Annotated in this window: 210 protein-coding genes and 1 pseudogene (2 of these 211 cut by a window edge); 92 read left to right on the top strand and 119 right to left on the bottom strand. The window is 49.0% G+C overall.

Annotated features, from left to right (window positions below; all coding sequences use genetic code 11):
* Positions 1-251: the beginning of an alpha/beta hydrolase gene (locus tag NC980_RS04290; protein WP_347273429.1), read on the bottom strand. Its footprint begins 601 nt before the window's first position; only the first 251 of its 852 coding nucleotides appear in the window; it begins with the start codon at positions 249-251; the stop codon falls past the left edge of the window.
* Between the two features lie 145 nt (positions 252-396).
* On the opposite strand from NC980_RS04290, the gene NC980_RS04285 reads away from it, so the two are divergent.
* From NC980_RS04285 to NC980_RS04270, 4 genes are all read left to right on the top strand, one after another.
* Positions 397-765: a Lin0512 family protein gene (locus tag NC980_RS04285; RefSeq protein WP_190379975.1), complete on the top strand. Its 369-nt coding sequence runs from the start codon at positions 397-399 to the stop codon at positions 763-765.
* A complete protein-coding gene (locus NC980_RS04280; RefSeq protein WP_190379880.1) occupies positions 762-1,697 on the top strand; it encodes an RluA family pseudouridine synthase in 936 nt (311 codons plus the stop codon). Before NC980_RS04285 ends, NC980_RS04280 begins: the two co-directional genes overlap by 4 nt.
* Before the next feature lie 43 nt (positions 1,698-1,740).
* A complete protein-coding gene (locus tag NC980_RS04275) occupies positions 1,741-2,052 on the top strand; it encodes a hypothetical protein (protein WP_190379879.1) in 312 nt (103 codons plus the stop codon).
* A 92-nt stretch (positions 2,053-2,144) separates the two neighbouring features.
* Positions 2,145-4,037, top strand: coding sequence for a prolyl oligopeptidase family serine peptidase (locus NC980_RS04270; protein ID WP_190379878.1), 1,893 nt, complete (start codon positions 2,145-2,147; stop codon positions 4,035-4,037).
* Between the two features lie 11 nt (positions 4,038-4,048).
* Here the strand turns inward: NC980_RS04270 and NC980_RS04265 are convergent, their stop codons facing one another.
* From NC980_RS04265 to NC980_RS04180, 18 genes are all read right to left on the bottom strand, one after another.
* Positions 4,049-4,906 (bottom strand): Tab2/Atab2 family RNA-binding protein, encoded by an 858-nt coding sequence (locus tag NC980_RS04265; RefSeq protein WP_190379877.1) that lies wholly within the window; start codon positions 4,904-4,906, stop codon positions 4,049-4,051.
* Between the two features lie 51 nt (positions 4,907-4,957).
* Complete coding sequence (locus NC980_RS04260) at positions 4,958-5,398, bottom strand: histidine kinase (protein ID WP_347273425.1); 441 nt, start codon at positions 5,396-5,398, stop codon at positions 4,958-4,960.
* A gap of 191 nt (positions 5,399-5,589) precedes the next feature.
* Positions 5,590-7,512, bottom strand: a complete 1,923-nt coding sequence (locus NC980_RS04255) for an ATP-binding protein (protein ID WP_190379876.1) — start codon at positions 7,510-7,512, stop codon at positions 5,590-5,592.
* A gap of 9 nt (positions 7,513-7,521) precedes the next feature.
* Positions 7,522-8,478, bottom strand: coding sequence for a PAS domain S-box protein (locus NC980_RS04250; protein ID WP_190379875.1), 957 nt, complete (start codon positions 8,476-8,478; stop codon positions 7,522-7,524).
* A 356-nt stretch (positions 8,479-8,834) separates the two neighbouring features.
* The gene (locus NC980_RS04245; protein WP_190379874.1) at positions 8,835-9,173 is read right to left on the bottom strand and encodes a thioredoxin family protein; all 339 of its coding nucleotides are present in this window, start codon (positions 9,171-9,173) and stop codon (positions 8,835-8,837) included.
* 47 nt (positions 9,174-9,220) lie between these two features.
* Positions 9,221-9,934 (bottom strand): NnrU family protein, encoded by a 714-nt coding sequence (locus NC980_RS04240; RefSeq protein ID WP_190379873.1) that lies wholly within the window; start codon positions 9,932-9,934, stop codon positions 9,221-9,223.
* A gap of 31 nt (positions 9,935-9,965) precedes the next feature.
* Positions 9,966-10,238, bottom strand: a complete 273-nt coding sequence (locus NC980_RS04235; RefSeq protein WP_190379872.1) for a hypothetical protein — start codon at positions 10,236-10,238, stop codon at positions 9,966-9,968.
* A gap of 22 nt (positions 10,239-10,260) precedes the next feature.
* Positions 10,261-10,791 carry a hypothetical protein gene (locus tag NC980_RS04230; protein ID WP_199298788.1) on the bottom strand — a complete coding sequence of 177 codons (531 nt, stop codon included), beginning with the start codon at positions 10,789-10,791 and terminating at the stop codon, positions 10,261-10,263.
* A 48-nt stretch (positions 10,792-10,839) separates the two neighbouring features.
* Positions 10,840-11,088 carry a protein kinase gene (locus NC980_RS04225; RefSeq protein ID WP_347273465.1) on the bottom strand — a complete coding sequence of 83 codons (249 nt, stop codon included), beginning with the start codon at positions 11,086-11,088 and terminating at the stop codon, positions 10,840-10,842.
* Between the two features lie 23 nt (positions 11,089-11,111).
* Positions 11,112-11,552: a serine/threonine-protein kinase gene (locus tag NC980_RS04220; RefSeq protein ID WP_199298787.1), complete on the bottom strand. Its 441-nt coding sequence runs from the start codon at positions 11,550-11,552 to the stop codon at positions 11,112-11,114.
* Positions 11,553-11,570: 18 nt separating this feature from the next.
* Positions 11,571-12,227 (bottom strand): V4R domain-containing protein, encoded by a 657-nt coding sequence (locus tag NC980_RS04215; protein ID WP_190379871.1) that lies wholly within the window; start codon positions 12,225-12,227, stop codon positions 11,571-11,573.
* A gap of 2 nt (positions 12,228-12,229) precedes the next feature.
* Positions 12,230-12,724, bottom strand: coding sequence for a hypothetical protein (locus NC980_RS04210; RefSeq protein WP_190379870.1), 495 nt, complete (start codon positions 12,722-12,724; stop codon positions 12,230-12,232).
* A 16-nt stretch (positions 12,725-12,740) separates the two neighbouring features.
* Positions 12,741-13,055 carry a hypothetical protein gene (locus NC980_RS04205; protein WP_190379869.1) on the bottom strand — a complete coding sequence of 105 codons (315 nt, stop codon included), beginning with the start codon at positions 13,053-13,055 and terminating at the stop codon, positions 12,741-12,743.
* Complete coding sequence (locus NC980_RS04200; protein ID WP_190379868.1) at positions 13,052-13,732, bottom strand: V4R domain-containing protein; 681 nt, start codon at positions 13,730-13,732, stop codon at positions 13,052-13,054. The genes NC980_RS04205 and NC980_RS04200 overlap by 4 nt, the downstream gene beginning before the upstream one ends.
* A 174-nt stretch (positions 13,733-13,906) precedes the next feature.
* Positions 13,907-14,380 (bottom strand): phycobilisome protein, encoded by a 474-nt coding sequence (locus tag NC980_RS04195; RefSeq protein WP_190379867.1) that lies wholly within the window; start codon positions 14,378-14,380, stop codon positions 13,907-13,909.
* 51 nt (positions 14,381-14,431) lie between these two features.
* On the bottom strand, positions 14,432-14,917 hold the full coding sequence (locus tag NC980_RS04190) for a 2Fe-2S iron-sulfur cluster-binding protein (RefSeq protein ID WP_190379866.1): 486 nt from the start codon (positions 14,915-14,917) through the stop codon (positions 14,432-14,434).
* Between the two features lie 18 nt (positions 14,918-14,935).
* On the bottom strand, positions 14,936-15,187 hold the full coding sequence (locus NC980_RS04185) for a hypothetical protein (RefSeq protein ID WP_190379865.1): 252 nt from the start codon (positions 15,185-15,187) through the stop codon (positions 14,936-14,938).
* A gap of 38 nt (positions 15,188-15,225) precedes the next feature.
* Positions 15,226-15,630, bottom strand: a complete 405-nt coding sequence (locus tag NC980_RS04180) for a hypothetical protein (RefSeq protein WP_190379864.1) — start codon at positions 15,628-15,630, stop codon at positions 15,226-15,228.
* A 215-nt stretch (positions 15,631-15,845) separates the two neighbouring features.
* On the opposite strand from NC980_RS04180, the gene NC980_RS04175 reads away from it, so the two are divergent.
* Positions 15,846-16,868 (top strand): LysR family transcriptional regulator, encoded by a 1,023-nt coding sequence (locus NC980_RS04175; protein WP_190379863.1) that lies wholly within the window; start codon positions 15,846-15,848, stop codon positions 16,866-16,868.
* A 38-nt stretch (positions 16,869-16,906) separates the two neighbouring features.
* Here the strand turns inward: NC980_RS04175 and NC980_RS04170 are convergent, their stop codons facing one another.
* Complete coding sequence (locus NC980_RS04170) at positions 16,907-17,596, bottom strand: Bax inhibitor-1 family protein (protein WP_190379862.1); 690 nt, start codon at positions 17,594-17,596, stop codon at positions 16,907-16,909.
* Positions 17,597-18,390: 794 nt separating this feature from the next.
* Between NC980_RS04170 and NC980_RS04165 the strand changes: the two genes are divergently transcribed.
* Positions 18,391-19,377, top strand: coding sequence for an RNA polymerase sigma factor, RpoD/SigA family (locus NC980_RS04165; protein WP_190379861.1), 987 nt, complete (start codon positions 18,391-18,393; stop codon positions 19,375-19,377).
* A 136-nt stretch (positions 19,378-19,513) separates the two neighbouring features.
* On the opposite strand, the gene NC980_RS04160 is transcribed toward NC980_RS04165, so the two are convergent.
* The 4 genes from NC980_RS04160 to NC980_RS04145 form a co-directional block, all read right to left on the bottom strand.
* A complete protein-coding gene (locus tag NC980_RS04160) occupies positions 19,514-21,760 on the bottom strand; it encodes an FdhF/YdeP family oxidoreductase (RefSeq protein WP_190379860.1) in 2,247 nt (748 codons plus the stop codon).
* Between the two features lie 324 nt (positions 21,761-22,084).
* A complete protein-coding gene (locus NC980_RS04155) occupies positions 22,085-22,921 on the bottom strand; it encodes a pentapeptide repeat-containing protein (RefSeq protein WP_190379859.1) in 837 nt (278 codons plus the stop codon).
* A gap of 559 nt (positions 22,922-23,480) precedes the next feature.
* Positions 23,481-26,072 carry an adenylate/guanylate cyclase domain-containing protein gene (locus NC980_RS04150; protein ID WP_190379857.1) on the bottom strand — a complete coding sequence of 864 codons (2,592 nt, stop codon included), beginning with the start codon at positions 26,070-26,072 and terminating at the stop codon, positions 23,481-23,483.
* Positions 26,073-26,255: 183 nt separating this feature from the next.
* Complete coding sequence (locus NC980_RS04145; RefSeq protein ID WP_190379856.1) at positions 26,256-27,893, bottom strand: cyclic peptide export ABC transporter; 1,638 nt, start codon at positions 27,891-27,893, stop codon at positions 26,256-26,258.
* 87 nt (positions 27,894-27,980) lie between these two features.
* Here NC980_RS04145 and NC980_RS04140 point away from each other — a divergent pair, with 87 nt between their 5' ends.
* Positions 27,981-29,324: an ATP-binding protein gene (locus tag NC980_RS04140; RefSeq protein WP_190379855.1), complete on the top strand. Its 1,344-nt coding sequence runs from the start codon at positions 27,981-27,983 to the stop codon at positions 29,322-29,324.
* Positions 29,325-29,371: 47 nt separating this feature from the next.
* Here NC980_RS04140 and NC980_RS04135 read toward each other — a convergent pair whose 3' ends face one another.
* Positions 29,372-29,905, bottom strand: coding sequence for a late competence development ComFB family protein (locus tag NC980_RS04135; protein ID WP_199298786.1), 534 nt, complete (start codon positions 29,903-29,905; stop codon positions 29,372-29,374).
* 147 nt (positions 29,906-30,052) lie between these two features.
* A complete protein-coding gene (gene glyS / locus NC980_RS04130; protein ID WP_190379854.1) occupies positions 30,053-32,194 on the bottom strand; it encodes a glycine--tRNA ligase subunit beta in 2,142 nt (713 codons plus the stop codon).
* 135 nt (positions 32,195-32,329) lie between these two features.
* Here glyS and NC980_RS04125 point away from each other — a divergent pair, with 135 nt between their 5' ends.
* Complete coding sequence (locus NC980_RS04125) at positions 32,330-33,286, top strand: aldo/keto reductase (RefSeq protein WP_190379853.1); 957 nt, start codon at positions 32,330-32,332, stop codon at positions 33,284-33,286.
* 251 nt (positions 33,287-33,537) lie between these two features.
* On the opposite strand, the gene NC980_RS04120 is transcribed toward NC980_RS04125, so the two are convergent.
* The 5 genes from NC980_RS04120 to NC980_RS04100 all read right to left on the bottom strand — a co-directional run bounded on the left by NC980_RS04120 (position 33,538) and on the right by NC980_RS04100 (position 38,443).
* On the bottom strand, positions 33,538-34,707 hold the full coding sequence (locus NC980_RS04120; protein ID WP_190379852.1) for a zinc-dependent alcohol dehydrogenase: 1,170 nt from the start codon (positions 34,705-34,707) through the stop codon (positions 33,538-33,540).
* Positions 34,708-35,178 (bottom strand): hypothetical protein, encoded by a 471-nt coding sequence (locus tag NC980_RS04115; protein ID WP_190379851.1) that lies wholly within the window; start codon positions 35,176-35,178, stop codon positions 34,708-34,710.
* A gap of 2 nt (positions 35,179-35,180) precedes the next feature.
* A complete protein-coding gene (locus NC980_RS04110; RefSeq protein WP_190379850.1) occupies positions 35,181-36,350 on the bottom strand; it encodes a zinc-dependent alcohol dehydrogenase in 1,170 nt (389 codons plus the stop codon).
* Between the two features lie 219 nt (positions 36,351-36,569).
* On the bottom strand, positions 36,570-37,283 hold the full coding sequence (locus NC980_RS04105; protein WP_190379849.1) for an SRPBCC family protein: 714 nt from the start codon (positions 37,281-37,283) through the stop codon (positions 36,570-36,572).
* Positions 37,284-37,345: 62 nt separating this feature from the next.
* Positions 37,346-38,443, bottom strand: a complete 1,098-nt coding sequence (locus NC980_RS04100; RefSeq protein ID WP_190379848.1) for a DJ-1/PfpI/YhbO family deglycase/protease — start codon at positions 38,441-38,443, stop codon at positions 37,346-37,348.
* Between the two features lie 243 nt (positions 38,444-38,686).
* Between NC980_RS04100 and NC980_RS04095 the strand changes: the two genes are divergently transcribed.
* The 4 genes from NC980_RS04095 (at position 38,687) to gndA (ending at position 43,636) form a co-directional block, all read left to right on the top strand.
* Complete coding sequence (locus NC980_RS04095; protein ID WP_190379847.1) at positions 38,687-39,187, top strand: DUF6335 family protein; 501 nt, start codon at positions 38,687-38,689, stop codon at positions 39,185-39,187.
* A gap of 15 nt (positions 39,188-39,202) precedes the next feature.
* Entirely contained in the window at positions 39,203-40,219 is a 1,017-nt protein-coding gene (locus NC980_RS04090; RefSeq protein ID WP_190379846.1) for an SDR family oxidoreductase, read from the top strand.
* 130 nt (positions 40,220-40,349) lie between these two features.
* The gene (locus NC980_RS04085) at positions 40,350-41,993 is read left to right on the top strand and encodes an ATP-dependent DNA helicase RecQ (protein WP_190379845.1); all 1,644 of its coding nucleotides are present in this window, start codon (positions 40,350-40,352) and stop codon (positions 41,991-41,993) included.
* 125 nt (positions 41,994-42,118) lie between these two features.
* On the top strand, positions 42,119-43,636 hold the full coding sequence (gene gndA, locus NC980_RS04080) for an NADP-dependent phosphogluconate dehydrogenase (RefSeq protein ID WP_190379844.1): 1,518 nt from the start codon (positions 42,119-42,121) through the stop codon (positions 43,634-43,636).
* A gap of 85 nt (positions 43,637-43,721) precedes the next feature.
* On the opposite strand, the gene NC980_RS04075 is transcribed toward gndA, so the two are convergent.
* The 5 genes from NC980_RS04075 to NC980_RS04055 form a co-directional block, all read right to left on the bottom strand.
* Positions 43,722-45,206 (bottom strand): N-acetylmuramoyl-L-alanine amidase, encoded by a 1,485-nt coding sequence (locus tag NC980_RS04075; protein WP_190379843.1) that lies wholly within the window; start codon positions 45,204-45,206, stop codon positions 43,722-43,724.
* Positions 45,207-45,545: 339 nt separating this feature from the next.
* Complete coding sequence (locus tag NC980_RS04070) at positions 45,546-46,322, bottom strand: 3'-5' exonuclease (RefSeq protein WP_190379842.1); 777 nt, start codon at positions 46,320-46,322, stop codon at positions 45,546-45,548.
* Positions 46,323-46,397: 75 nt separating this feature from the next.
* On the bottom strand, positions 46,398-47,831 hold the full coding sequence (locus NC980_RS04065) for a DEAD/DEAH box helicase (RefSeq protein WP_190379841.1): 1,434 nt from the start codon (positions 47,829-47,831) through the stop codon (positions 46,398-46,400).
* A gap of 200 nt (positions 47,832-48,031) precedes the next feature.
* Complete coding sequence (gene rimO / locus NC980_RS04060) at positions 48,032-49,405, bottom strand: 30S ribosomal protein S12 methylthiotransferase RimO (protein ID WP_190379840.1); 1,374 nt, start codon at positions 49,403-49,405, stop codon at positions 48,032-48,034.
* 245 nt (positions 49,406-49,650) lie between these two features.
* The gene (locus NC980_RS04055) at positions 49,651-51,123 is read right to left on the bottom strand and encodes an HlyD family efflux transporter periplasmic adaptor subunit (protein ID WP_190379839.1); all 1,473 of its coding nucleotides are present in this window, start codon (positions 51,121-51,123) and stop codon (positions 49,651-49,653) included.
* Between the two features lie 128 nt (positions 51,124-51,251).
* On the opposite strand from NC980_RS04055, the gene NC980_RS04050 reads away from it, so the two are divergent.
* Positions 51,252-51,524, top strand: coding sequence for a hypothetical protein (locus NC980_RS04050; protein ID WP_190379838.1), 273 nt, complete (start codon positions 51,252-51,254; stop codon positions 51,522-51,524).
* Positions 51,525-51,527: 3 nt separating this feature from the next.
* Positions 51,528-51,887 carry a cupin domain-containing protein gene (locus tag NC980_RS04045; RefSeq protein ID WP_190379837.1) on the top strand — a complete coding sequence of 120 codons (360 nt, stop codon included), beginning with the start codon at positions 51,528-51,530 and terminating at the stop codon, positions 51,885-51,887.
* A 10-nt stretch (positions 51,888-51,897) separates the two neighbouring features.
* Here NC980_RS04045 and NC980_RS04040 read toward each other — a convergent pair whose 3' ends face one another.
* On the bottom strand, positions 51,898-52,383 hold the full coding sequence (locus NC980_RS04040; protein ID WP_190379836.1) for a nucleoside deaminase: 486 nt from the start codon (positions 52,381-52,383) through the stop codon (positions 51,898-51,900).
* Complete coding sequence (tmk, locus tag NC980_RS04035) at positions 52,383-53,018, bottom strand: dTMP kinase (RefSeq protein WP_190379835.1); 636 nt, start codon at positions 53,016-53,018, stop codon at positions 52,383-52,385. Before tmk ends, NC980_RS04040 begins: the two co-directional genes overlap by 1 nt.
* 285 nt (positions 53,019-53,303) lie before the next feature.
* On the opposite strand from tmk, the gene NC980_RS04030 reads away from it, so the two are divergent.
* Positions 53,304-53,651, top strand: coding sequence for a hypothetical protein (locus NC980_RS04030; RefSeq protein ID WP_190379834.1), 348 nt, complete (start codon positions 53,304-53,306; stop codon positions 53,649-53,651).
* A gap of 51 nt (positions 53,652-53,702) precedes the next feature.
* On the opposite strand, the gene NC980_RS04025 is transcribed toward NC980_RS04030, so the two are convergent.
* From NC980_RS04025 to NC980_RS04010, 4 genes are all read right to left on the bottom strand, one after another.
* The gene (locus NC980_RS04025) at positions 53,703-54,131 is read right to left on the bottom strand and encodes an FHA domain-containing protein (RefSeq protein ID WP_190379833.1); all 429 of its coding nucleotides are present in this window, start codon (positions 54,129-54,131) and stop codon (positions 53,703-53,705) included.
* Positions 54,132-54,300: 169 nt separating this feature from the next.
* Complete coding sequence (locus NC980_RS04020) at positions 54,301-56,649, bottom strand: heavy metal translocating P-type ATPase (RefSeq protein WP_190379832.1); 2,349 nt, start codon at positions 56,647-56,649, stop codon at positions 54,301-54,303.
* An 89-nt stretch (positions 56,650-56,738) separates the two neighbouring features.
* Positions 56,739-56,921, bottom strand: a complete 183-nt coding sequence (locus tag NC980_RS04015) for a hypothetical protein (protein ID WP_190379831.1) — start codon at positions 56,919-56,921, stop codon at positions 56,739-56,741.
* A gap of 105 nt (positions 56,922-57,026) precedes the next feature.
* Positions 57,027-57,290 carry a TM2 domain-containing protein gene (locus NC980_RS04010; protein ID WP_190379830.1) on the bottom strand — a complete coding sequence of 88 codons (264 nt, stop codon included), beginning with the start codon at positions 57,288-57,290 and terminating at the stop codon, positions 57,027-57,029.
* A 154-nt stretch (positions 57,291-57,444) separates the two neighbouring features.
* Between NC980_RS04010 and NC980_RS04005 the strand changes: the two genes are divergently transcribed.
* Positions 57,445-57,867 (top strand): hypothetical protein, encoded by a 423-nt coding sequence (locus NC980_RS04005; RefSeq protein WP_242027248.1) that lies wholly within the window; start codon positions 57,445-57,447, stop codon positions 57,865-57,867.
* Here NC980_RS04005 and NC980_RS04000 read toward each other — a convergent pair.
* On the bottom strand, positions 57,864-59,369 hold the full coding sequence (locus tag NC980_RS04000; protein ID WP_190379829.1) for a CPBP family glutamic-type intramembrane protease: 1,506 nt from the start codon (positions 59,367-59,369) through the stop codon (positions 57,864-57,866). The two genes, NC980_RS04005 and NC980_RS04000, sit on opposite strands and share 4 nt — an antisense overlap.
* 126 nt (positions 59,370-59,495) lie before the next feature.
* On the opposite strand from NC980_RS04000, the gene NC980_RS03995 reads away from it, so the two are divergent.
* A complete protein-coding gene (locus NC980_RS03995; protein ID WP_190379828.1) occupies positions 59,496-60,821 on the top strand; it encodes a histidine phosphatase family protein in 1,326 nt (441 codons plus the stop codon).
* Here the strand turns inward: NC980_RS03995 and NC980_RS03990 are convergent.
* A complete protein-coding gene (locus tag NC980_RS03990; RefSeq protein ID WP_190379827.1) occupies positions 60,818-61,888 on the bottom strand; it encodes an anthranilate phosphoribosyltransferase family protein in 1,071 nt (356 codons plus the stop codon). The two genes, NC980_RS03995 and NC980_RS03990, sit on opposite strands and share 4 nt — an antisense overlap.
* A 51-nt stretch (positions 61,889-61,939) precedes the next feature.
* Positions 61,940-62,866: a LysR family transcriptional regulator gene (locus NC980_RS03985; RefSeq protein WP_190379826.1), complete on the bottom strand. Its 927-nt coding sequence runs from the start codon at positions 62,864-62,866 to the stop codon at positions 61,940-61,942.
* 199 nt (positions 62,867-63,065) lie between these two features.
* Between NC980_RS03985 and acnB the strand changes: the two genes are divergently transcribed.
* Both acnB and argJ read left to right on the top strand, forming a co-directional pair.
* Entirely contained in the window at positions 63,066-65,657 is a 2,592-nt protein-coding gene (gene acnB / locus NC980_RS03980) for a bifunctional aconitate hydratase 2/2-methylisocitrate dehydratase (protein ID WP_190379825.1), read from the top strand.
* A gap of 347 nt (positions 65,658-66,004) precedes the next feature.
* Complete coding sequence (gene argJ, locus NC980_RS03975) at positions 66,005-67,261, top strand: bifunctional ornithine acetyltransferase/N-acetylglutamate synthase (protein WP_190379824.1); 1,257 nt, start codon at positions 66,005-66,007, stop codon at positions 67,259-67,261.
* 60 nt (positions 67,262-67,321) lie between these two features.
* Here argJ and NC980_RS03970 read toward each other — a convergent pair whose 3' ends face one another.
* A complete protein-coding gene (locus NC980_RS03970) occupies positions 67,322-67,777 on the bottom strand; it encodes a PepSY-like domain-containing protein (RefSeq protein WP_190379823.1) in 456 nt (151 codons plus the stop codon).
* A 182-nt stretch (positions 67,778-67,959) separates the two neighbouring features.
* Between NC980_RS03970 and NC980_RS03965 the strand changes: the two genes are divergently transcribed.
* From NC980_RS03965 to NC980_RS03955, 3 genes are all read left to right on the top strand, one after another.
* On the top strand, positions 67,960-69,075 hold the full coding sequence (locus NC980_RS03965) for an anhydro-N-acetylmuramic acid kinase (protein WP_190379822.1): 1,116 nt from the start codon (positions 67,960-67,962) through the stop codon (positions 69,073-69,075).
* Between the two features lie 45 nt (positions 69,076-69,120).
* Positions 69,121-69,579, top strand: a complete 459-nt coding sequence (locus NC980_RS03960) for a hypothetical protein (protein ID WP_190379821.1) — start codon at positions 69,121-69,123, stop codon at positions 69,577-69,579.
* A gap of 79 nt (positions 69,580-69,658) precedes the next feature.
* Entirely contained in the window at positions 69,659-71,206 is a 1,548-nt protein-coding gene (locus tag NC980_RS03955; RefSeq protein WP_190379820.1) for a serine/threonine-protein kinase, read from the top strand.
* Here NC980_RS03955 and NC980_RS03950 read toward each other — a convergent pair.
* Genes NC980_RS03950 through NC980_RS03940 form a run of 3 tightly spaced genes read right to left on the bottom strand, consistent with a single transcriptional unit; the run spans position 71,203 to position 74,095 of the window.
* Positions 71,203-72,069 carry a universal stress protein gene (locus tag NC980_RS03950; RefSeq protein WP_190379819.1) on the bottom strand — a complete coding sequence of 289 codons (867 nt, stop codon included), beginning with the start codon at positions 72,067-72,069 and terminating at the stop codon, positions 71,203-71,205. The genes NC980_RS03955 and NC980_RS03950 overlap by 4 nt on opposite strands.
* A gap of 53 nt (positions 72,070-72,122) precedes the next feature.
* The gene (locus NC980_RS03945; RefSeq protein WP_190379818.1) at positions 72,123-72,917 is read right to left on the bottom strand and encodes an aminotransferase class IV; all 795 of its coding nucleotides are present in this window, start codon (positions 72,915-72,917) and stop codon (positions 72,123-72,125) included.
* Positions 72,911-74,095: a glycosyltransferase gene (locus tag NC980_RS03940; protein ID WP_190379817.1), complete on the bottom strand. Its 1,185-nt coding sequence runs from the start codon at positions 74,093-74,095 to the stop codon at positions 72,911-72,913. Before NC980_RS03940 ends, NC980_RS03945 begins: the two co-directional genes overlap by 7 nt.
* A 176-nt stretch (positions 74,096-74,271) precedes the next feature.
* Here NC980_RS03940 and ftsH3 point away from each other — a divergent pair, with 176 nt between their 5' ends.
* Entirely contained in the window at positions 74,272-76,113 is a 1,842-nt protein-coding gene (gene ftsH3, locus NC980_RS03935; protein WP_190379816.1) for an ATP-dependent zinc metalloprotease FtsH3, read from the top strand.
* A 78-nt stretch (positions 76,114-76,191) separates the two neighbouring features.
* Here ftsH3 and NC980_RS03930 read toward each other — a convergent pair whose 3' ends face one another.
* From NC980_RS03930 to NC980_RS03915, 4 genes are all read right to left on the bottom strand, one after another.
* Positions 76,192-77,139 (bottom strand): cation diffusion facilitator family transporter, encoded by a 948-nt coding sequence (locus tag NC980_RS03930; protein ID WP_190379815.1) that lies wholly within the window; start codon positions 77,137-77,139, stop codon positions 76,192-76,194.
* A gap of 145 nt (positions 77,140-77,284) precedes the next feature.
* Positions 77,285-78,832, bottom strand: coding sequence for a glutamine-hydrolyzing GMP synthase (gene guaA, locus NC980_RS03925; RefSeq protein WP_190379971.1), 1,548 nt, complete (start codon positions 78,830-78,832; stop codon positions 77,285-77,287).
* A gap of 184 nt (positions 78,833-79,016) precedes the next feature.
* The gene (gene cbiD, locus NC980_RS03920) at positions 79,017-80,162 is read right to left on the bottom strand and encodes a cobalt-precorrin-5B (C(1))-methyltransferase CbiD (protein WP_190379814.1); all 1,146 of its coding nucleotides are present in this window, start codon (positions 80,160-80,162) and stop codon (positions 79,017-79,019) included.
* Positions 80,159-80,818, bottom strand: coding sequence for a class I SAM-dependent methyltransferase (locus NC980_RS03915; RefSeq protein WP_190379813.1), 660 nt, complete (start codon positions 80,816-80,818; stop codon positions 80,159-80,161). The genes cbiD and NC980_RS03915 overlap by 4 nt, the downstream gene beginning before the upstream one ends.
* Positions 80,819-80,825: 7 nt before the next feature.
* On the opposite strand from NC980_RS03915, the gene NC980_RS03910 reads away from it, so the two are divergent.
* Complete coding sequence (locus NC980_RS03910; RefSeq protein WP_190379812.1) at positions 80,826-81,254, top strand: hypothetical protein; 429 nt, start codon at positions 80,826-80,828, stop codon at positions 81,252-81,254.
* On the opposite strand, the gene NC980_RS03905 is transcribed toward NC980_RS03910, so the two are convergent.
* Positions 81,251-82,888 carry an acetolactate synthase large subunit gene (locus NC980_RS03905; RefSeq protein WP_190379811.1) on the bottom strand — a complete coding sequence of 546 codons (1,638 nt, stop codon included), beginning with the start codon at positions 82,886-82,888 and terminating at the stop codon, positions 81,251-81,253. The two genes, NC980_RS03910 and NC980_RS03905, sit on opposite strands and share 4 nt — an antisense overlap.
* Before the next feature lie 80 nt (positions 82,889-82,968).
* Complete coding sequence (locus NC980_RS03900; protein WP_190379810.1) at positions 82,969-84,336, bottom strand: NAD-dependent succinate-semialdehyde dehydrogenase; 1,368 nt, start codon at positions 84,334-84,336, stop codon at positions 82,969-82,971.
* A gap of 558 nt (positions 84,337-84,894) precedes the next feature.
* Between NC980_RS03900 and NC980_RS03895 the strand changes: the two genes are divergently transcribed.
* Complete coding sequence (locus NC980_RS03895; RefSeq protein WP_190379970.1) at positions 84,895-85,299, top strand: response regulator; 405 nt, start codon at positions 84,895-84,897, stop codon at positions 85,297-85,299.
* On the opposite strand, the gene NC980_RS03890 is transcribed toward NC980_RS03895, so the two are convergent.
* The gene (locus NC980_RS03890; protein WP_190379809.1) at positions 85,265-85,684 is read right to left on the bottom strand and encodes a DUF2294 domain-containing protein; all 420 of its coding nucleotides are present in this window, start codon (positions 85,682-85,684) and stop codon (positions 85,265-85,267) included. The genes NC980_RS03895 and NC980_RS03890 overlap by 35 nt on opposite strands.
* Before the next feature lie 143 nt (positions 85,685-85,827).
* Positions 85,828-86,007: a hypothetical protein gene (locus tag NC980_RS03885; RefSeq protein ID WP_190379808.1), complete on the bottom strand. Its 180-nt coding sequence runs from the start codon at positions 86,005-86,007 to the stop codon at positions 85,828-85,830.
* A 142-nt stretch (positions 86,008-86,149) separates the two neighbouring features.
* Here NC980_RS03885 and NC980_RS03880 point away from each other — a divergent pair, with 142 nt between their 5' ends.
* On the top strand, positions 86,150-86,665 hold the full coding sequence (locus NC980_RS03880) for an SRPBCC family protein (protein WP_190379807.1): 516 nt from the start codon (positions 86,150-86,152) through the stop codon (positions 86,663-86,665).
* 57 nt (positions 86,666-86,722) lie between these two features.
* Here the strand turns inward: NC980_RS03880 and gcvP are convergent, their stop codons facing one another.
* From gcvP to gcvT, 3 genes are all read right to left on the bottom strand, one after another.
* Positions 86,723-89,653, bottom strand: a complete 2,931-nt coding sequence (gene gcvP, locus NC980_RS03875; RefSeq protein ID WP_190379806.1) for an aminomethyl-transferring glycine dehydrogenase — start codon at positions 89,651-89,653, stop codon at positions 86,723-86,725.
* A 203-nt stretch (positions 89,654-89,856) separates the two neighbouring features.
* Positions 89,857-90,246 carry a glycine cleavage system protein GcvH gene (gene gcvH, locus NC980_RS03870; RefSeq protein WP_190379805.1) on the bottom strand — a complete coding sequence of 130 codons (390 nt, stop codon included), beginning with the start codon at positions 90,244-90,246 and terminating at the stop codon, positions 89,857-89,859.
* Positions 90,247-90,278: 32 nt separating this feature from the next.
* Positions 90,279-91,361 (bottom strand): glycine cleavage system aminomethyltransferase GcvT, encoded by a 1,083-nt coding sequence (gene gcvT / locus NC980_RS03865; RefSeq protein ID WP_190379804.1) that lies wholly within the window; start codon positions 91,359-91,361, stop codon positions 90,279-90,281.
* A gap of 205 nt (positions 91,362-91,566) precedes the next feature.
* Here gcvT and NC980_RS03860 point away from each other — a divergent pair, with 205 nt between their 5' ends.
* Both NC980_RS03860 and NC980_RS03855 read left to right on the top strand, forming a co-directional pair.
* A complete protein-coding gene (locus NC980_RS03860; protein ID WP_190379803.1) occupies positions 91,567-92,862 on the top strand; it encodes a glucose-1-phosphate adenylyltransferase in 1,296 nt (431 codons plus the stop codon).
* 10 nt (positions 92,863-92,872) lie between these two features.
* Entirely contained in the window at positions 92,873-93,364 is a 492-nt protein-coding gene (locus tag NC980_RS03855) for an AAA family ATPase (protein WP_190379969.1), read from the top strand.
* Here NC980_RS03855 and NC980_RS03850 read toward each other — a convergent pair.
* The 3 genes from NC980_RS03850 to hemE all read right to left on the bottom strand — a co-directional run bounded on the left by NC980_RS03850 (position 93,322) and on the right by hemE (position 96,505).
* A complete protein-coding gene (locus tag NC980_RS03850) occupies positions 93,322-94,263 on the bottom strand; it encodes a ParA family protein (RefSeq protein WP_190379802.1) in 942 nt (313 codons plus the stop codon). The two genes, NC980_RS03855 and NC980_RS03850, sit on opposite strands and share 43 nt — an antisense overlap.
* 116 nt (positions 94,264-94,379) lie before the next feature.
* Positions 94,380-95,321 (bottom strand): NAD(P)-dependent oxidoreductase, encoded by a 942-nt coding sequence (locus NC980_RS03845; protein ID WP_190379801.1) that lies wholly within the window; start codon positions 95,319-95,321, stop codon positions 94,380-94,382.
* A 119-nt stretch (positions 95,322-95,440) separates the two neighbouring features.
* Positions 95,441-96,505: a uroporphyrinogen decarboxylase gene (hemE, locus tag NC980_RS03840; protein WP_190379800.1), complete on the bottom strand. Its 1,065-nt coding sequence runs from the start codon at positions 96,503-96,505 to the stop codon at positions 95,441-95,443.
* 245 nt (positions 96,506-96,750) lie between these two features.
* Here hemE and NC980_RS03835 point away from each other — a divergent pair, with 245 nt between their 5' ends.
* Complete coding sequence (locus NC980_RS03835) at positions 96,751-97,044, top strand: WGxxGxxG family protein (protein ID WP_190379799.1); 294 nt, start codon at positions 96,751-96,753, stop codon at positions 97,042-97,044.
* Positions 97,045-97,240: 196 nt separating this feature from the next.
* Here NC980_RS03835 and NC980_RS03830 read toward each other — a convergent pair whose 3' ends face one another.
* The 8 genes from NC980_RS03830 to NC980_RS03795 all read right to left on the bottom strand — a co-directional run bounded on the left by NC980_RS03830 (position 97,241) and on the right by NC980_RS03795 (position 104,657).
* Positions 97,241-97,453, bottom strand: a complete 213-nt coding sequence (locus NC980_RS03830) for a hypothetical protein (RefSeq protein WP_190379798.1) — start codon at positions 97,451-97,453, stop codon at positions 97,241-97,243.
* A 95-nt stretch (positions 97,454-97,548) separates the two neighbouring features.
* Positions 97,549-99,186, bottom strand: coding sequence for a serine/threonine-protein kinase (locus NC980_RS03825; protein ID WP_190379797.1), 1,638 nt, complete (start codon positions 99,184-99,186; stop codon positions 97,549-97,551).
* 21 nt (positions 99,187-99,207) lie between these two features.
* Positions 99,208-100,020, bottom strand: coding sequence for a HAMP domain-containing sensor histidine kinase (locus tag NC980_RS03820; RefSeq protein WP_190379796.1), 813 nt, complete (start codon positions 100,018-100,020; stop codon positions 99,208-99,210).
* 49 nt (positions 100,021-100,069) lie between these two features.
* Positions 100,070-101,269, bottom strand: coding sequence for a BMP family ABC transporter substrate-binding protein (locus NC980_RS03815; RefSeq protein ID WP_190379795.1), 1,200 nt, complete (start codon positions 101,267-101,269; stop codon positions 100,070-100,072).
* Between the two features lie 75 nt (positions 101,270-101,344).
* A complete protein-coding gene (locus NC980_RS03810; protein ID WP_190379968.1) occupies positions 101,345-102,028 on the bottom strand; it encodes an isochorismatase family cysteine hydrolase in 684 nt (227 codons plus the stop codon).
* Between the two features lie 5 nt (positions 102,029-102,033).
* Positions 102,034-103,056 carry a formamidase gene (locus NC980_RS03805; protein ID WP_190379967.1) on the bottom strand — a complete coding sequence of 341 codons (1,023 nt, stop codon included), beginning with the start codon at positions 103,054-103,056 and terminating at the stop codon, positions 102,034-102,036.
* A 75-nt stretch (positions 103,057-103,131) separates the two neighbouring features.
* Positions 103,132-104,241, bottom strand: a complete 1,110-nt coding sequence (locus NC980_RS03800) for a glycosyltransferase family 4 protein (RefSeq protein ID WP_199298785.1) — start codon at positions 104,239-104,241, stop codon at positions 103,132-103,134.
* Between the two features lie 122 nt (positions 104,242-104,363).
* The gene (locus tag NC980_RS03795) at positions 104,364-104,657 is read right to left on the bottom strand and encodes a DUF2470 domain-containing protein (RefSeq protein ID WP_190379793.1); all 294 of its coding nucleotides are present in this window, start codon (positions 104,655-104,657) and stop codon (positions 104,364-104,366) included.
* A gap of 171 nt (positions 104,658-104,828) precedes the next feature.
* Between NC980_RS03795 and NC980_RS03790 the strand changes: the two genes are divergently transcribed.
* Both NC980_RS03790 and NC980_RS03785 read left to right on the top strand, forming a co-directional pair.
* The gene (locus tag NC980_RS03790; protein ID WP_190379792.1) at positions 104,829-105,341 is read left to right on the top strand and encodes a L,D-transpeptidase; all 513 of its coding nucleotides are present in this window, start codon (positions 104,829-104,831) and stop codon (positions 105,339-105,341) included.
* Between the two features lie 180 nt (positions 105,342-105,521).
* Positions 105,522-106,136, top strand: coding sequence for a hypothetical protein (locus NC980_RS03785; RefSeq protein WP_190379791.1), 615 nt, complete (start codon positions 105,522-105,524; stop codon positions 106,134-106,136).
* 49 nt (positions 106,137-106,185) lie between these two features.
* On the opposite strand, the gene NC980_RS03780 is transcribed toward NC980_RS03785, so the two are convergent.
* The gene (locus NC980_RS03780; RefSeq protein WP_190379790.1) at positions 106,186-106,887 is read right to left on the bottom strand and encodes an alpha/beta hydrolase; all 702 of its coding nucleotides are present in this window, start codon (positions 106,885-106,887) and stop codon (positions 106,186-106,188) included.
* 57 nt (positions 106,888-106,944) lie between these two features.
* Here NC980_RS03780 and NC980_RS03775 point away from each other — a divergent pair, with 57 nt between their 5' ends.
* A complete protein-coding gene (locus tag NC980_RS03775; RefSeq protein ID WP_190379789.1) occupies positions 106,945-107,523 on the top strand; it encodes an Npun_F5749 family FMN-dependent PPOX-type flavoprotein in 579 nt (192 codons plus the stop codon).
* Here NC980_RS03775 and NC980_RS03770 read toward each other — a convergent pair.
* The 3 genes from NC980_RS03770 to lipA all read right to left on the bottom strand — a co-directional run bounded on the left by NC980_RS03770 (position 107,520) and on the right by lipA (position 110,940).
* Positions 107,520-108,242 (bottom strand): hypothetical protein, encoded by a 723-nt coding sequence (locus NC980_RS03770; protein WP_190379788.1) that lies wholly within the window; start codon positions 108,240-108,242, stop codon positions 107,520-107,522. The genes NC980_RS03775 and NC980_RS03770 overlap by 4 nt on opposite strands.
* Before the next feature lie 169 nt (positions 108,243-108,411).
* On the bottom strand, positions 108,412-109,476 hold the full coding sequence (locus NC980_RS03765) for a PEP-CTERM sorting domain-containing protein (RefSeq protein WP_190379787.1): 1,065 nt from the start codon (positions 109,474-109,476) through the stop codon (positions 108,412-108,414).
* A gap of 537 nt (positions 109,477-110,013) precedes the next feature.
* Entirely contained in the window at positions 110,014-110,940 is a 927-nt protein-coding gene (lipA, locus tag NC980_RS03760) for a lipoyl synthase (RefSeq protein ID WP_190379786.1), read from the bottom strand.
* Between the two features lie 298 nt (positions 110,941-111,238).
* Here lipA and NC980_RS03755 point away from each other — a divergent pair, with 298 nt between their 5' ends.
* Positions 111,239-111,784 (top strand): response regulator, encoded by a 546-nt coding sequence (locus tag NC980_RS03755; RefSeq protein WP_190379785.1) that lies wholly within the window; start codon positions 111,239-111,241, stop codon positions 111,782-111,784.
* 143 nt (positions 111,785-111,927) lie between these two features.
* On the opposite strand, the gene glmU is transcribed toward NC980_RS03755, so the two are convergent.
* Positions 111,928-113,292, bottom strand: a complete 1,365-nt coding sequence (gene glmU, locus NC980_RS03750) for a bifunctional UDP-N-acetylglucosamine diphosphorylase/glucosamine-1-phosphate N-acetyltransferase GlmU (protein WP_190379784.1) — start codon at positions 113,290-113,292, stop codon at positions 111,928-111,930.
* A gap of 323 nt (positions 113,293-113,615) precedes the next feature.
* Here glmU and glyA point away from each other — a divergent pair, with 323 nt between their 5' ends.
* The 9 genes from glyA to psaK all read left to right on the top strand — a co-directional run bounded on the left by glyA (position 113,616) and on the right by psaK (position 120,498).
* Positions 113,616-114,911 carry a serine hydroxymethyltransferase gene (gene glyA / locus NC980_RS03745; RefSeq protein ID WP_190379966.1) on the top strand — a complete coding sequence of 432 codons (1,296 nt, stop codon included), beginning with the start codon at positions 113,616-113,618 and terminating at the stop codon, positions 114,909-114,911.
* Positions 114,912-115,146: 235 nt separating this feature from the next.
* Positions 115,147-116,178, top strand: coding sequence for an MraY family glycosyltransferase (locus NC980_RS03740; protein WP_190379783.1), 1,032 nt, complete (start codon positions 115,147-115,149; stop codon positions 116,176-116,178).
* Positions 116,160-117,422, top strand: coding sequence for a competence/damage-inducible protein A (locus tag NC980_RS03735; RefSeq protein ID WP_190379965.1), 1,263 nt, complete (start codon positions 116,160-116,162; stop codon positions 117,420-117,422). The genes NC980_RS03740 and NC980_RS03735 overlap by 19 nt, the downstream gene beginning before the upstream one ends.
* Before the next feature lie 162 nt (positions 117,423-117,584).
* Positions 117,585-117,722, top strand: a complete 138-nt coding sequence (locus NC980_RS03730; protein WP_190379782.1) for a hypothetical protein — start codon at positions 117,585-117,587, stop codon at positions 117,720-117,722.
* A gap of 27 nt (positions 117,723-117,749) precedes the next feature.
* The gene (gene aroQ / locus NC980_RS03725; protein WP_190379781.1) at positions 117,750-118,190 is read left to right on the top strand and encodes a type II 3-dehydroquinate dehydratase; all 441 of its coding nucleotides are present in this window, start codon (positions 117,750-117,752) and stop codon (positions 118,188-118,190) included.
* A gap of 9 nt (positions 118,191-118,199) precedes the next feature.
* Positions 118,200-118,583: a gamma-glutamylcyclotransferase gene (locus tag NC980_RS03720; RefSeq protein ID WP_190379780.1), complete on the top strand. Its 384-nt coding sequence runs from the start codon at positions 118,200-118,202 to the stop codon at positions 118,581-118,583.
* Positions 118,584-118,760 (top strand): DUF4089 domain-containing protein, encoded by a 177-nt coding sequence (locus tag NC980_RS03715; protein WP_190379779.1) that lies wholly within the window; start codon positions 118,584-118,586, stop codon positions 118,758-118,760.
* Positions 118,757-120,139, top strand: a complete 1,383-nt coding sequence (locus NC980_RS03710) for an AtzE family amidohydrolase (RefSeq protein ID WP_190379778.1) — start codon at positions 118,757-118,759, stop codon at positions 120,137-120,139. Before NC980_RS03715 ends, NC980_RS03710 begins: the two co-directional genes overlap by 4 nt.
* Before the next feature lie 92 nt (positions 120,140-120,231).
* Positions 120,232-120,498 (top strand): photosystem I reaction center subunit PsaK, encoded by a 267-nt coding sequence (gene psaK, locus NC980_RS03705; RefSeq protein ID WP_242027245.1) that lies wholly within the window; start codon positions 120,232-120,234, stop codon positions 120,496-120,498.
* A 41-nt stretch (positions 120,499-120,539) separates the two neighbouring features.
* Here the strand turns inward: psaK and radC are convergent, their stop codons facing one another.
* On the bottom strand, positions 120,540-121,265 hold the full coding sequence (gene radC / locus NC980_RS03700) for a DNA repair protein RadC (RefSeq protein WP_190379776.1): 726 nt from the start codon (positions 121,263-121,265) through the stop codon (positions 120,540-120,542).
* 104 nt (positions 121,266-121,369) lie between these two features.
* Between radC and NC980_RS03695 the strand changes: the two genes are divergently transcribed.
* Entirely contained in the window at positions 121,370-122,269 is a 900-nt protein-coding gene (locus tag NC980_RS03695) for a peptidoglycan-binding domain-containing protein (RefSeq protein ID WP_190379775.1), read from the top strand.
* Here NC980_RS03695 and NC980_RS03690 read toward each other — a convergent pair.
* The gene (locus NC980_RS03690) at positions 122,264-122,638 is read right to left on the bottom strand and encodes a cytochrome c (RefSeq protein ID WP_190379774.1); all 375 of its coding nucleotides are present in this window, start codon (positions 122,636-122,638) and stop codon (positions 122,264-122,266) included. The genes NC980_RS03695 and NC980_RS03690 overlap by 6 nt on opposite strands.
* Positions 122,639-122,872: 234 nt before the next feature.
* Here NC980_RS03690 and petG point away from each other — a divergent pair, with 234 nt between their 5' ends.
* The 3 genes from petG (at position 122,873) to NC980_RS03675 (ending at position 124,685) form a co-directional block, all read left to right on the top strand.
* Positions 122,873-122,986, top strand: coding sequence for a cytochrome b6-f complex subunit V (gene petG, locus NC980_RS03685; RefSeq protein ID WP_190379773.1), 114 nt, complete (start codon positions 122,873-122,875; stop codon positions 122,984-122,986).
* Between the two features lie 131 nt (positions 122,987-123,117).
* Positions 123,118-123,831, top strand: coding sequence for a DUF1361 domain-containing protein (locus NC980_RS03680; protein ID WP_242027244.1), 714 nt, complete (start codon positions 123,118-123,120; stop codon positions 123,829-123,831).
* 32 nt (positions 123,832-123,863) lie between these two features.
* Positions 123,864-124,685, top strand: coding sequence for a hypothetical protein (locus tag NC980_RS03675; RefSeq protein ID WP_190379772.1), 822 nt, complete (start codon positions 123,864-123,866; stop codon positions 124,683-124,685).
* Positions 124,686-124,815: 130 nt separating this feature from the next.
* Here the strand turns inward: NC980_RS03675 and NC980_RS03670 are convergent, their stop codons facing one another.
* On the bottom strand, positions 124,816-126,588 hold the full coding sequence (locus tag NC980_RS03670) for a family 10 glycosylhydrolase (protein ID WP_190379771.1): 1,773 nt from the start codon (positions 126,586-126,588) through the stop codon (positions 124,816-124,818).
* Positions 126,589-126,667: 79 nt separating this feature from the next.
* Complete coding sequence (locus tag NC980_RS03665) at positions 126,668-127,168, bottom strand: peptidase C15 (RefSeq protein ID WP_190379770.1); 501 nt, start codon at positions 127,166-127,168, stop codon at positions 126,668-126,670.
* Between the two features lie 34 nt (positions 127,169-127,202).
* Between NC980_RS03665 and hisH the strand changes: the two genes are divergently transcribed.
* Genes hisH through NC980_RS03650 form a run of 3 tightly spaced genes read left to right on the top strand, consistent with a single transcriptional unit; the run spans position 127,203 to position 128,676 of the window.
* Positions 127,203-127,844, top strand: coding sequence for an imidazole glycerol phosphate synthase subunit HisH (hisH, locus tag NC980_RS03660; RefSeq protein ID WP_190379769.1), 642 nt, complete (start codon positions 127,203-127,205; stop codon positions 127,842-127,844).
* A complete protein-coding gene (gene rsmD, locus NC980_RS03655) occupies positions 127,841-128,374 on the top strand; it encodes a 16S rRNA (guanine(966)-N(2))-methyltransferase RsmD (RefSeq protein ID WP_190379768.1) in 534 nt (177 codons plus the stop codon). Before hisH ends, rsmD begins: the two co-directional genes overlap by 4 nt.
* Positions 128,371-128,676, top strand: coding sequence for a hypothetical protein (locus tag NC980_RS03650; protein WP_190379767.1), 306 nt, complete (start codon positions 128,371-128,373; stop codon positions 128,674-128,676). Before rsmD ends, NC980_RS03650 begins: the two co-directional genes overlap by 4 nt.
* Here NC980_RS03650 and NC980_RS03645 read toward each other — a convergent pair.
* The gene (locus NC980_RS03645) at positions 128,660-130,735 is read right to left on the bottom strand and encodes a thioredoxin domain-containing protein (RefSeq protein ID WP_190379766.1); all 2,076 of its coding nucleotides are present in this window, start codon (positions 130,733-130,735) and stop codon (positions 128,660-128,662) included. The two genes, NC980_RS03650 and NC980_RS03645, sit on opposite strands and share 17 nt — an antisense overlap.
* 82 nt (positions 130,736-130,817) lie before the next feature.
* Entirely contained in the window at positions 130,818-132,431 is a 1,614-nt protein-coding gene (locus tag NC980_RS03640; RefSeq protein ID WP_190379765.1) for an iron uptake porin, read from the bottom strand.
* 320 nt (positions 132,432-132,751) lie between these two features.
* Here NC980_RS03640 and NC980_RS03635 point away from each other — a divergent pair, with 320 nt between their 5' ends.
* Both NC980_RS03635 and NC980_RS03630 read left to right on the top strand, forming a co-directional pair.
* Positions 132,752-133,282, top strand: a complete 531-nt coding sequence (locus NC980_RS03635; RefSeq protein ID WP_190379764.1) for a hypothetical protein — start codon at positions 132,752-132,754, stop codon at positions 133,280-133,282.
* Complete coding sequence (locus NC980_RS03630) at positions 133,282-133,869, top strand: shikimate kinase (protein ID WP_190379763.1); 588 nt, start codon at positions 133,282-133,284, stop codon at positions 133,867-133,869. The genes NC980_RS03635 and NC980_RS03630 overlap by 1 nt, the downstream gene beginning before the upstream one ends.
* 32 nt (positions 133,870-133,901) lie before the next feature.
* Here NC980_RS03630 and NC980_RS03625 read toward each other — a convergent pair whose 3' ends face one another.
* From NC980_RS03625 to hemF, 4 genes are all read right to left on the bottom strand, one after another.
* Positions 133,902-135,089: an MFS transporter gene (locus NC980_RS03625; protein WP_190379762.1), complete on the bottom strand. Its 1,188-nt coding sequence runs from the start codon at positions 135,087-135,089 to the stop codon at positions 133,902-133,904.
* A gap of 3 nt (positions 135,090-135,092) precedes the next feature.
* Positions 135,093-136,427 carry a hypothetical protein gene (locus tag NC980_RS03620; protein ID WP_190379761.1) on the bottom strand — a complete coding sequence of 445 codons (1,335 nt, stop codon included), beginning with the start codon at positions 136,425-136,427 and terminating at the stop codon, positions 135,093-135,095.
* A gap of 161 nt (positions 136,428-136,588) precedes the next feature.
* The gene (locus tag NC980_RS03615) at positions 136,589-136,981 is read right to left on the bottom strand and encodes an anti-sigma factor antagonist (RefSeq protein ID WP_190379963.1); all 393 of its coding nucleotides are present in this window, start codon (positions 136,979-136,981) and stop codon (positions 136,589-136,591) included.
* Positions 136,982-137,152: 171 nt separating this feature from the next.
* On the bottom strand, positions 137,153-138,208 hold the full coding sequence (gene hemF, locus NC980_RS03610; protein ID WP_190379760.1) for an oxygen-dependent coproporphyrinogen oxidase: 1,056 nt from the start codon (positions 138,206-138,208) through the stop codon (positions 137,153-137,155).
* A 335-nt stretch (positions 138,209-138,543) separates the two neighbouring features.
* On the opposite strand from hemF, the gene NC980_RS03605 reads away from it, so the two are divergent.
* The 7 genes from NC980_RS03605 to NC980_RS03575 all read left to right on the top strand — a co-directional run bounded on the left by NC980_RS03605 (position 138,544) and on the right by NC980_RS03575 (position 145,270).
* Positions 138,544-139,050, top strand: coding sequence for an SRPBCC family protein (locus NC980_RS03605; protein ID WP_190379962.1), 507 nt, complete (start codon positions 138,544-138,546; stop codon positions 139,048-139,050).
* 63 nt (positions 139,051-139,113) lie between these two features.
* Positions 139,114-140,184 carry an Mrp/NBP35 family ATP-binding protein gene (locus tag NC980_RS03600; RefSeq protein ID WP_190379759.1) on the top strand — a complete coding sequence of 357 codons (1,071 nt, stop codon included), beginning with the start codon at positions 139,114-139,116 and terminating at the stop codon, positions 140,182-140,184.
* Positions 140,185-140,200: 16 nt separating this feature from the next.
* Positions 140,201-141,478: a rod shape-determining protein RodA gene (gene rodA, locus NC980_RS03595; protein WP_190379758.1), complete on the top strand. Its 1,278-nt coding sequence runs from the start codon at positions 140,201-140,203 to the stop codon at positions 141,476-141,478.
* A gap of 96 nt (positions 141,479-141,574) precedes the next feature.
* The gene (locus NC980_RS03590) at positions 141,575-141,769 is read left to right on the top strand and encodes an NAD(P)H dehydrogenase subunit NdhS (protein WP_190379757.1); all 195 of its coding nucleotides are present in this window, start codon (positions 141,575-141,577) and stop codon (positions 141,767-141,769) included.
* A 113-nt stretch (positions 141,770-141,882) separates the two neighbouring features.
* Positions 141,883-142,545: an HAS-barrel domain-containing protein gene (locus NC980_RS03585; RefSeq protein ID WP_190379961.1), complete on the top strand. Its 663-nt coding sequence runs from the start codon at positions 141,883-141,885 to the stop codon at positions 142,543-142,545.
* Positions 142,546-142,605: 60 nt separating this feature from the next.
* Positions 142,606-144,687, top strand: a complete 2,082-nt coding sequence (locus NC980_RS03580; protein WP_190379756.1) for a cation:proton antiporter — start codon at positions 142,606-142,608, stop codon at positions 144,685-144,687.
* Positions 144,688-144,871: 184 nt separating this feature from the next.
* Positions 144,872-145,270 (top strand): response regulator, encoded by a 399-nt coding sequence (locus NC980_RS03575; protein ID WP_190379755.1) that lies wholly within the window; start codon positions 144,872-144,874, stop codon positions 145,268-145,270.
* Positions 145,271-145,298: 28 nt separating this feature from the next.
* Here NC980_RS03575 and NC980_RS03570 read toward each other — a convergent pair whose 3' ends face one another.
* Positions 145,299-145,499: a hypothetical protein gene (locus NC980_RS03570; RefSeq protein WP_190379754.1), complete on the bottom strand. Its 201-nt coding sequence runs from the start codon at positions 145,497-145,499 to the stop codon at positions 145,299-145,301.
* 121 nt (positions 145,500-145,620) lie between these two features.
* Between NC980_RS03570 and uvrC the strand changes: the two genes are divergently transcribed.
* The 4 genes from uvrC (at position 145,621) to NC980_RS03550 (ending at position 155,737) form a co-directional block, all read left to right on the top strand.
* Positions 145,621-147,561 (top strand): excinuclease ABC subunit UvrC, encoded by a 1,941-nt coding sequence (gene uvrC / locus NC980_RS03565; protein WP_190379753.1) that lies wholly within the window; start codon positions 145,621-145,623, stop codon positions 147,559-147,561.
* A 116-nt stretch (positions 147,562-147,677) separates the two neighbouring features.
* Positions 147,678-149,432, top strand: a complete 1,755-nt coding sequence (locus tag NC980_RS03560; protein ID WP_190379752.1) for a tetratricopeptide repeat protein — start codon at positions 147,678-147,680, stop codon at positions 149,430-149,432.
* Between the two features lie 253 nt (positions 149,433-149,685).
* A complete protein-coding gene (locus NC980_RS03555; RefSeq protein ID WP_190379751.1) occupies positions 149,686-150,405 on the top strand; it encodes a choice-of-anchor R domain-containing protein in 720 nt (239 codons plus the stop codon).
* 322 nt (positions 150,406-150,727) lie between these two features.
* On the top strand, positions 150,728-155,737 hold the full coding sequence (locus tag NC980_RS03550) for a translocation/assembly module TamB (RefSeq protein WP_190379750.1): 5,010 nt from the start codon (positions 150,728-150,730) through the stop codon (positions 155,735-155,737).
* Here NC980_RS03550 and trxA read toward each other — a convergent pair.
* Positions 155,734-156,051 (bottom strand): thioredoxin, encoded by a 318-nt coding sequence (trxA, locus tag NC980_RS03545; RefSeq protein ID WP_190379960.1) that lies wholly within the window; start codon positions 156,049-156,051, stop codon positions 155,734-155,736. The two genes, NC980_RS03550 and trxA, sit on opposite strands and share 4 nt — an antisense overlap.
* A gap of 102 nt (positions 156,052-156,153) precedes the next feature.
* Positions 156,154-156,360, bottom strand: coding sequence for a XisI protein (locus NC980_RS03540; protein ID WP_190379749.1), 207 nt, complete (start codon positions 156,358-156,360; stop codon positions 156,154-156,156).
* A 178-nt stretch (positions 156,361-156,538) separates the two neighbouring features.
* Between NC980_RS03540 and trpS the strand changes: the two genes are divergently transcribed.
* The 4 genes from trpS (at position 156,539) to NC980_RS03520 (ending at position 162,164) form a co-directional block, all read left to right on the top strand.
* Positions 156,539-157,549, top strand: coding sequence for a tryptophan--tRNA ligase (gene trpS, locus NC980_RS03535; protein ID WP_190379748.1), 1,011 nt, complete (start codon positions 156,539-156,541; stop codon positions 157,547-157,549).
* Between the two features lie 129 nt (positions 157,550-157,678).
* A complete protein-coding gene (locus NC980_RS03530) occupies positions 157,679-158,635 on the top strand; it encodes a methylenetetrahydrofolate reductase (protein WP_190379747.1) in 957 nt (318 codons plus the stop codon).
* 255 nt (positions 158,636-158,890) lie between these two features.
* A complete protein-coding gene (locus NC980_RS03525; protein WP_190379746.1) occupies positions 158,891-160,189 on the top strand; it encodes an ATP-binding protein in 1,299 nt (432 codons plus the stop codon).
* A gap of 31 nt (positions 160,190-160,220) precedes the next feature.
* A complete protein-coding gene (locus tag NC980_RS03520; protein WP_190379745.1) occupies positions 160,221-162,164 on the top strand; it encodes an ATP-binding protein in 1,944 nt (647 codons plus the stop codon).
* Between the two features lie 99 nt (positions 162,165-162,263).
* On the opposite strand, the gene NC980_RS03515 is transcribed toward NC980_RS03520, so the two are convergent.
* From NC980_RS03515 to NC980_RS03500, 4 genes are all read right to left on the bottom strand, one after another.
* Positions 162,264-164,141, bottom strand: coding sequence for a hypothetical protein (locus tag NC980_RS03515; RefSeq protein WP_190379744.1), 1,878 nt, complete (start codon positions 164,139-164,141; stop codon positions 162,264-162,266).
* A 24-nt stretch (positions 164,142-164,165) separates the two neighbouring features.
* Positions 164,166-167,981 (bottom strand): S8 family serine peptidase, encoded by a 3,816-nt coding sequence (locus NC980_RS03510; protein WP_190379743.1) that lies wholly within the window; start codon positions 167,979-167,981, stop codon positions 164,166-164,168.
* 294 nt (positions 167,982-168,275) lie between these two features.
* Positions 168,276-170,306 carry a hypothetical protein gene (locus NC980_RS03505; protein WP_190379742.1) on the bottom strand — a complete coding sequence of 677 codons (2,031 nt, stop codon included), beginning with the start codon at positions 170,304-170,306 and terminating at the stop codon, positions 168,276-168,278.
* A 49-nt stretch (positions 170,307-170,355) separates the two neighbouring features.
* The gene (locus tag NC980_RS03500; protein WP_190379741.1) at positions 170,356-170,997 is read right to left on the bottom strand and encodes a hypothetical protein; all 642 of its coding nucleotides are present in this window, start codon (positions 170,995-170,997) and stop codon (positions 170,356-170,358) included.
* 394 nt (positions 170,998-171,391) lie between these two features.
* On the opposite strand from NC980_RS03500, the gene NC980_RS03495 reads away from it, so the two are divergent.
* Positions 171,392-171,898: a pyridoxamine 5'-phosphate oxidase family protein gene (locus NC980_RS03495; RefSeq protein WP_190379740.1), complete on the top strand. Its 507-nt coding sequence runs from the start codon at positions 171,392-171,394 to the stop codon at positions 171,896-171,898.
* 364 nt (positions 171,899-172,262) lie between these two features.
* Here the strand turns inward: NC980_RS03495 and NC980_RS03490 are convergent.
* The 7 genes and pseudogenes from NC980_RS03490 to NC980_RS03460 form a co-directional block, all read right to left on the bottom strand.
* Positions 172,263-172,526, bottom strand: a pseudogene (locus NC980_RS03490) (hypothetical protein); the annotation flags it as partial.
* Between the two features lie 443 nt (positions 172,527-172,969).
* Complete coding sequence (menB, locus tag NC980_RS03485) at positions 172,970-173,803, bottom strand: 1,4-dihydroxy-2-naphthoyl-CoA synthase (protein WP_190379738.1); 834 nt, start codon at positions 173,801-173,803, stop codon at positions 172,970-172,972.
* Positions 173,800-175,527 (bottom strand): 2-succinyl-5-enolpyruvyl-6-hydroxy-3-cyclohexene-1-carboxylic-acid synthase, encoded by a 1,728-nt coding sequence (gene menD / locus NC980_RS03480; RefSeq protein WP_190379737.1) that lies wholly within the window; start codon positions 175,525-175,527, stop codon positions 173,800-173,802. The genes menB and menD overlap by 4 nt, the downstream gene beginning before the upstream one ends.
* On the bottom strand, positions 175,524-176,189 hold the full coding sequence (locus NC980_RS03475; protein ID WP_190379736.1) for a Uma2 family endonuclease: 666 nt from the start codon (positions 176,187-176,189) through the stop codon (positions 175,524-175,526). The genes menD and NC980_RS03475 overlap by 4 nt, the downstream gene beginning before the upstream one ends.
* Positions 176,186-177,592, bottom strand: coding sequence for an isochorismate synthase (locus NC980_RS03470; RefSeq protein WP_190379735.1), 1,407 nt, complete (start codon positions 177,590-177,592; stop codon positions 176,186-176,188). Before NC980_RS03470 ends, NC980_RS03475 begins: the two co-directional genes overlap by 4 nt.
* A 102-nt stretch (positions 177,593-177,694) precedes the next feature.
* Entirely contained in the window at positions 177,695-179,071 is a 1,377-nt protein-coding gene (locus tag NC980_RS03465) for a cytochrome P450 (RefSeq protein ID WP_190379734.1), read from the bottom strand.
* A 195-nt stretch (positions 179,072-179,266) separates the two neighbouring features.
* Positions 179,267-179,602, bottom strand: a complete 336-nt coding sequence (locus NC980_RS03460) for an NAD(P)H-quinone oxidoreductase subunit M (RefSeq protein ID WP_190379733.1) — start codon at positions 179,600-179,602, stop codon at positions 179,267-179,269.
* Between the two features lie 40 nt (positions 179,603-179,642).
* Here NC980_RS03460 and NC980_RS03455 point away from each other — a divergent pair, with 40 nt between their 5' ends.
* Together NC980_RS03455 and NC980_RS03450 are read left to right on the top strand one after the other, a co-directional pair.
* Entirely contained in the window at positions 179,643-180,461 is an 819-nt protein-coding gene (locus NC980_RS03455) for a histidine phosphatase family protein (protein ID WP_348253902.1), read from the top strand.
* Between the two features lie 148 nt (positions 180,462-180,609).
* Positions 180,610-181,449 (top strand): hypothetical protein, encoded by an 840-nt coding sequence (locus NC980_RS03450; RefSeq protein WP_190379731.1) that lies wholly within the window; start codon positions 180,610-180,612, stop codon positions 181,447-181,449.
* A 19-nt stretch (positions 181,450-181,468) separates the two neighbouring features.
* On the opposite strand, the gene NC980_RS03445 is transcribed toward NC980_RS03450, so the two are convergent.
* Positions 181,469-183,154: a DUF87 domain-containing protein gene (locus NC980_RS03445; protein ID WP_190379730.1), complete on the bottom strand. Its 1,686-nt coding sequence runs from the start codon at positions 183,152-183,154 to the stop codon at positions 181,469-181,471.
* Positions 183,155-183,519: 365 nt separating this feature from the next.
* Between NC980_RS03445 and NC980_RS03440 the strand changes: the two genes are divergently transcribed.
* Positions 183,520-185,592 carry a GAF domain-containing protein gene (locus NC980_RS03440; RefSeq protein ID WP_190379729.1) on the top strand — a complete coding sequence of 691 codons (2,073 nt, stop codon included), beginning with the start codon at positions 183,520-183,522 and terminating at the stop codon, positions 185,590-185,592.
* Positions 185,593-185,683: 91 nt separating this feature from the next.
* Positions 185,684-187,366, top strand: a complete 1,683-nt coding sequence (locus NC980_RS03435) for an AarF/ABC1/UbiB kinase family protein (protein ID WP_190379728.1) — start codon at positions 185,684-185,686, stop codon at positions 187,364-187,366.
* 163 nt (positions 187,367-187,529) lie between these two features.
* Here NC980_RS03435 and NC980_RS03430 read toward each other — a convergent pair whose 3' ends face one another.
* Complete coding sequence (locus NC980_RS03430) at positions 187,530-188,621, bottom strand: HhoA/HhoB/HtrA family serine endopeptidase (RefSeq protein WP_190379727.1); 1,092 nt, start codon at positions 188,619-188,621, stop codon at positions 187,530-187,532.
* A gap of 124 nt (positions 188,622-188,745) precedes the next feature.
* Here NC980_RS03430 and msrB point away from each other — a divergent pair, with 124 nt between their 5' ends.
* From msrB to NC980_RS03400, 6 genes are all read left to right on the top strand, one after another.
* Entirely contained in the window at positions 188,746-189,153 is a 408-nt protein-coding gene (gene msrB, locus NC980_RS03425; protein ID WP_190379726.1) for a peptide-methionine (R)-S-oxide reductase MsrB, read from the top strand.
* 117 nt (positions 189,154-189,270) lie between these two features.
* Positions 189,271-192,837, top strand: coding sequence for a response regulator (locus tag NC980_RS03420; RefSeq protein WP_190379725.1), 3,567 nt, complete (start codon positions 189,271-189,273; stop codon positions 192,835-192,837).
* Positions 192,838-192,946: 109 nt separating this feature from the next.
* A complete protein-coding gene (locus tag NC980_RS03415; RefSeq protein ID WP_190379724.1) occupies positions 192,947-193,720 on the top strand; it encodes a class II glutamine amidotransferase in 774 nt (257 codons plus the stop codon).
* Between the two features lie 14 nt (positions 193,721-193,734).
* Complete coding sequence (locus NC980_RS03410) at positions 193,735-194,943, top strand: sulfite exporter TauE/SafE family protein (RefSeq protein ID WP_190379723.1); 1,209 nt, start codon at positions 193,735-193,737, stop codon at positions 194,941-194,943.
* Positions 194,924-195,487 carry a hypothetical protein gene (locus NC980_RS03405; protein ID WP_242027239.1) on the top strand — a complete coding sequence of 188 codons (564 nt, stop codon included), beginning with the start codon at positions 194,924-194,926 and terminating at the stop codon, positions 195,485-195,487. The genes NC980_RS03410 and NC980_RS03405 overlap by 20 nt, the downstream gene beginning before the upstream one ends.
* 69 nt (positions 195,488-195,556) lie before the next feature.
* On the top strand, positions 195,557-197,284 hold the full coding sequence (locus NC980_RS03400; protein ID WP_190379722.1) for a succinate dehydrogenase/fumarate reductase flavoprotein subunit: 1,728 nt from the start codon (positions 195,557-195,559) through the stop codon (positions 197,282-197,284).
* A 112-nt stretch (positions 197,285-197,396) separates the two neighbouring features.
* On the opposite strand, the gene NC980_RS03395 is transcribed toward NC980_RS03400, so the two are convergent.
* The 3 genes from NC980_RS03395 to NC980_RS03385 form a co-directional block, all read right to left on the bottom strand.
* Positions 197,397-198,476, bottom strand: coding sequence for a peptidoglycan-binding protein (locus NC980_RS03395; protein WP_190379721.1), 1,080 nt, complete (start codon positions 198,474-198,476; stop codon positions 197,397-197,399).
* 122 nt (positions 198,477-198,598) lie between these two features.
* Complete coding sequence (locus tag NC980_RS03390) at positions 198,599-199,243, bottom strand: DUF3318 domain-containing protein (protein WP_190379720.1); 645 nt, start codon at positions 199,241-199,243, stop codon at positions 198,599-198,601.
* 134 nt (positions 199,244-199,377) lie between these two features.
* Positions 199,378-199,557, bottom strand: a complete 180-nt coding sequence (locus NC980_RS03385) for a hypothetical protein (RefSeq protein ID WP_190379719.1) — start codon at positions 199,555-199,557, stop codon at positions 199,378-199,380.
* 391 nt (positions 199,558-199,948) lie between these two features.
* Between NC980_RS03385 and NC980_RS03380 the strand changes: the two genes are divergently transcribed.
* Complete coding sequence (locus tag NC980_RS03380) at positions 199,949-200,245, top strand: DUF760 domain-containing protein (protein ID WP_347273460.1); 297 nt, start codon at positions 199,949-199,951, stop codon at positions 200,243-200,245.
* Positions 200,223-201,347, top strand: a complete 1,125-nt coding sequence (mutY, locus tag NC980_RS03375) for an A/G-specific adenine glycosylase (RefSeq protein ID WP_242027238.1) — start codon at positions 200,223-200,225, stop codon at positions 201,345-201,347. The genes NC980_RS03380 and mutY overlap by 23 nt, the downstream gene beginning before the upstream one ends.
* Positions 201,348-201,370: 23 nt before the next feature.
* Here mutY and NC980_RS03370 read toward each other — a convergent pair whose 3' ends face one another.
* Complete coding sequence (locus NC980_RS03370) at positions 201,371-202,021, bottom strand: Uma2 family endonuclease (RefSeq protein WP_190379717.1); 651 nt, start codon at positions 202,019-202,021, stop codon at positions 201,371-201,373.
* Positions 202,022-202,041: 20 nt separating this feature from the next.
* Between NC980_RS03370 and NC980_RS03365 the strand changes: the two genes are divergently transcribed.
* Together NC980_RS03365 and accC are read left to right on the top strand one after the other, a co-directional pair.
* Positions 202,042-202,731, top strand: coding sequence for a DUF2459 domain-containing protein (locus tag NC980_RS03365; RefSeq protein ID WP_190379716.1), 690 nt, complete (start codon positions 202,042-202,044; stop codon positions 202,729-202,731).
* A gap of 72 nt (positions 202,732-202,803) precedes the next feature.
* Positions 202,804-204,159, top strand: coding sequence for an acetyl-CoA carboxylase biotin carboxylase subunit (accC, locus tag NC980_RS03360; protein ID WP_190379715.1), 1,356 nt, complete (start codon positions 202,804-202,806; stop codon positions 204,157-204,159).
* Positions 204,160-204,217: 58 nt separating this feature from the next.
* Here accC and NC980_RS03355 read toward each other — a convergent pair whose 3' ends face one another.
* Complete coding sequence (locus NC980_RS03355) at positions 204,218-204,502, bottom strand: YggT family protein (protein ID WP_190379714.1); 285 nt, start codon at positions 204,500-204,502, stop codon at positions 204,218-204,220.
* A 150-nt stretch (positions 204,503-204,652) separates the two neighbouring features.
* On the opposite strand from NC980_RS03355, the gene NC980_RS03350 reads away from it, so the two are divergent.
* Together NC980_RS03350 and NC980_RS03345 are read left to right on the top strand one after the other, a co-directional pair.
* Positions 204,653-204,772 carry a photosystem II reaction center X protein gene (locus NC980_RS03350; protein WP_190379713.1) on the top strand — a complete coding sequence of 40 codons (120 nt, stop codon included), beginning with the start codon at positions 204,653-204,655 and terminating at the stop codon, positions 204,770-204,772.
* 172 nt (positions 204,773-204,944) lie between these two features.
* Positions 204,945-205,640 (top strand): Ycf66 family protein, encoded by a 696-nt coding sequence (locus tag NC980_RS03345; protein ID WP_190379712.1) that lies wholly within the window; start codon positions 204,945-204,947, stop codon positions 205,638-205,640.
* A gap of 63 nt (positions 205,641-205,703) precedes the next feature.
* Here NC980_RS03345 and NC980_RS03340 read toward each other — a convergent pair whose 3' ends face one another.
* Positions 205,704-205,877, bottom strand: coding sequence for a chlorophyll a/b-binding protein (locus tag NC980_RS03340; RefSeq protein WP_190379711.1), 174 nt, complete (start codon positions 205,875-205,877; stop codon positions 205,704-205,706).
* Positions 205,878-205,892: 15 nt separating this feature from the next.
* Positions 205,893-206,882 carry a succinate dehydrogenase/fumarate reductase iron-sulfur subunit gene (locus NC980_RS03335; protein WP_190379710.1) on the bottom strand — a complete coding sequence of 330 codons (990 nt, stop codon included), beginning with the start codon at positions 206,880-206,882 and terminating at the stop codon, positions 205,893-205,895.
* A gap of 417 nt (positions 206,883-207,299) precedes the next feature.
* Here NC980_RS03335 and NC980_RS03330 point away from each other — a divergent pair, with 417 nt between their 5' ends.
* From NC980_RS03330 to hpsE, 4 genes are all read left to right on the top strand, one after another.
* Positions 207,300-207,713 carry an AbrB family transcriptional regulator gene (locus NC980_RS03330; protein ID WP_190379709.1) on the top strand — a complete coding sequence of 138 codons (414 nt, stop codon included), beginning with the start codon at positions 207,300-207,302 and terminating at the stop codon, positions 207,711-207,713.
* A 38-nt stretch (positions 207,714-207,751) separates the two neighbouring features.
* Positions 207,752-208,600, top strand: coding sequence for a type II CAAX endopeptidase family protein (locus NC980_RS03325; RefSeq protein ID WP_190379708.1), 849 nt, complete (start codon positions 207,752-207,754; stop codon positions 208,598-208,600).
* 288 nt (positions 208,601-208,888) lie between these two features.
* The gene (locus NC980_RS03320) at positions 208,889-209,260 is read left to right on the top strand and encodes a hypothetical protein (protein WP_190379707.1); all 372 of its coding nucleotides are present in this window, start codon (positions 208,889-208,891) and stop codon (positions 209,258-209,260) included.
* A 119-nt stretch (positions 209,261-209,379) separates the two neighbouring features.
* Positions 209,380-210,330 (top strand): hormogonium polysaccharide biosynthesis glycosyltransferase HpsE, encoded by a 951-nt coding sequence (gene hpsE, locus NC980_RS03315; protein ID WP_190379706.1) that lies wholly within the window; start codon positions 209,380-209,382, stop codon positions 210,328-210,330.
* Positions 210,331-210,616: 286 nt separating this feature from the next.
* On the opposite strand, the gene NC980_RS03310 is transcribed toward hpsE, so the two are convergent.
* The gene (locus NC980_RS03310; protein WP_190379705.1) at positions 210,617-211,147 is read right to left on the bottom strand and encodes a Dps family protein; all 531 of its coding nucleotides are present in this window, start codon (positions 211,145-211,147) and stop codon (positions 210,617-210,619) included.
* Between the two features lie 288 nt (positions 211,148-211,435).
* Here NC980_RS03310 and NC980_RS03305 point away from each other — a divergent pair, with 288 nt between their 5' ends.
* On the top strand, positions 211,436-211,789 hold the full coding sequence (locus NC980_RS03305; RefSeq protein WP_190379704.1) for an IS1 family transposase: 354 nt from the start codon (positions 211,436-211,438) through the stop codon (positions 211,787-211,789).
* A gap of 34 nt (positions 211,790-211,823) precedes the next feature.
* The gene (locus tag NC980_RS03300; RefSeq protein ID WP_190379703.1) at positions 211,824-212,066 is read left to right on the top strand and encodes an Asr1405/Asl0597 family protein; all 243 of its coding nucleotides are present in this window, start codon (positions 211,824-211,826) and stop codon (positions 212,064-212,066) included.
* A gap of 2 nt (positions 212,067-212,068) precedes the next feature.
* On the opposite strand, the gene NC980_RS03295 is transcribed toward NC980_RS03300, so the two are convergent.
* The 8 genes from NC980_RS03295 to NC980_RS03260 form a co-directional block, all read right to left on the bottom strand.
* Positions 212,069-212,539 carry a chemotaxis protein CheW gene (locus NC980_RS03295; RefSeq protein WP_190379702.1) on the bottom strand — a complete coding sequence of 157 codons (471 nt, stop codon included), beginning with the start codon at positions 212,537-212,539 and terminating at the stop codon, positions 212,069-212,071.
* A 4-nt stretch (positions 212,540-212,543) separates the two neighbouring features.
* Positions 212,544-215,591: a hybrid sensor histidine kinase/response regulator gene (locus NC980_RS03290; protein WP_190379701.1), complete on the bottom strand. Its 3,048-nt coding sequence runs from the start codon at positions 215,589-215,591 to the stop codon at positions 212,544-212,546.
* Positions 215,592-215,871: 280 nt separating this feature from the next.
* On the bottom strand, positions 215,872-220,122 hold the full coding sequence (locus NC980_RS03285; RefSeq protein ID WP_242027237.1) for a GAF domain-containing protein: 4,251 nt from the start codon (positions 220,120-220,122) through the stop codon (positions 215,872-215,874).
* 31 nt (positions 220,123-220,153) lie between these two features.
* Positions 220,154-220,723 carry a chemotaxis protein CheW gene (locus NC980_RS03280; protein WP_190379700.1) on the bottom strand — a complete coding sequence of 190 codons (570 nt, stop codon included), beginning with the start codon at positions 220,721-220,723 and terminating at the stop codon, positions 220,154-220,156.
* Between the two features lie 14 nt (positions 220,724-220,737).
* Positions 220,738-221,103 carry a response regulator gene (locus NC980_RS03275; protein WP_190379699.1) on the bottom strand — a complete coding sequence of 122 codons (366 nt, stop codon included), beginning with the start codon at positions 221,101-221,103 and terminating at the stop codon, positions 220,738-220,740.
* Positions 221,104-221,119: 16 nt separating this feature from the next.
* Positions 221,120-222,346, bottom strand: coding sequence for a response regulator (locus NC980_RS03270; protein WP_190379698.1), 1,227 nt, complete (start codon positions 222,344-222,346; stop codon positions 221,120-221,122).
* A 276-nt stretch (positions 222,347-222,622) separates the two neighbouring features.
* Positions 222,623-222,793: a hypothetical protein gene (locus NC980_RS03265; protein ID WP_190379697.1), complete on the bottom strand. Its 171-nt coding sequence runs from the start codon at positions 222,791-222,793 to the stop codon at positions 222,623-222,625.
* Positions 222,794-223,006: 213 nt separating this feature from the next.
* Positions 223,007-224,911 carry an iron uptake porin gene (locus tag NC980_RS03260; RefSeq protein ID WP_242027236.1) on the bottom strand — a complete coding sequence of 635 codons (1,905 nt, stop codon included), beginning with the start codon at positions 224,909-224,911 and terminating at the stop codon, positions 223,007-223,009.
* A 495-nt stretch (positions 224,912-225,406) separates the two neighbouring features.
* On the opposite strand from NC980_RS03260, the gene NC980_RS03255 reads away from it, so the two are divergent.
* The 3 genes from NC980_RS03255 to NC980_RS03245 all read left to right on the top strand — a co-directional run bounded on the left by NC980_RS03255 (position 225,407) and on the right by NC980_RS03245 (position 228,187).
* Entirely contained in the window at positions 225,407-226,519 is a 1,113-nt protein-coding gene (locus NC980_RS03255; RefSeq protein WP_190379696.1) for an ABC transporter substrate-binding protein, read from the top strand.
* A gap of 67 nt (positions 226,520-226,586) precedes the next feature.
* The gene (locus tag NC980_RS03250; protein ID WP_190379695.1) at positions 226,587-227,417 is read left to right on the top strand and encodes an ABC transporter ATP-binding protein; all 831 of its coding nucleotides are present in this window, start codon (positions 226,587-226,589) and stop codon (positions 227,415-227,417) included.
* Between the two features lie 8 nt (positions 227,418-227,425).
* Positions 227,426-228,187: an ABC transporter permease gene (locus NC980_RS03245; RefSeq protein ID WP_190379694.1), complete on the top strand. Its 762-nt coding sequence runs from the start codon at positions 227,426-227,428 to the stop codon at positions 228,185-228,187.
* Between the two features lie 56 nt (positions 228,188-228,243).
* Here NC980_RS03245 and NC980_RS03240 read toward each other — a convergent pair whose 3' ends face one another.
* Positions 228,244-230,686: the 3' portion of a DUF4912 domain-containing protein gene (locus NC980_RS03240; protein WP_190379693.1), read on the bottom strand. Its footprint extends 2 nt past the window's final position; 2,443 of the gene's 2,445 nt are visible here — the last part of the coding sequence; its start codon straddles the right edge of the window (only 1 of its three bases is visible, at position 230,686); the stop codon is at positions 228,244-228,246.

Raw genomic sequence — 230,686 nt, 5'->3', positions numbered from 1 at the left:
TAGCGAATTGTCGGGCGTGCCGATTCTCCAAATCCCAATAAGTCTAAACTGATGCAGCGAAAATTGGATTTTAGGCGATCGCTGAGTGGCACCCAGCAGGACGCATTCCCCATAAATCCATGTAGCATTAGCAATGGAATTCCTGATCCGACTTCAATATACGCAGCAGGAACAGTGGTTAAGTCATCGAAATCAAGCTGAACTTGGAGAATCTTTTTTTGTAGCAAGCAATCGTCAATCTGATACTTCACCCTTTAATTTAGCGTGAGTTCAATCAAAAACGTTCGCTTCATTTGGGTATTTAAGTAGTCCCCAAATGTTCCATACGTTGATAACTTAGTGAATCGTTGAATGCGATCGATTGATACGATCAAGAGGCTGTGTTTCGAGAGTGAAATGGCGCTAAAACGGTTTGTGATCGAGATGGGAATGGGTGTGGATCAGCATGGACAAGATCCGACCGTTGCGGCAGCAAGAGCCGTGAGAAATGCGATCGCGCACAATGCCTTACCCGGAATTTGGGAAGTTGCTAAATTGGAGCATCCGAGCGAGATGGTGATCGAAGTGCAAGTGGCGGTTCCTCATCCTGAGCAGGTGCGAGAAGACGAGGTGTTACAAGTTCTACCGTTTGGGCGTAAAACGCTCAAGCTCGAATCGGGAGGCATGATTGTGCAGGGACGAGCGATCGCAGAGTTCAACGATAAAAACGACGATATGTATGTTGCGGTTGCAGCGGTGACGGTGTTTGTTGAACAGCCAGAATGATCCATTTGAATCAAGGCTGGATTTATACAGATCGAGTCAGCCAGTCAGGAATAACGTTGCTCGAGTATTACACTCAGCGCTATACGCATTCAACTCAGCAGGAATGGCGCGATCGCATTCAATCTGGAGCGATTTCGATTAATGATGTTCCGGTTACTGATCCAGAGACATTGCTTGACTCAGGACAACAACTTGCTTATCAGCGATCACCCTGGGCTGAACCGGATGTTCCATTTAATGTGATTACACTCTACGAGGACAATGATTTATTGATCATTGATAAGCCTTCTGGATTGCCTGTATTACCGGGAGGACGCTTTCTTGAGAATACGGTGTGGGGATGGCTAAGACGGCAGTATGTGATTCCTCCAGTTCCCATTCATCGGTTAGGGCGAGGGACATCAGGAGTGATGGTACTTGCGAAAACGGAGAAGGCTCGATCGCAACTCTCGAAGGATTTGCGCGATCGCACACTGCAAAAACGCTATCGTGCTCTAGCAACAGGTATTCCAGAACTCGATCGCTTCACAGTAACGGCTCAGATTGGCAAAGTGGCTTATCCTCAGTTGGGCTATTTGTACGCAGCGACAGAAACCGGAAAAGAAGCCATGAGTCATTGTGTTGTGCTGAGGCGCGATCGTTGTTCAAATACAACTCTGCTAGAGGTGACGATTCCAACAGGTAGACCGCATCAAATCAGAATTCATTTAGCAGCAGCAGGACACCCACTCTGGGGCGATCCGCTTTATGGGACGGGTGGAATTCCGATCAATCAGACTTCGATTCCGAGTGATTGTGGGTATTTGTTGCACAGCTATGAGCTGTGTTTGACTCACCCGACGGAAGGACATTCGATTAGGGTACGATCGCATCTTCCAGCATTGTTATGCCTACCTGATGAAGTGCAAGGCCACGAAGATTCGATAGATTAAAAGCATCAATTTGTACTTGCTGATTGTACTTGCTGAGGTCGCAATGTTTAGACCTATGTTCCTGATTGTTCCTGGTGTTGTGTTGATGGCAAGTTTTCCGGCGTTTGCTCAGTCGCTTCCGAGCTTACCGATTGTTGATCGTCAACGCCTCACCCGCGATTTAACCCCGACGAATGCTCAGGACTTCTTTAAGCAGGGACAAGCACAATTCGAGCGTGAGATCTATGAGATCCAATTGTTGGAACGTCGATCGCAAGTGCAGCAAGAGGACTTATTAAAGATTGAGCCCGCAACTCGCGATTTCGACAAATTGACCGTACGATCGCGATCATTAACAAGAAATTTAAAGCGTTAAGCACGACTGTCCGAACGGATTACACTTAGACAATGAAATTTTTTACCCGTTTTCTTGCCACAGTTCTCGCGGTTCTCCTTCTTTCAGGGCTTATGACAGTCGCACAAGCAGCAGACATCACTCCGGGCGATAATCTTGTCGTCGAAAGCATTCCGCCGATTCCCACAGCATTAGCGCAAACGGTCGATCGCTACACGCAATTTCGATCGGCGGGCTTATTAAGCTGGCATCCCCAGCGTCGAGAGGTTTTGATTACAACTCGGTTCGGCGATGTAGCTCAAGTGCATCGCGTCGCGTTTCCGCTCGGCAGCAGACAGCAGATGACCTTCTTTAGTGAACCTGTGTTTCGGGCATCGTATCAACCGACAAAAGGCGATTACTTTGTTTTTAGTAAAGACATTGGTGGCAATGAATTTAATCAACTGTATCGCTATGATTTGGCGACAGGCGATGTAACGCTGCTGAGCGATGGAAAATCGCGTAACAGTGGCGGGGTGTGGTCGAATAAAGGCGATCGCATGATTTACAATTCGACTCGTCGCACCGGAAAAGATAACGATTTTTACAGCATTGATCCGACGAACCCAAAGAGCGATCATTTACTGGCTCAGGTGGAAGGAGGCGGTTGGGGTGGCATGAGCTGGTCGCCCGACGATCGACAGCTATTGGTGATGGAGTTCGTTTCTGTAAACGAGAGTTATCTTTGGATGTTTGACACGAATTCCGGTGAGAAGAAACTGATTACGCCAAAAGATGGAAAAGAGAAAGTTTCTTATCAAGGCGGCGTGTTTAGTAAAGATGGAAAAGGTTTATACGTTGTTACCGATCGCGACTCGGAATTTCAACGACTTGCCTATATTGATCTTGCCACTTTGAAGCATACTTATTTGACCAGTCAAATTCCTTGGGATGTTGAAGAATTTGATCTCTCAGAAGATGGTAAATCCCTGGCGTATGTCTCAAATGAAGATGGAATTAGTGTTCTGCATTTGATTGATACGGCAACGAATCAGGAGAAGTCTTTACCGAAATTACCGATCGGACAAGTTAGCGGCATTAGCTGGCACCGGAACAGTCAGGATTTAGGATTTACGCTCGTTTCAGCCCGATCGACGGCGGATGCGTATTCGCTCAATGTGGTGACGAATCAGATCGATCGCTGGACAGAAAGCGAAACAGGCGGATTGAATACCGCTAACTTTTCTGAACCTGAATTAGTGCGGTGGAAGAGTTTTGACGATCGGACAATTTCGGCATTTCTCTATCGTCCTCCTGCAAAATTTCAGGGTAAGCGCCCTGTGATTATCAATATCCACGGTGGGCCTGAAGCACAATTTAGACCGAGCTTTTTAGGACGCAATAACTATTACCTAAATGAGTTAGGTGTTGCAATTCTTTTTCCAAATGTGCGCGGCTCTACGGGCTACGGTAAAACATTTTTGAAGCTTGATAATGGTGCTTTGCGAGAAGATTCGGTTAAAGATATTGGTGCATTACTCGATTGGATTGCAACTCAACCAAATTTGGACAAAGACCGAATTTTGGTCACAGGTGGAAGCTATGGCGGCTACATGTCGCTGGCAGTTTCAACAAATTACAGCGATCGCATTCGCGCTTCGATCGACATTGTAGGAATCTCAAACTTCGTTAGCTTCTTAGAGCGCACTGAGAGTTACCGTCGAGATTTGCGCCGCGTTGAATACGGAGATGAACGCGATTCAAAAATGCGCGAGTTTCTGTTAAAAATTTCGCCGCTTAACAATGCCCAAAAAATCAAAAGGCCCTTGTTTGTCATTCACGGTAAAAACGATCCGCGTGTTCCCTTGAACGAGGCAGAACAGATCGTTAAAACCGTGAGGGGTAACGGTGTTCCTGTGTGGTATCTGATGGCAAAAGATGAAGGACACGGATTCTCCAAGAAGAAAAACATTGACTTTCAGTTCTATTCCACCATCATGTTTATCAAAGAGACACTTTTGAAATGAGCATTGTCACCTTAAAACCCAATCTCCTGCATCAGCCAAAATCCTGCAAACGCCTCGACATCGGGACTTTCCTGAATTGCTAGAAAATGAACTTGATTCGATCGCTCCTTTGCTGCTTCAAATTGCTGCGCTTCTGGAACCGCTCTTTGATCCAAGGTGGTCAAAAACCAGCGATCGTTCACCCCAGTTTCCAACAACAACCGATTCGGCAACGCTGGATCATATTTAACCGCAGCAATCTCTAATCCCGACATCCAAGCCGCCATTGCGGTCGCGCGTTTCGTGAAAATAATCAGCCCCGGCACAGGCGTATCCGGTTCAAGCTGCGTCAAACTCAAGGGAAATGCTTCCCCAAAATCGATCGACCATTCGCCCATATCCGCAAACGCCTCTAGCGGCAAGGTTGCAAACGTCCATTTCTGACCCTGTAATGCGTCGGGCAGGACTTGCGGCGGTAGCACCGGAAACACGACCGAAGGATTAATCGACGGCTGATACCCCGGATCTTTTGGATAGACGTTTTGAGCGCGATCCTGCATCCAAGCCGTTAGCGCAAAAGTACGGCGACTTAGCACAGCAGGCACATCCAATCCCTTGCAGGCGGTCGTAATCATATTCGACATCGCCTGCCGAAAAAAGCGAATTTTGTCCGGGGGATTCGGCGCGTTCGCAATTGCCGCCTCGATCGCATCTTTTAACCAGCCGGAATTCACTTCTGTACTCGGACAGTATTTGGAAAACTGAAACAGCTTCTCCGGTTCAACATCCACAGCGGTTGGGCTTTCGCAAATTAGCACTTCCCAAACCTTTTTATTTTGCTCGTCCAAAATTGGACGTGAGTAGTAGTCAAGTTCCCAAATCGTTGCCATAAAATTTAATCGTGCGATCGCATGAGCTATTTAACTCCTAACACCTTTTCGTCACCCGATCGACACGGTTCTCAGTTGATGACACCCTCTTAATCCCAAAGTAGGGTTCGATCGATAATCGTCGCTCGGTATCCACACGCTCAACTGCCGCTCCGTCGAGATGAAATAGAGATATGCCGCATTCGGATCGTATTTCAAGCCCACTTTGAGATTCGAGAAATCATCCTCGCAAATCTCAAACCCAAACCGCACGACCACCTGAGCCACCAGGCATTCGGGTGTATCCTGCGTTTCACCCAACGCATCCCGCTCTTGCCAAAACGTATCTAGAAACGATTCCAAAATCGGCAGCATCTTCTCCGGCGCACCATTCCGACTGGCATAAACGATCGCTGGATTTCCTTCGACTACAATGTGACAGGGAGTAGGCATAAACATCAGAGGCTGAAGATCACCTCTAGCATAAGCCTCACCGATGCTATCTGTTTGCACTCTTCTAAATTCAACGATCGATTTCGGGAAATATACGGCTCTAAAGCCTAATCCCCCTTCACAGAATGTTGGGTATACCTATTACAACCCACTGCGCCCTATGTCCTTACCCGTTCGTTTCTTCTCAATTGAGTCTTGATTCATCTCGCTGTAAAACTCTAGAGTCACGTCAGCAGTATCGCGCACAACACTTAATTATTAGAATCAAACTTCACCTGCAACGGTAATCTCACGGTAAAGGTTGCTCCTCGCCCTTCTCCGTTGCTGTCTACTGCAACTGTTCCTCCATGAAGCTCGACAATTTGACGCACGATCGCGAGTCCCAAGCCGAGTCCGCCAAACTTGCGGGTGGTCGAACTATCTTCCTGGCGGAAATAGTCAAACACATACGGCAGAAAGTTAGGATCAATGCCTTTGCCGTTATCGCTGACCTGAATGCGAGCGTGATCACCCACCTGAGCTAACTGCACCCAAATCTGCCCGCCTCCTGGGGTGAACTTTACCGCATTCGAGAGCAAGTTCCAGACTACCTGCTGAAGCCGCACCGCATCGCCGATCGCACCCTGTGGATTAGAGTCAAGGATTGAGTGAAGCTGGATTGACTTTGCCTCCGCCGCTAACCGCACCGTCTCGATCGCCGCGCCAATGATCGCCTTGAGGTTGATGCTGCTTTTGTTTAGGGTGAGCTTGCCGCGCATGATACGAGAAATGTCGAGCAAGTCTTCGACCAGCTGCGACTGTAATCGAGCATTGTGCTCGATCGTTGCCAGCGCTGCGTTAGATTTTTCCGCATCTAAACGCCCATTTTGCAGCAGCTTAATCCAGCCCAGAATTGGATTCAGGGGAGTGCGGAGTTCGTGAGATAAGACCGCCAGAAATTCATCTTTGATTCGGTTTGCCGCTTGCGCTTCTTCACGAGACGCTTCTGCGATCGATCTCGCTTTTTGTTCGGCTTCGTAGAGGCGAGCATTCTCAACCGCGATCGACGCGAGCTGCGCCAGTTGCACCAAAATTGCTTCGTCGGCTTCGGTAAACTCTCCGTCGAGTTTGTCCGAAAGTTGAATCAAGCCAATATTTTGCCCGTTGTGCCCAACCAAGGGAGCCGCCAGCCAACCCCGCATCGGCGGATGATGCTCTGCCTCTTTACCAAATCCTTTCCAATGGGGATGGGCTTCGAGTTCAGCCTCAGTCATTCGCATGGGTTGGTTAAGATGACACACACAGCTATAGATGCCAGCGCCATCAGATGGGGCGTGATAGTCCCGCCACTGCGCGTATTTTTCCGAAAGGTAAACGGCAGTAATTGCCTGTGACCAGTTTTGATCGCTCGTCAAACTCGTTACTGATTGATGCGCCCCGACGATCGCTGCCGCTTGATCCGTGATGGTTTGCAGCACTTGTTCAACCGAAAACGCAGAATTAATCGCGATCGAGGCTGCGGTCAACCCTTGCAATTGGTTCGTGTATTGTCGTTCAAGGGCTAAAAGCTGTTCTCGCTTTAGTTCCGCCTGCTTGCGATCGGTGATATCGCTCGAAACCCCAATAATGCCGATAATTTCGCCTCGCTCATCCCGGTAAGGCGCTTTCACTGAGAGAAAGACTCTTCGCCCCCCAACCACTTCGACAATTTCTTCAAACTGCTGTGGCTCTCCAGTCCGCATCACAACGCGATCGTTGTCCATGATTTTCTCAGCTTCGTCGATCGGCTCAACAAATTCCAGCGCAGTTTCACCCACAATTTTTTCTGCGGGTTTGCCGATGAGAGCGAGAACTGCCGGATTGACCACCAGCATTCGTCCGGCTCGGTCTTTAACATAAACCAGCGTCGGAGTCGATTCGTTAATCGTATTTAAAATTGCGTTACTTTGGTGCAGCGCAGCTGTCGTTTGTTTCAGGTCGTGAATGTCGATCGCGGTTCCGTACCATTGGATGATTTGCCCAGCCTGATCGCGCAGGGGCATGGCGCGACTGAGATGCCAGCGATATTCACCGTCATAGCGTCGCAGTCGGTGCTCACATTCGTAAAACTGCCCAGTTTGCAGGGCTTCTGTCCAGCGATCGACTGTGGTTTGCAAATCTTCTGGGTGAACGACCGGGCTCCAATTCCATCCCATCGTCAGAGTTTAATCGATGCCGACATACTCCTCCCAGCGCGGGCTAAAGTAATCAAACGAGCCGTCGATCGTCGTTGTCCAGAAGATTTGGGGCAAGAGTTCAGTCATGAGACGAAATCGCGCTTCACTCTCGCGTAAACTTGCTTCTGCTTGTTGGCGTTCGGTTTCTCGCTGCTTAAGAGCGGTAATTTCTTGAGCCACACCGAGAATCTGTCTGGGCGTACCTGCATCAGTTCGGCTGAAGATGGTCTCTTTTGACAACAGCCAGCACCATTCGCCATCCGATCGGCGCATTCGATATTCAAATTCCAGCACTTCGGAATCGATCGCCGTTTGAAACCGACCTAAGTGATCTATTAATCGCGCTGAATCCTCCGGATGAATCAGTAGCGCAAGTACGCGATCGCCCAATTGCTCGAACTGTTCAGGTGTGTAACCTAAAATCTCACCAACTTGACGATTGATATAAACGTTGCGCTGCTCAATCAGGTCATACACATACAGCATGCCGGGAACTGTAGCGGCGATCTGCTGAATTAGGTGCTGAAACTGCGGTTGCTGCTCGGTTAGGGGTTGAGGTGAAGCGATGGGAGTAAGGGTCGCAATGACAGTATCGGTTGTCGTCGCTTGGAATAAGGGGGTAAGGGCGAGATGCAGCCAGAGACGTTTGCCATCAGATCGATTTAACCCTAGCCGGATCTCACGGTGATACTTGCAGTTGATCGCGGTGTCGAGCGGCAAGGGTGATCCATCTAGATGCGTAATCTGCCAAGCTTGATCAAACAATCGGCGACCAAGTAACGCTTCCACTGAGTAACCGAGTAGCTGAGCCGCGATCGCATCGCATCCCTGAATTCTGCCTCTTGCCAGTTGCAGCACTCCACTCGCTGTATAAGATGTCGGATTGGGTAACAGATTACATGGCTGAGGATCAAAGGACAGATTCCGCATGAGGTTATGGGTCATACAGGCAAACTCAAAGTCATCATGGGCGGTGTTTCAACTCATGCACTCTGCACTTTGCAGCGGCGATTCTCTCCTTTACGTGTGATGAGTCGATCCCAATTGGATGATTCTTACTCGATCTACACGCTAATGAGAGCCTCGTCCCAGTCGAGCCGTTTCCATCTATCAAAGAGCATAGGTCTACAAGTTCGCATCTATCAGTTGGAAGACGCGATCGAATTTTTTAGAATTTCAAGGAAAAATCTAATTTGGCTTCTAAGCGCAGACGATCGTCACGGGTTGCAGAATTCTAGTCAAGTTGGAAGCGCCTTTGGATTAGTACCAGTGCCCTCGCACAGCCGCGATTTATCGCGGCTTTACCGAGATCTCACAGGCGCAACCAGAAGTTCTTGGAGAATCGATCGTAGCTCTTCACGCCGCTGATAACTATCTAACCGATGCAGCACCTGACCCCCTTCAAACAGCAATACTGTTGGCAGTGTGGTAATTCGATAACGACTTGCCAGCTTCAAATTTTCATCTGCGTTAATTCCGACCAATTTGAGTCGATCGCCATACTGCTTCAAGAGTAAATTCAGCGATGGCTCGATCAAGCGACAGATCCCACACCAAGGTGCCCAGAAATGCACAAGAACCGGGGTCGCTGATTCAAGAACTTCTTGGTTAAACGCCCCTTCGCTAATTCCTGCTTGCATAGTTCTCCAAAAATTATTATTTGCTTTTACTAAGGCTTGGGATCATGCTACCAGCCTACGTTCCCAGATGCACGAATTACGATTGGGTGAAGCCACCAAAATAATAGAGTGAATACCCCCACTCCGACATAAGCAACCCGCAAAAACTCTTTGAGTTCAAGCGTCTGCTTACCTTGGACGATCGCGGCAAACGGCACGATCGAGGTTCTCGCTTTCACCGCTGCAAACGCTTCACCATATCGCGCCGTCAACCGTCGATCGCCATTCCACACTCCAAACAAGTGATGCAGAATTAACCCGATCGAAGTGACAACCATAAAACTGCTGCCCACCCACAAGGTATGGGCAACGCACCAGATAATCTGTCCGACCATTTGCGGGTGTCGCGTAATCCGAATAATGCCCGTTTCATATAGATGCACTTGCGGTTTTTGAATCGCCGCGATTTCTAACAGATTAAACGTCGCAGGATAGAGGAACAAAAACGAAATTGCTGACAAAATCCAAACGATTGTAGAAACGCCTGGAACGCCCTGAACATTCCAAAGCTGTAAGCCGTCATAGCGATGATTGAAAAAGTAGATCAGCATGGGTACCGCAATACTCAGACTCACCAGCGCAAAAATCACCCGATACAGTCGTGCCCCGATCCGTTTTTCTGCCACCATTCGCAGTGATGCTAGCCCACTATGCGCGATCGCGAACCCGACGAGCCATCCAAACATAATGAAATGGCTGGAAGTCAACCAGTCAAAAGCCATACCTAACCGAACTTTGAAGAATAAATCTAGCTTACAAGCTCGCGGAGCGCATCGCTTCAAGATTCAAGCTGTAAAGTGCGCTTTCTGCTTGATGCCATGTTGCGATCGCGAGTCCCGTTTCTCCATGCGCCGCGATCGCGCAAATGCCTCGTGGAATTTCTGATTGTCCAATTTGCTGCCCGTTGTAATCCATTGCAATTAGTTGCTCCTCGTCGGAAACAACCACTCCCCAAGGAAAAGCCGCAACAAATTGAGGACGAATTGCGATCGTGAGCCGAATTAACCGATACGGTTTGAGATGCACTAACAGCAGCGATCGTTCATGTTCAACTTCGGTTGCAGCAAGGCTGCGGCAGCGTCCAAAAGCTCAAAAGCTTTGCACTCTCCTGGTCTCTCAACGTTGCAACTACCATCCAGCGCCCCTGTGGCTCGATCGCGATTCGCGATGGGTGATGCAGTCGAGTTATCAATTGCGGCGCTTGCTCAGAAAGCCGGTAAACAGATCGCTCTGTCATCGCAAAACAGCCTTGCGATCGCACAGTTAATTCCCGAATTGGCTCTGCAAGGGTAGCAATGGGTAAAGCTTTTCCACTTCGGCGATCGACGAATCCCATCGCATACGAACGAGCTTGCAGCGTTTCGACGTGACTGAGAAAAATTAAGGCGGATCGACGAACATAGCGATCGTACTGGGGAAGGGTAGCCGTCTCTACGACTCCAATCTGCCCAGCTTGAGCGGGCAACCGTTCGTTCCGCAAAATCTCAGGCAGATAGAATAGCGGAGCGATCGGAGTTGTTCGATTTTGAGCACCTACTTGAAATGTCTGTGCAGCCGCAGACTGCAGCGCAGCCCGCATTTGAGCCGCCGACTGAAATCTTCGCGAACTTCTCAAGCGCTGTAGAAATCACGTTTGCAGCGATGTTGGAATATGCGCTGGAATACGCACAGGTTGATTGAGATGCGCCGCTATGATTTCTGTGTGCAGACCCGAAAACGGACGATACCCCGTCAGTAGCTCAAATAACAAAATCCCAACTGCATACAAATCGGTCGAATGCGAATATTGCCCATAAAACCGCTCTGGAGCCATGAATGCAGGCGACCCAGTTAAATTTGCGGCAGTCGGCGTAACTTCCTGGCTGAGCCGCGAGATGCCAAAATCAGAGTCCGCGCTGTCTATCCCTCTGGGCTTAAGCCCAGCAAAATGTTTTCCGGCTTGATGTCACAGTGAATCACGCCCCGATCGTGGGCATACTCTAATCCCGTCAGCACATCGCAAACTAATTTCACGCTGAGCGCCGGATGCAACTGCTGATGATTTTCCATGAATTGGCGCAGCGTTCCGCCTTCGCAATAATCGAGAACGAGATACCGCCTTCCGTGCAGATGCTCGATCGCTCGACAAGTGACGATATTGGGATGCTCTAACGCCACGAGAAACCGCAGTTCTCGCAAGAATTGATGAGTCGAAAGGGTTCGATCCAGTGCTTTAAGGGCGACGAATTCACCTGTCTGGCGATGCAGCGCACAATAGACCCGCCCAAACTGCCCCCGACCCACCAATCCTAGAATGCGGTACTTGAATGGCTTGAACTTAGCGTCTGATAGCGTAGACACTTCTCAATCGATCCCATGCTAGACCAATAAACGAGGCAGAATAGATTCGTGGTCAAGCTGTTTTTCCACCAAACTCTCAGCCTGCTCTAGCCGCTTTTTCAGCCCAACCACAAACAAATTACTTGCGGCTCCCAAAGATTCACAGCGAGTTTGCACACAGTGTAGCTCTCGCTCTGCAAGCTGACTAAAGATTGCCGCAAACACTCCTGCTTCTAGATGACAAGATGGCAGCTCAGGCTCGATCGCAACTCGCGCAAACGGCGAGTTTGTTGTCTCCACAACGAGAAATCCGCGATCGTGATAGGTCTGATCTAAGCTCAGTTTGCCTAAACCGTAAGTAATCCAGCATTGCTTCAAAGCTTGCAAAAAGTCTGCCATTGGCATTTCAGCTAGCGGCTCTCTATAATAATCGCTCATTTCATCCCGGAAGCGATTAAAGAAATTTCTCCCCCACCAGCGACCGCAGTTAAATAAAACCAATCGCGAAGCTTGACCTGTTTCTTTGTTCAGTCCAGAGTAAATTCCCTGAATGAATGCTTCAGGCAGCGAGAGCAATCGATCTCCCCGCCGACTTTCAAGCAACCCCATTTCTAGATCGCCGCGCACATAGATATCGCTGGCGTAGTAGTTCGCGGGCAGACGATCGCGAATCAATAAATCGCTAACAGAAATCATGATTAGAAAATCCCTGCGACGGTGAGCATTTCTTCGGGTTGCGCTGGCATGATCGCTTCGGCTTGATTGAGAAACGGTTTTAGAAGCGCCATCTGCTGTGGAGTCAGTGACAGACGCAGTTGCTGTTTCATCAATTCAAAGAAAGCAGCATCTGCACCTTGTGCTTGATGCAGTTCGATCGAGTCTTTGAGCCAATCTAGCAGCCGGGACTGCACAAAGTTCGGGTCATTTAGCAGCATCGCCATTCCACAGTGGCGTAAGATTAACATTCCGTTTTTAATTGCTCGCTCTAACACGGCGAGTTCTGCATTTGGCAGATCGAATTGGAGCTGATCGGCAGCTTGTTGAATTAAGTCAAGCTCTCGATCTCGCAAGGCTCGATAAGCATGGATGCGGTCTGTGATTGAGCCAACATAGTGCCCGATTAATTGAAGTTCTTCGGGTTTGAGGTAGCGGTGTTCGGCTTCATCAAAAATTTCGTGGATGGGAGATTGCATAAGCGTTCCTGTCACATCAAAACAAATCAGAAAAATCAGTCAAGGTAAAGTCATCTGTCGGTTCTGAAGAAGATTCGAGAGGTTCAACTAGGGGAAGTCGGGCTGTGGTTCCTTCCCAATGAATTGCAGCGAAAAATTGACCGACTGGTAAGTTGAATGGGAGTTCTGTCAATGGCTCGATCGCAGCGGCTTTTTCCAACTGTTGAACTACCTGCGGCGTTGGAGCAATAGGTTGATCTTCCCAATTGCAGGTTGTGAAAAACGTTTGAACCGAAGAATATAGCCAATTCTGAGTACCTTGGAGGACGTTCTGTTCCAGCATTAGAGTCATCGGAGTTCTCCTGCTCTGAGCCGTTTTTCGATGTCTCTTGCAGTCGCGCCTTCATTCAGCCAAAAGGATGCTGCATCAATCCGTTCTTGTCCGCCAAGGAGAAACTTACAGTAGGTTTCGCCCATCGAATAGCACTGAATTTCGATGCAGCTAAGCTGTTTTTTCACCAATTCCGTAAAAAAGCCAGCAAACAATCCAGCATATAAAAAGCAAACTGGTTTACCCACATCCCCCAGCGTCCGCGCCACGGCTGAGTCAAATACACTGATGAACATGAATCCTTGTTTGCGATCGCCCAAATCCACTTCCCAGCGTCCCCAACCCTGGGCGGTAAACGACCACCACCAGGTTTCGAGCAAGAACATTAGATTGGTTTGACGCATTGGACGATCGTATTCTTTTTCAAACCATTTCTCGAAAAAGAACGCATCTTTTTGACCCCACTCATAGCCGATCGTGTACATCGTTGCCGCTGAAGCATCACCCACTTCTTCTTCGAGTCCTTCAACCAAACCAATGATGAAATCTTCAGAGGTGAGAATGTTTTGACTGTTGTTCCAATCAACGATCGTGCCTGTATCCGAATTGAATTGATAAAAGTCTTTGAATCCGTAGTGGTTATGTTTTTTCGGATTCTTGAGCTTTGCTGAGGTTTGATGAGAAAGTGCAATCGGCATAAGTTTTCTAGGGGGGTCAAGCAATAAGTAGCCAATCAGTGAAGCGACAACAGATGCGCTGATGGGTTTCAGTGTGCCCAGATTCGGAGTTTTGAAACTTTCCTGCTTCAAGTCTTCTACTCATGGGGAAGTTAGGAGCATCTCTCTGTCTAGAACGAAGCGAAAAGCTCGCTGCTAAACTGTTCCAAGCATCCGGCGATTCAATTCTAGAATCGGTAAAATCAAATTCGCTTCATTGACCGTTAAAACCTGTTTAATCACATCCTGCATTACTGTGTAAGTGACACCACAGCTTTTCTGAGCATTAAACGCCCGCATCATCGTCTGAAACCAAAAGAGAAACCGTTCCCGCATCGACTCTGGATCGTCAATCAGCATCGTAGCGGCAGAGTAGCGCAGAACTCGCACTGTATCGCGCTTCCATTTATTTGTTAAATCCTCGTTGCCCTGACGAAACAACATCGGATCGATCTCTCTCATTTTCGCTTGTACCTGCTGTATGATTACCGCTTCACAGGCTTGCAGCTTCTGATAGGTTTGGACGCGCAACTCATACGATCGAGCATACTCAATTAGAAAACGGAGTTCCTCATCGGTGGCGTAGCGTCCTTCGGTTTCTTGCGTTAACCGCTGGATCTGACTCAACATAGGCGTTATCGATTTAGAGTTGTTTGAAGCGTTCCCTGTTTCTTTGTGAATCTAAACGCTAGACGAATTCGAGAAGTAATTTGACGGATTGAAAGGGGTCGTGTCTTCGATTTTTTTCAGCATCGATCGGGTAATTAATTTTCCCGCTTCCACCAGAACTTGCCCGGTCAAAGGATGCAGGAGATCCTGTTCAGCTCTGCGACCAATTAGCGCTTCGATGTCTTTGATCGAGTTGACATACATTCCTGGAGGTAGCTCCACGACGACTCCACTCCCGATAACTCTCGCTTGACACGCCAATCGTGAATTCGGCTTACAAGAGGTGATCACTTCCAAAGTGCGCTGCTCACGTCGAGCGATTGGAGTCAAAGAAGCCATTCCATCCTTGACGTAGATATGACAAGTCGCGCACCTTCCATGCCCGCCACATTCTTTTAAGACATCTAAATCTTTGTTGAGAAGCACCGAGAGGAGATTCCCCATTGTTTCGATCTCGCTGTCTTGGGCGATCGGTTCAAGGCGTACCGTTTTCACCATAGTGTTTAGGGCAATAGTTTAGGGCAATAAAAGAGCTTTTTGGGTATCAGTGAGGGCGTGTTGTTCGACGAGGACGGCATAGTCGCGCACCGCTTGAGAACAGGGACGAATAAACTGAGCCACCCAAGCGCGAAACCAGTCGTGTTCTTGAGTGCTCACCGCCTGTTCTAACCTTGAGGATTCCCCAACAAAGCGGATCTGCCCCGATCGCTCGACCTGAAATTGCTCGAACCCGTTGCGTGTGGAACAAGTTTTCTTCAAATAGTTCACAATTACAGCAACTCCCAAGTATTGCTGGGTGAACTGACTCAGTTGATTAAAGGCATCCAGCAGGTCTTGTAGGGTTGGACGGGAAGGATCATCTGCAACGGATTCAGGAGCGATCGACTCGATGGCAATGCGCGATCGCAAGCTTCAACGACGTGAGTAAACTGATCGGTGATGTAGGACTGATCTTTGAGCACCAGGAGAATCATGTCTTGGGGCAGGCGGTGCAGCACCACTTGAGTTTGAGCGCACTGAAACTCAAGCACTTCATATTCAGTTGGGATAGTTTCGACAACTTGTAGAATGCCTTCAGCCAGCAATTGCGATCGTCCTTGAAAAATCTCAGGATGACTGCTGTAAAAAACTGGCTCAGACTGTCTACTAAATAGGGCGATTCCCGTGATTCCTGGTACATTCAGAAAGTCCTGAATAACTTCCTGGTTCATAGGCTGATTTGCTCATCGTTCTGTACAATACTTGCCACGTCAATCGCTGGAGGAAATTTGACTCAGCGCGATCGCGCAACTAAAGCTTGCCTATTTTTTTCCATTTTTGATTGTTCTTCATAATTGTTCACACTCTCTAGCTGGCTTCCCAGTTTAGAGTGAACGCATTGATCTCCCGGTGTAATTCAAGCTCCTCACACTTTAGGCTTAGCCGTATGTCTGACCTTCCTTTCACTCTCGATCAGTTACGTATTTTGAAGGCGATCGCGTCTGAGGGCAGCTTTAAGCGGGCTGCTGATAGCTTATACGTTTCTCAACCAGCAGTAAGTCTACAGGTTCAGAATTTAGAACGCCAGCTTGACGTGCCCTTATTTGATCGTGGTGGACGACGAGCGCAATTGACCGAAGCAGGACATTTGCTTCTAAATTATGGGGAGAAAATCCTAACGCTTTGTCAGGAGACTTGCCGCGCGATCGAAGATTTGCAGAATCTCCAGGGCGGGACGCTGATTATTGGCGCAAGTCAAACGACGGGAACCTATTTGTTGCCGCGCATGATTGGGTTGTTTCGACAGCAGTATCCGGATGTAGCGGTTCAGTTGCACGTCCACTCCACACGGCGAACCTCTTGGAGCGTGGCGAATGGTCAGATCGATCTGGCGATTATTGGCGGTGAGATTTCTCCTGAACTTCAAGACTCGCTTGAAATTATTCCCTATGCCGAAGACGAACTCGCGCTGATTTTGCCTCCGTCTCACCCTCTATCCCGCCTAGAAACGATCCAGAAAGACGATTTGTATCGTTTGCAGTTTATTGCCCTCGACTCTCAATCGACGATTCGCAAGGTGATCGACCAAGTTTTAGGACGCTGTGGCATTGAAACCCGCCGCCTCAAAATTGAGATGGAGCTGAATTCGATCGAAGCGATTAAAAACGCGGTTCAGTCTGGTTTAGGCGCGTCGTTTGTGTCGGTGTCTGCGATTGAGAAAGAGTTGCAAATGGGAATGCTGCATCGCGCCAGAATTGAAGATGTAGTTGTGAAGCGCAATCTCTCGGTGATTATTAACCCGACTCGATATCGATCGAAAGCTGCGGATGCGTTCTGCCGAGAAATTTTGCCAAAATTCACAAATCTGCCGCTGAAGTTCGAGCGCCCGACTCCTGCCTATCCAGAACCCCAAAGCCTGAAAGCGATGCTGCAAGCCGCGAGTAATCGAGCGATTTCTGAACTGGAATAAGGAAGTGCTCAGGCGATCGACGCTTGAGCATTCTGAACCTATCGGCGCGAAGATAGCGACATGACAATCCGCAGCACGTACCAAAATAGCAATGCCACCGATGCAAATAGCTCTAGGGAGGCTGCGACATATTGATGCGTCGCGTAATGGTGCATGACTTTTGAGGTGTCATACAGGATTGCAACCGAGGCAAAGAGCACCATTGCAACCGAGAAGATCAGCCCCAGCGTAAAGCCGAAGATCACGCTGCACAGAATCAGACCCAGCGCGATAAATCCACCGATCGTCAAAACACCACCCAAAAACGAGAAGTCTCTTTTTGTCGTCAGGGCAACCGCTGTCAGACCTGCAAACAAGAGCAATGTCAAAATTGCGGCAGTCGGAATCACGCTGGGATCAGAAAAGGTCGCGGCGATATAAAGAATCGGCGCAAAAATCAGGGCTTCTGCAATGACGTAGATTGCTAAACCTGTGTATTGCGTTTGTACAGAATCCGCTTTTGCAGCGAGCGATCGAGACAGCCAACCCAACAGCGCAAACGCTCCCAAAATCGCCAGCCAGGTAAATCGACTCGATGCGATAAACCCAGTAATGGCGGCGGCAATTCCAGACTGAAACAGCAGCACTTCAAGAGCAATGAACGCGCCCACGGCTCCAGCTAAGTGTAGATAGGTCTTCTGGATAAACTGGGCACGCTCTGTCGGTCGAGATTGAGCGACAGTCAGCATAAGCCTTTTTCCTCATGTTGAAACAACTTACCTGTCAGCTTAACGAACGCATACAAAATCGCGTTGAGTATAAGTGCGATTTCTATCAAATTGAGGACGATGGATCAATCAATCTACATACGATTGAAAGTATTAAGGATCGTTATTTTTTTATGCGATCGTCATCTAAATGTCACTGCATTTTCACATTTAAAAACTAGGTTAGAACAGCCACAATCTAACAAACATAAAGCTGTCCTGAAACTGTTAGAGCAAATTTTCTCGAACTCTCAAAAGCGTCACGTGGCGAGACTTCCGAGCGTTTAGCATCGCTAAAGAATCTAACTGGTAGAAATTACAACTCCTATTGTTAAAAATGGTACGGTTATCCCCCACGCGATTGTCTATTCATTCCCTCACAGACCCGTCATGATAAAAGAAGAATTTAACCGACCTTCAGTTCTATTTTGGATCGCTCTATGCCTCGCGTTTTGTTCTCTCAAGCGATATATTTTCTGAGATTTTCCCAGAAAGTCCTGCGAGGCTCTTTACTTTTGTTCGAGTTCGTCCTATTATTAAATTAAAGTCGAATTGACTTCGACATAGGAACCCAACTCTTACTTTTGTCGTCAGGTTTACAGCGTAGACCTTTACCCTATTTCCCTTCAGTTCAGGTTGTTCTCTTCCACATTCTGTGTTTAAGCGATTGCCTTCGTGATGCCTCAGTTTTGAGCGCACCTGCTTCTTAGTCTTTACCCTCGATCCATCAGAGTTTCGCCGCCCCAATCGTTTTCATTTCATGGAGTTGACTGCACATGGCTACTGCCAACACCAAATCTAAATCCGCTCCCAAGTCCACCTACAGCGCCGACATGGTGCGTACTTACCTGCATGAGATTGGTCGTGTGCCGATGCTGACCCACGAGCAAGAGATTCTCTACGGCAAGCAAGTGCAGCAGATGATGACGCTGCAAGAGAAGAAAGAGAAGCTTGCTAAGAAGCTCGGTTACGAGCCGACGCAGCAAGAGTTTTCTGAGCACGTTCATCTGAGCGATGCTGAGTTGACTGGCATCTTTACGCGGGGTCGTCGTGCCAAGCAGAAGATGATCGAAGCGAATCTGCGCCTGGTGGTGTCGATCGCCAAGAAGTATCAGAAGCGCAATCTTGAGTTTTTGGATCTGATTCAAGAAGGATCGCTGGGCTTGGAGCGCGGGGTTGAGAAGTTTGACCCGACTCGCGGCTATAAGTTCTCGACTTATGCGTACTGGTGGATTCGTCAGGCGATTACGAGAGCGATCGCTCAGCAAGCCCGCACGATTCGTTTACCGATTCACATCACCGAGAAGCTCAACAAGATCAAGCGTGTTCAGCGTGAGCTAGCGCAGAAGCTTGGACGGGCTGCGACTGCGGCTGAGATTGCCACCGAGTTAGAGCTTGAGCCGGATCAGATTCGTGAGTTTCTGATGATGTCACGTCAGCCGGTTTCGCTCGATCTGCGCGTCGGGGATAACCAAGATACCGAGCTTCAGGAGTTGTTAGAGGATAACGGCCCTTCGCCGGATATGCACTTGACTCAGGAGCTTTTACGCCAGGATCTTGAGACGTTGATGACTGACTTGACTCCGCAGCAGCGTGAAGTTCTGAGCCTGCGCTATGGTTTGCAGGATGGGTACGAGCTATCGCTGGCGAAGGTGGGCGATCGTTTGAATCTGAGCCGTGAGCGGGTTCGTCAGCTTGAGCGGCAAGCGTTGGATCATCTACGTCGTCGCAAAGCAAACGTTCGCGAGTATATTGCTAGCTAGTTTCGTTTCTCACATCAGATAAAAGGGGACATTGATCGATGCCCCCTTTTTCTTGTTTCGCTGCGTTCGGGCAGGTTGATGCCCCCTAAGTCCCCCACGAGTGGGGGACTTTAAGTGTGAGCTACTTTTTATGCAGTTAGAGTGATTTTGCTGCTACAGTTTCAGGTGCATAAACAACTACTGGAACACGTTTATAAGCCGGAGTGCCCGATCGTGGATCAACCTTCACCTTGAAAATAGCATTGACTTCGGGATAAAACATCATGGCTGCGCCCGATCGAATCATGCCGTAGATGATTTCAACTTGTTCGAGCTTACCTGCATCGCCTTGCACCGTAACGCGCTGATGCTCTCGAAATCCTGCCCGCTCTGCATCTGCTTGATTCATCAAAATACAATTACGGTGCGGCATAGCGCGATATTTATCTCCAGGCTTGTACACCACAGTATTGTGCTGTGCGTAGCTGCGTCCTGTACCTAAAATCAGCGTCAATCCGGGAGTTAAGTCTGGTAGACCAAAATCTTGTTTTGTTGGAATTGAGAGCCTTGGTAAAGGAGTGACAAACATTGAAGCTTTTCCGGTAGCTGTGGGGAACTTCGGCGTTGTAAACACGCGATTGGCGATCGTAAACTCTTCTTCGGTGTCATCGATTTCACCAATCTTTTCATAGCCTGGAATCGTTTGAGCAATCAACTGCCGCACATACTTTGTATCTTGAAGCTTGCGCCACTGGACTGGAGAATCTTGGAGGACGCGATCGGCAATTTCCGTTAAAAATTCCACTTCAGAAATCAACTCCGCATTTTTCAGATGAGTGTGACCTTCATCATTTAGGCGCACGAAGTTGTTGCCGGATTCAGCCGTCGTTTTATGAGGATTCTCAAACCGAGTGAGCACAGGAATGACGATCGTATTGTGGCGAGCGAGTCCGTGAAAATGTCCTAAGTTTGGCTTAGTTGCAACATAGAAGATAGTTTCGATGCTGCCGAGAGCGCGTTTTGCCTGAGTTAAATCAGGGTTTGCAGCATAGAGATTACCACCTAAACAGATTAAAGTATCGATCTGACCTGCATCTGCGGCTTCAATCAAGGCGCGAGTATCATAGCCCTGAATCCGGCTCAAAGGCTTTTGCAATAATTTCTCTAATGCTTGCTGAATCTCTTTCTTCAGGTGAATGGTGACACCCATTGATCCAAAGCCCTGCACATTCGAGTGTCCCCGAATCGGCATGGTTCCTGCCCCTTCTTTCCCCACATTGCCACTAATCAAGGCTGTATTGGCAATGCTATAGATGTTATCGACTCCATTTTCTTGTTGAGTCACACCCATTGCCCAAGCGAAAACGACTCCTTCTGAAGTGCCGATGAAATTTGCAGCGAGATCAATTTCAGGCTTAGACACTCCGCAGACTTCGGTGATGGTTTCCCAAGAAGTTGATTGGGCATAGTCAATCACCGCTTGCCATTGTTCTGTATAGGCTTCAAGAAAGTCTTGTTTCACTAAATTCTGCTCGATTAGTGCTTTTTGCAACCCCACGAACAATGCAACATCACTTCCGGGAATGGGTTGTAGATACAGTGAAGAAATGTCAGAGCCGCCCTTCAACATTGATTTAATCGGAAATGCAGGAGAACCGAATTTAACCAATCCAACCTCGATCGTAGGATTGATCACAATCACCTTACCGCCGCGATCGCGCAGTTGAATCAATTCATTCATCAATCGCGGATGGTTTGCAGGCGCATTTGATCCAATCAACACAACACAATCCGCTTTTTTCAGACTCTCTAAGCTCACCATTGATGTGCCGGAGCCAAACATATCTTTCAGCCCTACTGTCGAAGCAGAATGACACAAATCGGAACAATCGGCTAAGTTGTTCGATCCCAAAGCTCGCATCATCAATTGCAATAGATAGGCAGCTTCATTTGAAGATCGTCCTGAACTATAAGATGCCACTCGTTCTGGAGCTTTCTGAAAGGCTGCTTCTGCAATCTGGTAGACTTCATCCCAGCTAATGCACTCATAGCGGTTACTACCCTTTCTCAGAATCAGGGGATGACTTAAGCGCCCTAGATTGTTTGCTTCTTGAGAGGCTAAAGCTTGCAATTGAGCGATCGTATACTCTTGCTCAAAAGCCGTGGCAGGTTGTAGCTCAGACGCGATCGCTTCCACACTTTTGGCACATCGCTGCAACACTTCCCCGTCTTCGTTGACAAATCCACCTTTCTGTCCGCCAGTTCCCCAGGCACAGGACAAACACGCGCTTTTATGAAACAGCGTTTGCCAAATCTTGGCTCCATCCGGCGATAACGTTTGCTCTGCCCAATATTGCACGACTGCCATTCCACCGCCAGACTGAGGAGGTTTTTCTTGCGCCATGACCAAGTTTCCGAAATCGAGGTGTGTCCTTGATCCTAGCGTGTTTTTAAGCGGTCTCATTGCTGAAGCTAGAAGCCTCTATCATGAGACATACTCACTATATCGATTCGATCGACTCCGCCTTACGGCAAGCTACATTACCCCCTCTTCTGTTGCTCGCAACCCTCAATAGCCTCTCTCCAGCCAAGTTCGTCATGCTGAAGCAACTGCACTCTCACTCTATAAGCTACCAGAGTCGGTGAGACTGTATGCAGTTGAGGCAAAGCAAGTTCAGCCGCCTGCCGGACAAGAAGCGGTGCGTTGGCACCTTTAAGCTTCAAACATCTAGGCTTCAAACATCGCGCCGCGCTGGATCAAATCCCGCTTTGCATCTCTCGAAAACCAGCGGGAATCATTAAACCGCGTTCTCTCAACCTTTGTGCCCACAAGATTCGTATCAGACAATACTGCGCCTCGTAGATCTGCTCCAGTCAGGTCGGCTCCATACAAACTTGCCCCACTCAAGTCTGCATTGATCAAGTGTGCCCGCCGCAGCGTTGCGTAGCTTAAGTTCGTCTCACTCAGCTTCGTTCCATTCAAGTCTGCACTCGTTAATGTCGATCGTCGTACATCTGCATAGCTCAACTTCGCCTCGGTCAAAATTGCACCCGTCAGATTCGCACCATCTAAAGTGGCGTTCACCAAGACCGCACCCGTTAAATCTGCATTGATTAAGTTTGCTCCCGTCAGCGTCGCATCAGTCAGATTTGCATGTGCCAGATTACTACTAATGAGTCGCGCATCGGTTAAATCCGTGCTAATCAGGCTGGCTCTCACCAGCGTTGCTTCGATTAGATCTGCCCGTGCCATATTCTTCGATCGAAGATCGACCCCGCTCAAATCAATTCCTGAAAAGTCTTGAAGCGGGTTTAGTCCTGCGATTTCCGCAAGAATTAAGAAGTCGTCGGTTTCAGCCTTTGTAACTCGTTCAATTAAGTCTGAGAGAAGTTGAAGAGATTGCTCTTTGGTCATCATATTTGCCTTGCCTAACTGAGACCATCTGGGGACACAGGACGTTGCACAGTTAGGAATACAAAACGGCTCTGGTGCATTTCGCACAAAGCTTAGAAAGTCTATCAAGATTTGTGAAGGGTCGCCCGTTTCGAGTAATGGTAAAGACAACCCCAAACTCGCGAAAAGTTAGGAATCATAATATAGTATAGCCGAATCTCTTATATCTCGCTTGGGGCAAGGCAATATCGATCCACTGCTTTAGGAGAAACTAAGATTTAGCGATCGCTAGAGTTCTTTAGATGACGTGCGATCAGGGCATTAATCACAGCACGCTTGTTATTGCTTAAATTCTGCGGAATCAGCGCTTGAAGATCGCTGAATAGATCCGGTGACTGCTGATGCAATGGGCTTGCTGTAGCGATGGAAGCAGCTTGACCGTTGTGGTGGAAGGAAGACATGAGTAGGGTGGGGGTGAATAACTACAGTAGAGGGAATACAAGCAAGAGCAATACAGGCTCTGTCAATGGTGGCTCGACACATCGAGGTTAGTGATGGCGTGAGCATTATGCTCTTAATACTTCTAGTATACCTTTCGCAACTGCGAAATCGCATCCCCGCGGGCGTAGTGTCCGGTAAGTATTTTGAGCTGTCTGCTAATTCCTGGGTTAAGGATAGCATCGTCTTTCTAGGTGTGCTACCTGTATATGAAAATTTTTAATTGTGAAGCTTACTTCTCGGTGAGTGACCAGGAGCCGTCCCAGTCATCAGACGGCGGCGTTCTGAGCCAGTGCTGGCAGCGCTCCATGTGCAGAGATGCCGCTTTATCCGTATGGTCGATTTCTAGAACTGTTGCAAATTCTGCCACAGCGAAGGCAAATTTACGGTTCAAATAGTGCTGACGGGCGCTGTGATAGTGGTCGATGATGCGCTGCTTCTCGTCGGAAATTTTCTCTGATCGCAGCCCCACCAGTTCGTAAACGGCAACAGGCTTGTTTTTACCCTTGACTTTGATGAAATCGAGTTCTCGCGCCCAAACGCGATCGGCGCAAGGGCGATAAGTGGTCTCGCTCATGACGATATCGGTTCCATACAGCTTGCTTGCGCCTTCGAGCCGAGAACCGAGATTGACTCCATCACCGATCGCGGTAAATTCCATGCGTTTACTGCATCCAATATTGCCGCTAATCACCGTATCTGAATTGATGCCAATTCCGATCGAGATTGTCTGTTGATTACAGGCGCTTCTAGCTCGATTGAATGCCGTCAACCGATGGCGCATCTCTAGTGCGGTTTGGACTGCCATCCATTCGTGATCGTCTAAGGGTAAGGGCGATCCAAACACCGCCATAATCGCATCACCGATGTATTTATCGAGAATGCCTTTGTGCATGAAGACTGCTTCGACCATCGATTCAAAATACTGATTTAGCATCTCGACGACTTCTTCGGCTTTGAGCGTTTCGGTCAGCGTTGTATAGCTGCGAATATCCGAGAACAGCACAGAGACATCTTTGCGATCGCCGCCCATCTTTGCGGCATCAGGATTTTCGAGGAGCTGTTCTGCGAGTTCCTGGGTCATGTAGCGGTACATTGTGCTTTTGAGTCGCTTTTCGTCGCTGATGTCGTCCATCACAACGAGCGCACCCGATATGCGATGGTGGTCATTGGCATCGGCGATCGTGTTGATCGATAAGTTGATGCTGTGCTGTTCCTCGCCTCTAACGGGTTGTAGGGTTTGATCCGGATAGTATTGCTGACGGTTGCCTGTAATGGCTTGATTGAACCAGTTGTAGAAGCTGCCTTTTTCGAGTTGGATCAGTTGAGTAATCAGGTGTCCTTCGATCGCGTCTTCTTCACTCAGTCCCAGAAGTTTTTTGGCGCTTTCGTTCGCAGCAATGATCCTACCTTCTTTATCGGTGGAGATCACGCCATTGGTTAGCGATCGCAAGATGTCGCGCTGCATTTGTTCCTGCTGCTTGACGGTTTCAAACAGTCGAGCGTTTTGCAGGGCAACTCCAGCTTGAATATTGAACGTTTCCATAAATTCTTGATCGCTGCGGTTAAAGCTTGCTTTCCAGCGCTCCGGTGCTTTGGGGAAGTCTTTAGGGTCGTAGGAGGGGAAATCGCCTTGCTTGGTTTTGTTGACTAACTGAGTGACACCAATAAGTTCACCGTCAGCATTGCGAACGGGCATACAAAGCAGGCTACAGGTGCGATAGCCGTTGTCTTGGTCGGTTTTTTTAGCCGTTTCGGCTCCTGCTTGCTCGTACAAATCAAAAGGAATATTGATGACTTCGCCCGAAGCCGCGACTTGTCCCGCAAATCCAACGCCGATCGGTAAGCGCAATTCTTTCATTGCGCCTTCTACTGTAGGAATACGCGTCCAGATTTCATCGCGATCGCGATCAATCAACCAAAGCGTACTGCGATCGGCGTTCATTAAAGTTTTTGCCTCGTCCATCACTCGTTTGAGCGTGTCATCGAGGTCTAAGCTGCTCTGACTCAGCGATTGAGTTGCCTTGATCAAGGCATTGGCAGCCCGTTGTTTTTGGGTTGCAAGGTAGAACGATCGCGAAGATTCTAAAATCAGTCGAATCGAAGGTGCAAACTCTCGGAATAGTTCTTCATCGTGCGGGGTAAAGCCTTCGAGCGCAATTCGCTGATCGAGTGGAAGAGCACGATCGCAGCGGGATCGGAGCTTATTAATTAACTGAACTACTGCAACCAAGCCCCCTTCATCGTTCAGCAAGGGCATCGTTAGCATCGTGTAAGTTCGATAGCCCGTTTTGTTGAACTGAATTTTAGATTGGGTCGATCGAGGATCATCAAAAAAATCATAGGGAATATTCACCGGGCGCTTAAAGGTTGCCACTTCTCCAGCAATCCCTTGATCGGCGGGAAAACGAATTTCGATCGAACGTCCCCCTGATCCCTCTGTCACAGTTGTATAAAGTTCGTGCTTTTCCTCATCGAGCAAATAAATTGTCGTGCGATCGGCGTTGAGCAATTCCCCGGTTTTTGCGGTGATCGAATTCAGCATCTCCTCCAAAATTGTGTCAAACCCCTGCATATCCAGCATTGATAGGGTTTGATTGACGATTTTGAGCTTGTGTTCAACCTCGTGAACAACTTCTTTGAATTTCTCCTGAGTCAACGGTGCGAGAAATGAAGAAAACCTTCCTTTGGGAGCTAAGGCATGGTTTGAGGCGACGACAAGCCGCGATTCGCTAGAGGGGGGCGAGATCTTGCGGTCACGGCCATCAGACTGCATCGTTACGGGGCGGGGCGAATCGGGTAGATGCGAGGAAAAAGAGGTCATAGAACGGGGGGATCTGTTAGAGGAACTTGTACAGGCTCATGGTTTCGGAAAACGCAATGAACCGACGCGAAATCACAATCAGCAACTGTGCTCAGAGTTCCCTAAAGCTGAAAATTTGATGCGATTAAGGGCGAATTTTCTCAAAAGAATTACATTTGTATCTTAAAGAACGATCATTCCGATTCAGGACTCATTGCGGTGATCGTACTCAACCTGCCCATAATCGAGTTTGATCAGACGATCGCAGTACCCAAAGTAATGATCATCATGACTAATCACCCACACCGTCTTACCCCGATGCTTTAGCTTTGGTAAGAACTCGGTGTAGAACAATTCACGAAACGTAGGATCTTGATCCGATGCCCATTCATCAAACAGATAGATGGGGCGATCCTCAAGATATGCGGTTAGCAACGCTAGCCGCTTTCGTTGTCCTTGAGAAAGTTCAGTCGTTGAAAACTGACCATTGCGAATCTGAACTTTATGATCTAACTGCAACTGTTGCAGATAGCTCTGTGCTTCTTGATCTGTAGCATCTAAACCAAGTAGGCGATCGAAGAGATAAAAGTCAGCGAACACAGTCGAGAAGTGCTGCCGATACCATTCTCGATTCTCGTTTGTAATCGGAGTGCCATCGAGCAAAATAGCTCCTGATTCTGGTGCGTATAATCCAGTTAAAAGCTTTGCTAAGGTTGATTTACCACTACCGTTTCCACCCACAATAAACACAATTTCGCCTGCATTTAGCGTGAGATTGATGTCCCCTAGTTTGAACTGTGTATCTGCGGACTGATAGTAACTGTGAGCCACGTTATGAAGTTTAATCTGTCTCCAGTTCTGGGCGCTGGCTTCACCTGCAAACGTGACTGCCGCTGGATTATTTGCGGCTTCTGCACGATTTTTGAGTGATAGTCCCAAAGCTTCAATCTTCTGAAGTGAAACACTCGCTTGGCTAAGAATTGGCAGCTTTAGAATTAACTTATCCAACGGCAACGTTAGATAAGTAAACGTCAAAACATAGCCTGACAGCGTTTCGATCGGAATCGATAAAAGACTAGGAAGCGCAAACAGCAAAAAGCCGATCGCAAAGAAGAAAATCAGTTTGCCCCAACTCCCGGCGGACGCATACAAAATCAGTGCATAAATGTTATGGCGACGAAAAGAGGCTGAAGTCGTTTCTAGTTCTTGATTGAGGAAGACTTGACGGCGAGAAGAATGCAGCTTTAGTTCCTTGATACCATCAGTAATTGATCGGAAATGTCGAAACAAAGCGTCTTGATCTTCACGCGCATCAACCATCCGACGACGCGCTTGATTGAGTAACCATTGACAAGTTAAAAATGTGAATGCAAACAAGCCCATTACCATTGCAAACACAACCCAAGACAATGAGCCGATGAACACAAAACAGCCAACAACAGTTGCCAGCTCAATGCAAAGAAACGGGAACGACGAAACAGCCGTTGCTACCGCCTGCACATCTTCGGTTAAGGTTGCCATCATCCGAGCGTTTCCAAGCTGTTCTAGATGCCGCAGCTCAGACGATAGGATTTGGCGGCTTAGCTGCAATCGCAGATGAAATACTGCATCTTGTGCTAAACGAATCAGCACCACTTGAGAAATAACGCTCGTCACTAGAGATAGAATCGCCAGCCCAACAAACGCTCCTGCAATTTGCCCGATCGCTGCGTTCGGACTTCCCAGCGCCCGACTGATTAATGCAATTAATCCCGCACTACTCGCCCCACTGAGAAGCCCCATAAAAATCGCGATCGCGACTAATTTGGGAGAAGACCGGAGCAAGAAAGAAATCAATTGCATAGCAGGAGGTTCGGGTAAGGCTGATGAAGTAGACGCAAATTTGGGCAGTGTAGATTCAGCAAGTTTGTAACTTGGACGACTGCCCTTGTGTTTACAAAACCAACCTCTACTGCTCGATCACCCCTGAACGCTCCCACTTTGATTCGTGGGAACACGCAATCGATCCAGCTTGAATCGACACTGAAGGATCTGCCTCTGTATGATTTTGCGGCAGAATTAGACGTTTTGGGAACGGAGGTAGCGCGAGTCTTCGAGCAGCATTCGCTACTTCCGGGGGTCATTTTAACCGAACAAGGGCGCTTTGTGGGAATGTTACCGCGCCAAAGACTGCTGGAATATTTGCTGCGTCCTTACGGAGTTGATCTTTTTCTCGATAAGCCGCTTCGGGTTTTGCATAGCTACGATCGCGCCGTACCCCTAATTCTGAGCGGTGATACTCCGATTTTGAGTGCAGCACACCAGGCGTTGCGTCGTCCGTTTGAGCGCTTGAGTGATCCGATCGTTGTGCATCTCGATTCTGATCAGTACCGCATTCTCGATGTTCACGAATTGAATATTGCTTACTGGCAATTGCGGGGAATTGAGACGCAGGTCAGAATTGAGCGTCTCCAGCTTCAGATGGTTCAGAGTGAGAAAATGGCAAGCTTGGGGCGGCTTGTTGATGGGGTTTCGCACGAAATCCTCGATCCGGTGAGTTTTATCTGGGGGAACTTGAGCCACATTGCCGAGTACAGTCGGAGTTTGCTTGAGATTATCCAGGTGTATGAGAAATATGTGATTCAAGTTCCGCAAAAGATCACGGATTTGAAGGAAGAGATCGAGTTCGATTACATTTGCGAGGATTTGCCGAAAACGCTTGACAGCATTAGAACAGGGGCAGAACGCCTTTCTCGATTAGCAAATAGTCTACAAAATTTCTGTCACATCGATGAGGTGTATCCGCGCCCCGCAAATTTACATGATTGTCTGGATTCAGTGTTACTTCTGTTGAAGAGCCGCCTGACGAGTAGTATTCAAGTTGTGAAGCATTACGGACACCTCCCGCCGATTCCTTGCTTTATTAGTCAGCTTAGCCAGGTGTTCATGAATATTTTGAATCGATCGATCGATGCTCTGCTCAATCAAGCGGCTCGATGTGAGCTGGAGTCTTGCGAATCCCCGAAAATTACAATTTTGACCGAAGTGTGTTCGCTCGACGGATCGGGGCAGCGCTGGGTTTCGGTTCAGATTTCCGACAGCAATCCTGAGATATCGATCGAGACGCAAAATCAATTATTGAATGCGTTTTCAACAGATTTGGCACAAGAAACCAGCTTAGCGATGAGCTACCGCATCGTTACAGGCAGACATGGCGGGAAGTTCCGCGTCTACTCTAGTATTGAGCCAGAGTTCCGCGGGACGGTGTTTGAGATCTTATTGCCCCTGAATTAAGAGAGTGGAGCGCGTTCTCAAGGGGCATAGGAGAGTGAGAGCGATCGCTAGCTTCGTTGATGATGGGGATGATTCTCCCAATCGAAGCCCTCATTGCGCTGAGGTGCAGCCCAAGTGATTTTGCCGCGTAGCGTATCCATCAAGGTTAGTCTGACGACGCTGGATAGATTTTGCCAGGACAAATCCTCACAGCGGAGGAGCTGCCTGAGTTCTTGCAGCGCTGTTTCGGAGGGATTGTCAAAGGCGAGGGGACTATCTGCATAGAGAGGGTCGCGCTGGACTGCCACGATTCCCTGGCGGACAGCAGTGGCAATTTGCGCTTGCATTTCTCCTTTGCCTCGCTTCCACTGGCGCTGCCAGCCCCGCTTGCTTGTGGCATACAGGGCTGGCAGCCGATTGAGGGCGAAAGCGGCAACTTCAGAGGGGTTCGTTTGGCGAGCAACCTTGTACGGAAGGGAGCCGAGCTGATTTGTAACTTCTTCGGCAACCAAGATTTCCATGACGTTAACTGAAGCTTCGATGCGAGAAGAAGGAGGTTTAGTCGGAGCAGGGTCAGTGTGAGAATTCGATAGACCGGGCATAATGATGGATTGAGTAGTATGTATAAAGCATTACTCTCAATCGCGATTGAAACAACAACAGGTGTACCAACCTTGCAGAATTTTTATCTGCGAGGCTGGCTTGATAAAGTATTAATGTTGACAACGGAAAATTAATACTCCGTGCAGCTAGCTTTTGACGATCGCTCCGAAGTCCGCTAACACTCTTGCATGGTTTCGCAGCACTCCCAACAGGTTTAAACGATTCTGTTTGATGTCAGGATTAGAGTCCATCACCAGTACGCTGTCTTCACCATCGAAGAACGCACTAACTGTGGGCGCAATTTGGCTCAAGGCTTCAACCAGCTTGGTATAGTCGGCTTGACCTTGCATCGTTTGATTTAACTGCTGAAGTGCAGCAAAGAAGGCTTTCTCTGAGTTTTTCTCAAACAGTTCAGGACGAATGACTGGAACCGGATCAAGCTGCTGCTTGTCCAGGGTTCCCTGAACTGCGAGACGAGAAGCACGATTGACAGTTTCGTAGATAGCAGCGAGGCGTTGATCGGTGCGGATTGCTTGCAGAAATTCGGCTCGATCGCGCACATCTAATAAATTCTGTAATGCTCGTGCGGTGTAATCTGGATCGTTTTCACCCAAGACTGCATTCACCAGGTCGTAATCGATGCCTCGCTCATCTTTTAGCAGTGTTTCAATTCGCTGTAAGAAGAAGTCTTTTAGCTGTTTAAGCAGATCTGCTGCTGGAAGTTTCTGAACTTGGGCATAGTTCGCACTGAAGCTAGAGACAGCCTGTTCTAATAGCTGATTGAGGTCGAGTTCTAAGTTTGCTGCCCAGGTGATGTTGACGATCGCAGTTGCTGCCCGTCTGAGTGCAAACGGATCAGATGAGCCAGTTGGAATCAGACCTAAGCCGAAAATACAGACTAAGGTATCGAGACGATCGCTAATTCCTACAATCTGCCCTGCTAAAGTTTGCGGCAAATCGTCGCCTGCGCCGCGCGGTAAGTAGTGTTCATAGATTGCGGTCGCGACTGCTTCGGATTCACCACAGGCGATCGCGTATTTTTGTCCCATTATACCTTGAAGCTCTGGAAATTCACCGACCATTTGAGTGACGAGATCGGCTTTGCAAAGGAGTGCAGCTTGTTCGACTGAGGCACGATCGGCAACGTTTAACTGAGCGCAAAGTTGAGCCGCAATGCCGATGATGCGATCAGCCTTTGATCTCACTGATCCAAGGTCAGCTTGGAAAGTTACGGTTTCGAGTTTGGGAAGATAGGCTTCGAGGGGAATTTTGCGATCGGCATCAAAAAAGAACTTTCCATCTGAGAGCCGCGCTCGGATGACTCGCTCATTTCCGGATGCAATGATGTCTGCTTTCTTTGGATCGCCATTTGAGGCAGTAATGAAATAAGGCAAAAGTTCAGGACTATCCGATTTGCGAACTGGGAAATAGCGTTGATGGCTTTCCATTTCGGTGGTGATGACTTCTGCGGGAAGCTCTAAGAAGTCTGCATCGAATTTACCCACAACAGCAGAAGGATATTCGACTAAGTTAGTCACTTCGCGCAACAAATCAGGATCAATAATCGCCACACCATTGATCTGTTTTGCAGCATCTTCCGCTTGCTGTTTGATCAGTGCTTGGCGATCGTTCGGGTTCACTTCCACAAACGCAGACTTTAACGCTGAAACATAAGATTCTGGATTCGGAATCGAAATCGAATCGGGATGCAGAACGCGATGACCCCAGGAAATACGATCGCTCTTGTACTGAATCGAATTGCTGGTGATTTCGATCGGCAAAACTTCGCGATCGAGCAATGTCACTAGCCAGCGAATCGGGCGCGAGAACCGTAAATCTCCATCGCCCCACCGCATAAAGCGCTTTCCTTCAAGTTGCGTAATCCACTGCGGAATCAGTTCTGTGAGAATTTCTGCAATGGCGCGACCTTTAATCGTTTTCTTGACGAAGATAAATTCGCCTTTTTCAGTCGGACGAATCTCGAATGCGTCGATCGACACTCCTTGTTTCTGAGCAAATCCTTCTGCGGCTTTGGTCGACTTGCCGTCTTTGAATGCGGCTTGTGCGGGAGGCCCTTTGATTTCTTCTTCTTGATCCGGCTGCTGAGCAGATAAGCCTCCAATCACGATCGCTAATCGTCTCGGTGTGCCATAAAACTGAATCGAATCAGATGCCAAATTTAACTCGCTAAGCTGTTTGGGGATGCGCGATCGCCATTGCGACAATGCTTCATCGACAAAGCTTGCGGGGAGTTCTTCGGTTCCAACTTCGAGTAAAAATGACGGCATAACAAAAGCGCGATCGCAATAATCAATTTCACCAGTTTACCGTGGGACAGGAAATCGAGATGAGTCAATCGCAAGAAGAATGTCAGAATTGATCGCCCTCGTTAGACTTAAAGAAATGTTACAAGGGGAATTCTCGTGGCTACTGAATCGATTTCATTAGGCAGAACGAGTCTGACGGTTCCGCCGCTCTGTATTGGAACTTGGGCTTGGGGTGATTCGCTGTTCTGGAGTTATGGCAAAGATTACAACGAAGCCGATCTGAAGCAGGCGTTTGAAAATGCTATCGCGTCAGGTGTGACTTTCTTTGATACGGCTGAGATTTACGGGTTAGGTAAGTCTGAGCAATTTTTAGGTCAGTTTATGCGGCAGACTGATCAGCCTGTTCAAATCGCGACCAAATATATGCCGTTACCCTGGCGGTTTAGCGCTCAAGCCGTACATGATGCGGTGACAGAAAGCCTCAAGCGCTTAGGAGTCAGTTCGATCGCACTGTATCAAGTGCATATGCCGTTTGACTTTTTCATGGGTAAGAAAACGCTGATGGAAGCACTTGCTGAGGAAGTCAAGCAAGGTAGAATTGGCGCGATCGGGGTGAGCAACTATTCCGCCGATCAAATGCGAGAGGCACAAGGGTATCTGGCGGCAAAAGGGGTTCCGTTAGCGGTAAATCAGGTGCGCTATTCCCTGCTACACCGGGGAATTGAAGTCAACGGAATTCTGGCGACCGCTAAAGAGTTGGGCGTAACAATTCTCGCCTATAGTCCACTTGCACAAGGTTTACTCACCGGAAAATATAAGCCCGAAAATGCTGATTCTGTCACTGGAGCGCGAAAGCTCGATCCGAAATTTAGTCGTCAGGGCTTGGAAAAACTGATGCCTTTGATCGATCGTCTCACCGAAATCGGCGCGAAGCACGATCGAACTCCAGCGCAAGTTGCCCTAAATTGGTTGATTGCTCAGGGAAATGTAATTCCAATTCCGGGTGCGAAAAATGCGAGTCAGGCAAAACAAAACGCAGGCGCGATCGGTTGGGATTTGGAGCCAGAAGAAGTAACGCAGCTTGATTTGCTGACGCGATCGTATCAGAAGTAATACCGAATCAATTTGTTAATGCTATAGATCCTTCGCCCCCTAAATCCCCCTTTCTGGGGGACTTTGAGAATCTGAGCCAGTTTGGGCTTGAAGTCCCCCACGAGTGGGGGATTTAGGGGACTTCCAAGATCTGTAGCACTCAAAGATCAATTTGGTGTAAAGGCTGCGACATACAACGAGGGGCAGAAGCTTCACTAGAGAAGCTCTGCCCCATTTAGAGGTGCTTGTTCGATTAGACAGCAAACCGCTCACTAAGGCTTCAGCACCACTTTGATACAGTTATCTTTCTTCTGTTTGAAGATCTCATAACCATGCGGAGCTTGATCCAAAGGTAACGTGTGTGTGATCACAAAGGACGGATCAATGTCGCCGCGCTGAATGTGTTCAATCAAAGGTTTGAGATAACGATGCACATGGGTTTGTCCCATTTTGAACGTTAGCCCTTTGTTAAACGCCGCTCCCATCGGAATCTTATCGAGGAAACCGCCATACACACCCGGAATCGAAACCGTTCCACCTTTGCTACAAGCAACCAGCGCTTGACGCAGCGCGATCGGTCGATCGGTCTCCAGTCGAGCGGCTTGCTTGACTCGATCCGCCCAGTAATCGATGCTGGTTCCGTGTGACTCTAAGCCTACTGCATCAATCACAGAATCCGGCCCGCGTCCGCCCGTCATCTCTTTCAGCGCGTCCCCGACATCAACTTCCTCATAGTTCAGCACTTCCGCACCGCACTGAGTTTTCGCCATTTCTAAGCGTTCGGGCACTCGGTCGATCGCGATTACTCGCTCTGCGCCTAACAGAAACGCACTCTTAATCGCAAACTGACCCACAGGGCCACAGCCCCAAACCGCAATGGTGTGTCCCGGTTTGATGTCGCAATGTTCTGCTGCCATGTATCCGGTTGGGAAAATGTCAGTCAAGAACAGCACTTGTTCATCAGTCAGTTCCGGCGGAACTTTGAACAACCCGGTATCAGCAAACGGAACCCGTGCATACTCAGCCTGTCCACCTGCATACCCGCCAAAGAAATGCGAATAACCAAACAATCCAGCCGGAGAAGTTCCATACAAAGGCTCAATCATCCAGGCGTTTGGATTTGAGTTATCGCACAGCGACCAGAGATCGGTTTGGCAAAAGTAGCAATTGCCACAGGCGATCGTAAAAGGAACTACGACACGATCGCCAATGTTGAGATTCTTGACCGCAGACCCTAGTTCAACAATCTCGCCCATGAATTCATGACCGAGAATATCACCAGATTGCACAGTTGGAATAAAACCATCGTAGAGGTGGAGATCAGAGCCACAGATCGCAGTTGATGTGATCTTCACGATCGCATCACGCGGATTCAAAATCTTTGGATCAGGAACATTGTCAACGCGAACATCGAGCGCACCATGCCAGCACAAAGCTCTCATTTATCTGTCCTCTTCAAAAACTTTGGTTTCACGACCGCGCTGATAGTATCCAGGCTCTTCTTTAACGAGAACTTTTCCGTCGGGTTCAACGGTTTCTTGGCGCTTTCCGAGAAACTCTTTGGTCGAAGGCGCAAGCGGTTCATCTAGATTCAGCTTTTCTTTGACGTTCTCAGCCGCGTCTTTGATGCCTTCTTTGATATCCGCGATCGGATTCGTGTTACCTTTGGCATCGATCGCGGGGCTACCTTTGCGGACTTCTTTCGCCGTGTTTAGAGCTTCATTGTTGCGAAGCTTTTCGGAAGAATCTGCTTCTCTAAGCTTTTGTCCGGCTTCTTGCAGGCTATTCGCATCGCGCATGATGTTTTGAGCTTCTTGAGGTGCGATCGCAGCCTGAGCCGGAACCAAGAATAGTGTTAGTGATAGGACAACACTCAGAATAATAGTTGAGAAAATCTTGCGTAGGTAGTTCATTGTTACGGTTTCAGAAGAATTTTGATACATTTATCGGTCTTGTGCTTGAACATTTCATAAGCCTGCTTCGCTTCGGTAAGCGGCATATGATGTGAGAAAGCAAATGCTGGATCAATGTCACCCTTGAGGACATGATCAATCAGCTTGGGCATATAGCGCTGTCCGTGCATTTGTCCCATCTTGAAGGTCAGACCCTTGTTAAAGGCAGCGCCCATCGGTAACTTATCGATGAATCCGGCATACACACCCATTACCGAAATCACACCACCTTTGCGACAGGCAACAATCATTTGGCGCAGAATGTGGGGTCGATCGGTTTCCAGCCGAACGCTCTGTTTCACTTCGTCGTACAGTCCCATCAATCCGGTTCCATGCGCTTCTAGCCCGACCGCATCGATACAGGCATCCGGCCCGCGTCCGCCTGTCATTTCTTTCAGTGCATCGCCTGCATCAACTTCTTCGTAGTTGATGATTTCTGCGCCACATTGGACTTTTGCCATTGCTAAGCGTTCTGGGAAGCGATCAATCCCAATCACTTTCTCTGCGCCCAACAGATATGCACTTCTAATCGCAAACAATCCAACCGGGCCACATCCCCAAACTGCAACGACATCTCCGGGCTTGATATCACACATATCTGCGCCCATGTATCCAGTCGGGAAAGCATCCGAAATCGGTAATGCTTGCTCATCAGTCATGCCATCGGGAACTTTAACACAGCCATGATCGGCAAACGGAATGCGAACATACTCAGCCTGTGCGCCAGCATATCCACCAAAGAGATGTGAATATCCGAAGATTCCGGCGGTGCTATAACCGAATATAGGTTCTTGCAGTGCGCCACCTGGGTTGGAGTTATCACAGAGCGACCATTGTTGGTGTGAGCAAAAGTGACACTGACCGCAACCAATGATCGAAGAGACGACGACACGATCGCCCTTCTTTAGCTTCTTCACTTCGCGCCCAGTTTCGACGATTTCGCCCATGAATTCATGCCCAATGATGTCACCGGGCTGCATTGAGGGGATATAGCCATCATAGATGTGTAGATCTGATCCGCAAATTGTGGTGGCGGTCACTTTGAGGATGGCGTCTCTTGGATTCAGAATGGTTGGGTCAGGGACATTATCAACGCGAACATCATTCGCGCCATGCCAACATACAGCTTTCATCGTTAATTGTGTGTTAAGTGAACTGAGAGATGGGTTTGCTTCGGTTGGGGCGGCTTCTTGCCCCCTAAATCCCCCATGAATGGGGGAATTTGAGAGTCGGAGAACTTACTGAGCATAGAAAACTACTTTTCCTTAAAGTCCCCTACTTGTGGGGGACTTAGGGGACTACCCGCAGCTTCAAACGCAGCCAATAGCTTGTGTCAGACTCACGTTAGAGAACTATCCGTGACAGCGAGGTTGTCCTTCAGTGGTCGCAATCTCGCCTGCTTCCATCAATTGCTTAAAGCGGCGAAGTTCATCTCCAACTTGCTGCTCTGGCTCCTCACCAAACAGCTTTGCTAAAGCAGCAGTCAATCGACCACCTGCAATCTCATACTCCATCACCACTTTCACCTCAGTCCCACGATCGCCTGGTGCAGGCGTAAACCGCACAAATCCCGAATTATCAACATCTGCACCTTCAATCGATGCCCAAGCAATCAAATGATTCGGTTCATCTTTGATCAGGTCTGCATCCCATTCGACCTCTTGACCCAAGGGCGCATTTGCAACCCAGTGAGATCGCTTGCCACCTTCGCTCACGGTGATCGACTTGACGTGCTTCATGAAAGTTGGCAAGTTTTCAAAGTTACGCCAATAGCTGTAAAGCTCTTCTGCGGGCTTATTGATTGTGACAGTCTTCTCAACTTTCATGGCTTTATTGAGTCCGACTGCATCACTCACTTTGTCGGTTAAGCTTTTCTCAGCCGTTGCGCCATGATAAGCAAGGCTTCCGCCTGCGATCGCCGTCAATACGCCTCGAAGCGATCGTTTTTGTAGACCAAATAGCACCATTGCGCTACCGCCGACGATCGATGCCCATTTTTCGGTATCGGTCAACGATGGCGGTTGAGATTCAGAAGAATTGATTGTTTTGTTTGATTCAGTTTCCATAAAGACTCACGTAGATTGAAACAGCGAAGTCGAAAGTAGTGAAACCTTCGACTTCGGTAGAACTATGCGCCTGTTGTGGCAGGACGGCTAGAAGGTCTGGGAGATCCCGGAGTGCGATCGCCCAATCGGTCTTTGTAGAGATTCGCAATTCGCTGCTCATCTCTTGCCAAAGTCACTTCTATTCGATCGAAAATCTCAACCGTTGCTGGATCAGTTAGCTTATTGCGGAGATTGTAGGTATCAACCACACCCGTTTGTAGATCACCTAATGCACGCCGCAAGATTTCAACATCGGTCTGATCATTTTGGAAGAATGATTTGACGCTGGCATACAGATTGCTGACTGCAGCAGGAAGCGAAGGAGTTTCGTTAAACAGCCCTAATCTTGCTTCTAACTGTTGGATGTGTTGCTGTTTGTGCTGCAAAATCTCTTGAAACAGTTCCTTCATGGCATCATCGGTGGCATTATCCGAATAGTGCTGGAATGTTTCCAAGCTGTAGCGCTCTCCTTGAATGGCAGTATTCAAAGCCTGCACAATCTCGCTTCTGCTAGAACCGCCCCATTCTTCGCCGAGCTTCCACCAGCCCGCATCCATATCGCTAACCGGAGGCAATGTTGTATCGGGAATGTTGAGATTTAACTGCTGAAGAATTGCAGTCACAAAAATTGGTAGATCACCCGGACGACGAGAGGTAATGAGATTGTCATCAATCACCAAGGGTTCATCAACAAACTCAGCACCCGCATTTTGCATATCTTTGCGGATCGCACGGAATCCAGTTGCCCGAACGCCATCTAACATATCGCCCTCAATCAGAACTTGAGGACCATGACAGACCGAGGCAACTAACACACCATTCTCAAGTGCATCTTCGACAAACTGAACTGTTTTCAGATTCGTCCGCATCTTGTCGGGTGCATGACCACCAGGAATGATGACGGCATCAAAGTCAGTTGCGATCGACTCTGTAGTCGTCGCATCGGCTTTCATGTTGAGCTTGCCTTGCTTGCCTTTGTATTCTTCATTCACCCGCGAACCGAGTACCACCACTTCGGCTCCTGCTTTTTTCAGCGCATTGTAGGGAAGCTGAAATTCGGCATCTTCAACCCCTTGCTCGATTAGAATTGCAACCCGCTTTGGCTGCGTGTCCATCACCATTGCCGCTTCTCCTTGTGTCTAGACTTGCCTTTACCTAAACTTCTGTGTCCCAAAAATTCGCAATTCTCGGCTTAAACAGGCTTTCTACAAACTAAAGAAAAATTCTCGATCGCTCCTCATTCAAATGACAGAGGCAAAAGTCCCTCCTGAGATGGATCAAGGAACTTTCTATATGAGGAGACTGCTCAGATTGCAATTCGTTAACTTAACAATTGTGCGATGCCTTACGAGCGGGAGAACACGATGACTTACAACAAAAGCAATCCAGGATATCAAGACATCTCTGATGATGCCGATCTAGAGGCAGCGTTACACAATCTAGGCGGCGATGTCTACGACGAGGAGGATGACCTCGAAGAAGAGCAAGACTTTGGAGATGTTCCCCAAGAATACACCGAGTCTTATGGTACGGGTGTTGTAGAAATGCCAGGCTATACGATCGGCGGTCGAACAATGCGCGATCGCGAAAGTGAGCTGAATGAAGCTTCTGCGGTGTTAACGGGTGGCGATATTGATGCGAACTATGAGCAAGCCAACGCGGTTGGAGACGAATCTGTTGGCGGAACAGTATCGACCCCGGATATGGACATTGTGGACGAGATAGGACGTGCAGTAGGTTTGGAGATGAGTGACTACAACTATCTGCACACCAATGAGATTTTAGAAGGGCGCGATGACCGCAGATGGGAGCTTGAGCCTTCTTCTTCCGAAGACTACGAAGACCGTAGAAACGATGAAATTTAATTCTTTTAAAAAACAATGAACTTAAAACCGATTAATCAACAAGTTGTAGCAGTCGTTGGAGCTTCTAGTGGTATTGGTCGCGACGCGGCTCTGAAGTTTGCAGAACGGGGTGCTAAGGTCATTGTGGCTGCACGGAGTCAACAGGGCTTAGCAAGCTTGGTCGAAGAGATTCATCAGCGCGGTGGTGAAGCGATCGCGGTGATCGCGGATGTGGCAGATTACGAGCAAGTCAAAGCGATCGCAGATAAAGCAGTCGATCGCTTTGGTCGGCTTGATACTTGGGTTCATACTGCCGCAACCGGATTGTTTTCGACCTTCGATCGCATCACACCCGAAGAGTTTAAGCGGGTGATTGATGTCAACATGATGGGTCAAGTGTATGGAGCAATGGTCGCGTTGCCGCACTTGAAAAAAGAAGGACGTGGATCGCTGATTCATATTACTTCGGTTGAAGCACGTCGATCGCTGCCTTATCAAAGCCCATATTCTGCTTCAAAGCACGGAACCATGGGAATGATTGATTCACTCCGATTAGAGCTAAAGCATCAAGGCTATCCGATTAATGTTGCTAACATTATGCCCGGAGTAATCAATACTCCGTTCTACACTAAAGGCAAGACAAAACTTGGTGTTAAACCAATGGCAACACCCCCTTTCTACAATGCCAGCTTAGTGACAGATGCAATTCTATATGCTGCTGAACATCCCGTTCGCGATTACATTGTGAGTGATGTTGGCAAGGTGTTAGATGTTGTTCAACGGATTTCTCCAGGTTTGGTCGATACTGCATTGTTAGCGATCGGATTCGTTTCACAACGCACCAAAGAAGAAAAGGGCGAGGACGATCCGAACAATCTGTACGAAGCAATTCAAGAACCGGGATACGATCGCGTCAATGGCGACTATAGCAATCTTGAAATTCCCAGCTTCCTCGACCACATTGATAAAACTCCATTGTTCTCGCTCGGCGTACTTGCGGCGGCTGTTCTCGGCGGATTAGCATTCTTCAGTGGATTCAACGACCATAGTTAAATGCTCAAGAGTTAGATGTTCAAGAGTTAGATGTTCAAGAGTTAAGCGTTCAAGTTCTCATGCTGTTCAACCTCTCGAATGTGGGACAAGTCTAACTTGTCCTGCATTTTCTTTTCTAACTATCACACCAATGGCAAGAAAACGCTCTGTCTCAATCCAAAAACTCGCTCAAACTCATCTCGGCTACGATGACCTCAGACCCGGACAAGAAGCTGCGATCGCATCCGTCCTAGAACATTGCGATACTCTAGCTGTGATGCCAACCGGATCAGGTAAATCAGCAATCTATCAGCTTGCCGCCACAAGGATTCCTGGATCAACCATTGTTGTTTCTCCACTGTTAGCGCTACAAAAAGACCAAGTGGAGTCGATCGACAAAGAAGATATTGATGTTGGGAATGCAGCAGTGATCAATTCAACGATCACAGTATCAGAGCGGGCTGAAATCTTCGATCGCTGGCACAATGGCAAGCTTGAATTCCTGTTTCTTGCACCCGAACAATTCAACAATACAGACACAATCGAACATTTACAAGCGGCTCCACCTTCGCTGTTTGTGATTGATGAGGCGCACTGTATCAGTGAGTGGGGACATAGTTTCCGTCCGGATTATCTTCGATTAGGAACCGTGATCGAAGCATTAGGACATCCCACAACATTAGCTTTAACCGCAACTGCATCACCGCCTGTGCGTGAAGAAATCATTCAACGCTTAGGCATGAACAATCCGAGAATTATTGTTCGAGGCTTCGATCGTCCGAATCTGCGCTTAGCCGTTGAGAACTATGATGATGAAGCCGAAAAGCAAGAAATTTTTGTCAAACGCATTCAACAATTAACAAAGCCGGGGATTGTTTACGTTGCGACTCGCAAAGCAACTGAGTCATTAACGGATGCACTGAATCAAGTGGGAGTTCGAGCGATCGCTTACCATGCCGGACTCAAAACCAAAGAGCGCGAACAAGCTCAAAATGCGTTTATGTCTGACGAAGCAGAAGTAATTGTGGCAACCACTGCATTCGGCATGGGTGTAGATAAATCGAATGTTCGATTTGTGCTGCACTATAACATTAGTGATTCGATCGATAGTTATTACCAAGAAATCGGACGCGCCGGACGAGCTGGTGATCCCGCAAACATTATTTTGTTTTATACGCCCCATGATTTGAACTTACGCAAGTTCTTTTCAGGAGGTGGAAAGCTTGATATCGATCAGATTATTGAGCTTGCTAACATTGTTCGACAACAATCAGAACCCATTCATCCAAAAGCCTTAAAACCCCTAATCAACCTATCTCAGGCAAAGTTAAAGATAATCTTAAGCCATCTAGAATTTTTAGGTGTGATTGAAACGCTTCCAACCGGAGAAGTGAACCTCAGCGAGAACGCACCAGACTTAACACAAGCCGCGCAAGAAGTGTTACAAGCACAAGAGCGTAAGATTAAAGTCGAGCGATCGCGCCTCGAAATGATGCGGAGTTATGCTGAAGTGCAAGACTGCCGCCGCAAGTTTCTCCTGAACTATTTCGGTGATCCCCGTGAAGAATTGTGTGGAAATTGTGACAACTGCTGTGCCGGAATTGCGGCTCAACAAAACGATTCCCGCAAACCCTACCCCCTCAACAGCCGAATCCTGCATAAATCCTGGGGTGAAGGCACGGTGATGCGCTACGAAGGTGACAAAATCGTGATTCTGTTTGACGAAGTTGGCTACAAAACCATCAGCCTAGAAGCCGCACTCCTGCGAGGTTTACTCCAGCGCCTCAATACTTAAACGATTTCTCACCTTCCCTCTATAGCCAGAGTCTTAATGTAATCTTCCACGTTACCTTGAGACGATCGAGCTACCTTGAAGAAACGATCGCTTCCTTGCCGTTACAGAGTTAGCAGAGAATTTATATGGCACAAAGTTTTGGTGTAATTGGTCTCGCCGTAATGGGCGAGAACCTTGCGTTAAACGTCGAGCGCAATGGCTTTCCCGTCGCTGTCTACAACCGAAGCCGCGAGAAGACCGATGCTTTCATGGAGCATCGAGCAGGCGGAAAGAATGTCAAGGCAGCGTATACGATCGAAGAATTCGTTGCCTCACTCGAACGTCCCCGCAAAATCCTGATCATGGTGAAAGCAGGTGTGCCTGTGGATGCCATGATCGAACAACTCAAACCGCTCCTCGATGAAGGCGACATCCTAATCGATGGCGGTAACTCGCTATTCAGCGACACCGCCCGCCGAGCGCGTGAGCTTGAAGCCGCAAAATTTACCTTTATTGGAATGGGGGTGAGCGGCGGTGAAGAAGGTGCGCTGAATGGTCCGAGCTTGATGCCCGGTGGAACTAAGTCCGCTTACGAATTTTTAGAGCCGATTTTCACAAAGATCGCGGCGCAAGTCGATGATGGGGCTTGTGTAACCTATATTGGCCCGGGTGGCGCAGGTCACTACGTCAAAATGGTTCACAACGGCATCGAATACGGCGATATGCAGTTAATCGCAGAAGCCTATGATTTGTTAAAGAATGTCGGTGGACTCAATCACAACGAACTGCATGAAGTCTTCAGCGAATGGAACACGACTCCAGAACTGAACTCTTATCTAGTCGAAATTACCGCAGATATCTTCAAGATTCTTGATCCCGATACGCAAAAGCCGCTTGTCGATTTCATTCTCGATGCTGCGGGGCAAAAAGGAACCGGACGCTGGACAGTGACCGATGCACTGGAACAAGGCGTTGCGATCCCCACAATCATCGCTGCGGTGAATGCTCGAATTATGTCTTCGTACAAATCCGAGCGGATCGAAGCCTCCCAGCAATTGAGCTACCAGAGTCCGAAGTTTGAGGGCGATCGCAAGCTTTTCATCAACGCGGTTCGCGATGCGCTCTACTGCTCGAAAATCTGCTCCTATGCTCAAGGGATGGCGCTGCTGAATGTGGCATCTCAGAACTACGGTTATGAGTTGAACTTGGCAGAATGTGCGCGAATCTGGAAAGGCGGTTGCATTATCCGGGCAGATTTCTTGGGCAAAATTCAAAGCGCGTTTATCGATAATCCAACACTACCGAACTTGCTCCTGGCTCCTGAGTTCAAGCAAACGATTCTCGATCGTCAAGGGGCATGGCGTGAAGTGATCATGGCTGCTGCTCGTCACGGAATTGCGGTTCCTGCATTCAGCGCATCGCTCGACTACTTCGACAGCTACCGCCGCAATCGCTTGCCACAAAACTTAACCCAAGCGCAGCGCGATTATTTTGGCGCACACACCTATCTCCGCACCGACAAAGAAGGCGTATTCCACACGGAATGGACGACTTTGGCGCAAGAATCCGCCTCCAGCGTCTCGACTCCGCAGAAGCTTGTAGCAGACCAACCGCGTCCTCATGCAGAAGATGTTGAGATAAAAGAAGTGCAGACGAATCGTTAGTCAGCTACACTTAAGCCACTAGCTTGGGAACGTTTACATAAAAAGGTCGATCGGGGAATTTTCTTGATCGACCTTTTCGATCAATTCACACGGTTCGAGTTAGTTGATATTCATAAAGCTGCCTCAGCAATCCTAGAATCTTCTCTGCATAAAAAGGATCATCCGAGTAATACCGTCCTAACTGCTCGATTTGAGGTGCGATTCCGCGTTCGATAAACCGAAATCGCGGCGTGACGATCGCTTGATTCAGTGGCTCTAAGCTGGCGTAAGTTTTCAATAGCTGAATATGGGCACGCACTCCAGTTCTAGTGTTGGGAAAAACTGCGCCGCCTGAAGCGCTCCCCACATCCTTGAGCGCAGCAAAGTTGTTCCGGCTCGGCTGAAACACACCTCCAAAGCGAAAAAAATTAGTTTCGATTAAAGCCTGCGTAAATGCGATATCCGGATTCACGCCTTCGATCGTCGCTTCTTCGATATACACATCGGCAATTTCGGGAAAGGCTCTAAATGCTTGGGGATTGTTCTGCTGAAGAAATGCTTTTAAGGTATTTTTTGACAAATAACCGCGTCCCATAATGCGGCTTAGTTTATTTGAGGTCAAAAGCGGCGTTGTTCGTAAAACAACCGTTCGACGGCTAGAACTCCAGCCCACTAAAACGCCCAAGGCTCGTAAATCGATCGCTCGAATGTAAGTGCTATTGTTGCTTGTGATCAGCCGCGCCGTTTTAGAGCGTTGGGCATCAATCTTGAGCTGATTTAACACCTCGATCGGAAGATAAGCACTGCCTTCAATAATCGCCCCTTTGAGATCGAACACCTTGCCATTGATGCTGAGATTGATCGGCTTTGGAGTTTGGTTCCAACGCACTAATCCAGTCGCAATGCCTTGAGCGATCGCCAAGGAGCGAGACCGAACGATCGCTCGATCCTGCGGACTCGTGGCAAACCCGACGCTGAGCGCGATCGCCGGAATCTTCATTTGGCGCACAAACGGAAGGCTACCAAATGCGGTTTCAGTATCAGGTCTGATCCCGCGATCAATCCAGTTCGGCACGTTCATTAAAATTTGATCAATCAGTTGCTCCGCCTGTTGACGGCGCTCCAAACTTCCTGCCCGGTAGAACGCTGCAATGCCTCGTGCATCAGGATTAGAAAATGCATCAGTTTGGATCGATAAAGCTGTATCTCCAAGAGCCGCACGTCGGTTGATCCAAGCGATCGCGGTCTCTGGTGGAAGCTCTATCGGAACCTCTACAACCGTAAAACCTTGCGTTCTTAGCGCCGCTGCCGTTTGGCTCCGGAGACGGGTTAGGCTTGCTGCGATCGAGGATTGCGCCGATCCAGCTAAGTTAACAACAAGAAATACTCGCTTGATCGGTTGAGTTGTAGGTCGAATCGTTTCGAGGCGATCGCGTCTGTTAGAAACACCACCAGTTGAGTCGGGCAGAGACATCCGCTCTGGCGCAACCGCACGATCGTCAGGTCGTTTTCGCTCTGAGACGATGAATGGTTTACAGGACTTAATCTCTACATTCGTGCAATCCGGGCAGCAATTCGACTCGAATATCATGTGTAGTGTTGCTAAGCTGAATCATGTTGACCTCGGTAGATACACAAAATCCCAGCGTCAGCACGATAGAGTGCTTCGACGCGATTTAAGAAGCCCTAATTTCTAAATTCCTCATACTGAGGAACCTTGAACGATACCGGATCGAAGCGTCCTATAAGTGAAAAGTTTAGGCGGCACGCTCCAACTAAACCGCAGCGAAATCTTCATCGATCGACGGAATCTGATCAATTGCTCAGACGCTTTCAGGCGGAAATAGTGCCTTATCCCAAATCTCTAAATACTCGCCACACATCAGCCCTGCACAAATACAAGCCATTACGATTGCACTCAGTTCACCGACTAAGTGAGCGAAAGCTGATGCTTTTGCCAATACATCCGCTCAACATCAATACGACGATACAGATGAGCACCCGTCCTAGAAACATAAGGTTCAATCCCTGCGGCATCCATCCGAGTCCGCACCGTTTTGTGGGAACCCCCCATAATTTTTGCAGCATCGCCCAGCGACAAGAGCTGCTGCCCGATTCTAGTTAAAACCGTCTCATCGTCTTCATTAGCAATCTGCTTCAGCAACATTTCTGCTAAAAGCCAGCATGCCATCGTATCGGCTTCAGCGCGATGCGACTCTCCCACCGGAAATTCAAAGTGTTTGACTAAATTCGGTAAGCTGCGTGATGGCAACTCAGACAGCATCAATCGCGCTAGCTTCACCGTACAAAGCTGCTCTGACTTCGATCGATAAAACGAAATGCCCAATCGCGCATACTCTGATCGAATAAACGGATAGTCAAAGCCAATATTATGCGCCGTCAGTGTTCCCTGCTCTAGCAAAGGTAAACACTTCAGCCAGGCCTCTTCGGGGGCAGGCGCATCTTCTAGCATCTCCTGAGAGATTCCCGTAATGTTGGTGATAATCGGAGAAATTACCACATTAGGGTTAATTAGATAAGTTTCTTGATTGAGAATGCCATCTTTCAAGCTTGCGTTCAAAACAGAGACTTCGATCGCTCGACTCCGCGGCGGTTTGTGTCCAGAAGTCTCTAGATCAACCACCGTCAGCGGACGCGAACAGATATCTCGATAAAACGCAAGCAGATCTGTTGAAAGAGTTGGCATAGTGTGAGTCCGAAAGCTGGAAAACTCCGACCTCTTAAAGAAGTCGGAGTTCTAATCATACAAAGGAGCGAAGCGTTACTTAGACTGAGCAGGCTGACGACGATGACCCGACGATCCCGAAGGTCTCGATCGCTTCACAGGCTTAGATTTAGCTCCCCCGTTCATCCGTCCACCAGACGACTCTTCAGGAGTTGGATCAGTGCCCATCGTAATCCAAGCTGGACGAGTGCGATCGTAGATCATTTGCAGCGCGGCAGCCGCGATCGTATGCGGTTCGTAATCTTCAGCTAACTGAGAGACGATCGGCAAGAACGATGCCACACGCTCACCTGCTAGGGCTTCACGTACTTGAGACTGTAATTTATCTAAGTAGCGAGCTTCGATCTCCGCACGAGTCGGAATCGCTTTGATTTCTAAGCGCTGACGCACATGGTTTTCAATGTCGCGCAGCTTGCGGCGATCAAGCGGATGCACGAGTGAAATCGCAGTCCCTTCTTTACCCGCACGACCCGTCCGACCAATCCGGTGAACATAGCTTTCAACGCTATCCGGCAAGTCGTAGTTAATCACATGAGTCAAGTCATCGACGTGGATTCCACGTGCGGCGATATCAGTTGCCACAACCCACTTGATCTGCTGCTGACGGAACCGCAGCAACAAGCGCTCTCGCTGACTTTGGCTCAGGTCGCCGTGGTATTCATCCACGCTGTGTCCTGCCGCTTGCAGTTGACTGGTGAGTTCTGCCGCAGCGCGACGAGTCCGCACAAAGATAATTGCTGCTTCTGGATCTTCAAGTTCCAGAATCGGCAGAATAGCTCTAGCTTTTGTCCAACCCCGTGGAATCGTGTAGGCCACTTGATTGATTCGCGAGGGTGCCGCCTTCGGTTGTTCAATCGTCACGGTAATCGGCGATCGCAAGAATTTCGTCACCAGCTTGCGAACCGAAGGCTCCATCGTTGCTGAGAAGAACGTGGTCTGACGTTCAGCGGGAGCTTGGTTCAGAATCTTCTCAACATCTTGAATAAAGCCCATATTCAACATCTCATCGGCTTCATCTAAGACAAGCCAATTAAGATCATTGAGTTTGAGATCGCCGCGACCGAGGAGATCGATCACTCGTCCTGGGGTTCCCACAACGATTTGAGCGCCACGACGTAAGCGATCGACTTGCAAATCAATCGATTGTCCGCCGTAGATTGTCACGACTTTGACTCGACGATCGTCGGTAAACGATCGAATTGCTTGGCAAACTTGCATTGCCAGTTCGCGAGTCGGGGTCAGAATTAGCGCTTGGACATTCGGAGATTTGGGATCGATGCGCTCCAGGATCGGTAGACCAAATGCGGCCGTTTTTCCGGTTCCGGTTTGGGCTTGACCGACAACATCCCGCCCCGCCAGTAGATGCGGAATCGCTTGCGCCTGAATTGCAGTCGGAGCTGTAAATCCAAGGTCTTCTAAATGGCGAATCCGGTCTTCAGACAGTCCAAGGCTATGAAAAGAAAGGGTCATTGAGTCTCCTAGTAAAAGTAAGGGTCTTGCGCCGGAGCGACAATCTCGAACTCAGGGACGGTCTTTGCAATCACAGCCAAACCGTCTGAATCGGACATAGAAGCAATTTGCTCCTACAGCATTGCCACTAAAGGCGCGGGAAAGGGGTAAGAAATTAGAAGCGGTGAGGGTCTAACATTCAGAGCAAACGGGGTACATCATCATTTCAACACAGCACTAGCAGGAACGGCGGTCGCGGAGTGCTGGATCAAATCCGCAGCATTCGCAACTCGTCCGTATAGGTCGTACACATCCGCATCGACAATCACCACAGGCACGATCGTGCCGAGTGGAGCATCACCTTCGATGTATACAAGTCCGTCCACATCCGGGGAAAATCGCGCCGATCGTCCGATGCGCTCTCCGGTTTGGGGATTCTCTTGCTCGATCAGCACGTCCACAACTTTGCCGATCTGAGCACGATTCTTTTTGAGGGAAATCGGTTGCTGAAGCTGCATCAAGGCATCTCGACGCGCATCCATGACCGATTGAGCCAGTTGATTCGGCAAGCTGTAGGCAGATGTTCCTTCTTCAGCCGAGAACGTAAACACACCAATGTGATCGAACTCGTGTCGCCCAATAAACTGCTTGAGATGCTCAAAATGCTCGTCTGTTTCGCCGGGAAAGCCCACAATCAGCGTCGTTCTTAACACTGCATTGGGAATTTCTGCTTTCAGCCGTTCGATAATGCTGTCGTTCACCCGACCCTGCCAGGGGCGATTCATCGATCGTAGCACTTCCGGGTGGGAATGCTGGAGCGGTAAATCTAGGTAGGGTAGAACGTTGGGCGTTTCTCGAATTGCTTCGATTACTTTAGGGGTGAGCCCGGTCGGATAAGCGTAGTGCATCCGAATCCAGGGAACATCAACTTTGCCCAAAGCGCGAAGCAGTTCGGCAAGCTTAGGTTCTCCGTAAAGATCTAATCCGTAGTTCGTGGTAATTTGCGAGATTAAGATAATCTCTTTCACGCCTTCTGAAGCCAAGTGTTCCGCTTCTTGGACGATCGACTCAATTGTGCGCGATCGCTGGTTTCCTCGCAAGTGCGGAATAATACAAAAGGCGCATCGATAATCGCAGCCTTCTGAAATCCGCAGATACGCGACACCCTCGGTCGTCGTGCGGTATCGGGGAGTGGTTTCGTCGGCGATATAAGTCGGTTCTTCGGAAACCTCTTTGACGCGCTCTCCAGATTCTGCGCGCTTAATCACATCTACTATCTTATGATAGTCGCCTGTGCCCACAAGCGCCACTGCTTCCGGTAATTCGTCGAGTAATTGTTCTTGAAAGTGCTGCGCCATGCAGCCTGTAATCACAATTTTTTTGTCAGACTCGGCTAACTCCACTAGGGTTCGCACCGATTCTTCGCGGGCAGCTTGGATAAAACTACAGGTGTTGACAATGACGTAGTCGGCGAGTTCTTCGTCTGCATCGACCTGATAGCCTGCTTCGACTAAAAGACCGAGCATGTGCTCTGTATCGATTCGATTTTTTTCGCAGCCCAAATGAGAGAAGGCGATCGTTGGCTTGTTGCCCATGTAGAACTTCGGATAAGTAAGGAAAATGAAACAGAAATCTTCGATCGCAGCGAAGCCTAAAGAATTAGCTCGATCGCTCCCGGAGTTTCCTCACTTTACTCACCACTCGAAGATGCGGTGTGGTCAGACGCAATCGTTTCGCTACACTATGGTCCATCATAGCGCATATCTGAAATATTACGTTGTGTAAATCAGGTTTTTTCAGCAAAGATTGAGCGTCCGAAAACACCCAATCTTTTCCCGCTCTATCGAACCGAGAAGGCTTCGCTAAATCGTCGTGTAATCGGCTCAACCAAGAAGGAGAGAATTGATCGCTTGCGCGTCACAATGTCTGCTGTTCCTGCCATCCCTGGAGAAAGTTCGACATTGCGACCCCGAACGGGAATTGCATTACGATCGAGTCTCACCTTTGCTGGAAAAACAGGTCCTAATTCGCGCCCGTTTTCATCTCTTTCGACCACTGCGTCTGGGCTAATCGAAATCAGTTCTCCCTCGATCACGCCGAATTCTTGATACGGAAAGGTTGCCAGCTTCACTTTTGCTTTCATTCCCGGACGCACAAAGCCAATATCTTGGTTAGAGACTTTCACTTCTAGTACCAAGTCGCGGTCTTTTGGCAGCAGCGAGAGGAGCTCTTCACCCTGCTGTACCAATCCTTCTGTAGCTTTGAGGTTATAGATTATTCCCGCAAAAGGAGCCGTGATCGATTCGCGGTCTTTACGTTGCTGAGTTGCAACTGCAATTTCGCCTTGTTTTTTGGTCAACTCTTCCCGGCGTTGTTTTAACTGCGTCAAAATCTCTGATTGACGCTGAGGGGTGAGTCCTTGTGCAGTGCTGCGTGCTGATTCAAAAGCCTGTCGAGCCTGATTAATCCGCTGTTGTTGCGCTTCAATTTCTCTTTCAAGGGAAGTGATTTGACCTTCCGCCTCGTTAATTTGGTTGATGGCGCTTGTCAGTTGTTGGCTAGCTTGTGTCACCTGTGCTGCTGCGTTCAGTAATTCTAAGTGCGGAACGGCTCCGCTGTCTTCTAGCGTTTTGAGGCGTCTTTGTCGCTCTTGGGCAATTTCTAGGTTTTTACGAGCATCTGCTTTACTTGCCGTCGCGTTTGTCAAAGTTGCGCGGGCATTGACCAAGTTTTCCTGGAAGCGCTCCAGGCGGGCTTGGGCTTCACCAATCGTGGCGTTTTGACGATTGGCTTCAGCAATTGCAGCATTTTGCTTATCGATAAATTCTCGCTGGCGTGAGGCAGTCAGTTGATCTTGTAGCGCATTTCCCGTTGCGCCTTGTCCTTGGCTCTCCGCTTCGAGTCGCTGAATGTCTTCCTGAATTTTTTTCGCGTCCTGCTTCAAGCTATCGACATTCGTTTCGGTTGCCCCTGGGTCGATTTCCATCAGGGTTTGTCCTTTTTCAACGGTCATTCCTGGCTTGACGTTGATTCTTGTGATCGTTCCGACGCTGGGAGCGCGAAACGGTCGAACTTCAGTCGAAGGAACAATTTTCCCGGTGGCGTTGGCAACTTCTTCGACTTCGCTAAAGTGCGCCCAGTTGATCGTTCCCAGCACTAAAACGCTGATGCTGCCTGCTAAGACTCGGGTATAGACTGGCGGCAACTCCTGTACCGCTTTGCCTAACTCGTAGGATAGGGAGTCTTCAGGGTTGGCAAGCTGATGGCGGGTTTGTTGGGATTGGGCGGGGCTAGCAGCCAGAGAAACTCTCATGATGGTGTTGATTAAGTGGGCAATCGCAAGTTTGGTAAATCACCCTTAAGTAAGTCCGGGGTCAGATGCCAAGGGGTCTACTATTATTTAACCTAAATTGCCCATAACAATCTGGTTGATTTCGTGAGATGTTCTTTAAAGTTTTAGTGAGCCTGATTCATTGGTTTCAGCCCTTCTTGGTTCCGACTTGTTTTACTGCGGCTTGGGCGCTGGTTTTGAGCATGGCTTGGCGGACGTTTGAGATCACACGAGACACGGTGAAGCAAGCCAAGCAGATGCACCAAATTCCCTGCGCGGACTGCCAATTTTTCACCGGAGATTATAATCTTAAGTGTCCAGTGCATCCGATGACCGCGCTTTCCGAAGATGCGATCGCCTGCCCCGATTATTACGAGCGTTAACTAGTGTTGGTGAGGAAATTAGCGGATTGTCCTGAGTTTATCGCAGGAGACGGTACGCTGCTGCGGGAATTGCTGCATCCAGAAAAGCAAGAGATTGAGCTGCGCTACAGTTTAGCTCATGCGATCGTGCCGGTGGGTCAGGTATCCATCCCGCATTCTCTCAAGACTTCTGAGGTGTATTACATTCTCAGTGGCGTGGGTGAGATGCATATCGATGATGAGGTGCAGACAGTTCGAGCGGGCGATGCTGTATACATTCCGCCGAATGCGCGGCAGTTCATTCGGAATGTGGGGCATGAGGCGATCGTTTTTATTTGCATCGTTGATCCGGCTTGGCGCAAAGAAGACGAAACGGTGTATTAAGTCCAAAGTATTAAGTCCAAAAGTCGCGATGGACTTCCAGAATTTCCTCTGCAACCTCCGGAATTTCGCCCCAAACTCGAATGGGCTTTTGACCTTGTTGAAAGATTGATCGGCAAGGTAAATTCAGCGTTGGATTCTCCGAATGATTGCCTGTCAACTCTAATAACCGAGTCTCCGCAATTCCATAAACCAAACGCCCAATATTTCCCCAATACAGCGTTCCAGCGCACATGGCGCAGGGTTCAACCGTTGTGTAGAGGGCGCAATCCCACAAATACTCCGGACTCAAATTTTGATACGCCGTTCGGATAAGCACCGATTCAGCGTGATTAACTGAATTGACGTTGCCTTGCTCGAACAAAACGGTTTTGTGATCCGGAGCAACCAGAATCGCACCGAACGGATGATGACCAAAGGAGCGCGATCGCACGGCAATCTGATTTGCTCGCCGCAAATGTTTCAGTATTTCCTCAGCAGTCGGATCGCGTGTTTCCATCACATCCCCCAGCGCTTCAGTGCCTGACTCAGTACAGCTTTAACTTGTTCTGCCACCGTTAATTCGCTGCCGCTCCCATCAATGCGAACGATACGATCGGAATTCTCCTGCGCGAGTGCTGCAAATCCCTGTTGAACGCGATGATGAAACTCAAGGCTAGCTTGCTCGATACGATCGCGCTTTCCTCGCTGTTTCATCCGCTCGAATCCAACTTCGACATCAATATCGAGCCAAATGGTTAGATCACTTTGTAATCCACCGGTTGCCACTTGGTTGAGTTGGTCGATCAAGGTGCGATCCAAGCCGCGACCGTAACCTTGATAAGCGATCGTCGAATCAGTGTAGCGATCGCACAAAATGATCGCGCCTCGTTCTAAATGCGGACGCAAAAAGGTTTCGACGTGCTGAGCGCGATCGGCAGCATACAGCAGCAACTCAGCCCGATCGTGAATTGATTCCTCGTCATTGTGCAGTAAAAGCTGACGAATGCCCCCACCGAGTCGAGTTCCGCCAGGTTCGCGGGTTGAAATTATCTCTACTGGAGTGCTGCGGGTTAACCATTGGCGCGATCGTTCAAGCTGCGTCGTCTTGCCACAGCCTTCTATTCCTTCAAAGACAATCAATTTTCCACTCATCTTAAACCCACGTCAGTTCCGATCCTCTAGCGTATTTCAAATTAAATGCTTTCTATTCGATCTCCGCAGAATAGATCACTTTTGAGGTTATCCGCTATAAAGGGGCTAGAACGACTTGTCACCAAGAGTGCCATGCTCTAGACAAGAACTACGCAGGCTGCTGGCTGTATTGGTCTGGCGACCGAATTAAAATTTACGGGCAGATACCTAGACCAGAGCATCGTTTTAGCGTAGGTTGGTAACGGAGAAAGTGAAGATTCACTTGTCACAAGATTGGGGTTTGCTATGGCTCGTTACACCTGTCTATTCACTGTTGGAGTCCCAATGCAGAATCTCCAGCCGCTGTTGAATCAGACGCTGAAGTCCTGCAACCTGGATGTCATTTACGCGACAGAAGACTACATGATGGCGCGTGAAATTCCAGGGAAAGTGGCATTTCCAAAGCTGGTTACAGTGGAGGTGCTGATTGATAAGACAACGGCAACCGACCAAGAAACTCGGATGAATTTTGTTGTTAAGAACGAAGAGCTACCGCTTCAAGTCGAGAATCACTGTCGCAAAATGTATAACCTGGTTAGCCAAGCAATCAGCGAAAATCAGGGCTGGAATTTGATTGAAACAGTAACGGGCTGATTCTCTAAACTAAAAAACTCCGATCTCCCCAGTAGAAGATCGGAGTTTTTTTTATTCTTCGTCCTCTGGATCACCAACCATATTCGGACTGATCAAGGTAATATCAAACTCATCGGGTGGAACCGTCAGCACCGCATCCCGTTTCAACAAGTAATAGATGGCGCGGACTTGAGGGCCAAAAACGATCTCATCTTGGTTACGGAGGTCGCATTGTTGCAGTTTACGACCATTAATCAAAAGCCCATTCGCACTCGGCTTACCTTTGAGGTTGCCATCGACAATCCGGTAATAATGCGTTCCGTCTTCGTTGGGGAGCTGAAGCAGGGTCGCATGACGACGAGAAACAAACTGCGACACTAAGCGAATATCGCACTTGGCATCACGTCCGATCGAATAAACCGGGGCATCTAACACAAACTCCCGGCGACCCTTATCATCTTCGATAATGATGAGATGGTTTTGATGCGGTTCTGAGGGCATTGACACTCGAATTAAGGATTGGGTGAACGGCAGGAAGGATTTATCCTAAAAAAGATAAGTCTAGTTTACGCGAAGCAACACAGTACGAGTATCGATATTCGCTCAAGCTGGTGTGCTTCGGTGTTTCATTGTAATGAATCAGGCTGATTACGCTCGACGATTAAATCGTTTATGCCTCACTCAATGTAACTGATTCTGGTCGTTCTGACGATTTTGAAAAACGTCGTAATAATAGCGAGTTGGTGACAACACTAACAGAGCTAAATGCCATAAATGCGCCCGCTGCAGCGGGACTGAGCAAAATACCGAATGCAGGCAGTAAAAGACCGGCAGCGATCGGGATTCCGAGTAAGTTATAGGCGAATGCCCAGAATAAGTTCTGTTGAATCTTGGCAAAGGTGGCGCGACTGAGGCGGATGGATTCAACCACATCACTGAGACGATCGCGCATCAGCACGATTCCTGCGGTTTCAATCGCGACATCGGTTCCCGATTTGAGCGCGATGCCGACATCGGCTTGGGCGAGAGCGGGTGCGTCGTTGATGCCGTCTCCGACCATGCCGACGCAGTAACCTTCGGCTTGGAGTTGGGCGATCGCGCTGGCTTTTCCTTCGGGTGGAATTTCGGCAAAGACATCAGACAATCCAAGATTTGCCGCGATCGCTTGAGCGGTTGAGGTGCGATCGCCACTGAGCATCAAGACCCGCAGATTTAGATCTTTTAGCGCTTTGATCGTCGATTGGGCATCCGGTCTGAGCGCATCTGAAACCGCGATAATGCCAATAAGCGCTTCGGTGGCGACATAGACGATCGTTTTTCCTGCGGCTGCAAGTTGGTCAGCTTGCGATCGAGCAGTTTCGGGAATCGCGATGTGGTTATTTTCGAGCCATTTTGCAGTTCCAAGAAAGACCTGCTGCTGAGCCGAATCAATTTCGACTTTTGCCGAAACTCCGAATCCTGCCTGCGTGTAAAAATCTTGTGCCGGAAGTAGGGGTAGGTTTTCAGCAGCCTTTAGAATTGCGGCAGCAAGCGGATGACGGGTTCCACTTTCGACCGTGGCAGCGAGCTGCAAGACCGAACCGCTTTCGAATTCGATCACATCAGTTACAACCGGTTTTCCAGTCGTGAGTGTTCCAGTTTTGTCAAAGACGATCGTATCGAGATGATGCACTTGCTCCAGGACATCTCCCCCTCGAATCAGTAATCCGCGCTCTGCTCCAATACCGGAACCGACGAGAATTGCAGTCGGCGTTGCGAGTCCCAAAGCACAAGGACAGGCGATGACAAGGACAGCGATCGCTAACTTCAAACTCAGCAGCATCGGTGAGGGATGCGGCATCATGCCCATATCATGAGCGTGTTCGATACCGATCGTCCACTGCGGTAAATTTGTCCAAATCTTAGTACCGATGAACTCCCAGAATAAGAAAGTGCAAAGCGCGATCGATAACACGCCATAAGTAAAGTAGCCTGCAATCGTATCGGCTAATTTTTGAATCGGAGCCTTGCGAGCTTGAGCCGATTCGACCAGATCGATAATTCGCGCCAAAGTGGTATCTTTGCCAACTCGCGTGACTCGAACAGCGATCGCGCCTGATTGATTGATTGTTCCAGCCGCGACGAGATCACCGACTTGTTTCTGAACGGGAATAGATTCGCCTGTTAATAAGGATTCGTCGATCGTCGTTTCACCCAGAACGACCTCACCATCAACCGGGATTTGTTCACTCGGTAAAACTTGCAGCCATTCTCCGACTCGAATATGAGCGATCGGAATCTCGATTCCTGGTTGAGTCGCGCCATTTTTGCCGATTAGTCTTGCCGATCGCGGTTGTAGGGCGGCAAGGGATTGAAGGGCGGCGGCAGCTTGTCCGCGTGCACGTTGTTCGAGGGTTCGTCCGAGTAAGATAAACCCGACTAGCATCACAGGCTCATCGAAAAAGCACTCCCATCCAAGCTGCGGGAAGATCAAGGCAACGAAACTCGCGGTAAAGGCTGTGAGCGTTCCCAAACTCACCAGCGTATTCATATTCGGTGCATTGCGGCGGAGTCCTTGCCAACCGTCTACGATCATCGATCGACCGGGAAAAATCAGCGCGGCGATCGCCAACCCACAGTGAAACCAAACATTACTCAGTCCAAGAATTCCAATGTGGAGATGTCCGATCGTTGAGAAGACGAGCAGTAAGATGGCGATCGCGAGTTGTTTGGTTTGCCGCTGCATTTCTGCTTGACGGCGTTCTGCAAGATCAGGAGTGTTGGAACTTTCTGCGGTGCGTGGCTGACTTGGGAAGCCCGCTTCAGTGAGTTTGAGAGCGAGGCTATCGGGGTCGATCGACGGATCGCATTCGACTGTAGCGAGTTCTGTCACCAAGTTGACCGTGGCAGATTTGACTCCCGGTTGTTGAGTCAGTTGTTTCTCGACCGCTTTGACGCATCCGGCGCATTTCATTCCGGTGACATCAAGGGTAATCGTTTCGATTGATTCGTCTGTAGGGGGTAAAACGGTTTGCGACAAGATCCAACGCTCCGATCAAAGACATCTCCTTTCTTGAGCGTAGAAGATGTTTTGCCGGATTGGTCATTTTTTTTGAATCTCGTTAGGGTTTAGTCTTTCAGAGTGTCGCGACGGAACCAGAGAAAATAGACGACTAGCCCAATCTGAACCGGGACGAGAATGAGGTAATTTCTGAGAATTGGATTAATGTCGAGTGAGGAAAAGGCATTGAAATAGCCCATTCCCAGAACACCGTAGAAGAACAGCAGCGAAGATTTTGAAAGTTTCTGCATTGTCGAGACCAAAGAGAATCAAATGCAGCCTAATGTTGATCGTCAAAACTAGACTGCATTACTAAGCTACCCTTGTGTTAAGGCTACTTTTGTTGGAACCAACTGTTAGAACCAACCTTTTTTGCTGGCGATGTAGGTACTGACAAATTCATCATCGCTCTTGGTAAGGTAAATGATGCCTTCTACGATTCCGATAATTGATGTCACCATTGCACCAACTCCGCAGGTTAGAAAGGTTGAAGCTAAGATAATTAGCCCTTCGGTTGTGTAACCTAAAATAAATTTGTGTACACCAAGGCTTCCTAGCAAAATACCGCAGATGCCTGCTGCAATCTTCTTACTTGCATCACCAGAAGTTCCACTTGTCATACTTTCTCCTTTTGAAGCTCATGTCTATCTGCTGGCAGTGTACCCCAACCCCAGAAAATACTTATACAGGAACACTCAACAAAGTTTACAGACGCAGCCGTGATATTACTGAGAAGTTTTGTGAACGACTCAACAGCAGGATTGGTGAGATAATTTGCTAAAACGATCGCCGACGCTTGCCCACCAAGATGTGCCAATGAAGGGATTGATTCAATATCTTTATAAAATTAAACCCAGTAAAGCGGTTCTCTGGTGCTACCTCATTTGGTATCTAGTTACGGTTTACTTTTACTTCGATCCGTCACCTAAGCTCTGGATCAACTCGATCGGCATCAGCGCCGTGATTGGAACAGGGTTGCTCTTAAGCGTGTCCCCTCAAAGCAGGCGCGATCGCTGGCAAACATTCAGGCTATATCTGATGCCATTTTGTGTTTCGAGTTTCGCAGCGCTAACGAAGGGACAAGATTTCATCGTAATTCTGTCGCCAAGAATTGAAGAAACGATCGTCGCGATCGCCCTTTCTGTGCTGTTCTTAGGGGCGATCGCGATAATCAAGCTGAGGTGGAAGCGAGGTTAGGTTGCTGCACTACCAAGTAGGAACAATGCCAATAGGGTGCCGCTATTCCATAAAGCATGAAGTAGCACCGATGCCATCAGATTTTGCGTCCGCGTGTAGACAAATCCTAAGATCACGCCCAACACAGTTAGAGGTAGGACTTCGGATAAGCTGAGATGCACGATCGCAAAGATTAAGCCGCTGATCAAAATTGATTGCCAAGTCGTGAAATACTTCGTCAACGAGGGCAGGAGAAATCCCCGGAAAAACGTTTCCTCAAACAACGGAGCCGCGATCGCTGCCGTGACAAAAAATAGAACGAGCGCGATCGAATCTCGACCTTCAAGCGCGATCGACAAGAGCGGATTACTGCCGCCGCGACCCTGCCAAATTTTGTCATTGATCCAGGAGATTCCTGCAACTAGCGGGTAAGCTGCTGCATATCCACCCACACCCCAAAGTAACCAGCGACCCTTTAGGCTGAAGCGAAACCAGTTGTTCTCAAGCGGCAAAAACTTCCGAATCGAGAAGTACAGAACGCTAAGTCCACCTGCTGCCAGCAATAGATAAGTGAAGAAAGCGAGAAACGCTCGATCGCGCACGGTAAAGGTCGTCGGATCAAGCTGAAATGCTGTTCTTGCCGCCAACAATCCGAGCGGGACAATCACCTGTCCGATTAACAGTTGCCCAACAGCGAAGAAACCAACCACTAACACCTGCCAAGTAATCTCAAAATCCCAAGGCACTGCCCATCGGATTGCGTTCGTTCCCAACAGTAAGGACTGGTCGCGCTTGAGCAGCCATTGTCCTCCTAGAATGAGCAGCACCCCAAAGCCAACGATCAGCGCGATCGCTGGAACTGCATTAGCGCTGACCCACTTCACTAAAGCCTGTTGAGAGGTTTGCTGTTCTGCATTGCGAAGGTCAGTTAAGGCATCCGATCGCTGTTCTAACGTGTAGAGTTTTTCGAGCGATCGGTTGCGGAACCAGCCTGTGAGATTTTGCTTCAGAATCGATTCGGCTCTGGGTGGCAATGTATTCTGCCACAGTGCAGTTAAGGTATCCGCCGTTATTTTGAGATTGCGGCTTTTTTGAGTCTGCGGAGCGGTGAGATTCGCCCAGCTTTTGAGTGCCGCATCAACTTGATTTTGTTGAGCCTGAAGGATGCCAATTCTGACATCAAGCTCATCGCGCAATGTCACTTGTTTTGCAAGTTCCGTCGTTAAGGCCTTAGCAGAATCGGAATCTGATTCAATTTGGGTTTGAGCCGTGGAAATTCCTTTTTCGACCGACGATCGCGTTTTTTGATACGCTTCCAGCGCGGTTTTTTGGGGGTTGCGATCGGTGAGTGCGGCTGTATTGGAATCGCCTTGGTACTGCGCTGCTTGAAGAAGTAAGTCCGTCTGAGAAAGTTCTAATCGGCTCTGGAATTGAGGTTGATTCCAACTGCCAATTAGATCAAGCGCGATCGCCGCGACTGCAACTAAGGTCAAACCCCACAATAAAATCCGCTTCGGTGTCATGCCAGTCCCTTAAAGTGTCTTCCCGTTATTCTAGGGAACTCAGGGTCGATCGCGCTGAATTGCGATCGTACTTTCGCCACCCGAACACGATAAAATCAGGCTGACTTTTTGCCCTAAACAACTTCTATGACGACTCGTGTAATTCTCGTGCGCCACGGTGAAAGCAGCTATAACGTGGAAAAAAGAGCGCAGGGGCATTGTGATCTCTCCACGCTGACCGAGAAGGGCGAAAAGATGGCAACCCAAGTTGCAACTGCCCTGAAAGATTTGAAGTTCGATGCGATTTACAGCAGTCCCTTACAACGCGCTAAACGCACGGCTGAAATTGTTCTTGCAGGTCTTGACAATCCGCCTCCGCTTCAAACGACTGATGATCTCAAAGAGATTAATATTCAGATTTGGGAAGGCTTGCTGTTTACGGAAATTGCAGAGAAATACCCGGAAATGTATGCTCACTGGCACTCGGAACCGCACAAGGTCAGAATGCCGCTACCGGATGGGGCTGAACTTTCTCCTGTTTTGGATTTATATGAGCAGGCAGAGCGATTTTGGCGATCGACGATTCCTCAACACCGCAATCAAACCATCTTGATCGTCGCGCATAGTGGGATTAATAGAGCGTTGATTAATACTGCGATCGGGCTTCAACCCGCAGATTATCAGCGCTTCCATATTTCTAACTGTGGAATCAGCGTTCTCAATTTCTCTGGTGAATTGGGGGATCAAGTTCAAATCGAATCGCTCAACGTCACCTCACATCTGGGCGAAACGATTCCTAAAACGAGACCGAATCACAAAGGTGCTCGTCTGTTGCTTGTGAGACACGGCGAAACTGAGTGGAATCGGCAGGGACGATTTCAGGGTCAAATTGATGTACCGCTCAACGACAACGGACGAGTTCAAGCGAGTCAAGCCGCAGAATTTCTCAAATCTGTGCAAATTGATTCTGCCGTGAGTAGCTCAATGGCACGCCCAAAAGAAACTGCAGAAATCATTCTCAAATATCATTCCGAAGTTGAACTGAAGCTGCGCGATGATCTGCGCGAAATCAGCCATGGACTTTGGGAAGGCAAATTTGAATCTGAGATTGAAGCCGATTACCCTGGATTGCTGCATCAGTGGCAACAACACCCGGAAACGGTTCAAATGCCAGAAGGCGAGAACTTACAGCAAGTCTGGGATCGTGCCGTTGTGGGTTGGAATGCGATCGTTCAGTCCGCTCATCCCGGAGAAACGATTCTCGTCGTTGCTCACGATGCGATTAACAAAGCTATCCTTTGCTACATTGCAGGCTTAACTCCGGCTGCTTTTTGGAACTTCAAGCAAGGTAACGGCGCGGTGAGCGTGATTGATTATGTCAAGGGAGCCGATGCAACTCCCTTGTTGATGGCGATGAACATTACGACGCATTTAGGCGGTGTTCTAGATAAGACCGCAGCAGGCGCACTCTAGATTGAATTTGCCGGAGTGGGCGATCGCAACTCTGCGATCGCCCCGATCAATTGTTGCAATTTACGCTCAGCCTGCCCTAGTTCTAAAATCGCTTTTGCTTGAGCAAACCCCGCTTCTAGACTGGTGCAGATGTGCGATCGCCACAGATAAAACCCACTATTCCAAATCACCGCTTGCGACAGTTCAGAGGGTTCGCCTTTAAGAGTTGCCTGCATTTCAGTGAAAATTTCATCGAGCGGGGTGAGGGGTAACTCTCTTGCGGCAAATCCATAATCACGCGGCACTAGAGTTAGGCGCTCAAACTTTTCGCCCATACCAATGCCGATGATCGCGGTACGATCGCGGGGCAAATCACAACTGCCTTCTAGTCCTTTCACTGTTGTAAAGTTCGTCGTTCCCCGCATTGCAAACGCATCCCGGAACATTCCTTCAGTTGGTGGATGGACATAGCCGCAAACTAAATGCGATTCACCCGCATAAGGGTTCCACATCAATTCCAGCGTCGAAAACGGCGGACGTTTACCAATTTGTTCTCGATACGGAACCAAACCTTGAGCTAAGGGAAAATGCGTCGGCAAATAGACAAATCCTAAGCCTGTACTTTCTAGAACTTGATGCACTTGAGCGATCAACAAGGGCTTCCAATTCACGCCTAATCCGTCCCAGAGTTCAATCAAGGGAACACCTTCTTTCGTCGGCATTCGATCGCCCCCGTGTAGCACCACCGGAACGCCTGCTGCCGCTAAAACCAGCGCAATCAACGGACTTAATGGAGCAGTGCGCGATCGACCATCATAGGGATTGCACATCACCGTAACGGGAATCTTGGATGCGATCGCAGGCAGCCGAGCGCTTAGAGCATCATAAGCATCGAGCATTCCAGCCAGTTCTTCTCCGGTTGGGCGCTTGATTCGGTGCGAAATCATAAACGCGCCAATCTGGGCGGGAGTTGCTTCTTGCAGCAGCATCAGTCGGGTTGCGGTTTCTGCTTCTTGACGAGTCAGGTTCTCGTTTGTGTGGGTTCCACTGCCGACCTTCTTTAGCAAGTCCCGAAACTCATAGCTCATAGCTTCTACCCAAGAAATGAATGGCTGCACATTGCAAGGTGTTACATCATATCAGACGAGCGCTTTTGGAAGCTGTACCAACAACGACGGCTGCATGAGTTCTTGAACCAGTGCCCGAAATCGCTGAATGGGCGGGATTTGAAGTCGATCGTGCGTCGTCACCAGAACGACTTGTCGAATTAGCGTTGGGTCAGTGGTCGATCGTACTGCTAGGGTTGGATCGAGATGAATGTCTTGAATGGCGCTTTGAGGTAAGAGTGCAATCAATTCTCCCTGCCTGACCACGCCTCGAAACGCATCCAGAGTATTCAGTTCTAAAGCCGCTTTGAGCGTTGCACCTTGGCGCTGGAATTGTTCTTGCACCAAGCGCTGCATTCCATAGCCATCCTTGAACACGACTTGTGGATAGTGAACTAGCTCCGACCACGGCACCATTTGATACTGCGCCAAAGGATGAGCTGCTGCCATTAACACCCGTACAGGTTCATCGTAAAGCACATCCACCACCATCTCTGGACTTGCCGTGAGAAAGCGGTTGTTCATGACGATCGCTAGATCCACCAATCCATCTTTCAAGACTTTCAAGGCGCGATCGCTTCCTAACGAAGTCACGCGCAACTGCACTTCGGGAAAGTCCTGACAAAAGCGTTGCAGCACAGGCGGCAAATGAAAGGCACAGACCGAATGAATTGCAGCAATACAGAGTTCAGGCTGCTTTCCAAGTCGGAGTTCTTCAAGCTCAGCGATCGCGTTGCGCCATTCTTGACAGATCTTCCGAGCGCGAGGCAGAAACCGCTCACCTGCAACGGTCAATTTTGCCTGAGCCGTCCGATGCAGCAAAGACATTCCCAAATCAGCTTCCAGCGATTGAAGCTGGCGGCTGATCGTCGATTGCGTCACATCACACTTGCGGGCGGCTTGCTGAAAACTTCCGGTTTCTGCGATCGCTAAAAATGCCTGTAGCTGCTCTAGGCGCATAGGGTGTAACCTGAGTCACATTCTTGTGACCTTAGCGGATTTGTGAAAGAACTTTCGTAAGGACTGATACAGGAGAAAATTTAGGTTCAGAAAAGGATTTGAAGTGCAGTCATTCTACCGCATCCTTCCTCTGAAGTTTTAGACTAGAAGTTCGCGATAGAGTGATAACGCTGCTGATCTACACCGAATCAACCCGAATATGCTTGAATCTTACCGTCAACACGTTGCTGAGCGGGCGGCTTTAGGAATCCCACCCCTGCCGCTTAGTCCGCAGCAGACTTCAGACCTGTGTGAATTGCTCAAGGCTCCACCTGCGGGTGAAGAAGCGTTTCTGCTTTCGTTGTTACGCGATCGTATTCCGCCGGGAGTCGATCAAGCGGCTTACGTTAAGGCAGGATTTTTGAGCGCGATCGCGAAAGAAGAAATCACCAGTCCACTTGTCTCACCGAAAGAAGCGGTTGAACTGTTGGGCACGATGATGGGTGGCTACAATGTGCATTCGCTAATCGAATTGCTCAAGTCACCGAATCCTGAAATTGCAGAAACAGCGACAGCGGCTCTGAGTAAAACGCTGCTGGTTTACGATGCGTTTCATGATGTGCAAGAACTGGCGGAGAGCGGGAACGCCTATGCTCAGCGCGTGTTGAAGTCTTGGGCAGAGGCAGAATGGTTTACCAATCGCGCTCCTTTGCCAGAAGCAATTACGGTTACGGTGTTCAAGGTTCCGGGCGAAACCAATACTGACGATTTATCACCTGCAACTCACGCCACCACGCGCCCAGACATTCCGCTTCACGCGCTGGCAATGTTGGAAACGCGCCAACCTGGATCGCTGGAAACGATCGTTGAACTCAAACAAAAAGGGCATCCGCTTGCTTATGTAGGCGATGTAGTCGGAACTGGATCATCGCGGAAATCGGCGATCAACTCGGTGCTGTGGCACATTGGCGAGGATATTCCGTTTGTGCCGAACAAGCGATCGAGCGGTTACATTCTCGGTGGGAAAATTGCGCCGATCTTCTTCAACACGGCAGAAGATTCGGGAGCATTGCCGATCGAATGTGATGTCACGCAGTTCAATACAGGCGATGTGATCACGATTTATCCCTATAAAGGTGAAATCACCAACGAATCCGGTGAAGTTATTTCAACTTTCACGCTGAAACCGGACACGATCTTGGATGAAGTCCGAGCTGGGGGACGGATTCCCTTGCTGATCGGTCGGACGCTAACCGACAAGATTCGATCGGCAATGGGATTACCGATTTCCGATCTATTCGTGCGTCCGCAAATGCCAGCCGATACCGGAAAAGGTTTTACACTGGCTCAAAAAATGGTGGGTAAAGCTTGTGGGCTTCCCGGTGTTCGTCCCGGAACCTCTTGTGAACCCATCATGACCACGGTTGGATCGCAAGATACCACAGGACCAATGACCCGCGACGAACTGAAAGAACTCGCCTGTCTCGGATTCAGCGCAGATCTGGTGATGCAAAGCTTCTGTCACACAGCGGCCTATCCGAAACCTGTAGACATCAAAACCCATCACGAGCTGCCTGATTTCATTAATTCTCGCGGCGGCGTTTCTCTGCGTCCGGGAGATGGCATCATTCACTCCTGGCTGAATCGGATGCTGCTTCCTGATACCGTTGGCACAGGCGGCGATTCACACACTCGTTTCCCGCTTGGAATTTCTTTCCCGGCTGGCTCAGGTCTCGTTGCATTTGCCGCTGCGCTCGGTGCAATGCCGCTTGATATGCCTGAATCGGTACTGGTTCGATTCAAAGGCAAACTACAGCCCGGAGTCACCCTGCGCGATGTGGTAAACGCGATTCCATACGTCGCGATGCAGCAAGGTAAGCTCACGGTTGCCAAAGAAAACAAAAAGAACGTTTACTCTGGCAAAATTATCGAGATGGAAGGATTGCCCGATTTGCAGTTAGAGCAAGCCTTTGAACTCACCGATGCCACGGCTGAACGATCGGCAGCAGGCTGCACGATCGCACTCTCGGTTGAAACCGTTTCTGAATACTTACGCTCCAATACTGCCCTACTCAAAAATATGGTGGCACGAGGTTACGGTGATGCTCGTACCATTCTCCGCCGCGTCCGCAAGATGGAAGAATGGTTGGCTGATCCGCATTTATTACAAGCTGATCCAGATGCTGAATACGCAGACATCATCGAAGTTGATCTCGATCAGATTAAGGAGCCGATCGTTGCCGCTCCCAATGATCCCGACAATATCAAACTGATGTCCGAATGTGCAGGCGACCCAATCCACGAAGTCTTTATCGGTTCTTGCATGACCAACATCGGACATTACCGCGCTGCTGCGAAAATTCTCGAAGGAGCCGGAGTCGCCAAAGCTAAACTCTGGATCGCCCCGCCAACCCGCATGGACGAACAACAGCTACGCGCTGAAGGAGTCTACGAAATCTTCCAAGCCACCGGAGCGCGGACAGAAATGCCTGGATGCTCGCTTTGTATGGGCAATCAGGCGCGAGTCGAGGATGGTGTCACGGTGTTCTCAACTTCCACCCGTAACTTCAACAACCGCATGGGTAAAGGGGCACAGGTTTATCTTGGCTCTGCGGAACTGGCGGCAGTCTGTGCGCTGTTGGGCAAAATTCCGACGATCGAGGAGTACATGAGCGTGGTACAAGAGAAAATTGACCCGTTTGCGGCAGACTTGTATCAGTATTTGAACTTCGATCGGATTTCCGGTTTCGAGGATGAAGGACGAGTGCTATCGAAAGAAGAAGAAGCAAAACTCATCGCTAGTGTGAGCTAGCTAGGGGGAAAGAGGGTGTCTATAATCTTGCTCAAAAGGCGATGGCATCTGCTTTTCGACTGAACTGCTGGAAAAATGGAGTTTTCCTACAAGTTTATAGACACCGCTTTTCCCAGCGTAAGATTACTGATCTTTGTGAAGCTGCTTCAAAATAAGGTGTAAATTTTACGAAGTTGCACTGAAGGGGTTTCACCCCTCACCCTGTCAATGTCATACTGTGATAAGTAGATGCACCCTGATGATGGGGGGACTCGCGAACTGCGACCCTCCTTTTTTCTTGTTTAAACCTCTAGCCCCTCATCCCGACTGCCGATATAATCGCGATTCAGGAACATAGGTGAGATATCATGGCAGACTGGCAGCAAATCGCAGGCGGCATTACAGCCCCGAAAGGCTACAAAGCAGCAGGAATCACGGCTGGACTCAAGCCCTCTGGCTTACCAGATCTCGCCCTGATTGTCTCCGAAGTCGATGCGATCGCGGCTGGAGTCTTCACCACGTCCCAAGTCCGCGCTGCTCCGGTCGATTACTGCCGCGAACGCCTGCAAACGAAATCAAATTGTCGCGCAATCCTCTGCAACGCAGGACAAGCAAATGCCGCAACAGGCGCACAAGGCATGATTGATGCGCTCGAAAGCGCCCAACTGATTGCCCAAGCGCTCAATCTGGCTTCAGATACAATTCTGCTCGCTTCCACCGGAGTCATCGGTCAGCGCATCAAAATGGATGCGTTGCGTTCGGCAGTGCCAACTCTCGTCACAAGCCTGAGCGAAACCGGAAACGATGCCGCAGCCAAAGCGATCACAACCACAGATTTAGTCCCCAAATCGATCGCGCTCGAAACGACAATCGCCGATCGTCCGGTTCGCATCGGTGGCATTGCTAAAGGTTCAGGCATGATTCACCCCAACATGGCGACAATGTTAGCGTTTGTCACTTGCGATGCGGCGGTTTCTCCTCCTCTATGGCAGCAAATGTTAAGTCGGGCAGCCGATCGTAGTTTTAACCAAATCACAGTCGATGGCGATACCAGTACGAATGATTGTTTGATTGCTTTAGCAAATGGACAATCGAGAACACCTGCCATTACCGAAGCGGGAGCCGAAGCAGAAAAGCTCGAAGCGATGCTGACAGAAGTTTGTATGTATTTGGCAAAAGCGATCGCACGAGACGGCGAAGGAGCAACCTGTCTGATTGAAGTGCAGGTTTCGGGTGCAGCAGATGATGCATCGGCGCGGAGAGTGGCGCGAACGATCGCAGGGTCGTCGCTGGTAAAATCGGCGATTTTTGGACGCGATCCGAACTGGGGCAGAATTGCGGGTGCAGCCGGACGAGCGGATGTCACCTTCGATCAAGCAGACTTGCAAATTAAGCTGGGTGAATTTTTGATGATGCAGAACGGACAACCACAACCGTTCGATCGTGCAGCAGCGAGTGGATATTTGAAGCAACAAGCTGCAAGAAGTACAGAAGGCGATCGACAATCGTTAGATCATCCGGTGATTATCTCTGTAAGCATTGGTAACGGTTCAGGCAGTGGAAAAGCTTGGGGCTGCGATCTAAGTTATGACTATGTGAAAATCAACGCAGAGTATACAACTTAGAGCATTCAAATTACTGCTCCTGTAAAGAGCGATCGTCCTTCATACGATCGCTCTCGTATCCTAAGCATCCTCGTTGGCATTGCTGATCAGATTGCCGCGCTCGTCAAAATAAAGCTCTATTTCTTCATCACCGCGCTCAATTTCAACCTCATAAAATGTGCCGTTCGGAGTCAGTTCAATTTCATGCTTTGTCACCGCATACCCCGGATATTGCTGTCTCACCCGCTCTAGCACGATCGCAGAAAACTGATCGGCTCCCAATTCGTATTCCGTTTCGAGCCACTGCCCCGATCGAGAAAACTCCGCCTCATACTCCCTGCCATCCTTTACAAAAACTGCTTCATAACCGTAAGGCTTTTCTTCCCACCTTGCATTTATGCCGGGATACTTCAGATTGAAAGCTTGCTGAACAGAACTTGGAACTGCATAACTGGAGCTACAACCAGCAAGTGCTAAAGATGCGATCAGAATTGGGTGTCTATGCGATCGGCGCACTGTGGAAAAGTTGAATAGCATAATGAATGGCAGGTGATTTCTAAATTAGTCTGCCCAGGCGCTAATCTCAATTTGATTTGTGGACGTTCACATTAATTGAGCATTTCGGAATTTGTGTTTCAAACTGGAATCAATTCTGCAAATGATTGCGGTTTCAACCATTCAACTCCACAATAAATCCTGACCTTTAAGCAGCAAACCCCATGCGTATAACTGGCTTGATGAGTGGTACATCCGTCGATGGCATTGATGCCGCTCTAGTTGAGATCTCTGGCTCTACAGATGACTTGCAAGCAACTCTAATCGCAGGTGAAACCTATCCCTATCCAGCACAGTTACGCGATCGCATTCTATCGGTTTGCAGTGGAGCCGCTTTATCAATGGCGGAACTTGCCGAACTCGATGACGAAATTGCTAATCAATTCGCCCAAGCCGCCCTGCGAATTCAGACCAACCAAACGCCAGCCGTTCTGATCGGTTCGCACGGTCAAACCGTTTTTCATCGTCCCCCATCCAATCGCTTAGGCTACAGCCTGCAACTTGGACGCGGAGCCACGATCGCGCATCAAACAAAAATCGCCACAATCAGCAACTTCCGCACAGCAGACATCGCGATCGGCGGACAAGGCGCACCCCTCGTTCCCGCGATCGATGCTGCTTTACTCAGACATCCGATCGAATATCGCTGTGTGCAAAACATCGGCGGCATTGGCAATGTCACCTTTTTACCTCCAGCAAAATCAGGACTACCGATTCGGGGTTGGGACACGGGAGCCGGAAATATGCTGATCGACCTGGCAGTCCAACAGTTCTCCGATCAAACTTACGATCGCGATGGCGCTTGGGCGGCTAGCGGCACCCCAAATCAAGAACTCGTCGATCGCTGGTTACAGCAAGACTTTTTTCAGCAGCCGCCGCCCAAATCTACCGGACGAGAACACTTTGGACAAGACTATCTCAACGCTTGTTTAGCCGATGCCGCAGGTCTAAGTCAGGCTGACGTTTTGGCAACCCTGACCGAATTCACCGCCGCCTCGATCGCCCACAGCTACAAAACATTCCTGCCGCAACTGCCCGATCGCGTCCTAGTCTGCGGGGGTGGCAGTCATAACACTTACCTCAAAGCTCGCCTCCAAGCCTTCCTGCCCGACAGCATTATTACCACAACCGACGAAGCTGGACTGAACGCCGACTTTAAAGAAGCGATCGCATTTGCAATCCTGGCATATTGGCGCTATCGCGGAATTCCTGGTAATCTCCCGGAGGTCACAGGCGCACCGCAACCCGTACTTTTAGGGGAAATCTACCACGTAGCCTAAGAGCGCTGCATGGTAGCATGGGGAGCCACTTAGCCTAGAACCGCCGTGAACCACACGTTTTTAATGGAGCCAGGACGCTGGACGCTCCAGGGAAATTGGCTAGAGCGTGACGGACTCCCGATCGCTATGAAAGGAAAACTCATCGTCGCTTGGAGCCGTGATGACTGGTTCACTCTGATTACCAAACTCACGTTTCCTCAAGCGCCCGATCGCGAAGACATGACCCTGCACTATCGAGGACGGCTTGATCAGGGCGATCGCCGCTATACCTTTGTGTTGCAGCACAGTATTCTGGGACGCATCGAAGGCGAAGGGTGGGTTGCGCCTGAATCGCTCGTTCAACGGCACTGGGTTTTGGGCGATCGCCAGCGACGCAGCGGATTTGAAACACTCTACCGCCTGAGCGACGATCGCTATTACCTTGCCAGCACTATGCTTACTGGACACGCGCTGACCAACATGATGGAAGCCACCCTAGAGCGACAAGCTGCTCCACTTACGTAGGCAGCCCCCGCTTCATCAAGTTATTTCAAAGACGCAAGTGTCCATACTGAAGTTATCCGTTGCTTGAATCTCTCGCCGCATGACTGACCCTCGAATCGGACAATTGCTCTCCAATCGCTATCAACTGATCGAGCTGATCGGACGTGGTGCGATGGGGCAGGTATACAAAGCGGAAGATGTCCTACTCGGCGGCGTGATCGTCGCAGTCAAGTTTCTGTCGCAAACGCTGTTAACGCGGAAAATGCGCGATCGCTTTCGGAGTGAAGCCCGGACTTGTGCGCTCCTCAGCACCAAAAGTATGCACATTGTCCGCGTGATGGATTACGGAGTCGATGACCAAGAAGTGCCCTACTACGTAATGGAATACTTAGAGGGCAATAGCTTGAGCGAAATGATTAGCGCTCAAAATCTACCGCTTCCTCGCTTTCTCAGTTTGGCGCGTCAGCTTTGTGCGGGACTACACTGCGCTCATCACGGCATTGCGATCGAGGGTACTCTTTGTCCAATCATTCACCGAGATATCAAGCCTAGCAACATCCTCGTAACACAGGACACAGGTTTCGGAGAATTGCTCAAAGTTCTCGACTTCGGGATTTCCAAATTGATGCAAGCCGACAGCAGTCAAACCAGTTCCTACATGGGAACTTTGGCGTATTCTTCTCCAGAGCAAATGGAAGGACGCGAACTCGATTCGCGATCGGATATCTACAGTTTGGGGGTGATGTTTTATGAAATGCTAACCGGACGAATGCCGCTGCAAGCGGATAACCATTCGTTTGGCGGTTGGTACAAAACGCATCATTTTCAGCAACCAAAAAGTTTTGTCGAGGCAAATCCCTCCACAAGAGTGCCGAAGGTACTAGAAGCCCTGGTCATGCGGTGTTTAGCCAAACTGCCACAAGATCGTCCTCAAACGGTCGAAGAAATTCTCAAAGCTTTAGAGCCGCTCGAACAGCGCTACGATGCCAATCGCCAAATTAGTCATCGCATTGGTGAGGCGTTGCTGAAACGACCCGTTACAACACTAACTCGCAGTACACATCGCCTCTCCGCGGATGATGCTTGCCAACTCACCGCTTGGCCCAAAGATAAGCCGATCGCGCAAATTGTCTTTCCCCACGTTCTCGAAACCAAGCAGGACACTTCAGCAACGATATGGGTGATGCTACCTCAGCAGGAAATTGAGAACATTCAAGTCGGTCGGCTATACAATCAGTTTTTCAAAACGTTTCTGTGCATTCAATCGCCGCATCCTGTGGTTCTCTGGGTGACAGCGCTTTATAATCAGATTCAGCATAAAGACGGCAACCCGCGCTGGTTAAAGTGTTTTCTGGATTTGAAAACCGAACAAGGTCAAAAACTAACTCGTCTCCTGATCGAAAAGGAAAGTTATTACATTCTGTTTTTCGCGATCGAAGATCCGCACCACTGCGCCTATGTGATACCCGTACAGACCACAGCTACCCAACGATCGCAAATTCGCGAGTGGATGCTTGCCAGCCAAGCCTGGGCATCTGTGGGCAAAGCAGCCGTCAGTAAAGATTTGCTCAAAGCTGAATTTGAGCGGATGAAGCCGAAAGTTCTGTCGGATTTAACCCAGGTTCATTCCGACAGAAGTACGGCTTAACGCGGAGTCGGAAAAAATAAAACGGGATGCAAACTTCGCCGTAAGAGTTCTGCTGCAAAGCTAGGAACAGAGTAGAAGCCACGATTGCTGCTGTTAGAGGAGATTGCGATCGCGCTGACATCTTTATCCTGAGCAGCCTGTAGAATTTGAGCGATCGCGTTTCCTCGACGCAGTTCGAGTTCGGCTTTGATACCTGCGGCTTGCAGTTGGGCTTGAGCAGGCGCTAAGGTTTCTGAGATTAAACGTTGTTCTTCCGCAGGCGAGGGATCAAATCTGCCGCCTTCTTCAATGACGCGACAAAGGTAGCAAGTCTGAGGGATTTCAGGTTGGGCATGTTGAACAATTTGAGCGATCATGTGCTTTGAAGCATTGCTGTCGTCGTAGGGAATCAGCAGTCCCCGGAATAGATGCTGACAGCGCAGGGTCAGTTCTTCCGTGGTGAGGGCTGAGATCAGTTGAGGGCGCACTGTCATGAGGGGAGTGGGCGATCGCTGCGAAAGTTCTGCGGTGGTGCTGCCAAATAGAGTTTCGGTGAAAAGGTTACGGCTTTGGGTTCCCATCAAAATCACATCGGATTGATAGGTTTTGGCGATGCGGGGAATCACATCTACAGCGCGTCCGGGTTGTACTTCGACTTTGACTTCGACTCCTGCGGGAATTTGTTCTAGTGCAGGAGCAAGCCGTTTTTGAGCACGATCGACTTTTTCGGCATTGGCCTTAGGCACTCCGAGATCTTCTGAGAGCGGCACGACATGAAGAAATACAATTTGCTGCATTCCGCTGGCGGCAAACTGAGGGACAAAATGTACCAGTCGTTGGAGTCCATCGCTGAAGTCAGTACAGATTAAAATCCGGTAAAACATAGAATTTAGATAACGCGCTATTCTTCCTTAACTGTGCAACATCCCGCGCCTTCCTACAAGTCGGTAGAGTTGCTCAGAAAGAGATTTCTGATTTGCTGAAATTTTGTATGAGCCGAATTGTAGTGATACTTTTGGTCGCGATCGAGCACCGTATGAATCGGAATCAGTTCCATTACACAGTTCGTATAAGCGATCGCTTCAAATCCCTTCACCACTTCAGCAGTCCAAGCCTCCTCGATCGGTGATAGTTCTGGAACTAAGCGCGAGCGCAATAATCCGGGTAAGATGCCCGTGCTTAAAGGTGGTGTCCACCAGCGATCGTCTTTCCAGCCCCAAAGCGTCCCCGTGCTTGATTCGAGCCAGTTTCCATGCTGATCAATCAAAATTGCTTCTTGAGCATTCAATTGCTGCGCGGTTTGCAGTGCAAGCCAAGGCGCGAGATAGTTCCCGGTTTTATGTTGAGGCAGCGATCGACTCAGTTCTGATTCTGCTACCCAAGCAGTAATGCCTTGCTGTTGACGTTGTGCTAAGTCGAGAGGGAGCGATCGACCCGTAATCCATTCTCGCCCATCTGGAAACACAACAACTCTCAGCGTTGGATAGTGAAGCGCCATCCATTCTGCACCAGAGCGAATGTTGTTCCAGTTTGGATCTTGCCAGTGAAAGGCTGCGATCGTGGTCTTCAATCGATCACAATGTTCATCCCACTGAGTTAAAGCGTGATCCAGGGATTGATACACTCGCAATGTTGTAAACGTCGTTGCACCATAAATTAAGCCTGGATCATTGATTGAGAGTTGAATTTGGTCGCCCTCGATCGCGCTGCCGTTGTACCAATGTTTCACCATAGTCCCATCTCTCTTAAACCAAGCTTGAGTCTTTCAGCTTCAGAAGGATTTTGTTGTTGATGTAGCGCGATCGCAGTTCGGAATGCCTCTAAGCTTTGAGGAACTCGACCCAGGTTCAGCAACACCACACCGAGATTTTGATAAGCTTCTGCATAGTTCGGATTGAGTGCAATGGCTTGATGATAATGGTCGATCGCAGTGGTGAGCTGTCCCATTGCTTTGAGCGTTGCACCTAAATTGCAATATGCGATCGCGAAAGTTGGATCAATGTCTAAAGCTTGTTGATAAAGAAGCGCTGCATTTTGCAGATCACCACAGTCTTTCAGCAGGCTTGCAAAGTTATTGATTGCTCCTAGCTTAAGTTTTGGTAGAACTGCCTGCCGAATCGCTTCCTGATACTGTTGTGCCGCTTTCTCTATCTCATTTAGCTCTGAATACACAACACCCAGATGATAATGCAGTTCGTATTTCGTCGAAGCATCTTCGACCGCCGATAATCCCCGCTCTAAAAGCTCGATTCCTTTTGCAGTTTCACCCACTCCAACATAGAGCGCACCCAGCTTGCTACAAACATAAGGATCATTCGGATGAGCAGCGAGGAAGGCTTCCATGGTCGATCGTGCTCTATTCACCTTGTCGCGCCCCGCGATCACGTCCGCCTGATAGCCTTCATGCAGAATTGCAACTTCTGAAACTGCTCCAATTTTCCAGTGCGGTTCGTGCTGCAACAACAACAACACCTGATCGTCAATCATCTCGTGATAGGGACGAGAAAACCAAAGTTCAGGATGCCGCCGAAACAATCGAGAAACTAGCGAGTACGGAGATTGTGCAGCTCCAACTTCCCTCCGAACTAAATTAAAGACTAAATACTCCTCCTGCTCGATCGCGCTTCGCAAAATCGGCGCAACTTCAGCCACTAGAGTTTCATCTGCATCCAGCACTAACACCCAATCGCCCTGAGCATACTTCAAGCACGCATTCCGCGCTGCTGAGAAATCATTACACCAATCAAAAGAGTGAACTTGTGCCCCAAACGATCGAGCAATTTCAACGGTACGATCGCTCGATCCCGTATCTAACACAATCATTTCATCGACCCAATCCTGCACACTCCTCAAGCATTGCGGCAAATTCTGCTCTTCATTTTTGACAATGATACAAAAGCTTAGCTGCATCGCAATTTGCCCCAGAAATCGAAGTCCATTATCAAATCATTACGTTAAATTGGATAAACCAGTGATTCTCAGATTTCTTGCAGATCCATGCAAGCTGCCTTAATAAGCAGTAATATAAATTAACAATACAAATCTGAGATCCCTTTTCATTCCTATTTTCAGGAGGATACACCCCGGTGAACAAGCGGTGGAGAAATGCAGGGCTATATGCGCTTTTAGCGATCGTCGTGATTGCCTTAGCAACGGCGGTCTTTGATAAGCAACCCCAAACACGTGAAACTTGGCGCTACAGCCAGTTTATTCAAGAAGTTGAAAAAAATAACGTCAATAAAGTAAGTTTGAGTTCCGATCGCTCTCGCGCCTTGGTGCAGTCCCAAGACGGTAGCCGGATTCTAGTTAATCTACCCAGCGACCCCGAACTCATTAGCATTCTGACCCGCAACAACGTCGATATTTCTGTCCTGCCTGCAACCGATGGCAACGACTTCTGGCTCCGCGCCGTCAGCAGCCTGTTCTTCCCGATCTTGCTGCTTGTGGGTCTATTCTTCCTGTTGCGCCGTGCTCAAAACGGGCCGGGTAGCCAAGCCATGAACTTCGGCAAATCCAAAGCTAGAGTTCAAATGGAACCTCAAACCCAAGTCACATTTAATGATGTGGCAGGGATTGACCAGGCAAAACTCGAACTCAATGAAGTCGTGGACTTCTTGAAGAATGCCGATCGCTTTACCGCAATTGGCGCAAAAATTCCCAAGGGTGTTCTGCTTGTCGGCCCTCCCGGAACCGGTAAAACCCTGCTGGCAAAAGCAGTTGCAGGTGAAGCAGGTGTACCGTTCTTCTCAATTTCGGGTTCTGAGTTCGTTGAGATGTTCGTCGGTGTGGGAGCTTCCCGCGTCCGCGATCTGTTTGAGCAAGCAAAAACCAACGCACCTTGTATCGTCTTTATTGATGAAATTGATGCGGTTGGTCGTCAGCGGGGCGCAGGTCTCGGTGGCGGAAACGATGAACGTGAGCAAACCCTGAACCAACTTCTTACCGAGATGGACGGGTTTGAAGGCAACACCGGAATCATCATCATCGCGGCAACGAACCGTCCTGATGTACTGGACGCTGCGCTCTTGCGTCCGGGTCGGTTTGACCGTCAAGTGGTGGTCGATCGTCCTGATTACGCAGGTCGTTTGGAAGTGCTCAACGTCCACGCTCGCGGCAAAACCCTGTCGAAAGATGTTGATCTTGAAAAGATCGCCCGTCGGACTCCTGGATTTACCGGAGCAGACTTGTCGAACTTGCTGAACGAAGCCGCGATCCTGGCGGCTCGTCGCAATCTGACCGAAGTTTCAATGGACGAAATTAACGATGCCATCGATCGCGTCCTCGCTGGACCTGAGAAGAAAGATCGCGTCATGAGCGAAAAGCGTAAAGAGCTGGTCGCTTACCATGAAGCAGGTCATGCATTAGTCGGTGCGTTAATGCCCGATTACGATCCAGTTCAAAAGATCAGCATCATTCCTCGCGGTCGTGCAGGCGGGTTAACTTGGTTCACACCGAGTGAAGACCGGATGGATTCCGGCTTATACTCCCGCTCTTACCTGCAAAACCAGATGGCAGTTGCGCTCGGTGGTCGGATTGCTGAAGAAATCGTCTTTGGTGAAGAAGAAGTGACTACAGGCGCATCGAATGACCTTCAGCAAGTGGCACGAGTGGCGAAGCAGATGGTGACACGCTTTGGAATGAGCGATCGTTTAGGCCCGGTAGCGCTCGGTCGTCAGCAAGGCAATATGTTTCTCGGTCGGGACATCGCCGCAGAACGCGACTTCTCGGAAGAAACTGCAGCCGCGATCGATGACGAAGTGCGGAACTTAGTCGAGCAAGCGTATCGTCGTGCTAAGGCGGTTCTGGTTCAAAATCGTCCGGTTCTTGACAAACTGGCTGAAATGCTAGTTGAGAAAGAAACGGTGGATTCAGACGAACTGCAAGAACTGCTCAGCACCAGTGATGTGAAGATTGCAGCGATCGCGTAAGCGCTGAATACTCGCCTAGTTTCTAACCCAATAGAATCTTTTTGAGGGATGTTCCACCGGGGCATCCCTCTATTTTATTTATTGGATGGCATCTTCACAAGCTACAGCACAAGCTGTACTTGGATCACCAAGCTCGATTTGAATTGTGGCGTGTTCGATGCCGAAATGATCATGCAACTCGCGGCAGAGTTCAGCTAAGAAGGCATCTCCCGGATGCCCAGCCGGGGTAATCAAATGAGCCGTTAGCGCCACCTCGGTTGTACTCATCGCCCAAATGTGCAAATCATGCACCTGAGCGACACCAGGACGCTCTGCAAGGTACGTTCGCACCGCAAGCGGTTCAATCTCTTCTGGAACTGCATCCAGCATGAGATTAAACGATTCTTGAAACAGTTGCCATGTCCCGATCACAATCACGATCGTAATTGCCAAACTGACGATCGGATCAAGCCACTGCCATCCAGTCATCAGAATTGCAATCCCAGTTAGCACCACGCCCAGCGAAACCAGCGCATCGGCGGCTAAATGCAAAAATGCGCCGCGAATATTCAGATCAGAGTTGCGTCCCGACACGAACATCAGCGCACTGCTCGTATTCACCGCAATCCCGATCGCTGCTACCAAAATAATCGTTCCACCTTCAACGGGTGCTGGAGTGTGAAATCGTTGGATCGCTTCTAAGCCAATGCCACCACAGGCAATGAGGAGAAACGTTGCATTGAGCAAAGCGGCTAAGATTGACGATCGGCGAAATCCAAACGTGCGTCGGGGAGTCGGTTGACGACGCGCTAAAATACTCGCCCCCCAAGCCAGTAATAATCCTAAAACGTCGCTGAGATTGTGTCCTGCATCCGCAAGCAGCGCTAGAGAGTTAGCTAAAAGTCCATACACCACTTCAGCAACGACAAAACCAGCATTCAGCGTGACACTGACAATAAAAGCGCGATTGTAAGAATTAGTCCGGTGGGTATGACCGTGACCGGGGGGCTGGTGGTGTCCGGGGGAATGCCTCTGGTGGGGTGCCATATCGAGTCGAATGCAGCTTCTCAATTCTAGGTTCAGATTGTAGTGACGCGATTAATCGCGTCACTACGAGAAATTCTGCAATGATCAATTGTGTGCAACCGTCCGATCGCCCTCAATTAATCAAGGGTGATCGTGCCGTTTCTACTTATTCCCACTCGATCGTTCCCGGTGGCTTCGAGGTGATGTCGTAAACCACACGGTTCACCCCCTTGACTTCGTTCACAATGCGGTTGGAAATGGTTTCAAGCAGATCGTAGGGAATTCGCGCCCAGTCTGCGGTCATGCCGTCTTCGCTCTTGACGCAGCGCAGCACGATCGGATAAGCATAAGTGCGTTGATCTCCCATCACTCCGACGCTTCGCACAGGCAGCAAGACGGCAAAAGCTTGCCATACATCGTGGTAAATGCCTGCGCGATTGATTTCCTGACGCACAATTAGATCGGCATCTCGCAGAATGTTCAGCTTTTCTTCGTTCACTTCACCCAAAATCCGAATCGCTAGACCAGGACCAGGGAAGGGCTGACGATTGACGATCTCTTCAGGCAGACCGATCGATCGACCAACCTTTCGTACTTCGTCTTTGAACAGTTTCCGCAACGGTTCGATCAGCTTGAATTGCAGATCTTTTGGCAGTCCACCGACATTGTGATGGCTCTTGATTTTGACTGCGACTCGTTCTCCAGTTTTTGGATCAACGTTAGTATCCGCAGATTCAATCACGTCCGGGTAAAGCGTCCCTTGAGCGAGATAATCGAACGGCCCTAACCGCTTCGATTCTGCTTCAAACACGCGGATGAATTCGTGCCCGATGCGTTTGCGTTTTTCTTCAGGATCGGTGATACCCTCGACCGCTGCCAAGAAACGATCGCGAGCGTTCACATAGGCAACATCAATATGAAACTGCTCATGAAACAGCTTCACTAAGCGTTCTGGCTCTAGCTTTCGCATGAAGCCTTGGTCGATAAACATACAGGTGAGTTGATCGCCGATCGCTCGATGCAGCAGAAATGCCAGCGTTGAGGAATCCACGCCGCCAGACAGCGCTAACAGCACTCGCTTATCCCCAACTTTGGCACGAATTTCGCGAATCGCTTCTTCGACAAACGCATCGGTTGTCCAAGTCGGCTCACATTCGCAGATGTGGTAAACAAAGTTACGAATTAAAGCTTGTCCGTATTGAGAATGCACCACTTCCGGGTGGAACTGTACGCCGTAGAGTTTACGATCGTGTTCGGCAATGGCAGCACACGGCGTATTCGCCGTGTGAGCGAGGATCTCAAATCCGGATGGAAGCTGCGTCACTGAGTCACCGTGGCTCATCCACATGATCGAGCCATCTTCGACATTGGTAAGCAAATCGGTCGGATCATCGATCGCGAGATTTGCTTTACCGTATTCGCCGCGATCGCTGCGTTCGACATTGCCGCCAAGCTGTTGCACCATCAGTTGCATTCCGTAGCAGACTCCCAGAACGGGAATGCCAAGCTGCCAAATTCCCGCATCACAATGCGGTGCGCCATTGTCATAAACCGAATTTGGGCCACCGGATAGGATAATGCCCTTGGGGTTGAGTTGGCGCAACTGTTCGATCGTGGTGCGATACGACAGAACTTCAGAATAGACTTGGGTTTCGCGGATACGTCGGGCAATCAGTTCTGAATATTGCGACCCAAAATCGAGAATCACGATCATTTGACGATCGAGCGCATCCAAATCTGAAGTAGATACGATCGGGGTATCCAGAACAGACGGGTCAGTGTGTGGAGTCACGGGAGTTTCCTGATGAAATGAACGAGAGTCAAACCAACGATAAACGGGCGTTTTGAAGAGCGGTAAAAAATGAATCGTTTTAGATATTCTGGCTATTCTAATCACATTAGCAAACGGACTCAAGCAGTTGGGTTGCTTTTCTGCTTTTTACCAAAATCTGCCGAGCACGATCGAACAAAATGCTACCGACCTCAACGGTTGCCTCACTGTGGGTAAAGATGTAATGCTGGGCACGATCGTCGATCGTTTGGGCGATCGAGGTATAAACTTCGATTTCTTTTCCTAAATTTCTTAAGTATTTCAATCCGTCTTCAGCCGTAGCGCTGGCAAGAATGGCTTGCAAATCTGCTGGATCGATTCCCACTTTTGCGGCATGAGCGGTGAGAATTTCTTGTCGAGCATCAGCAACATGGTGATGAGTGTGAAAGATACCGCCTGCAAGTTTCATTAATTTACCGTGATAGCCAAATAGGAGGATTGATTTCACTTGCTGAATTCCCGCCTCGACTAAGAGAGAACCGATCCAATTCGCAGTTTTGAGGGTGCGATCGCGATCGATGCCCAATTTTGCGGCAAGATCCAAACCATTCTCTCCAATGCAAAAAACGAGGGTGTCAAATCGCTTTGATTTTTCCTGAAGTTCTGCGCGAAATTGTTCGAGCTGATCGGGAGCGCTGAGCGGTTGAGCAATGCCCGAAGTTCCAAGCAGCGATAAGCCTTCAACCACACCAAAAGCTTCGTTTGAAGTTCGTTTTGCCAGTTGCCGACCTTCGGGCAAAATTAAGGTGACGCGCAGGGATTCTCCAGGCTGAAGCAATCGGTTTAGGTTTGTGAGAATTAGCTGTTGAGCATAAGCGTAGATGGCAGCTTGTTGATCCGATCGCTGTCCAATGCCTTCACCGCCGACGATCGTAATTCTCTCTAAATTATCGGAAACATCAAAGTCCCCCACGAGTGGGGGATTTAGGGGGCCTCCGAGATCTCCAATCGCAGCACTTGTCTCTAATTCCACCATTGCCCAAACAGGCGTATTGCGGGTGAGGTCAAGATTGTCACCCGGATCGCTGCGAGTGATTGCTAACGCAGAATTTTTACTTAATTTTGCAACCTGCTCGATCGCGATCTGAACAATTTGAGCCGGATTAATTAAATCAAGCTCAACCTGATCGATCGCGATTCCGTGTCGAAGATGGTGCAGAGCGGCGATCGCAGAGGCACAAGCAAAAACAGGTAAGGTATATCCAGATTTCATTTCTTCAGGGCTAACGTTAATCCATCGGCGATCGGTAATAAGCTGACCCAGACGCGATCGTCTTGCGCCACTTTGGCATTAAAGGCGCGAATGGTGTTGGTAATCTTATCGTGATCGGTTTCGTCTGCCACACGACCCGACCACAACACATTATCGATCGCAATTAATCCGCCAGGGCGCACCAGTTGAATCGCTCGATCGTAGTAGTTTGCATAGTTGCCTTTATCCGCATCAATGAAGGCAAAATCGAAAGTTTCTGTTTGATCTTGAAGCAGGCGATCGAGCGTGTCGATCGCGGGTGCGAGGTGCAATTCGATTTTGTCTGAAACATTTGCCATTGCCCAATAGCGGCGGGCGATTGTCGTATATTGCTCACTCACATCACAAGCAATCAGTTTTCCATTGGGGGGAAGTGCCATTGCCACACAAAGCGAACTGTATCCGGTAAAGACTCCGACTTCTAGAGCTTTTTTCGCTTGGATCGATCGCACCAGCAGCGCCATTAGCTGACCTTGATCAGGTGAAATCTGCATTCGGGCTTGAGGCAGTTGTGCAGTTTCTTCGCGAAGTTGCGCGAGAATGTCTGATTCTTGCAGCGAGTTTGAGAGAATATAGCGGTAGAGAGACTCATCGACACCAAACGCCTGCTTAAACATAGGAGCTATGACCGTGAAACGAGCGATACAAATTATCCTAGCGATTGTCCTTGCAGTTGGTTTAACTGCCTGCGGTGGGCGCTACTCGGTTCCGGGTGCAGTGTTGAAAAAAGCGATCGCAATTACAGTCGATCGTACTCAGCAAGAAATTAGTCAGCAGCTTAAACTCACTTCCGCTCCGAAAGTGACGATCGATCGCGTCAAAATCACAGATCAAACTCCGCTCAAAATCGAAGGATTTGATGGGTATCACGTTAAAGGCGAGTATGATTTCACCTTGAAGCAGTCGAAGCGCCAAGACAAACAAGTGGATAACATCTTCGATCTGTATTTGCAGCGTCAAATCGAAGGAAAAACTCAAATTTGGCGATTAGCCCAACAGAGCGGAGACGAATGGAACTTAACCGCGATCGGCCCCACTCGGAAGCGTGGCTAAATTGGGCAACTCAGATCGCCTGCTTTCTGTGTAAATCGTAGATTCTCTCGATAGTCTACTGGACAGTCAATCACTGCGGGAACGTCTTGTTCGAGCGCTTCTTTAAGAGTTGGAATCAAATCCGCCACCGATTCAACCCGATAGCCTTTCAGCCCCATACTTTCGGCAAATTTGACGAAATCTGGATTGCCGAACTTGATAAACGATGAGTGTCCAAACTGGTTCTCTTGCTTCCACTCGATCAAGCCATAGCCACCATCGTTAAAGATAATCGTCACGAAGGCAGTTCCTACTCTCAGCGCCGTTTCAAGCTCCTGACAGTTCATCATAAAACCACCATCTCCGGTGACTGCAACCACTTTACGATCGGGATGCACTAACTTCGCTGCGATCGCGCCCGGAATCGCAATTCCCATTGCCGCAAATCCATTCGAGATAATGCAGGTATTCGGGCGATGACAGTGATAATGCCGCGCCATCCACATCTTATGAGCGCCCACATCCGAGATCACAATGTCATCTGCGCCCATCACTTGCCGTAAATCGTAGATGAGCTTCTGCGGCTTGATCGGAAAGCCATCATCATTCGCATATTGAGCATAATCGCTGCGAATCTCAGGACGTAAGCCGAGCGCTTGTGGGTCGGGTTTGCCATCGCGATCGCAGCGATACAAAATCTCTTGCAGCGAATCGGAAATGTCACCGACAACTTCTGCGATCGGCATATAGCTACTATCGACTTCAGCAGGCGTACTGCCAATGTGAATCACCGGAATTCTGCCGCCTGGGTTCCACTTTTTCGGCGAGTATTCTACTAAGTCATAGCCGATCGCGATGACTAAATCGGCTTGATCAAATCCGCAGCTAATATAATCTCGCTGTTGTAACCCCACTGCCCAAAGCGCCAACGGATGCGGGTAAGGAATGACTCCTTTGCCCATAAACGTATTTGCAACCGGAATGTTTAATCGAGTCGCAAACTTAGTCAGCATTTCACTTGCATTGCTGCGAATTGCCCCATTTCCTACCAGAATTAATGGATTGGCTGCATCGTTGATGGCGTTAGCAGCTTTCTCGATACTGCGGAACGAAGCAAAGGTCTTCTCAATGTTGTCAGAGATGAGCGGCTTTCCATCTACAGGCATCGCCGCAATGTTTTCCGGTAAGTCGATGTGAACCGCTCCGGGCTTTTCAGTTTGAGCAATCTTGAAGGCTTTGCGAACAATCTCAGCCGTGTTACTGGGTCGCACGATTTGTGTGTTCCACTTGGTAACAGGCGCAAACATCGCGACCAGATCAAGGTATTGATGCGATTCGATGTGCATTCGATCGGTGCCCACCTGTCCCGTAATGGCGACTAACGGAGCGCGATCGAGATTGGCATCTGCAACTCCAGTCATCAAATTCGTGGCACCAGGCCCTAACGTGGAAAGACAAACCCCCGCCCTTCCGGTGAGCCGTCCGTAGACATCTGCCATAAATGCTGCACCTTGCTCATGTCGCGTGGTGATAAACCGGATTGATGAGTTTTGCAGCGCTTCTAGCACATGAAGATTTTCTTCTCCGGGTAGACCGAAGATATACTCAACGCCTTCTGCTTCCAAACACCGGACTAATAGTTCTGCCGTGTTCATGCTCGTCCTCCAAAGTAAAGGGCTAAGAATTCGCTTCGTATAGTGATAGCCCAGATTTAATGATCTAAAAGACTTTCTATCTATTGCACCCAGATAGTTTTGATGTTGACAAACTCGTGGATGCCTTCGCGCCCTAGTTCTCGCCCAAACCCCGATCGCTTGATGCCACCAAACGGTAGCTTCACATCGGATTTCACCATCGCATTGATAAACACTGAGCCAGATTCAATTTCTTCGATTAACCGTTCGCGCTCCGTTTCGTCTTGCGTCCAAGCACTCGCACCTAATCCAAACGGTGAATCATTCGCACGAGCGATCGCACTGTCTAAATCTGGCACCCGAAACACCAGCGCAACCGGCCCAAAAAACTCGTCATACTCAGCAATACAGCCTTTGGGAATGTCAGTCAGAATCGTGGGGGCATAAAAGTTTCCGGGTCGATCACGCAACGGTTCCCCACCGATTAGCACTTTTGCGCCCTGCTGAATCGAGGTCTGAACTTGCTGATCGAGATCTTGCAGAATGCCTGGGGTTGCTAAGGGGCCAATTTCGGTTTCCGGCAACATTGGATCGCCGACTTTCAGCGCTTTGTACTGCTCAACTAGACGATCGAGGAATTGATCGGCGATCGCGTCTGCCACGATAAAGCGCTTTGCTGCGATGCAAGATTGACCACTGTTGAGCATTCGAGCCGCGACCGCTGTTTTGACTGCTTGGTCTAAATCTGCGCTCGGCATCACAATAAACGGATCACTGCCGCCAAGCTCTAGAACGACTTTTTTGATGTGCTTGCCCGCGATCGCCGCAAGACTCGCTCCAGCGGGTTCACTTCCGGTTAGGGTTGCTGCTTTAACGCGATCGTCTTCGACAATCATCGCCACTTTATCCGCGCCCACCAGTAACGTTTGGAATGCGCCAGCTGGAAAGCCAGCGCGAACGAACACTTCCTCGATCGCAACGGCACATTGCGGCACATTCGAGGCGTGTTTGAGCAGTCCCACATTTCCCGCCATCAAAGCCGGAGCCGCAAATCGAAACACTTGCCAAAACGGAAAATTCCATGGCATCACCGCTAAAATTGCGCCCAGCGGTTGATAGCGCACAAAGCTAGACGCAGCTTGAGTTTGAATCGGCACATCGGCTAAGAATTCGGCAGCCTGTTCTGCATAGAAGCGACAAACCGACGCAGACTTCTCGACTTCTGCGATCGCGGCTTTCAGCGGCTTACCCATTTCTAGGGTGATTAATTCACCGAAGCGATCGCGCTCTCTTTCCAAAATATTTGCTGCTTCGGAAAGCCAGCGTGAACGCTGATCCAGCGTAACGGAACGATACTGCAAAAACCGGGAGTGCGCCGTCTCAATTTTCTGCTGAATTTCTACAGTCGAGAGCGCTTCAAACGTTTTTACCACTTCTCCAGTTGTGGGGTTTACGGTTGCGATCGCCATAGCCCTTCCTCCCTAATTTTTAGGAATCTACAGAATGCGATCACACGGATTGAAGCTTAATTTAATCATTTCTTTATAATTAGAGTCTAAACCGTGTAGATCGCTACTTTGTTTTAGCAAATATCTCTATTACAATTCTCCCAACAATTGTGTAAAACGATCAGTAAACTATGATTAAATTTGCAATTGTTCGCGATCGTTAAAGTATTAACGTGCTGCTCAAGCTGTAGAGAAAGATTAACCCTGATGACGAGATCGGCAAATATTTCAGAAAGGTTAAGTTTTTTCGGTAAGCTCAGATACAAAAAATGCTTGCTATATCATAAGAGGTACGCGACCGAAGCAACATATGGTAGCAATTGAGCCGCATCTCTTGCATTCGCAACTAGCCAGAGAAGTCGTCCGCTAGGATGAAAGTCGCCTACATTAGCCCAATTGTCAACACGGATCAAATTAAGAGCGATGTCTGCCGCTCTTGAAAATGCTCTACCTTAGTCTCGCAGTGAGTTGGAAGTTGTAGAACGGGTCGGACATAGCCTTAATATGAACTCATTAGATATGGATTTACGCACTCCCTCAAGTAGACCGATCGTGCTTGTCGTGGATGATAGTGTTGATAACCTCGTTTTGTTAGAGTATCAGCTTACCAGCATGACCGAGTGTGCCGTCGTCACTGCTGAAACAGGCGAAGCTGCGGTTCACCTCGCACAGCACAGCCAGCCAAGCTTAATTCTGCTAGATATATTGCTGCCTGACATCAATGGAATTGAGGTGATTCAGCGATTGAGGCAATCTCCCAGTACGGCTGGAATTCCGATCGTTGCTCTCACTGCACTTGCCAGAACCGAAGACCGCGATCGCATTCTTGACTCTGGCTGCGATGATTATCTGGCTAAACCCTACGATTTAGATGACCTACAAGCCATAGTTAATCGTCATCTACCTCAGTGTTGTCGTCTCTAAGGCGGCGGGAGTGAGATTCGCGCACTTGGGGAGCTTTTTCCAGCACTACGATCGTCCCGCTGCGTCCTGTGTCAAACGTAGCATCGCTGAGAATATCAATCACCTTGACATCGACGACTTCTTCGATAAGGACTGTCAATTGTGGGTGCAGCGCTTTGTCTAGATCGTCATGCACCTTCTCTGCAAGTTCTTCTTGTCCCGTTTCAAGTAGTAATCTTTCAGGCTTAGTAATTGCGTCTTCTAGCACGATAATCACTTTGCCGTCTGCGATATGGCAACTGACGCGACTCGGTTGGTGTCCGAGTTGAGTCCGATAAAAGGCTTGTACGCGCTGCGAAAGCGTCCGCTCCAGTTGTCCACGGGTCGGTAAAGCAGTAGAGGTCATAATAGTAAATTAATTAAGAATCAAGTCCGGTCATAGGATTTCAGATACGGTTATTATTGCGGTCTTGATTCTGTGACCAATCTCCCTAGAGAAAGGTTTTCTCCTGCATTGTTCTCAGCGTAACGGAAGTAACATTTTTATGATTAACGCACTTCAATTAAGCCATTGACGATCGTGAGTACAATCGATAAACCAATCAATATCCATAAGATAAAACCAGGCAAAAATGTGAGCAATCCGACACCGCGCAAAATCCACACGATCGCGGTGAGGGCGAGGACAACAATATAAACAATTGCTCTGGAGTTGCTGGGTTGATTCATAAGGTAATCGATGCTTCTCACAATTAGTCTCTATCACTATAGGCAGACTTTCTCAGATCTTCATCAGTTGAATACAATTGTTTTACGGAATGCTTGCTATTGTGTCGGTTGATCAGATCGTGTGAATGAGGAGTGTTTAGACATGATGACCTTGGTACGCGAGTCTGCTTTGATGCAAGGTGAAATCTTGCTGAAAACAAAGCCGCATTCTGCTTGGGGAGGGGCTGTTACTGCACAGATGTATTTACCGATCGCGCCTGATTTCGTATGGCAACAGGTGACAGATTATCCCCGTTGGACGCAGTATTTTCCAGATGTGACATGCAGCGAAGTGCGGCAAGTGATTTCACAGCGAACTAAGCGAATCTATCAAGCTGCAAGTAAAGCATTTTTGATCTTTACGGCACAGGTAGAAATCACGCTGAATGTTCTCGAAACTCATCAACAACGAGTTCAGTTTTTTCTCGAATCTGGGAGTTTCAGTGATTTTTATGCGGATTTGCAGCTACAGCCCTACGAACAAGGAACGATTCTGTCCTATTCGGTGCAAGCAACTCCGACAATTCCAGTTCCCAGTTTTTTGATTGAGCAAGCCATTCGGCTCGATTTGCCTGTGAATTTGCGACAGATGCGATCGGTGATTTGTGCAGGGCGGTAAGCCTCAGATTTAAAGATTGAACCTCCGAATCGTCAAACTCGGAGGTTTTTGAGTGATCTAGCTTTCGTAAGCGTCCATCGGTAAGCAGGAACAGACTAGATTGCGATCGCCATACGCATTGTCAATTCGCCCTACTGCTGGATAGAACTTGTTCGCACGAGTCCAAGCGGTCGGGAAGATTGCCTCAGCACGGGAATAGGGGCGATCCCAATCAGCCGTCAGATCAGCAACGGTGTGCGGTGCATTCTTGAGGAGATTATTGGCGCGATCGACCTTTCCGGTTTCGATCTCTCGGATCTCTTCACGAATCGCAATCATGGCATCACAGAGGCGATCGAGTTCTGCTTGGGATTCGCTCTCGGTGGGTTCGACCATGACGGTTCCAGCAACGGGCCAAGAGACGGTCGGCGGATGGAATCCGTAATCGATTAACCGTTTGGCAATGTCATCGACTTCGATTTCTGCGCTCTTTTTGAACTCCCGCAGATCGAGAATGCACTCATGCGCCACTAAGCCATTTTTGCCTTTGTACAACACCGGATAATGTCCTTCGAGGCGTTTGGCAATATAGTTGGCGTTGAGAATCGCAATCTCGGTGGCTTCGGTCAAGCCGCGCCCGCCCATCATCGCAATGTACATCCACGAAATTGGCAGAATACTCGCACTGCCCCAAGGAGCCGCCGATACCGCTCCGATTCCTTGGTCTGTGCTGGTGGGAACGATCGAGTGATTCGGCAAGAAGGGCACAAGATGGGAAGCAACGCCGATCGGCCCCACTCCAGGCCCGCCACCCCCATGCGGAATGCAGAAGGTTTTATGCAGATTCAAATGACAGACATCCGCACCAAAATCACCGGGACGGCATAATCCCACCTGTGCATTCATGTTCGCGCCGTCCATATAAACTTGTCCGCCGTTTTCATGCACGATCGTACAAATCTCCCGAATGCCTTCTTCAAACACACCATGCGTTGAAGGATACGTCACCATCAAGGCAGCAAGGTTTTCGCGATGCTGTTCGGCTTTGGTTCTGAGATCGTTTAAATCGATATTGCCTTCGCTGTCACAGGCGATCGCCACTACTTTCATGCCTGCCATGACTGCACTCGCCGGATTCGTTCCATGTGCCGATTGTGGAATCAGACAGATATTGCGATGCGTATCCCCACGACTTTGATGATATTGCCGAATTACCAAGAGTCCAGCGTATTCACCTTGAGATCCCGCATTCGGTTGCAGCGAAATATCTGCAAATCCGGTGATTTCAGAGAGCCAGGATTCAAGCTGTTTGAAGAGTTCCTGATAGCCTTGTGTCTGGTCGATCGGTGCAAACGGATGCAGTTGTCCGAATTCTGCCCAGGTAATCGGCACCATTTCTGCGGTTGCATTCAGTTTCATTGTGCAAGAACCAAGCGGAATCATCGCAGAAGTGAGTGATAAATCTCGCGACTGCAAGCGATACATATAGCGGAGCAATTCGGTTTCCGATCGATAAGCCGAAAACGTCGGATGCATCAGATAGTCTGAGCCTCGCACGAATTGAGTGGGAATCCGAGCGGCGGGAATTTCGGGTAGAGCTGCGCGATCGCTAAAACTCCTCAGAATATCGATTAAATCGGTTTGCGAAACGGTTTCATCGATCGAAACTCCGATCGTGTCTGCATCGATCTTGCGTAAGTTAATGCCTTGCTTCAAAGCCTGCGCCAAGATCTGATCCGCCTTACCCGGAACTTCGATGCGTAAGGTATCAAAGTAAGGCTCGGTTCCGAGTTTGAAGCCTGCGTGTTGAAGGGCGATCGCCAACTGTACGGTCAGGCGATGAACGCGAGCAGCGATCTGTTTCAATCCAGACGCGCCATGATAAACGGCATACATTCCCGCAATCACTGCGAGTAACACTTGCGCGGTACAAATATTGCTCGTCGCTTTGTCGCGTCGGATATGTTGTTCGCGAGTTTGCAGCGCCAGTCTTAATGCAGGTTGACCATTGCGATCTTTTGACACTCCGACTAATCTTCCGGGGAGCTGGCGCTTGTAAGCTTCTTTGGTCGCAAAGTAAGCAGCATGAGGGCCTCCGTAACCCAGAGGAACACCGAAACGCTGAGTATTTCCGATCGCAATATCCGCGCCAAATTCTCCAGGTGGTTTCAGCAGCGTCAAACTAAGCAAATCCGCCGCCACCGTGACCAATGCACCCGCTTGATGAGCGCGATCGACAAACTCGGAATAGTCATAAATTGCGCCATCGGTTGCTGGATATTGCAGCAATGCCCCAAAGATTGGCGTATCAAATTCAAACGTGCGGTGGTCTCCCACAATCACCTGAATCCCAAGCGGAATCGCGCGAGTTTGAATGACTTCGATCGTTTGCGGATGACACGCGCTCGACACCCAGAAGGTTTTTGCACTGTTTTTGACCAGTCCAAAACTCATTGCCATCGCTTCGGCGGCTGCCGTTCCTTCATCCAGCAACGAGGCATTAGCGATTTCCAGTCTAGTCAAATCCATCACCATCGTCTGGAAGTTGAGCAGCGCTTCGAGACGACCTTGAGCGATTTCGGGCTGATAGGGCGTGTACTGCGTGTACCAGCCGGGATTCTCTAAAATGTTGCGCTGAATCACCGGAGGCGTGATGCAATTCGAGTAGCCCATGCCGATAAACGATCGCATCACCTGATTTTTGACGGCGATCGCTTTGAGTTCTTTCAGCATTTCATACTCGCTTCGCCCCGATTCGATCTGGAGCGGACGTTTGATTCTAATGCTTTGAGGAACAGCTTTATCGATTAGATCTGCGATCGAGTTCAAGCCCAACACCTGAAGCATCGCTTGAATTTCCGCACCCCGCACCCCGATATGGCGATCAACAAATCGATCTGTGTAAGTTAATTCAGTTTGTGCGGGAGTGCGATCAGAAGACTCAGAAGCATCAAAATCAACGGAAGCACGATCGTAGTCAAAAGGCGCAGTCACTGTGGGTTCAGACATAGAAGGTGAGCGGTTTAGGGTAACAAAGTGGAGCTTCTAGAATTCGGCTTTGAAACTAAAAACGTGGAGCGTCAATACCATGAACGTTAAAGATATCAAAATTAGTTAGAAACATTCTGCAATAATTAACCCGCTAGCGAAACTAGCGGGTGTAAAGCTATCGTGAATTTACGGAGTAGATTTCGGAAATTACGGAGAGAATCTCAACTTCCCTCGACCATACTGCGATATTCATCGGCAGACAGCGCATCTTCTAGCTCCGAAACATCGCTTGCACTCACTTTGATCAGCCAACCTGCCTCGTAGGGATCATCAACTAATTTCTCCGGTGCGTCCATCATCTCGGTGTTGACTTCCAGCACCGTACCGCTTACCGGAGCTTTCAAATCTTCTACCGCTTTGACGGATTCGATCGTGCCGAATCTTTCGCCTTTTTCAACCGTGTCCCCTGGTTCCGGCAATTCCAGAAACACAATATCGCCAAGCTCATCGATCGCGAACGCCGTAATCCCGATCGTAACGGTGTAGTCGTCAACTTTGGCGTATTCGTGGGAGTCCGTATATTTCAGAGTGTCAGGATATTCAAATGCCATGGGCGATCAAGGGTCAAATTGCACTTCTTATTCTATTTCGTTGCGCGGTAGAACGGACGCTTGACGACGATCGCGCCATAGTTTTTCCCGCGAATGCCAATTTCGAGCAGCTGTCCTGGTTTTGATAATTCAGTCGGGACGTAACCCAGCGCGATCGCTTGTCCGACGGTCGGCGCTAAGGTTCCACTAGTGACGATTCCCACGGCTTCTCCGTCTGAAAAAATCGGGTAATCGTGACGGGCAATATTTCGCCCTTGCATTTGTAAGCCGACGAGCCGTTTTTTGACCCCGTTTTGCTTTTGGGCTTCGAGGATCGATCGCCCAATAAAATCGCCCTTCGTATCAAAATGTACCAGCCATCCCAACCCCGCTTCGAGTGGAGTCGTCGAATCGTTGATGTCCTGCCCGTAAAGCGCCATTGCTGCTTCTAATCGCAACGTATCCCGCGCTCCCAATCCGCAAGGCGTGACACCCGTTTCCAGCAGCGATCGCCAGAGATCGATCGCACCCTGCGGATCAAGCATCATCTCAAATCCGTCTTCTCCGGTGTATCCCGTCCGTGCAATAAAGGCACGATGACCCAGAATGGATGTTTCTAGATGTCCAAACGGTTTGACGTGCGAGAGATCTTGATCCACGATCACGTTCAAATGCTCAACCGCTTTCTTTCCTTGCACCGCAATCAGCGCTTGAGCATCAGAAAGATCCTGAAACTCAACATCGGTTAGATTCGCTAACAACCAATCGCGATCTTTCTGAGTGGTTGCTGCATTCACAATTACAACCCAGCGATCGTCCCCTTGAAAATAAAAAATCAGATCATCGATAATGCCGCCCTGTGGATTCAGCAGCACCGTGTATTGGGCTTGCCCCGGCTGTAGGCGGCTTAAATCCGAGGGAACAAGCTTCTGAATTTGGGGCAGCACACTTTTACCCGTGAGCGTGAACTTGCCCATGTGCGAAATGTCGAACATTCCCGCATTCGATCGCACCGCATGATGCTCCTGGGTAATTCCGCTAAATTGCACAGGCATTTCCCAACCCGAAAATCCGGTCATGCGGGCATTTAGCTCGATCGCTAACTCATACAAAGGGGTGCGGCGCAGAGAATTCAAGGGAGGTCTCGCAGAACTTTACATCACTCTAAAGTTACCATTTCTCTCAATTTTCGATTAGCGGATGTATCGCAGATTGCAAACCGATAAAAAATTTTCCTCGATCGATCCCCAATTGCAATTCTCTGACCGAAACCCCTTGTCAACTTTGCCATCCAGACAGACACTAAGGATGGGAGTCGAAGTGGAACTGCGAGGTTAATCTGTGAAGAAGGTATTAGCAATTATCCTGGGAGGGGGTGCTGGAACCCGTTTATATCCGTTGACCAAACAACGGGCAAAACCAGCCGTCCCATTAGCCGGAAAGTATCGATTAATTGATATTCCCGTTAGTAACTGTATCAATTCCGAAATTTTTAAGATCTACGTTCTGACTCAATTCAATTCCGCTTCTCTTAATCGCCACTTGAGCCGCGCCTATAACTTCTCTAGCTTTAGCGAAGGATTTGTTGAGGTTCTTGCTGCTCAACAAACTGCCGAAAACCCGAACTGGTTCCAGGGGACTGCTGATGCTGTACGCCAGTATATTTGGCTGTTTCAAGAATGGGATATCGAAGAATATTTGATCCTTTCTGGTGATCATTTGTACCGAATGGATTACCGCGAATTCGTGCAGCGCCATCGCGATACGGGTGCAGATATTACCCTGTCGGTTGTGCCGATCGATGAAGCTCGCGCCTCGGACTTTGGCTTGATGAAGATTGATCAGAATGGACGAGTGATCGACTTTAGCGAAAAGCCCAAAGGCGATGCTCTCAAAGCAATGCAGGTGGATACAACAGTGCTGGGTCTAACGCCCGAAGAAGCCCGTCAAAGCCCCTACATTGCTTCAATGGGGATCTACGTTTTCAAGAGAGAAGTGCTCGAACAACTGCTGAAAGAAGCTCCTAGCCAAACAGACTTTGGCAAAGAGATTATTCCGGGTTCTGCTCAGAACTACAACGTTCAAGCCTATCTGTTTAACGACTACTGGGAAGACATTGGGACGATCGAAGCGTTCTATGAGTCCAATTTGGCACTTACGCAGCAACCCCGCCCACCCTTTAGCTTCTACGACGAAACCGCACCGATCTACACTCGTCAGCGCTTTTTACCGCCGAGCAAGTTTCTCGATTCGCACGTCACCGAATCGATCATCGGTGAGGGCTGCATCTTAAAGAACTGTCGGGTGCATCATTCGGTATTGGGAGTGCGATCGAGAATCGAAGCCAATTCGGTAATCGAGGACTCGTTAATTATGGGGGCTGACTTCTATGAAGGTCAGGCTGAGCGCCAGTCGGGACTCGATTGCAGCAGTCCCGGAGTCCCACTTGGGATTGGATCGGACACGATTATCCGTCGAGCGATTATCGACAAAAACGCTCACATCGGCTGCAATGTGCAGATCGTGAATAAAGATCGAGTTCAAGAAGCCGATCGCGAGAATCTCGGTTTCTACATTCGCAGTGGAATTGTTGTGACATTAAAAGGTGCGGTGATTCCCGACGGAACCATCATCTAGGGTTCGCTTAATTCTACTCATTGGCTTACCAGGGAGCGGGAAATCAACTTACGCCCGCTCCCTGCGTTCGTGCATGATTTCAACCGATACTATCCGCGCTCAACTGTTCGGAGACGAAGCCGTTCAGGGAAGTTGGCTCAAAATTTGGCTAGAGGTGCGATCGCAGTTTCAGCAAGCCGTCAGCGCGATTCGATCCGGTGAAATTGAGTTCGCCATCTACGATGCCACGAATGCCGTGAGAAAACAGAGACGAGCCGCGATCGCGCTTGCTCGAAAATCCGGCTTCACTCATATCACTGGAGTTTGGATTAATCCACCGATCGAGGTCTGCTTAGAGCGCAATCGAATGCGCGATCGCCAAGTTCCCGATGCAGTGATTCATCGAATGGCGCGTCGATTATACGGCGCGCCCCCCGCACTCGACGAGGGGCTTGATGAACTCATCCTGCTTGAATCGGCTCAATTCAGAGACGACAGCGACATTTTCTTCTCTAAGGCTTGACTGCGCGTCAACGTCGATAATTTTTGCAGCACTTCTTGAGCCAGCATCACAAACGCCTTCGATCCCGCAGTTCCGGGATTGGTCAGTACCACAGGTGAAAAACTATCGATCGCTTTTGAAACATTTACATCCGACGGAATGCGCGTTTTGAATAACTTCGCTTCGCTAAAATCTTCGTTCAACCGCTTCATCACTTGCCCGTAATAGCGGCTGGTCAAGATATTTCCAGACAGCGAGAAGGCAATTCCAAGTAGATCTAAATCGACCTGAGTTAAATCTGTTTTGTGCATCTCTTTCAGCTTGTTAATTCGGCGCTCTAGAAGCTGAATTCCGATGAGCGAAAGTGGCTCAGGTCTTGCGGGAATTAAGTAGAAACGACTCGCAAGTAAGGCACTCCGAGTAATCAGGTTATATCCTGGAGCACAATCGAGCAAAATCAGGTCGTAATCGTTCGCGATCGGCGCAAGAACTTTCTGAATCAGGTTCTTTTCAAACACATTCCAAACGTGCTCAAAATCGGTTTCCTGCTTTTGTAGCGCTGTTTTGTGCAGCATCTGGGAAACCAGAAATTCATCATATAAATCAATATCACCTGGCAGCAGATCAAAGCCTTTTAGCTGACACACATATTTGTGAATCGCATCTGGAACGACTTGCGGCAGTTTTGGGTCTGAAGTGATTGCGCTTTGAATCAGGTGTCTTAAGGTGCGCTTATCGTTACGCAGTCTCGCGAAGTCTGCGGGCGGCATCAAGCTCAGAGTTGCGCTGATTTGAGTGTCCAGATCGACTAGAAGAACTCGCTTTTGGTGATACTTTGCCAAACAAGCTGCCAAGTTGACGGATAGAGTTGTTTTACCGACTCCGCCTTTCATGTTCGTCATCGCGATCGTATATGTCATGCTCGCCTCCGATGATGCGTCAAAATCGCTACCCTAACATTTGGGTCATCATACAGCGTTCTGATTTAAGTTGATCAAATCAAATTTCAAAGCACATTCATTCCAACAACCAAAATTCATCGCTTTCTGCGAACGCCGCTCAGCTTCAACACATCTTCGATCGTTGAGCAATAGTTCTCCATACCAAACGTAGCGGGACTAATCGGATTTTGGTGGATAAAGTGACGGTAGCGCAACGCAAACCGATCCCACTCGCCCATCTGAATCCGAAACAGAAAAATCACCAGATCCGCAAGTAGAAGCAACGGAAAGCCCAGCATCGGCTTGAGGCCCCGGTAGAAACAAAGCTCATCAAATACCTGATTGACCGTAATTTTCTGATTGCCCACTACAAAACTCTTTTCCTTCGGCGGGTGATCCACAAAATGCCGCACCACTTGAGCAATATCATGAGCGTGAATAAAGTGAAAACTGCCATCAGCACGGAAAAAGCGAATCAGCTTCGCCCACCTTGCCACCTCTGGAATTCCAGTTGTCACCGCCGAGTAAGGATAACACTCTCCACCGCCGATCACTAAGGTCGGGAACAGCTTGGTAATTTTAGGTGCGATCGCCAACCCGGCTAACTTCTCGTAACAGGTATACTTGGATTTCAGATAATCGTTGCCGATCGTAAATGCTTCAGGCAGCAGTTGATTGTTGCGATCGAGAATACTAGCGGTCGAAAAATATATCACTTGCTCGACGCGCTCTGGATCAAGCATCGAGAGCAATTGCAGATTGCTTTGCACATTGACTTCTTGAATCCCTTCTCCGCCCCAAGCTGTCGCCGCTAGTATCACACAATCGATCGTGCTTAGAAGTTCTCGATGTTGCTCAATCTCACGCAAATCTGACTCAATTACAGTAATGCCCGATCGCGCCGTCAGATCAATCTTGATCTTGCTAGCATCACGAACGAGCAGAAACAGTTCATGTCGAGTGTTTTGAATCAGGGCTTCGACAAGATAGTGACCAATGCAACCACTTGCACCTGTCACGAAGATTCGCTTGCTCATTGAGGAATTCAGGGATGAATGATGAAAGACAAAGTGCAGGAGGAAACCCTATGAATTAACAGAATAAACGGTTCTGCCCAATTCTGATCCGCTCAATGCCTTTCATCGTCGAAATTTCATCAACGTGCAGCAGCAAGAAGCTGATCCACTTGCTTCGCCGTTTCAAAAAAGTAGGCTGCATTTTCCTCCGGGGTATTGGGGAGAATGCCATGTCCGAGGTTCAAAATGTGACCACGGTTGCCTGCTTTGCGAATCGTGTCGAGAATGCGATCGCGGATAAATTCCTTTGATCCAAACAACACACCCGGATCAAGGTTGCCTTGCACTTTCATCTCTTTACCGAGCCGAGCGCGAGCATCCGCCATATCGACCGTCCAATCGATCGTCAAGATATCCGCTCCCGCTTTTGCCATGCGTTCTAGGAGTCCAGCGCTTCCTGTCACCAACAGAATGAGCGGCGTGTCCGGATGCACCTGTTTAATCTTGCGGAACACCTGCTGTTGATACGGCAACGCAAACGTATCGTAATCTTGGGGGCTAAGTTGTCCTGCCCAAGAATCGAACATTTGGATCACTTGTGCACCACAGTCGATTTGATAGCAAGCGTAAGTCGCGATCGCATCTGCCAGCTTCGACAACAATTGATGCAGAATCGCCGGATCAGAAAATGCCATATTTTTGATGATCGAATAGGTCTTCGATCCCTTGCCTTCGACAGCGTAAGCCGCTAATGTCCAAGGCGCACCGACAAACCCCAGAACCGTTGCTTCATTTTTGACTTCTTCGCGCAGAGACTTCAAAATCGTTTTGATAAACGGCATCGTTTCTTCGGGAACGAGCGGATGCAGTCGATCGATCTGCGCTTGAGTGCGAATCGGATCAGCAATGATCGGGCCTTTTCCCTCAGCGATGTCCATCTCGATTCCGAGACCGGGAAGCGGAGTCACAATGTCGGAAAACAGAATCACGCCATCGGGCTTGAAAGCTCTCCAAGGTTGCAGCGACACTTCGATCGCGACCTCTGGAATTTCAGAGCGTTCGCGGAACGACGGATAGCGATCGCGCAGATCTCGATAGGCTTTCATGTAGCGACCAGCCTGTCGCATCATCCAAACTGGGGGACGATCTAACACTTCGCCCCGTGCTGCCCGTAACAAAAGTGGAAGTTGCGAAGAACCCGTCATGCAGAAGCCTCTTGATAAAACCTTTTGTTTTCTACATTTCTTAGCCTATCACTGGAGGGGATCTGGTATAGCCGCAATCCCAATGAATGTAACGGTTTTGAAATATTCCATCGCTCGAACGGCCGATGTTTGTAACCACGAAATAGCTCTAATAACAGAGTCACTTCTCAAGCTTTAGTCAGATTAATTTGACGTTTGAAGTTTATATTCTGAAGCTGTTCAAAGTTGATAAAAGGATAAAAACAATGACTAAATTTGCTGCAAAACTCGCATTAGCTTCTGCTTTGATTTTGGCTCCGATGTCGCTGCCTGCAATGAGCCAAACTGGAACCGGAACTGGAACCGGAACTGGAACCGACACGACCACTCAAGACGCAGGTTATCACCAAGAAGGACGCAACGGTTACTGGGGTCTGTTGGGCTTGCTCGGTTTGTTCGGTTTAATGGGACGCAAGAGCAGCCGCGATGAGCATTCTTCGACGGGTGCAACTGCATATCGTGATCCGGCAGATGTATCGGGAACCCGCGATCGCTACTAATCGGTTAGACAACTCAAAAGCTTAACGGCATGGAAGCAGAAAAGCCTTTCATGCCGTTTATTGGTGTTTAATACTACACAAACGGAAATTATTTCTTAAATTTGCTAAAAATAAAGCTCAATCTGCAAACTTAACCTCTTTTATTTAATTGAGTCGCTTTTTCTTGTAATCATTTGAGCATTCGCGATTCACCAATTCATTCATCAAGCTCAAGTGTTTCTTGAAGCTCATCATTTTCGTAACGCCTCAGAAACTCTTCGGTTGAAAGTTGGTATTGAGCTTCAAAAGCTTCAAGTCGTGTTTGAGTTCGTTGAATTCCAGCTTCAACCGACGAAAGTGATTCGGCGATCGTAGCTTCAATCAGCGATCGCAGATTGGGATACTGAGAGATGAGTTTCAGTTCAGTCATGAGGAGCGATCGTAAATAATGCTTCTTTAATTTTGCCGTAGTTTCTGAAGTGCAAGAAGCTCGGACAGTAGAATGAAATACCACTCGCTTAAGGTCTAATCGTGTAAATCGGCGTCCCAAACTCCGACATAAATACGATCGCGCTCGTTCCGCTCAATGACACCTTTGAGATTGCCTTGTTGAAATCGGTAGCGATTGCGTTCTCGCCGATAAACTTGCTTCAACCCGTTGATGACTTCCGATGTGGCGCGGCTACCTAGCATTCCATTGACGGTCACTTGCAGCGTTAAATCATCAACCGATTGAGCAAATGATGCTTCAGTTTGCCGAATCTGGCTTGTCGATCGGTCGTACAGATAGGCAAGCGTAATTCGATCGGGTACAACTTCATACAAAGCGCTGCGAGTATTTTGCCAATAGCCGCGCCCTGTTTGTGCAGGCTCTCCCAGAATTGCTCGCACTTCCTGTTCCGACGTGCCAACCGCGAAACCAGGAACACGACCCGTTGATTGAGTTTTTGTTTGAGAAGGTTCCGGGGTAGACGGCGCGACCGGAGTTGCTTCAGGGCTGGGAGATGGCGGAATCGAAGCGCTAGGTTTGGGTTGGGGTAGGTCGATTTGGACGGGGGACGGACTTGGGGCTTCAGACGGCGTAGGCGAAATCGAAGGGAGTGGACTCGGAGAATTCAGCGTTACGGCGGGTTCAGATATTTGGCGCGATCGCGGCGAGAGCAGTGCGATCGCCACTCCAGTTAAGGTGAGTCCGGTTAAAGCGGCAAGCAGCCAAGCTAGGCGCAATTTTGGCTTTGTCGTTGCGATCGGTTCTTCGGTTCTTGGGGCATACGCGATCGTTGCGGCAGTTGCAGTCGAAACTTTGGAAGCCTGCGTTACAGGAGCAGTGAAGGTTTGTGACGGCGTGACGGCATCCTGTGGCAGAAGGGATAACCATTCTTCAACGCTGGCAGAGCGCATGGCGGCGTTCATTGCCATCCCCCGCAGAATTGCCTGGTTCACACCCGGACTAACCGAGGGTTGGAGTTCTCGCGGTTCGGGCATTCGTTCGTGATCTCGTAGAATCGCTGCGATCGGAACGGTTGCTGTAACTAATGCGTATAGCGTTGCGGCTAAACCGTAAACATCGCTTGCAGGACTGCGTTTTTGCTGAGCGAAATATTGCTCGATCGGTGCATATCCGACTGACATCATTTGGGTATGCGTTTGCGTTGAATTCGGTGTGAATTCCCGTGCAATGCCAAAATCGATCAGAATGGCTTCTTGGGTACCTTCACGAATAATAATGTTTTCAGGTTTGATGTCTCGATGCAGCAATCCGTTGCGGTGTACCACTTGTAGCGCTGAGCCGATTTGCCGGATGTAGTGAGTTGCGATCGCTTCCGATAGCGGTCGATTCGGAAAAACGATCTCCTCCAGTGTTTTGCCCGGAATGTAATCCATCACCATGTACGAGCGATCGCTTTCGATGAAAAAATCACTCACGCGCACAATATTCGGATGCACACACAGCGCCAACCGCCGCGCTTCATCCTGGAATTTGCGCTCGAAATCGGCAAAATTTCGCTCGAATCGTAGGGACTCATTCAACGTTTTGATCACTACAGTTTGATGCAAAAAGTGATGAATCGCCTTATAAGTCACACCAAATCCACCCTGACCAATAATCGCTTGCAGGGTGTATTTACCGTTTGAGAGCGTTGTACCAACGAGAGAATCCATGCCAAATCAAGCCTGACCGCTTTATGATTGAACCGCATTTCGAGGCAGAGTGCATCGGAGTTGAGTGATAGTTTCTGCTGAGTTCATTGGCAGCTTGACCAATTCTAACCGACCCTTCATAAACTCCATGAGATTCTGATTCAGCAATAGACTAAATCCTAACGAGGGCGGTTCCAAATCGGGTGGCGCTTCTCGTTTGAGCAAGTCGATCGCTTCTTGCCAAACCTCAATCGGGCGTTCGTCTTCCAAATCGATATACACAAAATTCGCATCTGCGTGTGCCGAAAGTTTAATCGAGCCTTCCTGCATCGTCGAGATCGCGCTGCTAATCAAACTGGTTAACACTTGCAAAAGCGATTTGTGATCGGCAATAGCCCTGAGGTCAGGATCAGGTGAGGCTAAATAAAAGGGTAGATTCCGATTTTCCGATAATAGATGCGTTAAAGAATATACATTATCAAACACATCAGAAATAGAAACAGGTTGTAGGTCTAATTTGCCTGTTCCGTATTCAGTTTTAGAAATATGAATAACCTCATCGAGTAGCTTGACTAGCTTGAGTGCAGACTCATTTGCCTGGGCAATAAATTCGCGTTCTTCTTCAGGTGATTCACACAAGTCCGCAAGAATGAGCTGATGTGCGCCGATCATGCCGTTGAGGGGCGATCGCAATTCATGAGACGTTCGCGCCAGAAATCCCGCTTTGAATTGGCTGAGTTCGAGCAGCGATCGATACGCTAGTTCAAGCTCCTGATTATTCTGAGGAGCCTTTCGGGCCAACCATCCACCGACAAAACCGAGGCTCAATCCTGCAATTAAATAAATCCAGTTCATGCTTGCCACCGCTAATCCCGTCTACGAGTTTAGCGGTGGCAGTGAATTTCTAGGCGGTTTTGCCGACTACACCTTCAACCAGCCAGTTCATCGATTCAAGCTCGATCGCAGTTGCGCCGTAATCTTTACCTGCTGGAACGACTGTTTTTCCGGTGTTATCTTTCAGTCCACCTTTATAAATCACCAGTGAACCCGACTGCATTTTCGCGATCGCTGCATCTGCATCTTTTTTCGCAACATCAGACACCGCAGAACCAAAGGATGAGATCTTCACGAATCCATCCTTGTATCCGCCTCTAAGCAAATGCGGAATCCCACCATTCATCAGCGTCTTGCCTTCTTGAATCATCTTGGCATATTCGCTATACACCTTTGTCCAATCCCACTCCGCACCCGTCAGATAGCCCTTCGGTGCCAGCGATGCCTGGTTGGCGTGATAGCCCGACGTAAACACGCCCCGTTTTTCTGCGGTTTCCATCACTACTTTTGGACTGTCCACATGGCAGGTAATAACATCTGCGCCTTGGTCAACCAAGCTGTTTGTGGCTTCAGCTTCTTTGACCGGCAGCGACCAATCCCCCGTGAAAATCACCTGAGTTGTAATGTTCGGCTTGATGCTACGTGCGCCTAACGTAAAGCTGTTGATGTTGCGAAGCACTTGTGGAATCGGTTTTGCTGCCACAAAACCGAGCTTGCCTGTTTTGCTCATGTGCCCAGCGACTACGCCCGCAACGTATTGGGCTTCGTCGATGTAGCCGAAGTAGCTTCCCACATTTTTTGGGTGTTTATTGGCATCGTAGAGTCCGCCACAGTGGAAGAACTGCACTTCAGGGTAATCGGCGGCAAGTTTGAGAATGTGCGGATCGAAGTAGCCAAATGACGTTGGAAACAAGACCGTAGCTTTATCTTGCTCGATCATGTTCCGCATGGCTTCTTGGACTTCGGTAGTTTCAGGAACGCTGGCTTGATCGACCGTTTTAACATTTAGGGCTTTCAACCCTTCTTTGCCCTGAGAGTGCGCCTGATTATAGCCGAAGTCATCTTTAGGTCCGACGTAGATGAACCCCATGGCAAGCTCTTTTCCTGCCGCTGGACTTGTACCTGGGGTCGTTGTTGCGGTGTTTGTATTGTTAGCCGGCGTACATCCTGTCCAGAGTTTCGAGGTTGCGCCAAAGGCTCCGGTCGCCAGGAGTCCCCGCACAACCTGACGGCGGGAAACTCGTGAATGACGCTCATCATTCTTGCTCATCGTTGATTCCTTTTTCGGATACTAATAAACGCGATCGATTGAAGTCTGTTTCCTCCAATCAGATTGTATAGTCTGTCACAATCCTGCTTTTAGGGCGGTGATGAGCGCGATCGAGTCGGAGACTGCCCCAAAGACACCGCCCTGCATTTTGATCATCTTGAGCGCTGCAAGGTAGTTTCCATAATCGGTTGCGCCAGTACAATCAGACAGCAGCAAGCATTCGTAGCCGCGATCGTTGGCATCTCTCATCGTGGTGTGTACACAGACATCGGTTGTAATTCCGGTGAGAATCAAATTCTGAATATTCTTGCGTTTCAGAATCAAATCCAGATCGGTTGCATAAAACGATCCTTTTCCGGGTTTGTCGATGAGCACTTCTCCGGGCAAGGGTGCCAGTTCAGGAATGATTTCCCATCCAGGTTCGCCCCGCACCAGAATTCTTCCACAAGGCCCTGGATCACCAATACCAGCGCCGATCTGCTGCGATCGCCAGCGTTTATTCTCCGGTAGATCTGACAAATCCGGGCGGTGTCCTTCGCGGGTGTGAATAATCGTGTAGTTGAGCGATCGCAGGACCGTCAGCAGATTGCGGATCGGTTCGATCGGAGCGCGGGTCAGCGACAAATCATAGCCCATTTTGTCAACATACCCGCCCTTGCCACAGAAGTCCGTCTGCATATCAATCACAATCAGCGCCGTGTTTTCAGGACGCAGATCGCCATTAAACGGATAGGGATACGGATCAGCCTCAACGAACATCATGCTTAACCTCCGGTCACAGAGGTCGGGAGTTCTTCGCCACGGTACGATCGTGTCGGAGTCGCAAATCCGCAAGAGGTTCCATCGGTGTAAATCACTTCGTCTTCCCAAGGCAAGCGATAACTGCCATTGACTAAATCTTGCATATAAGTGTAAGGACAGTCTTGCGCTCCACCTTTTACCGCCACGTAGCCGCGATGCCCGAACTGATAGATATTATTTTCAACGCTCCAATGCTTCCGGGCTTCACGCACCAGATCCGGGCGTAACTCTGCGGTGATGATCTCATCCGGACGATGGCTACCCATCACCAGCGGCGCACCGTCGAAGTTCACAAACATACCTTCACCCATCGAGTCAAACGTGCCATCGGTGCCGCACATGCAGACTGAGGCAGTGTACATCAGATTGCAAAACGCGTTCGATTGATTGGTGACTTGCCAGGAGTGACGGATTGGAGCGGTGTAGCCTGCGGTACGAATCATGATTTCTGCACCTTTATAGGCACATTCACGCGCCATTTCCGGGAACATGCCATCGTGGCAAATGATGAGCGCGATCGTGCTGCCGTTCGGGCCTTCACACACAGGAATCCCCAAGTTTCCAGGCTCCCACGGTTCGACTGGAACCCAAGGATGCAGCTTGCGGTAATACAGTTTCAGTTCTCCGGTGTCGTCGATGATGATACCGCTATTATAGGGATTGCCGTGGGGGTTGTATTCCATAATCGAAAAGCATCCCCAGATGTGATTGTCCCGGCAAGCTTTCTGAAACGCTTGGACTTCTTTTCCGTCTAAGCGGCACATGATTTCTGAATTGGTGTCCATCGACAAGCCATGCAGCGAGTATTCAGGGAAGACCACCAGATCCATCGTCGGCATATTTCGTCGCGCTTTGCCGACCATCTGGCAAATGCGATCGGTCTGTGTCGCCAGATCATCGGGTGTCACCACGTTCGGAAGCTGCAACTGCACCAACCCCAAAACCACACCGTTTGGAGTCTTGTTTAAGCCACCTAGTCCACTCATCATCCTGCCCTCAAGATTGTTTGTGTGTCAGCTTTATCACACTTTTCTGAGGGCAATTCGTGCCTTACGATACGGTTAGAGACCTGCCAGTTCCTTTAAGCGCTGAACAAACGCAGGTTTACCAAACGCTGCAAGGCTTTCTTGGCGTAACCACTCTGCCGCACAGCGCTGATCCTCGCCTTTGAGCATTTCGATGCAGGCGATCGCCACTTCATCGGGGTCACGATGCGGAACTCGCCACCCTAAACGCCCATCTTGCAATGGATCTGCCGATCCATCTGCATCCCCTGAAAGCACAGGTACGCCGCACGCTAATGCTTCCAAATACACAATGCCAAAGCCTTCTTGAGACGGCATCACATACGCATCTGCAAGACAATAATGTTTCGGAAGTTCCTCAGCGGCAACGAATCCGGCAAACACAACGTGATCGCTCACGCCCAAGTCTTCCGCCAGTTTTGCTAATCGTGGCTGATCGTCTCCTCGCCCAATCACCAAATATTTCACATTGGGAAACACTCGGAGAATTTGTGGCAAAGCGCGAATTGTGACATCTACACCCTTATAGGGATCGCCCGACCACAAGCGGGCAACAGTCATTAAAACCTTGCAACTCTCAAGCTGGTATTTCCGCAACAATTCTGAGTCTTTTGCTTGAGGTTGAAACACGGAACCATCCACCGCACAAAAGAGGAAATCAACTTTATTAGGCTCAATTCCATTCGCTGCACAAGCTCGATCGCACGAATACCGACTAATTGCCCAAACGCGATCGGCATTCTGCAAAGCGCGTTGTTTTCCACTCGGTAACGGTTCCCAAACTTCCTTCCCGTAGGTCAACACAGTATAAGGAATTCCCAACGGTTTACAGAGCGTTTGAATTAAAGGAGCAAGGAGAATGTGACCGCAAAAAACTCGGTCCGGACGGTGCTTTAAAAGATGCGTGAATAGAGCAATCGCTAACTTTACTCGTCCCAACCTGGGCGATCGATCTTTGCAGTAATGAAACCGCGATCGATCTGATGCAAACGGATTTTCGACGGATGCGCGATCTCGTAGAAGAAAGATATCAGCGCTCAGCGTATCGATTTGCGAATAGGTTCGCAGAATATCTTTGACATAGGACTGAATTCCGCCTTCGCAAGAGAAGACTTCGAGAAAAACAAAAACATGATTCTGGGGCATAAGCAGGAAAAAGGGCGAACCGCAGTCCGCCCAGAAGAGCATCAGATTACCCTTCCTTTAAATGCCCAAATCGTGAGCGCGATCACACAATTTCAGGAACTAAAGAAGTTTCTGTGCGTCCTCTAGTCGCTCGGTCGAACGCGCTTCAGCATTTCTACCAGAATAATGTGCGCTTCTTTTGCGTCTTTTAGAGTGCGATCGAACGTCACTCGCACCGGAACCGTTTCTTCGTTCACCTGTGCCAAAAGATCCATGCCTTTTTCATCAATGGACTTCATTTCAGCAGTCGTTGCATCCTTGACCTTGCCAAAATATTGCGCGTAAACCAGCACCGCATCGCCATGATCTTTGTTCATATGGCTACAAATGCGATCGCTCACCGCAGGCGAAAAGGCTTCACTGACGGATTCAGACATAACTCCCTCCTATGCACTGATTCGATGATACCGTACTGCGAAATGAGGAGTCTTGTTCGCTAGCAGGCGGCTTTTCTGCATGTTCTACGAAGCCGATCTCACGCCTTCGGCAGATGAATCGGTGTTTCGCAATCTGGTTTCGTCTTGGGTGTAGTTCTGTCCTAACAACCGATGCAGCGAAAAACAGTGTGGTGTGTAGGAGTTTTGCTTGCTTGTGCAGCGCTATTGAGTCCCCAACCGAGTTTCTCGAAACCTGTTACTGAACCCGTTCCAGAATCACAGCCGATCGCACAACCTTTGAGATTAGAAATTCGGCTGAAACAACGGCGGGTGAATGTTTATCAGGGCGATCGTCGAGTCAAAACCTACCCGATCGCCGTCGGTCGTCCGGGATGGGAAACCCCGATCGGTACCTACACGGTGAAGCAAAAAATCCGCAATCCCGAATGGATTCATCCCTTAAATGGCTCAAAGGTTCCGGGCGGCGACCCAGAAAATCCACTCGGACAATACTGGATTGGATTTTGGACAGACGGAAAAAACTGGATCGGATTTCACGGGACTCCCAATCCAGAATCCGTCGGCACTGCGGCTTCTCATGGCTGTATTCGGATGTACAACCGCGATGTTGAAGAACTCTTCGGTAAAGTCGGTCTGGGGACAGAGGTAGTCGTCAAAAACTAAGCAATCTATGAAATTTCTTCTAGGGATAAATCGAACCACAGGCAGAGAGCCTTGATCCCTCATAGTGCCTAAACTGCAACCTATGGTTGTGAGTCCAACTTCGGATTTCGCTTCCGCCCATTCGGTGAGTTCCAATCAGTCAACCGAACTTGTCAACATCAAGCAAAAGGGAGAGTACCGATGAACGGAAAGATCAAGAAATTAGCGAGTACGATCGGCATTGCTGGCTTTGGATCATTGATGTCGCTGCCTGGGATGGCGCAATCTCCGCTAAATCCGAACCCCAGCATTTTTAACGAAGCTCCCTACAATCGGGCGGCTCAGTCTTCAACGACAACCCAAAACTCGACGGTACAAAATTCAACACAAAATTCAACAACGGGTGGCTCGACTTCGGGCGGTTCGACAACACAGCAACCGGTTTCACCGAGATCGAACCCTTCGTCGGTGCCCGTGGAAGCGAGTCCTAGTGAAGCAGGGGGTTCAACGCCTTCCTCTTCTCAAACAGCTCCTTCCACCGTCACACCGACTAACCGACCGGGTCAAGTCGCACCTGCTCCAGAAACCACTAGCCCAACTTCACCCACCACCACTCCGGGAGGTTCCTCTGGTGATGTAGTCGTACCAACTACACCCTCTGGCTCGACGGAGACCACTCCGACACCGACTCCTGACTCGACTCAAACGACACCGAGTACCACGACTCCTGACTCATCCACCACTCCGAGTTCTACTCCCTCTGAGAGTGATTCGGGAAGCAGCGGCACCTCTGGCGGTGTTCGCGCACTCTGGTAAAGCGGTATAGCCTTCAAAGAGGGGTGCGATTACACCCCTCTTTTTTGTGTCAATTGAGATGCGTTGCCCACTGTTTGACAACTTCTGCAGAGCCATACCAGCGTCCGGGCGATCGCGGTGAATGACTCACCCCTTCGTAAACCAAATTCTCCGCGCCTTCGAGATGAGCGGCTTCGATCGGCGTAATGCCATCGCCCCAAGTACCGCCCCGTCCTCCAGTGAGTTGATAGCTGCTGTAGGCAAGCCAACTACCCAACCGCCGCGCTCCAAAAATGGATTTACCCGCGACACAGACATATTTCACTTGCGGATAAAACGCACCGGGATAAGTAAAATTGACGAAATTTAGGTTCTTGAGCGTCCAGCGTTCGTAGCTCGTTTGCGGTGTACCGAGTGTCACCAGCGTTGAAACAAACTGATGCGCTTGCCAGACATAGGTGCGATCGCTGCTCATTCCATGCACATCATAGGCGTTCTCACCTAGATAAATGCGCGAAATCCACCCGCCTGCTGAGTGTCCAACCAGATTAATTTTCTCGGTAGCGTAAGTTTGCCGGACTTGTTGAACGGTACGATCGAGCGCTTCTAGAATCGGCAGTATCGATCGACCGCCCAAGGTTGGCAACCAATCTCGTTTTACTAAGGGAACCGTCACGGCTGAAATTCCGAGGTCAATTAACGTTTGCTGCATCTCGCGGTAATCGTTTGCGCCCGCAAGATACCCTGGTAAAATCACAGTCGGCAGTGCCATAAATTCATCAGTAGAAACGCTTCATGTAGGATCTTAAAGCATTTATTTGATTCCCCTATGTCCTTAGCTCCTTGGCGTTCTATTCTGGCGGGTGCGCTTCATCGCAATCGCTCTCTGCCTTATGCTCGGTATGTCCAACTTGCAACGGTTCGACCCGATGGCAGACCTGCAAATCGTACGATCGTCTTTCGCGGCTTCCTGGATGACACAAATCAGCTTAAATTTGTCAGCGACGATCGCAGCGAAAAGCCAAAGCACATCGAACATTGCCCTTGGGCTGAGGTCTGCTGGTACTTTCCAAACACCCGCGAACAGTTCCGCATTACGGGAAAGCTGAGCCTAATCGACCATACAAATCCAGACCAGCGACTGCAAACAGCACGACAACAAATATGGCAAGAGCTATCGGATAGCGCTAGAACTCAGTTTGCTTGGGCACATCCAGGACAGCTCCGCGCAGGAGACGAAACCTTTTCCCCTCCTGCACCCAGCCCAATTGATCCACTCCAGCAGTTTTGTCTACTTCTGCTGAATCCAACTGATGTGGATCATCTAGAATTACGCGGCAATCCACAGAATCGCTATCAGTATCACTTAAACTCAGAAGACTGGATTGTTGAAGCAGTCAACCCTTAACGGGACAATACTCCCTGGAAATTGAATTCCACCTGACGCACAATACTGCTAATCACACTAAAGGTTTGTCCAGTGCCGATCGGGAAATTCGGCGCGTCAGGTTCAATCACATACAGTCCAGGTGCGAGACGAGCGCGGAAAGTGCCCTGCGCGTCAGGTGTGACGCGGAAGAATTGATCGCGAGAAGTTGTGGAAATTTTTAATGCTCCTGTATAGGGACGAGTCGCGCAAGTGCTTGCAGGAGCTGTCACTGAGCAAATCGGTGTGAAAGAAACTCTGCCAGAAATTCCGCTCAACATGGTGTCGCCTGATTGCGGCATGGTGCGAATATCGGGAGGCGCAGGTAAATCAGGAAGTGGGCGGCGATAATCCCCCGGCATGGGGAATGGCTCGATCGGAATCCGTCGAGTCGGGCGAGCAGGAACTCTGGGAGTCCGGGTGGCAGGCGTGATCTGAGTTGGGCGAACAGGTCTTCTGGGAGTCCGAATAACAGGTCTTCTGGGAAGCGGGACGGGAGGAACCGCCGGAGGCGCAATCACCGAGCTAGGTGCAGCAGGGGATTCCGGTGCAGGAAGGGGTGCTTGAGCGATCAGCCAATCTTCTTTTGCTTGAGTGACGATCGGAAACAGCGCACTACTCAGAACAATCCCAGACATTCCACTAATGATCGCGCACAATCTTATTAAGCCAAACATTGCACCTTTCCTAGCTGAAGACATGGCTAATTTCTAGCACAGTACGATCGTGCGATCGAGTAGGATTCCCCTTTCTTGATGAAAGCTTCAAACGTGTATGGGAATATTTACGGAAACAAGCCACTTTCTCGATGGCTGAATTTAAGCAAAAAAAAGCCCCTTCAGCAAGGGACTTCTATCATTGAGTTGACTGTTAGTCTTTTTTCTTTTTCTTAGCGCGGCGGCGCTGCATTAGGGTTGCAAATCCGATCGCTGCCCCTGATCCAAGAATCGTCATCGGCTCTGGAATTGGCTCTGTGGGACCGCCACCCCCACCACCGCCAGTACCGCCACCGCCGCCAGTACCGCCGCCGCCAATGTCGATCGGGGGAGAGGAATCGCCGCTGTCGCTATCGCCGCTCAGCCCAAGGGCTAATCCTGCAATTCCGCCTGCAATCAGGAGCGGTGTTAAGAATCCACCGCCACCGCCGCCAGCGATCGGCGCAACAGGGGGAATTTGAGCCACCGGAGGTGTCCCAGCACCTGATACCACAGGAGGGGGTTCACCCCCTCCAACGGGACAGGCAGTATCTCGCAGCCTCACAATAAAGTCATCATAGTCGCGGTCTTGTGCTGGACGGTTTCGCACAATTCTTGACCCCGTATCATCCCATCCAATCTGCATTCCTCCAGTTTGGCATAACTCCGTGATATTGCCTGTGAACCGAACGTGCTGTTCGGCGTTGGGATTTAAGCGATCGGTGGAATAGAGAATACCTGTAGGTCTGCCATTGAATGAAGACTCTAGGTAGAAAACGTAATCGTTATTCGGTTGGAATGTGTACTTCCCTCTGGGCTGGGGAACCGCATTTCCGGGAGTTCCGCTGAAGTCTTGCTGACTGCCGACATCATCAATTTTGGTAGACGGTCGGAAAATTGTTTCGGGATTATCCGAGGGTTTGGTTTCTATCAGCAGGGGCGTTTTCTCATTCGTGGTCAAGTTGATCACGCCGAACGTGGATTGATATGCGCCGTGAGACTCGACAAAATCGGTTTCTAAAGTTGCATTTCGATTGACTCGGATACCTTGGTTGCCGATCGACAGATCCGCAGCCCGTGCAGGCAGCACTAAACTGCTGGTTAACCATCCTAATGAGAGCGTAAATGCGATCGTGGTAAGACGATTTCTACGCCGATCCGGATTTTCAGGTGGAGTACAGCGGAATAAAGGCTGCCTCCTCACACACTGCCTTGAAGTAGGACTTTGTTCTGACACCATCTAAAGCTGACTCTATGAAAGGACTATGATTAACGCCCTGGAAGCGCTCGCTGCAATTCTCGCTGCAAGCTAAATCTGCCAAGGAGTCATGAGGAGCGCGACTTTAACTTCCGCTCAGTGTAAAAACGTTTGTGTAATAACAGCATCACCCTTGCGGAGGAGCGAAATTTTGGCGGGAATTATGTCGCTAGAAACATCCAAGTCAATCTGAGTAGCTAAATAGAGCTGGGCATCTCAAAGAGATGGGCCATTTGACCCATGCAATTCGTTTTAATTGCAGCCGATTGCTTTTGTGCAGCACTCCAACTCTGTAAGCGGCAATCGATCTGATTAGATCAGCTTCACCGCTGTTGTAAATGTTGGTCGAAGTATGCGGCTAATCAGCAATCCTGCATTTGATTACTCCTCACGCGGCTAATCTTTACACCCTGCATTTTCCGCGCTTACTGGAGCCCCAATGATTTCCTAAATTAGAACTGATACATCTCTCTTAACCTCTATCGAAGGGTAGGCATCCATTAGGGCTTAATCAGAAGTTTAGGCTTCCTCGCCAGCATGGTATGAACTGCGAACTAGCGGAGCCGATCGCACGTGAGAAAATCCCATGTCTTGTGCAATCTTGCCTAAACGCTCAAATTCGTCAGGATGCCAATATTTCTGCACTGGGAGATGCTCTAGCGATGGACGCATATACTGCCCGATCGTGACGCGATCGCAGCCGACCGTTCTTAGATCTTGCAGCGTTTCGATCACTTCTGCTTCCGTTTCTCCATGTCCCAACATCAAGCCAGATTTTGTCGGGATCGTGGGATCGAGTTCTTTCACTGTTTGCAAGACTCGGAGAGTGCGATCGTACTTAGCACCGCGTCGCACCGGAGCCTGTAGCCGCTTGATCGTTTCGATGTTGTGATTGTAGCAAGCGGGCTTTTCGGCCACGATCGTCGCGATTCGCTGCTGCTGTAAGGTTTCAGGTGAAGTGCCGTCTTGCCGTCCACCCCAGAAATCCGGAGTCAAGACCTCGATTTGAGTTTGTGGATTGATCACGCAAATCTGCCGCATCGTTTCCGCAAACCAACCCGCGCCTTGATCGGCTAAATCATCTCGCGCTACTGAGGTCAGCACGACATATCGCAATTCCAGAAGTTGTACCGATTCCGCAACTTTTCGGGGTTCCTCCGCATCGAGTGGCATCGGTGCGTGTCCTTTATCCACCTGGCAGAACGCGCACGATCGCGTACAGGTAGGCCCCATCAGTAAAAACGTGGCAGTCTTTTGGGCATAGCATTCTCCCCGATTGGGGCAGCGCCCTTCCTCACAAATCGTGTGAATCTGCCGCTGTTTAATAATTTGCTGCACCGTCGAAATTTCACTGGCATTCCCGATCGAACGGCGTAGCCAATCAGGCAGGGCAGAGACGATCGCACGACGCTCAGAAATTGCAGATCGATTCGTTTGGGGTGACATAAACAAGGGAATGCTAAGGGTCAGTTCGTTCTAAAGTTGGCGCAAGCCAGCAGCAAAAAATATGAAGTTTTTTGACCTATCGCCATTATAAGGGAGCAATTCAGCGGAGTCGGGTACTAAAGCCGTCCGTATTTCATCAAATCGAGTAACATTTAGCACGGAGTTTGCAGGATTGCGACCCTGCTTCTTTCTGTAATGATTCGATTAGGAGTGCAGTGAGGTTTCTATTGCATCGTTTTCCGGCGAATCTTCCCCGATTCAATTGCGATTTTCTAGATCACCCTAGAGGAGTTCAGTTGTGGCAAGTCACAAAGTCATAGTCATCGATGATAGCGCCGTGATTCGGAACATGGTGCGAGATATGTTGCCGAAAGGTAATTTTGAAGTGTTGGAAGCCAAGGATGGTTTGCAAGGAATTAACTTAATCCGGCAGGAGCGTCCGACGCTGATCATGCTGGATTTCTTGCTCCCTCGAATGAGCGGTTGGGAAGTTTATCAGCAAATCCAGGGTACCGCTGAACTGCAAACAATTCCTTTGGTGCTGATGTCCGGGCGCAAAGAAGAAGTAGCAGAGAAGCTACAAGAGCCGTTTGAGTATTTTGAGTTTGTGCAGAAGCCGTTTGACCAGAAGGGTCTAATTGAGGCAATCAAGGCTGCAATGGCAAAGGCGAAACGCCGTCCAGCGCCGTTGCCTTCGCCGCAAGCGCCTCCAGTTGCGACCGCGTCTGAAGCGGCTCAAATTGAAGCGCTGAATCAGAAAGTTGCAAAAATGCAGGCTGAGATTGATGGCTTGAAGAAGCAGATGGGTCAGCTCTTAACCTTTGTGAAGCAGAAGTTGAAGTAATCCCACATCTCTAAATACTCGCTACAGATTGGGGAACTGAGATAAGACAGTTCGCGATCGAGCAAACGATTTGAAGCGCTACAGCAGCAGAAACACCCTGCTACCGTAGCGCTTTTGCTTAGCTAAACTCTCTCTGGTTGACGTTACTGATCTGGAGTGTCCTTTCTGCGCCATCCGGGTTTGACAACTTGGCGGGCACGAGCGATCGCCAGACAATCGTTCGGTAAATCTTCGGTGATTGTTGAGCCTGCGGCAGTGGTGACATCTTCACCGATCGTAATGGGGGCAACCAAACAATTGTTGGAGCCAATTTTTGTACGATCGCCGATCGTGGTTGGGTATTTTTTCACGCCATCGTAGTTGACGGTAATCGTGCCTGCTCCGATATTGACGCGCTTGCCGATCGTGGCATTGCCCAAATACGACAAATGCGCTGCATTCGTTCGTTCGCCTAATTTCGAGTTTTTTAGTTCAACGAAATTTCCGACTCGGCAGCCTTCGCCGATTTCAACGGGCGATCGCAGATGCGAGTAGGGGCCAATCTGGGCGTTCGCGTGAATTACACTGCCCCTAACAACGGAAAACAACACGGTAACGTTTTCCCCGATCTGGCTGTCTTCGATTAAGCTGCCTGGACCGATCTGGCTCCCTGCTCGGATCACAGTATTCCCACGTAGGTGAGTTTGCGGCTCGATCGTTACATTCGCCTCAAGCTCGACCGTATCATCGATCGTCACGCTGGCTGGATCGATGATCGTCACGCCTTCCCTCATCCAGCGATCGCGAATCCGCGTTTGCAAAATCGAGTAAGCCTGAGCCAGTTGAGCGCGATCGTTAATTCCCAAAACTTCCCGATAATCCGCGATATCCACTACTGTAACTTTATCGAAATGGTTCACTGCATCAGTGATGTAATACTCCTTCTGCTGATTATTCGGGGTCAGTTTTGGAAGCACTTGAACGAGATCTTTCCAGCGAAAACAGTAAGCCCCCGCATTGATCCGGCGATTTTGTTTTTGCTTGATCGTGCAGTCGCGATCCTCAACAATCTCAGTCAGAATTTGATTCTCGTCACAAAACACGCGCCCATATCCCGTTGGATCAGGAACGTGAGCGGCAAGAAGCGTTGCGGCATTGCCTTTTGATCGATGAGTTTCGAGCAGCAAGGTCAGCGTTTCAGAACGCAAAAGCGGCAAATCGCCGTTTAACACAATCAAATCGTCATCGAATCCCTCAAGAAATGGGATCAACTGTTGAATGGCGTGTCCTGTTCCCAACTGCTCAGGTTGTTCAACAAACTCGATCGACTCCGGATACTCAGTGAGCGACTGACGGACTAACCCTGATTGGTAGCCCACAATCACCAATCGACGTGATGGCGCGATCGCGCTTGCGCTGCCTAAAACTCGCTCAAGGAGCGATCGGCTTCCCAAGCGGTGCAACACCTTGGGTAAATCCGATTTCATCCGCGTTCCACGACCTGCCGCCAGAATTGCAACCGCTACCATAGGTTTTTCAATCTCTCAATACGAGAGGGAGTATACCTTGAGTCGGTTTCATCGTTCACCCCTCGATCGAATCTGCTGAAGCACTTTATCGAATACATATAATCGCTTTAGGTTTTTTTCCTCGGCTCTGCGTCGGAATTCAAAGTTTCTCCAAAAATCCAGAGATTCAATCAAAGTCTCGATCGAACAGCGTTATGATCAAAAATCCCGGATACCCCATTCGTAATTCGTGATTGAGTCGTCTCAGATTGCCCTACCCTAGCCATGCGGTTCCGTCTTTAGCTCAATCGCACGACTAAAAATTACGAAACTCCGATCGACGAATTAAAGGAACAAGCACTGTGACGCATTCAAATTTTCTTGCTCAGTCCGATCCCGCTCTTGCTGAAATGCTGCAACAAGAACTGCAACGCCAGCGAGATCACCTAGAACTGATTGCCAGCGAAAACTTCACCTCTCCTGCGGTGATGGAGGCTCAAGGATCAGTCTTGACCAATAAGTACGCCGAAGGTCTCCCTTCAAAACGCTATTACGGTGGCTGTGAATTTGTCGATCGCGCTGAACAACTCGCAATCGATCGGGCAAAAGAACTGTTCGGAGCCGCACACGCAAACGTGCAACCCCACTCTGGTGCACAAGCAAACTTTGCCGTGTTTCTGACGCTACTCCAGCCCGGAGACACGATCATGGGCATGGATTTATCGCACGGTGGACACCTGACCCACGGATCGCCTGTAAACGTCTCTGGTAAGTGGTTTAACGTTAAACATTACGGCGTGAGTCAAACCACTGAGCGCTTAGACTATGACCAGATTCGGGAACTGGCGCTGGAACATCGCCCGAAACTGCTGATTTGTGGCTATTCAGCGTATCCGCGTGTGATTGAGTTCGAGAAATTTAGAGCGATTGCTGATGAAGTCGGAGCCTACTTGTTAGCCGACATCGCTCATATTGCAGGATTAGTCGCAACGGGACATCATCCAAGTCCAATCCCCTATTGTGATGTCGTCACGACCACCACCCATAAAACTCTACGCGGGCCTAGAGGCGGATTAATTCTCACTCGCGATGCCGAACTCGGTAAGCAGTTAGATAAAGCGGTCTTCCCCGGTAGCCAAGGCGGCCCCTTGGAGCATGTGATTGCGGGTAAAGCAGCCGCCTTTGGAGAAGCACTGAAGCCGGAATTTAAGACCTATTCAGGTCAAGTGATTGAGAACGCAAGAGCAATGGCAACTCAGCTTCAAAATCGCGGCTTCAAGCTAGTTTCTGATGGTACTGACAACCATTTGATGCTGGTGGATTTGCGATCGATCAACATGACCGGAAAAGTGGCAGATCAGCTCGTCAGTGGCGTGAACATTACCGCGAACAAGAACACCGTTCCATTTGATCCCGCTTCTCCGTTTGTCACGAGCGGTCTGAGACTGGGTTCGCCCGCGATGACCACACGCGGCATGGGCACAGCAGAATTCACGGAGATTGCGAATATCATCGCCGATCGCTTACTCAACCCCGAAGACGAAAGCGTTGCTCAAGATTGTCGTCGTCGCGTTGCCGCACTGTGCGATCGCTTCCCGCTTTACCCCCATCTCAGTGCCCAAGTTCCGGCGTTAGTGTAAAGCCTCGGTAATTTCCCTGATTCGTTTTCAAGACACAGACTATTGCTGTAAGGGCATCCACTGATGGATGCCTTTATTTCTGGGAATGGCATAGAACTAACTTCAGACAGATGATGATTTTGACAATAAATTTCTGAATGAAACAGAAAATATGGTTCATAATTCTTTGCTAAGGATTCTTGAATCTGTAGTAAACTCTGCCTGAAGCTTTTGTCCTTCCTACCTGCGATTTCTAATGCCGTTTTTTGCCGCATTTCTGATTTCATTCCTGGTTGTTCTTGTTGCAACCCCAATCATTAACCGTTTTGGTAAGCGCGTAGGATTGGTAGATCAGCCAAATCACCGCAAAGTTCATCAACGACCGATGGTTCGTCTCGGCGGCGTAGCGATGTTTCTGGGAGTGGTGATTGCTCTATTAATCGTTTGGTGGATAGGTGGCTTTGGACTGCTCAAACCGACGAAAGAATCAGAAGTTTGGGGCTTGGCGATCGGCGGGATTGCCTTCTTTTTGATTGGACTGGCGGATGATTTGTTCAATCTGTCTCCCAAAACTCGGTTGATTTTGCAGGTTGTAGTTGCGGGATTAGCTTGGGAGTCGGGGGTGCAGATTGATTTCTTAACCAATCCGATCGCAGGACTGGTTTCACTTCCAGAATGGGCAAGTTTGCCAATTACCGTCATCTGGCTCGTCGGCATGGCAAATGCAATTAACTGGATTGATGGACTCGATGGACTCGCAGCAGGCGTTTCAGGAATTGCTGCCTTTGTAATGTTCTGGACTTGCTTATTTATGCAGCAGCCCCAAGCAGCGCTGTTTGCGGCAGCACTTGCAGGAGCGACCTTCGGATTTTTGCGCTACAACTTCAACCCGGCTCAGATCTTCATGGGTGATGGAGGTGCGTATTTTATCGGCTTTATGCTGGCGGGGGTGGGTGTGATTGGCTTGGTGAAGAGCGTCACTACCGTTGCCGTGCTGCTTCCGTATGTGATTTTGGCAGTGCCCATTTTGGATATGTCGGCCGTAATTTTAGATCGCATTCGTCGCGGTAAATCCCCGTTTGTTGCCGATAAACGCCATCTGCATCACCGATTGCTGAAGGCTGGATTGTCGCAGCGTTTAGCCGTGCTGTTTATCTATTCGCTGACTCTATGGGCAGGAAGTTTGGCGATGGCAGTCTCCGGGATGCCGAGTGGAGTTGGATATGCGATCGCCGCGACTATCATCTTGAGCGTAACCAGTTGGCAAGTGTGGCGGACAGCAAGATGAATGCAGAAATTATCAGCGTTGGCACCGAACTGCTGTTAGGGAATATTCTCAACTCAAACGCTCAGTTTCTCGCTCAACAGTTCGCTGAACTCGGAATTCCTCATTATTTTCAAACGGTGGTTGGGGATAACCCGGAGCGTTTAAAGCAAGCGATTCAAATTGCCAGCGATCGTGCCAATTTGCTAGTGTTCACAGGGGGATTAGGTCCCACCCCGGACGATTTGACGACCGAAACGATCGCAGACTTCTTCTCAACGCCGCTGATTGAAAAAGCCGAGATTGTTGAAGACATTGCCGCAAAATTCGCTCAGCGTGGTCGCATGATGACCGACAACAACCGCAAGCAAGCGCTGATTCCCGAAGGTGCGGAAATTTTGCACAACCCGATCGGGAGCGCTCCCGGTATGATTTGGCGGCCGCGATCGCATCTAACGATCCTCACTTTTCCGGGTGTGCCTACTGAGATGAAGCGGATGTGGCATGAAATTGCAGTTCCGTATCTCAGACAGCAAGGCTGGGGAAAAGCAATTATTGTCAGCCGCACTTTGCGCTTTTGGGGAATTTCAGAATCGGCTCTGGCTGAGAAAGTTGGTACATTTTTCGATTTGCAGAATCCGACCGTTGCACCTTACGCCAACTACGGCGAAGTTAAGCTCCGAATTTCAGCTAAATCAGCCTCAGAGCAAGTAGCTCAAGAGTTAATTGCGCCTGTTGAACAGCAACTGCGGCAGATTGCGGACATTGATTGTTACGGAGCCGATGAAGAGTCGCTGGCATCAGTGGTGGGTGAACTTCTAAAAGAGCGACAAGCGACTCTGAGCGTCGCCGAATCTTGTACTGGAGGCGGTTTAGGGCAAATGCTCACCCGCGTTTCTGGAAGTTCTGCTTACTTTTGGGGCGGTGTGATTTCCTACGATAATTCAGTCAAAGAACGGCTTTTAGGCGTTGACCCAAAGGAGATCGCTACTCAAGGAGCGGTGAGCGCGATCGTGGCAGAACAAATGGCAGCCGGAGTGCGATCGCGTTTGGGAACAACCTGGGGAATTAGCATTACAGGGGTGGCTGGGCCCGGAGGCGGCAGCGACGAAAAACCCGTTGGACTGGTCTATATTGGCTTAGCGAACTCAGAAGGCACAACCAGTCAGCGCTATCTGTTTGGCGATCGTGGACGTGATTGGGTGCGTCAAGTCAGTGCTTGCAGTGCGCTCGACCAGCTTCGACGGATACTATTAAGCGGCGCTTAAGCTTTGTCGCTTGATTTTAATCTATCTTTCGGTATGATGAATGAATACTGATCTCCTAACTTGGGAGTCATGGTTTGGAAAAACTCCTTGCTAAAATCAGAGAGTGCTTAGGTACTTCTGACTTTAGTACCCTTAAACCCAATCAAAGGAGCCGTCTGACCGATGGATTATATTGAAAAGGTATTGGAAAAGCTCAAAGAATGGGCGCGACGTGTGATTGAGACTCTGATGGGTCCTGATGAAGAGCCAGAAGCGGAACTTATTCCAATTCCAGTTCCAGTGCGCGATCGCCACCGTTAGTCCTACACCCATGACGGGGTAAACAGCTTGAGCAGTATTTTGGTTCTCCACGGACCAAACCTTAATCTCCTGGGTAAAAGAGAGCCTGGGATTTACGGTGTGGTTACGTTGGAAGAAATTAATCAGCGCCTGAAGCAAGAAGCGCGATCGCTACAGGTTGAACTTACAGCGCTGCAATCGAATCATGAAGGTGTTCTAGTGGACGCGATTCAAGCGGCGCTTGGAGAACACCAAGGAATTTTAATTAATCCAGGTGCGTATACTCATACGAGCATGGCAATTCGGGATGCGATCGCTGCGGTCGATCTTCCGACGGTTGAGATCCACCTGAGCAATATTCATAAGCGAGAAGAATTTCGGCATCATTCCTATATTGCGCCCGTTGCGATCGGACAGATCTGTGGATTTGGAGCCGATAGCTACCGTTTGGGGTTACATGCGCTTGTACACTATTTGAGACAAGCTTAGTATGACTTTATGGAAGGCGCGGTACAGTTGGCGGTCAATGGAACATTGATGCGCGGCTTAGAACTAAATCAGAATTTATTGGCGCTTAATGCCCAGTTTTTGCGTGAGGATCAGACGGAACCGAGCTATCGGATTTGGTCGATTCACGATCGTCATCCGGCGATGCTGAAAGTGAAAGAAGGCGGAGTTGCGATCGCGGTTGAAGTGTGGGCGGTTCCGGCAAGTGGATTAGCAACTTTATTGGTGCAAGAGCCGCCTGGATTGTGTATTGGAAAAGTTCGGCTCGCAGACGGTACAGAGGTTTTAGGAGTTTTGGGTGAGCCGTTTTTGTGCGAAGGTCAGGTCGAAATCACGCAGTACGGTGGTTGGAGAGCGTATATCGAGAGTCAGTAAATGAACAACGCAAACGAATTTGTCGAAATCATGGCTGAAGCGGTTGGTTTGCCGATTCCAGCGGAGTACCGTGAGAGCGTGGTTGCCAATGTGGAACGCATTCACACGGTCGCGCAGTTGGTGCTAGAGTTTCCGTTACCCGAAGAAATCGAAGCCGCCCCGGTATTTGAACCATGAACATTCCTGACGCGACTCAAACCGCGATCGTCGTCCGCAGCCGAGAAGTCACCGCTAAATCGGTGACAGCCGCCGCCCTTGCTCAAATTGCAGAACACAACCAAACTTACAACTGCTTCACGACGGTTTTATCCGAGTCGGCGTTAGAAGCTGCCGATCGCATCGATCAAAAAATTGCTGCAGGAGAAGATCCAGGTGCGTTAGCAGGTGTTCCTTTTGCGGTGAAAGATCTGTTCGATGTCGCCGGAATTCCAACTTTCGCAGGCTCGAAAATTAATGCAGAGAAACCTCCAGCCACTCAAGATGCCGCGTTAATCAAACGCCTGAAGGGAGCGGGAGCCGTCTTGGTTGGAGCGCTCAACATGGATGAATTTGCTTACGGCTTCACCACCGAGAACGCGCATTACGGAGCAACTCGCAATCCGCACGATCTTGGTCGTAGCGCAGGCGGATCATCAGGAGGATCAGCCGCCGCGATCGCCGCCGGATTAGTTCCCTTTAGCTTGGGGTCTGATACGAACGGTTCGATCCGGGTTCCTGCGTCGTTTTGTGGCATCTTTGGGCTGAAACCAACGTATGGACGGCTATCGAGAGCGGGAGCCTATCCGTTTGTGGGCAGTTTGGATCATGTCGGCCCGTTTGCCCGATCGGTGCGAGATCTTGCCCTCCTGTTTGACGTGATGCAGGGGCATGATCCGAGCGATCCGGTTTGTACAGCGCGATCGCCGGAGTTCTGCTTGCCGGAGCTTTCTAAAGGTAGTGAGAGATTGAGGATTGCGATCGCGGATGACTATTTTGCCAGAGGCGGCGAACCAGAGGTGTTTGCTGCTGTCGAACAAGTTGCACAAGCGCTAGGCGTGACTCGTCGTATAACCTTACCCGCATCAGGGCAAGCGCGAGCCGCAGCCTTTGTGATTACGGCAACGGAAGGAGCAAATTTACATTTTGAGGAGCTACGCACCCGACCGCAGGATTTTGACTTTGCCGTGCGCGATCGGCTGCTTGCAGGGGCATTAGTGCCGGGACACTGGTACGTACAAGCGCAGCGATTTCGGCAGTGGTTTCGCGATCAAGTTCGCGAAATTTTTCAAGAAGTGGATATTATTTTGGCTCCGGCGACTCCCTGCGCTGCACCCCGCATCGGGCAGCAAACGATGACCTTAGACGGGCAGGAAATGTTAGTGCGTCCGAATTTGGGGATGTTTACTCAGCCGTTGTCGTTTATTGGGTTGCCGATCGTTTCGGTTCCGGTCAAGCGATCGGGACTACCGCTCGGTGTCCAAATCATCGCGGCTCCATATCAAGAAGCGCTAGTGCTGCGGGTTGCGGCAGAGTTAGAGGCGAAGGGAATCGTTGAGGCTCCGGTCGTCGATCGTTAACTCTTTCAACAATCTTGATCAGAGAATTCAGCGAACAGGTATCTATGGATCTTGTGAATTGTTTCGATTTAGCAAGATTCAGGAGAAAAACGTTGCTTTACTCAACACTACTTGCCACAATGCCCCGAACCGTCGAATGGACACCTGCGGTTGGCTTGGTCATGACGCTGTGCTGTTTGTTTTCGGTTGCGATCGGACGCTTCGCGATCAAAAATCGCGGCGTGGGTCCGAAATTGCCGCTCGATTCTCCCGCTTTGTTTGAAGGGTTTGGAGTTCCTGAACTGCTTGGAACCATGAGCTTTGGTCATGTCCTTGGTGCAGGTGTGATTCTTGGACTTAGTAACGCTGGCGTTTTGTAGATAGAGGAGGACCGTGTATGCAAAAGCTGTGTATACACGGTTTATATACCTTGTGAAACTTCATTCCAGAGTGCAGTGGTTTGCCTCAAACTTAAGTACGTGCCGTTGCCCAAAATTAGGTGATCTAAAATCGGGATGCCAAGGAATCGAGCGCCTTCGAGTAATTGACGGGTCAGGGCGATGTCTTCGGTACTAGGTTCAGTGTTTCCAGACGGATGATTATGCGCGACGATCGCTCTCGTTCCCCCTTGCCGAATCACTTCTCGAAAAATTTCGCGGGGGTGGGCTAACGTCTCGGTTGCAGTGCCGATCGTAATTACCTGTGTTGCAATCAGCTGATTTTTCACGTCTAGAATCAAAACTGCAAATCGCTCTGTGGTTTGCCACATCAATTCGTGGCTGAGCGCAGCAGCAGCAACATTTGGATCATCAATCACAGTTTTTTCCGGTGGGCGGGATTGATACACTCGTTTGCCAAGCTCGATCGCCGCTAAAATTGTCGTCGCCTTTGCCGTTCCCACTCCTGGAACTTTTGTCAGTTCTGCAATACTCACCTCACGTAGCGCACTCAGAGGATCGCGCTCATGCTGACTTAGTTCCTTGAGGATGTACTGCCCCAATCCAACGGCTGAGAGCTTTCCTGAACCCGTGCTGAGCAAGATAGCTAAAAGCTCTGCCGTTGAAAGTGTTCTTGCACCTTGGGCGATCAGACGTTCGCGCGGACGTTCACTCTCTGGAAGATCAGCAATGCGGAGCGAATAAGTCATAAAGTGGGAAAAAGTGTTCGTTTCTCAATTAATCCCTTCTAGCAAATGCAGCGCAACACCGCAGAACGCGCGATAATTTGCTCAGAAAAAATCATAAATTGGATATGTGGAACGCAAGGTTAATTTCCGGTGTGGTTTGTGGAAGTGTCGCGATCGTCACCTATGCTCAAGCCGCGAATGCAGCCCGATCGCAAGACTATTCCCCAGCACAATTTATCTCTGTGCTGAATGGACTGGGCTATGCGGTGCAGTTGGATGCTCCGATCACTGATCCACGGGTTCAGCAGGCGATTCGAGACTTTCAAGTCCAGTACGCTTTACCTGTGGATGGAACGTTAAACAATCCCACGCAAGACAAAGCAGCGGAGATTGTACGATCGCTGCAATCTGGCTTAAATCGTGTCGTAAAACCCTCTCCCCAACTTCCGGGAAGTCAGTTCTACGGCAGGCAAACTGAAGCGGCAGTCAAACAATTTCAGCAGCAAAATCGCTTACCTATCACGGGAACTGCAACGCTAGAAACACGGCGGCGATTAAATGCCATTCTCAACGATGAAGATCCTCTCACCCCTCCGACCACTCCCTCAACACCTACGACTCCTACGATTCCTGCTGAACGATCGCAGTTGAGCATCTACACTGAGCCTCAAACCAAAGCAATTTTGGCTGGGTTTGGGTATGACATTAATCCGCAAGCACCGCTCGGTGATCCCGCAACGGTGCGGGCAATCCGGGATCTTCAGAGACTGTATGGGCTTTCTGAAACGGGTGCGATTAATCGCGACACTGAAGAGCAGTTGTCTAGAGTCATGCGAAATCTACGCAACAATCTGAAGCTGATTTTGAGAAGTAACTTTGCGATCGCTCAATATTACGATGCTGCGACTCGTGCCGCAGTTGAACAATTTCAGTCTCGTTACAGCTTGAGAGTAAACGGAATTGCTAGCTTAGCCGTCCGCAGCCGAATTGATGCCGAGGCACGCAGAATCAGGAGCCGGTCATAAACTTTCTAGATATTCCAGCAGGTCTGCCATCTCTTGGGGACTGGGCTGGAACTTGGGCATTGGAGGCGTTTGTCCGCTGATCACCTGCTCGATCAAGCGAGTACGCGACTTGCGACTAGAGACATTTTTCAAACTCGGCCCCACTTTGCCATCTGCCATGATTCCGTGACAACCTGCACAGTTAATTTGAAAGATGGCATGACCCTGGATGGCATCCCCTGGAATCGAGAGAACTTCCTGCACATAGGGATCAGTTCGATGAAGTTGGTTTGCACCCAGAAGCGACAGCACGATCGCAAAACACACGACGAGCAAGATCGTGAGTAATTTTTGGGGCGACCCTTCAGATTTGACAAGCTGCTGGTTCAAAAGAGGATTCTATAAAAGGACTGTAAAATTTGTTCACTCATATACTAAACAGACTTTAACAAATTTCAGCTCCTCCTGCCGCAGCAAATTCTGTAATCTTGCCAAAAAAATCTTGTGATTCGGTTGATGTACAAGGGTTGCTCTATGTGGAGCGGACAAGAACGGCTAAGATAATAGATAACGAGACCTTCATGATTTAAGTTTCAAAATCTTACGAACCGAGGAGATTCAAACATGGTTGAGCCAATTTTGCTGGGTATTGTGTTGGGACTTGTGCCCGTTACCTTGGTGGGTCTGTTTGTTGCTGCTTACACGCAATATCGTCGCGGCAATCAACTGAACCTCTAATTTCATTGTGTTACTCGTACCCTGCCCTGGAAAGTATTTTCTAGGGCAACTTTTTTTAGACGGCATTGTCATACGATCGACAAATGGGCTGAGTAGATTGCAGGAAAGTATTTTTTAGAGGAGTGTCTAAGATGCTGGACTTGCCGCTTAAGTCTCTTGTCGCCCAAGCGCTGCATACGCTCTATCACAACGTCGATTGGATGGGCTGGAATCTGTTTCTTGCCGTCATTCCGCTAGTCCTGAGTGTATTGTTATTTCGGCAGGTGCAGGTTGGCAATTCGACCCTAACTTTGCCGGGTGGTGCGATCGAGCGTCGGCATCGCTCTCCCCTGTGGTGGTTTGGGGTTGCGGTATTCATTGCCTTTCTGCCGAATGCGCCTTATATTCTCACGGATATTATTCATTTTGTCAGGTGGGTGCGGGCGGGTTCGTCGATCTGGACGGTTGCACTGGTTTATGTGCCGCTCTTCTTTTTGTTTCTTTTCGCGGGGTTCGAGGCGTATGTGATGTCGCTGCTGAATGCGGGGTACTACCTGAAGCAGCGAGGACTGAGACGATATATTTTCCCGGTTGAACTATCGATTCATTTACTGAGCGCGATCGGGATTTATCTAGGACGATTTCTGCGGTTTAATAGCTGGAACCTGCTGACGAATTGGCATGATGTTGTCGATAGCGTATTTGATGCTATGTTTGCAAAGGAACCATTGATGACAATGGTGTTAACATTCATCATTCTCACGGCGCTTTATGCGTTGCTGAAACCTGCTCATTTTGCATTGTCAGACTACTGGAAACTTCGTCCGAAGCGGGAGCGACGGGATTTCGTAATTCCTCACTCTTGAAGCGTAGTTAAACGCAGTGATGGAATACTGCGATGATGAGCATTCGGGCGATTGCTTTAGTGGGTTTGGGAGTGTTAGGATTTGTGGGGTTGCCAGTTCGAGCGGAAGTATTGACAAAGACAGTACAGCAACGAGAGGTGAAAGCTGAATTGTCATATGAACAGACTTCAACCGATGGCTTTCCCCAAGTCAAGAATGTGCGATTGAAGATTCAGCGATCGGGACAGACTGTATTTGATCAAGCGCCAAAGATTTCTGAGTACGATCGTCCGATGGTTTCGTTTGGGATGAATGAGCGCGATCGTGGGTTTGTCGTGCAGGATTTGAATGGTGATAAAGACCCCGAAGTGATTGCAGATATGTATACAGGTGGGGCGCATTGCTGTGAGTATTCATTGATTTATCAGTACGATTCTGCTCAGAAGCAGTATGTGGAATCGCAAGCATATTGGGGCAATTTGGGCTATCAACTGCGCGATCTTGATCAGGATGGCAAAACGGAATTTTATAGTGCGGACGATCGTTTTGCTTATGCGTTTACGAGCTATGCAGCTTCGGCGTTTCCGGTTCAGATTTGGCGATTTGACAATGGAAAAATGGTCGATGTGACGCGGCAATATCCGAAGCTGATTTACAGCGATGCTTACAAACTGTGGCAGGGTTATCAGCAAGTAAGAACAGAGAAGGACGCTGAGGTCAAAGGGATTCTGGCGGCTTATTTGGCGGATAAGTATTTGCTTGGGCAGCAAGAGGATGGCTGGAATCGGGTGAGGGCGGCGTATCGGGAGAGCGATCGAGAGAAGTTTTTCAGCGATCTGCGGGAGTTTTTTAAGAAAACGGATTACGAGAAGTAAGCGGCATTGAAGAAAGGTTAGTTCGCTGGGTGTTGGCTTCGTTGCGATCGGCTTCTGCCCCCTAAATCCCCCACGAGTGGGGGACTTTGAACTGAGGCGGAATTTGTCGTATCGAGTAATTGGGATGAAGTTAGGGATTAACGAGACTCACTCGCTGAACTTTCTGCTTGAATATGCTCCGCCAGCCTGATTTTCGTTGATCGATCGATTGAGGCGACTTGTTCCAAAGCGTTTCGTAGAAGAAGAACGACATTCCCGCATAACCTTGATCTCGAACGGCTTTGACTTGTCGTTGGAGTTCATCGATCGGGCGCGGGGTGCTGGACAATCCACTTAAAATACCGATCGCGGTTGGGATGTGATCGCGGGCAGCACGTAAGGTTTTCCAAGTGTTGGGATTGATGCGATCGTCGAATTTCTGCCCCTGAAAATAGATTTGCGGGACCACTTCTTCGATCAGTCCTGCTTGTCGCCACTTGTCCCAATCGACTAGAAAGTTTTCGTAGGCGTAAGGCAGATCGAGTGGTGAAAGCGAGATCAGAACGTTGTTTTTCCGAGCTTTGACGGTTTGAAACAGTTTAGCTAAGAAAGCCTGGAGTTTGTTCGATCGCCATCTCGACCATTCTGGATCTTGAGCATTATCAGGCGGGGCTTTTCCGTTGTGTTCTTGCTTGTAAAGATTCACAGTGTAATCGTCATAGCCGAATGCAACGGGTAAGCCAAAGTGATCATCAAACTGAATGCCATCGACATCGTAGTTATCAACAACTTCGGTCACTAGATTGAGAATGAATTGTTGAACTTCTGGTTTAAAGGGATTAAACCAGACGGGAATCTGAACACGATCGAGCGCAGCGGCTTCGTAATCGGTTGATCCGTCGCGCTTTTGTGTCCACCAGTCGCGATGTTTTTGCGCCAGTTCCGAATCTTTAGGAGCCATGAATCCGAACTCAAACCAGGGAATGACAGCCATTCCTTTCTGGTGCGCTTCGGTGATCATTTCTTTGAGCATATCCCGGTTTTGCAGCCCTGCTGCGACTGGGCGCGGGTCGATCGCAAGTCCAACATCTCGCTTCATCACTTGGCTTGGATAAAGCGTATAGCCCCAGTTCCAAACGGTTGGATAGAGTGTATTGAAGTTCAATAGCGCAAGTTCGTTGACTGCATTGCTCAACTTACTCTGATCGAACAACACATCACTATCAATGTTGGTTAACCAAACGCCGCGAATTTCTCTTGCTTGTCGTTCAGGGTTTGGAAGATAGCGATCGCTGATCAAGCCTTTGGTGTCGGATCGAGCTTGGCAGAGGAACGCTGCAATTTCGCCACGGGTTGCAGTTCGATTGGGGTTGAGGCGTTGAGCATTGGGAAAGTTGACTGCGATCTTGCGCTCGGTTGTGGCTGCGATCGCGCTTTTCGCATAGTTCGGAATGTCTTGAAGATCTGAAAATGTTTTGTTTGTTAGCTCAATTTCATTGGTCGGTTTAAGCTTTAATCCGTTGGCTAGTGCGGTTAAGGCTTGTACTCTAGGAATTTCTAGATTGGGTCGAAAGGTTCCGTCTTCAAAGCCGGAGAAAAAGTTCGATCGATACGCTTTTTGAATGGCATCTTGCGCCCAGAAATTTGCGGGTACATCTCGGAATTGAATCGGTGCGCGGGTGGGAGCACTCATTTGGTCTGGAAAAGCATTCACGACCATTGCAGCAAACTGCGATCTCGTCACTGAATCATCCGGTCGAAACTGATTGTTCGGAAATCCACGAATGATTGATTTTTGCGACAGAGATTCAATGCACGATCGCGCCCAATGGTTTTGAATGTCGGTTAATTTTGTCTGAGAAAAAGCTGAAGGTGCGATCGTTAACACAACAATTAACAATCCAAGAATCCAAGCGCGTCGCATAACTCACCTCGTAATGCCCGTCAAATACCATCGCATTTGTGCAGCGCGATCGAGCGGTTTTTTTGCATTTTGTTATGGATTATTGGATGCAAATTCGATCGAGAATGTTCAAAAAATCTTGAACAATAATTTCTGTATTCCCAGCGGTTAGAACTGGAACATGAACGAAGATACAGTGTTGATTTAGGCTTTCTAAATGTTTAAGAACACAGTAATACAGATAATTGCACACAAAATTGCCAGCATCGTGGCTGATTTCGGTAGCGATCGTCGATTCCATCAAGTGCTTCAAATCAAGGCGCGATCGTAGAATTTCACTCTGAAACTTACCATTTGATTCAAGTGATAAACATCGTCGAGATTCTGCCATTCCGCAACAGATCGTAACGTCGGGTTGAATCTCATTAATTTTCTCGATCGTTTGCTTCGGTGCAAGTTCAAAATCAACCGGAAGCTGTCTGAGAAAATGGCAATTTGGATGAAAGCTTCCGCGATCTAGAATGACCTGAATCAAATCATCTGAAGCATTCGATCGCTGATGCTTCATCCAGGTTGTAAATGAAGTCAATAGGATTTTCATCTAGAATTTAGAGACCAGACTAGAGGATTGAAAGATGCCGACGATCGCTGTTGTCGATTATGACATGGGGAATTTGCACTCTGCTTGTAAAGGATTAGACAACGCAGGTGCAACCACGCTCATTACGGATTCTGCCAAAGAAATTGAGCAAGCCGATGCGGTAGTGCTTCCTGGTGTAGGTTCCTTCGATCCAGCCGTTCAGCATTTACGATCGCGGGATCTCGTACAACCGATCAAAGCTGCGATCGACAGTGGTAAACCGTTTTTAGGCATTTGTTTAGGATTGCAAATTCTATTTGAATCGAGCGAAGAAGGTAAAGAACCCGGATTAGGCATTGTTCCTGGAACCGTAAAACGCTTTCATCCTGAACCTGGATTAACGATTCCGCACATGGGCTGGAACCAGCTTCAATTCACACAACCAGATTGTTCTCTGTGGCAGAACTTAGGCGCAGATCCTTGGGTGTATTTTGTGCATTCTTACTATGTTGAACCGAGCGATCCAAGTGTGCGTGCAGCAACAATCACGCATGGAACACAGACGGTTACAGCCACGATCGCTCGTGAGAATCTGATGGCTGTTCAATTTCACCCAGAAAAATCTTCAACGGCTGGATTACAGCTTCTATCGAACTTTGTTCAGTTGGTGAATCAACGTCAGCTATTAAAGCTATGAGCTTACGAATCTACGGCAATCGACCTCTAAAAACTCTTCCAGGTCAAGACACTCGCCCGACTTTAGCAAGAGTGCGCGAGGCAGTGTTCAACATCTGGCAAGGGTCGATCGAGGGGTGTTGCTGGCTAGATCTTTGTACAGGTAGCGGCTCAATGGGAGCCGAAGCTTTGTGTCGAGGAGCTTCACTGGTGATTGGGATCGAACAATCTGCGCCCGCTTGCCGCATCATTGAGCAAAATTGGAAACAAGTTGCTCAATCGGAGCAGTCTTATCAAGTGTTGCGTGGAGATGTGGTCAAACGGTTAGCGAATCTATCTGGGCAACAGTTCGATCGCATCTATTTCGATCCGCCTTACGATAGTCAATTGTATGTTTCGGTACTGAGCGCGATCGCAACACTCAATCTACTTGCTCAAGACGGTGAACTGGCAGTCGAACATCGTCCGGGTGCTACCTTTGACATTCCTTTAACGATTGTTCGTCAAAAACGATACGGTAACACTGCACTCACGTTCTATCAAACATCATGACTTGGAAATCTCCGTTTATTGCTTTTCTAGCGCTGACTGTTGCCGCGCCTGCAATGGCGCTTCCACCCCCGGAAGACCAACCCGAAGAAGTAGCACGGACAGAAATCATCACAGAAGCACGATCGCCGATTGATAACAAGCCATTAAACGCTGCGGAATATGCCGCGCTGCAAACTCAACTTCAGGAAGGTCAGCCTGTAAATCCACGCGATCAAGTTTCGCCGCAAGTGAGAAGAACGATCGGACTTCTGCGCCTGCGAAGATTCATCAAAACTGTCTTCCCCTTTATCCCAATCCGGTAGCATATCTATTCTGGCTTTGCTGGATTTGCCGAATGAATTGTTCCTGAGTGCGGGCAGGTTCTTTGCAGCTTAAACCCTGACAAACGAGCGCGATCGCATCCTCCGGTAATGTCTCCATCACTCTGAATGCGGTTGTGGGTAGATACTGCGTCTCTAAGGTTGCAATTCGATCGACTGTACTCCGAATTAAGGTTTGATTACGGAACCAATCGAGTGCAGTAAACAAGGTTGGACAAGCCGAGGGCGATTGTTCCATTACACTGGCAAACGCTTGTAAGGTTTGTTCGGCACGATCGAAGTAATCTAAGTTCTCAGTTAGCAACGATAAGCGGACTAAGTTCGCGATCGCAATTCCATTGGCAGAAGGGGTAGCATTGTCTACATAGCTTCTTTCTCGAATCAGTAAGTCTCGACTGGCATCTTTAGCAGTGTTGTAATAACCGCTTAATCCATCGCTCCAAAGATACTGATCAAACTCCGCTTGAATCCGAATGGCTTCAGCTAACCAATCAATTTGATTTTCCGGCGCTTCGGATTGAATGCTCCGGGTGACTTGATGCAAATCTAACAATGCTTTGATGAATAATGCGAAATCTTCGGACTGTGCGAGAACCTCAACTGAGCCATTGTAGTTAATTCGATGAAAGCGATCGTTGATCCATTGATTCTGCAAGATGAATGTTGCAGCTTGAGTGGCTAATTCTAATGCTTCTAAATCGCGGAATACTGCGTACGATCGCGCCAATCCCGAAATCATTAAGCTATTCCAAGCAACAATCATTTTTGTGTCGGTGACGGCTGGAATTCGACCTGACCACGCAATGGATTTCGCTTCTTCAGCGTCTCGCGCAGGCGGAAAGGTTTCACCGATGCAAGCGCCATATCGAAGTTCAAATAACTTATAGAATGCAGTCTCTACAGTGTCCGAGAGCTGACCGGGATGCTGACGCTGAAGCACGATTTTCCCTTCAAAGTTGCCTCTAGGCTTGATCGTGAATTGTTCTGAAAGGGCGGTCAATTCTTCAGAAGAGAGCGATCGCTGTAATTCGTCATAGCTCCAAACATAGAATGCTCCTTCTTCGGGTTCTGCATCTTCGGGAGTGACAAAACTATCTGCATCTTGTGCCGCGTAGAAATATCCTTCCGGTGCAGTCATCTCACGTTTGAGCCATTGAACGGTTTTAACGATCGCTCTTTCAAAGGCTGGCTCTTGTACTCCCGATGCCCAGAGATTTGCAAGATACTCAGCAATCTGCCCGTTGTCATACAGCATCTTTTCAAAGTGCGGAACTGTCCAAGTCGGATCAACCGTGTAGCGATGAAAACCGCCCGCAACCTGATCAAAAATGCCACCGAGCGCAAGGTCTAATCCGCGCCGTGTAGTCGCTTCGCGAGCATTGTATCGCTCAAACCCAAACCGCACCGCATGAAGCGCCGCATCTGCATAGGGAATCATCGGAAATCGCGTTCCCGGCATCTGGGCTGAAACAATTCCGGTACTGTATTCCAACCCATCTTTTAACAATGCTTCACTCAGTGTTTGAGTCGGAAGCAGCACCGAGTTCTGTAAGTTCGTCAAAATCTCGGCTTTTACGGCATCCAATCGAGCACGATCGTCATCATACAATCGCCGCAAAGTCTGCAACACATGCAGAAATCCGGGTCTACCGTACTTTGCATCAGCTGGAAAGTAAGTTCCACCATAAAACGGTGCAAGATCATCCGGTGTCAGAAAGATGTTTAAGGGCCAGCCCCCTTGCCCCGTCATCATCTGAAGCGCCTGCATATAAATGCTATCAATATCCGGACGTTCCTCGCGATCGACCTTAATCGGCAAATAGTTCTGATTGAGATACTCGGCGATCGTCGGGTCTGAAAACGCTTCTCCCTCCATCACCGTACACCAGTGACAAGAAGAGTAACCGATTGATAAAAAGATAATCTTATTGTCGCGGCGGGCTTGCTCGATCGCGTCATCGCCCCACGCCCACCACCCGATTGGATTATAAGCATGTTTCCGCAAATAAAGACTCTGAGCTTGAATTAAACGATTTGGCATAGGAAAAGAAAAAGTTCATACTGATTCCATTCACCTTAGCGACCTTGAAGCCGTTTCTCAACTGCTCAGAGTCTTCAGCCTGCTAGAACGAGAACACCGTCCGAATCACACCCACCACAACATCTTCATTATTGGTATTGAAGTCAGGATTCGTCACCCAAATGACTCCCGGTGTAATCGAAATGTTGTCATTGATGCGATGGCGGTAAAACGCTTCTAAGTGCAAGGAGTTACTGCGATCGCGAAACCCTAGATCACTGCGCGTTAATTTCGGCTCTTGTCCCACAAACAATCCGCCCAAATTACCCTTCTTAAACAAATCAGGAAACGCCAGCGTCACCGCCCAGTTCCAGACATCCCCTCTACCTTGCCCGATGTAATTGTGATTCGCATAGCCAACCCAACCGCCTAGTGCAAAGTTCGGAGAAACCTGGAAGGTTCCAGAAATCCCATACGCATTAATGCTAACCGGACCACCAAAGTTACTATTAGCTAAATTACTACCCGTCGCACTGAGGTTAAACGGATCATCCGGTTGAAGATCTGCCCCAAACGGAGCATACGCATTAATGTAAGTAAAACCAATGCGAGAACTAGGACTTAGGTTCAAGATAACTTGCGCCAAGGCCCCATATTGACCATTGAATAAACCACTCTTATTCGCTGGATTTGCAGCATTGGGCACTAGATAACCTAAATTCACCTCAGCCGCTGTTCCAATCCGATGCCGAATTCCAAACCCTGCACCAAACGAATAGTTATAAATAGGATTCCGCAGCCCAAACAGAGAAACAGCACCCCCGTCAAAATAAGGATTAAGCTGAGACGACGCATCTAAATCAACAAATCCGTTTCCTGTCCCTGCAAGAAACGCATCGGTATTCTCGCCTAAAGGAAATCGATAGCGCAGCAGTGCAAGTCCAACCTGTCCGCCGCTATCTCCATCAAACTCAACCCGTCCCATATTCGTGCCCAACACACCTAAACCGCGAATCCCTGTCGGGCTGGTTGGGTCTTGGGCAGTTTGACCCAGCGGTGTTACATTGTTCGCCTGAAGCCGCGTTGTGAGCAAATCTCGACCCGTAAAGCTGGTATTGAGGTTTAATCGTACCCGATAAGATAACGTGGGATTGCGTTCAGCCCTGGTACTCGTGATCGCATTATCGCCTGCCAAAACGCTGATTGCAGCGACGATCGCTTCACCTTGCAGCTTCGTTGTGACTGAGAATTGCTGGCGTTCTAAAGTCGTTGTGCGAGCTTCCAAAGCATCCACACGTCCCCGAATGGTTGCAAGCTCTACCGCAAATTGTTCTTGTAATTTTTGCAGTGTGGCAAGATCTTCTTTTTTAACTAAATCCGCTGTAGAAGCGGCAATCAGTTCATTGACTCGATTGAGACAAGCATTCAATCCTGCTGCAAACTCAAAGCGGGTTAATGCCCGATTGCCGCGATAAGTACGATCGGGATACCCTGCAATACAACCATACCGCTCAACTAGAGATTGGAGTGCCTGAAATGCCCAATCTGTCGGGCGCACATCCGAAAGCTGTGAGACAGAAGTGACTTGATCTAAACTATTTTGAATTTGTGGATTTGCAGGAACAATCTCAGGTTCAGCCGCACGAACGCTCAAAGGTGCAAGCAGTAAAGAACTCGCCGCGATCGTCACCAAACAGGTAAATGAAGCGAATTTCATTCGTCATTCCTCACTATATTCATAGATGCAGACCTCGCATTGCTACGAAGCCAAAACACTGAAGCTCAAAAATTACTAAAGCTGAAGCTCACGTCCTGAGAAGCGGGAGTTATGAATCGTTCAAATCCTTAGCTAGAGCCACACTACTGGTCTCTGTTCTTAGCTCTCGACTGTCTAAAGACTGAGAAATCAAAGATTTAATCAATTGCAACAATTGATCGTTTCAGCATTCGTCGTAACGTTGCGTTTCTGCACGGTCTGGCAATACGCTAAGCTGAAGTAAAGTACCCGATCGGGTGAATTTAACCGGGGGTTTTCTTATGGCTCTTCTGCGTTTTGTTCTGCTCTGTGCGATCGTTGGGTTTGGTGTAATCTTCGCGCTCTCGAACTGGGGCGTGTCGATGTCGCTTGTATTCCTCGGGGTTCCGTCGCCTAGTTTGCCGTTACCCATCTGGATCGGCGGTGCGATCGGACTAGGTGCTGCGACAACGCTGATTGTTACGGCGCTGTTTGGACTCACTGGATTTACGGCGCGGCGCTCTGAGCGCAAAGGCACCCGACCTCAATCGACCGGCTTTGCCTACACGGAAACGCCGCGTAACACTGCACCCCGCACCCCTGATGCGGACGATTGGTTTAGCGACGATGGCGACGATTGGGCAACTGAACCCAAAAATCGATCAGAGCGAGACTTTGAAACCAGACAGGAACCCACCTCGACCACGCGATCGGGTTCGACGTATTCCTACACCTATCGCGAAGCACCAGAACCGAAAAAGCCGGATGTCGTGGACGCAGACTACCGTGTGATTCGCCCCCCGGTACGAAAGTTAGATGAGGATGAACAGTAATGCTAAACGGGGTGAGTGTGTTTCTGATTGGCATGATGGGGGTTGGCAAAACCACGATCGGACAACTGCTGGCAAAACAGCTCGATTATGAGTTTCTTGATGTCGATCAGTTTATTGAGCAGGCAACCGGACAGACGGTGAGTGCGATTTTTGCCGAGTCAGGAGAAGCAATTTTTCGCCAACTCGAAACGGCTACCTTGGCGCAAGTTTCGGCACGGTTGCGGCGAGTCGTGGCAACAGGCGGCGGAATTGTGCTGGCACAGGAAAATTGGAGCTATCTGAAGCATGGGGTGATTATCTGGCTCGATGTTCCAATAGAACAGTTGCGGGAACGGCTCAGCCAAGATACAACGCGACCTTTGCTGCAGAACCAGGATCTCACGGCTCGATTAACGCAGCTTGCGGATGAACGTCGATCTCGCTATGCCCAGGCGGATATTCACATTCAGGTCATGCCGGATGAAACTCCAGAGCAGGTTACAGCACGGGTGATTGCGGCGATCGCTCAAGCCTGTGAGCAGAAACGCCAAATCGATCAATCGGTGCAACGGTTGAATCAGGAAATGCCGTTTCACATGAACTCGTAGGCGATTTTAGGGTAGGCGATTTTAGAAAGGTGTTAGCGTCGAGCCAAACGGGACATTAGCCAACTGTGCAAACCTAACATGACGATCGCTAACGGCAACATCAATGCAGGAATGATTCCAATCCCTGCTTGATTTGCAACCCAACCGACTCCTGTAGGAATCGTCGCCGCTCCGACACTGCCCATACTGGCAAGTAAACCGATCGCCGTTGGAACCATTGCTCGATCGACTCGTTGCGGTGTCAACCAAATCATTGCGGGAAAGATGATTGCCAGCCCAAATCCTAAAACGGGCAGAATAAGCCATGCGCTCGGTATTTGCCACCAAATCAGCAAGCCCACAATCAGCAATAGCAGTGAAAACACGATCGTGCGATTTGCACCCAATCGATTCATCAATTGACCAAAGCTCAAGCGCCCGATCGTCAGCCCCACCCAATAGCCCGACACGCTGTATCCTGCAATCTGTGTCGAAATGCCTCGACCGACGTGTTGCACAGTATAGGCCCAGTTCCCGATCGAGACCTCAGTTCCCACATAGATTAATAACAACAATGCAGAAACAATCACGATCGGATTTCTGAGCGCGGCGGCAAAGTTCGATCGAGCGGTCGTCTCACCAGTAAAGCGCTGCTGTAAAGGGGAATATTGGTGTAGAACTGCCCAAAGCATTCCTACAATTGACACGCTCACAATCCCTGCAATCACAGCGTAAATTTGTCGCCAATGCACTCCAAACGTGAGAAATGCGGTTGCGATCGCAGGCCCCGAAAGTGCGCCAATTCCATAAAACGCATGAAGCAATCCCATCAAATTAGCATTCTGTTGCTCATGTGCAATAAACGTATTACCGCCTGCATCAATCAATCCAATCCCAAACCCTAACAGTGATCCTGTTGCAATCATGACAATCCATTGCGTCGTGGAAGCATAAAGGCTTAATGCACTGGTCAGTAAGAGCAAGCCGAGCAGAATTGTCTTTGCTAAACCGAATCGATGGGTTAGAAAACTGCTAGCTGTGGCTGCGATCGCATACCCTGACACCTGGCTAATAAACAAAAATGTCACTGTTGCAGGTGTGAGACTGTAAGTTTCGAGAATTGATGGCAGAATCACACCTAATCCACCTTCTGCAATCCCGATCGCAACAAACGAATAAAAGATGAGCGCAACACCAATCCACAATCGATCGTTCAATCGTGAACGCGGTTTCGATCGCACAGTCTAACTCCGCTTGAATCCTTTCGTTGGCTTCTTATCCGCTTTTTCTTTGGCTTTCGTTTTGCTCACTTCTGCCAAAGCTTCTTGAAATAGATTGTGCAGATGTATTGGCACACTGGCGATGTCCGGTAGTTCTGGCTCTAGGGGTTTATGATGCTCCTGCAACAGTGGGTCAAGGTCTGTTTGCAGGTTGAAATCTGGACGATCGAGGAACGATCGCAACACAGTCTCCAATTGAGTTGGATACTGTTCTGCAAGTTGATGCCACACAAACGGATTCACTTCAGCATCTGTTAGATACTTCCGCACTAATCTATCCGCACCTTTGACCGACTGCCAATCTTCCGCTTTCAGCAGCGCTTCAAACTGAGTGTAGGTTGTCAGTAACATTTGTCCCCAGCGTGGATGCGCCAGAATCGTCACTTCTTCTGCTTTTTTCAAATCCGGCGGTAGCTCGATCTGGGGTGTCACCATTTTTGCGGCTGCTTTGTTTTGCATCATTTTTGCCGCCGCTTCTTCGTCGAGTCCCATTGCTTCCGCCATTTCGGTGAGTTCTTCATCGCTCACGCCTGCTTCTTGCGCCATTTCTGCAAGAGATTTATTCGGATCAAGTCCTGCTTCATCCATTCGACGCTGGGTGAGAAAGTCCTGAAATTCTGCAATCTTTTTACCCAGATGATAACCCGATAACGTCATCTGATCGGTGCCGAAAAAATCGAGAAAATCTTGGTGATAGCGCTCAACCGATTTCCAGGCTTCTTCGAGTAATTCTGGAGCATCCCCGTACAAATCAGATTTATAATTCTGTCTAAAGTTACCGATCGCAACCGCTAACTTGGGTTTCCCTAAGTTCCCTAACTGCACATACGGGCTAAAGATTGTCCAGTAATCCTCAACAGGTGCAATTCGCGTGACGAGCATTTCCCCAAGCTTTAATCGCGACATTGCTTCTAGTGTTTCTGAATCATTCGGCTTCACAATGTATAGTTTTGTGGTTAGCCAATTCATCAGTTTGAAGCCGTCGGGTAAGATTTCTTGAATGGCAAACAGTCCTGAAAAATTACGCTTCCAGTTCAGAATCAGTTGTCGATCGTCTTCTGACAATTCTGGTTCGCTTTCAATGAATAGCTCTAACGGGGTTTTCGTTCCAACTTGTCCGTGAGTCAGAAATATATCAACGATCGTATCTCGGTGCTTACTCTCTTTTGACTGCGATTGCGCTAACTTCTCTGCGACGAACTTTTCAAAAGCCGTTGCTAATTCCCCTTCCGCATCGTAAACAAAATCCGTTAGCGATTGCTTCAGTTCTTTTGATCGCGCCAGAATTGCATCTACCATAAGTCACCTCGATCGTCCTTGGATACCTTAAGCCTTTGCTTTAGCCATCCCAAAGCATCCTGGGATAGATTTTGTTACAACAGCCTTAAACAATTAAAAAGCGATCGAAACCTGACTTCGATCGCTTCTGGTACAAACTCTTCAGTTGTCCTGCTCTCAAGCTAACTTGCTAAACCTTGAGGAACAGAATTTTGCAAAGTCGCTTTACTACTTAATAAAGCCTCTTCCTCACTCTCAAAAATCTCAAAAACAGAATCCATCATCGTCACTTCAAAAACTAGCTTCGCCTCCGGATGAACATTACACAGCTTGAAGCTACCTTTTGCCTTATCCGCATCCCGCATCCCTGCAACTAATGAAGTTAAGCCAGAGCTATCAATGAAATTCACCTGTCCTAAATTCACAACAACATGATTTCCCTGTTTAGCAATGCAGTCCTGTAGTTTGGTGCGAAATTTCCATGCTGTCGTAATATCTAGCCGTCCACTCGGACTGAACACGACGATCGTCGTGCCGTCTGGGGTATTGAAAGTCTTCTGCTCCATGTAAACCATGACTTGCCTCATGCAGTCTTTTGGTGATCACCTGTCTAAATTATGCCCAAAGATAGAGGAAGATAACGATTTCTTAAGATTTTAAGATCAAAAAAGGGAAGCGTCTGTTGAATGCTTCCCCCGAAGTGCAAGGCTTAACAAATGGATGTCAATGGTTCATCACCATTGGGCTTAGTGTGCCCCGTTTGTTGACCAATTGATCCAATCTTGTGGTTTTAGGAAAATCTCGTACAGCCGCGCCTCTGGACTGCCTGTTTCTGGCTCATAGCCATACTCCCAACGCACCAACGGCGGCAACGACATCAGAATCGATTCAGTCCGCCCATTCGTTTGCAGCCCAAAGATCGTGCCGCGATCGTACACCAGGTTAAATTCCACGTAGCGCCCCCGCCGATAAAGCTGGAACTGACGCTGACGATCGCCGTACTCAGTATCTTGACGACGCTCCACGATCGGCAGATAAGCAGGCAAGAACGCATCACCGCAGGATTGCACAAACGCAAATAAGTCTTCCCAGGTGCGATTTTGCACTGCTCCCACTTCCTTACTCCGCAACGCCGCAGAGGTATCACTCTGAGATCCGGGATAAGAGATGGGATACAAATCGCCGCGTATATCCTGGTAATCAAAGAAGATGCCGCCCACCCCACGAGTTTCTTTACGGTGCTTGAGATAGAAATACTCGTCGCACCAAAGTTTGAACGTGGGATAGTATTCGGGATGATGACGATCGCACGCTTCCTTCAAGGTTTGATGGAAATGAATCACATCTTCTTCAAACGGGTAATACGGCGTTAAATCGATTCCACCACCAAACCACCAGACGGGGCCTGCTTCAAAATAGCGGTAGTTTAAATGCACCGTTGGGATGTAAGGGTTGCGGGGATGCAGCACCATCGAAGTTCCAGTCGCATAGAAGCTATGACCTGCTGCTTCCGGTCGCTGCACCAAAATCGAAGGTGGCAAATCCTTGCCCCAGACTTCTGAGAAATTCACACCGCCTTGCTCAAACACTCGACCTTCGCGAATCACCCGCGATCGACCGCCGCCGCCTTCTTCTCTTGTCCAGCTATCTTCGCGAAACTGCGATGCTCCGTCTGCGGCTTCTAGTCCTTCACAAACTTGATCTTGAAAAGATTTTAACCATTGGCTGACCCGCTCTCTAGAATCACTGGGAGGAAGCGGTTGTGTCGTTTCGGTGGGGTTAGAGGTAAAGAAGGCAGTCATAAACGTCGATTCCTGGAACGAGTCTTCTTACTATGCAGTGGGGGAGTTTAAAGTTTCCGACTAGCTTCAAGCATTAGAATTGCCGAAACCAGTCGGTTCATTTAGACTATCGCGAAAAGGCAGCTAGAAGGTGACTTGCTCGGCTGTCAAGCCCAGGATGGTGCATCCTGAGCGGAAAAGCACGATCGTAAATGTTTATAACGGGCTGTAACGACTGGTGTAATCTGGTTAGCCGTCTCAAGAAAGATGACAATTGCAGCACAAATCTAGCTAAGATCGAACACCCCGGATCAGGGTGCGGGTCAAACCGATTCCCTTACTTAGGAGACGTAATGATGCTGAACTTTCCTTGGAGATTGTTTAATCGCAGGCGGCGACGGGTGCAATCCACTCTGGCTCGAACCTATCAAGCGATTAGTTCAGCCTCTGTGGACGATTTGTGGAAGAAAGTGATTGATTTGGCAGATGTCTCTTGGCATCCGTTAATCTCCAAAACGAATGTGCCGCGTGGACAGGTGGCAAAACCAGGATTGATTTACGAAGCAGTGACGCGCCTCGGCCCCTTTCCAATTCGGATTTTTGTGGAGCGAGTTGAGCCGAGAGAGTTGCTCAGCATCAGAATTATGGCGATTCCAGGCATCGAAGAACGAATTCGATATGAAGTGAAATCGATGGTTTCGGGAACCAGTATCGCTTATTCGGTAACGCTGCAAGGCTGGTTGTCGCCGTTAATCTGGTCGATCACCAAGCCTTACGCGGCGCGAGTGGCAGAGGATCTCGCACATGCAGCCGAACAGCCGATCGACTCCAAATCCACTCAAGCTAGCTGTTTCGATTTCTAACAAGCGATCGTCTCTGAGCGGTAAGATCAAACGGATAACCCAAGCGATCGCTCTCTACCCTCTATGTTAGATACCCTCTGTGCAGAATCTGTTTTAGAAGTCCTTAAGCCTGTTCAAGATCCCGAACTACAAAAAAGTTTGGTCGCACTGAACATGATTCGGAATGTGTCGATTTCCGGCGGCAAGGTGTGCTTCACCCTGGTTCTAACGACTCCTGCTTGCCCACTGCGCCAGTTCATCGTCGAAGACTGTGAACGCGCCGTCAAGACACTCCCTGGCGTGGAATCGGTGGAGGTGGAAGTCACGGCAGAAACGCCGCAGCAGAAAGGATTGCCCGATCGGACTGGAATTGATGGCGTGAAAAACATCATTGCGATTTCGAGCGGTAAAGGGGGAGTTGGTAAAAGCTCGATCGCTGTGAATGTGGCAGTGGCACTCGCCCAAGCTGGCGCAAAAGTGGGTTTGATCGATGCTGACATCTACGGGCCTAATGCTCCAATGATGTTGGGTCTGGAAGGATCAGGCGTTGCGGTGCGCCAAACGGCTCAAGGCGAGATCTTAGAACCTGCTTTCAATCACGGCGTTAAGCTCGTCTCAATGGGATTTCTAATCGACAAAGACCAGCCTGTGATCTGGCGAGGCCCGATGCTGAACGGTGTGATTCGCCAATTTCTCTATCAGGTGCAATGGGGTGATTTGGATTATCTCATCGTCGATATGCCTCCCGGTACCGGAGATGCCCAATTGACGCTGGCACAAGCCGTTCCAATGGCAGGAGCAGTCATCGTCACCACGCCTCAATCGGTCGCATTGCTTGATTCTCGACGCGGCTTAAAGATGTTCCAGCAGCTAAACGTGCCGGTGTTAGGCATTGTCGAGAATATGAGCTACTTTATTCCCCCGGATATGCCCGATCGTCAGTACGACATTTTCGGATCGGCAGGCGGCGAAAAAACCGCAGCAGAATTAAACGTGCCGCTCTTGGGCTGTGTGCCGTTAGAAATTCCGTTGCGTGAGGGGGGCGATCGAGGAGTGCCGATCGTCGTGGGTGAACCCGATTCTGCCTCGGCAAAAGCGCTAACTCGGATTGCTCAGCAAATTGCTGCTAAAGTATCCGTGGCAGCCCTCGCTTAACGCCTTTCTCAAATCTATGTTTCGCAAAAAATCTCCTTCCCCCCTCAGACCGTGGCTCCAACCCTGGCAAGGAATGGACTGGTACTTGTTTGGGGCAGTCATCGTGCTGACGCTCTTGGGTAGTGTGATGTTGTTCAGCGTTCAACTGACGCACACTGAGCGCGAAGACTGGATCTATCACATCTGCATCGGTGGGCTGGGAACGTTTCTGATTCTGGCGCTGGCACGAATGCGCTACGATGTCCTGCTGCGGTGGAAGTGGTGGATTTATGGTGTGACCAATGCCTCGCTGCTGCTCGTGATGGTCATGGGGCTAGAGGCAAAGGGAGCACAGCGCTGGCTAGGATTTTTCGGGTTTGGAATTCAGCCGTCAGAGTTTGCCAAGCTTGGGATCATTGTTGTGCTAGCGGGAATGCTGCATCAGCGATCGGCATCGACAATCGCGATGATGATGAAGATTCTTTGGGTTGCAGCTTTGCCTTGGGCACTGGTGTTTTTGCAGCCGAACTTAGGGACATCTCTAGTGTTTGGGGCAATTACGATCGGGATGTTGTATTGGGGCAATGCCAATCCCGGCTGGTTGCTGCTGCTGCTGTCTCCGGTCGTATCCGCGATTTTATTTACCACGCTAATCAGCAAGGGAGCGTTCGGCATCTCGGCGATCGGGTTGTGGATTGCGACGATCGGACTGATCGCTTGGAGAACGCTGCCTTGGCGCACTTATGGAACGCTGGTTCCAGTGGTGATTAATTTAGTTGCAGGTGGACTGGGACAGATGCTGTGGCAATTTGTGCTGCACGATTATCAGAAGGCGCGAATTCTGATGTTTATTGACCCTGACCAAGATCCGCTGGGAGCGGGGTATCACTTGATTCAATCACGGATTGCGATCGGGGCGGGAGAACTCACAGGACGCGGATTATTTCGCGGCACTCAGACACAGCTCGACTTTATTCCTGAGCAGAATACAGACTTTATTTTTACTGCGGTTGGTGAAGAACTAGGATTTATCGGCGCAATCTTTGTGCTTGCCGCTTATTTGCTGATTTGCTACCGATTGCTGATTATTGCCCAAAACGCCAAAGATGAATTTGGCGCACTGATCACAGTGGGTGTATTTTCGATGATTCTGTTTCAGATGGCAGTCAATATTGGCATGACGATTAATCTGTCGCCTGTGACTGGAATTCCTTTGCCGTGGCTGAGTCACGGCAATGCGGCACTGTTGATGAATTTCATCGCGATCGGCCTGGTTCAGTCTGTGGCAAACGCCCGCCAAAAGCCGAAATTCTAAACGATTGGAAAGGTGCGATCGCGCTATCGATCACAATCGATAACAGAGTGTTCAACACCGCCTGTAAACTGATAGGGAAGCTATCTTGCAGCAATTATGTTTTTACCAGGTTCAGCCGTCCGTGTGACGAATGTGAATGATACTTACTACGGGTTCCAAGGACTCGTACAGCGTATCACTGATGGAAAAGTTGCAGTTTTATTTGAGGGTGGCAACTGGGACAAGTTGATCACGTTCAGAATGTCTGAGCTTGAAATTGTCGAAACTGCCAAGAAAAAGGCAGCAAAATAAGCACGTTCAGGGTTTGAATGCGGTAGATTGTGGGATGGAGACGTTTTCACGAAACGTCTGTACGACATTGCAACGGTGCGATCGTCGGCTTGATCGTCGGTATGAATTTGCTTATGCGCCTCCCACTTCCCCAGTTTTCTGCTCAGAATCGCCCTGCCAATCACATTGCCGAGGTGATCGAAACAGCGACGACAGAATTTCTTTCACAATGCCTGGAACCGGAAGATTTGTCGTTTCCGGTGATGCCGCCGTTTGGAAGCTGGGTCAAAGCGATCGACGAAGAATCAGGAAACTTAATCTATGCAGTCGTTTACCACGCGACGACTAGCCCGATCGATACCGTGCATCGGGCTAGAGCATTAGGAATGTCGCTGCTAGAACTGCGCGAACAACAGCCGCAAATTTTCGCGATGCTGAGAACAGAATTTCGATCGGCGATCGTTGGCTATCGTGCGGGCGGAAATAAAAAGAATGGCTCGACAGGTGGAACGCTTTATCAACATTTACCGCCCCGTCCGCCCCAAATTCATCAAGCCGTTTACGCTTGTGACGCAGGAGAAATTGTTGAATTTAGCGAGCAGCTTGATTTTTTGAGAACCTTACTGCAAGTGGGGAGTGCTCCGGTTGATGCGCTGACGGCGGCTGCAATTCGGGAAATTTATCAACTGAGGAAAGCCGATCGTGCTTGGTTGGTGCAGGCGGGTCGAATGCTAAGCTTGCTGCTGAAAGATGACTACGACCGACTACGGGTGATCCTGAGTCAAATTCATCTCTAGGTGGATTTCGTGCTCAATTTGACCTGGTAATTGTTAGATCGCATTGAGTGGCGCTGCTTCATGTTGTTTTTAACCGCTGGCTTGTTTCAAGAACCAATCGTTTCTTTTGTGATTCTGCTAGCGGTCATTTTGGTTGTACCGATCGTATTCGAGCGGTTAAAGCTACCGGGATTGGTAGGATTGCTGGCATCGGGAGTCGCACTCGGCTCGAATGGATTGGGGATCATTCAAAATGACTCTGAGACCATGAATTTGCTCTCAGACATTGGACTGGTGTATCTGATGTTTGTGGCAGGTTTGGAAATTGATATTGACCAATTTACTCGGACGCGAAATCGCTCGATCGGCTTTGGAACTTATACGTTTTTAGTGCCATTGATTACTGGAACGATCGTCGGGCGAATGTTTGGGTTTGATTGGAATCCCGCGATTTTGATCGGATCGCTGTTCGCCTCTCACACGCTTTTGGCCTATCCGATCGTCAGTCGCTTAGGAGTTGTGGGAAATGAAGCCGTTACGGTGACGATCGGCGCAACAATCTTTACTGACGTTGGGGCGCTGTTAGTCTTAGCGATTTGTGTCGGGGTTCATGCAGGCGATTTTACACTCATCAAGCTGATCACGCTGTTGGGATCGCTGGTCGTTTATACGATCGTGGTTCTCTTCGGGTTTGATCGAGCGGGAAGAGAATTTTTTCGACGATCGGGAGACGATGAAGGCAATCAATTCCTGTTCGTTCTATTAGCGGTGTTTCTGGCTTCGGTTGGAGCACAGTTAATCGGGGTTGAAAAAATCGTGGGTGCGTTTCTCTCCGGGCTTGCAGTAAATCGCGTTGTCGGAAACAGCCCTGTCAAAGAGAAAGTTGTATTTGTCGGCAGCGTTTTGTTTATTCCCATCTTCTTTGTGGATATGGGGTTGTTAATTCGGATTCCGGCGTTTATTCAGAGCTTGATTGATCCAAAGTTGTTGGGATTGACCGTTGCGATCGTTCTCGGTCTCATTGCCAGTAAATTTGGGGCGGCGGTGCTGGCAAAACTGACCTATCGCTATAGTTGGCAAGAAATGATGGTGATGGGATCGCTTTCCCTGCCTCAAGTGGCCGCAACGTTGGCTGCAACGCTGGTCGGCTATCGGGCAGGATTGCTCACCGAGAGCGTTCTCAATAGCGTGATCGTGTTGATGATAGTGACTTCGACATTAGGGCCGATCTTAACGGCGCGATTTGCGAATGAACTTCGACCCGAAACTCCCGCCACGATCGCACCGACGATTCCCGATTCGACCTGGACACACCAAACCACGATCGTTGTCCCAATCTATAATCCCAATACCGAAGCGAATCTCCTTGAACTTGCAGCTCTCATTGCCCGCTCCCACGCGGGTCAATTAATTCCGTTAGCGATCGCCCTGTCCCAAGCCCATTTAAACTCACCGGCGATGCAAGAACGCATTGATGACAGCGAATCTCGGTTAGTGCGTGCAACAGAACTGACCGAAGGATTTGGGGTTAAAGTGACCCCCCTGCTGCGAATTGATGACAACGTTGCTCAAGGAATCGCTCGCACCAGTCGAGAATATCGCGCTGACCTGATTGTGATGGGTTGGGGACGCAAAAGCGCGATTAGAGAGCGGTTGTTTAGAAATGTCGTCAACAGTGTTTTATACGCGGCTTCTTGCCCGGTTGCCGTTGCGCGATTAGTGAAATCTCCAAGCGAATTTCAGCAAATTTTGCTCCCTGTCGAAAATCTTACCCCGCGATCGATCTCAACCTTACAGCTCGCTCATAATATCGCCACCGCGACAGGAGGACAAATTACAATCCTGCATGTGTGTGATCGAGCGACCTCTTCCAGTAAGATTGCTTGGATCAAATCACAAATCACGCTCCTCGCTGCAAAGCTGCCACCCCTTAAGACCGATATTCAAATCGTCCCAGATGATGATGTGGTTCGGACGATCGCAATGGCAGCGAAATCTTCTGACTTACTGGTTTTGCGGTCGCCGGAGCGCTTGCTTAGTGCAGGAGGACTGGCGCTAAATAGTCGCACGGCTCAGATCTTGCCGCAGATTCAATGCTCGATCGTGCTGGTAGGTGAACCGCAATCGGTCGATCGTTCGGTTCTATTGTCGTCCTCTTCATAAATGAATACTTAACATACGCAAAGTTTTTGAGATTTGCTTGCTTTACGCAGATAACCGTGTGAAATTTGTCACATAAAGGCGGCTGCAAAATTCAGCCGAGACATCCGCGAGATTAGGTGTAAGACTCCTCTCGCAATTTCTCCACGTTGACCGGAAAATGGAAGTCAACAAGGGTGCAGATGTAATGACAAGTGATCAAGAGACAGGATCGGAGGCTCCAAGCCGAATACTACTGATTGAAGACAATGAGGCAAACCGAAGTCTGCTTGAAGATTATCTAATCTATCAAGGCTACAGCGTATTGGCTTTGGGTGTGGGCACAGGGTTCAATCGAGCCTTAGAAACGTTTCAGCCTCAAGTCGTACTGCTCGATCTCAGGTTGCCCGATATTGACGGCTGCGAGATTCTAGAGCAGATGCAGCGCCATCCAGAGTGGTGCAGGGTTCCCGTGATTGTGGTGTCGGCTCGCGCCTTTATGACTGACCAACAAAATGCGCTCAGCCTTGGTGCACGGCGTTACTTGGTAAAGCCGATTCGCTTGGCTGAGTTGCTTCAGGCAATTCAAGCCGAACTAACCGAGTAAAGAAAACTATGATTCGTGAAGCTTTAACTTAGCGTCTGGATCTGATCGAGTCATAGTCTGGATGCGTATTAATGAATTGCTCGATCGTGAGACTTAGGCTCTTGACGGTATCACCAGACTCTTGAATTTGAATTTCGAGCGCGGAAAGTAATAGAGTTGCGGTTTGAAGTTGATTGAGCGCTCGTTCGATACTGGTGCGAGTTTGGCTCTCAAACTCTTGTAGATTCATAGCTTAGACAAGTCTGGTACTGAATATTTAGCACTATAGTCATTTCGGTTCGGTGATCGTCACCCCTGTCTGTGGAGATTGATTTAAGATTTAAATATCCGTCTTTTACATAAAGTTTTAAGTGACTGCTCCTCAAACTTTGTCGCTGATCGATGATCCAGAGCGCTTAGAAGCTCGGCTTAAGGAAATTCCCCAAGAGCCAGGGGTGTACTATATGCGCGATCGCACGGATCAAATTCTCTATATTGGCAAGTCGAAGCGCTTACGATCGCGCTTACGATCGTATTTCAACGGACATGATACTCGACCCCGAATTACGCTGATGATGCGTCAGGTGGTCGAAATTGAAGTGATTGTGACCGATACCGAAGCAGAGGCACTGGCGCTCGAAGCGAATCTGATTCGGCAGCATCAGCCGCACTTTAATGTGTTGCTGAAAGACGATAAGAAGTATCCCTATCTCTGTATTACTTGGTCGGAGCCGTATCCTCGGATTTTCATTACCCGTAAGCGGCGTATGGCAAAGGAGCGCGATCGTTATTACGGCCCGTATGTCGATAGCCGCACCCTTCGCACAACGCTACATTTAGTCAAGCGCATCTTTCCCTTGCGTCAGCGTCCACAGCCGTTATTTAAGGATCGTCCTTGTTTGAATTACGATATTGGGCGCTGTCCGGGGGTCTGTCAGACGATGATTTCGTCGGAGGACTATCGCAAGACGGTGCAAAAAGTGGCGATGATTTTCCAGGGACGGACGCGGGAATTAGAGGAATCGTTAGCCGCGCAGATGGAGAAAGCGGCTGAAGACCTCAACTTTGAACACGCTGCCCGACTGCGGGATCAGATTGCTGGACTGAAGAGCTTGAGCGCAGATCAAAAGGTAGCATTGCCGGACGATACGATTTCACGCGATGCGATCGCGCTTGCTGCCGATGAACATCATGCCTGTGTGCAGTTGTTCCAAATTCGTGCAGGTCGGTTGGTCGGACGCTTGGGATTTATCGCGGATGCTCAGTCAGGTGAGTATGGTGCAATTCTTCAGCGCGTTCTCGAAGAGCATTATCAGACGGTTGATCCGGTTGAAATTCCGGCAGAGATTCTGGTGCAGCATGAGTTACCGGATGGTGAAATGCTGGCGGAATTTCTCAGTCAGGCGAAAGGGCGGAAGGTGTCGATCGTCGCTCCCCAGCGTCAGACCAAAGCCGAATTGATCGAGATGGTCGAGCGCAATGCGGGAATTGAGTTAGCGCGGACGCAGAAGTTTGCCGATCTCAATGCCGAAGCGATGCAAGACCTCGCTGAGATTCTCGATTTGCCAGAGTTGCCGCGTCGGATTGAAGGCTACGACATTTCGCACATTCAGGGTTCGGATGCGGTTGCTTCTCAGGTTGTGTTTGTCGATGGATTGCCTGCAAAGCAGCATTATCGGCACTACAAGATTAAGAATCCAGACGTGCGATCGGGACGATCGGATGACTTTGCCAGTATGGCAGAAGTCATCTCCCGCCGATTCCGCAAGTATGCCGCCGCGAAAGCGAAAGGAGAACCGCTAGTTGCTGGAAAGTCTTCGGATTTTCCTGATGTGGTGATGATCGACGGGGGTAAAGGTCAGCTTTCTGCTGTGGTGAATGTGCTGCGCGAGATGAACTTGCTCGAAGATATCAAGGTTGTGAGCTTAGCAAAACAGCGCGAAGAGATTTTTCTGCCGGGTGAATCTTTCCCACTGGAAACCGATGCCGAACAGGCTGGAGTTCAATTGCTCCGCCGTTTACGCGATGAAGCACACCGATTTGCGGTTACGTTCCATCGTCAGCAGCGTACCACGCGGATGCGTCGATCGAGCTTAGATGAGATTCCCGGCTTAGGACATCACCGCCAAAAGCTACTCCTCGCAGAATTTCGGTCGATCGATTACATTCGTGAAGCGAGTCCAGAGCAGTTAGCGACAGTCCCCGGCATTGGAATGCAGATTGCGAAACAGATTTATCGCTATTTTCATCCGGGCGATGAGGATGCGATCGACAATATTCCAGAACCGACAAACTCTGAAGCTGTTTCTTAGTGCGGGAACGAGTCTCGCCTCCAAAAATGGGTAAGATTGCTTGAAAAGTTGTCTTTGCTTACAGATAATTGCTGGTAAATAAGCAGGCACGATCGCACTGAGTTGGGGAGACGCAGATGACAGAAGCATTACTGATTGGAATGGGGCAGTATGATGACCCCAGCTTTCCCTCACTCACAGCGCCTTCACAAGATACAGAAGCACTCCAAGAATTGCTGCGTAGACCAGACATTGGTGCAAGTCGGGCGTATGATGTGATGCAGCTTCAGCATCCGACGCTAAAACAACTGAGAGAAACGATCGAAACCTTTTGCACTCTACGTGATCCGGATGAAATTACTCTGATTTATATCTCCGGTCATGCGATCGTGAATGATCAAGGTGCATTGTTTTTTCCCTGCCGCAACACTCAGCAATCCCACCTAGAGGAAACTGCTTATCCATTGAGTGAACTCAAAGCTGAACTCGAAGCTTGTCGATCGCAAAAACAAGTCGTGATTCTCGATTGTTGTTTTAGCGGCACCTTTACTCAAGGCATGATTGCCGCTCAGGACTTTGATGCGATCGCTCAAGACTTCAGCAGCAATCGTCGCGCCTTGCTGACTTCCCCCGCCTCGATCGACTATTCCACCCAGCACAAAATCAAAGCGCGATCGACCTACACTCAGCTTTTACTCGATGCTTTGGAAACTGGAATGGCAGATGGAAGCGCCAATCGTCCGTTGGATGGTACGGTCGATGTGACTGAACTTCACGCTTATATCACTGCTCATCTGCAAGATACATCGCCTGCACTCACTCCAAACCTTTACAGCACAGCAGACGGCTATCGAATTGTGATTGTGTATGCACCGTATCTAGACTTCCGCAGACAGGTCAGAAGCTTAGCGGAACAGGGCGAAATTTCGCTAGTCGGACACAACATTCTGGAAGAACAACGCATCAGACAGGGAATTCCTCAGGACATCGCCAGCGCAATTCGAGAAGATGCACTCTTGCCGCATCGTCAGCAAATAGAGAAACAGCGACAGTACGATCGCATCCTCGAACAAGTTAGTCAGTCGCCGCTTAGCGATAATATGCGAGCAGAGCTATTGCAGCTTCGGCAAGTATTGGGACTGTCAGAAAATCCCTTTGCGCCTGCACCCCTACCCGCAACTGTGACGGAGCAGGAGGCGCAAAATACCGCACCAGAGACACTGCCTCCGGTTGAAATCGTTCCAGTTGAGCCGCAAGTTGAGACGGAGACTCAGCTTGAAACTTCAGGTAATCGATTGACTCAGTTTCTGAGAAATCGGCGGTTGCTGCGATCGTCGGATTCAGAGCTTGAGCCTGCGAACGATCGGATTTCGCAATATCTGCAAGAGCGCAACATTCCCCTGCCGTTGGTGCTTGGGCTCGGAAGTCTATTGGCTTTGGGGCTGTTTGGTGCCATTCTTTGGTCATTGTTCCAACCGTTTCCCGGATCGCGCCCTCAGATTGCCGATGCAGAAGGCTGGTTTAATGAAGGCATCCGTAAAGCCCAGGCGGGCGATCGCAATGCAGCGATCCAGGCTTACACTCAGGGGCTAAATCTCAGCCCGACTCCAGCGAATCGAGCGGCAAATCTCTACTACAATCGCGGCATCGAATACGCTAACAATGGCAACATCGAGCAAGCAATTTCTGATTACACTGAAGCGATTCGACTTGATCCAGCCTTAGCGGATGCGTATTTCAATCGGGCGAATCTTGTGGCTAAACGCGGCGATCGTTCAAGTGCAATCAAAGACTATGGCTCAGCCGTTCGACTGTATCAACAACAAAACAATCCAGAAGGACAGCGAGCCGCTCAGGATGGAATTCGGGCACTACGAGGGGTGAATCCGTAAACTGTGCCTGCATGACTAGGAGAAGATCGACTTCTGCGTAAGTGTGAATTTGTTTCATCAGGGACGATCGCGCCCTATTCGTGTTTCTACTGAGAACTAGGGGGATTTAGCGATCGAGTTAAGCGTTTTTTCGAGCGACCAGGGAAAACTTTACTTGTACGATGCAAGCAATCTCTCTGAGACACTAAAGACGATGATAAGGAATGCAACAAGACTTCTACCGCTCGGTACGGTGGGAGCGGCGATGGTGACTATGAGTTGGGCTACTTCAGCCAATGCGTTGGTGACCTTTGGGAATCAGGCCCCCATTACCAACACTAATGCTTCTGTCATTAACGATAACAACAACGATCCAAGTACCGGACAGCTTTCTCCCCAACGAAAGGCAGTGGGATTTACGACGGATAGTCGCAATTGGACGCTCAACGGAGTCACACTAGGATTGTTGAGCTATGATTCGGCAGATAATGCCATTATTGAAATCCGCTCAGACAGTGGTGGCAGCCCTGGAACTACCCTGTTGACGCTGAATCGTCCTGCTATCATTCCCGGAGGTGGAGGACGGAGATACTTTACGTTCACCCCATCTGGCAGCAATGTGTTAGCAGCAAATACCACCTACTGGTTGTATGTGAGCGGTAGTAGCTATAGCTGGTTTGAGAATGGTCCCGTCGATCCTATTACTGGTGAGGCTCAGGAAGATGCAAGCGGAAATGCCCTTCCTGGCCCTCTTCCGACTGCTCAAAATGGATCCGGATGGCAGTTTGTAGACTACAAGTTTACAGGTAATGGCTCTCTAAATTGGGGACCTGGTAATGGAGTCAGAAATGCTTTCAGCATCGATGCCAGTGAGATCACACCCGTTCCATTTGCGTTCTCGCCGATTCCTGGGCTGATTGTTTCGGGCATTATCGGTGGAGTGAAGCGGGCAAGAAGCAAATCCCACCAAGCGAAAAGCACCGCTGAAGCATAAATTGGCGTGAGTTCGACGGATTTTTCGCTTCGTTGATGCCCGTCGTGCCCCCCTAAATCCCCCAGAATGGGGAACTTTGAGAATCTAATCCTTCTTTGGTTTGAAGTTCCCCTCTCGTGGGGGATTTGGAGGGCTTGCAAGATCTGTAGCGATTAAAGATCAATTTGGTATGACTTGCGATCGTTTATCCGGACGATCGCGTTTTTTATTGGATATCAATAGAATGACCGCGATCAATTGATAGATTCTGTCAAATTCTTTGCACTAGAGATTCGCGGGTGTGGTAACTATAGATTGTCTTTCTATCTGCCCCCGCCAGTCGATGACCCAATCTCCTGACCCCAACAATCGCCCTGAAACTCCGACTCGTCGCCGCTTATGGCTGATGCTGCTCGGTCGCGTCGGACTCCCGATCGCGGCGCTTGGTGCGTTGGGCATTGCAGGGGGGATTTGGTACGGATCAAAATTTGTACAGCAAGATCTTGCCCCCTTAATTGAGCGAAATCTCAGTGAACTGCTCGATCGACCCGTGGAACTCGGCAAGGTTGAAAGTGCCTCGCTGACCGGATTGCGGTTTGGTAAAAGTGCAATCCCCGCAACCCCGAACGATCGCGATCGGGCTTCAGTGGAAGGTGTTGAAGTCGGATTTAATTTGCTGCAATTGCTGTTAACGCGCCGATTAAATTTGGATATAACGTTGCTGCAACCGGATGTTTATCTGGATCAGGAAAAAGACGGCGTTTGGGTCAAAACGCAGATCAAAGCGCAGGAACAAGAAGGATTGATCAAAACTGAACTCCAGAGAATTCGATTCAAAGATGCCAATATCGAACTCGATGCGTTTCCGAAACCGAACCAAAAGCGCATTCCAGTCACGTTACGACAGGGCGCGGGGGAAGCAAACTTTTTTGATAACAATCGGCAGATTGCTTACACGCTTGATGCTGAATCCACTAAAGAAGGCAAGCTCGATCTTCAAGGCGAAACCATTGTTAATAATGGTTTGAATTCTAATCTGAATATTCGAGGACAAGGATTTTTAGTTGCGGAAATCGATCGTTTAGTCAAACTGCCGATCAACTTAAAACAAGGTCGCACGAATGGAAACGTCAACGTTCAAATCAGACCGGATCAACGTGCAGTTGTCAGAGGAACCGCAAACTTTAAGGATGTTACGGTAGAAATTCCGCGATTACCTCAGACATTCGCAAAGTCATCGGGAAATTTACAGATCGATGGTACTTTAATTACGCTTGAGAAAGTTTCTTCGCAACTCGGAAAGATTCCCCTCACCGCTAACGGAACGATCGATACTGAAAAAGGCTTTAACCTCACGGCAAATGTCCGAGCGGTCAAAGTCGAAGATTTCTTCAGTACCTTCAAAGTTAATCTCCCGGTTGCAGCTACCGGAGAAGCGACCGCAAATGTTAGGGTTACAGGTGCAGCCCAAAGCCCGATTATTTCCGGCAGCGTTCGCAATACCAAAACGGCACGAGTCGATCGCATCAATTTGTCCCAAGTCAGCAGCGATTTTCGCCTCGATACAAAGACACTTAACTTAGCCTTATCGAATGTTCGCGCCGTGCCCGAAGTGGGTGGAACAGTTGTCGCCAGTGGCAATCTTAACCTCGATGCGCCTCAGTCGATCGCAGTGAACTATCAAGCCCGAAACATTCCAGGAGATACGATCGCAGCTCTCTACAACAATCGAACACTACCCGTCACCGTGGGGCGCGTCAATGCACGAGGACAAGTAATCGGACGGCTCGATCGCGTCCAAACGATCGCCCAATTCCAAGCGCCAGAAGCAACTTATCCAGGAACAGGTGAAGTTGTAGTGACAGGTCGAAACGTTGCGCTGAGAAACGCAGTGTTTCAAGTCGCAGGCGGAACCGTTACCGCTCAAGGGCAAACGATCGGCGATCGATTCCGTGGCACAGTTCAAGCTTCCAATGTTCAAGCTAGTCAATTCTCGTCACAAGTACAAGGAATCATTAACGGCAGTGCTCAGGTAGCCGGATCATTAAGCTCACCGCAACTGGAAAATATACAGGCAAGCGGACAAGCCAGACTGACGAACGGAAATAGTGTTGTGAACGCAAACTTCAATGCGATCGCAGGACGTTGGCAAGCCGATACACAAATCGCTGGAATTGCACTGAATCAATTCTCTCAACAACTACGCGGAGACTTGAGCGGTAATGTGAGATTGACAGGGGCGTTAAATGCTCTACGTCCAGAGACGGTTCGAGCCAATGGACAAGTGAGACTGTCTCAAGGAATCTCGTTGGTCATTACGCCCTTAGTCGCGCAGATTAACTGGGATGGTCAGAAACTCAACATTCCGCAGGCAACCTCTTCGGGCTTCCGAGCAAATGGCACAATTTTGGCAAACCTGAGCGGAACGCCACAAATCACTGGACTTAATTTAGCCATTCAAGCCAACGGATACGCGCTCTCGAATCTGCCGATTCCTCGTCCCCCTGTGACTCAGCTTTCCGGTGTCGTGGATCTCGTCGGACGCATTACCGGAACGCCCGATCGTCCAAGCGTCGTCAGTACCGTTTCGGTGCGGGGACTCTCGCTGAATGGCATCACCTTCGATCCAGTGCTAAATGGAACCCTAAATCTGCTACCACAAGGCTTTGATCTGAAAGTAGCAGGCGTCCAGGATCGAATTGCGCTCGATCTCGCGCCCAATTTCAGACCCCGATCGCTCAACGTCGAACGCGGAGAAGCCAGCCTGATTGGACAAACCAGGGGTAATATCTTCCAGGTTGTGGTGCGCCAATTCCCGATCGATGGATTTATTCTGCCCGGTGTCAATGTCTCTCGTTACGGTGGCATCGGTGGCACACTGGCTGGCAACATTGACATTGATCTCGATCGACTGCGAGTGATTGATGGGACTGCAACGGTGCAAAACTTCCGGCTTGGATCATTCCGCACAGATGTCGCTTCGACTAGCTTTGTGAATCGCAATAATGTCTTTGAATTTGGCGACACAGTGCTGACTAGGGGACAAAGCAAATACACTCTCTCAGGCAATGTCGATTTGCGATCGCAGCCCAAATTCAACGGCAAAATCGCGATCGCTCAAGGCAGAATCGAAGATGTCTTAGGCGGATTACAGTTCTTTGATCTGCAAGACTTTACCCGTGGAGCAAAACCACCGACCTACAACCGCGCCGATGCGCTGAACCCAGTTGCAGTCGGTAATCCCCAAGCTTTATTGTTTGATCAACTCCGTCGCTTTGCCGAAATCAATGCGTTACTGCGACTGAATAATCAAGCGATCGCCAACAATCGCATTCCTCAAACTGCTGATATTCGCGGTAACTTTGGCGGTGAAATTACGCTTAGTGCTTCCGCTGCTCAAGGCGTTCAAGCAAACTTCGATTTACGCGCACAGGATGTGGAATATCGTCCTTATCAATCCCAAATTCGATTGCGCGACGGCAAACTCCAACCGGTGAACGATCGTGTCCTCACCGCTCAGCAGGTGATCGCCCTTGGTAGCCTCAACAATGGTGTGGTTTCCCTCGAACCCCTCAGAATTCAATCTGGTGAATCCCAGATTAACCTGACTGGGCAGTTTGGCGGCGAAACTCAATTCGGACAGCTAGAAGTGCAGAACTTGCCGATCGCCGAAATCGATCGCTTTTACCCCCTCCCCCTTGGTATCGATGGCAAACTCAACACCACAGTCACGATTAGCGGTACACGCACGAATCCATCTGCCGTAGGACAAATCCGAGTCATTGATGGCTTTTTGAATGACAAAGCAATCAACTCCGCCACAGGCAACTTCACTTACACCAACTCGCGTCTCAATTTCGGCAGCAACATCGCCCTCTCAACCAACGAACCAATTACGATCGAAGGCAGCTTCCCCTACCAACTCCTGCCTGATAGTGTTCGCCCGGAGAGCAATCAAATTAGCTTGAATCTTGACGTGAAGAACGAAGGACTATCTGTGTTAAACGTGCTAGTGCCTCAACTCGCATGGCGCGGCGGACAAGGTGCAGTCAAGCTCAACATCGCAGGAACCCTACTGCGCCCAGAAGTCACAGGCTCGATCGTTCTTGCAGGTGCGACGATCGAATCCACTGCCTTACAAGAACCCCTAACCGACATCACAGGCACGATCTTGTTCAACCGCGATCGCATCTCAGTTGAGAGCCTCCAAGGACAGTTCAATCGCGGACAGGTAATCGCCAAAGGAACGCTACCAATTTTGGTCGCGGCGGACGCTGATCCAAACAATCCCCTGCAAATTACGCTCGATCGTCTAGCAATCAACCGCAAAGGCTTGTATCAAGGAGGCGTGACAGGCAACATTACAGTATTGGGAACTGCATTTGCACCCGAAATTGGCGGAGAGGTCGAACTCGCAGACGGACAAATTCAATTGCCCGATACAGAAGCCACAGGTGGAGCAACGTCTCCTGCTGCATCAGGTAGCACCAATTCCCAGACTCCTCAACTCAGCGCCAGCTTAAACGATCTGAAACTCGTCTTAGGCAATCGGGTGCAGATTGTCCGCGCACCGCTGATTAACTTTGTCGCTTCTGGTAGTCTGACTGTGAACGGCAGACTTGATGCGCTTCGCCCCGAAGGAACGATTCGCCTTAGAAGCGGACAGGTGAATCTATTTACAACCCAGTTTGTGCTGGAAAGGGGCTATCCGCAGACTGCAACCTTCGTGCGTGATCGAGGACTTGATCCGGTGCTAGATGTCCGCTTGATTGCTTCTGTTCCAGAAGTTACTGGAAGTCGGATTGCGACTCCCGGAACCGCAGAAGTGTCAGATAGCCCGGTTTCTGCTGCTTCGATCGCGAATCTAGGCTCACTCCGAACCGTGCGAATTCAGGCAAAAGCAACAGGCCCTGCAAGTCAACTGCTTCAAAACTTAGAACTCACTAGCAGTCCGAGCCGCAGCCGGAGTGAAATCGTTTCCCTAATCGGCGGTGGATTTGTCAACACGCTAGGACGGGGCGATAGTGCTTTAGGCATTGCTAACCTAGCGGGGTCGGCATTGCTCACCAACATTCAAGGATTTATTGGTAACGCGCTTGGTCTGAGTGATTTTCGTCTGTTTCCAACCCTGCTCGATCGGGGCCAGCAGCGCGGCTCAACGCTAGGATTAGCTGCAGAAGTTGGGGTCGATATCACTCGCAACCTATCTGCATCAGTGTTGCGAGTGTTAACGGCGGATCAACCAACTCAATTTGGAGTGCGCTACCGATTTAGTGATCGCTTATTGTTCCGGGGTTCAACGGATTTCTCCGGCGACACGCAAGGCGTATTTGAATACGAATTCCGGTTTTAGAGGAACGGCTGAACGCGATCAATCAGTTGCTGCGGTCGGATTACACCTTCGATCGTATCGACGGGCTTAGCCTCTTTGAACAGAACCATTGTAGGTAGCGCTGAAATTCCGTATTGACTAGCAATTTCGGGATATTTGTCTACGTCAATTTTGACAATTTTGAGCTTGTCTCTGAGGCTATCAGCAGTGAGATCAAGAAATCCAGACATCATTTGGCAAGGCCCGCACCAAGTCGCGTAAAAGTCTACCAAGATTGGCATTTCCGAGCCAGAAAGTAGCTCTTCAAAGCTGTTGAATTGCTGTTTCGTTGCCATTTTTACAGTTGCCTCCATATCGTGTTCTCTTACACTAGCGCGTCCCTGCAAAACCGTCTCAACTAGCCCGATGGAGAATTGTTAATGTCTGTGAATGATTGCTTACCAAACTGCGTATCCCCTGTAGGGTCGAACTTCTGGAGGTTTGAAGCCAAGTACGATTCGTTCTCTTGGGATTCCTGCGGCTTCTAAATCGACTGCAATACCCTCTTCTGTTCCGTCGCGTTGAATCCAGAGTTTGCCATCAATGATGTCGATATGAATGAGACAGCCGTGATGATACCAATCAGGTTCCCAGCCAACATTCATCAAGAGATAGCGAGCAGCGAGGCTGAGTCGAAGGCACCGCCGCGCTGTCCATAATGTCTCGCTCTTGCTCTAGGGTTCTGGTATCCATCGCTGAATCAACTTTCAACTTTAAGTATTCATACCGCTTTTTCACAAATATCACCGTAAACTGTAACGGTGAGCGATTTTTTTACTTGATATGACTAAGCAGCGAGTTCTTTCTGGCGTTCAAACCACCGGAAACCTTCATCTCGGTAATTATTTGGGCGCAATTCGCAACTGGGTCGAAGGACAAGACCAGTACGACAACTATTTCTTTCTTGCTGATCTCCATGCGATTACAGTGCCGCACGATCGCACCACGCTGGCAGAAAACACCTATGAAGTTGCTGCACTCTATCTCGCTTGTGGACTCGATTTAGAACACACGACCATTTTTGTACAATCTCATGTCCCCGCTCATGCAGAGTTTGCCTGGTTACTAAGCTGCATTACGCCGCTCAACTGGCTCGAAGACATGATCCAATTCAAAGAAAAACGGATCAAACAGGGTCAAGATGTCGGCACAGGCTTGCTCACCTATCCGGTGCTGATGGCATCGGATATTCTGCTGTACGAACCGGATAAAGTTCCGGTCGGAGAAGACCAAAAGCAGCATTTAGAACTAACGCGGGATTTGGTCGATCGCTTCAACTTCAAATTCACGACTCCCGATGCTCCGGTTCTCAAACGTCCCGATGCGCTGATTCGGGCTGACGGTGCGCGAGTCATGAGCTTGACCGATGGCACGAAAAAGATGTCGAAATCTGACCCGTCGGAACTGAGCCGCATTAATTTGCTTGACCCGTCCGATGTGATTCAAAACAAAATCAAGCGCTGTAAAACTGATCCGATTCGCGGCTTAACCTTTGGTGATCCCCAGCGTCCAGAATGTACCAATCTACTGACGCTTTATCTGCTGCTGTCGGGTAAAACAAAAGATGAAGTTGCTGCCGAATGTCAAGACATGGGCTGGGGACAGTTCAAACCGTTGCTCACCGAAACGACGATCGCAGCCCTCAAACCAATCCAGGAGAAATATCACGCCATTCGAGCCGACCAAGGTTATCTTGAATCCGTACTGCGATCGGGTCGCGAGAAGGCATCCGAAGTCGCAAACCAAACGTTAACCAAGGCGAAAAAAGCGATGGGATACACCCTACCTGGGTAGAAGATCAACTGTAACTTTACGAATCTCTTCTGAATTCACTGCTTTTTCTAAAGGTTTCGGCAAGTGACTTCAAAATTCTCAATCTCCCCCGATACGCTAAATCAAGAAGTCGCACCCTAACGATCGCTCATGACCTATCCGCAATTCTCGAATTTCCTTGGTCACGCCCCTCTATCTGCTCTTCGCACTGCCGCCAAAAAAGGCGAATTCCTCGTCACCGCAGAAGTTGCGCCCCCCAAGGGGACTGATCCGACTCATATGCTGCAAATGGCGCAGTTGCTCAGAGGACGGGTGCATGGTGTGAATATTACCGATGGCAGTCGGGCGGTGATGCGAATGTCGTCGCTGGTTTCGGCAGCGCTCTTGTTGCAGCAGGGAATCGAGCCGATTTATCAAGTCGCTTGCCGCGATCGTAATGCGATCGGTTTACAAGCCGATTTGCTCGGCGCTCATGCCTTGGGCATTCGGAATGTGCTAGCGCTCACAGGTGATCCGGTCAAAGCTGGCGATCATCCTGACGCAAAAGCAGTGTTCGAGCTTGAATCGGTGCGGTTGTTGCAGATGATCGGCAAGCTGAATGGCGGGTTGGACTGGAACGATCGAGCGCTAACCGATGGTGAAACTGATTTATTCGTGGGTGCGGCAGTTGATCCGCAGTGTGGCAGTTGGTCAGGTTTGCAAAAGCGGTTTGAGCGCAAGGTCGAAGCAGGCGCACAGTTTTTCCAAAGTCAGTTAATTACCGATTTCGATCGCTTGGAAAAATTTATGACCCAGATTGCCTCAAACTGCGGTAAGCCTGTGCTTGCAGGAATTTTCTTACTCAAATCTGCTAAAAATGCCAGATTTATCAATCGCGCCGTTCCGGGTGTAAATATTCCAGAGCATATTATCGATCGCTTAGAAAAAGCGGCTGATCCCCTCCGAGAAGGAATGCTGATTGCGGCGGAACAAGTGAAGCTGGCAAAAGAGTTGTGTGATGGTGTTCACATGATGGCAGTCAAACGCGAAGACTTGATCCCAGAAATTCTTGATTTGGCGGGGATCAAAGCGATCGAGAAACCCCGGGTTGAAGTGGTTAACGTATAGGTCGCAGATTTTGGGGATCGTCGCTACGATCGAGCTATAAAAATCCTCATTGATTTGTGAAAGCTATAGATTTGTGAAAGCCTAGCGTTTTAACCCTCACCCTAAATTCCTCTCTTCAGAGAGAGGGACTAAGATTCTTGCTCCCTTCTCCCTGAGGAGAAGGGTTTGGGGATGAGGGCAAGAGCAAACTCATCACTCATTCAGAATTGTCATAGACTTCAGAATTGTCATCGACGATCGCCCCTAGATATTGCCATGACCGATTCCCCATTTTTGCGAAATCCCTATGTGCCTGGTAAACCTGTGTCGCCGCTCGCCTTTATCGGGCGCGGCAATGAGATCGAAACTGCATTCGATCAAATTCTCATTCGGGGACATCTGGCAGTTTGGGGCGGGTCTGGGATCGGCAAAACCTCGTTTCTCCAAATGATCGCGGCTCCGCAGACTTGGGCATTTCGGGGACACGATCCGTCAAAAGCGGTGATTGTGCTGCTCAGTTGCTTGGGAGTTACGCCATTTACAGCGGCAAATTTCTGGCGAGAAGTTTTTCTCATTCTGAAAGATGCCCTGACCGATGAACCGGAAATTCAAACCGAAGTCGATCGACACCTGGAGCGGCTGACGGCAAGTAAAGATGCGCTGCGATCGATTCTGCGGCTGTTGGGCAAGAAAGAGAAATTTTTGCTGCTGTTGATTGATGATTATGATGTCGCGCTTCAGCCGACTGAGGACTACAGCGAACAAGATGCGGCTGACTTCCTCAATGATTGTCGCAATCTTGCCTCCCACTCAAAAGAAAGCCAGCATCTTGCCAGCATTGTCACTTCACTGCGTCGCCTGAATGAAGCCGGGATCAAACTCAAACCAAATGAATCCCCCTGGTATAACCATTACCTCTTTCAGCCGCTCAAACCGTTTAGTGAAACTGAGGCAGCCGCACTTTTAGGCGGACTGCCGCTCACGCCCGCGATCAAAGAAGGCATTCGAGACATTGCCGATGGCAGTCCAACGCTTCTGCAAGTTGCGGGCTACCTTTTATTCCGAGAATTTCGCGCCAATCGCCTGCCCGATCCCAATGCTTTTGTTGCGGAATTTCGTCGCGCCACCGAACACTACTTCGAGGACAACTGGAACTTCTCCAGTGAAATCGAGCAAAGCTTGATGATGCTGCTCGCTCTGACTCACCTCAAAGGGCGGTTACTGAAGAAACGTTATGACTTGGGTGATACGGATGTAATCTTTAGTCAAAAAGAGCGAGAATTAAGGGATCTCGAAGAACGCGGGATCGTCCTCTGTCAATTTCAAGAAGGCAAAAAGTATTATCGCTTTGCGTCCTCGCTGATGGAATGGTGGGTGATCAAGGAGATCGAAAACAGTGACGAAGAAGCACTGCAAGCGAGACAGCGCACCTTTCTCAATCTGATGAGCCGTCGGCAAGCGGAAACGGTCACAAACGCAATTCGCTGGCTGTGGCAAAACAAAGACGAGGTGCCGACTATTCTGACCTGGTTAGGAAAAATTACTGCTGCCCTATCCACCGGATTGATCTTGTGATAATCAAAAGCGGGTTAAGCGAATTGCTGCTATGAGCTACTTAATCGAGCAACGCAGAAATCCATACATTATCGGTCGTCCGATCGCCGAACCCAACTGCTTTTTTGGGCGCGATCGTTTATTTGAGTTCATCACAGACAATTTGCTTCAGGGAGCGCAGGTGATTTTGCTGCACGGACAGCGACGCATCGGCAAGTCGTCGGTCTTAGCGCAAATTCCACGATCGGTTAACCTGCCGCAGTTTGCGTTTGTTCCCTTGTCGCTCGAAGGAGATAGCCGCAAATCGATCGGTGAAGTGGTTTATGAGTTAGCGCGGGATGCGGTGCAGCAGTTTGATTGTCTTAAGGAGCACATGGAAATCCCGACGATCGAGGAGTTTCAGCGTGATCCGAGTCTATTTTTGCGGCAGTTTATCCCGAATCTGCGACGAGAGTTAGCCGTTGAGAATGTGGTGCTGCTCTTAGACGAATTTGACGCGCTTTACAATCGAACGGTTGATCAAGCGGCAGGAAATCTGTTTCACTTTCTGCAAGCGGGAGTGTATGACTATCCGCATCTTTATTTAATTCCGGTGGTTGGGCGGCAATTAGATGATTTACCCGCGATGCTGAGTTTGTTTCGAGAAGCACCCAACCAGGAAGTGGGATTGCTCGATCGTCAAAGTGCAGAACAATTGGTCACAGTTCCAGCAAAAGGGATTTTGGAGTATGACTTAGAGGCGATCGATGCCATTTTAGAGCTATCTGCAGGACATCCCTACTTTACTCAGGTGATCTGCTTCACGCTGTTTACTCATGCCCGGAGTGAGAATTGCTGGCGAGTCACGCGCTCGGATGTCAGAGCAAATGTCGATCGGGCAATCGAGCTTGGAGAAGGCGGCTTGGGCTGGTTTTGGGAAGGGATTCCCCTACCGGAACGAGTTGTATTTTCTGCGGCGGCGGAAGTGCCTCGCGCTCGTCAATTGCAGTACCCAGAACTCTCAAGCTTAGATTTTAGCGAAGCTGAGTCGCTAGAACTGTTGCGCGAATGCGGAGTTGAACTCACGGAGCCGATTCGCAATGGAGTGATCAATCTGGTCGATTGGCGATTTCTTCGGACGACTGGAAGCCGCTCTGGGATCGGAGTCCGTCGCACTTCGATGCCACCTAGCGTTGCAACCTATCGCGTGTCGATCGAACTGGTGCGTCGTTGGCTGGTGCAACGTCATCCGATCCGCCGTGAACTACGCGAACTAGAGGATTTGGATGTCAAAGCAAAAACCTTGTACGAAACGGCAAAAGCGGCGCGTCGTCGGGGCACAACGCCAAGGATTGTTAGCTTGTTAAATGAATCGCTCAGACACAATCCGAATCACTTTGAAGCATTGTTTGAGCTTGCAGATAGCTTGATAGAGCTGCGAGAGTTTCCCCAGGCTTTAAAACATTACCGCAGAGCTTACCTAGTCGATGCAGTACGGGTGCAAGATAACTATGTTGAAGCGTTGTATGACTATGCTGAAGAACTGCACAACTTAGGTGAAAACGATGAAGCGATCGCGCAGCTCGAAGAAGCGTATGCGATTGAACCGAACAATGCTCAGGTAAAGCGCTTACTCGATCAGATTCGACGGGAAGAGCAGTTCGTTGAACGCCTGAAAGTGCTTCCGATTACGAGCATGAATGGCAGCTACATTTCCTCGATCGCGGCGCTTTCTTCGGATCGATCGGATCTCAGTTCATTGCAGCAGAACTTCAAGCAGCTCCGCGCTCAAGTGAGTGCAGAAGCTCCAAAAGAAGTGAGACATCGCGCTCTAGAGCATTTGAATGATTTGCAGGAGGAGCTATTTACCCAGAAGAAAGTGAATGGTTTAACCTTGCTGTATATGTATCAATGGTTCCGTAATCACTTACCCAAGTCACTGGTGCAAGCGGTAACTGATTTTGTGGATTCAGTCAGTGCAGCAATCTCCCACCAGAATGAGAATGAGAAGCAGTAAGTTCGGGAGAGACTTTGAATGTTCCACCGAGCAGTCCTGAGTGTATCGTCGAGCAGTTTGAAGATGCAGAGCGCTTATCATTCAAACTGCTGTCAAATTTTAGTTATCGGATGCTTTGAGGTTGCGAATCAAGTCAAAGAGATCGCCATCGATCGAGCTTTCTGAGATTGGATCGATGTTTGTTACCACATCGATCGTGCCATCTCGGAAAACTTTGAGATTGATTAAAGAGGACGAAGGAGACAAAATTCGAGGGGGAGGAGCGGCTAGGATGCGATCGCTAGATTTTGAGCGCACGACGACTGTACTTCCAACCTGCTTGGGTGCCTGTCCGGGTTGGACGGGAAAGGGAACTTCTGTAACATCTAGATGTCGAGGTTTGAATGTTGTGGCGAGTGGCAGAGTGAGATAATCCGCGTTAAAGGTTAGAACCGCTTCTACTTCGAGGTCTTCAAAGTCAATGAGATTCGTTGCAACTTGTGTCGGGCTTGCCATCATCACTGTGTAAACCGTGAATTCTCGAATCCATTCATTTGAGCCTGGTTTAATAATTCCGATTGAGTTTCGTAAAGATAGTTTCCCTTGCTGAACTCCGATCGACCAGCTTGAGAAACGATACTTCACTTGTGCTTTCCAGTTGACCTGTACTCCTTCTAAATTGTCTGTTGTAATCACACCCGTTAAAACTCCATCCTCAGTGCCGGAAAAACTGTGTTCAGATCGATCGATATCCCAAGTTACAGTCGTTGAGTCTACAAAGGCGTGTCGCTGGGCAAGAATTGAAGTTGTTAAGGCTAAGGTCGGATTGAGGACTTCGATATGTTCTGAACCGCAACCGGAGAGTAAAGATGCTAAAGTCGCAGAAAAGTTCTGTTCGCGAATTTGTAGACGATCGTCGGTGCGAGCATAGAACTTAGCTGTAAATCTTGCAATTCCGGTGATTTGTTCAGGCTGACGGCGTTCTAACGCTTGTCTCCAAATCTGAGTCCCAATCTCGGAGAGTTCTAGCAGAAAGGTTGCGGTGCCTGCGCTTGAATTGGTGGAAACTTGTAGGGGCGATCGTAACTGTTGAGCATCAATATCTAGGAAGGGTTGGAGTTGCTGTAAGTTAATCGGCAGGAATTTCCAGATTCGAGCGCCATAGCCTGCTTGAGTTAGGGCATCTGTCCACTTTAATCGATGGGTTTCTAAAAGTTCTGCTGAATCTTTGGTGTACAGACTAACGGTTAATAGCGCTGTGCCGACTGTGGCTTGTCCAGGTTGACCTTGTTGCACCATCAATCGGAAGGATTGAAGCTCTGGTGCAACGGTTGTAAAAAAAGCACGCCGGACTGGAACTCTAACTTTCTGAACTTTAAGCGCATCGATGATATCGGGACGGAGAATGACGCGATCGACCATTGTTGCTCGATCGACCATTGTTGGCAAATTCGCAGTAAGCATTGGGGGAGCAATGATGCGATCGACGGGATTGATTCGCTGATCGATTAAGATTGGTTTTGGCAAAGGTTTAATGTAGCGTGGATCAAGTTGAACAAATCGCTCCGGTAATTTGACCTCAATGGTGTCTGCTTGTGGATCAGCCCAGAGCAAGAAATTTCCAACTTGGATGGGATCACCGAGCATTGGAACAGGTGGAACTTGCCGATAGACTTGCTGAGCCGCCACTGTCCATTCTGGCTTCGCTTGAATCGCTAAATTAGACTTTGCCAGATTTGCTGTTGTTAAGTCGGTCAATGTCGATCGATCAATGATTCCTTCGCGGAACCGCTCTTTGATCAGTCCCGATGAAATCGGAGAGGTGACCACTTCAGTAATCGGTTTGCTCAAAACAGGAGAAATTCTATCGACAGCAATTCGATCAAGCATCGGGGATTGGCGATCGCCTTCAAGTGTCGGAACAGTATCCGAAGACGTTAGGTTTTCTGAAAGATAAGCAATCCAGTCTGATTCTGTAAGTGAGCCGTTCTTCAACATAGGTCTATCCAAAAGTAGTGTGTTTTATTTCAGAGGTCGGTAGAGTCCGAACAATTCATCACCTGTAATGCCTACTAAACATCCCTGACTAGCCCAAGATTGCTTTAAAATCCACTCCAATTGAGTTCTGAGAGAAGGTGAAGTAACAGAAACCCATCGAGTACGATCGCCGCGTTGAAGCCTCAAGCGAACAATGGCTTCCGCTTCTCGCTCTGCGCCAATCATTCGGGCTGACGTGAAAAAAAGTTCCGCTGCTTCTACAAGGCGCTGTCGCCACTGCGATCGTGGTTCAAGATGAAGCAAACTCTGGCGAATTAACCGTGTGAATTGAACACCCTGCGGATCAGTGCCTTTAACCCACATCGGGACATCCAGAGCAATGGCTCCTGGCTGAGAGGGCATCACCCGGATCACAGTCCCCAATTCTGCTGCATTAACTGCGCGGCTCGATTCAGGTTGCCGCTGTCCCTCCCGTGGCGCGATCGCAGTTGCTTCGATGAAACGATCGGACTCTACTTCACGAGAGCTTGTGGTTTCCTGAATCAATCGAGGTTGTCCTTGTAGCCGATGGAATGTAATTCCCTCACCACCTCGAACCGTCATAAGAAACTCAAGTTCCTGGTCAGAGGCACTTAGCGTTTTTTGGTCGATGGAAATACCGAGATCAGCCCACGCCCAAACTCTAATCCGGTAAGTATCATCGGGTGTTGTATGTTGGAGCAGCAGTTTCCACGCTCCTGCACTGATAGATGAGCGATCGCAATCTATCTGTAAAAAATCCTCACCCGATGTGACCTGAATGCCTGAAATGCTGGAGGAAAGTTCGATCGTCTCTTGCCCAGGTCGGTAAAGTGCGATTTTAGGTAGCGCTTGCTGAGGCGGGAATTGCAACCGGATAGTTAAATGACGATCGAGGTGCGTTACGTTGAAGCTGTAATAACTGAGCTGTTTGTCCTCAATCACCATAGAATTCGCGTCGATCGCACATTGCTGTCCTCCACTGGCTTCGACGATCGTATCGCGCAGTAAAGTGGGTAAAGCATTCTCATCTTTTGCAAGACGACAGCATAGATTAGGAGAGTAATGTACCCGTTGTACTAGAAACGATAGCAACTGGGCACCCGTTGAAATTAGATAGAGTTGTCCTAACTGTGCGAGTCGTCGTAATGCGAAAAGGTCATCTGTGGTGACTCGTGTTCCTGCTCCGACGAGTAGGACTGCAACGCGCTTCTGCTGAAGTGAGCCGAACTGAGTCCAATTCTGCATCAATTGGAGCAATGCACGACTTAGATCGACTGGATATTGAAGGAGTGGAGTAATATCCTTTGTGCTTTCAGCAATTTTGCCACCTCCAATGGTCACAAGCCCTTCTGATGAGTTTGTCCGACTGCTTTCTGATTCGGTTCGATTTGCCATCACAATCTGATGTGATTGATCTGCTGTAACGACTGTGATGCTTGCTTCCAGAGATTGAACGATCGCAGGCGGAAGTGCGCGATCGCTTTCCGGCTTAGATGATCCAATATCCTCTCTCATCCACCAAGCTTCGATCTGCTGTTGGGTTGCAGGTTTTGGCTTGGGTTTAGTATTGTTGTCAATCTTCTGCCACCAGTCATAGTCTACACTTTGGCGATCTTGGTTTCTTCCTGCCCAATAATCTCCTGAATCTTTAGGCTTAGTTTGAGTGTTTGTATTTGGATCGACACTCACGAATACGCTGGTCTGGTCAGTCTCGATCGCTGCATTGCTAATTACTAAAGCAAAATCCTGCTGCGGAATATCAATCTTTCCAGCCAAGCAATTCGTTGTAATTTCCAGTGCAGTGACTGTGACCTGTAACGTGCCTGTTGCAGTTCCGGGTGCTAGAAAAATATTTTGTAGATTATCCCAACCTTCGCGATCGTGACTTCCATCGCTGTAAGACCATCCATTTTGGAATTGATTGCCTCGATAGGTTTTGCTGTTTGCTTCTAAGCGTAAAGCTAACTTATTGACGATCGCAGAAGCAGTGCTTGTTCCAGTTCCCAATGCTCCTGGTGGATCAGTCCAGCATAGAGTTACTTTCACTGGAAGATTCGGATTTGCAACTCGAATCTTCCAGTTCTCATTGTCGCCGCGCCGCTTCAGTCGGATAGATTGATCAACATAGATGTGTTGAACATCTGGACGCAGTACATTCTCTAAGTTCAGTCTGCCCCAGCCTTGCTGCATATTGGGGATAAATCCGCCTGCTTTCAAAGGTTCAGCACCATTAACTAACATCGCTTTTAGCAGCGCAGGCGATGGATCTTGATTGTAGTGATGTTGTCGCCACCATTGAATCAAAAGGGCACACGCTCCAGCCGTTTTAGGACTTGCCGCAGACGTGCCGCTTCCCCAAGTTAACTGTGAACTAATATATTCACGATCGCCCGGATTAGAATCATAGTTTGCAGAAGCTGTCCATTCTCCGGGTGCGACAAGATGAGGCGCAATGCGACCATCCCCACAATTACCGTGACTGCTGCCTCGTGGGCCTTGATAAAGCTGATCGATATTGTCGCTTTGTTCTTTGCCGATCGCGGGACGATGGTTTTCTGAATTTCCTGTGACAATGATATTTTTTGCAGCTTTCGGGCGTGTCAAACCATTGATACCAGAGTTACCCGCCGAAAAACAGATTGTTAAAGGCTTTGCGATCGCGCCATCTGGATCAGCATTGCGAACTAAACGATCGTAGGTTGCCTCTTGTGAACCATAGTCCATTGGATTTTTAGTTCCCGCCCCCCAGGAGTTATTCTGGACGCTTCCGATTTGACCGGATGGGCTTTTCTCGGTGACGGTTTCGCGGCAGAGTGCGATCGGTGTGGATTGGTTATCTTGAATCAGTAATTCCGCTCCGGGAGCCATGCCTAATCCATAGATAAATTGGTTGCTATCTTTTTCTTGTAGATAGCATCCTGCGGCATGACCCGCCACAAATGTACCGTGCCAGGATTTACGCTCAGAATTCAGTTGCTTAACTCGCCCCGTAAATGCGGGATGGTTTGCTTCAACCCCGGCATCTACAATTCCGATTGTGACTCCTGCACCATTGATGCCATGATCTTCCAACCATCGCAGATATGATCCTTGCGGTTGTCCCAAACTGTTGTATTGTCCCGCCAAGATCAGCCCTGCAACTTCATCTTCGGGCTGTACAGGGCTGTAAGGTTCCACGGCTAACACATTGGGATGATGAAGTAGGGCGGCTTGTCCTTGGGCAGAAACCCGACCCCGCAAACGTAGATAAAATCCAACTGTCTCAATCGGCTGATTTGGGTCAATGGAAACATCAGGAATCGAATTGAGTTCTTGAATCAGGGCAGCGCGATCGGGCTGATCCTGCACAATAACCCAGACCTCCTCTACTCCACTTTCGGGTGCTGGCGGTTGAGGCTTCGTTTCAGCACCGATCGGCACAACATCAACCACAAAATATTGCTTCAATGCCTGCCGAAAAGTTTGGGCAGAACCCCGGCTCAAAAAGCTATGCTCAGGTTGAAATTGAAGTAGTTCGATTTCTAATTGTTGAAGAATCAACAACCAATCTGGATCAAGCGGGCCAATCAATTCAAGGTAGGCGGTGATGATGTCGCGATCTCTGAATGAGTCTAAGCGCGATCGTGCAGATTCGAGCAGTCGATTGATTGGACTCTCTAAACAAACGCCCGGATTGATTGGTGTTTCCGTTGGATCAATAGGTGCGGCAGTACGGATTAAAACTTCACCATTGTTATAAATATGCAAAATCTCGGTGCTAGCATGACTGAGAATTGCGCAGTTAGCAGGAACTAGGATTGTTCGTTCAGCATCAGACATAGATTGCTCACCATTCTTTCTCAATGGCAGTTGATGAGAGTTTCGCTGCGTTGTGAGCGGCTTGTGCCCCCTAAATCCCCCATTCTGGGGGACTTCAGGAAAAGATGTTTTCCAAAGTCAAGAGAATTTCTAACTTTCAAAGTCCCCCAGAATGGGGGATTTAGGGGGCAACCCGGATTCAGCATCGTAGCGTTGCATTTCACGCGCAGCAAAGCGGGTTGTTTTCTGTCGAACTCAGGCATTCTCAAATGTGTGGATGAAAGAATTACTCCTCTCATCCACACCAGTTATGGATTACAATTCAACGACGATCGATTCTGCGTAGCCCGTTTCATCGACCAGAACTTTGACCTTCTTGCGACCTTCATCATCAAACGGATCAGCTTCTTCCACATCATGCAGCATGACTCGCTGCTTGCTGCCGCTGAGTTCCTCAATCCACAATGCTGGGCCAAATTTGCCGTACTCCACTGCGGTTAATGTTCCAGCGATCGCTTTTTTGCTTGCGGCTCCATTACCATTGCCGTTAGGTTCGGGCTTTTCAGATTCAGGTTGCTTGTTTTCAGATTCGCTCAGGTTGATCACCGGATTGGTTCCTGCGGCAAGCAGACGATCGGCGATCGGATCGCTTTCGGGCAGGTCAGCTTCTTTAGAAATCAGTCGCACCCCGTTCTTATCCACCACAATAAAGACCGACTCTTCGGTTAAAGTAATCGGTTGTTCTTTGGCGCGGACTAACTTGGTGCCAATCACTCCCATTGCACTGAAGGTGACGATCGGTTGAGTGCCATCGATCGGCATTGGATACGTGAACGTAATCGGCTCTCCATTCGGGAACGGCTTAATCCGAGCAGATTCTTTGATCGGATTTTTCAGATGTGTTCCTGCAACCGAAACATTTACGACTAATTCATCTTTATCACCCGGCATTAGGTTAATCTGATTGTCGCTGTCGAAGGTATAGAGATAGATATTCACTCGGCCCAGACGAGCAGAAGGTTTGATGGTGATAGAAGGCTGCGCCCCGGTTGTTGAACCCTTTTCATTGATGATTGGAAACTTCGCATTGTTGAAGTCAATCTGCGCCTGATAGTCAATCCGTACTTTATCAGGTTTCTGGCTAGTGAGCAGATACTGCTTGGATGTCACATCTGCACCAAACACATCAGAAGCTGGAATCATCACGGGGCGACCATCTTCCATTGCAGAACAAGACAGCGCAACCGATTTCACCATCTCATCAGGAGAAACACTCATAAGTAACGGGAAGGTTAGCTCTGTGTTCACCTCATTGAGATAGCTTGCATCCAACTCAGAGAGGAAGGTTGCACCTGTGTCCATCGCACCTTTAAGCCAGGAGAAACCGTTAAACTCCATCTTCAAGGAAAGATTGGTCACATCCGACTCTTTCCGCCATTTCAGCGCGAAATTTGCACCACCATACCATCCAGAAGTGTTCCCCGCTTCAGCAGGTTTAACATCTGGTTTTTTCTCAAATAGCATCGGGAAGAAGTTCTTGAATGCTTGATCGATAAAGGTCGTCAACAGGTTTTGTTTGACCTCCTCCATCCCATCTGGCAGCTTATCCAAGCCTTGCACCTTAACAACAATGGCACCGTTACGCACCATGCTTTCCCATTGTGCTTGCAGATCTAAGCTGGCACCATAGAACCATCCGTCGTAGCTCGCTTTTAGCTGAGCCGACAGATGCTTAAATACGCGGCTTCCATTCACGTCCACTTCGACAATACATTGCGGGATCGATTGCAGATACTCATATCGAACCATTGCACCGATCGGTGTATTTTCCCGATTCCGAACAGCTTGCGCTAAGGCTTGTGCCCCTTCAGCCGTCAAATTTGCCAGCAAAGACACCTTAGATCCAATCACGCCGAACTCTTTGTTGTCGATCGTCGATTGGCTCGCTTTACCAATCACTTCGGGAATCAACAACTCCACTGTTCCTTTGCGAGTGATTAAGGGAACAAAGCGAGGATTTTTTGATTTTGCGCGTCCTGATTTGAGAACTTCATCGCGCCATTGCTGTTCGATTTGCTTGTAGGTATCTGCATCAAATTCAATCCCTGTAGAAAGTGTGAACAGTGCGCCACCGCCAACGGTTTTGTAAGCTCCATCTTTCTGCACTCGAAATTGGCTAATTGCAGCTTGATAGCGTCCCGTTCTAAAATCTCGTGCCAGGGTTGCTTGCTTGGGACTAAACAGAATGACATCATCATCTGAGCTTTGCCAAAGCGTGAAGTTACCGACATCCCATTTCTGACCAGACAAAGCAACGCAATATTGGGAAGACAGGCTAGAGACCATAAAACCTCCTGGGTTTGTGGTAAGTAAAGTATCTAAAAACGAAGCGACTTTATACAGACATTGCATCGAACAGTTGAAGCTCTTGATCTTTGGCAAGCAAGACCAATGTTGAAGGGAGCTTTTGCGATCGCATAACCTCAAGCGACTGAGCCAACATCTTCACCAAGCGCTGATTGACAACACCAAATGCAGTAATGGTAAAGACTGTCTGTTCTTCAGGAAATAGCAGATACGGCACGTCCCAGCTCTGATTGGGTGTCAGTCGGTGTGAGAGTTTGACAGGACGGGAAAGATGAGGAGACTGCCAATTTAGGTTAACCACCAAATGATTGCGATTAACACTTTCAACTGAATTCATTGTCTCAATGGCTGCAACCTCAAATTGCAGATTGAGAGATTGAATCCACTGTCCCGGATCAATCACAATACGATCGCCGCCCAGTTGCACCGATTGGTTCACGTCCCAGTGAATGACCTCCCAATTTGCGATGGCAAAGTTCACTTGAGCTTGACAATGAATCCTAGCGATCGCAGGGTTCTCGCTTGTCAGTTCAGCTTCTGCCGTCCCTCCTTCTGATGGAAAAGAAAGCGCTTGCGGAACCATGCTAGTGTTCGCTGACCATGCCACCGTTACTGATTCAATCAATGGATGCCCAACGATCGTGATGGAAATAGGAATTGTGGTTTCCATTCCAGTGACCTCCTAGCAGGGATTCGGTCAATAGTGAGCAGTTCGCTTGCTTCAACTGCATCTAAAGTGGCTGATCGAGAGTTGCTCTGGCATCACCCACGCGGGTACTGTTGCAGATAGCCAAATACAAGCATATTCTGTCAGCTTCTCAAGCCTCTGGATACTGTTAGGTTACTCACTGCAAATACATCACTGCAAATACATCACTGCAAACATATCTTTGTGGAGAAAGTAAGATGTCGAAGCTTCAAGAAGCTGCTCAGTATTTAGCCAAAACTAGCGATCCCAACGCAACCTCTGCCAATTGATAGAGCCAAACTCCTCTCTAAAGGTTTGAGAAAAAATCTTTCGATTACGGCATTGTGAGAAATGATGCTAAGAAGGAACCAACAAAATGACGCTTGCAACCGACTCTGATCAATCTTTACAAAAGCTGCGCGACATCATCAAGGACATTAACTTCTGTATGTTAACCACGATCGATGACGATGGCAGCCTTCGCAGTCGCCCCATGTCTGTCAATAGTGAAGTCGAAGCCAATGGTGATCTCTGGTTTTTTACCTATGCGAGTTCGCACAAAGTCACTGAAGTGAATCACCATCATCAGGTGAATGTTAGCTTCTCTGCTCCAGACAAACAGCGCTATGTGTCGCTCTCAGGAACGGCGGAACTGGTGCGCGATCGCGCCAAAATGGAAGAACTTTGGACACCAGAACTCAAAGCTTGGTTTCCCAAAGAACTCGATGAGCCTGATATTGCTTTGCTAAAAGTGAGTGCGACGAAAGCAGAATACTGGGATGCTCCTGCGGGTTGGGTTGCGAAAGCTTATGGCTTTGTCAAGGCGGCAACGACAGGCAAAACTGAGGATTTAACTGAGGACGTGAAGCTCACGTTAAATTGAATCAATCACATGAACGAATGCTTCATAGGTTGAGAAGAATCCATGCCGCCCTGTGAGGAGCCAGCCTTCTAATACCAGATTGATTTGTGGATGCGACAGATTCTCGCCCCCTAAATCCCCCAGAATGGGGGACTTTGAGTATGATCTGTCGCATTCTATGTTTAATTCGGTATAAGGTGTGTTCACTCAACATTTCCAGCACCCGACCGTCTGGAGAAAGTTCACCGCCGTCCTCGTCTTCCGGCAGATACTTAGCAAGCAACACATTCAAAAACTGAAAAGTAACGCTAGCAGCAATGCAGACGATCGTTAAGGAAATAGTTTGTTCACAGTCTGCTAGTGTCAGCGAAGCTCTGCCCTGAAGTTAAGCAGCAAAAGCTTCATCGTTGGCTTCATTGGATGCAGTGCCCCCGATCGCGCAAGCCGTATGCGGACTTTGTAGCGTCAATTGTGCATCAGGGTGCTGACAGGCAATCATGGTTTTGATGTGCTCTGATTCATCATCTCGAATTGCCATGAAGACATCATACAAATTGTCGATCTTGGGACGGCGCTCTTCAGGCTTTCTGCTGGCTTGGAACTCATCAAACATATACAGATTGCCATCTCGGTAGTAATTGATATAGACCTGATTGATCACGAACGCCAAAACACCAACTAACAAACGAATCATCTCACAGTCTCCCAACAAACTCACTTGCAAAATCTGCCAGGCTCGACAGATTCAGGTTGAATTGCTCAACAATTCCATCCTAGTCATTTCATACCGAATCAATTTATTAATGCGACAGATCCTTCGTCCCCTAAATCCCCCATACTGGGGGACTTTGAGAATCCGAAACAGATTTGGCTTGAAGTCCCCCACGAGTGGGGGATTTAGGGGGCTTCCAAGATCTGTAGCACTCAAAAATCAATTTGGTATCACATCCCGCTACAAGTTGATTACTTTTACCACCGTATAGTTACCTGAAGTAAAAGATTAGGGAGGGATCAGAGCTATGGAAGACTGTGAAGAACCCCTTAAATGTTCAAAATCGTTAAAACTCTAAATTGTGGTAGCTCAGAGAAAATTTAAGGCAACCAGGGATATTTGCGAAAGTCGGGTTTGCGCTTTTCGAGAAAGGCTTGTTTGCCTTCTGAGCCTTCTTCGGTCATGTAGTAAAGCATGGTGGCGTTTCCTGCGAGTTCCTGAAGTCCGGCTTGTCCATCGCAGTCTGCATTCAGCGCAGCTTTGAGACAACGGATTGCGATCGGGCTTTTTTCTAGAATTTCTTGTGCCCACTGAATACCTTCTGCTTCGAGTTGATCCACTGGAACGACTGTGTTTACCAATCCCATCTCTAAGGCTTCCTGAGCGTTGTACTGGCGACAAAGATACCAAATCTCTCGCGCCTTTTTTTGTCCGACAATCCGCGCCATGTAGCTTGCCCCAAAGCCACCATCAAAGCTGCCCACTTTTGGACCTGTTTGTCCAAAGATGGCGTTATCAGCCGCGATCGTTAAATCACACAGTAAATGCAAGACATGACCGCCCCCGATCGCGTATCCTGCAACCAGCGCAATGATCGCTTTGGGCATCGATCGGATCAATCGCTGCAAATCCAGTACATTTAATCGTGGGACACCCGCTTCATCAACATAGCCTGCATGTCCCCGAACGCTTTGATCCCCGCCTGAACAGAAGGCGTATTTCCCATCGGTGTGAGGCCCTGCACCTGTGAAGAGAATCACCCCAATGCGGCTATCTTCGCGGGCGTTGGCGAAAGCATCATACAGTTCAACAATGGTTTTTGGGCGAAAGGCATTTCGCTTGTGGGGGCGGTTGATGGTTATTTTGGCGATGCCGTCGGCTTTGTGATAAAGGATATCTTCGTAACTTTTTACGCTATGCCATTCAATCGTCATAGTTCTATTGAGTCCGCGAATGTTCTTAAGTTGGTTTTGCGCCAGTTGGCATCGTCATGGCGATCGGTTCTTAGTTCAAGTACCCGAATGCCGCTCTTGGGAAGCGATTGAATGCGATCGCGCAATTGCTCCCAATGTTCGATGATTTCATGTTTTATGCCGTATGTTTGACAAAGTTTGGAGAAATCAATGTTCTGTGGGGTGGCAAAGAATTCTTCAAACGGTGGATCGAAGGGTGCGATCGGTAACATTCCAAAAATGCCGCCACCATTGTTGTTGATGAGAACAATGGTTAAATGTCCTTTGAAGTGCGAGCGGATTAAAAATCCATTGGTGTCATGCAATAGCGCTAAATCTCCTGTAAGCATGACTGCTTGCTGATGATGCGCGATTCCTAAAGCGGTTGAAAGGGTTCCATCAATGCCATTCGCACCTCGATTGAAGAACGGCTGAGTCTGCGAGTTTCCAGGTTTCCAGAAGAACTCCACATCGCGCACAGGCATACTGCTTGCAATGAATAGCGGCGTTTCGGCCGGAAGAGATTGTGACAATATCCAAGCCGCTTTGCCCTCAAATAAAGCGGTTTCTTTTGCCAGGAACTGATCGATCGTTCTCCGCATTTTCGATTCTGCACTAAGCCAGTCATGCAGAAAATCAGATGGCTCAACGCCTGGAAGTGATTCGAGGGATTCGATCGAGCATTGCAAATGAATGGTTTTGCCGTGAAGAGGATCGAGACTACGATCGCTCGGATCAATCACAATTTGCGTCGGTTGAATCGCATTCAGCCAGAGCCGTAATTCTTTGCTCGTTGGCATTTCTCCGATTCGGATCACAACTTCAGGTGCAAGGCTTTTAGCAAGAGTTTTGTTTCTGAGAATCGTGTCGTAAGTTGAAATTAGATACGGATTGAGGCTGGCATAGTTCCGTACAGGTGAAAGCGCTTCAGCCAGAACAGGCATCGAGAGCGATTTGGCAAGATGAGCGATCGCTTCACAATATTGGTTGGGTGACTCTGGTTGAGCGACTCCAGCAATGATAATTCCGCGTTGGCCGGCAAGGTTGATTTGCCCCCTAAATCCCCCGTTCATGAGAGACTTTGATTGTGCTGAAACTTTAGGGTGAATGTGATCGAAGAAATCATTGGGAATATTGATCGACATTCCCGGTTGTTCGATCGGGGCTAAGGGTTCGCGAAACGGCAAATTGAGATGAACAACTCCGGAGATCGGATATTGAGTTTGCTGCATTGCATTGAGCATTGTTTGACGCAAATATCGCAGCATTGATAATTCTGTTGAAGGAATTGCAATCTCTGTGTAGAAATTGACGTAGGAACCGAATAGTTTTTGCTGATCGATCGCTTGTCCTGCGTTGCAATTTCTCAATTCCGGCGGGCGGTCTGCGGTCAGAATTAACAATGGCACTCGACTTTCTCGCGCTTCAACCACTGCGGGATAAAAATTCGCGCCTGCTGATCCGGAGGTGCAGACTAAAACCACAGGATTATGAGTTCTTCGAGCAATTCCAAGTGCGAAAAAAGAAGCCGATCGCTCATCTAAGATTGGAATCGCTTCGATTTGAGGATGACGGGCAAATGCAACCGTTAGGGGAGTCGATCGCGATCCTGGACAAATAATTGCAGTTTTTAAGCCTGATCGGGCTAAAGTTTCGACTAAAACCGAAGCCCAAAGCGTATTCACATTCCGAAAATCTAAATTCATTGCCGATTAATAAAAGCTTGATGTTCTGGCGATCTCACTCCTGCCTGAACGGTTTCCAATACGGTGATCATGTCTCCGCCTAATAAAGCCTCGACGCTGAGCCACAAACCGGGAAAAATGCTTGATCGAATAATCCCTGTTTCATCTGGCAGCATCAATCGATATTCACCTTCAACCAATTGAAACCAGTCCACACGCTTCTCGTAGGATTGCCAGATGATATATTCCTGGACTCCATTCCGGCGATAAACCCGTTTTTTGCTTCCACTATCGATCGCTGCACTACTGGCTGCAACCTCAATAATCAACTCTGGCGCACCCTCTAGATATCCATCTGCACTAATCCCTACTCGTTCCCCTGCATCTCGTTCAAGAAACATCACTAAGTCAGGTTGAGGCTCATTATCCAGATCAAGCCGTAATGTTGGGCTATTGCCTAGCCGAACTCTAGGAGTAAATGTTTTATAGATTCCTGCCCAACCGCTAAGATTGCTGTGCGGTTCAGCATGAGATTCAAAGCGTAAAGGAGAGGCTACGTAAACAATTCCTTCTATCAGTTCAGCTTCTTTGATGTTAGAGGCAGGGTATCGGCGCTCGAACTCTGGACGAGATAAACGAGCGCCATTCTCAAGCGGAGGAATTTGACTTACAGGAGTGTTCATACGAGGGCATTCAACAGAGCTTTGAGTTTGAGTTGAACTTCAGCGAATTCCTTCTCTGGATCTGATCCTGACACAATTCCCGCGCCTGCGAACAATCGCGCCCGATTCCCCTGCAAGATACAAGAGCGAATTCCCACTGCAAATTCGCCATTGCCTTGAGCATCGATCCAACCGATCGGAGCCGCATACCACGATCGCTCGAATGCCTCAAACGATCGTAGATGTTCACAGGCAATCAATTTCGGTGCGCCTGCAACAGCAGGTGTCGGATGAAGTTCTGCGACTGCATCAAGCAGATGCACATCAGATTTAATCGCAGCCCGAATTGGGGTTTGTAAATGCTGAATGTTGGGGAGTTGCAGCAATCGCGGCGGCGAAAATTGCGGTGTGAGATTCAGATTTCTGAGGTGTTGAGCGATCGAATCAATCACAACTTGATGTTCACGTTTCTCTTTCTGACTGTTGAGTAATGCGGCTGCCAGTCGAGCATCTTCAGCGCGAGTTTTACCCCGTGGAGCGGAACCCGCCAAAGCTTCAGTGAGTAAACGATCGTGCTGAATCTTAACTAACCGCTCTGGACTTGCACCGATAAAGGCTGCATTTTTTCCGTTACTTGCTGAAAAGATGTAGCAGTTGGGATAGCGCGATCGTAAGTTACTCAGCGATCCAACTAAATTAAACGGTAATGGCGAGATGACATCTAAAGCATCAGCTAAAACAATTTTGTTAAACTGCTCTTGCTGAATCAGTTTTAACGCTGCGGCGACAGATTTTTGATAGTACCCAGAATGCGAAACAGATTGCTGTTTGAAAAAAGGTTTCGGTGTATCAATCGCCAAGCGAATCACATTATGTTTAATCGATCGAATTCTCTGAATGGTTTGAAACGTTTGCTCTACGGTTGTTTCTAAGTCGGAAGTCTCTGAAATTTTTAGATTTGCGACGATCGTCGATCGATCCTGAGCTCGTGAAATTTGCCATCCAGGAAGAAAGACATTCGCTGCTGGAAACAATGGATCGGCTGTTTGCTCGAAAAAAGAGAAGTTACAAAAAAAATGCGCTCCAGCAAATTCGGTATCGAGCGCTCCAATTTGATGAGTTTGATCTAACGTCGCTTGGATGAATCTTTTAACTTGGGTGAATCGATCTCCTCCTTCAGCCTGAAATTCTAAAACCGGATCAAATGCTAAAACTGCTTCTGTGTTCTCAAAATAAAAATGCTTTTGATCCGGCTTGACCAATGTTTCCAGAACCGCAAGCAGATCAATCTCTTCAACACTCAAAGAAATGCTGGCAATGCAAGAATTAACCGTTTGAGAGATAGATTGTTTACACCTGAGAAGAAACTGATAGAGACCTTGAGGATCAAGCTGTGACTGAAGCTGATACTGGATCGCAGGCATAACAATTGTCCTAAACGTCGGCAACCATTAAGCCGATCTTAAAGCACTTAGGGATTCATCCTTTGTAATTTGTAATGAAGTGAAGCATTTCCGTCGTGTTTATTACGGATTGTGAAGCAATTCGGGGATTATTGCTCGATCTCGCACCACTTTCAGCCGAAACGTATCGGGTGGCACGAAAGTAATTCCTCGCCGCGCTGGATGAACTGAGCGAGCGAGCGTCGTTTCAAAGTCGTACCAAGAGAGCACCGTTGCCAGCACCAGCTTCATCTCAAACATTGACAGCGCCATTCCCACACAACTGCGACTCCCACCCCCAAACGGCAAATACTCATACGCCGAGAACTTCTGATTGATGAAGCGATCGGGATTAAATTGATCGGCGTGTTCGTAGGTTTTCTCGCGCCGATGCGCCAGATAAATACACGGAATCAGAATCGTTCCCGGCTCGTAGGTATAACCTTCAATCTCGATCGTTCGTTTCACCTTACGCGGCTGTGAGATCAGCGCGATCGGATAAACTCGCAGCGCTTCCTTACAAACTGCGGTTAAATAAGGCGCTTGTGAAAGTGCGACCGGATCAGGATTTTCGCCCAAGCTTTCTAATTCTTGACGCAAGCAATCGAGCGATTCTTGATTCCGATGCAACCAATAAAACGCCCACGTTAAACCCGATGCCGTGGTTTCATGTCCCAAGAGCAACAGAGTCATCAACTGATCGCGCAATTCCTGATCGCTCATCGATTCGCCCTGTTCATCTCGCGCCATCATCAGCACCGAGAGAATATCGGTACGATTTTGCAGCGATTGCGATCGGCGATCGACAATCTCCGCATAGATCAACTCATCAATCTGCACCATTTGCTCTAAAAACTGTCCCCAAGGACTCCAGCGCCCCAAATTTTGCTGAAGCATCGGGAAAAAGAATTGCGTCGAATAGAGCGGCGATGTGATGGCTTCTAACAATTGCGCGAGGAGCTGCTTCAAACGCTCGTAGCGCACTCCGGGCACTAAACCAAACACAACTTGAAGAATCACTTGCAGCGAGATCTCCGACATTTCAGAGCGAATGGCGATCGTCTCTCCCACGCTCCACTCGATCATGCGTTTCTGCGTCAACTGACAAATCAAGTGTCCCTGACTGTGCAGTTGCTCCCGATGCAATGCAGGCATCAATAACTGTCTCTGTCGCTGATGCCGCGCACCTTCCTGCATAATCAGCGACTCGTTGCCCACCAACGGTCGAAAAACGTGCGTGACCTTACCAAACTCAAACGCATCTGCCAGTGTCGTAAATACTGCTTGAATCGCATCAGGATTGCTAAGAAAGACCACAGGCGGGGAATTCAGCCCCAAAACTCGCGTGGTAAAGGTATCCCCATATCGGGCTGACGCACGATCGAAAAACGCGATCGGATCAGCGACAAGCGACAGAGTTTGAACAAGAGCAGGAGAACGCAATCCGGGCGGCAACGTCATCAGATTACTGGTAATACACGCTGTCTCTAGTTTAGAGAATTTAGATCAGCTCTATGTGAGAAGTTTCAAATTCTTCAAACGGTCTACACTCGCTTAAGTCAGCCCCTATACACTCAAAATCCCCCATTCATGGGGGATTTAGGGAGCTGCAACCTACTGAAACGAAGCGAAACTTTCCGCGCAAGCTCGATCGCTCTACTCCGGTTTCACCTGCGGCAATCCCATACTATAGTTCAAAACCCGACTCTCTAGGTTGTAAGAAATCTCACCCTTCTGAAGCAGCGATCGCACCAAATGCTCCAAATCCGACCCGATTCGTCGCAGGTTGTAGTCTGTCAGCGCTTGACCACTGTAAGACTCAACCAACTCATCAAACTTGCTATACACCTTTTGCAGCGCATCTTGGTTCCAGACCAATTCATTATCTGGATCAACATCCAGCGTCAGAACCTTATCACTTTCGATCAACTCATTATTTTGTACTTCTGCCGAGAAAATATGAATGTGGCGAGTCGTAGATTTGAGTAACATAAACTGACCTGGATTCCGTAGCTTACTTTTGAAATTGTAATTGTACTCGGTCGCCAAATTTCTCGATCGCGCCCAATTTACCCATCAATCCTTTCCCATCTCTAAGATTGATTTTCTCATGTCTAAAGTCCTCAAACTCCTTTTTATCCGTCACGCCCAGTCGATCGGCAATATCCAAAAACGAATGCAAGGTCACGGCGATTACGAATTATCTCCCCTTGGTCGGCAACAGTGCGAAAAACTCGCGAAACACCTGCGGGCTGAGTCTTGGCGACCTTCCCACGTTTACTCTAGCCCCCTCAAACGCGCTGCCCAAACGACTGAAATTCTGCTGTCTTATTTTCAAGAACCGCATCTACCTGCTGCGGTGAGCGATTTGATCGATTCCGATTTAGAAAGCCCGATTGAAGATGAACCCACCCCACGAAAAATCCCGCTTGAATATGCCGAAGAATTAAAAGAATTTCAGAACGGAATTTTTCAAGGATTAACCTGGGCAGAAGCGCAATCTCGCTATCCCGATCTTTGCCGAAAATTAGAAACTTCTCCCGATTGGATTCCGATCCCCGAAGCCGAAACCCTACATGATGCTCGCGATCGTGCCCATCGATTTATCGCTCGAATTATGCAGCGCCACCGCGACGGAGACCAACTTTGGATTGTGAGCCACAGTTGGATTTTGCAACATTTAATCGCTCAATTACTCGGAAGCGATAGATCTTGGAGATTACGCGCCCACAATACTGCCCTGTTTGAATTCTGGGTCGATCGATCGCGTTGGGAACTGCAAAATCAAAATCGTTTCAATACCGATCTGTGGCAGATTCGTAGATTCAATGATTCTCGGCATTTACATTAAAAATTCTGAGGTCAATTTCTCGTAAAAAAGCAAATTTTTGCTAAGGAATCCGCCTTTTCTGACAGTTAAACTTGCTCTGAAATGCAAAACAAGCGATATATTAACGTAGTAAATTCCAAGTCAGGGTTTCTCGTTAACTACTCATCTCATGATTGTGAATGCGGTCAATGATATCTACAAGCAAGCCCACCAAGGCAGCGTCGCCGCGATCATTCAAATTCTGAATGATAAATTGGCAGGCTCTGGCGTGAGAACTCGCGCTATCTTTGCCAATGGAGTGCTACAACTCTTATGCGAGGCAGCCACCTCCGACCAGCTCGATCGCGCAACGCTCACTGAGCGCGTCCGCAAAATTCTCGAATCGATTTCACCCCGCCAGATTCGACGAGTAAACATTAACAGCCGAATTGTCCGAGAACAGCAACTGCTCTGGTTTGAAGAAATCAACCGCGATCCCGATGGACAATTACTCTGGTCGCAAGAGATCCTTCTAAAACGACCAAATTTCATTCGGGGAATGCTGCAAGATCTACGAGAAGCCTTCAGCGATCGCGATGACTTACCAAGGACGCTTTCACCCCAAGCCGTGCGCGAGAAACGCCAATTCACCAAAGGCATCTTCGGCGGTATCGTGATCAGCGCAGGCATTTTGCTCACAGGTTGGGGAGTTTATGCTTGGAGCCAAGGTAAGTTCTTTGCCACCCCGCAGATGCAGCCGCAAGTCTCACCCAAGCCGCCCCAGTGGACTGCAAACGTGAAGCAGGATGGTGACTCCTTTGCAACAGCGGTGCGAGTTGCAGAACAAGCCGCAAACAGCGCGAAAGAGGCAAAAACCCCGGTTCAATGGCAACAGGTCGCAGAAATGTGGGGAGGAGCATCCCGGCTGATGTCTCAAGTGCCCGATAATCATCCGCGTGCAGATGTGGCGCGAAATCGTGCAGACCTCTACCGTAAGAATCAACAGATTGCGTTAAAGAACGTGAAGTAGAGCCACGCTCGCTGCGCTATTAATCAATGCTTCTACCGCGAACAGTCTGCGATCGACGCGGAACCGCAACGGGAGCAAGCTCGATTTGACGTTCTTGAATCCGATGGCTCTCAAAGTGCTTTTGCCAAAGCGCCGGAGCATCCAAGGTTTCCCCGCCGTGCTTGGTTAAACGCTGGCGAACTTTACATAATACAGGCGTATTCACACAAGCTCCAGAAATAATAATCTGTCCCTTGGTCAAGGCGGGTAATTCTTTGAGTAAATCTCTTCCCGCTGCTTCTACACCATATTTCAAGCTTTCTTGATCGACCGGATTCACAATTCGCATCAAAAACTGGCTCATGCACTGGGACAGCACATCCGCATCCAGTTTTCCGGGGCGCTGTGTAATCAATCCCATGCCTACCCCAAACTTCCGCCCTTCGCTCAAAATCGTTCGTAGCACTGATTTACAGCGAGACGGTTCATGGGCAGGCGCAAAACGATGCGCTTCTTCAATCAGGATAAACACGGGATAAGGTAAGAAATTTTCATCTTGAGGTGAAATTAGCTCTTTCTCGGTACTCATTCGAGCGTGATTTACTTGCCGCAGCACGGCTGCACAAATGACCTGTTGTTCTTCTTGGCTAATTTCGTTCATTTGAAGAACTGTGACTTGTCCCGGTTCAAATAGCTCCTTTGGACTAACCGTATGCTCTAGCGTATGAAAGTAGCTCGATCGCTCAATCTTCTCTAATTTCCACTCCAGCGCGGGAGCCGACGATCCGGTTTTCTCGTTGCCGTCGTCATCCACTTGAACATCCGCCTCTCGCACGGCGGCAATCAAGTCCTGAATCCCCCAGCGATAGTCGCCGCGCTTGTGACGTTGCAAAATCCGAAATGCTTTACTCAGCATCGCTTGTTGTCGATCGCTCATTTCCGGCAGCAGCGCCAAAATATCGTAATAATCGAGCGAAGAGATGCGGATTCTCACCTCCTCTGGAGTCATGACTTTGACTTTTGGCGAGTATCCATCTGCCGCCTCAAACGCAGGATGTCCCCGCATTTCTGCTAGGGTTCCGTACTCTCCGTGAGGATCAAAAATCAAAACCGCAGCGCGATTGTGCGGTAACAGCAACTCTTCAATTAAAACGCCTGCTGTATAAGACTTTCCTGATCCTGTTCCTGCCAGAATTGCCATATGGGTACTGACAAGCTCTTTCACATCAAGCGCGATCGGCACTGCCCCCATTTCCCGCAGCAGCAGCGACCCAATATGCGCTGATCCCACCGTTTGCGGTTGCCGACGATTGAGAATTTGCCGCAACATGGCATCGTCTGCCAACACCACTTTTGCACCGGGGTCAGGACTTTTTCGCGGATTCATAAAGCCTAGCGATGGATCAAAATATCCGATCACATCCACGCTCACTTCATAAATCTCTGGGTTGTCGTAGGTAAATCCGACCAAAGCCGCGATCGCCTCTGGGCTAATCTCGGTATCCGCAAAAATGCGGTCGGGCAAATGGTCGATCAGCCGACGATCGGAGATTTTCCCCAAGATCTTACGGACTGCCCCCGCCTCGCGAACTTCGTAATAGACATATTCACCGATTCGGACATGGCGATTATCAGAGGTGATGAAAACGTACTGGTTGCCGTTCTCACCGGGTCCCTTGACTGTACCTACAACGCTCATCGGGTTTGAAGCAGGCTTAAGGCTCATAGTTGGGAAGAAACTCAGTGCGAATTTCGTTCAAGTGTACTATTAAAATGAGAAGATCAATCGTAAATCCACAATTCATCAGGTACAATACCTCCCGCACTTCATCTATGCTTGATTTCGTCACGTATAGAGTTTTGAGAACTTAACAATTTAGAGGGAGCAATCAGGGGAATTTACGGATACTGTTAAAGTCTTCAGATTGTAATCTGAAAGCAATGGTGCAATAAAGCAGTAAGCGAATTGCGACAGGGGTAAGCAATGACCATCTCCCTTTTCAATGCAGGGCAACACGGTTTCCCTTACTAAGCAACGGTAACTTAGCGAAGGAACCTTCTCTAACGTGACGCAAGCAGGCATGTGACAAGATGCAAGCAAAAGTTTCGCGATCGGAAACAGTAAAATCGCAGGAAATTGTGGGGCAGGTCATGGATGTTGTCAACACTACAAGAAGAGATGAGATGATTCGGATTGATTCGGATCGGCTCGCCTCAGCGTCTACCCATTCTCTCGAAACTGTGTCGCATTCTCATGCCTTTCAATCGGCTCTCGCCACAGTGGAAGCCACGATCGGACGAAAGCTAGTTCAGGCGCTCAGTCGTGCGACTCAGCCCGATGCCGTTTTATCTGAAGTAGCGGCGCTGTTAGGTGAAGCTTATGGCGCACAAGCTTGCTTGATTTCAATTCAGTCTGAATCTTTGGATCGATCTCTCATGGCTTGGTTTGCCCACTCGCAGTTCACAGCCAGCCAGCAGAAAGAGATTGTGTCAAACTCCGTAATCCTTGAATCTGCGACTCTAGAACGCGCAGGATTATTGATCTCCGACTTGACCCTGAGCGAAATTGATTACGCTGCAAGAGCGTTGCCAATTCGATCGGTAGTTAGTCTGCCGACTCGGTTTCAAGGGCGGATCAATGGTGTTGTGAGCTTGATGTGGACTCAGGCGCATCAGTGGAGCGATCTTGAGATGGACACCTTAGCTCAGATTACTGACCAGGTTGCGATCGCGATTTCACAAATTCTGCTGCAACAAAAAGTTGCAAAACAAGCGCAGTATCAAGCGCTGCTCCGCCGAGTGACAATGGCAATTCAGAATTCTTTGGATCTGCCACAAGTTCAGCAATTGGCGCTGGAAGGATTAGCCGAATCGCTTGAAATCGATCGAGCGTTTGTGCTGAGGGCGAAGTTTTGGGACCCGCGGCAGAGTCTGCGATCCAACAGCAATCGAGTGCCGAAAATGCGCGTCATGATCGACAGCGAGTGGCGGCAGCCCCTGGACTTAGAGACCGAGACACCGTTGAGCCAGTCGTTTTGGGTGAACGATTGCGGTGTTTGCCAAGCCGCACTTCGCAGTACAGCAAAATCATTTGTGTTTAGAGATGGTGCAGCATTTTCGATCGCGACGGAAGAAGCGGCGGGCGTTGCCGCAATTTTCGATCCGGCAAAAATGCCTGCACTGCTGCTTGTACCCTTAGAAAGCAAAAACCGCTTGCTTGGATTTATTGCCGTTCAGCAGAGTCGATCGCGCAATTGGCTCCCGGAAGAGATTGAGCTGGTTGAACTCTTGAGCGCTCAAATTAGTGCAGCAATCATTCAGACCGAAACCCTACGTCAGGTAGAATCGCTGGTTGAAGAGCGAACGGCGCAACTTCAGCAAAGTTTAGAGCTACAAGCGCGACTGTACGAAATCACCCGCAGACAAATCGAGAAGCTACGGGAAATGAATCAGCGGATGGACGAGTTCATCAGCACGCTCAGCCACGAGCTACGGACACCCTTAACGAGCATGATGCTGGCGATTCGGATGTTGCGGCAGGCGACGCTGACTCCTGAGCGACGTGATCAGTATCTCAATATTCTGGAGCAGCAGTGTGCTCAAGAAACTAGCTTGATCAACGATCTACTGGCGCTACAGGAACTAGAAACTAAACAGGTTGCCTTTCAGCTTCAGCGGGTCGAATTACCACACGCCATCGAGGAGTTGTCGCAGTCGTTTAATCAACGCTGGGCAGCAAAAGGATTGACGCTGGATGTGAAATTACCTGCTCGATCGCCTGTTTTTCATACGGATTTAGCCAGTTTTCAGCGAATTTTGCTGGAATTACTGACGAATGCAGGCAAATACGCCGAGCCGAATAGCACAGTTGGGCTAGAGGTGACGCTGGAGCCGGGTCAGCAAATTAAGCTCTCTCTATCAAATACGGGTTCGCCCATTTCCGAGGAAGAACTGCCGCACATCTTTGATAAATTTCGTCGGTGTCAGGGGATGACTCAAAACGCCGTGCCTGGAACTGGATTGGGACTAGCGCTGGTTAAAAGTCTGGTACAGCATCTCAATGGCACGATCGAGGCAATTAGCGTGGCGGCTCCAGACTCCCAATCTTACGAAACTTGCTTTACGATCATGCTGCCGCAGAATTTAGAAATCGCTGGAGCGTAGCTTTTCTTCGCGTTCCTGTCTAGAATCTGGAAAAGCGGGCAGGATTGCTTTTCTGCTTGTGCGGGCACTATGGGTATAATGGGTTGAAGTTATGTTACAAACTGCTGTCCCTCCCAAATCCCTACGCTGGCAACGGCAACTTTCTTCTCCACTGGCGCGACAAGTGGATATTTCCGTGTCGGCTGCAAAGTTGACGTTTTATCTGTGGTGGGATCGGCAGATTGCCAAGCAGTCCGCGCATCACCGCAATCGCCGCGCTCAGTGGCTGGTGGGGACGCTATTAGATTTAGGACCCACCTTTATCAAAATTGGACAGTCGCTCTCAACACGGGCAGACTTGCTGCCGTTGGAGTATGTCAAGGCATTGGGACAGCTTCAAGATCGAGTGCCCGAATTTGACTCAAACCAGGCGATCGCGATTATCGAATCCGAACTCGGTTATCCTTTGCACCTGCTGTATCAGGAGTTCGATCGCGCTCCGATCGCGGCTGCTAGTTTAGGACAAGTGCATCGGGCGCGACTGCATACCGGTGAAGAAGTCGTTGTTAAGGTACAGCGACCGGGCTTAGATCAGCTATTCGCGATGGACTTTCAGATTGTCGGGCGACTGATTCGCTGGATCGATCGCATCTCGCCCAGTGCGCGACACTATGACGTTCAGGCGATTCATGCAGAGTTTTCAGAAATTCTCGGTCGGGAAATCGACTACATTCAGGAGGCGATGAATGCCGATCGCTTCCGGCATAATTTTGCGAATCACGATCGCATTGTCGTTCCAAGGATTTATCCGAAGTACACGACTCGTCGCGTGTTAACGATGGAATATGTGCCGGGAATTAAGGTGAACGACCGTCAAGGGTTGCTTGCTGTTGGGCTTGATCCACGCGAGATTAACCATTTGGGCATTTGCGCCTACTTAAAACAATTGCTGCAAGATGGCTTTTTCCAAGCCGATCCGCATCCTGGCAATATGGCAGTGAGCCACGACGGCAAGCTGATCTTTTACGATTTCGGCATGATGGGGGAAGTGCAGCCGATTAATCGTAATCAGATGGTACAGACCTTTTTTGCTGTCTTGAAGAAAGATACGGATCAGGTGGTGAGTACCCTAGTCGATATGGGCTTGGTTGAGCCGATGGCAGATATGACCCCGGTGAAGCGGATTGTGAATGTGCTGGTCGAGCGCTTCGCGGATAAGCCCGTTGAAATGCAAGCCTTCAAGAGCTTACGAAATGAGCTTTACGCTGTGTTTGAGCAGCAGCCCTTCCGACTGCCTGCAAGAATGACTTTTATTATCAAGGCGTTGACTACGTTGGATGGGGTGGCGCGGGATCTTGATCCGCAATATAACTTGTTGTCTGCGGCAAAGCCGTTTGTGAAGAGTTTAGCGACGCTTCCAGCGCGGCAGGGGAGTGGGGTCGGTGAGTTAGCGCGGCAAGCGAAGAGTTTTCTAGCGTATCAATTGACTAAACCGAATCCAACTCAGAGCGCAATCGAGCGGATCGAAACCCGGCTGCAAGAAGGGGAATTCCGCGTTCAGGTCGATTCTCTGAAGCACGATCGCGCCTTGAAAACGCTTAATCTTTCGGTGAGAGCACTGCTGTATGCGTGTATTTCAGGATTTGCGGGATTGACTGGAGCCATTTTACTGATTGGTCAGATTAGCGGTGGCGCGGTTTTTGCATTTGCAATCGCGGCAGTGACGGGAGTGTTTTTGCTCCGATCACTGATTCGGTTGATGCTGCGCGATCGAGTCGATCGAATGCTGGATTAGCGATAAAGCACTCTTAATGTCAAGGGCGGAACGCTTAATCAGATTGCGGCGATCGCTCTACAGGAGTCTTTTTATACCAATTTGATGGGTGAATGTTGCGCCTGATGACCATTGCGGAATTTGTAGGGCGACGCGATTAATCGCGTCGCCCTACAACTCAATTTTATTGTGCCTCAACCGCAGGTAATTGCTCCGGTGAAATCGTCAATGCAACCGTGCGATCGCTCCGCTTCACGTTGACACTCAAACTGCCATCGACTCCTGCTTGATCGACCAATTGCTGAATCGTTTTCACGTTTTGAATCGGCTGATCATTCACAGCTTGAATCACGTCTCCCGCTTTGAGTCCTGCCTTTGCCGCAGGCGTTCCACGACCGACTCCAACTACCAGAATTCCACGATCGTCCTCAACCTTCATACGGCTGTTGGGAGCGCGATTAATAAAGTCTCTTACATTCGGATCAAGCGCAACTAACTGAACTCCAATATAGGGATGCGTCACAGTTCCCGTTGCGATCAATTGTTGTGCTACATTTTGTGCTGTGTTAATCGGAATGGCAAATCCCAATCCTTGTGTACCCTGAATGATTGCCGTATTGATTCCAATTACATCACCGTTTGCATTTAACAGCGGCCCGCCGGAGTTCCCTGGATTAATTGCTGCATCGGTTTGGATGAATCCCACCCGCTTATCGGGAACACCAATATCTACGCTCGATCGCTCTGTCCCGCTAATCACCCCGACCGTTACGGTTTCTTGAAGTCCCAATGGATTCCCGATCGCGATCGCCCATTGTCCCTGCCGCACCTCATCAGAATTCCCCAGCGTTACCGTAGGTAAGTTCTCAGCTTGCACCTGAATCACAGCTACATCTGTCACCGGATCTTTACCCAGCACTTTGCCTTCTAGCACGCGTCCATCTTGAAATGAAACGGTGACTGTATCCGCATTATCAACGACGTGCGAATTGGTGAGAATCTTACCGTTTTGATCAATCACAAACCCTGATCCCAATCCCCGCAGCACTCTTGAAGAAGAACCGGCTTGCGGATTGCCCAAAAACGGCCTTAAAGCACCCGGCACATCACCACCTAAGTTGCGCGACACATTCACCTGCACCACTGCCGCTTCAACTTTATCGATCGCCGCTGTGACAAAGTTATCGCCCTGCCCAAACGGAGCCGCCTGGGCAGGCAGCATCCATCCCAAACTCAGCACTAACACACTGACATATCCCAGAAGTCGCTTGATCATAGCCATACTTGAAGTAAACCACTCAAATCAAGCGCGATCGCCGTTTTCCTGACTTCATGCTTGCGAGGGAAATTTAGAGGACTTGTTAAAATAAACTAAGAACACTAGAAACAACATTGCTGTAATGAACACTCAAAACAATTCATTTGAAATCAACAAAACCGAAGAAGAATGGAAAGCTTCGCTCACCCCAGATCAGTTTCGAGTGTTACGCAAACACGGCACAGAACGAGCCGGAACTAGCCCACTCGATAAGGAATACGGCAAGGGTACTTTCTCCTGTGCAGGCTGTGGAACGCCATTGTTCTCATCTGAAACTAAGTTCAATAGCGGTACAGGTTGGCCCAGCTTCTATGCACCCTTAGAAAACGCGATCGAGACCACAGTTGATCGATCGTTCTTCATGACTCGCGTTGAAGTTCACTGTGCTAAGTGCGGTGGGCATTTAGGTCATGTGTTTGAAGACGGCCCTCGTCCAACCGGACAGAGATATTGCATGAATGGTGTTGCTTTAGAATTCGTTCCAGAATAGAAACAAGGGGTGAGAGACAAGCAATTCTCTCTCGCCTCTCTACCCAAAGTCAGATGTGGCAATTCTTCTAACCGTCAGACAATCGATCGCTGAATGCACGATCGCACTGGGTAAAAAATGTTGAAGCGCTTGCGAATTGGGACAAAGATCGGAGCGGCATTTGGACTCGGACTCTCCATTTTCGCAGCGATCGGAATTGTCTCATACAGTGGAACCCGTGAATTGATCGCAACCTCACGCTGGGTCACTCATACTTATCAGGTCTTAGGAGAACTCGAAGACATTCTATCCTTGATCGTTGAAGCTGAAAACGGACAGCGGGGATATCTATTAACTGGTGAAACACCGTATTTGCAGCCCTACAACCTCGCGATCAGTACGGTTCAGCAAAGGATTGATAATGTTCGCCAGCTAACCATAGATAATCCTACTCAACAACAGGATATAAGGCAGTTAGCGGGTCTAGTTGATCAACGCATCGAACTGATGAAGGAGCGCATTGCCCTCAGACGAGCGCGAGGGCTACAAGCAGTCATACAAGATGATAGTGTACGGCGCGGCAAGCCTGTTACCGATCAGATTCGACGAGTCATTGATCAGATGAAAGTGCGAGAACAAAGGCTACTGGATCAGCGATCCAGAAATGCCAATATTGCCGCACAGAATACGCTGGATAGCATTGCGATCGGGATGCCGCTTGCGTTTACGCTGCTGGCAATTTTGGGTGTTTTGCTCAATCGCCATATCTCAACCCCTTTAACCCAAGTTTCACGGAGTGCTGAAAGAATTGCTGACGGCGACTTATCAGCACAACTGCCCAGGCTGGATCGTCAAGACGAAGTTGGCATTCTAACGCGCACCTTGCGGCAAATGGTAGACAGTTTGCGCGATAGTTTGCAAAAGAGCGATCGCCAAACTTGGTTACAGACTAACTTAGCAGAATTTTCCCACTTGATTCAGGGAGAGCGGAGCTTAGAAACGGTGTCGCGATTGATGTTATCGCACCTTGCTCCGTTAGTGGGATCTCGGCATGGCGCATTTTACATGATGGATACAGAACTATCGCCACCTGTACTCAAACTGTTAAGTAGCTATGCGTATCAAGAGCGCAAACAGCTATCGAATCAGTTTCACTTAGGCGAGGGATTAGTCGGACAATGTGCGCTAGAAAAGCAACGCATTCTTTTAACGGATGTTCCAAGCGATTACATTCGGATTCGATCGGGCTTAGGAGATGCAAGCCCAATCAATGTGATTGTTTTGCCCGTGCTGTTTGAAAACGAAGTCGTTGCGGTGCTCGAATTAGCATCCTTTCAGCGATTCACAGAGGTTCAACTCACCTTATTAGAGCGATTAGCACAAACGATCGGGGTTGTGTTAAAAGCGATCGCATCGGATGCAAAAACGCAGCAGTTACTCAAAGAGTCACAAGCTTTGGCAGAAGAACTGCGAAGTCAGCAAGAAGAACTTTACCAAAGCAATCGACAGCTTCAGGATCAAACCCGTGCTCTAGAAGAATCAGAACTCCGTCTGCAAGAACAACAAGAGGAGCTAAAAGTCTCCAACGAAGAGCTACAGCAACTTAACGAGGAGCTTGAAGAAAAAGCAGAACTCTTAGCTGCACAAAAGCGCGAAGTTGAACAGAAAAACGGTGAGATTGATCAAGCGATGCTGGCACTGCAAGAAAAAGCAGAGCAGTTAGAAGTTTCATCCCGGTATAAGTCGGAGTTCTTGGCGAATATGTCGCATGAGTTGAGAACACCACTCAACAGTTTGCTGATTCTAGCAAAGATCCTCAGTGACAACGCAGACCAGAATTTAACCGACAAGCAGGTGGAATACAGCAAAACAATCTACTCTTCTGGTAATGACTTGCTGACGTTGATCAATGACATTCTCGACCTTGCCAAGATTGAATCGGGAACCATTGCGATCGACATTGAACCGCTTAACCTCACGGATCTGCAACGGAGTCTCGATCGCACCTTCCGCCAGATTGCCAGCAGTAAAGAACTCGCGTTCTCGATCGAGCGTGATCCTCAAGCACCAGAAGTCATCTCAACGGATAGCAAACGTCTTCAGCAGATTCTCAAGAATCTACTCGCCAATGCTTTCAAATTCACGGAACAAGGAAGCGTCACCGTTCGGATTGGTTCAACTCAGGATCAAAAAGTTTTTTTTGCAGTGCAGGATACCGGGATTGGCATTCCGCGTGAGAAGCAGCAGCTAATTTTTGAAGCATTTCAGCAGGTTGATGGCACAACAAGCCGTAAGTTTGGGGGGACAGGCTTAGGACTGTCGATTAGTCGAGAGTTAGCCTATCGACTGGGTGGCTTTATTGAAGTGACCAGTGAACCCGACCGCGGGAGTACCTTCACACTCTACCTTCCTCAAACTCAAGATCCAATTGCGACGACTCCAGAGACCGTTACTCCTCCGGTGTCTCGTCCTGCACCAACGCTCAATCTGACTTCAGAAGTTCCAGACGATCGTGCTTCGATTCACGGGGGAGATCGTGTGCTACTGATCATCGAAGACGATGTGAACTTCGTTAAAATTCTCACAGATATTGCACGACGGCAGGGCTTTAAGGTACTTGCAGCCTTGAGGAGTCAATCGGGATTGGCACTGGCGCAACAATTCAAACCGCGTGCAATTCTACTAGATTTACATTTGCCCGATATGGACGGCTGGGCAGTCCTCGATCGCTTAAAGCGTGATCCAGAACTGCGTCATATTCCGGTTCACATTCTATCGAGCGACGACCAGCGCCAACGCGGATTGCAATTGGGCGCGATCGCTTATCTGCAAAAGCCTGTTTCTTCTGATGACTTAACTCAATTGTTCGGTGAAATTCAGAGCTTTATCGATCGGCGCGTTAAAAACTTGCTAATCATTGAAGATGACACTGTACAAGCTCAAAGCATCATTGATCTGATTGGCAACGGAGATGTCAATAGCATTGCTGCTTACACAGCAAAAGATGCGCTATCAACATTACACTTACAGCAAATTGACTGTGTTGTAATGGATTTGGGACTCCCGGATATGAGCGGTTTCGATCTCATCGAACAGATCAAGCAAGACGATGCTTTATCTAAAATTCCCATCATCATCTACACCGGCAAAGAACTAACCCGCCCAGAAGAGACGCAGCTAAAACGCCTTGCAGAGACAATCATCATCAAAGATGTACGATCGCCCGAACGCTTACTTGATGAAACCGCACTGTTTCTCCATCGTGTGCAAGCGAACCTACCGCAGCCCAAACGCCAAATCCTCGAAGACCTGCATCAAGCCGATTCTGTCTTAGGAAACAAGAGAGTCTTGATTATCGATGATGATATGCGGAACATTTTTGCATTGACAAGCTTGCTAGAACGTCAGCAGATGGAAGTGTTCTACGCTGAGAATGGGCGCGAAGGCATTGAAACGCTACAAGCCCATCCCGATACAAATGTCGTTCTGATGGATATCATGATGCCAGAAATGGATGGTTATGAGACAACCCGCGCCATTCGAGAACAACCGCAATTTAAATCGCTGCCGATCATTGCGCTCACCGCAAAAGCAATGCAGGGCGATCGAGAAAAATGTATCGAAGCAGGCGCATCTGATTACATTACGAAGCCTGTTGATACTGAGCAATTATTGTCATTGCTGCGCGTTTGGCTTTATCGTTGAAGCACAGTCCGAACTTAACTTGCCACGCGCTTGAGACACTATCTAGCTCGATTGCATCGCAAAACTCTGTGCTATTCCAACAACTTTACGGAGATTCTGAACGCGAGGTATGTGTCAATTACTCGGAATGAATTGCAATGTTCCCACAGATATCTGCTTCTCGTTTGAGGGATTTTCTGCGCGGGGCGGTCGAACCGATGAGCATCAGGACGGCTGGGGGATTGCGTTTTTTGAAGGAGCGGGAGTGCGATCGTTCATCGATATCAAGCCTGCGATCGCGTCTCCGGTAGCTGAGTTAGTTCGTAAATATCCGATTCATTCGACTCATGTGATTGCTCATATTCGCAAAGCCACTTTCGGAAGAGTCGCGCTAGAAAATTGCCATCCGTTTCAGCGGGAATTGTGGGGACGATATTGGGTATTCGCACACAACGGAGATTTGCCAAACTTCGAGCCGGAAGCCGACGGAATATATCGCCCTGTGGGACAAACAGATAGTGAACGAGCGTTTTGTTTAATTCTGAATACGTTGCGGCAGACCTTTCCGATCGAAAAACCGAGTTCAACCGAGTTGTATCCGGTGCTGCGATCGGTCACGGATCAGATCGCAAAATATGGCACGTTTAACTATCTATTTTCAGACGGTGAAACTTTTTTTGTGCATTGTTCAACCAAGCTTTGCTACATTGTGCGGCAAGCTCCGTTTGCAGCCGCACATCTAATTGATGCGGATTTAACGGTGGATTTTCAGGAATTGACGAACAAGAGCGATCGTGTTGCCGTGATCGCGACGACTCCGTTAACCGATAACGAAGCATGGACAACGATCGAGCCGGGAGAATTGCTAGCGTTTCAAGATGGCTTACCTGTGCGCTTCGCATGAGATAGCATGAAAAAATGCTTGATTTACTGTTGATTGCGAGTGTCGGATTTTTAGGCAGCTTCGGTCATTGTTTGGGGATGTGTAGCCCGTTGACCGTGGCATTTTCGCTATCTCGCGAACGCGGTTCCAGATGGCAGCAAATTCGGTTTAATCTACTGCTGAATTTTGGTAGAGTCTTGAGTTACACGATCGTGGGAGCAACGATCGGAGCGTTGGGATCGGTGCTAATTGCAGGCGGACAACTTGCGGGGATCGATAGTGGACTGAGACGAGGATTGGCGATCGTTACCGGATTGCTTTTAATTTGGTTTGGGCTGTCGAATATTAATGCGAGTTGGCTACCGCGTGTTCCGATTTTGCATCCAATTCAGGGGAAATTGCACGATCGCTTTAATTCGCTGATGTCAGAATTAGCGCGATCGAACAATGGATGGACTCCTGCACTGCTGGGAATGATCTGGGGCTTGATTCCTTGTGGCTTTCTCTACGCTGCCCAAATTAAAGCGGCTGAAACCGGAACTGTGGTTCAAGGTGCTTTGACGATGTTGGCGTTCGGGTTGGGAACTGCGCCCATGATGCTTAGTACCGGATTATTTGCGTCGGCATTGAGTCGCGATCGCAGAAGTCAATTATTCAAATTGGGCGGTTGGGTGACTTTGACGATCGGTCTTTTGACATTACTCAGAAGCAGCGATATGGTCGATTACACCGGACATGCAGCTCTGATTTGCCTAATGGTAGCGCTGATTGCGCGACCGATTAGCCGAATTTGGGCGGCTCCGTTGCAGTATCGACGAGCGTTAGGAGTAGGGGCGTTTGTGTTGTCTTGTGCCCACATCGGACATTATCTCGACCATACGTTTAACTGGAACTTAAACGCGATCGCGTTTCTGCTACCAACTCAACAAGCGGGAATGTGGTCGGGAATTTCAGCATTTGGGTTAATGTTACCCGCAGCGTTTACCAGTTTTAATCAAGCGGTTTCTAAACTTGGTGTAATTTGGCGAAAAATTCATTTGTTGAGCGTTCCAGCTTTGATTCTTGCTGCGATTCATACGAGTTTATCTGGCTCGAATTACTTAGGTGAAATCAGCGTTGATTTTGGTAATCGCTTTAGAGTTGGTGTTCTTCTCTTTTCAGTGATTAGCGTATTGTTGATGCGATCGCACTTTTTCTGGTCGCTGCTCTCGTTGGAAAAATGGTATGTTGCACCTAAAAAATAAATCGGTTTATCTCACTCCCTTTTTACTGCTTGCTTCACCTGCTCTCGCTCACAATGTTAAAACCGAGGGCAACGTTGCATCTATTTTTCACATCGAGCCGAACCACAATCCGAGAGCCGGAGAAGTTTCACAAGCTTGGTTTGCATTAACAAAAGCTGGCGGTGAAGTGATTCCGCTCGATCGTTGTAACTGTCAGCTAACGGTGCGATCGAACAATCAAACAATTGCTCAACCTGCGTTAAAAGCGATCTCAGCCGAACAATACAAAGGCATCCCAGGCGCAGAAATTACTTTTCCCAAAGCGGGAATTTACACCCTAGAAATCAGTGGCACATCGAAAGCGAACAACGAATTCCACGCCTTCAAATTCACATACGATGTCACCGTTCAAGCTGGAGCCGCTCCACAATCGAGTCCCGTCGCTCAAGCTCCACAAGCCTCACCCGCACCTCAATCCCAAACTAATTGGATACTTCCTGTCGCGATCGGTGCGATCGCCCTCTCTGTGGCAGCTTGGTTTGTAAAGAGAACTGTTAAAAACTAACAGAATCACAGATTCGCGCCACAATTCGCGTCACAATGGGAAATGCGAAACATTCCCCGATGAGCGACCATGATTGATCACGATGTCATTATTGTTGGCGGTGGGCTGGCGGGATGTCGTGCCGCCTTAGAGATTGTCCGCACGAATCCGGGTTTGAGCGTTGCTGTGGTTGCTAAAACTCACCCGATTCGATCGCACTCCGTCGCGGCTCAAGGTGGCATGGCAGCTTCACTCAAAAACGTCGATGAAACCGATTCTTGGGAAGCTCACGCCTTCGATACGGTCAAAGGCTCAGATTATCTCGCCGATCAAGATGCGGTCGCCATTCTGACGCAAGAAGCTCCCGATGTGGTGATTGATCTCGAACACATGGGAGTGTTATTCTCTCGCCTTCCCGATGGTCGCATTGCTCAACGGGCTTTTGGTGGACATTCGCACAATCGCACCTGTTACGCCGCAGATAAAACCGGACACGCGATTCTGCATGAGTTGATCTGCAACTTGATGAAGTACGGAGTCAAAATCTACGAAGAATGGTATGTAATGCGTCTGATCCTTGAAGATGGACAGGCAAAAGGTGTAGTCATGTATCACTTGCTCGATGGACAGATCGAGATAGTTCGAGCAAAAGCGGTCATGTTCGCGACAGGTGGATATGGGCGCGTTTATAACACCACTTCCAACGATTACGCTTCGACGGGTGACGGATTAGCGATGACTGCAATGGCAGGTCTACCGCTCGAAGATATGGAATTTGTGCAGTTTCATCCCACAGGCTTGTATCCGGTCGGCGTGTTGATTTCGGAAGCGGTACGGGGTGAAGGCGCGTATTTGATTAACAGTGAGGGAGAGCGGTTTATGTCGCGGTATGCTCCGAGCCGAATGGAGCTTGCGCCGCGTGATATTACCTCACGAGCGATCGTCTCTGAAATTCGAGCCGGGCGCGGGGTTAACCCCGATGGTAGTCCGGGTGGCGCTTATGTCTATCTCGATTTGCGGCACATGGGCAAAGAGAAAATTATGAGCCGAGTTCCGTTCTGTTGGGAAGAAGCGCATCGCTTAGTGGGAGTCGATGCGGTAACTCAACCGATGCCTGTGCGTCCAACGGTGCATTACTGTATGGGTGGCATTCCCGTGAACACAGATGGACAGGTTCGGGCAGGAGCCGATGAGTTTGTCGATGGATTCTTCGCAGCAGGGGAAACGTCTTGTGTATCGGTGCATGGTGCGAACCGGTTGGGCAGTAATTCGCTACTAGAATGTGTAGTCTATGGGCGTAGAACTGGAGCCACGATCGCTCAATTTGTCCAAAATCGCAAGCTACCGGATTTGAACGTCGATCGCTACATTCAAGATGCGAAACAACAGATTCAAGCTTTGTTTGAGCAGTCAGGACAATACCGCATTCAAGAGATTCGTCAAGCGTATCAAGACTGTATGACCGAGCATTGCGGTGTGTTCCGTACCGAAGACGTGATGCAGTCAGGACTAATCAAACTGCGGGAATTGCAGCAGAAATACAGTCAAATTCGACTCGACGATCATGGAACCGTTTGGAACACCGAATTAATTGAAGCGTTGGAACTGCGATCGTTGTTCGTAGTGGGTGAAATGATTCTATTTTCTGCGATCAACCGCAAAGAAAGTCGAGGGTCACATTGCCGTGAGGACTATGCTCAGCGTGATGACCCTAACTTCTTGAAACATACATTGGCGTACTATTCTGCGGCTGGCATTGATATTAACTATATGCCTGTTGTGATCAATCGGTTTGAACCTCAAGAGCGGAAGTATTAAACATCTGGACAAAACATCTGGACAAATAGCAGGTCAAGTTCGCCCGAATTTCCGATGCTGCTCGATCGAGCGTTACGGCATCCTGGAAACAGGAAATCGCTTACCCCAATTCTCAATATCCATCCACCGACCAATGAGGCGGATCGTACTCTAGCTTGTACACGCCATAACTTGCACCCACATCCCACAAATTAGCATTATCATTGCCTTCAGCCGGAGTCCCGATCGTCACCGTTCGACCATTTCCATCCCGAATTTGCATCGGCGGCTTCCAAGTGATAATCCAATCGATCGCCAAGGCTTGTGTATGTCGAGACACTAGCGCCGCCGGATTGCCTCCAATATCAAACGCATTCACCATATCTCGCGCCGCTTGATAAGAGGCTGCATCCGTGTAATGCACCCAATCAATATCCATTCCAATCATGGGCGGAACATCCCACGGAGCAATGTTGCGATTGTTTAACTGCACCGCATAGTGCATCATGTAAGCGCGCTGAGGTGGGCGATAGGTATTTGTCACCTCGATCGAAGCACCTGCATCCCGCAAAGCTTTCTCAAACGCTCGGACTCTCTGGCGGAATGGAGAAGCCAAATCATCGATCGATCGACTCGCTGGAAAAAATCTCACCCACTGTGCCCCGCTCAATCGCACTCTTTGTCGTCGCGCATACTCGGTGAGAAGTGCCAATCCGGGTGCATAATCGGCTCCAAGTTTTTGCTTGGTTGCGTTTGAAAGCTGGGCATCCAAGCGTGGACGAAAATTCACATCGAGAATCTTGTATGCTTCCGCCATGCCTTTGGTACTGCCAAGACCAAAATTGCCATCGATCGTTAACGGCGGATTCAATCGCCCAATCACGTTCAGCGCAACCTGTAAATCTCGAACTTCTGCCCCACCATAGTTTAAGTAGCTCAGCAACATCGCTGCTGTCAGGTTAGCAACGCGAAAAATAAATCCTTGAGATAAGGCTTTGGTGTAAGTTCCCCGACCGACAACTCCATCTGCAATCAGTCCATTTTTTTGCTGATAATCTTTTGTCACTCTATCGGTGACACTGCCGAAGCCATTGTCAACGGCTCCGATCGGGTAATTTTGATCCTGTAAAAATCGCTGCCATGCGCCCACGATTGATCCGGTTGAGCCACGCTGAATGACAGGTAAATTAAGCGCATTGATATTAAAAGCCATGCTATCTCCTCAAGCTGACGTACTTCAGAACGCCTCGCGATCCATCATACCGATCGCAGCAAAAAACGGATGTAACGCTTGGTCAACACCTGTTACATCCGTTGATACTTAAAGCGGTTGAATTAAAAATCCGAGGGAGCCGCCGATCGCATTTTTGCTTTGGCTTTTGCTGCGCTCTTCTTCAGAGCATCAAGTCGGGCTTGATAGCGCGATCGTAATTTCTTCTTCGGAGTTTGGTCAATTAAAGTCTTCAGCGCACTACCCAAGCTCTTATAAGCATTTGGCAAGGTATAACCAAACCGAGTCGCTAACTGAATCGCTCGTTCATCCGCTTCGATCGCTTCCTTGACCGTCTTCTCGCTATTATTCTTCTGGTACAGTCTCCAGCCTGCAAACCCAGATAACCCCATCGCTAGCAGCAACAGCAGACCGTCTTGAACCCAGAGTTCACCGACTGCGCCACCCAAACCGATCGCCAGGGCTGCCATTTCCCAACCGTCCTTGGGAATTGTGTCTGCTTGAATCCGAGCAACTTCATGCCAAAACAGAAGATTTCGCTGGTCGATCGCCAGCTGATCCCATTTCGGCATATCGATTTGAATCTCCACCTCGTCGCGACCAATTTCTTCGCTGGTAATCAAGGGGGGATTGACAGCAGTTGTCGTCTCGATCGTCACCCAGCTTTGTAGTTCTGGAGGCAGGAGGGTTTTCAAGCGGCGTAACTCGCTCATGTCGGCTCTAGCGGACGAGGTTGCATAAGATGTCATGTGATCAGCCTCAGAATGAACTCCTATCTTATATGGGGACGATCTTAGCGATTCCACGGATTAAAGGTAGGTTAATTCATTCTGCCTGATGAAAGCTTTCTCAAGCAAGTCGTATGAACCGATCTTCTCTGAGTTTAATTGCTCATTCGGGTGGGACTCGGTGTTGGTGGACTTTCCGGCGCGTAATGGGCGATTACAAACAGTGGTAGAACAAGCGTAATCAGCGCGATCGCTGCCCCAACAAGGTTTGCAATAACACTTGTAGAAACTGGGGTTGATCGTTCCGGAACGGTCGTCTCACTCCCGATGTGCATATAGAATTTAACCAATTCGACACGGATTAGCAGGAAGCCCTGATTCTTTCCTAGTTAACCCAGGGAACAGTGAATTAACTTCACTGTATAAATAAAGTTTAGCGGGTTTTTCCGGATGAACTGTTATCCATAAACAATATTAATACTATCTAGGTGTTTTTTGATACAGTTGCGTCACTTCATACTCTGCAATTCTACCTTCTCTACCAGAGGATAGATGTGATCTTCATGAAAGCTTCATCAGTCTTCTAGGGATTATTTCCGAACTTAGGCGGTACGGTTCTAACGACTGTGCGGGTCTTTAGCGTTTGTTACAGTATGTTTATTGAATCAATCCTCAGTTGTGAGGTAGAAGATCGTGAACGAGACATCCAATCAACTTCCTGAGTTTATCGGTGGAGTCGGCGAAGCGAACGGTAAGTTCTTACAGTATGTGCAGTCGCTTGATCCTGAAACGATCGCTCAACTTTCAAAGCCTTCATCGCCGGAAGTTTTGCAAGTGATGGAGCGCAATATTATCGGATTGTTGGGTGGTCTTCCGCCTGAGAATTTTGAAGTGACGATTACTACAAGTCGCGAAGCTTTGGGTCGCCTGCTGGCTTCGGCGATGATGAGCGGCTATTTCCTCAAGAGCGCAGAACAGCGCTTAGCGTTTGAGAAGTCGCTTGCGTCACTTGATGCCGAATAAGCGATCGCATCGTGTTTTCTCGGCAGGGATCATTCCTCTGCCGAGTTTTGCTACTTCTGAACTGCGATCGTCGCTGCTGAGTTGGTATGCCGAGTCAGGGCGATCACTGCCTTGGCGCGAGATTCGCGATCCCTATGCAATCTGGGTTTCTGAGATCATGCTTCAGCAAACTCAGGTAAAAACGGTGATTCCGTATTTCGATCGCTGGATGAAACAGTTTCCGACGATCGAATCCCTCGCCAATGCAGATCTGCAAACCGTCCTGAAAGCGTGGGAAGGTTTGGGATATTATGCTCGTGCCCGCAACTTTCATCGCGCAGCCCAACAAGTTTTACGCGAACAGCAAGGACAGTTTCCAACCGATTTGGAAACGGTGCTAAAACTGCCGGGAATTGGACGTACCACCGCAGGCGGAATTCTCAGCGCAGCCTTCAACCAGCCTTTGCCAATCCTAGATGGCAATGTTAAACGAGTTTTAGCCCGACTGATTGCGCTGGAAGTTCCACCAAGTCGGGCAATGTCGCAACTTTGGGAGATGTCCGAAGCGCTGATCGATCCTGAAAACGGGCGCGACTTTAATCAAGCGTTGATGGACTTAGGCGCAACGGTTTGCACCCCGAAAAATCCGGCTTGCCTAATTTGCCCGTGGCGATCGCGCTGTGAGGCGTACAATCGAGGAGTTCAGACGGAGCTTCCTATGTCAGAAACTCGTGCGCCGCTTCCGCATAAGATGATCGGAGTTGCGGTGATTTGGAATGAGCAGCGAATTTTGATCGATCGTCGCAAAGCAGAAGGCTTACTTGGCGGGCTGTGGGAATTTCCGGGCGGCAAAGTTGAACCCGGAGAAACGATCGAACAGTGCATCAAACGCGAAATCCAAGAAGAACTAAGCATCGAGATCGAAGTGGGCGAGCATTTAATCACCGTCGATCACACTTACACTCATTTTCGAGTGACGCTGAATGTGCATCATTGCCGCTATGTCTCTGGAGAACCTCAGCCGATCGAGTGCGAAGAAATTCGCTGGGTGACCGTCGATCAACTTCCTGAATTTCCATTCCCCAAAGCCAACATCAAGATTATTGAAGCCTTAAAGTCTTGAATCTATTTGCGGCTTGATTGCGGCTAAAGTTGCTCTTTGCTCCATTCTCGCAGCACGATTAGCGCTTGAGCTAAGCCGATCGTATCACTTTGCTCTAAAAACTCCTGCACTCGACTTCCAGGTAAGGCAGGAAATAACTTACTGTGCGTAGTCGCGGTGTACTGATCGCCCTGAAGCTGATAAATTTGCAACTCTCCCTTCAGCACATCATCGCCGACGGTCGTAGTGTAACGCCAAATCTCTGGTACGCCCATCGAAGCATAAATCGACTCACGATCGAGTGATCCTCTGCCGATTGACACTTCGATCGCTAAATCTGGCGGATTGGCTTGAGTCAGATCCAGTTCTGCCCGTTTTTGAAGCCGCACTTCTTGGAGCGAATAAGCTGCATCCGGTTGAATAGCGCGGCCCAGATCAGGAAGTGTCAGCAGTACAGAACCGATCGCATAAACTTTGAGATACAGTTCGTCTGATAGAACCAAAATCAACGACTCGATCAGCCGCAGACAGCGATCGTGTTCCTCAAGTGGAGTCATCATCTCCAGCTTGCCACGGTCGTAGGTTAAACGTGCCGTGCGGCTCTGCCCCAATTCGACTAGCAGTGCCTCAAACGATTGCCAACTCACCCCCGATAGCCTCACTCTTTTTTCAGTGGGAGTTGGTTTTCTGCCCATAGTGTTTATCCTCAAGTCTCATGAAGTATCGTACTGCGTTTGTTCGCTTCAGTAAGGGCGTATTGTGTGGAGTTTTGTTACTGGCGGCAGGGTTAACGATCGGCTACTTTACCCCCCGCCGCTGGACTCCGTCTGCCAACTGCGAAGATCAAACTTATCGCATTTTTGTAGAAGGCGATGCGATGCACGTTAACTTGCTTATGCAGGTTGATAATGGCGTTTACGACTGGCGGCAATTTCTTAATCTGAAGCAAATTGGCAGCGATACCAACGAAAACTATCGCTATCTCAAAATGGGCTGGGGAGATCGCATCTGGTATACCGAGGTTCCTGACTGGTCACAGATGAATGTATTAGACATTGGTAGGGTTTTGTTTAGGCCCGGAAACGCTTCGGTGATGTATGTTCAAGGCTACGCGACTCGACCGGAAGGCACAAAATGCGTGGGACTCGATCGCGAACAATACCTCAGCTTTGTCCGATTTATTCAAAATTCCTTTGCGCGAGACGCTCAGAACAAACTAATCTACATCAAGTCCGGAGCCGCGACCACTGACGGATTTTATGCCGCGATCGGAGACTACTCTGCATTACGCACTTGTAACACTTGGTCAGCCGAAGCGCTCGACGCTGCAAGCATTAATACACCCTTGTGGTCAGCGCTTGCCCCTGCGGTGATGCGGCAGATTCCAGCCTGCGATTGTCCTTGAACCTTGCAAAAATCTACGCAACGCACCCCCATTGGCTTTATCCTACAATTTACGGGATCTAGGCTAATTGATATGCGCTTTTCAAAAATTTTGATTGCAAATCGGGGGGAAATTGCCCTAAGAATTATTCGCACCTGTGAAGAATTGGGAATTGCGACTGTTGCCGTGCATTCGACGATCGATCGCAACTCGCTTCACGTTCAGTTAGCCGACGAAGCTGTTTGCATTGGCGAACCTGCTAGCAGTAAAAGTTATCTCAACATTCCCAATATTATTGCGGCTGCTCTAACTCGTAACGCTACTGCGATTCATCCGGGCTACGGTTTTTTGGCAGAAAACGCTCGATTTGCTGAGATTTGTGCCGACCATCAAATTTCGTTTATTGGGCCTTCTCCAGACTCAATTCGAGCGATGGGAGACAAATCTACTGCAAAGAAAACCATGCAGCGTGTAGGAGTTCCTACAGTTCCGGGAAGCAAGGGTCTAGTTCAGAGCGAAGACGAAGCGCGAGAGATTGCAAGAGCGATCGGCTATCCCGTGATTATCAAAGCAACGGCTGGCGGTGGCGGACGAGGAATGCGGCTGGTTCCTAGCGACGATGAACTTAACAAGCTATTTCACGCAGCGCAAGGAGAAGCCGAAGCGGCGTTCGGTAATGCAGGGGTGTATGTTGAAAAATTTGTGCAAAATCCGCGCCACATCGAGTTTCAGATTCTTGCCGACACTTACGGCAACGTGGTGCATCTGGGAGAGCGCGAATGTTCGATCCAACGGCGACACCAGAAATTATTAGAAGAAGCCCCAAGCTCGGCGATTACACCAGAGTTGCGCGTTCGTATGGGAGCGGCGGCGATCGCGGCTGCTAAGTCAATTAACTATGTCGGCGCAGGCACCGTGGAATTTTTGCTCGATCGTTCCGGTGACTTCTACTTTATGGAAATGAACACCCGGATTCAGGTGGAACATCCGGTCACAGAAATGATTACAGGGATTGATTTGATTGCGGAACAGATTCGCATTGCTCAAGGTGAACCCCTGCGCTTTACTCAAGAAGAAATTGAACTGCGGGGACACGCGATCGAATGCCGGATCAACGCTGAAGATCCCGATCACAATTTCCGCCCTAGTCCCGGCCGCATTAGCGGGTACCTCCCTCCAAGCGGGCCAGGCGTTCGGATGGACTCGCATGTGTATACCGATTACGAAATTCCGCCTTATTACGATTCGCTCATCGGCAAATTGATTGTGTGGGGCAGCGATCGACCGTCTGCGATTTTGCGAATGAAACGCGCTCTTAGAGAATGCGCCGTCACAGGCTTACCCACGACGATCAACTTTCATCAGCGAATTCTGGAAACCCCAGAATTTCAGAGAGGCGACATTTATACCAACTTCGTGGATAAAGTCATGATGCCCCCCAAAGATTGATAGAGCATTGAATACGCTATCCGCCCGAACTCCAGTTCAGGGCGGCTCAGCCGTGTGGCTAAAACATCATGGTCAAAATGCCTTGCTGACCTAGCAACAATTCACGCAGCAAGCTAAAAATTCCCACCCACAAGATAGGAGTAATATCCACGCCACCCAACGGCTGAATCATCTTCCGGGTCGGCGCTAAAAATGGCTCGGTTGGAATCATCACCAAGTTAAACGGAAACTTTTGCAGCTCTACTTGGGGATACCAAGTCAGGACGATTCTGAAAATAAACAGAAACGTCATCGCACCAAGCAAAATACTAAGAGCGGCAAGCGCGATCGTGGTCACATCCATAAACCTAATCCTTAAGCTTTGTAACTTTATTTTATCGAGAAGCGCCCTTCGGATGCGGCGATCGCAACTCTTGATCTCCCCGCTATACAAATAGATGACGAACTATTAAAATTATGAAGACTTGCGTGTTGTTGATAAGGACAAAGCGATATGACTCCTTCTTTGATGAATTTTCTACTCAGCCTGCTTGCAGGCGTTGTGATTGTGGTAGTTCCTGCTACCGCCTTTCTCATTTTTGTCAGCCAAAAAGATAAAATTCAACGTTCCTAAGGGTGCGATCGCACTTGCTGATCAATTTGATTCGACCCGTTATACTTAGAACCAAACCTCAGAGCCTGGACGCTTGCGGATCAGACTGAGGTTTTTGCTGATCCAAAGCGGGATTTTCGTGGAGAAATTGGAAGGAAGCCGCTAACATAGGACTTATCCTTGGAGACCGGACATGGTTAATTTTCAGTTCAATTTAGCAAGTATCTCTGGGATCATCCTGGCGGTGGGCGGAACTGCGCTCTATGCAGTTCGATCGTTTCGTCCGCAGATTGCCCGTGATACCGATATTTTCTTCTCGGCAGTCGGTTTGCTCTGCGGTTTGATTTTGATTTTTTACGGCTGGCGATTTGACCCGATTATGCAGTTTGGGCAGGTGCTTCTGACTGGGGCGGCTGTTTATTTTGTGTTTGAGAATTTAAGGCTGCGGCAGATTTCGACCGAGCAAGCAAAACGCACGACTCCGATCGTGGATACTGATCGTCCGGTCGCACCAGAGTATCGTGCTGCATTCGAGGAAGATGAATACACAGTGAGCTTCGCAAATCGCGAAACCCGGACACCCCTTCAAGAAGGTCGCAGAAGACCGCAGCGGGACGATGAGTTTGACGATCGTCCTGCTCGTTCCCGTCCTACTCGCGCTGATGAGCCACGCTTAGGCCCTGCGGAGCGCCGCAATACGCGCAGCCGGAATGAAGCTTCTAGCGATCGTGAGGATTTGGGTAGCCGTCCGACTCGTCGCAATTCTCCGAGAAATACGGCTCGTCCGCGTCGCAATAATGCGATCGAAGATATTAACCAGCCCGATGATGCTGGGTATGTGGAATACCGCCCGATCGATTCAAATCGCAAGGATGGATGGGGCGAGTAGCTGAACTGAATTAGAAAGAGTGAGGAGCGTTGATGTAACGCTCCTTTTTTAATGCCTTGACCTTTAGAAGCCAAGCCAGGTAAAGAAGTCCTGACGAGTCACAAACTGCAAAATCAGCAGGGCAACAAACCCGATCATGGCAAAGCGTCCATTAATCAATTCGGCATAGCGTGTCCAACCGAAAGCTGGCTGTTCTTCAGGGGTTTGGACTTCAGGTTTGGGAGTTTCAGCAGTCATGGTTTAGTTTGTAACTCAGCTTCTTGATTGTGCTTCAAATGCTTGGATAGATTCAATCAGCGATCGTATCGTTTTCGTTCCTTCCGACTTCTCAAATCCAAGCGGAAACTTCCGTCGCTGGAGCATTCGCAATCCGAGCGGTGCAAGACTCAATAATCCGGGTAAGTCCCTGAAGTTATTGGCAACTACTTTTAAGCCAAACAGCCGTTCATCAACCCAACCGCCTTGTTTGACCAGATTAATTAGCGTTCTGCGATGACGAATCGATCGACTTTCTTGAACTGTTTCGCTGTCTAAAATTGCGTTTTTAATCTTGCCGATTTGATCCATTGGCGCAACTTCCATCGGACAAACTGCATTGCAGAAATAACAGCGCGTACAGCCCCAAACACCGCTTGTTCCTTCGTTGTATCGCTCTAGGCGATCAACGGTGCGATCGTCGCGAGAATCTGCCACCATTCGATACGCTTTGGCTAGGGCATGAGGCCCGACAAAATTCGGGTTCACTTCTCGCGCATTACATTCCGAATAGCATGCCCCACACAGGATACAATTGCCGGTCTGATTCAGCTTGTCGCGCTCTTCTGGAGACTGGAGAAACTCGCGCTCTGGCACTTGACGTGCTGCCGTACTCACGTAAGGATCAACCGCCTTCAAATTCGCCCAGAAGCTCGACATATCCACAACTAAATCTTTAATCACGGGCATATTTCCCATCGGCGCGATCGTGATTTCTGGAACTTCTGCATCCGGGGAAAATCGAGCCACTTCACTGCCGACATTCTCTTTGCAAGCGAGCGCCGATCGTCCATTAATTCGCATCGAACAGCTTCCACAAATCGTATTGCGGCAGTTTTTTCGATAAGCAAGCGTTCCATCTTGCTCCCATTTAATTCGGTTAAGGCAGTCGAGAATCGTATTTCCAGGCTCAACTTCTAGCGAGTATGATTCCACCCGTGGAGCGGCATTCTGATGCTGCCGGACAATCTTAAAGACGACTTGCATTCTGCCAACCTCGCAAAAACAACCAAGAGCGACACAAATCAGAACGCTTACAGACGGCTGATCCAAACCTAGTTTAACACCGCCGTTAAAGGCAGGTGTGATCGTATTAAACTTGTTTTCCGTTTCAGATTTCTGTTTAAAACTTCGATACACCTGAACAGTTTCTGCGGGATAACTCTACTTGTTTTCTGACATTGGGAAGAATGAATTGTTTAGTCTTCTGCATGCTTTAATTCATTACGATCGAGAAGCACGGCACAGATCAACTGTAAGAATGAATCAAAAAGATTAATACCAGAACGAATTATTTCAGGTCGCTGTTCAAAAACAAACATTTGAGGATATATTTTACTAAGTCAAACATTTAAGATTGACGCTAATACCCATTTCAGAAATCGAAGGGATATTCTGTAGCAGATGAGTGAACCTGCAACCGCCCCATTAACTGGGAAGGCGCTACTTCAAAAAGTAAAAGAATTGTCACATCTGCCCCGTCGAGAAACGGCAAAGCGATGTGGCTACTACACCGTTACGAAGAACAATCAAACGCGAGTCAATTTGACCGATTTCTACGATGCTTTGCTGGTCGCGAAAGGGCTTCCTCTCGATCCAGAAGGCACCAAAGATGGTCGAGGACGCGAACCCACGTATCGCGTCAGTGTTCATCAAAATGGGCAAATTGTCATTGGAGCCGCTTATACAAAAGCAATGGGTCTAAAGCCTGGCGATGAGTTTGAAATTAAACTCGGCTATAAGCACATTCACTTGATTCAGCTTGATGGCGATAAAGCAAGTAAAAATGGTGCAGTTGATGAAGGAGAGGCAAATTAATTGCTCTTCCTCCAACTTCATTTCAATTGGGTTTGATTATGAACTTGTTTCCTATCTTGATCGATGCAAGTGCGTTTGTTAAGAGTCTTTCACAAGCGCCTGCATTTATTCAGATAGGATTCTTTTTTCTGATTTGGGGATTGGTGTGGTTGCCGATCGCGATCCCTATTGCGTTCTTTGTGAAGTGGAGACCTTTCGCGCCGCTAGAACTGCAACAAAAATTGCCGTTGGTTGCTTCACTTTACCTGCTTGCGCCACCAATTTTGTGGAAAATTGCCGCGCTAAAGCGAGTTCCCTTTTCTACATTTGGTATCAGTTTGAATACTGATCTTTTGACTTCGACTGCACTCGGATTGGGCATCGGAGCGATCGGAATTCTGGTTTTATTCGGTGTACAAACTGCGATTGGTTGGATTCATTGGAACCCTGAGAGCTGGCGAAAATGGCTCACGGCAAGTTTACCGACGCTGTTACTTGCACTCTGGATTGGATTTACCGAAGAATTGGTGTTTCGAGGATTCTTCTTTGGTCAAATCGCCTCTGATTTCTGGTGGGGCGCGATCGTCTCCAGCCTGATTTTTGCAGTCCTACACCTGATTTGGGAAGGCAAAGAAAATATCCCACAACTGCCGGGACTAACGCTAATGGGCGTTGTGCTGTGCTTAGCGTTCGTTCAAAACCAGAACAGCATTGGTCTACCCTGGGGACTTCATGCAGGCTGGGTGTGGATGATTGCGAGTTTAGATGCAGCAGAGATTTTGAGCTATGACGAAACTGCCCCAGAGTGGTTAACGGGGATCGATCGCAAACCCCTGGCTGGAGTGTTGGGATTGTCGTTTCTATTGGTGACAGGGTTGGGAATTGAAGTGTTCTGGCGATCGCTCTAGCCGTCAAACTTCGATAGGGGTGAAACCATTTTCGGTGCGGTGCTGACTGGATTGAACGCAATACCCCCCCAACTTACCCGCTTTTAGCGCGTAGTGTTTTACGCCTTTCTGTCCATAGAAACCTAATGCTTTGCCGTACTGCATGAGGCCCTGAAGGTAGCAAATAATGTTAAGTTTTTTTACGCTAGTTATTTATCTAGCATCGTAAATCTATCCCAGGATATACTCTTACAAACTTACCTTTGTTGTAACGACACATTGCTGAATCTTTGGGAGAAGAAATAATCCGTGTACGACACTACCAGCTTAGACCTCGAACAAGAATTGAGCAGACTTACCTGTGCATTTGCAACTCGTAACACTGAGATTGGCAAAGCCGTGATCGCAAACCTTAGAAGCCGCCTCACTCTTCGAGAGGTTGCAGGAATGGTCATCGTCAGCTTGGAGCGCTTAGTGTGGACAGACCAACTAGCATTCTGCTGGGCAGTTGAGAATGTAATTCCCGGCTATGTAATGCGAGAAATTCGCCGAATTACATCTGTTACGATTTATCGCCGTTTGATTACGCAGGGCTATCAGCCTGGACAAGATTTTAGTATGGACGGTAAAGGACAAGTCCTGCTGAACAAGCAAGCGAAAACTGCAATTTTTGCTGGCTAAATCTCTTAATTAAAGAAGCATAGGACTTGGTCGAACTTCGCGATCGAGTCCTATTTTTTATACTGCTTCTGGGCACATTATGCAGACAGCCACTTTGTCCCTGTATTTTGCCTCTCCGTATGCTACCACTGGATTTTACTGTTGCGATTCGAGCGTTTAATGCCGCCGATCGCCTCCCTGCCTTACTCGACAAGCTTCAATCGCAACAAAATACAGAATCAATCTGCTGGGAAGTTCTGATTGTCGATAACAATAGCACTGACAACACGGCTGAAGTTGTGCAAGCCTACCAGTCAAAGTGGAAAACCTGTGATCTGCGGTACGTGCTTGAGCGAAAACAGGGAGCCGCGATCGCTCGCCGGCGTGCAATTCAAGAAGCAAAAGGCGCTTTAATCGGCTTTCTCGATGATGATAATCTTCCTGCGGAGGATTGGGTCGCCACTGCATCCGCTTTTGGACGGGCTAACCCAAAAGTAGGGGCTTATGGAAGCCAGATTCACGGCATCTTTGAAGTTGAACCTCCACAAAATATCCGACGAATTGCGTTGTACTTTCCAATCATCGAACGCAAAAACCTGCTTCACTTCGACACCTACAAAAAAGGCTTACCTCCCGGCGCTGGATTAACCATTCGTAAGCAAGCATGGCTTGATCATGTCCCAGAAAATTTGATTTTTCAGGGGCCGGTCAAGGGATCATTAGTGACCAAAGGGGAGGATATTGAAGCGCTTCACCACATGAGGAATGCAGGTTGGGAAGTATGGTACAACCCGGAGATGCACATCTATCACTACATTCCAAAGTGGCGATTAGAAGCCGCATATTTACTAAAGTTTCTCAAATCAACGGGATTGAGCCAGCATCGCTTCCGAATGCTCGGTTATCCGGTTTGGCAGCGTCCTTTGGTCTTCCCACTGTTGCTGCTTAACGATCTCCGAAAAATCGTGTCTCACAAACTGAAGCATCGCGGCTCTGAAGATCTGGTTGCTGCTTGCGAGTTGCAATTTCTAATCGGTAGATTTCTTAGTCCGTTCCACATCTGGACACGACTTCTGACACAGGGAAAGTAAGTCCCGCGACCGCGGCTTTAGCTAGTTTGTCGCGTCTCCTAGCTTGCGATCAAATTTTATTCAAACAAGTCTTGACGTTTGTTCTCAATTAGCCTATTCTCACTTCTTGAGAAGAAGTTGCAACAGCGCAAAAAATCTCTTCCCTGTCATTTGAGTAACGGAATTGCAATCCCTACTCGAACAATAGAGAAGAGGCGGCACGTTGAACAGTAGAACCGCAACTTGTTAACTGCGCAAAATTATGGATATTCAAGGAGGAATACACACAGCCAACGTAGCAAGCACTCTAACGCTTTAAGCTATCAGGCGCGAGGAAGTGAGAGATGTGAAAGGCCCGGTCTTCAGTTGTCAGCAAGATTTTTTCGAGCAGGTAGCGCGTTGCACGATCGCCCACGCTTTCCGCTTGAGCCGCTTGCCGACGCAGCAGATCGATTACCGCTTGCTCACCCACTAAATCATGCTCCAGCATTGATCGACAGCTATAAGCTCCATCTGGCTCAGGCGCAAAGCAGCACAGCTCAGCGAGCTTCGAGAAACTTGCAACCGGAACGCCGCCTAACCCTTCTAGCCGCTCACCGATTTCGTGGGCGTGTGTCTGAACCGTTTCGTAACTTTCCTGGAAAAATTGATGTAAAGAGTAAAATTCAGCCCCTTCAACAACAAAATGATGCTTTTGATACTGCAAATACAATGCTTGAAAACTAGCCAACAGCGCATTCAACCCTTCACAGACAGGCTCAGTGACCGTGCGCTCTAGAGAAATTGGATTATCAACAATCTGACCAAAAGGACGCATTAGAACTTGAGTTTCAGACATTCTATTCTCCTGATCAATGAGAAGATTCGGTACGCCAACTACAACACCTCAAATACAACACCTCAAAAGAGATGCAGTCTGCCTCTTCTGGACATTACCAGTAAAGACAGGAACGGCTTACTTACCCACGATTGACTCATACTTTCCAATGAAACGCAAGTTTGAACCGGTATCGCTTTAAGCGATTCTTTGCATTAAATGAGAAATTATCTTGTTTTATTCAAATCATCAAAATTACTGTTTTCCTGCACATTAGCCTTGTAAAAGATAACGTTGCACACTGAAGTAATGAATTGCCCTCAATGTGGTTCTACGCATATCAATAAAAACGGGCACTGTCGCGGTAAACAAAACTATCGATGTAAAAGTTGTGGTCGTCAGTTTGTTGAATCGCGCTCAGCACGAGGCTATTCAGAAGATGCCAAACAGATTTGCTTGAAAATGTATCGCGATGGCATCGGGTTCAGGGCGATCGGTCGTGCCACCGGGATCAGTCACAACACCATCATCAATTGGGTAAAGCAAACAGAGTCAGATGACCCACCCGACTCGTCTGAGATAGATGAACAGACTCAAGCGATTGGGCAATATCCTTACAAAAGTGTGCAGCTTGCAGCATTTTTGAAACCCCGTATTTCGTAACTATCAAAAAAGATTCCTGATTGGAAAACCGCGAATGAATTTAGATCCTGCATCCTCTGGATTTCCATTTACAATCGAAGGCTGCGATCGCTGGCAAGTGTATCGTCGCCTCTGTGAACTCGAAATTTCCTGTTCTTGTGCTGCCCATCAACCCCTAATCGTTCATATCGAAAGCACGATCGCGCTCGTTCAACTGTGGAGCGTGATGAGACAAGCCATCATTCCACGTCAGGTGTTAGTCGATTGGTTAGAGGACTGCTGGAAGTGCCGCTTCTGAGTTCAACGACTTGCGCCTAAGCAGGCAAACAACCGCTCAATTTCCAGCAGAAAGACTGCGAGTGTTGCTTTTCCTTGGGGCAATACGACGACTTGACTGGCGATACTGAGAGGATGACCTTGGCGATAAGGCGCGGGTAACTGTCGAATCGCGGTAGCATCCACTTCGATCAAATCCGGCGGTGCATCCACTCGAATTGCACAGAGTTCCGCTTTGATTTTCGCAATGACCAAGAAATCACCTGCCTGATCCGTTGGAGCTAGACCTAATTGCGATCGCAGATTCAGCACCGAAAGCGTCTGCTGTCCCACTGGAAAAAGTTCAAGCGGTTCTGCGGGGCGCGATCGCAAGTCATCTGGACAGTTGACAACCCGTAAAATGCGATGGAGCGGTAAACCGAATCGATAGCCTGTGATCGCAAAAACTATCAATCGAACCGTTTGTTTCTGGTTCAGAGTTTGAGAAGTGTTCATAGACTTACTGCACCACCTTTGCGTTGATCAACTGTTCGACTAGCTGAAGTAATTCACCCTGGTCATACGGCTTAGTGAGATAGGCTGCCGCGCCGAGCTGCTTTGCCAACTGCTGATGTTTTTCGCTGGTGCGAGAGGTGAGCATGACGACTGGAGCCTGGGACGCTTGCTTGTACCGCTTGAGAAATTCAAAGCCATTGAGACGCGGCATTTCAATGTCACAGGTAATCAGTTGAATCTCAGGATGCTGCTGTAGGTGCGCGATCGCCTCTAATCCATCTTGTGCTTGAATCACTTGATATCCTGCGCGGTTGAGTGTTGCTGCAACAGTTTGCCGCACCGTGAGCGAATCATCAACGACTAATACGGTTTTTGCAATGAGTGTAGATTGAGTTGGGACAGCGTTAGACCTCGCTTGATTTCGCTCGACTAATGCGACCGCATCGATCGCCAAGAGCGATCGACCATCGCCTAGAACACTACAGCCATAGATGTAGCTGGGTGGTGTGAGCGTATTTCCCACAGGTCGTAGTACCAGTTCTTGTTCTCCAAGTACGCGATCAACCTCGATTCCAACCCAAGTATTCTGATGCCTGCAAATCAGAATCGATGAGGTCAGCGCCGGAACAGTTCTAAGCTCCTCAGTTGAATGTAGCGCCGCTTGGAGGCTGATTAATCGGTTCGTGTAAGTTACAGCATCAGACAGTGAATGAATTGGAACAGTTTGTTTCTCGTCTTCATAGCGCCAATGTAAAACGCGCTGCTGTCCCAGTTGTTCGACCTCTGCGCTACTGGGCGACACGATTCGAATTACGTCCTCAGAGATCATGCCGTAGATTGCGTGTCCTGCTTGGCATACCAGCAGTCTCGCGCTGATCAGGGTGAGCGGCAATTGCAATGAAAAAGTTGTCCCTTGGTTGGGTTCTGAGGTAATCGTCACAGTGCCGCGCATCGCTTGAATTTGCGATCGCACCACATCCAGTCCAACGCCCCGCCCGGACAAGTCTGTGACTTGCTCAGCCGTCGAAAAACCAGGCTCAAACAGCAGGTTTAGAAGTTCAGATTCGGAGCATCGATCGACGTAGCAAGAAGGCAGTCGTCCTTGTTCAAATCCACGCTGACAAATCTTTTGTAAATCTAAGCCGCGCCCATTATCCTTGACTTCGATCACCGTCCGATTACCTTGCTGATAAGCACGAACTTCGATTTCACCGATCGATTTTCCTTGCTGCGATCGCAGTGAATCAGGCTCGACTCCATGATCAAACGCATTGCGAACTAAGTGCAGCAATGGATCATAAAGCTTTTCTGCAAGGGCTTTATCGACCATTACTTCGGTTCCAGCTAACCGCAAGTTCACGGTTTTGCCATAAGTTTCGCTTAGTTGTTGTACTACAGCAGGCAAGCGATTGAAAATGGTACTGATCGGCATCATCCGAACCGTGATCAAATCATCCCGTAGATTGGATAACAGCCGCCCTTGCTTACCCCGCGTCAATCGAGACTCTCGCGCTAGGAATCCGATCGCTTCTGCTACGGTTTCAAGCTGCTCTGCTTCTGTCACAGCTCTCTGTAGGCGCACATAAAACTCATTGTATCGATCGAGTTCAAGCGGATCGAATTTCTGCTTCAAATCGCTGTTTGTTGCGAGAGAATGACCTCCTCTAGCGAAGCGCTCCGGAGCAATAGATGCCCAGTCTTTCAACTGCGATAGCATCTGCTGATGCCGATTCAGCCGATCGACCAAATCGACCAGCATCACTTGCAACTGTTCATCTTGAAGCAATTGCTGATTCTGATAGATCAGGAGTTCACTGGCAATCAAGTTCAGCGACTCTAAATTGGCTAGGTCAACCCGAATGGTATCTGAGAGCGTGGCTTTTTGAGCAACGGACTGCGGGGGAGCCGCTACCACAGGCGGAGAAACGGTTAGCGCAGCATGGTTTGACGCATCGTTTAGAGCGGGTTCTGCGTCCCAGAATTCCATGTCTGAACTTGAATCCTGGAAGTTTGAATCCTGGAGGTTTGAATCCTGGAGGTTTGAATCCTGGAAGTTCAAATCCTGAAAGCCTAAATCCTGAAGTTCGGCTTGTGCCGCAAACTCGGTGGCAAGTTGTTCAAAGGCAGGATCAACAGTAAAGAGGTCATTTGACTCAGGAATATTTTGAGAAGGTTCGGGTTTGACTGTGGGAGGATTGAGCAGCGATCGTCGGAGAAACCGCTTTAATCTTGTCCAAGCGCTGGGGACAGAGTCATTCGGCTTCTGGCTCAGTCCTGCAAACTGCTTGAGTGCAGTTGACACTTCACCGCCTGAAACTCGATCGCCGCTGAGAACCGCACTCTGTCCTTGGCGAAAATCGCTCAGTGCCGCTTTAGCAATGTCCTGCACTCGATCGGGTTGGCGTTTGAGTGCGGTTAAAGCTGTTTGAGCGATCGCGCCAAATCCCTTTAAACTGAGCGATTCTGCTAATCCTAAAAATACTTCTGCCTGCGTTTGTAGGGTTTCGGCGATCGCGGTTGAGTTTCCTGCTGCGAGTACACTTTCTAATTGCTCAAGCCGTTCCTGTACCCCAGTTTCAAACATCGACTGAACGAGATCAAACCCCAACTCTGCCGAGGTTGGTATCGCAGCATCTGCATCAAAATGCCGACCCAGCTTTTTGCGAATCTGAGAAAAAATTGCCTCTGCTCGATTTAGTACCTCTGCTTCTTGACAACTCACTCCCGCGATCGCTGCCGTTATGGGCATTCGTAGACAGTCGTACCCTTCATATAGCAAAGCTTCTAGCTCTGCATCGATCGTGACTTCCGGCTTAAACAACGCCTTAAAAACATCTTCAAACGAGTGCGCGATCGTTTTGACACTCTCAAATTCAACGCTGGCGGCGGCTCCTTTGAGCGTGTGAGCCGCTCTCATCAGTTCATGCACTTTAGCGGCAGAGCGATCTTGACGCAGCGAGAATAAATGTTGCTCGATCGATTGCAGTAAATCCTGCGCTTCTGTCAGAAAGTACGAGTAAGTTTGTTCACGGAGTTTAGCATCAGACATCATAGGGAACTCAAAGCACTAAAGTTGGGCAACAGAATGCTAAAGGGACGTGAGTTCGACAAAAGTTTTTGGCTGCGTTTGAATCTGCGGGTCGCCCCCTAAATCTCCCATTCATGGGGGACTTAGAGCAAAGCCATTTCCAAATCTGGGGGAGTTCTCCGACCTGCAGAGTCCCCCAGAATGGGGAATTTAGGGGTCACGACTGAGCATCAACGAAACGAAAAATTCGTCGAACTAGCGTTAAAGGGATAGAGTGTGGCATCTGCACTCTATCCCCCACTCCCTAACTCACCTTGAACTGTGTCACGCTGACTTGGAGCTGCTGAGCTGTGTTTAGTAACTCCTGGAACGAGGTCGAGATTTGGTTCGACTGTTCAGAATTCTTATTCGCTAAATCTGCCACATCTGTCATCGCCTGCGTTACTAATTTTGATTGTTGAGTTTGCGCTTGCGTTGCCTCGGTAATTGCATAGACCAATTGACTAATCTGTGCTGTAGCATTGATGATCTCGTTTAACTGTTGGCGAGTCTCATTAACGAGTCCAGTTCCGTTGACGACTTGCTGAATTCCTGTGTCCATCGCAGTCGCGACCGCGCTTGTTTCAGACTGAATCTCCTGCGATAGTTTTTCGATTTCGCGGGTTGCCTCAGCCGATTGTCGCGCCAGCGATCGCACTTCATCTGCCACCACCGTAAAACCTCGCCCGTACTCACCTGCGCGGGTTGCCTCGATCGAAGCGTTCAATGCGAGTAACTGCGTTTGCGTCGTGAAATTGCTAATCAAACTCACCACTTTCGAGATCTTCTGCGAGGATTCACTCAGGCGCTTAATTTTCTTGCTCGTTTCCGCTACCGTCTCTCGAATCGCCAGAATGCTATCAACCGTGCGGTTCATCGCTGCATCGCCCGATCGCACAGTTTGGTTGGCTTGCTGGAGCGCCGTTTCAACCTGTCGAGCATTTGCCGCGACTGCTTGCGTTGAACTCACCATCGCTTGAAGCTGATCGAGCGCGCGTGTCACTTCCTGTAGCTGTTCCTCGGCTTGTTCAGTCAGCTTTGCGATCGCAGTGCTGCTGCTATGAGAGGTGTTTGTCACCTGAGTTGCAGAAGTCTGCACCTGAGTCACGATTTTGCGTAAGCTTTGAATGGTGTTGTTGTAAGCGTCGGCGATCGTTCCCACTTCGTTCTCAACGACTGGAACCCGAACCGTTAAATCCCCAGAGAACACAGGTCTAACTGCGGTCAGAAGTTGAATGACTTGGGTTTGCAGTTGTTCTTTTGCCATTTTCTCGCGCTGTGCTGCTTCGGCGAGTTGTTCAGACTGGATTCTCAGCCTTTCGAGGGAGTTAACTTGCTCTAGTACCACGCCAAGCTGCCCAGCAATCTGATTGAGTAAGGCGACATCTGCGTCTTCCCATTGACGAGGGCCGTTATTCTGGTAAACCGCTAGAATTCCCCAGAGTTCTTGCTTGCTAAAAACGGGAACCAGGACATATGCCCGCGCCTCAAACTTCTCTAAAAGCTCAACGTGGCAAGGATCGTGACCTGCATTGTAAATATCATCGATCGCTAAGCTCTCCCGGTTGCGGTATCGCCCGCCTTTAGTGTCGCGCAGATGAGTATCTTGCACGTTCGTTCCAATCTCGCTGCCAACCAGCTTGCTCCATCCTGCGGACACCGATTCATAGACAAAATCACCGCTCCAGTCTGGATTAAAGCGATAGAGAGCGGCTCGATCGACTTTAATAAATTGCCGAATATCCTGAGTGATCGCCTGAAAAATTGAATTGACATCCGAAGACTGATGCTCCAAATCGATCGGCTGGCGAATGCGATCGCTGATCTTTGACAGAATTTTTTCCCGTTCAGCTTGCCGTTGAATCTGCGAGAGATACTCAGACTGCTGAATTGCGACCCCTAGCTGTGCCCCAAGTTGAGCCAGCAAATTAATCTCTGACTCTTCCCAATGACGTGGAGCGTTGTTCTGATACGCCCCCATTAGTCCCCAAAGCTTCTGCCCTGCAAAAATGGGCACAATCATGTACGCCTTAACTTGAAATTGTTCCAGCTTCTCGGTGTGACACGGCAAGTGCCCCGCTTTATAGATATCATCGACTGCAATGCTTTCATTGTTGCGGTATCGTCCGCCCTGAGTCTCCTGCAAATGCGTGTCATCCCAAGTTGTTTGAAAATCAGCCCCAACTAACCGCGACCAGCCTGGTGTAATCGATTCTGAGACAAATACACCGCCCCAGTCCTCATTAAAGCGATAAATTGCGATGCGATCGGTTTGCAAAAATTGTCGAATCTGCTGAGTGGTCTGTCCAAAGATTGTCTCAATGTCGCTCGATTGGCGAATCCGCTCCAGCACCGACTTATTCACTTGGTCGATCACACGAATGAAGTTGCGTTCCCGTGCTGCTGCTTTTTTCAGTTGTTCCGTTTGAGCTTCAACCTGCTTTAAATATTCTGCTTGCTGAATCGCCACCCCTAGCTGAGTTCCAATCTGAATCATCAAGCTAACTTCAGAATCATCCCAGTGCCGGACTCCTGAATTTTGATAGGCTGCTAGCAAGCCCCACAGCTTTTCTCCTTGCATGATCGGAACAATGATGTAGGCTTTTGCTTGGTAGCGTTCTAGCACACCGAGATAACACGGCGAAAATCCAGCTTTGTAGATATCCGAAACGGCTCTAAAGTTTGTGCCTTTTGCGTATGCACCCCCTTGAGTTTGTTGTAAATAGGTGTCGATCGATTTTGCTCTACCTATTGTTTTGATATCACAGTCGCTGGCGTTTTCTTTGAAGACGGCGTTCTCAAGCTGCTCTTCCATCAGTGAAATCCAGCCTGGTACAACCGATTCTGCAACAAATTCACCACTCCAATCCGGGCTGAACCGATACACACAGACGCGATCGGTGTTGAGAAACTGTCGAACTTCTTGAGTTGCAGTTTTAAAGATTGTATTGAGATCGAGCGATGTACGAATCTTATCAATCACTCGTGCCGCAGCGCGTTCACGCTCAGATACTTTTGCAAGTTGGTCGGTCTGCGATCGTAGCTGTTGAAGATTTTGTGCTTGTTGAATCGCCACGCCTAACTGTAATCCCAACCGGGACATCAGCGAAATTTCTGCATCTTGCCAATCGCGAGAAGCCGAATTCTGATACGCCGCCAACAAGCCCCAAAGCTTCTGATTCTGCAAGATGGGGACAATCACATAAGCTCTTGCTTGATATCGTTCTAGCATCTCAATGTAGCAAGGTGAGAAGCCCGCCTCATAGATATCGCTTACGGCTCGAAAAGCAGTGGGATTCGACAACTTGCCGCCCTGCGTTTGCTGGAGATAGGTATCGGTAGTGCGGGCTGAACTATTGCCTAGCTGCTTAGCGCTACATTCACTGATGTTCTGTTTGAGGATGGGACTATCGATTTGTTCTTGGAGCAGCGAAGTCCAACCCGGAGCAGTCGATTCTGCCACAAATTCACCGCTCCAGTCCGGTTCAAAGCGATAAATGCTGACGCGATCGACTTTGAGAAGCTGACGGATTTCTTGGGTGGTCGTCCGAAATACAGTGTCGAGATCAAGCGATCGACGAATGCGATCAATTACTTTGAAGACCGCTTTTTCCGCTTCATTTTGCTGCGTCAGTTTTGAGGAAAACTCTGACTGCTGTAGATTGATCGTGAGTTCCAAACAAAGCTGGTGCAGGAGGTTAATCTCAACTTCTTGCCACACTCTGGAGCGGGAACATTGTTGCAGAATCAGTAAACCCCAAGCTTGACCCGACACCCGAATCGGTAAGCTTAGACTTGCTTTGACTTGCAGTTGTTCGAGCAGTTGATGTTGGTACGGCATCAAATCGACACGATTGACATCTTCAACAACGACCACTTGATGCATCACATAGTCTTCGGGCTGATCAAAACAAAAACAAGTCAGTGAAGGGGTTGCTCCTAGCGCGGGTGTCCATCCTCGCACTACCGATTCGGCAATGATCGATCCTGTGTCTTGAGTGTTGAACCGATAGATTAGGGCACGATCGGCTTGCAGGGTTTCGCGGGCAACTTTGACAAAGACCTTCATTAAAGCGTCCATGTCAGTGATCAGGCGCATCTGAGCCGCGATCGTCGTAAGCTGCTTGCGGTGATTGCGCAGTTCTCTTACCCCGCCCTGCTGCTTGGGCTGAACCGCCGCAAATTCTGCAACCTGGCGAAATAAATTTTGAATGTTAGGTTTCTCAAGGAGTCCTGTCCGCTTGAGTTCCGATTTCAATCCCGTCAGCGCCGTTACAACTTGTTGGAAATCGCGTCCTGTCTCCTCTGAGTTGGTTTGACTTGCGCCATTGCCGTTTGTGTAGGTAGCGACGGATTCGGGCATTGGTGCAGGCTCGATCGCAGCATTTCTACCGCTCATCCCATTCACCTCAACGGGAGTCTCTGAGAGGAAAGCTGTAAATTCTTCGAGGGTGGGTTCTGCGGAAAACATGGAAGACAAATCCAGGGTAGGTTCAGAACGATGCGATGCAGACATAGAAAGACTCCGGAGGCTAGGGGTAGAAAAATTAGATTGAAGCCTGTGAATGTAAAGCTGGATCTTGCAAAATGGCAGCAGTGCTTAAGACAATGCTATGGTCATGCCCAAAATATCCCTTGATAAAAGCAGCGAGGGGCTGAGCAAACAGATCCGGAGAGGGATGCACCAGTTTCTCTGGATCATGTTCTTCAATTTCACCGATCGCTTGAACCGTTAAACCGAGCCATTTGCCTTGGAACTGCACGATGATCGCGTTCAAGATAGTCAGGGATTGTGCGGGCTGTAAGATCTCGTCGAATCCAAGCTGGTAAAGCAGATCGACAAGCCAAAGCGCTTCGCCGCGCCAGTTTGACAATCCCAACACACAAGCGCTCATTTGCGGTACAGGCAAGACATCCAGAATTGAAATGGCCTGTACGGCAATGATGTCTTCTAGCGGTAGCAGCATCGAGTGAGATTGGTTCAGGTGAAACCGCAGAAATTTCTCAAGCGGTTTGATCTCGACAGGTGGATTCAGCAACGATTCCAGGCTGGCGATCGAAGCAGGCTGTGGGACACGCAATGGTGCCCATTCCCAAGGAGCAGCCATACCAACCATACTGTGCGCCTCCGTTAAATTACCTTGAGATCGCGAATCGTGCTGAGCAGTGTAGCGGGATTAACGGGTTTGGGAAGATAGGCATTTGCGCCGAGCAGGTTGCCCCAAATCATATCGACTTCAGTATCTTTGGTTGAACAAATCACAACAGGAATTTGCTTCGTTTTAGGGTCGGACTTGAGTTCGCGGCAGAGTTCAAACCCGCTTTGTCCAGGCAAGATCACATCTAGCACAATTAAATCAGGAGTTTGAGCCGTCAGTTTTGTTTGGGCTTCTTCACCGCTTTGAGCGCTCACTACGGTCAGTCCCGCCCTTTGCAGGTAAACCGTCAAAAGCTGCATCTCAGTCACACTATCTTCAACTAGCAGTACCGTTTTCATTCGCTTCTCCGCATCGTTAACTATCAATCGGCAGGGCTTTTCGCGCCACGGTTAACACCCGCTCGGCATCAACTGGCTTGGCTAAAAATCCTGATGCCCCGACAAACTTTGCCCGGACTCGATCTATGATTCCGTCACTGCCCGTCAAAATAACAATCGGGATATCTTTAAAGGCAGAAACCCGACGAACTTGAGCGCAAATCTCGTATCCGTTGGCAATCGGCATGACCAAATCCAGAAAAATTAAGCCAGGTTTTTTCTCCAGCAGGACGGGCAATGCTTGAATCGAGTCTTGGATGCCGACAAACTGATAGCCTGCCTCCGTAAGAATGCGCTCCATGAGCTGGCATTCTCGCTTGCTGTCGTCGATGCAGGCGATTAGCGGGGCGCGGTTTGAGCCTGTGATCGGCGGTGAGGAGATAATCCGCTGGGGTTGGCTTTTTTGGGGTGCGCTGTTGCTAGAGGGATTGGATTGGATAGGGCCAGAAGTTGGTGTACTCGGTTGGGCTGTTCCCGGAAGCGCCAGATCGGGAATTTGGATCAGGGCAACTAGTCCTTTGCGGTACAGGGGCACAAGCACGCGCATGAATTGCAACAAGTCTTGCTTGGTCAACATTGCCAGATCCCGCAGAGTCCGCCGACCATCGATGAGCGAGATGAGCATTTTATAGAGCTTTTCTGGAGTATGTTCTTGCAGTTGCTCCGGATGGCGCAGAACAGGTGCAAGGTTGGGAGAATGATCTGCAAATCCCAGAGATCGCCAAGCATTCCATTGTTGCTGCACTTCATTGAGAAGATGTTCAGCGTTGAGCAGTGCCAACGATGCTTCTGGCATGTCTTGAGCATCGGTTTTGAAGGTGACGGGTCGGGTTTCTTCCTGCTGAATGATGTCGAATAGGATTTCTTTGACGGTGCTGCGGATCAGCGCAACCGCTTGCTCTGGATTGATTTGCTGGCATTTTGCCAGGATATTCAAAGCTTGATAGTCCTGACAGAGCGTATCTGTGGTGGAGGGAAGCGAGATCGCACTAGGACTGAGGTGGGGACAATGCTGGGTGAGATAGCGATGCCAGCGACGGTGAGGATGTGGCCCACCCGTTGCCCAGATTAATCGCCCCATATAGAGGTATAGACTCCACTGTTGCCCACTACCAAAAACATCTAACCGTCCACTAAAGTGCATTCGGCTGCGAATGCCAAGCAAACCGCTAGGAGAATCGGTTGAAGAATCATCAACTAACATACCTAACTTCCCCATATTCAGGGTCTTACCATATACCCAAAGCTTTCTCTATATAGGTTTCCCAAGCGCCGCAATAAACTTACTCCCGTTAAACGAAACAATCCGAAATATAGAGGAAAACTTAACTTGCATCTACCTAAAGGTAGAGATAAGAATTATGCGATTAATCTTGAATTTGATTTGTGAATGTTACACAGTGATTTGTGAATGCGGCTGATATTTCGGCTTCTTTAAAAAATTCAATTCTAGTGAAAAATACATTTGAGCAAAATTACATTAATGTCTGGCAGAGATACCCGCTGTTCTGGTCTTCTTGAAGAATAAAATTGCGATGCCGCTCACTAGCAATGCAAAGCCAATCAAGTAAAAACAATCGTTGAATGCCTGAATGTAAGCCTGCTGACGAATCCGATTTGCGAGCGCATCGATCACCTGATTTTGCGCCATTGTTAGATCAGCGCCGCGACTGACAAAATACTGTGTCGCTTAATAGACGCAAATTAATAAAAGAGCGTTTGCGCGTTAGCTCGATCATAAAAAATCACATTAGTGTACGAAGCACTGCTTCGCTCGCATACTGCCCAGAGAAAGAACTCGCAGGAAAACCCCTCCTGGTGATCTAGGAAATCAGAAGGGGAAACTGCCGAAATGACAGCAACACTAGAAGGTAAACTGCGTCCGAATATTGCCAATAAACACAGTGGGATTGCTGTTAAAGTTATTGGCGTTGAAAATGGTGTAGAACGAAGGCACGATCGCGACGTTCGGACTGAGGGGATAGAAATAAGACAGTTCTAAGTCATACTGCGTTCCCCCATCGCCGCCACCAGAAAGCAGAAACTCACGTCCGCCGATATAGTCGTATGGCATTACGAAGGAAATGACACCCAAGGCACCTTTTTTACCCAAGTCAGGAAATCCTAAACCCACCTGGAAGGATTGCACTCGCACATCTCCACCTGCTCTGACTGGGTTGACCGGATTCACATCGGTACGCCCGTAGGAGTAGCGCCCAAACACGCCAAATCTGGGTGTGATCGACCAGTCAAAATTGGCAATAAACGCATCTGATGCCGACTCTTGCAAGGCTCCACCAAATCCATCATCCACATAGCCGTAAGGCACAGGTTCGCCCGGCGAACCCCCGATAAATCCAGCAGCGGTGGGATTGAGGTTCGATCGAGTATACAAGAATCGGAAGTTGAAGCTTGGTGTGGGCGAGTAGGCGAGTTCTGCGCTAATCGTGTTTGTGGCGCGGAACAGTCCTCGCGCTGGATCGCTTGAGGTATTGAATCCGGCGGCGGGGTTAAGAAACTCGGTGTTTTCTCCAAGATATGCGGTGGTGAAGCGGAGTTGAGGCGTAATATTCCAAATTACAACGGCACCGGAACCTCGATCGACTGCGTTCGAGAGGGTACTGCCATTTGAGTTAAAGCTGCCTGCACCGGTGAGAAAAAAGGTAAAGCGGTTTTGATCAAAGTAGCGATAAAAATTCAAGCGCGGCCCGAAAGCAATGCGAACGCTGTTACTGACTGGAAACGAGTAGAAGAGTTCACGCACTGCAACCGATCCGGTGGTCAGCACTCCGGTCTGATCGAGAAATGGAGTTCCCCAGGAGTTAAAAAAACCGGCAGAGACAAGTTGGTTTGCTGGAGAGTTGCCGTTTCCAGAGACGAGTTGTGTGACTAACTGATCTCGTCCTGTGAACGAGGTGTTGAAGTTCAAAAACGCATAGTAGCTGAAGGTAATATTCGGCTGCCCACGCAGCACTCTTGAGGGAATTCGCGCTCCACCTTGACGAACCGGAGGCGAGATCGCATTTCCAGGAGTCGCGGGGTTACGCTCTGCGGTGATATCGCCTGTGGGAAAAGCCCCAGTTAAGTTAAAAAAGACGTTTCCGGTTAGCTTTGTGGTGGTTGAGAATTGCTGCCGTTCGAGGGTTGTGGCTCTGGCTTCTAGGGCATCCACTCGTCCGCGCAGGGTTGCCAACTCTGTGGCAAATTGTTCTTGCAGCTTTTGCAGTGTGTTGAGGTCTTCTTTCTTTACCAGGCCAGCGGTCGAAGCGGCGATCAGCTCGTTGATTCGACTGAGACACGCATTCAATCCGGCGGCAAATTCGTAGCGAGTGGTGGCTCGATTGCCGCGAAAGGTTCGGTCTGGATACCCAGCGATACACCCATAGCGCTCAACTAGAGATTGCAATGCTTGAAATGCCCAGTCGGTTGGTTGCACATCCGATAGCTGCGAAACGGAAGTCACTTGACCCATATTAGGAGTAACGCGCTTCGGCTCCGGTGCACTCAGTTCCGCGACGGTTCCTACGCGCTGCATTCCACTGGCGGGCTGACTGGGGGATAAGTTTAACTGAGTAGAAATTGACTCGATGCTGGGGCTTTCCACATTTGCAGAGGGCTCAGCAGATTTTAAATTTTCTTTGACCTTCAAGCTGCTGAGTTCATCCTGCTCTGCTTTCTCCTCGATCGCAGGTTCAGCCACCGCAATAGACACCAGCCCGAAATTTGCCGCCAATGCAGCAGCAGAGGCTAACAAAAGCCGCTTACGCATAGGGTTCACTCACTCCTCTTCACACTGGGCAGTATGCCGTATACAAACACATCTACAGATACTGCGAGGTTGATCTAACCTTCTGTCATCTGCTATACCTTTACAGCGTTGAGAGTAAATTCTGTAAATCTCCGTGTAGGAAGTCGCTGAAAGGATTGCATCAAAGTATCGATGCAGCTTGATGCAGCAAATAGTCTTTGCATAAGAGTTTTGAAACCGGAGTTTTCCTGCTCTTAAGAAAAGTTTAAGCAGGTGTCTTGAAAGACAAGAAGCATGGTACATCGTATCGAAATAACACCCTGCAAAGAAGTGCTGTATTCTGTATACAGCGTTACATCAAGGGGTTGAGCTACTGCCCCATATTGTACTTTGGCGCTGCATCCACCGTTTTGATATTGACTTGGAGCGGTCGGCTGAAGCGTTGCTTTTCAAACTCAATGCCCCTCTTTTGTTGATCGCGAACCTATCGACGATCGCTGCTCTTGGAGAAACACTGTGAAGAAAGTATCAAAGCAACTATCCAGTTTGTCACTCATTGCCGCCGCAGTGGTTTTGTTTGGCGGATGTTCTCAACAAACACCAACCACAACTGCCGCTGGCGGCTCGGCATCGAGTCCTGTGGCAAATACTCAAGACCTAAAAAACGTCCGAGTGCAACTTTCATTCTTGAAACAAAGCTTAGATGCGCCGCTGATTTTGGCGATGAAAAATGGATACTTTGCTAAAGAGGGCTTGAATGTTACCTATGAGCGCGGATTCGGCAACGCCGACACCATTAGCAAACTGGGCACTGGAAAATTTGATTTGTCCTTCAGCGATATGTATAACGCGCTGGAGTTTAATGAGAAGAACCCAAATGACAAGATAGTGGCAGTTGCAGTGACGCAGAATCGAGCACCATTTGCAATCTTGGCGCTCAAAGATAAAGGCATTGCTTCTCCCAAAGACCTCACAGCCAAGAAACTTGGTGCGCCCGCAGGCGATGGCCCCCGCAAGTTGTTCCCAGTGTTTGCCAAGCAAGTCGGAATTGATCCGAACTCGGTAGAGTGGACAACAATGGAGCCAAGACTGCGAGAAAGCTTTTTGCTGCAAGGGCAAGTCGATGCGATTAGCGGATTTGCAACCTCGGCTCTGCCTGGATTGCTCAAAGGGGGTAAGAAGCTAGACGATATTAATGTGTTCTACTACAACGACAACGGGCTTGAATTCTACGGCAACACCATTCTGGCAAAAGCAAGCTTTGTCGAGCAAAATCCTGACACGATCAAGGCATTTGTCAGAGCATATATGCGTGGGCTTCAAGATACGTTAAGAGATCCGAGCGCAGCACTTGACGCAGTGATGGCATCCGATGACTCGAAGCTGATGGATCGCGAAGCTGAGAGAGTGCGCTTGCAGGTTGCGCTCGATCGGATGTTGTTAAGTCCTGAAGTGGAGCAGAACGGCTTAGGAGCTGCCGACCCCGCACGACTTGAAAAAACGCTGAAACAGACGGCTGAAGGATTCGGGCTGAAGACAACGCCTGCGGTTGCCGATATCTTTACCGATAAGTTCTTACCGCCGAAGGAACAGCGAACCGTCCCGACCGATCGCAAACCACTAACCTAAACCGTCCGGTAGGCTGAGCCTTGTGCTTAGCCTTTTGCTTTTATCCACCTTACACTTTCTTACAGCTATGGTTCAGCCCCGCACCGATTCTCGATCGATCAGCTCTGATTCAGCCGATGGACAGCCGCTGTTAGAGTTTGACAACGTAGGGTTAGAGTATCCGTTTGAAGGCTCAATGCGCCGGATTATTCAGGCAGTGAACCTATCGATTCACCCAGGCGAGTTTGTGTCGTTTGTGGGGCCGAGCGGTTGCGGTAAGACCTCGATTTTGCGGATGGTGTCGGGGCTGAGTCCGGCTCCGATCGGCGAAATTCGCTATCGGGGAACGCCGATCAAAAAACCACTGCGGAATACTGGGATTGCGTTTCAGAATCCAGTGATGCTGCCGTGGCGCAATACGATCGACAATGTGATGCTGCCCTTAGAGATTGCTGAGCCGTATAAAAAGAACTTTCGCCAGCGCAAAGCAGAATATATTCGCATGGCGCAGGATCTCCTCTCAACCGTGCGGCTGCAAGATTTTCAGAAGCAGTATCCGTGGCAGTTGTCTGGAGGAATGCGACAGCGGGCATCGCTGTGTCGATCGTTGATTCACAGTCCAGAGATTCTGCTGCTAGATGAACCGTTTGGAGCGCTGGATGCGTTTACCCGTGAGGAAATGTGGGGAATGCTGCAAAGCCTTTGGATGCGGGTGAAGTGCGTCGGCATTTTGATCACGCACGATCTACGTGAAGCCATTTTTCTGTCGGATACGGTTTACGTCATGGGGCCGCGTCCCAGTTCAATTATTTACCAAGTCAAGATTAATCTTCCGCGTCCGAGAACGCTGGAGATGGAACTGAGCGACGAGTTTAATCACTACTTCGCCAACATTCGTAAGCACATTCACCACAGCTAGTATTCATTATGGAAAAATTCTTTAAGTCAAAGTCCGCTGGCTTTGTACTTCCCTTTGTGGCAACCATTCTACTGTTTGTGGTTTGGGAGTTGGCGGTGATTATCTTTAAAATCCCGCCGTTTAACCTACCTGCACCCACCAATATTTTGAATGCGCTGATCAACTTTGCGCCTCAGTTGCTTGCAAACGCAACGCGGACACTTTGGACGACCATGCTGGGATTTGTGATTGCGGTCGGAGTGGGAGTCGTTTTAGGATTTATCATCGGCTACTCAAAAGTAGCTTATCTCACTCTATACCCGCTTCTGGTTGCATTCAACACGATTCCGAAAGCAGCGTTAGTTCCTTTATTAGCGATTTGGTTCGGGGCGAATGAAATACCAGCAACGTTAACGGCGTTTTTGCTGGCGTTTTTCCCGATCGCGGTCAACGTCGCTTTAGGCTTGGATACGGTTGAACCGGAGATGAAAGATGTTTTACGGGCATTGGGCGCAACTCAGGTCGAAACCTTCCAGAAGGTGGGATGGCCCCACACTTTGCCGTACATCTTTGCATCGCTGAAAATTGCGGCATCGTTCGCGTTTATCGGTACGGTGATTTCTGAATCTGTGGCTTCTAATGCGGGCTTAGGATTTTTGATTGTTCAAGCCACCGCAGATTTCAATGTCCCACTTGCATTTGCAGCGCTACTAATTTTGGCGTTAATGGGGGTATTGCTTTACTGCTTCTTTGTTTTGCTGGAGAAGAAAGTGATTTACTGGGCGCGATAGGATTGCGATACTAAAAAAGCGGTGGGGCATAACCCTCACCGCTTTTTTTTATGACTCTAGTTAGCTGAGACGTGGGCTGGAGTCGATCGTGCCAGTCGAGTCCATTGTTGATTCACATCGACATAGCCGACTTCGGCAACGTAGGTGCGATCGCTCATCGGAATCGGCACATCGCAACTCAGCGCCATGTCGTCGATGTCAAGCTGCTCGTAGCGCTCAGGCAGACTCGCGCCGCTCTCGGTAACATCATACAGCCGTAACACCAGGTTCTCGCTGCCCGTGAGATTAATGCGGGAGCGCAGCGATCGGGGTAAATCCCAAGTCGCATAAGCCCAGCGAGAATTGCGCGGCGTGAGAATCAGCCGACCTTCATTCTTTTCTGGCTGCACCGCAGGTGCGATCGTCTCACCTGTGACAAACGAATCGCTGAGGTTGCTCTCAGGGGTAGTGTCGGTTGTGAATGATGCGGTTTCTGGGGGAGGCGCTGCTGTCCGTGGCGCGTCTGCCTGATGCCGACCAGAAATGAAAGACCAAGCGGCAGTTCCTGCTCCAGTGGCGGCGGCTCCGCCTGCTTGAGTCACGTTGCTGGCGGTGTCCGTGACTCGATCGGTCATCTGTTGCAACCAGCTTGGGGACTCGGTGGAGGGTTGCGGTGCTTCAGTTGGGAATTCAGTCGTTGCAGACTTGACCGCTGTATTTTCAATATCGCGATCGTCTGACAACACGGCTTTCGCTGAGTCTACGGCATCTGGAGCAATGGCATCACTGCTAGTTACAGTGGTGCTTCTGACCGAGCCAGGATTAGCAGCGGGAACGCGCACATGGGTCGATCTCGCGAGGCTAAGCCACTGATTGTAGCCCGTGAGATAGCCAATTTCGACGAGATAATCGCGATCGCTCAGTCCGATCGGCAAGCGTTGACGCTGGGTAAGTTCGTCACAGTCAATCTGCTGAACGCTGTGCGCGGATTGGTGAGACAAATCGATATTCGTGACATCGTAGAGCCGCAGGGCTAATTTTTCGCCGCCCTGCTGCCGCGCCGCTTGTCGTTCATCGTTGGGGATGTCCCAAAAGGCTTCGACTTCTTGAGAACTACGCGACTTGAGTACCACGCGGCTCTGGTTGGGGCGGTTGCTGAACGCCGCCCAGGTGGCTGCTCCCGCGCCCAGCGCCAGTGAATCTGCGCTCAAGTTGCCAAAGGCACGATCGGTTGTATCCTTTGGAGCGAAATCAAAATTGCTCGGCTGCCTGGAGGGTGCTTCTCCCAACGAAGGCGCTGACATGCCGTTGGCGTTGTGCAGCGGATCAAAGCCGCCTTCAACATAGGGTGCGCCGTTCACAGAGGGTGCGTCCGGGTCGCTTGAATAAGGAGGCGGAGTAAAGGAGCCAGTTTCGTTACGCGCTTGATCGGGCGGACTCAAGCGATCGCGGGTTGCGGCAGGGCGAGGGCGACGACCTCTCGCCAACATCCAGAGCAGGGCGGCTCCTGAGCCAATCGGGAGCAGCCACCAGAGCCAGTGCGGTAGTCCAGTCTCAGGAGTAGTTCCGGCGGTATTTTCGCGAGGAAAGAGGAAAGCGAGAGGATTGCCGTCGCCTTCCCGACTGCCTGAAGAAGCCGCTCCGGTCGTGGCAGACTTTTCGCCAGGGTTCTTCTCTGCAACTCCAGCTTTCGCGATCGCCGTTTGTCCAGGAGCACTGGTCGCCAATCCCAGAAACGCTTGAACGGCTGGATTCGCGCCATCTTTGTAGACATAGTAGAGCGATTGAGAAAAGGGGTAGCGCGCATCGGTTGGTTTTACGCCGTCCATTGCGATCGCTCTCACGCCAGGTCGGTTTTTGAGCTGGTTCGCGGTCGCGTAGCTGATGCCGTTATTACCCAAGTTGGCAGCGACGGCTTGAATCGTGTCTTGTTTGAGTTTGAGCGCGGTTGTGCCAGTTGTAAATTTCCCTTGCTTAAAGGCGGGATACTCTTTGAATGCTTGGCGCGTGTCGCTGCCATCAGGACGATCAACGAGCTTAATCGGGGTGTTCTGTCCGCCGACTTGTGACCAGTTCTTGACTTCGCCACGGAAGATTCTCGCAAACTGGTTAATCGTTAAGCTTTTTGCGAACGGGTTATTTGCGCCGACAATGATTGCAATTTTGTCGCGTCCCATCGGAACGGATTTTAAGCCCTGAGCTTTTTCGGCTTCGGTGAGGGGACGGGCGATCGCGGCAATATCGGTTTTGCCGTTGAGCACCGATTGAATGCCAGTGGATGCGCCGTTGGCAGCAAGACTGACTTTTGTTCCAGGGAATTGCTGTTCAAAGCGCTGCTTCAGAACCGTGTTGACGGCTGCCATGCTGCTAGAGCCATCGACGCGAACGTTGGTTCCTTGGGCAACAGAAGCCGGAAGTTGAAATGCAGGCGACTGCGCTCGAACCCACTGGACATCTACAACCGTCGCTGTGGTTAACAGCAGCGTCAGACCAACTGTGGAGGAATAATTTTTATGCACC

Source organism: Leptolyngbya sp. AS-A5 (genome assembly GCF_039962495.1).
Lineage (GTDB): Bacteria > Cyanobacteriota > Cyanobacteriia > Leptolyngbyales > Leptolyngbyaceae > Leptolyngbya.
The sequence above is the reverse complement of the archived record's forward strand: the minus strand, read 5'-3'. Positions and strand labels throughout refer to the sequence as shown.

Excerpts from the sequence above, each read along its gene's own strand:
- NC980_RS04275 (WP_190379879.1), top strand. The coding sequence starts at position 1,741 with ATGTTTAGACCTATGTTCCTGATTGTTCCTGGTGTTGTGTTGATGGCA.
- hemF (WP_190379760.1), bottom strand. The coding sequence starts at position 138,208 with ATGACTGCCTTCTTTACCTCTAACCCCACCGAAACGACACAACCGCTT.
- NC980_RS03415 (WP_190379724.1), top strand. The coding sequence starts at position 192,947 with ATGTGTCAATTACTCGGAATGAATTGCAATGTTCCCACAGATATCTGC.
- glmU (WP_190379784.1), bottom strand. The coding sequence starts at position 113,292 with ATGGTAGCGGTTGCAATTCTGGCGGCAGGTCGTGGAACGCGGATGAAA.
- NC980_RS03395 (WP_190379721.1), bottom strand. The coding sequence starts at position 198,476 with ATGGCTTTTAATATCAATGCGCTTAATTTACCTGTCATTCAGCGTGGC.
- NC980_RS03335 (WP_190379710.1), bottom strand. The coding sequence starts at position 206,882 with ATGCAAGTCGTCTTTAAGATTGTCCGGCAGCATCAGAATGCCGCTCCA.
- NC980_RS03775 (WP_190379789.1), top strand. The coding sequence starts at position 106,945 with ATGTCCTTAGCTCCTTGGCGTTCTATTCTGGCGGGTGCGCTTCATCGC.
- petG (WP_190379773.1), top strand. The coding sequence starts at position 122,873 with ATGGTTGAGCCAATTTTGCTGGGTATTGTGTTGGGACTTGTGCCCGTT.
- NC980_RS03765 (WP_190379787.1), bottom strand. The coding sequence starts at position 109,476 with ATGGTGTCAGAACAAAGTCCTACTTCAAGGCAGTGTGTGAGGAGGCAG.
- gcvH (WP_190379805.1), bottom strand. The coding sequence starts at position 90,246 with ATGGCATTTGAATATCCTGACACTCTGAAATATACGGACTCCCACGAA.
- acnB (WP_190379825.1), top strand. The coding sequence starts at position 63,066 with ATGCTTGAATCTTACCGTCAACACGTTGCTGAGCGGGCGGCTTTAGGA.
- NC980_RS04070 (WP_190379842.1), bottom strand. The coding sequence starts at position 46,322 with ATGCCAACTCTTTCAACAGATCTGCTTGCGTTTTATCGAGATATCTGT.
- NC980_RS03985 (WP_190379826.1), bottom strand. The coding sequence starts at position 62,866 with ATGCGCCTAGAGCAGCTACAGGCATTTTTAGCGATCGCAGAAACCGGA.
- NC980_RS04055 (WP_190379839.1), bottom strand. The coding sequence starts at position 51,123 with ATGAGAGTTTCTCTGGCTGCTAGCCCCGCCCAATCCCAACAAACCCGC.
- argJ (WP_190379824.1), top strand. The coding sequence starts at position 66,005 with ATGGCAGACTGGCAGCAAATCGCAGGCGGCATTACAGCCCCGAAAGGC.
- NC980_RS03720 (WP_190379780.1), top strand. The coding sequence starts at position 118,200 with ATGGAAGGCGCGGTACAGTTGGCGGTCAATGGAACATTGATGCGCGGC.
- menD (WP_190379737.1), bottom strand. The coding sequence starts at position 175,527 with ATGAATTTAGATTTTCGGAATGTGAATACGCTTTGGGCTTCGGTTTTA.
- NC980_RS03970 (WP_190379823.1), bottom strand. The coding sequence starts at position 67,777 with ATGCTATTCAACTTTTCCACAGTGCGCCGATCGCATAGACACCCAATT.
- NC980_RS03305 (WP_190379704.1), top strand. The coding sequence starts at position 211,436 with ATGAATTGCCCTCAATGTGGTTCTACGCATATCAATAAAAACGGGCAC.
- NC980_RS03640 (WP_190379765.1), bottom strand. The coding sequence starts at position 132,431 with ATGAAATTCGCTTCATTTACCTGTTTGGTGACGATCGCGGCGAGTTCT.
- NC980_RS04110 (WP_190379850.1), bottom strand. The coding sequence starts at position 36,350 with ATGAAAGCTGTATGTTGGCATGGCGCGAATGATGTTCGCGTTGATAAT.
- NC980_RS03830 (WP_190379798.1), bottom strand. The coding sequence starts at position 97,453 with ATGACTGAACTGAAACTCATCTCTCAGTATCCCAATCTGCGATCGCTG.
- NC980_RS03330 (WP_190379709.1), top strand. The coding sequence starts at position 207,300 with ATGAGTGAACCTGCAACCGCCCCATTAACTGGGAAGGCGCTACTTCAA.
- NC980_RS03820 (WP_190379796.1), bottom strand. The coding sequence starts at position 100,020 with ATGAACTGGATTTATTTAATTGCAGGATTGAGCCTCGGTTTTGTCGGT.
- NC980_RS03770 (WP_190379788.1), bottom strand. The coding sequence starts at position 108,242 with ATGTCTTCAGCTAGGAAAGGTGCAATGTTTGGCTTAATAAGATTGTGC.
- radC (WP_190379776.1), bottom strand. The coding sequence starts at position 121,265 with ATGACTTATTCGCTCCGCATTGCTGATCTTCCAGAGAGTGAACGTCCG.
- NC980_RS04090 (WP_190379846.1), top strand. The coding sequence starts at position 39,203 with ATGAACTTAAAACCGATTAATCAACAAGTTGTAGCAGTCGTTGGAGCT.
- NC980_RS04000 (WP_190379829.1), bottom strand. The coding sequence starts at position 59,369 with ATGACACCGAAGCGGATTTTATTGTGGGGTTTGACCTTAGTTGCAGTC.
- NC980_RS03405 (WP_242027239.1), top strand. The coding sequence starts at position 194,924 with ATGTTGCACCTAAAAAATAAATCGGTTTATCTCACTCCCTTTTTACTG.
- NC980_RS04040 (WP_190379836.1), bottom strand. The coding sequence starts at position 52,383 with ATGGAAACACGCGATCCGACTGCTGAGGAAATACTGAAACATTTGCGG.
- NC980_RS04280 (WP_190379880.1), top strand. The coding sequence starts at position 762 with ATGATCCATTTGAATCAAGGCTGGATTTATACAGATCGAGTCAGCCAG.
- NC980_RS03460 (WP_190379733.1), bottom strand. The coding sequence starts at position 179,602 with ATGTTACTCAAATCTACGACTCGCCACATTCATATTTTCTCGGCAGAA.
- NC980_RS04145 (WP_190379856.1), bottom strand. The coding sequence starts at position 27,893 with ATGCAATTGATTTCTTTCTTGCTCCGGTCTTCTCCCAAATTAGTCGCG.
- NC980_RS04200 (WP_190379868.1), bottom strand. The coding sequence starts at position 13,732 with ATGCCGATTGCACTTTCTCATCAAACCTCAGCAAAGCTCAAGAATCCG.
- glyS (WP_190379854.1), bottom strand. The coding sequence starts at position 32,194 with ATGCCGTCATTTTTACTCGAAGTTGGAACCGAAGAACTCCCCGCAAGC.
- NC980_RS03495 (WP_190379740.1), top strand. The coding sequence starts at position 171,392 with ATGACGCTTGCAACCGACTCTGATCAATCTTTACAAAAGCTGCGCGAC.
- NC980_RS03780 (WP_190379790.1), bottom strand. The coding sequence starts at position 106,887 with ATGGCACTGCCGACTGTGATTTTACCAGGGTATCTTGCGGGCGCAAAC.
- NC980_RS04065 (WP_190379841.1), bottom strand. The coding sequence starts at position 47,831 with ATGACCCTTTCTTTTCATAGCCTTGGACTGTCTGAAGACCGGATTCGC.
- NC980_RS03915 (WP_190379813.1), bottom strand. The coding sequence starts at position 80,818 with ATGTTTAAGCAGGCGTTTGGTGTCGATGAGTCTCTCTACCGCTATATT.
- NC980_RS03680 (WP_242027244.1), top strand. The coding sequence starts at position 123,118 with ATGCTGGACTTGCCGCTTAAGTCTCTTGTCGCCCAAGCGCTGCATACG.
- NC980_RS04205 (WP_190379869.1), bottom strand. The coding sequence starts at position 13,055 with ATGACTCTAATGCTGGAACAGAACGTCCTCCAAGGTACTCAGAATTGG.
- NC980_RS04250 (WP_190379875.1), bottom strand. The coding sequence starts at position 8,478 with ATGACCCATAACCTCATGCGGAATCTGTCCTTTGATCCTCAGCCATGT.
- NC980_RS03785 (WP_190379791.1), top strand. The coding sequence starts at position 105,522 with ATGAACGGAAAGATCAAGAAATTAGCGAGTACGATCGGCATTGCTGGC.
- NC980_RS04015 (WP_190379831.1), bottom strand. The coding sequence starts at position 56,921 with ATGCAGAAACTTTCAAAATCTTCGCTGCTGTTCTTCTACGGTGTTCTG.
- NC980_RS03530 (WP_190379747.1), top strand. The coding sequence starts at position 157,679 with ATGACCTATCCGCAATTCTCGAATTTCCTTGGTCACGCCCCTCTATCT.
- NC980_RS03800 (WP_199298785.1), bottom strand. The coding sequence starts at position 104,241 with ATGCCCCAGAATCATGTTTTTGTTTTTCTCGAAGTCTTCTCTTGCGAA.
- NC980_RS03520 (WP_190379745.1), top strand. The coding sequence starts at position 160,221 with ATGAGCTACTTAATCGAGCAACGCAGAAATCCATACATTATCGGTCGT.
- NC980_RS03465 (WP_190379734.1), bottom strand. The coding sequence starts at position 179,071 with ATGACGTTGCCGCCCGGATTGCGTTCTCCTGCTCTTGTTCAAACTCTG.
- rimO (WP_190379840.1), bottom strand. The coding sequence starts at position 49,405 with ATGGGCAACAAGCCAACGATCGCCTTCTCTCATTTGGGCTGCGAAAAA.
- NC980_RS03515 (WP_190379744.1), bottom strand. The coding sequence starts at position 164,141 with ATGTTGAAGAACGGCTCACTTACAGAATCAGACTGGATTGCTTATCTT.
- NC980_RS03715 (WP_190379779.1), top strand. The coding sequence starts at position 118,584 with ATGAACAACGCAAACGAATTTGTCGAAATCATGGCTGAAGCGGTTGGT.
- NC980_RS03280 (WP_190379700.1), bottom strand. The coding sequence starts at position 220,723 with ATGGTTGGTATGGCTGCTCCTTGGGAATGGGCACCATTGCGTGTCCCA.
- NC980_RS03880 (WP_190379807.1), top strand. The coding sequence starts at position 86,150 with ATGATGACCTTGGTACGCGAGTCTGCTTTGATGCAAGGTGAAATCTTG.
- NC980_RS03965 (WP_190379822.1), top strand. The coding sequence starts at position 67,960 with ATGCGTATAACTGGCTTGATGAGTGGTACATCCGTCGATGGCATTGAT.
- NC980_RS03845 (WP_190379801.1), bottom strand. The coding sequence starts at position 95,321 with ATGAGCAAGCGAATCTTCGTGACAGGTGCAAGTGGTTGCATTGGTCAC.
- NC980_RS03600 (WP_190379759.1), top strand. The coding sequence starts at position 139,114 with ATGTTAGATACCCTCTGTGCAGAATCTGTTTTAGAAGTCCTTAAGCCT.
- cbiD (WP_190379814.1), bottom strand. The coding sequence starts at position 80,162 with ATGAAATCTGGATATACCTTACCTGTTTTTGCTTGTGCCTCTGCGATC.
- NC980_RS03555 (WP_190379751.1), top strand. The coding sequence starts at position 149,686 with ATGAGTTGGGCTACTTCAGCCAATGCGTTGGTGACCTTTGGGAATCAG.
- NC980_RS03570 (WP_190379754.1), bottom strand. The coding sequence starts at position 145,499 with ATGAATCTACAAGAGTTTGAGAGCCAAACTCGCACCAGTATCGAACGA.
- NC980_RS03670 (WP_190379771.1), bottom strand. The coding sequence starts at position 126,588 with ATGCGACGCGCTTGGATTCTTGGATTGTTAATTGTTGTGTTAACGATC.
- NC980_RS03285 (WP_242027237.1), bottom strand. The coding sequence starts at position 220,122 with ATGTCTGCATCGCATCGTTCTGAACCTACCCTGGATTTGTCTTCCATG.
- NC980_RS04120 (WP_190379852.1), bottom strand. The coding sequence starts at position 34,707 with ATGAGAGCTTTGTGCTGGCATGGTGCGCTCGATGTTCGCGTTGACAAT.
- NC980_RS03450 (WP_190379731.1), top strand. The coding sequence starts at position 180,610 with ATGATTGTGAATGCGGTCAATGATATCTACAAGCAAGCCCACCAAGGC.
- trxA (WP_190379960.1), bottom strand. The coding sequence starts at position 156,051 with ATGGCAACGAAACAGCAATTCAACAGCTTTGAAGAGCTACTTTCTGGC.
- NC980_RS03290 (WP_190379701.1), bottom strand. The coding sequence starts at position 215,591 with ATGATGTCTGATGCTAAACTCCGTGAACAAACTTACTCGTACTTTCTG.
- NC980_RS04050 (WP_190379838.1), top strand. The coding sequence starts at position 51,252 with ATGTTCTTTAAAGTTTTAGTGAGCCTGATTCATTGGTTTCAGCCCTTC.
- NC980_RS03890 (WP_190379809.1), bottom strand. The coding sequence starts at position 85,684 with ATGACCTCTACTGCTTTACCGACCCGTGGACAACTGGAGCGGACGCTT.
- NC980_RS04245 (WP_190379874.1), bottom strand. The coding sequence starts at position 9,173 with ATGCAAGCAGGAATTAGCGAAGGGGCGTTTAACCAAGAAGTTCTTGAA.
- NC980_RS04285 (WP_190379975.1), top strand. The coding sequence starts at position 397 with ATGGCGCTAAAACGGTTTGTGATCGAGATGGGAATGGGTGTGGATCAG.
- NC980_RS03410 (WP_190379723.1), top strand. The coding sequence starts at position 193,735 with ATGCTTGATTTACTGTTGATTGCGAGTGTCGGATTTTTAGGCAGCTTC.
- NC980_RS03575 (WP_190379755.1), top strand. The coding sequence starts at position 144,872 with ATGACAAGTGATCAAGAGACAGGATCGGAGGCTCCAAGCCGAATACTA.
- NC980_RS04095 (WP_190379847.1), top strand. The coding sequence starts at position 38,687 with ATGACTTACAACAAAAGCAATCCAGGATATCAAGACATCTCTGATGAT.
- NC980_RS03475 (WP_190379736.1), bottom strand. The coding sequence starts at position 176,189 with ATGAACACTCCTGTAAGTCAAATTCCTCCGCTTGAGAATGGCGCTCGT.
- NC980_RS03605 (WP_190379962.1), top strand. The coding sequence starts at position 138,544 with ATGCTGAACTTTCCTTGGAGATTGTTTAATCGCAGGCGGCGACGGGTG.
- NC980_RS03710 (WP_190379778.1), top strand. The coding sequence starts at position 118,757 with ATGAACATTCCTGACGCGACTCAAACCGCGATCGTCGTCCGCAGCCGA.
- NC980_RS03560 (WP_190379752.1), top strand. The coding sequence starts at position 147,678 with ATGACAGAAGCATTACTGATTGGAATGGGGCAGTATGATGACCCCAGC.
- NC980_RS03930 (WP_190379815.1), bottom strand. The coding sequence starts at position 77,139 with ATGGCACCCCACCAGAGGCATTCCCCCGGACACCACCAGCCCCCCGGT.
- NC980_RS04175 (WP_190379863.1), top strand. The coding sequence starts at position 15,846 with ATGTCTGACCTTCCTTTCACTCTCGATCAGTTACGTATTTTGAAGGCG.
- NC980_RS03500 (WP_190379741.1), bottom strand. The coding sequence starts at position 170,997 with ATGGAAACCACAATTCCTATTTCCATCACGATCGTTGGGCATCCATTG.
- NC980_RS04170 (WP_190379862.1), bottom strand. The coding sequence starts at position 17,596 with ATGCTGACTGTCGCTCAATCTCGACCGACAGAGCGTGCCCAGTTTATC.
- menB (WP_190379738.1), bottom strand. The coding sequence starts at position 173,803 with ATGACGATTGAATGGCATAGCGTAAAAAGTTACGAAGATATCCTTTAT.
- NC980_RS03345 (WP_190379712.1), top strand. The coding sequence starts at position 204,945 with ATGGTTAATTTTCAGTTCAATTTAGCAAGTATCTCTGGGATCATCCTG.
- NC980_RS04135 (WP_199298786.1), bottom strand. The coding sequence starts at position 29,905 with ATGCCCGGTCTATCGAATTCTCACACTGACCCTGCTCCGACTAAACCT.
- NC980_RS03275 (WP_190379699.1), bottom strand. The coding sequence starts at position 221,103 with ATGAAAACGGTACTGCTAGTTGAAGATAGTGTGACTGAGATGCAGCTT.
- NC980_RS03795 (WP_190379793.1), bottom strand. The coding sequence starts at position 104,657 with ATGTCTGAATCCGTCAGTGAAGCCTTTTCGCCTGCGGTGAGCGATCGC.
- NC980_RS03645 (WP_190379766.1), bottom strand. The coding sequence starts at position 130,735 with ATGCCAAATCGTTTAATTCAAGCTCAGAGTCTTTATTTGCGGAAACAT.
- NC980_RS03900 (WP_190379810.1), bottom strand. The coding sequence starts at position 84,336 with ATGGCGATCGCAACCGTAAACCCCACAACTGGAGAAGTGGTAAAAACG.
- NC980_RS04025 (WP_190379833.1), bottom strand. The coding sequence starts at position 54,131 with ATGCCCTCAGAACCGCATCAAAACCATCTCATCATTATCGAAGATGAT.
- NC980_RS03650 (WP_190379767.1), top strand. The coding sequence starts at position 128,371 with ATGACTTGGAAATCTCCGTTTATTGCTTTTCTAGCGCTGACTGTTGCC.
- NC980_RS03950 (WP_190379819.1), bottom strand. The coding sequence starts at position 72,069 with ATGTTTTACCGGATTTTAATCTGTACTGACTTCAGCGATGGACTCCAA.
- NC980_RS03325 (WP_190379708.1), top strand. The coding sequence starts at position 207,752 with ATGAACTTGTTTCCTATCTTGATCGATGCAAGTGCGTTTGTTAAGAGT.
- NC980_RS03300 (WP_190379703.1), top strand. The coding sequence starts at position 211,824 with ATGAATTTAGATCCTGCATCCTCTGGATTTCCATTTACAATCGAAGGC.
- NC980_RS03790 (WP_190379792.1), top strand. The coding sequence starts at position 104,829 with ATGCAGCGAAAAACAGTGTGGTGTGTAGGAGTTTTGCTTGCTTGTGCA.
- NC980_RS03390 (WP_190379720.1), bottom strand. The coding sequence starts at position 199,243 with ATGACATCTTATGCAACCTCGTCCGCTAGAGCCGACATGAGCGAGTTA.
- NC980_RS03585 (WP_190379961.1), top strand. The coding sequence starts at position 141,883 with ATGCGCCTCCCACTTCCCCAGTTTTCTGCTCAGAATCGCCCTGCCAAT.
- NC980_RS03270 (WP_190379698.1), bottom strand. The coding sequence starts at position 222,346 with ATGTTAGTTGATGATTCTTCAACCGATTCTCCTAGCGGTTTGCTTGGC.
- NC980_RS03250 (WP_190379695.1), top strand. The coding sequence starts at position 226,587 with ATGGTTCAGCCCCGCACCGATTCTCGATCGATCAGCTCTGATTCAGCC.
- tmk (WP_190379835.1), bottom strand. The coding sequence starts at position 53,018 with ATGAGTGGAAAATTGATTGTCTTTGAAGGAATAGAAGGCTGTGGCAAG.
- NC980_RS03420 (WP_190379725.1), top strand. The coding sequence starts at position 189,271 with ATGTTGAAGCGCTTGCGAATTGGGACAAAGATCGGAGCGGCATTTGGA.
- gndA (WP_190379844.1), top strand. The coding sequence starts at position 42,119 with ATGGCACAAAGTTTTGGTGTAATTGGTCTCGCCGTAATGGGCGAGAAC.
- NC980_RS03445 (WP_190379730.1), bottom strand. The coding sequence starts at position 183,154 with ATGAGCCTTAAGCCTGCTTCAAACCCGATGAGCGTTGTAGGTACAGTC.
- NC980_RS03430 (WP_190379727.1), bottom strand. The coding sequence starts at position 188,621 with ATGATCAAGCGACTTCTGGGATATGTCAGTGTGTTAGTGCTGAGTTTG.
- NC980_RS04115 (WP_190379851.1), bottom strand. The coding sequence starts at position 35,178 with ATGAACTACCTACGCAAGATTTTCTCAACTATTATTCTGAGTGTTGTC.
- NC980_RS03635 (WP_190379764.1), top strand. The coding sequence starts at position 132,752 with ATGGCTCTTCTGCGTTTTGTTCTGCTCTGTGCGATCGTTGGGTTTGGT.
- hisH (WP_190379769.1), top strand. The coding sequence starts at position 127,203 with ATGCCGACGATCGCTGTTGTCGATTATGACATGGGGAATTTGCACTCT.
- NC980_RS03615 (WP_190379963.1), bottom strand. The coding sequence starts at position 136,981 with ATGGTTTACATGGAGCAGAAGACTTTCAATACCCCAGACGGCACGACG.
- NC980_RS03695 (WP_190379775.1), top strand. The coding sequence starts at position 121,370 with ATGTGGAACGCAAGGTTAATTTCCGGTGTGGTTTGTGGAAGTGTCGCG.
- NC980_RS03665 (WP_190379770.1), bottom strand. The coding sequence starts at position 127,168 with ATGAAAATCCTATTGACTTCATTTACAACCTGGATGAAGCATCAGCGA.
- NC980_RS03995 (WP_190379828.1), top strand. The coding sequence starts at position 59,496 with ATGACGACTCGTGTAATTCTCGTGCGCCACGGTGAAAGCAGCTATAAC.
- NC980_RS04105 (WP_190379849.1), bottom strand. The coding sequence starts at position 37,283 with ATGGAAACTGAATCAAACAAAACAATCAATTCTTCTGAATCTCAACCG.
- NC980_RS03590 (WP_190379757.1), top strand. The coding sequence starts at position 141,575 with ATGTTTTTACCAGGTTCAGCCGTCCGTGTGACGAATGTGAATGATACT.
- NC980_RS03365 (WP_190379716.1), top strand. The coding sequence starts at position 202,042 with ATGAAGTATCGTACTGCGTTTGTTCGCTTCAGTAAGGGCGTATTGTGT.
- NC980_RS04195 (WP_190379867.1), bottom strand. The coding sequence starts at position 14,380 with ATGTTGAGTCAGATCCAGCGGTTAACGCAAGAAACCGAAGGACGCTAC.
- NC980_RS03510 (WP_190379743.1), bottom strand. The coding sequence starts at position 167,981 with ATGTCTGATGCTGAACGAACAATCCTAGTTCCTGCTAACTGCGCAATT.
- NC980_RS04210 (WP_190379870.1), bottom strand. The coding sequence starts at position 12,724 with ATGCAATCTCCCATCCACGAAATTTTTGATGAAGCCGAACACCGCTAC.
- NC980_RS03400 (WP_190379722.1), top strand. The coding sequence starts at position 195,557 with ATGATTGATCACGATGTCATTATTGTTGGCGGTGGGCTGGCGGGATGT.
- NC980_RS03525 (WP_190379746.1), top strand. The coding sequence starts at position 158,891 with ATGACCGATTCCCCATTTTTGCGAAATCCCTATGTGCCTGGTAAACCT.
- guaA (WP_190379971.1), bottom strand. The coding sequence starts at position 78,832 with ATGATCGTGATTCTCGATTTTGGGTCGCAATATTCAGAACTGATTGCC.
- NC980_RS03990 (WP_190379827.1), bottom strand. The coding sequence starts at position 61,888 with ATGAGCTATGAGTTTCGGGACTTGCTAAAGAAGGTCGGCAGTGGAACC.
- NC980_RS03835 (WP_190379799.1), top strand. The coding sequence starts at position 96,751 with ATGACTAAATTTGCTGCAAAACTCGCATTAGCTTCTGCTTTGATTTTG.
- NC980_RS03385 (WP_190379719.1), bottom strand. The coding sequence starts at position 199,557 with ATGCACATCGGGAGTGAGACGACCGTTCCGGAACGATCAACCCCAGTT.
- NC980_RS03850 (WP_190379802.1), bottom strand. The coding sequence starts at position 94,263 with ATGACATATACGATCGCGATGACGAACATGAAAGGCGGAGTCGGTAAA.
- NC980_RS04030 (WP_190379834.1), top strand. The coding sequence starts at position 53,304 with ATGGCTCGTTACACCTGTCTATTCACTGTTGGAGTCCCAATGCAGAAT.
- NC980_RS03260 (WP_242027236.1), bottom strand. The coding sequence starts at position 224,911 with ATGCGTAAGCGGCTTTTGTTAGCCTCTGCTGCTGCATTGGCGGCAAAT.
- NC980_RS03355 (WP_190379714.1), bottom strand. The coding sequence starts at position 204,502 with ATGGATGTGACCACGATCGCGCTTGCCGCTCTTAGTATTTTGCTTGGT.
- NC980_RS04255 (WP_190379876.1), bottom strand. The coding sequence starts at position 7,512 with ATGGGATGGAATTGGAGCCCGGTCGTTCACCCAGAAGATTTGCAAACC.
- NC980_RS03440 (WP_190379729.1), top strand. The coding sequence starts at position 183,520 with ATGCAAGCAAAAGTTTCGCGATCGGAAACAGTAAAATCGCAGGAAATT.
- NC980_RS03730 (WP_190379782.1), top strand. The coding sequence starts at position 117,585 with ATGGATTATATTGAAAAGGTATTGGAAAAGCTCAAAGAATGGGCGCGA.
- NC980_RS04230 (WP_199298788.1), bottom strand. The coding sequence starts at position 10,791 with ATGCGGGCTGCGCTGCAGTCTGCGGCTGCACAGACATTTCAAGTAGGT.
- NC980_RS03370 (WP_190379717.1), bottom strand. The coding sequence starts at position 202,021 with ATGGGCAGAAAACCAACTCCCACTGAAAAAAGAGTGAGGCTATCGGGG.
- rsmD (WP_190379768.1), top strand. The coding sequence starts at position 127,841 with ATGAGCTTACGAATCTACGGCAATCGACCTCTAAAAACTCTTCCAGGT.
- NC980_RS03245 (WP_190379694.1), top strand. The coding sequence starts at position 227,426 with ATGGAAAAATTCTTTAAGTCAAAGTCCGCTGGCTTTGTACTTCCCTTT.
- NC980_RS03675 (WP_190379772.1), top strand. The coding sequence starts at position 123,864 with ATGATGAGCATTCGGGCGATTGCTTTAGTGGGTTTGGGAGTGTTAGGA.
- NC980_RS03580 (WP_190379756.1), top strand. The coding sequence starts at position 142,606 with ATGTTGTTTTTAACCGCTGGCTTGTTTCAAGAACCAATCGTTTCTTTT.
- NC980_RS03940 (WP_190379817.1), bottom strand. The coding sequence starts at position 74,095 with ATGCAGCTAAGCTTTTGTATCATTGTCAAAAATGAAGAGCAGAATTTG.
- NC980_RS04100 (WP_190379848.1), bottom strand. The coding sequence starts at position 38,443 with ATGGTGATGGACACGCAGCCAAAGCGGGTTGCAATTCTAATCGAGCAA.
- NC980_RS04265 (WP_190379877.1), bottom strand. The coding sequence starts at position 4,906 with ATGGCAACGATTTGGGAACTTGACTACTACTCACGTCCAATTTTGGAC.
- NC980_RS03910 (WP_190379812.1), top strand. The coding sequence starts at position 80,826 with ATGACCGTGAAACGAGCGATACAAATTATCCTAGCGATTGTCCTTGCA.
- NC980_RS03905 (WP_190379811.1), bottom strand. The coding sequence starts at position 82,888 with ATGAACACGGCAGAACTATTAGTCCGGTGTTTGGAAGCAGAAGGCGTT.
- rodA (WP_190379758.1), top strand. The coding sequence starts at position 140,201 with ATGTTTCGCAAAAAATCTCCTTCCCCCCTCAGACCGTGGCTCCAACCC.
- NC980_RS03945 (WP_190379818.1), bottom strand. The coding sequence starts at position 72,917 with ATGGTGAAACATTGGTACAACGGCAGCGCGATCGAGGGCGACCAAATT.
- NC980_RS04165 (WP_190379861.1), top strand. The coding sequence starts at position 18,391 with ATGGCTACTGCCAACACCAAATCTAAATCCGCTCCCAAGTCCACCTAC.
- msrB (WP_190379726.1), top strand. The coding sequence starts at position 188,746 with ATGAACACTCAAAACAATTCATTTGAAATCAACAAAACCGAAGAAGAA.
- NC980_RS03550 (WP_190379750.1), top strand. The coding sequence starts at position 150,728 with ATGACCCAATCTCCTGACCCCAACAATCGCCCTGAAACTCCGACTCGT.
- NC980_RS03295 (WP_190379702.1), bottom strand. The coding sequence starts at position 212,539 with ATGAACACTTCTCAAACTCTGAACCAGAAACAAACGGTTCGATTGATA.
- NC980_RS03435 (WP_190379728.1), top strand. The coding sequence starts at position 185,684 with ATGTTACAAACTGCTGTCCCTCCCAAATCCCTACGCTGGCAACGGCAA.
- NC980_RS04150 (WP_190379857.1), bottom strand. The coding sequence starts at position 26,072 with ATGACCTCTTTTTCCTCGCATCTACCCGATTCGCCCCGCCCCGTAACG.
- NC980_RS03885 (WP_190379808.1), bottom strand. The coding sequence starts at position 86,007 with ATGAATCAACCCAGCAACTCCAGAGCAATTGTTTATATTGTTGTCCTC.
- NC980_RS04190 (WP_190379866.1), bottom strand. The coding sequence starts at position 14,917 with ATGGTGAAAACGGTACGCCTTGAACCGATCGCCCAAGACAGCGAGATC.
- lipA (WP_190379786.1), bottom strand. The coding sequence starts at position 110,940 with ATGTCACCCCAAACGAATCGATCTGCAATTTCTGAGCGTCGTGCGATC.
- hemE (WP_190379800.1), bottom strand. The coding sequence starts at position 96,505 with ATGACGGGTTCTTCGCAACTTCCACTTTTGTTACGGGCAGCACGGGGC.
- NC980_RS04085 (WP_190379845.1), top strand. The coding sequence starts at position 40,350 with ATGGCAAGAAAACGCTCTGTCTCAATCCAAAAACTCGCTCAAACTCAT.
- NC980_RS04215 (WP_190379871.1), bottom strand. The coding sequence starts at position 12,227 with ATGATTTCTGTTAGCGATTTATTGATTCGCGATCGTCTGCCCGCGAAC.
- accC (WP_190379715.1), top strand. The coding sequence starts at position 202,804 with ATGCGCTTTTCAAAAATTTTGATTGCAAATCGGGGGGAAATTGCCCTA.
- NC980_RS03540 (WP_190379749.1), bottom strand. The coding sequence starts at position 156,360 with ATGAATGTTGGCTGGGAACCTGATTGGTATCATCACGGCTGTCTCATT.
- NC980_RS03805 (WP_190379967.1), bottom strand. The coding sequence starts at position 103,056 with ATGAGTGGACTAGGTGGCTTAAACAAGACTCCAAACGGTGTGGTTTTG.
- NC980_RS03895 (WP_190379970.1), top strand. The coding sequence starts at position 84,895 with ATGGATTTACGCACTCCCTCAAGTAGACCGATCGTGCTTGTCGTGGAT.
- NC980_RS03620 (WP_190379761.1), bottom strand. The coding sequence starts at position 136,427 with ATGGTAGATGCAATTCTGGCGCGATCAAAAGAACTGAAGCAATCGCTA.
- NC980_RS04180 (WP_190379864.1), bottom strand. The coding sequence starts at position 15,630 with ATGAACCAGGAAGTTATTCAGGACTTTCTGAATGTACCAGGAATCACG.
- NC980_RS04240 (WP_190379873.1), bottom strand. The coding sequence starts at position 9,934 with ATGGCTTTTGACTGGTTGACTTCCAGCCATTTCATTATGTTTGGATGG.
- gcvP (WP_190379806.1), bottom strand. The coding sequence starts at position 89,653 with ATGTCTGAACCCACAGTGACTGCGCCTTTTGACTACGATCGTGCTTCC.
- trpS (WP_190379748.1), top strand. The coding sequence starts at position 156,539 with ATGACTAAGCAGCGAGTTCTTTCTGGCGTTCAAACCACCGGAAACCTT.
- hpsE (WP_190379706.1), top strand. The coding sequence starts at position 209,380 with ATGCTACCACTGGATTTTACTGTTGCGATTCGAGCGTTTAATGCCGCC.
- NC980_RS04010 (WP_190379830.1), bottom strand. The coding sequence starts at position 57,290 with ATGACAAGTGGAACTTCTGGTGATGCAAGTAAGAAGATTGCAGCAGGC.
- NC980_RS03955 (WP_190379820.1), top strand. The coding sequence starts at position 69,659 with ATGACTGACCCTCGAATCGGACAATTGCTCTCCAATCGCTATCAACTG.
- NC980_RS04075 (WP_190379843.1), bottom strand. The coding sequence starts at position 45,206 with ATGATATTCGAGTCGAATTGCTGCCCGGATTGCACGAATGTAGAGATT.
- NC980_RS03310 (WP_190379705.1), bottom strand. The coding sequence starts at position 211,147 with ATGTCTGAAACTCAAGTTCTAATGCGTCCTTTTGGTCAGATTGTTGAT.
- NC980_RS03810 (WP_190379968.1), bottom strand. The coding sequence starts at position 102,028 with ATGTTCGTTGAGGCTGATCCGTATCCCTATCCGTTTAATGGCGATCTG.
- NC980_RS03340 (WP_190379711.1), bottom strand. The coding sequence starts at position 205,877 with ATGACTGCTGAAACTCCCAAACCTGAAGTCCAAACCCCTGAAGAACAG.
- NC980_RS04160 (WP_190379860.1), bottom strand. The coding sequence starts at position 21,760 with ATGGCGCAAGAAAAACCTCCTCAGTCTGGCGGTGGAATGGCAGTCGTG.
- NC980_RS03470 (WP_190379735.1), bottom strand. The coding sequence starts at position 177,592 with ATGCCTGCGATCCAGTATCAGCTTCAGTCACAGCTTGATCCTCAAGGT.
- NC980_RS04270 (WP_190379878.1), top strand. The coding sequence starts at position 2,145 with ATGACAGTCGCACAAGCAGCAGACATCACTCCGGGCGATAATCTTGTC.
- NC980_RS03630 (WP_190379763.1), top strand. The coding sequence starts at position 133,282 with ATGCTAAACGGGGTGAGTGTGTTTCTGATTGGCATGATGGGGGTTGGC.
- NC980_RS03505 (WP_190379742.1), bottom strand. The coding sequence starts at position 170,306 with ATGGTCTCTAGCCTGTCTTCCCAATATTGCGTTGCTTTGTCTGGTCAG.
- NC980_RS03265 (WP_190379697.1), bottom strand. The coding sequence starts at position 222,793 with ATGGCGCAAAATCAGGTGATCGATGCGCTCGCAAATCGGATTCGTCAG.
- NC980_RS03740 (WP_190379783.1), top strand. The coding sequence starts at position 115,147 with ATGCCGTTTTTTGCCGCATTTCTGATTTCATTCCTGGTTGTTCTTGTT.
- NC980_RS03825 (WP_190379797.1), bottom strand. The coding sequence starts at position 99,186 with ATGGATTCTCTCGTTGGTACAACGCTCTCAAACGGTAAATACACCCTG.
- NC980_RS03350 (WP_190379713.1), top strand. The coding sequence starts at position 204,653 with ATGACTCCTTCTTTGATGAATTTTCTACTCAGCCTGCTTGCAGGCGTT.
- NC980_RS03815 (WP_190379795.1), bottom strand. The coding sequence starts at position 101,269 with ATGAGCAAGAATGATGAGCGTCATTCACGAGTTTCCCGCCGTCAGGTT.